174 protein-coding genes, 1 tRNA gene, 1 pseudogene and 2 riboswitches (1 of these 178 running past the window's edge) are annotated in these 193,978 nt (G+C 72.5%); of the genes and pseudogenes, 66 read left to right on the forward strand and 110 right to left on the reverse strand.

Annotation, left to right across the window (positions count from 1 at the left end; all coding sequences use genetic code 11):
- The 8 genes from gatA to ACZ51S_RS24755 all read right to left on the reverse strand — a co-directional run.
- Positions 1 to 180 carry the 5' portion of an Asp-tRNA(Asn)/Glu-tRNA(Gln) amidotransferase subunit GatA gene (gatA, locus tag ACZ51S_RS24720; RefSeq protein WP_468475856.1) on the reverse strand. It extends 1,320 nt beyond the left edge of the window, so 180 of the gene's 1,500 nt are visible here — the first part of the coding sequence; it begins with the start codon at positions 178 to 180; its stop codon lies off the left edge, out of view.
- Between the two features lie 5 nt (positions 181 to 185).
- Positions 186 to 482, reverse strand: a complete 297-nt coding sequence (gatC, locus tag ACZ51S_RS24725) for an Asp-tRNA(Asn)/Glu-tRNA(Gln) amidotransferase subunit GatC (RefSeq protein WP_010984178.1) — start codon at positions 480 to 482, stop codon at positions 186 to 188.
- Between the two features lie 163 nt (positions 483 to 645).
- On the reverse strand, positions 646 to 2,850 hold the full coding sequence (locus tag ACZ51S_RS24730; RefSeq protein WP_468800605.1) for a putative bifunctional diguanylate cyclase/phosphodiesterase: 2,205 nt from the start codon (positions 2,848 to 2,850) through the stop codon (positions 646 to 648).
- A gap of 380 nt (positions 2,851 to 3,230) precedes the next feature.
- Positions 3,231 to 5,441 (reverse strand): NAD-dependent DNA ligase LigA, encoded by a 2,211-nt coding sequence (ligA, locus tag ACZ51S_RS24735; protein ID WP_468962006.1) that lies wholly within the window; start codon positions 5,439 to 5,441, stop codon positions 3,231 to 3,233.
- Between the two features lie 31 nt (positions 5,442 to 5,472).
- Positions 5,473 to 6,456, reverse strand: a complete 984-nt coding sequence (locus ACZ51S_RS24740) for a methionine synthase (RefSeq protein ID WP_468475853.1) — start codon at positions 6,454 to 6,456, stop codon at positions 5,473 to 5,475.
- Positions 6,453 to 7,142, reverse strand: coding sequence for an SDR family oxidoreductase (locus ACZ51S_RS24745; RefSeq protein ID WP_468475852.1), 690 nt, complete (start codon positions 7,140 to 7,142; stop codon positions 6,453 to 6,455). Before ACZ51S_RS24745 ends, ACZ51S_RS24740 begins: the two co-directional genes overlap by 4 nt.
- A gap of 65 nt (positions 7,143 to 7,207) precedes the next feature.
- Entirely contained in the window at positions 7,208 to 7,552 is a 345-nt protein-coding gene (locus ACZ51S_RS24750) for a DUF1330 domain-containing protein (protein ID WP_388939905.1), read from the reverse strand.
- A 54-nt stretch (positions 7,553 to 7,606) separates the two neighbouring features.
- Positions 7,607 to 8,653 carry a GlxA family transcriptional regulator gene (locus tag ACZ51S_RS24755; protein WP_468800613.1) on the reverse strand — a complete coding sequence of 349 codons (1,047 nt, stop codon included), beginning with the start codon at positions 8,651 to 8,653 and terminating at the stop codon, positions 7,607 to 7,609.
- Positions 8,654 to 8,764: 111 nt separating this feature from the next.
- Between ACZ51S_RS24755 and ACZ51S_RS24760 the strand changes: the two genes are divergently transcribed.
- Positions 8,765 to 9,703, forward strand: coding sequence for an NADP-dependent oxidoreductase (locus ACZ51S_RS24760; protein ID WP_468475849.1), 939 nt, complete (start codon positions 8,765 to 8,767; stop codon positions 9,701 to 9,703).
- 10 nt (positions 9,704 to 9,713) lie between these two features.
- On the opposite strand, the gene mnmA is transcribed toward ACZ51S_RS24760, so the two are convergent.
- On the reverse strand, positions 9,714 to 10,841 hold the full coding sequence (gene mnmA, locus ACZ51S_RS24765; RefSeq protein ID WP_468962007.1) for a tRNA 2-thiouridine(34) synthase MnmA: 1,128 nt from the start codon (positions 10,839 to 10,841) through the stop codon (positions 9,714 to 9,716).
- Between the two features lie 68 nt (positions 10,842 to 10,909).
- Between mnmA and ACZ51S_RS24770 the strand changes: the two genes are divergently transcribed.
- Entirely contained in the window at positions 10,910 to 11,560 is a 651-nt protein-coding gene (locus tag ACZ51S_RS24770; protein ID WP_468475848.1) for an N-acetylmuramoyl-L-alanine amidase, read from the forward strand.
- The gene (locus ACZ51S_RS24775; protein WP_468475847.1) at positions 11,557 to 12,039 is read left to right on the forward strand and encodes a hypothetical protein; all 483 of its coding nucleotides are present in this window, start codon (positions 11,557 to 11,559) and stop codon (positions 12,037 to 12,039) included. The genes ACZ51S_RS24770 and ACZ51S_RS24775 overlap by 4 nt, the downstream gene beginning before the upstream one ends.
- A 22-nt stretch (positions 12,040 to 12,061) precedes the next feature.
- On the opposite strand, the gene ACZ51S_RS24780 is transcribed toward ACZ51S_RS24775, so the two are convergent.
- Entirely contained in the window at positions 12,062 to 12,631 is a 570-nt protein-coding gene (locus tag ACZ51S_RS24780) for a maleylpyruvate isomerase N-terminal domain-containing protein (protein ID WP_468475846.1), read from the reverse strand.
- A gap of 183 nt (positions 12,632 to 12,814) precedes the next feature.
- On the opposite strand from ACZ51S_RS24780, the gene ACZ51S_RS24785 reads away from it, so the two are divergent.
- Together ACZ51S_RS24785 and ACZ51S_RS24790 are read left to right on the forward strand one after the other, a co-directional pair.
- Entirely contained in the window at positions 12,815 to 13,450 is a 636-nt protein-coding gene (locus ACZ51S_RS24785; RefSeq protein ID WP_468475845.1) for a ClpP family protease, read from the forward strand.
- Between the two features lies 1 nt (position 13,451).
- Positions 13,452 to 14,054 carry a ClpP family protease gene (locus ACZ51S_RS24790; protein ID WP_388939894.1) on the forward strand — a complete coding sequence of 201 codons (603 nt, stop codon included), beginning with the start codon at positions 13,452 to 13,454 and terminating at the stop codon, positions 14,052 to 14,054.
- A gap of 64 nt (positions 14,055 to 14,118) precedes the next feature.
- On the opposite strand, the gene ACZ51S_RS24795 is transcribed toward ACZ51S_RS24790, so the two are convergent.
- From ACZ51S_RS24795 to ACZ51S_RS24850, 12 genes are all read right to left on the reverse strand, one after another.
- Positions 14,119 to 14,550 (reverse strand): helix-turn-helix domain-containing protein, encoded by a 432-nt coding sequence (locus ACZ51S_RS24795; RefSeq protein WP_468800627.1) that lies wholly within the window; start codon positions 14,548 to 14,550, stop codon positions 14,119 to 14,121.
- Between the two features lie 69 nt (positions 14,551 to 14,619).
- Positions 14,620 to 15,783: a cysteine desulfurase family protein gene (locus ACZ51S_RS24800; protein ID WP_468475843.1), complete on the reverse strand. Its 1,164-nt coding sequence runs from the start codon at positions 15,781 to 15,783 to the stop codon at positions 14,620 to 14,622.
- Positions 15,784 to 15,901: 118 nt separating this feature from the next.
- Entirely contained in the window at positions 15,902 to 16,753 is an 852-nt protein-coding gene (locus ACZ51S_RS24805; protein ID WP_468475842.1) for a thioesterase family protein, read from the reverse strand.
- A 57-nt stretch (positions 16,754 to 16,810) separates the two neighbouring features.
- Positions 16,811 to 17,467 (reverse strand): trimeric intracellular cation channel family protein, encoded by a 657-nt coding sequence (locus ACZ51S_RS24810; RefSeq protein ID WP_468475841.1) that lies wholly within the window; start codon positions 17,465 to 17,467, stop codon positions 16,811 to 16,813.
- A gap of 241 nt (positions 17,468 to 17,708) precedes the next feature.
- On the reverse strand, positions 17,709 to 18,773 hold the full coding sequence (locus tag ACZ51S_RS24815) for an ABC transporter ATP-binding protein (RefSeq protein ID WP_388939887.1): 1,065 nt from the start codon (positions 18,771 to 18,773) through the stop codon (positions 17,709 to 17,711).
- A gap of 5 nt (positions 18,774 to 18,778) precedes the next feature.
- A complete protein-coding gene (locus tag ACZ51S_RS24820; RefSeq protein ID WP_388940012.1) occupies positions 18,779 to 19,840 on the reverse strand; it encodes an ABC transporter ATP-binding protein in 1,062 nt (353 codons plus the stop codon).
- Between the two features lie 29 nt (positions 19,841 to 19,869).
- A complete protein-coding gene (locus ACZ51S_RS24825; protein WP_388939885.1) occupies positions 19,870 to 20,871 on the reverse strand; it encodes an ABC transporter permease in 1,002 nt (333 codons plus the stop codon).
- Positions 20,872 to 21,076: 205 nt separating this feature from the next.
- Positions 21,077 to 22,792 (reverse strand): ABC transporter substrate-binding protein, encoded by a 1,716-nt coding sequence (locus ACZ51S_RS24830; RefSeq protein WP_388940010.1) that lies wholly within the window; start codon positions 22,790 to 22,792, stop codon positions 21,077 to 21,079.
- 94 nt (positions 22,793 to 22,886) lie between these two features.
- Positions 22,887 to 23,879 (reverse strand): ABC transporter permease, encoded by a 993-nt coding sequence (locus ACZ51S_RS24835; RefSeq protein ID WP_388939884.1) that lies wholly within the window; start codon positions 23,877 to 23,879, stop codon positions 22,887 to 22,889.
- Between the two features lie 620 nt (positions 23,880 to 24,499).
- Positions 24,500 to 25,240, reverse strand: coding sequence for an enhanced serine sensitivity protein SseB C-terminal domain-containing protein (locus ACZ51S_RS24840; RefSeq protein WP_388939883.1), 741 nt, complete (start codon positions 25,238 to 25,240; stop codon positions 24,500 to 24,502).
- A 62-nt stretch (positions 25,241 to 25,302) separates the two neighbouring features.
- Positions 25,303 to 26,037 (reverse strand): enhanced serine sensitivity protein SseB, encoded by a 735-nt coding sequence (locus tag ACZ51S_RS24845; RefSeq protein ID WP_468475840.1) that lies wholly within the window; start codon positions 26,035 to 26,037, stop codon positions 25,303 to 25,305.
- 98 nt (positions 26,038 to 26,135) lie between these two features.
- Complete coding sequence (locus ACZ51S_RS24850) at positions 26,136 to 26,771, reverse strand: AAA family ATPase (protein WP_468475839.1); 636 nt, start codon at positions 26,769 to 26,771, stop codon at positions 26,136 to 26,138.
- Positions 26,772 to 27,029: 258 nt separating this feature from the next.
- Positions 27,030 to 27,133, forward strand: a riboswitch (glycine riboswitch).
- Between the two features lie 178 nt (positions 27,134 to 27,311).
- On the opposite strand from ACZ51S_RS24850, the gene gcvT reads away from it, so the two are divergent.
- From gcvT to ACZ51S_RS24905, 11 genes are all read left to right on the forward strand, one after another.
- Positions 27,312 to 28,427: a glycine cleavage system aminomethyltransferase GcvT gene (gcvT, locus tag ACZ51S_RS24855; RefSeq protein WP_468475838.1), complete on the forward strand. Its 1,116-nt coding sequence runs from the start codon at positions 27,312 to 27,314 to the stop codon at positions 28,425 to 28,427.
- Between the two features lie 78 nt (positions 28,428 to 28,505).
- Positions 28,506 to 28,886 carry a glycine cleavage system protein GcvH gene (gene gcvH / locus ACZ51S_RS24860; RefSeq protein ID WP_388939876.1) on the forward strand — a complete coding sequence of 127 codons (381 nt, stop codon included), beginning with the start codon at positions 28,506 to 28,508 and terminating at the stop codon, positions 28,884 to 28,886.
- A gap of 15 nt (positions 28,887 to 28,901) precedes the next feature.
- Positions 28,902 to 30,158 (forward strand): serine hydroxymethyltransferase, encoded by a 1,257-nt coding sequence (gene glyA / locus ACZ51S_RS24865; protein WP_468475837.1) that lies wholly within the window; start codon positions 28,902 to 28,904, stop codon positions 30,156 to 30,158.
- A gap of 333 nt (positions 30,159 to 30,491) precedes the next feature.
- Positions 30,492 to 31,874: an L-serine ammonia-lyase gene (locus ACZ51S_RS24870; RefSeq protein ID WP_388939873.1), complete on the forward strand. Its 1,383-nt coding sequence runs from the start codon at positions 30,492 to 30,494 to the stop codon at positions 31,872 to 31,874.
- A 199-nt stretch (positions 31,875 to 32,073) separates the two neighbouring features.
- Positions 32,074 to 32,484, forward strand: a complete 411-nt coding sequence (locus ACZ51S_RS24875; RefSeq protein WP_468800640.1) for an SsgA family sporulation/cell division regulator — start codon at positions 32,074 to 32,076, stop codon at positions 32,482 to 32,484.
- Positions 32,485 to 32,569: 85 nt separating this feature from the next.
- Positions 32,570 to 33,082, forward strand: coding sequence for an AMIN-like domain-containing (lipo)protein (locus tag ACZ51S_RS24880; RefSeq protein ID WP_468475835.1), 513 nt, complete (start codon positions 32,570 to 32,572; stop codon positions 33,080 to 33,082).
- A 115-nt stretch (positions 33,083 to 33,197) separates the two neighbouring features.
- Positions 33,198 to 33,421: riboswitch (cobalamin riboswitch) on the forward strand.
- A 29-nt stretch (positions 33,422 to 33,450) separates the two neighbouring features.
- The gene (locus ACZ51S_RS24885; protein WP_468475834.1) at positions 33,451 to 34,149 is read left to right on the forward strand and encodes an energy-coupling factor ABC transporter permease; all 699 of its coding nucleotides are present in this window, start codon (positions 33,451 to 33,453) and stop codon (positions 34,147 to 34,149) included.
- Positions 34,149 to 34,502, forward strand: a complete 354-nt coding sequence (locus ACZ51S_RS24890; protein ID WP_468962011.1) for an energy-coupling factor ABC transporter substrate-binding protein — start codon at positions 34,149 to 34,151, stop codon at positions 34,500 to 34,502. Before ACZ51S_RS24885 ends, ACZ51S_RS24890 begins: the two co-directional genes overlap by 1 nt.
- A gap of 3 nt (positions 34,503 to 34,505) precedes the next feature.
- Positions 34,506 to 35,255, forward strand: a complete 750-nt coding sequence (cbiQ, locus tag ACZ51S_RS24895) for a cobalt ECF transporter T component CbiQ (RefSeq protein ID WP_468475833.1) — start codon at positions 34,506 to 34,508, stop codon at positions 35,253 to 35,255.
- Positions 35,246 to 36,103, forward strand: coding sequence for an ATP-binding cassette domain-containing protein (locus tag ACZ51S_RS24900; protein WP_468475832.1), 858 nt, complete (start codon positions 35,246 to 35,248; stop codon positions 36,101 to 36,103). Before cbiQ ends, ACZ51S_RS24900 begins: the two co-directional genes overlap by 10 nt.
- A 9-nt stretch (positions 36,104 to 36,112) precedes the next feature.
- Positions 36,113 to 36,679, forward strand: coding sequence for a PadR family transcriptional regulator (locus ACZ51S_RS24905; protein ID WP_468962012.1), 567 nt, complete (start codon positions 36,113 to 36,115; stop codon positions 36,677 to 36,679).
- A 43-nt stretch (positions 36,680 to 36,722) separates the two neighbouring features.
- Here ACZ51S_RS24905 and ACZ51S_RS24910 read toward each other — a convergent pair whose 3' ends face one another.
- The 8 genes from ACZ51S_RS24910 to ACZ51S_RS24945 all read right to left on the reverse strand — a co-directional run bounded on the left by ACZ51S_RS24910 (position 36,723) and on the right by ACZ51S_RS24945 (position 46,436).
- Positions 36,723 to 36,935 carry an EF-hand domain-containing protein gene (locus ACZ51S_RS24910; RefSeq protein WP_388939860.1) on the reverse strand — a complete coding sequence of 71 codons (213 nt, stop codon included), beginning with the start codon at positions 36,933 to 36,935 and terminating at the stop codon, positions 36,723 to 36,725.
- 305 nt (positions 36,936 to 37,240) lie between these two features.
- Positions 37,241 to 38,431: a YncE family protein gene (locus ACZ51S_RS24915; RefSeq protein WP_468800653.1), complete on the reverse strand. Its 1,191-nt coding sequence runs from the start codon at positions 38,429 to 38,431 to the stop codon at positions 37,241 to 37,243.
- The gene (locus ACZ51S_RS24920; protein ID WP_468962014.1) at positions 38,428 to 39,222 is read right to left on the reverse strand and encodes a polysaccharide deacetylase family protein; all 795 of its coding nucleotides are present in this window, start codon (positions 39,220 to 39,222) and stop codon (positions 38,428 to 38,430) included. The genes ACZ51S_RS24915 and ACZ51S_RS24920 overlap by 4 nt, the downstream gene beginning before the upstream one ends.
- 380 nt (positions 39,223 to 39,602) lie before the next feature.
- Positions 39,603 to 40,211, reverse strand: a complete 609-nt coding sequence (locus tag ACZ51S_RS24925; RefSeq protein WP_468887688.1) for an ATP-binding protein — start codon at positions 40,209 to 40,211, stop codon at positions 39,603 to 39,605.
- Positions 40,212 to 40,438: 227 nt separating this feature from the next.
- Positions 40,439 to 41,206, reverse strand: coding sequence for an enoyl-CoA hydratase/isomerase family protein (locus ACZ51S_RS24930; protein ID WP_468475827.1), 768 nt, complete (start codon positions 41,204 to 41,206; stop codon positions 40,439 to 40,441).
- A gap of 117 nt (positions 41,207 to 41,323) precedes the next feature.
- On the reverse strand, positions 41,324 to 42,568 hold the full coding sequence (locus ACZ51S_RS24935; protein ID WP_468475826.1) for a L,D-transpeptidase: 1,245 nt from the start codon (positions 42,566 to 42,568) through the stop codon (positions 41,324 to 41,326).
- 188 nt (positions 42,569 to 42,756) lie between these two features.
- Positions 42,757 to 44,991 carry a choice-of-anchor A family protein gene (locus ACZ51S_RS24940; protein ID WP_468962016.1) on the reverse strand — a complete coding sequence of 745 codons (2,235 nt, stop codon included), beginning with the start codon at positions 44,989 to 44,991 and terminating at the stop codon, positions 42,757 to 42,759.
- Positions 44,992 to 45,200: 209 nt separating this feature from the next.
- Positions 45,201 to 46,436 carry a L,D-transpeptidase gene (locus tag ACZ51S_RS24945; protein ID WP_468801114.1) on the reverse strand — a complete coding sequence of 412 codons (1,236 nt, stop codon included), beginning with the start codon at positions 46,434 to 46,436 and terminating at the stop codon, positions 45,201 to 45,203.
- Positions 46,437 to 46,678: 242 nt separating this feature from the next.
- Between ACZ51S_RS24945 and glgX the strand changes: the two genes are divergently transcribed.
- Together glgX and ACZ51S_RS24955 are read left to right on the forward strand one after the other, a co-directional pair.
- Entirely contained in the window at positions 46,679 to 48,883 is a 2,205-nt protein-coding gene (gene glgX, locus ACZ51S_RS24950; protein ID WP_468801116.1) for a glycogen debranching protein GlgX, read from the forward strand.
- A gap of 171 nt (positions 48,884 to 49,054) precedes the next feature.
- Complete coding sequence (locus tag ACZ51S_RS24955) at positions 49,055 to 49,777, forward strand: CDP-alcohol phosphatidyltransferase family protein (protein ID WP_468475824.1); 723 nt, start codon at positions 49,055 to 49,057, stop codon at positions 49,775 to 49,777.
- Here the strand turns inward: ACZ51S_RS24955 and ACZ51S_RS24960 are convergent.
- On the reverse strand, positions 49,758 to 50,249 hold the full coding sequence (locus ACZ51S_RS24960) for an FAD synthase family protein (protein ID WP_468887677.1): 492 nt from the start codon (positions 50,247 to 50,249) through the stop codon (positions 49,758 to 49,760). The genes ACZ51S_RS24955 and ACZ51S_RS24960 overlap by 20 nt on opposite strands.
- Positions 50,250 to 50,421: 172 nt before the next feature.
- Here ACZ51S_RS24960 and ACZ51S_RS24965 point away from each other — a divergent pair, with 172 nt between their 5' ends.
- Genes ACZ51S_RS24965 through ACZ51S_RS24975 form a run of 3 tightly spaced genes read left to right on the forward strand, consistent with a single transcriptional unit; the run spans position 50,422 to position 54,556 of the window.
- A complete protein-coding gene (locus ACZ51S_RS24965) occupies positions 50,422 to 51,627 on the forward strand; it encodes a glycosyltransferase (protein ID WP_468475892.1) in 1,206 nt (401 codons plus the stop codon).
- Positions 51,624 to 53,348, forward strand: a complete 1,725-nt coding sequence (locus tag ACZ51S_RS24970; RefSeq protein WP_468475823.1) for a lipopolysaccharide biosynthesis protein — start codon at positions 51,624 to 51,626, stop codon at positions 53,346 to 53,348. Before ACZ51S_RS24965 ends, ACZ51S_RS24970 begins: the two co-directional genes overlap by 4 nt.
- The gene (locus ACZ51S_RS24975; protein WP_468475822.1) at positions 53,345 to 54,556 is read left to right on the forward strand and encodes an MATE family efflux transporter; all 1,212 of its coding nucleotides are present in this window, start codon (positions 53,345 to 53,347) and stop codon (positions 54,554 to 54,556) included. The genes ACZ51S_RS24970 and ACZ51S_RS24975 overlap by 4 nt, the downstream gene beginning before the upstream one ends.
- A 55-nt stretch (positions 54,557 to 54,611) precedes the next feature.
- On the opposite strand, the gene ACZ51S_RS24980 is transcribed toward ACZ51S_RS24975, so the two are convergent.
- Positions 54,612 to 56,108: a peptidoglycan DD-metalloendopeptidase family protein gene (locus ACZ51S_RS24980; protein ID WP_468962019.1), complete on the reverse strand. Its 1,497-nt coding sequence runs from the start codon at positions 56,106 to 56,108 to the stop codon at positions 54,612 to 54,614.
- Between the two features lie 223 nt (positions 56,109 to 56,331).
- Complete coding sequence (locus tag ACZ51S_RS24985; protein WP_468475820.1) at positions 56,332 to 57,831, reverse strand: hypothetical protein; 1,500 nt, start codon at positions 57,829 to 57,831, stop codon at positions 56,332 to 56,334.
- A 108-nt stretch (positions 57,832 to 57,939) separates the two neighbouring features.
- Between ACZ51S_RS24985 and ACZ51S_RS24990 the strand changes: the two genes are divergently transcribed.
- Positions 57,940 to 58,479: a WcaF family extracellular polysaccharide biosynthesis acetyltransferase gene (locus ACZ51S_RS24990; protein WP_468475819.1), complete on the forward strand. Its 540-nt coding sequence runs from the start codon at positions 57,940 to 57,942 to the stop codon at positions 58,477 to 58,479.
- Positions 58,476 to 59,591, forward strand: coding sequence for a glycosyltransferase (locus ACZ51S_RS24995; protein WP_468475818.1), 1,116 nt, complete (start codon positions 58,476 to 58,478; stop codon positions 59,589 to 59,591). The genes ACZ51S_RS24990 and ACZ51S_RS24995 overlap by 4 nt, the downstream gene beginning before the upstream one ends.
- 61 nt (positions 59,592 to 59,652) lie before the next feature.
- On the opposite strand, the gene ACZ51S_RS25000 is transcribed toward ACZ51S_RS24995, so the two are convergent.
- The 4 genes from ACZ51S_RS25000 to gmd all read right to left on the reverse strand — a co-directional run bounded on the left by ACZ51S_RS25000 (position 59,653) and on the right by gmd (position 64,784).
- Positions 59,653 to 59,874 (reverse strand): hypothetical protein, encoded by a 222-nt coding sequence (locus ACZ51S_RS25000; RefSeq protein WP_388939833.1) that lies wholly within the window; start codon positions 59,872 to 59,874, stop codon positions 59,653 to 59,655.
- A gap of 95 nt (positions 59,875 to 59,969) precedes the next feature.
- Positions 59,970 to 60,659 (reverse strand): hypothetical protein, encoded by a 690-nt coding sequence (locus ACZ51S_RS25005; RefSeq protein ID WP_468475817.1) that lies wholly within the window; start codon positions 60,657 to 60,659, stop codon positions 59,970 to 59,972.
- Positions 60,660 to 60,740: 81 nt separating this feature from the next.
- Complete coding sequence (locus ACZ51S_RS25010) at positions 60,741 to 63,515, reverse strand: CBM96 family carbohydrate-binding protein (protein ID WP_468475816.1); 2,775 nt, start codon at positions 63,513 to 63,515, stop codon at positions 60,741 to 60,743.
- A gap of 255 nt (positions 63,516 to 63,770) precedes the next feature.
- Complete coding sequence (gmd, locus tag ACZ51S_RS25015; RefSeq protein WP_468475815.1) at positions 63,771 to 64,784, reverse strand: GDP-mannose 4,6-dehydratase; 1,014 nt, start codon at positions 64,782 to 64,784, stop codon at positions 63,771 to 63,773.
- A gap of 344 nt (positions 64,785 to 65,128) precedes the next feature.
- On the opposite strand from gmd, the gene ACZ51S_RS25020 reads away from it, so the two are divergent.
- Positions 65,129 to 66,073, forward strand: coding sequence for a GDP-L-fucose synthase family protein (locus ACZ51S_RS25020; protein ID WP_468475814.1), 945 nt, complete (start codon positions 65,129 to 65,131; stop codon positions 66,071 to 66,073).
- A gap of 33 nt (positions 66,074 to 66,106) precedes the next feature.
- Here ACZ51S_RS25020 and ACZ51S_RS25025 read toward each other — a convergent pair whose 3' ends face one another.
- Positions 66,107 to 67,564 (reverse strand): exopolysaccharide biosynthesis polyprenyl glycosylphosphotransferase, encoded by a 1,458-nt coding sequence (locus ACZ51S_RS25025; protein WP_468800683.1) that lies wholly within the window; start codon positions 67,562 to 67,564, stop codon positions 66,107 to 66,109.
- A gap of 414 nt (positions 67,565 to 67,978) precedes the next feature.
- Between ACZ51S_RS25025 and ACZ51S_RS25030 the strand changes: the two genes are divergently transcribed.
- Entirely contained in the window at positions 67,979 to 70,249 is a 2,271-nt protein-coding gene (locus ACZ51S_RS25030; protein WP_468475812.1) for a M4 family metallopeptidase, read from the forward strand.
- Between the two features lie 98 nt (positions 70,250 to 70,347).
- Here the strand turns inward: ACZ51S_RS25030 and ACZ51S_RS25035 are convergent, their stop codons facing one another.
- From ACZ51S_RS25035 to ACZ51S_RS25050, 4 genes are all read right to left on the reverse strand, one after another.
- Positions 70,348 to 70,788, reverse strand: a complete 441-nt coding sequence (locus ACZ51S_RS25035; RefSeq protein ID WP_468800688.1) for a hypothetical protein — start codon at positions 70,786 to 70,788, stop codon at positions 70,348 to 70,350.
- A 204-nt stretch (positions 70,789 to 70,992) separates the two neighbouring features.
- Positions 70,993 to 73,632, reverse strand: a complete 2,640-nt coding sequence (gene glgP, locus ACZ51S_RS25040; protein ID WP_468475810.1) for an alpha-glucan family phosphorylase — start codon at positions 73,630 to 73,632, stop codon at positions 70,993 to 70,995.
- A gap of 77 nt (positions 73,633 to 73,709) precedes the next feature.
- Entirely contained in the window at positions 73,710 to 74,099 is a 390-nt protein-coding gene (locus tag ACZ51S_RS25045) for a GNAT family N-acetyltransferase (protein WP_468962071.1), read from the reverse strand.
- 18 nt (positions 74,100 to 74,117) lie between these two features.
- The gene (locus ACZ51S_RS25050; protein WP_468962021.1) at positions 74,118 to 74,357 is read right to left on the reverse strand and encodes a GNAT family N-acetyltransferase; all 240 of its coding nucleotides are present in this window, start codon (positions 74,355 to 74,357) and stop codon (positions 74,118 to 74,120) included.
- Between the two features lie 332 nt (positions 74,358 to 74,689).
- On the opposite strand from ACZ51S_RS25050, the gene ACZ51S_RS25055 reads away from it, so the two are divergent.
- The 4 genes from ACZ51S_RS25055 (at position 74,690) to glgB (ending at position 82,338) form a co-directional block, all read left to right on the forward strand.
- Complete coding sequence (locus ACZ51S_RS25055) at positions 74,690 to 76,684, forward strand: alpha-1,4-glucan--maltose-1-phosphate maltosyltransferase (RefSeq protein WP_468475808.1); 1,995 nt, start codon at positions 74,690 to 74,692, stop codon at positions 76,682 to 76,684.
- Positions 76,681 to 78,387 (forward strand): maltose alpha-D-glucosyltransferase, encoded by a 1,707-nt coding sequence (treS, locus tag ACZ51S_RS25060; RefSeq protein ID WP_388939819.1) that lies wholly within the window; start codon positions 76,681 to 76,683, stop codon positions 78,385 to 78,387. Before ACZ51S_RS25055 ends, treS begins: the two co-directional genes overlap by 4 nt.
- A 154-nt stretch (positions 78,388 to 78,541) precedes the next feature.
- Positions 78,542 to 80,041 (forward strand): maltokinase N-terminal cap-like domain-containing protein, encoded by a 1,500-nt coding sequence (locus ACZ51S_RS25065; RefSeq protein ID WP_468962023.1) that lies wholly within the window; start codon positions 78,542 to 78,544, stop codon positions 80,039 to 80,041.
- On the forward strand, positions 80,038 to 82,338 hold the full coding sequence (gene glgB, locus ACZ51S_RS25070; protein WP_468475806.1) for a 1,4-alpha-glucan branching enzyme: 2,301 nt from the start codon (positions 80,038 to 80,040) through the stop codon (positions 82,336 to 82,338). Before ACZ51S_RS25065 ends, glgB begins: the two co-directional genes overlap by 4 nt.
- On the opposite strand, the gene ACZ51S_RS25075 is transcribed toward glgB, so the two are convergent.
- On the reverse strand, positions 82,328 to 82,672 hold the full coding sequence (locus ACZ51S_RS25075) for a thioredoxin family protein (RefSeq protein ID WP_468475805.1): 345 nt from the start codon (positions 82,670 to 82,672) through the stop codon (positions 82,328 to 82,330). The genes glgB and ACZ51S_RS25075 overlap by 11 nt on opposite strands.
- Positions 82,673 to 82,740: 68 nt before the next feature.
- The gene (locus ACZ51S_RS25080) at positions 82,741 to 83,130 is read right to left on the reverse strand and encodes a MerR family transcriptional regulator (protein WP_468962024.1); all 390 of its coding nucleotides are present in this window, start codon (positions 83,128 to 83,130) and stop codon (positions 82,741 to 82,743) included.
- Positions 83,131 to 83,478: 348 nt separating this feature from the next.
- Here ACZ51S_RS25080 and ACZ51S_RS25085 point away from each other — a divergent pair, with 348 nt between their 5' ends.
- Positions 83,479 to 84,159 carry a helix-turn-helix domain-containing protein gene (locus ACZ51S_RS25085; protein WP_388939814.1) on the forward strand — a complete coding sequence of 227 codons (681 nt, stop codon included), beginning with the start codon at positions 83,479 to 83,481 and terminating at the stop codon, positions 84,157 to 84,159.
- Between the two features lie 9 nt (positions 84,160 to 84,168).
- Here ACZ51S_RS25085 and ACZ51S_RS25090 read toward each other — a convergent pair whose 3' ends face one another.
- Positions 84,169 to 85,194, reverse strand: coding sequence for an ATP-dependent 6-phosphofructokinase (locus ACZ51S_RS25090; RefSeq protein WP_388939813.1), 1,026 nt, complete (start codon positions 85,192 to 85,194; stop codon positions 84,169 to 84,171).
- Positions 85,195 to 85,475: 281 nt separating this feature from the next.
- Between ACZ51S_RS25090 and pta the strand changes: the two genes are divergently transcribed.
- The 3 genes from pta (at position 85,476) to pyk (ending at position 90,315) form a co-directional block, all read left to right on the forward strand.
- Entirely contained in the window at positions 85,476 to 87,563 is a 2,088-nt protein-coding gene (gene pta, locus ACZ51S_RS25095) for a phosphate acetyltransferase (RefSeq protein WP_468475804.1), read from the forward strand.
- A gap of 41 nt (positions 87,564 to 87,604) precedes the next feature.
- Entirely contained in the window at positions 87,605 to 88,819 is a 1,215-nt protein-coding gene (locus ACZ51S_RS25100) for an acetate kinase (RefSeq protein WP_468475803.1), read from the forward strand.
- A 62-nt stretch (positions 88,820 to 88,881) separates the two neighbouring features.
- Positions 88,882 to 90,315 (forward strand): pyruvate kinase, encoded by a 1,434-nt coding sequence (gene pyk, locus ACZ51S_RS25105; RefSeq protein WP_388939809.1) that lies wholly within the window; start codon positions 88,882 to 88,884, stop codon positions 90,313 to 90,315.
- A 106-nt stretch (positions 90,316 to 90,421) separates the two neighbouring features.
- Here pyk and ACZ51S_RS25110 read toward each other — a convergent pair whose 3' ends face one another.
- The 4 genes from ACZ51S_RS25110 to ACZ51S_RS25125 form a co-directional block, all read right to left on the reverse strand.
- A complete protein-coding gene (locus ACZ51S_RS25110; RefSeq protein WP_468962026.1) occupies positions 90,422 to 91,720 on the reverse strand; it encodes a hypothetical protein in 1,299 nt (432 codons plus the stop codon).
- Positions 91,710 to 92,255, reverse strand: coding sequence for a DUF6114 domain-containing protein (locus ACZ51S_RS25115; protein ID WP_468475801.1), 546 nt, complete (start codon positions 92,253 to 92,255; stop codon positions 91,710 to 91,712). The genes ACZ51S_RS25110 and ACZ51S_RS25115 overlap by 11 nt, the downstream gene beginning before the upstream one ends.
- Positions 92,256 to 92,366: 111 nt before the next feature.
- Entirely contained in the window at positions 92,367 to 93,008 is a 642-nt protein-coding gene (locus ACZ51S_RS25120) for a DUF6230 family protein (RefSeq protein ID WP_468475800.1), read from the reverse strand.
- A gap of 585 nt (positions 93,009 to 93,593) precedes the next feature.
- Positions 93,594 to 94,586: a tetratricopeptide repeat protein gene (locus ACZ51S_RS25125; protein ID WP_468475799.1), complete on the reverse strand. Its 993-nt coding sequence runs from the start codon at positions 94,584 to 94,586 to the stop codon at positions 93,594 to 93,596.
- A gap of 250 nt (positions 94,587 to 94,836) precedes the next feature.
- On the opposite strand from ACZ51S_RS25125, the gene ACZ51S_RS25130 reads away from it, so the two are divergent.
- A complete protein-coding gene (locus ACZ51S_RS25130; RefSeq protein WP_468475798.1) occupies positions 94,837 to 95,475 on the forward strand; it encodes a TetR/AcrR family transcriptional regulator in 639 nt (212 codons plus the stop codon).
- Positions 95,476 to 95,564: 89 nt separating this feature from the next.
- Here ACZ51S_RS25130 and ACZ51S_RS25135 read toward each other — a convergent pair whose 3' ends face one another.
- The 4 genes from ACZ51S_RS25135 to ACZ51S_RS25150 all read right to left on the reverse strand — a co-directional run bounded on the left by ACZ51S_RS25135 (position 95,565) and on the right by ACZ51S_RS25150 (position 99,711).
- Entirely contained in the window at positions 95,565 to 97,265 is a 1,701-nt protein-coding gene (locus ACZ51S_RS25135; RefSeq protein ID WP_388939799.1) for an acyl-CoA mutase large subunit family protein, read from the reverse strand.
- Positions 97,266 to 97,420: 155 nt separating this feature from the next.
- Complete coding sequence (locus ACZ51S_RS25140) at positions 97,421 to 97,750, reverse strand: DUF3817 domain-containing protein (protein ID WP_467887680.1); 330 nt, start codon at positions 97,748 to 97,750, stop codon at positions 97,421 to 97,423.
- A 59-nt stretch (positions 97,751 to 97,809) separates the two neighbouring features.
- The gene (locus ACZ51S_RS25145) at positions 97,810 to 98,319 is read right to left on the reverse strand and encodes a MarR family winged helix-turn-helix transcriptional regulator (protein ID WP_467887678.1); all 510 of its coding nucleotides are present in this window, start codon (positions 98,317 to 98,319) and stop codon (positions 97,810 to 97,812) included.
- A 21-nt stretch (positions 98,320 to 98,340) separates the two neighbouring features.
- Positions 98,341 to 99,711 (reverse strand): MFS transporter, encoded by a 1,371-nt coding sequence (locus ACZ51S_RS25150; protein WP_468962028.1) that lies wholly within the window; start codon positions 99,709 to 99,711, stop codon positions 98,341 to 98,343.
- 83 nt (positions 99,712 to 99,794) lie between these two features.
- Between ACZ51S_RS25150 and ACZ51S_RS25155 the strand changes: the two genes are divergently transcribed.
- On the forward strand, positions 99,795 to 100,799 hold the full coding sequence (locus ACZ51S_RS25155; RefSeq protein ID WP_468962030.1) for an ArsR/SmtB family transcription factor: 1,005 nt from the start codon (positions 99,795 to 99,797) through the stop codon (positions 100,797 to 100,799).
- An 81-nt stretch (positions 100,800 to 100,880) separates the two neighbouring features.
- Here the strand turns inward: ACZ51S_RS25155 and ACZ51S_RS25160 are convergent, their stop codons facing one another.
- Positions 100,881 to 101,177, reverse strand: a complete 297-nt coding sequence (locus ACZ51S_RS25160; RefSeq protein WP_468800722.1) for an MTH1187 family thiamine-binding protein — start codon at positions 101,175 to 101,177, stop codon at positions 100,881 to 100,883.
- A complete protein-coding gene (locus ACZ51S_RS25165) occupies positions 101,174 to 101,518 on the reverse strand; it encodes a DUF3817 domain-containing protein (RefSeq protein ID WP_388939785.1) in 345 nt (114 codons plus the stop codon). Before ACZ51S_RS25165 ends, ACZ51S_RS25160 begins: the two co-directional genes overlap by 4 nt.
- 160 nt (positions 101,519 to 101,678) lie before the next feature.
- On the opposite strand from ACZ51S_RS25165, the gene ACZ51S_RS25170 reads away from it, so the two are divergent.
- The 5 genes from ACZ51S_RS25170 to ACZ51S_RS25190 all read left to right on the forward strand — a co-directional run bounded on the left by ACZ51S_RS25170 (position 101,679) and on the right by ACZ51S_RS25190 (position 105,028).
- Entirely contained in the window at positions 101,679 to 102,317 is a 639-nt protein-coding gene (locus tag ACZ51S_RS25170; protein WP_468475789.1) for an AIM24 family protein, read from the forward strand.
- Positions 102,317 to 102,967, forward strand: a complete 651-nt coding sequence (locus ACZ51S_RS25175) for an AIM24 family protein (protein WP_388939781.1) — start codon at positions 102,317 to 102,319, stop codon at positions 102,965 to 102,967. The genes ACZ51S_RS25170 and ACZ51S_RS25175 overlap by 1 nt, the downstream gene beginning before the upstream one ends.
- Complete coding sequence (locus ACZ51S_RS25180; protein WP_388939780.1) at positions 102,964 to 103,773, forward strand: AIM24 family protein; 810 nt, start codon at positions 102,964 to 102,966, stop codon at positions 103,771 to 103,773. Before ACZ51S_RS25175 ends, ACZ51S_RS25180 begins: the two co-directional genes overlap by 4 nt.
- 85 nt (positions 103,774 to 103,858) lie before the next feature.
- Complete coding sequence (locus ACZ51S_RS25185; protein WP_388940005.1) at positions 103,859 to 104,335, forward strand: MarR family winged helix-turn-helix transcriptional regulator; 477 nt, start codon at positions 103,859 to 103,861, stop codon at positions 104,333 to 104,335.
- Positions 104,336 to 104,455: 120 nt separating this feature from the next.
- Positions 104,456 to 105,028 carry a PepSY domain-containing protein gene (locus ACZ51S_RS25190; protein ID WP_468475788.1) on the forward strand — a complete coding sequence of 191 codons (573 nt, stop codon included), beginning with the start codon at positions 104,456 to 104,458 and terminating at the stop codon, positions 105,026 to 105,028.
- A gap of 72 nt (positions 105,029 to 105,100) precedes the next feature.
- On the opposite strand, the gene meaB is transcribed toward ACZ51S_RS25190, so the two are convergent.
- The gene (meaB, locus tag ACZ51S_RS25195) at positions 105,101 to 106,063 is read right to left on the reverse strand and encodes a methylmalonyl Co-A mutase-associated GTPase MeaB (protein WP_388939777.1); all 963 of its coding nucleotides are present in this window, start codon (positions 106,061 to 106,063) and stop codon (positions 105,101 to 105,103) included.
- A gap of 8 nt (positions 106,064 to 106,071) precedes the next feature.
- Entirely contained in the window at positions 106,072 to 107,274 is a 1,203-nt protein-coding gene (locus ACZ51S_RS25200) for an acetyl-CoA C-acetyltransferase (RefSeq protein WP_467887660.1), read from the reverse strand.
- Positions 107,275 to 107,410: 136 nt separating this feature from the next.
- On the opposite strand from ACZ51S_RS25200, the gene mce reads away from it, so the two are divergent.
- From mce to ACZ51S_RS25235, 7 genes are all read left to right on the forward strand, one after another.
- A complete protein-coding gene (gene mce / locus ACZ51S_RS25205; RefSeq protein WP_388939773.1) occupies positions 107,411 to 107,839 on the forward strand; it encodes a methylmalonyl-CoA epimerase in 429 nt (142 codons plus the stop codon).
- Between the two features lie 181 nt (positions 107,840 to 108,020).
- Entirely contained in the window at positions 108,021 to 112,610 is a 4,590-nt protein-coding gene (scy, locus tag ACZ51S_RS25210) for a polarized growth protein Scy (RefSeq protein ID WP_468475786.1), read from the forward strand.
- 194 nt (positions 112,611 to 112,804) lie between these two features.
- Positions 112,805 to 113,743 carry a coiled-coil domain-containing protein gene (locus ACZ51S_RS25215; protein ID WP_042811317.1) on the forward strand — a complete coding sequence of 313 codons (939 nt, stop codon included), beginning with the start codon at positions 112,805 to 112,807 and terminating at the stop codon, positions 113,741 to 113,743.
- Between the two features lie 112 nt (positions 113,744 to 113,855).
- Positions 113,856 to 114,857, forward strand: coding sequence for an ABC transporter ATP-binding protein (locus ACZ51S_RS25220; protein WP_468475785.1), 1,002 nt, complete (start codon positions 113,856 to 113,858; stop codon positions 114,855 to 114,857).
- Positions 114,854 to 115,636, forward strand: a complete 783-nt coding sequence (locus ACZ51S_RS25225) for an ABC transporter permease subunit (protein WP_388939765.1) — start codon at positions 114,854 to 114,856, stop codon at positions 115,634 to 115,636. Before ACZ51S_RS25220 ends, ACZ51S_RS25225 begins: the two co-directional genes overlap by 4 nt.
- A 201-nt stretch (positions 115,637 to 115,837) precedes the next feature.
- Complete coding sequence (locus tag ACZ51S_RS25230; RefSeq protein WP_468962033.1) at positions 115,838 to 117,043, forward strand: ABC transporter ATP-binding protein; 1,206 nt, start codon at positions 115,838 to 115,840, stop codon at positions 117,041 to 117,043.
- The gene (locus tag ACZ51S_RS25235) at positions 117,040 to 117,894 is read left to right on the forward strand and encodes an ABC transporter permease (protein ID WP_468475783.1); all 855 of its coding nucleotides are present in this window, start codon (positions 117,040 to 117,042) and stop codon (positions 117,892 to 117,894) included. Before ACZ51S_RS25230 ends, ACZ51S_RS25235 begins: the two co-directional genes overlap by 4 nt.
- Positions 117,895 to 117,903: 9 nt before the next feature.
- Here the strand turns inward: ACZ51S_RS25235 and ACZ51S_RS25240 are convergent, their stop codons facing one another.
- Entirely contained in the window at positions 117,904 to 118,230 is a 327-nt protein-coding gene (locus ACZ51S_RS25240) for an ATP/GTP-binding protein (protein WP_388939762.1), read from the reverse strand.
- A gap of 243 nt (positions 118,231 to 118,473) precedes the next feature.
- Here ACZ51S_RS25240 and ACZ51S_RS25245 point away from each other — a divergent pair, with 243 nt between their 5' ends.
- On the forward strand, positions 118,474 to 119,505 hold the full coding sequence (locus ACZ51S_RS25245) for an LLM class flavin-dependent oxidoreductase (protein ID WP_468800741.1): 1,032 nt from the start codon (positions 118,474 to 118,476) through the stop codon (positions 119,503 to 119,505).
- Positions 119,506 to 119,580: 75 nt separating this feature from the next.
- Here the strand turns inward: ACZ51S_RS25245 and ACZ51S_RS25250 are convergent, their stop codons facing one another.
- A complete protein-coding gene (locus ACZ51S_RS25250) occupies positions 119,581 to 119,973 on the reverse strand; it encodes an SCO5389 family protein (RefSeq protein ID WP_007266607.1) in 393 nt (130 codons plus the stop codon).
- A gap of 220 nt (positions 119,974 to 120,193) precedes the next feature.
- Between ACZ51S_RS25250 and nucS the strand changes: the two genes are divergently transcribed.
- Complete coding sequence (gene nucS / locus ACZ51S_RS25255) at positions 120,194 to 120,865, forward strand: endonuclease NucS (protein WP_388939759.1); 672 nt, start codon at positions 120,194 to 120,196, stop codon at positions 120,863 to 120,865.
- A gap of 126 nt (positions 120,866 to 120,991) precedes the next feature.
- Here nucS and ACZ51S_RS25260 read toward each other — a convergent pair whose 3' ends face one another.
- From ACZ51S_RS25260 to ACZ51S_RS25275, 4 genes are all read right to left on the reverse strand, one after another.
- On the reverse strand, positions 120,992 to 123,412 hold the full coding sequence (locus ACZ51S_RS25260) for an ATP-binding protein (RefSeq protein WP_468962036.1): 2,421 nt from the start codon (positions 123,410 to 123,412) through the stop codon (positions 120,992 to 120,994).
- 185 nt (positions 123,413 to 123,597) lie between these two features.
- A complete protein-coding gene (locus tag ACZ51S_RS25265) occupies positions 123,598 to 124,239 on the reverse strand; it encodes a LysE family translocator (protein WP_468962038.1) in 642 nt (213 codons plus the stop codon).
- A 69-nt stretch (positions 124,240 to 124,308) separates the two neighbouring features.
- Complete coding sequence (locus ACZ51S_RS25270) at positions 124,309 to 124,632, reverse strand: STAS domain-containing protein (RefSeq protein WP_267032613.1); 324 nt, start codon at positions 124,630 to 124,632, stop codon at positions 124,309 to 124,311.
- Between the two features lie 157 nt (positions 124,633 to 124,789).
- A complete protein-coding gene (locus ACZ51S_RS25275; protein WP_388939752.1) occupies positions 124,790 to 125,638 on the reverse strand; it encodes a 3-hydroxyacyl-CoA dehydrogenase family protein in 849 nt (282 codons plus the stop codon).
- Between the two features lie 317 nt (positions 125,639 to 125,955).
- Between ACZ51S_RS25275 and ACZ51S_RS25280 the strand changes: the two genes are divergently transcribed.
- Positions 125,956 to 126,528, forward strand: coding sequence for a cob(I)yrinic acid a,c-diamide adenosyltransferase (locus ACZ51S_RS25280; RefSeq protein WP_388939750.1), 573 nt, complete (start codon positions 125,956 to 125,958; stop codon positions 126,526 to 126,528).
- Positions 126,529 to 126,766: 238 nt separating this feature from the next.
- Here the strand turns inward: ACZ51S_RS25280 and ACZ51S_RS25285 are convergent, their stop codons facing one another.
- Positions 126,767 to 127,351 (reverse strand): hypothetical protein, encoded by a 585-nt coding sequence (locus ACZ51S_RS25285; protein ID WP_468962040.1) that lies wholly within the window; start codon positions 127,349 to 127,351, stop codon positions 126,767 to 126,769.
- A gap of 148 nt (positions 127,352 to 127,499) precedes the next feature.
- Between ACZ51S_RS25285 and ACZ51S_RS25290 the strand changes: the two genes are divergently transcribed.
- The 3 genes from ACZ51S_RS25290 (at position 127,500) to ACZ51S_RS25300 (ending at position 131,375) form a co-directional block, all read left to right on the forward strand.
- On the forward strand, positions 127,500 to 128,696 hold the full coding sequence (locus ACZ51S_RS25290; protein WP_468962042.1) for a sensor histidine kinase: 1,197 nt from the start codon (positions 127,500 to 127,502) through the stop codon (positions 128,694 to 128,696).
- Positions 128,693 to 129,358, forward strand: a complete 666-nt coding sequence (locus ACZ51S_RS25295) for a response regulator (protein ID WP_468888372.1) — start codon at positions 128,693 to 128,695, stop codon at positions 129,356 to 129,358. The genes ACZ51S_RS25290 and ACZ51S_RS25295 overlap by 4 nt, the downstream gene beginning before the upstream one ends.
- A 124-nt stretch (positions 129,359 to 129,482) precedes the next feature.
- Positions 129,483 to 131,375: a glycosyl hydrolase family 18 protein gene (locus tag ACZ51S_RS25300; RefSeq protein ID WP_468800758.1), complete on the forward strand. Its 1,893-nt coding sequence runs from the start codon at positions 129,483 to 129,485 to the stop codon at positions 131,373 to 131,375.
- Positions 131,376 to 131,491: 116 nt separating this feature from the next.
- On the opposite strand, the gene ACZ51S_RS25305 is transcribed toward ACZ51S_RS25300, so the two are convergent.
- The 25 genes from ACZ51S_RS25305 to ACZ51S_RS25425 all read right to left on the reverse strand — a co-directional run bounded on the left by ACZ51S_RS25305 (position 131,492) and on the right by ACZ51S_RS25425 (position 157,332).
- Positions 131,492 to 131,938, reverse strand: coding sequence for a DUF2550 domain-containing protein (locus ACZ51S_RS25305; RefSeq protein ID WP_467290514.1), 447 nt, complete (start codon positions 131,936 to 131,938; stop codon positions 131,492 to 131,494).
- 127 nt (positions 131,939 to 132,065) lie between these two features.
- Positions 132,066 to 132,440, reverse strand: coding sequence for a F0F1 ATP synthase subunit epsilon (locus ACZ51S_RS25310; RefSeq protein WP_388939738.1), 375 nt, complete (start codon positions 132,438 to 132,440; stop codon positions 132,066 to 132,068).
- Between the two features lie 138 nt (positions 132,441 to 132,578).
- Positions 132,579 to 134,021, reverse strand: a complete 1,443-nt coding sequence (atpD, locus tag ACZ51S_RS25315) for a F0F1 ATP synthase subunit beta (protein WP_468962044.1) — start codon at positions 134,019 to 134,021, stop codon at positions 132,579 to 132,581.
- On the reverse strand, positions 134,021 to 134,938 hold the full coding sequence (locus ACZ51S_RS25320; RefSeq protein WP_388939736.1) for a F0F1 ATP synthase subunit gamma: 918 nt from the start codon (positions 134,936 to 134,938) through the stop codon (positions 134,021 to 134,023). The genes atpD and ACZ51S_RS25320 overlap by 1 nt, the downstream gene beginning before the upstream one ends.
- Before the next feature lie 20 nt (positions 134,939 to 134,958).
- Positions 134,959 to 136,554 carry a F0F1 ATP synthase subunit alpha gene (gene atpA, locus ACZ51S_RS25325; RefSeq protein WP_388939734.1) on the reverse strand — a complete coding sequence of 532 codons (1,596 nt, stop codon included), beginning with the start codon at positions 136,552 to 136,554 and terminating at the stop codon, positions 134,959 to 134,961.
- Positions 136,555 to 136,688: 134 nt separating this feature from the next.
- On the reverse strand, positions 136,689 to 137,504 hold the full coding sequence (locus tag ACZ51S_RS25330; RefSeq protein WP_468800765.1) for a F0F1 ATP synthase subunit delta: 816 nt from the start codon (positions 137,502 to 137,504) through the stop codon (positions 136,689 to 136,691).
- Positions 137,501 to 138,031, reverse strand: a complete 531-nt coding sequence (locus ACZ51S_RS25335; protein WP_362471677.1) for a F0F1 ATP synthase subunit B — start codon at positions 138,029 to 138,031, stop codon at positions 137,501 to 137,503. Before ACZ51S_RS25335 ends, ACZ51S_RS25330 begins: the two co-directional genes overlap by 4 nt.
- A gap of 52 nt (positions 138,032 to 138,083) precedes the next feature.
- Positions 138,084 to 138,317, reverse strand: a complete 234-nt coding sequence (gene atpE, locus ACZ51S_RS25340; protein ID WP_007266589.1) for an ATP synthase F0 subunit C — start codon at positions 138,315 to 138,317, stop codon at positions 138,084 to 138,086.
- A gap of 82 nt (positions 138,318 to 138,399) precedes the next feature.
- Positions 138,400 to 139,236, reverse strand: coding sequence for a F0F1 ATP synthase subunit A (gene atpB / locus ACZ51S_RS25345; protein WP_388940003.1), 837 nt, complete (start codon positions 139,234 to 139,236; stop codon positions 138,400 to 138,402).
- Positions 139,237 to 139,446: 210 nt separating this feature from the next.
- Positions 139,447 to 139,884 (reverse strand): hypothetical protein, encoded by a 438-nt coding sequence (locus tag ACZ51S_RS25350; protein ID WP_388939730.1) that lies wholly within the window; start codon positions 139,882 to 139,884, stop codon positions 139,447 to 139,449.
- A 286-nt stretch (positions 139,885 to 140,170) separates the two neighbouring features.
- Positions 140,171 to 141,493: an MraY family glycosyltransferase gene (locus tag ACZ51S_RS25355; RefSeq protein ID WP_388939728.1), complete on the reverse strand. Its 1,323-nt coding sequence runs from the start codon at positions 141,491 to 141,493 to the stop codon at positions 140,171 to 140,173.
- A gap of 116 nt (positions 141,494 to 141,609) precedes the next feature.
- Positions 141,610 to 142,842 (reverse strand): serine hydroxymethyltransferase, encoded by a 1,233-nt coding sequence (locus tag ACZ51S_RS25360; RefSeq protein WP_468479008.1) that lies wholly within the window; start codon positions 142,840 to 142,842, stop codon positions 141,610 to 141,612.
- Between the two features lie 86 nt (positions 142,843 to 142,928).
- Positions 142,929 to 143,564: an arsenate reductase/protein-tyrosine-phosphatase family protein gene (locus ACZ51S_RS25365; protein WP_388939725.1), complete on the reverse strand. Its 636-nt coding sequence runs from the start codon at positions 143,562 to 143,564 to the stop codon at positions 142,929 to 142,931.
- On the reverse strand, positions 143,561 to 144,208 hold the full coding sequence (locus ACZ51S_RS25370; protein WP_388939723.1) for an L-threonylcarbamoyladenylate synthase: 648 nt from the start codon (positions 144,206 to 144,208) through the stop codon (positions 143,561 to 143,563). Before ACZ51S_RS25370 ends, ACZ51S_RS25365 begins: the two co-directional genes overlap by 4 nt.
- A 52-nt stretch (positions 144,209 to 144,260) precedes the next feature.
- A complete protein-coding gene (prmC, locus tag ACZ51S_RS25375) occupies positions 144,261 to 145,106 on the reverse strand; it encodes a peptide chain release factor N(5)-glutamine methyltransferase (protein WP_007266582.1) in 846 nt (281 codons plus the stop codon).
- Positions 145,107 to 145,149: 43 nt separating this feature from the next.
- On the reverse strand, positions 145,150 to 146,229 hold the full coding sequence (gene prfA / locus ACZ51S_RS25380) for a peptide chain release factor 1 (protein ID WP_388939721.1): 1,080 nt from the start codon (positions 146,227 to 146,229) through the stop codon (positions 145,150 to 145,152).
- Between the two features lie 119 nt (positions 146,230 to 146,348).
- A complete protein-coding gene (gene rpmE, locus ACZ51S_RS25385) occupies positions 146,349 to 146,567 on the reverse strand; it encodes a 50S ribosomal protein L31 (RefSeq protein WP_007266580.1) in 219 nt (72 codons plus the stop codon).
- Between the two features lie 183 nt (positions 146,568 to 146,750).
- Positions 146,751 to 147,854, reverse strand: coding sequence for an LCP family protein (locus ACZ51S_RS25390; protein ID WP_468800775.1), 1,104 nt, complete (start codon positions 147,852 to 147,854; stop codon positions 146,751 to 146,753).
- A 265-nt stretch (positions 147,855 to 148,119) separates the two neighbouring features.
- Positions 148,120 to 150,186 (reverse strand): transcription termination factor Rho, encoded by a 2,067-nt coding sequence (gene rho, locus ACZ51S_RS25395; protein ID WP_468479006.1) that lies wholly within the window; start codon positions 150,184 to 150,186, stop codon positions 148,120 to 148,122.
- A gap of 414 nt (positions 150,187 to 150,600) precedes the next feature.
- Positions 150,601 to 151,539, reverse strand: coding sequence for a homoserine kinase (gene thrB, locus ACZ51S_RS25400; protein WP_468479005.1), 939 nt, complete (start codon positions 151,537 to 151,539; stop codon positions 150,601 to 150,603).
- Positions 151,540 to 151,900: 361 nt separating this feature from the next.
- On the reverse strand, positions 151,901 to 152,971 hold the full coding sequence (gene thrC, locus ACZ51S_RS25405) for a threonine synthase (protein ID WP_468479004.1): 1,071 nt from the start codon (positions 152,969 to 152,971) through the stop codon (positions 151,901 to 151,903).
- A gap of 6 nt (positions 152,972 to 152,977) precedes the next feature.
- Positions 152,978 to 154,267, reverse strand: coding sequence for a homoserine dehydrogenase (locus ACZ51S_RS25410; RefSeq protein WP_468479014.1), 1,290 nt, complete (start codon positions 154,265 to 154,267; stop codon positions 152,978 to 152,980).
- Between the two features lie 169 nt (positions 154,268 to 154,436).
- Complete coding sequence (gene lysA, locus ACZ51S_RS25415) at positions 154,437 to 155,828, reverse strand: diaminopimelate decarboxylase (RefSeq protein ID WP_468800782.1); 1,392 nt, start codon at positions 155,826 to 155,828, stop codon at positions 154,437 to 154,439.
- A 19-nt stretch (positions 155,829 to 155,847) separates the two neighbouring features.
- The gene (gene nrtL / locus ACZ51S_RS25420) at positions 155,848 to 156,795 is read right to left on the reverse strand and encodes an ArgS-related anticodon-binding protein NrtL (protein ID WP_468800785.1); all 948 of its coding nucleotides are present in this window, start codon (positions 156,793 to 156,795) and stop codon (positions 155,848 to 155,850) included.
- Between the two features lie 69 nt (positions 156,796 to 156,864).
- Positions 156,865 to 157,332 carry a response regulator gene (locus tag ACZ51S_RS25425; protein WP_388940000.1) on the reverse strand — a complete coding sequence of 156 codons (468 nt, stop codon included), beginning with the start codon at positions 157,330 to 157,332 and terminating at the stop codon, positions 156,865 to 156,867.
- Between the two features lie 106 nt (positions 157,333 to 157,438).
- Here ACZ51S_RS25425 and ACZ51S_RS25430 point away from each other — a divergent pair.
- From ACZ51S_RS25430 to ACZ51S_RS25445, 4 genes are all read left to right on the forward strand, one after another.
- Positions 157,439 to 157,510 (forward strand) — tRNA-Arg (locus ACZ51S_RS25430).
- 145 nt (positions 157,511 to 157,655) lie between these two features.
- Positions 157,656 to 157,811 (forward strand): hypothetical protein, encoded by a 156-nt coding sequence (locus ACZ51S_RS25435; protein WP_468479001.1) that lies wholly within the window; start codon positions 157,656 to 157,658, stop codon positions 157,809 to 157,811.
- 35 nt (positions 157,812 to 157,846) lie between these two features.
- The gene (locus ACZ51S_RS25440; protein ID WP_468962048.1) at positions 157,847 to 158,017 is read left to right on the forward strand and encodes an e9imm peptide; all 171 of its coding nucleotides are present in this window, start codon (positions 157,847 to 157,849) and stop codon (positions 158,015 to 158,017) included.
- A 40-nt stretch (positions 158,018 to 158,057) separates the two neighbouring features.
- Positions 158,058 to 158,510: a DUF4279 domain-containing protein gene (locus ACZ51S_RS25445; RefSeq protein ID WP_468800793.1), complete on the forward strand. Its 453-nt coding sequence runs from the start codon at positions 158,058 to 158,060 to the stop codon at positions 158,508 to 158,510.
- A 9-nt stretch (positions 158,511 to 158,519) separates the two neighbouring features.
- Here the strand turns inward: ACZ51S_RS25445 and ACZ51S_RS25450 are convergent, their stop codons facing one another.
- Positions 158,520 to 161,045: a helicase-associated domain-containing protein gene (locus ACZ51S_RS25450; protein ID WP_468888359.1), complete on the reverse strand. Its 2,526-nt coding sequence runs from the start codon at positions 161,043 to 161,045 to the stop codon at positions 158,520 to 158,522.
- A gap of 52 nt (positions 161,046 to 161,097) precedes the next feature.
- Positions 161,098 to 162,441 carry an MFS transporter gene (locus tag ACZ51S_RS25455; protein WP_468478997.1) on the reverse strand — a complete coding sequence of 448 codons (1,344 nt, stop codon included), beginning with the start codon at positions 162,439 to 162,441 and terminating at the stop codon, positions 161,098 to 161,100.
- A gap of 224 nt (positions 162,442 to 162,665) precedes the next feature.
- On the opposite strand from ACZ51S_RS25455, the gene ACZ51S_RS25460 reads away from it, so the two are divergent.
- Together ACZ51S_RS25460 and ACZ51S_RS25465 are read left to right on the forward strand one after the other, a co-directional pair.
- Positions 162,666 to 163,646, forward strand: coding sequence for an XdhC family protein (locus ACZ51S_RS25460; protein WP_468962050.1), 981 nt, complete (start codon positions 162,666 to 162,668; stop codon positions 163,644 to 163,646).
- A 316-nt stretch (positions 163,647 to 163,962) separates the two neighbouring features.
- A complete protein-coding gene (locus ACZ51S_RS25465) occupies positions 163,963 to 164,358 on the forward strand; it encodes a DUF6479 family protein (RefSeq protein ID WP_468478995.1) in 396 nt (131 codons plus the stop codon).
- A gap of 123 nt (positions 164,359 to 164,481) precedes the next feature.
- Here the strand turns inward: ACZ51S_RS25465 and ACZ51S_RS25470 are convergent, their stop codons facing one another.
- Both ACZ51S_RS25470 and ligD read right to left on the reverse strand, forming a co-directional pair.
- Positions 164,482 to 165,381 carry an ATP-dependent DNA ligase gene (locus ACZ51S_RS25470; protein ID WP_388939700.1) on the reverse strand — a complete coding sequence of 300 codons (900 nt, stop codon included), beginning with the start codon at positions 165,379 to 165,381 and terminating at the stop codon, positions 164,482 to 164,484.
- Positions 165,378 to 166,262, reverse strand: coding sequence for a non-homologous end-joining DNA ligase (ligD, locus tag ACZ51S_RS25475; RefSeq protein ID WP_468478994.1), 885 nt, complete (start codon positions 166,260 to 166,262; stop codon positions 165,378 to 165,380). The genes ACZ51S_RS25470 and ligD overlap by 4 nt, the downstream gene beginning before the upstream one ends.
- 31 nt (positions 166,263 to 166,293) lie before the next feature.
- On the opposite strand from ligD, the gene ku reads away from it, so the two are divergent.
- A complete protein-coding gene (gene ku, locus ACZ51S_RS25480) occupies positions 166,294 to 167,472 on the forward strand; it encodes a non-homologous end joining protein Ku (RefSeq protein WP_468962053.1) in 1,179 nt (392 codons plus the stop codon).
- Positions 167,473 to 167,528: 56 nt separating this feature from the next.
- Here ku and ACZ51S_RS25485 read toward each other — a convergent pair whose 3' ends face one another.
- A complete protein-coding gene (locus ACZ51S_RS25485) occupies positions 167,529 to 168,323 on the reverse strand; it encodes an NERD domain-containing protein (protein WP_468800810.1) in 795 nt (264 codons plus the stop codon).
- 182 nt (positions 168,324 to 168,505) lie between these two features.
- Here ACZ51S_RS25485 and ACZ51S_RS25490 point away from each other — a divergent pair, with 182 nt between their 5' ends.
- On the forward strand, positions 168,506 to 169,132 hold the full coding sequence (locus ACZ51S_RS25490) for a hypothetical protein (RefSeq protein WP_468888351.1): 627 nt from the start codon (positions 168,506 to 168,508) through the stop codon (positions 169,130 to 169,132).
- 1,172 nt (positions 169,133 to 170,304) lie between these two features.
- Here the strand turns inward: ACZ51S_RS25490 and ACZ51S_RS25495 are convergent.
- Genes ACZ51S_RS25495 through ACZ51S_RS25505 form a run of 3 tightly spaced genes read right to left on the reverse strand, consistent with a single transcriptional unit; the run spans position 170,305 to position 172,262 of the window.
- Positions 170,305 to 170,580, reverse strand: coding sequence for a hypothetical protein (locus ACZ51S_RS25495; protein WP_468888348.1), 276 nt, complete (start codon positions 170,578 to 170,580; stop codon positions 170,305 to 170,307).
- Positions 170,581 to 170,590: 10 nt separating this feature from the next.
- Positions 170,591 to 171,310, reverse strand: a complete 720-nt coding sequence (locus tag ACZ51S_RS25500; protein WP_468478989.1) for a TetR/AcrR family transcriptional regulator — start codon at positions 171,308 to 171,310, stop codon at positions 170,591 to 170,593.
- Positions 171,311 to 171,332: 22 nt separating this feature from the next.
- On the reverse strand, positions 171,333 to 172,262 hold the full coding sequence (locus ACZ51S_RS25505) for an AurF N-oxygenase family protein (protein ID WP_468478988.1): 930 nt from the start codon (positions 172,260 to 172,262) through the stop codon (positions 171,333 to 171,335).
- A gap of 199 nt (positions 172,263 to 172,461) precedes the next feature.
- Between ACZ51S_RS25505 and ACZ51S_RS25510 the strand changes: the two genes are divergently transcribed.
- Positions 172,462 to 173,571: a ferritin-like domain-containing protein gene (locus ACZ51S_RS25510; protein WP_468478987.1), complete on the forward strand. Its 1,110-nt coding sequence runs from the start codon at positions 172,462 to 172,464 to the stop codon at positions 173,569 to 173,571.
- Positions 173,572 to 173,686: 115 nt separating this feature from the next.
- On the opposite strand, the gene ACZ51S_RS25515 is transcribed toward ACZ51S_RS25510, so the two are convergent.
- A complete protein-coding gene (locus ACZ51S_RS25515; protein WP_468962056.1) occupies positions 173,687 to 175,147 on the reverse strand; it encodes a penicillin-binding transpeptidase domain-containing protein in 1,461 nt (486 codons plus the stop codon).
- On the reverse strand, positions 175,144 to 176,583 hold the full coding sequence (locus tag ACZ51S_RS25520) for an FtsW/RodA/SpoVE family cell cycle protein (RefSeq protein ID WP_468478985.1): 1,440 nt from the start codon (positions 176,581 to 176,583) through the stop codon (positions 175,144 to 175,146). Before ACZ51S_RS25520 ends, ACZ51S_RS25515 begins: the two co-directional genes overlap by 4 nt.
- Before the next feature lie 106 nt (positions 176,584 to 176,689).
- Here ACZ51S_RS25520 and ACZ51S_RS25525 point away from each other — a divergent pair, with 106 nt between their 5' ends.
- Positions 176,690 to 177,079, forward strand: coding sequence for a DUF6325 family protein (locus tag ACZ51S_RS25525; RefSeq protein WP_468478984.1), 390 nt, complete (start codon positions 176,690 to 176,692; stop codon positions 177,077 to 177,079).
- A complete protein-coding gene (locus ACZ51S_RS25530; RefSeq protein ID WP_468478983.1) occupies positions 177,079 to 177,537 on the forward strand; it encodes a hypothetical protein in 459 nt (152 codons plus the stop codon). Before ACZ51S_RS25525 ends, ACZ51S_RS25530 begins: the two co-directional genes overlap by 1 nt.
- Positions 177,538 to 178,093: 556 nt before the next feature.
- On the opposite strand, the pseudogene ACZ51S_RS25535 reads toward ACZ51S_RS25530, so the two are convergent.
- Both ACZ51S_RS25535 and ACZ51S_RS25540 read right to left on the reverse strand, forming a co-directional pair.
- Positions 178,094 to 178,347 (reverse strand): annotated as a pseudogene (locus ACZ51S_RS25535) (hypothetical protein).
- Between the two features lie 232 nt (positions 178,348 to 178,579).
- On the reverse strand, positions 178,580 to 179,830 hold the full coding sequence (locus tag ACZ51S_RS25540) for a helix-turn-helix domain-containing protein (protein WP_468962058.1): 1,251 nt from the start codon (positions 179,828 to 179,830) through the stop codon (positions 178,580 to 178,582).
- Positions 179,831 to 180,480: 650 nt separating this feature from the next.
- On the opposite strand from ACZ51S_RS25540, the gene ACZ51S_RS25545 reads away from it, so the two are divergent.
- A complete protein-coding gene (locus ACZ51S_RS25545; RefSeq protein WP_468962060.1) occupies positions 180,481 to 181,716 on the forward strand; it encodes a C40 family peptidase in 1,236 nt (411 codons plus the stop codon).
- On the opposite strand, the gene ACZ51S_RS25550 is transcribed toward ACZ51S_RS25545, so the two are convergent.
- From ACZ51S_RS25550 to ACZ51S_RS25570, 5 genes are all read right to left on the reverse strand, one after another.
- Positions 181,650 to 182,927, reverse strand: a complete 1,278-nt coding sequence (locus ACZ51S_RS25550; RefSeq protein ID WP_468962062.1) for a styrene monooxygenase/indole monooxygenase family protein — start codon at positions 182,925 to 182,927, stop codon at positions 181,650 to 181,652. The genes ACZ51S_RS25545 and ACZ51S_RS25550 overlap by 67 nt on opposite strands.
- Before the next feature lie 77 nt (positions 182,928 to 183,004).
- Positions 183,005 to 183,658, reverse strand: coding sequence for a GTP-binding protein (locus ACZ51S_RS25555; protein ID WP_468479945.1), 654 nt, complete (start codon positions 183,656 to 183,658; stop codon positions 183,005 to 183,007).
- Positions 183,639 to 184,022 carry a DUF742 domain-containing protein gene (locus ACZ51S_RS25560; RefSeq protein WP_468479946.1) on the reverse strand — a complete coding sequence of 128 codons (384 nt, stop codon included), beginning with the start codon at positions 184,020 to 184,022 and terminating at the stop codon, positions 183,639 to 183,641. The genes ACZ51S_RS25555 and ACZ51S_RS25560 overlap by 20 nt, the downstream gene beginning before the upstream one ends.
- Positions 184,019 to 184,495 carry a roadblock/LC7 domain-containing protein gene (locus tag ACZ51S_RS25565; RefSeq protein ID WP_468479947.1) on the reverse strand — a complete coding sequence of 159 codons (477 nt, stop codon included), beginning with the start codon at positions 184,493 to 184,495 and terminating at the stop codon, positions 184,019 to 184,021. The genes ACZ51S_RS25560 and ACZ51S_RS25565 overlap by 4 nt, the downstream gene beginning before the upstream one ends.
- Positions 184,492 to 187,647, reverse strand: a complete 3,156-nt coding sequence (locus ACZ51S_RS25570) for a sensor histidine kinase (protein ID WP_468479948.1) — start codon at positions 187,645 to 187,647, stop codon at positions 184,492 to 184,494. Before ACZ51S_RS25570 ends, ACZ51S_RS25565 begins: the two co-directional genes overlap by 4 nt.
- A gap of 379 nt (positions 187,648 to 188,026) precedes the next feature.
- Here ACZ51S_RS25570 and ACZ51S_RS25575 point away from each other — a divergent pair, with 379 nt between their 5' ends.
- A complete protein-coding gene (locus tag ACZ51S_RS25575) occupies positions 188,027 to 188,800 on the forward strand; it encodes a protein phosphatase 2C domain-containing protein (RefSeq protein WP_468479949.1) in 774 nt (257 codons plus the stop codon).
- Positions 188,801 to 188,814: 14 nt separating this feature from the next.
- On the opposite strand, the gene ACZ51S_RS25580 is transcribed toward ACZ51S_RS25575, so the two are convergent.
- The 4 genes from ACZ51S_RS25580 to ACZ51S_RS25595 form a co-directional block, all read right to left on the reverse strand.
- Positions 188,815 to 189,255: a MarR family winged helix-turn-helix transcriptional regulator gene (locus ACZ51S_RS25580; RefSeq protein WP_388939661.1), complete on the reverse strand. Its 441-nt coding sequence runs from the start codon at positions 189,253 to 189,255 to the stop codon at positions 188,815 to 188,817.
- 133 nt (positions 189,256 to 189,388) lie between these two features.
- Entirely contained in the window at positions 189,389 to 191,785 is a 2,397-nt protein-coding gene (lon, locus tag ACZ51S_RS25585; RefSeq protein WP_468962064.1) for an endopeptidase La, read from the reverse strand.
- Between the two features lie 113 nt (positions 191,786 to 191,898).
- On the reverse strand, positions 191,899 to 192,648 hold the full coding sequence (locus tag ACZ51S_RS25590; RefSeq protein WP_468479951.1) for a DUF4097 family beta strand repeat-containing protein: 750 nt from the start codon (positions 192,646 to 192,648) through the stop codon (positions 191,899 to 191,901).
- 81 nt (positions 192,649 to 192,729) lie between these two features.
- On the reverse strand, positions 192,730 to 193,566 hold the full coding sequence (locus ACZ51S_RS25595; protein ID WP_468800840.1) for a sulfurtransferase: 837 nt from the start codon (positions 193,564 to 193,566) through the stop codon (positions 192,730 to 192,732).
- Positions 193,567 to 193,978: the final 412 nt, after the last annotated feature.

The raw sequence follows: 193,978 nt of genomic DNA on the forward strand, positions 1-193,978 counted from the left end.
GGCGCGGGCCTGCTCCAGGGCGCCCTCGCGGTCGACGTGCAGGAAGGCGTGGACCTTCTCGTCCGTCGCCTCGATGCGCGCGAGGTGGGCCTCGGTGACCTCGACGGCCGTGAGCTCGCCGGAGGCGATCTTCTCGGCGGTCTCGGCGGCCGTGAGCTTGATGATGTGGGTGTCAGCCATGGTGATTAGTCCTCCCCCAGGATCTGCGGCACCTTGAAACGCTGCTGCTCCTGGGCGGGAGCACCGGAAAGCGCCTGCTCGGGGGTGAGCGAGGGACGGACCTCGTCCGCGCGCATGACGTTCGTCAGCGGCAGCGGGTGGGAGGTCGGCGGGACGTCTTGGTCGGCGACCTCGGATACGCGGGCGACCGCGCCGATGATGTCGTCGAGCTGTCCGGCGAAGTGGTCGAGCTCTTCGGCCTTGAGTTCCAGACGTGCCAGCCGAGCGAGGTGGGCGACCTCCTCGCGCGTGATGCCAGGCATGCAGCGATCCTCTGGGGGTGGTGAGTGTGTAGGTTTCGGTGCCAATCCTATGGGGCCGGGCCCCCGACCCGTTAAACGGTTTGCCGCGGCCCCCGCCGGGCCGGACGGCACCACCCCGCGGGCCGCCCCGCGCCGGGACCGGGCGGGACTCCGGTGACGCGGCCTACGGGGCCGGGGTCTCCGAGGTGGCCGCGGCCGCGGCGGCCAGCTCCGCCGTGATGTCGGCCGGCCGGCGCCAGCCGCGCTCGCCGCGGGCCAGGAGCCAGGCGGTGGCCTCCTGCGGGGGCATGGCGGCGGCGACCAGCCAGCCCTGCACCGCGTCACAGCCGAGGTCCCGCAGGCGCTCCCAGGTCTCGTCGTCCTCCACGCCCTCGGCGACGACCAGCAGGCCCAGGGAGTGCGCGAGGTCGACCGTGCAGCGGACGATCTCCGCGTCCTGGGCGTCCACGGCGAGCCGGGCCACGAACGAGCGGTCGATCTTCAGCTCGCTCACCGGCAGCCGGCGCAGGTGCACCAGCGAGGAGTAGCCGGTGCCGAAGTCGTCGAGGGACATCTTGACTCCGTGGCCGGTGAGCCCGGCCATGGTGTCGGCCGCCCGCTGCGGGTCCTCCAGCAGGACGTGTTCCGTTATCTCCAGCTGGAGCCCGCTCGCCGGGACCCCGTGCCGGGCCAGCCGGGCGGCGACGGCTCCCGCGAAGCCTGGGGTGTGGACGTCGCGCGGCGAGACGTTGACGGCGACCGGGACCTTCAGGCCCTGCGCCCGCCACCGCGCGACCTGCGCGAGGGCCGTCTCCAGGACGTACTCGGTGAGGTGCGGCATCAGCCCGGAGGTCTCGGCGATGGCGATGAACTCGTCCGGGGAGACCCGCCCCCGCTCGGGGTGCACCCAGCGGACCAGCGCCTCCAGCCCCGCCACCTGTCCGTCGAAGCGGACCTTCGGCTGGTAGTGCAGTTCCACCTCGCCGGCGTCGAGGGCCCGGCGCAGGTCTCCGAGGAGGCCGAGCCGGTCGGGGGTGTTGCTGTCGCGCTTGGACTCGTAGACCTCGACGCCTGTGCGGTCGCGCTTGGCCTGGTACATGGCCACGTCGGCCCGCCGCAGCAGTCCTTCCGCGTCGAGCGCGTGGTCGGGGAAGACGGCGAGCCCGGCGCTGGCCTCCAGGACCAGGGTGAGGCCGTCGAGGTCCAGCGGGGAGCTGAGTTCGGCGACGAGGCCGCGGGCGACCCGCTGGGCGCTGGTGGTGGAGTCGGTGGCGGGCAGCAGTACGGCGAACTCGTCGCCGCCGAGCCGGGCCGCCTCCGCTTCGGCCGGGAGCGCCTGGCGCAGCCGCTCGGCGATCTGGAGCAGCAGCCGGTCCCCCGCGAGGTGGCCCAGGGTGTCGTTGACGGCGCGGAAGCGGTCCAGGTCGATCAGTACGAGGGCGGACCGGGTGCCCGAACGTTCGGCCTCGTCCAGTGCGGACCAGGCCCGCTCCAGGAGCCACTGCCGGTTCGGCAGGCCGGTCAGCGGGTCGCGCAGCTGCTCCTCGGCGCGGGCCCGGGCGATCCACAGGGTGGAGTCGAGGGCGATGAGCGGTACGGCGAAGAGGGGCAGCAGCACCGGCTGGGTGCTGGCGACCACGCAGATCAGCGGGGTGATGCCCAGCAGGGCGGCGGCGACCAGGGCCTGGCGCAGGACGGCCGTGCGGGCCACGGTGGGCAGCCCGCCGCCGCGCGGGGTGAGCGCGAACCACAGCAGGATCCGGGTCACCAGCAGGTAGGAGAGGGCGACGAGGGCGACCTCGGGGGCGGCCGCGAGGTCCCAGTCCAGGGGCGTCCAGGGCCGCTCGACGCTCGGCGCGTCACCGAAGGCGGCCAGTACGAGGGCCCCCGCGCCGATGCCGAGGATGTCGACGGAGCCGTGCAGCAGGCCCTGCCGCCAGCGCTGCCGGCGGGCGGCCCCGACGAGGGAGACCACCGCCAGGGAGACGAGTCCGGCGGGGATCCAGCCGTACAGGATGAGCACCCCGAGGGTGAGCGCCGCACCGGATCCGGTGCCGCCCCACCAGCGGTCGCGGCCCAGGGCCACGAGGTGGCCGACGATGATGCCGGTGAGCAGGGCGAGCCCCCAGCCCACCGCTCCGCCGGGGAACAGCGCCTGACGGGCGGTCAGCGCTGAGGCGATGCCGGCGGCGAGCACCACGGCGGCGAGGGCCACGAGGGCGAGGGCCAGCGTGGTGCGCCGCCCCTCCTGTCCCGGTCCGCCCGATCCGGTGCCGGGGGCGCGGGTCTCCGGTGTCCTGGCACCCAGGACACCGAGCCGGCCCGCCCGTACGGGCGGGGTGTCCCCGCCGAATTCAGGTGACGGGTCGGCGCTTTCGGTGGGTTTCATGCCCGTCCCTCTCACAGCCGGCGATGCCGATGTCACGTGATGGCCCCGGTGTCGTGCCATCACGGCTGAAAGCGCATCAGGCAGCCGCGCACGACGGGCGCACCCCACAACAGTAGGACGCGAGAGGCCTCCAGGGGCAGCGGTCGGCGGTGGTTGCCCGAATACGGCCCAGCCATCCTCATCAGTACGGTATCCGCCGAACGGGTGAGTTTGGAGGGGGCCCCCGTCACGCGTCCGATGATCCGACGGCTCACCGCGGCCCGGCCGGCCTCCCGCCGGCCGTTCACCACCGGGGGCCGCGCCGGGCGTGCGCCCGCCCGTACGGCCGCACACCACGCATCCGTTGGCCTCCGCCGCCCCCGGGACGACTCCCCCGCGGGCTACCGCTCGGCTTCGCCTTCGCCGCCGCCCTCCAGCGGGAGCGCCGCCTCGCGCGCGGCGTCGGGCCCCTGTGCGAGCAGCACTTCGAAGCCGGCGTCGTCGAGGATCGGGAGCTTCAGCTGTACGGCCTTGTCGTACTTCGAGCCGGGGTTGTCGCCGACGACGACGAAGGAGGTCTTCTTCGACACCGAGCCGGTGACCTTGGCCCCCCGGCTCTGCAGGGCCTCCTTGGCGCCGTCGCGGGTGTGGTTCAGCAGGGTGCCGGTGACGACCACGGTCAGGCCCTCCAGCGGACGCGGCCCCTCCTCCTCGGCGGATCCTTCCTCCTCCATGCGGACGCCCGCCGCCCGCCACTTGCGCAGGATCTCCTGGTGCCAGTCGACGGCGAACCACTCCTTGAGGGAGGCGGCGATGATCCCGCCGACGCCCTCGGTGGCGGTCAGTTCCTCGAGGGAGGCCTGCTCGATGCGCTCGATCGAGCGGAACTCGCGGGCGAGCGCCTCGGCGGCGACGGGGCCGACGTGCCGGATCGAGAGGCCGTTGATGATGCGGGCCAGCGGACGCTGCTTGGCGGCGGCGATGTTCTCCAGCATGGCCAGGGCGTTCTTCTTCGGTTCGCCCTTCTGGTTGGCGAAGACCCTGACGATCTTCTCCTCGCCGGTCTTCGGGTCCCGCTTGGGCAGGCCGCTGTCCTGGTCCAGGACGTACGCCTTGATGGGCAGCAGCTGCTCGATGGTGAGGTCGAAGAGGTCGCCCTCGTCCCGCAGCGGCGGCTCGGCGGGCTCCAGGGGGCCGGTGAGCGCGGCCGCCGCGACCATGCCGAAGTTCTCGATGTCCAGGCTCTGGCGGCCGGCCAGGTAGAAGAGCCGCTCGCGCAGCTGCGCGGGGCAGGTCTGCGCGTTGGGGCACCGGACGTCGATGTCGCCCTCCTTCATCGGGCGCAGCTCCGTCCCGCAGACGGGGCACTCGGCCGGCATGACGAACTCGCGCTCGGTGCCGTCCCGCAGGTCCACCACCGGGCCGAGGATCTCGGGGATGACGTCGCCCGCCTTGCGCAGGACGACGGTGTCCCCGATGAGCACGCCCTTGGCCTTGACGACCTCCTGGTTGTGCAGGGTCGCGAACTCCACCTCGGAGCCGGCCACGGTCACCGGCTCCACCTGGGCGTACGGGGTGACGCGGCCGGTGCGCCCGACGCCGACCTTGATGTCGATGAGCTTGGTGTTGACCTCTTCGGGGGCGTACTTCCAGGCGATGGCCCAGCGCGGGGCGCGGGCCGTGGAGCCCAGCCGGCCCTGGAGGGCGATCTCGTCGAGCTTGACCACGACGCCGTCGATCTCGTGCTCCACCGAGTGCCGGTTCTCGCCGAAGTGGTCGATGAACGCGCGGACCTCGGCCAGGGAGGAGACGACCTTGTTGTGGCGGGCGGTGGGCAGGCCCCATTCGCGCAGCAGCTCGTACGCCTGCGACTGGCGCTCGATCTCGAAGCCCTGACGGGCTCCGATGCCGTGCACCACCATGTGCAGCGGGCGGGTCGCGGTGACCTTCGGGTCCTTCTGGCGCAGCGAACCGGCCGCCGCGTTGCGCGGGTTGGCGAAGGGCTTGCCGTCGGCCTCGACGAGCCGGGCGTTGAGCTCCTCGAACTTCTCCATCGGGAAGTAGACCTCGCCGCGGATCTCGACCAGGGCCGGGATCCGGTCGCCGCGCAGGCGGTCCGGGATCTCGGCGATGGTGCGGACGTTGGGCGTGATGTCCTCACCGGTGCGGCCGTCGCCGCGGGTGGCGGCGCGGGTGAGACGGCCGTTCTCGTAGGTGAGGTTGACGGCGAGGCCGTCCACCTTGAGCTCGCACAGGTAGTGGTAGTCCGGGGTGTTCACGTCCCGGGCGACCCGGTCGGCCCAGGCGGACAGCTCCTCGTCGTCGAAGGCGTTGTCGAGGGAGAGCATCCGCTCGCGGTGCACGACGGAGGCGAAGTCGGTCTCGTACGCCCCGGCCACCTTCTGGGTGGGCGAGTCGGGCGTGCGCAGCTCGGGGTACTGCTCCTCCAGGGCCTCCAGCGAGCGCAGCAGCTGGTCGAACTCGGCGTCGCTGACGACCGGCGCGTCGTTCACGTAGTACCGGAAGCGGTGCTCCTCGATCTGCTCGGCGAGCAGCTGGTGCTGCTCGCGCGCCGCCGTCGGTACTGCCGTGTCCTGCTGTTCGGCTGCCATGCCGTGTCCTCCCGTGGCCCGTCCTCGACCGTCACTCAGGGTTGTCGGCGAGCGACCTCGCCGCCCTGACGCAATGGGCCTGTACCGCGCGGGCGTACGCGGGCGAGGCGCCCGCCAGACCGCACGACGGGGTGACCACGACCGACTCGGCGAGAGTCCCCGGGGCCAGTCCCAGCCTGCGCCAGAGCTTCCTGACACCCATGACGCTACCGCCCGGGTCCGACAACGGGGCATCGGTGCCCGGCACCACTCCGGCGAAGAGTTTCAGGCCGCCTTCGACGGCCTCGCCGATGGCGTCGTCCTCGCGCTCGGTGAGCAGTGAGAAATCGAACGACACTCCCGTGGCGCCGGCCCGGCGCAGCAGTGCGAAGGGGACGTCGGGCGCGCAGGAGTGCACGACGACCTCACCGTCGTGCACGGCGAAGAGGTCGCGCAGGGTGCTCTCGACCACCTGCCGGTCGACGGCCCGGTAGGTGCGGTACCCGCTGGCGGAGCGCACCCGGCCGAGCAGGACGGCGGTGAGCGACGGCTCGTCGTACTGGAGCACGATCTCTGCGCCCGGGACGCGCCTGCGCACGTCGGCCAAGTGGTCGCGCAGACCCTCGGCGAGGGAGCCGGCGAGGTCGCGGCAGGCTCCGGCGTCCTGGAGCACGGCTTCGCCGCCGTGCAGTTCGAGCGCGGTGGCCAGCGTCCACGGGCCGACGGCCTGGACCTTCAGCGGGCCGGTGTAGCCCTGGGTGAACTCCTCGAGGGCGTCGAGGTCCTCGCCCAGCCAGGAGCGGGCGCGCCGGGTGTCGCGGCCGGGGCGGTCGCTGATCCGCCAGCCGCTGGGCTCGACGTGGGCGTACATGTCGACGAGCAGCCCCAGGGAGCGGCCGATCATGTCCGCGCCGGGCCCGCGGGCGGGCAGTTCGGGGAGGTACGGGAAGTCCTCGAAGGAGCCGGTGACGGTCTTGGCGGCCTCGCGGGCGTCGCCGCCCGGGAGGGAGCCGACGCCGGTGGCGCCCGCGGTCATCGGCCGGGCCTGACGGAGAGGTCGTTGACCTCGGCGTCGCGCGGCAGGTCGACGGCCATCAGGATGGTCGTCGCCACGGACTCGGGGTCGATCCAGCGCTCGGGGTCGTACTCCTTGCCCTCCTGGGAGTGGACCTTGGCCTGCATGGGGCTGGCGGTGCGGCCGGGGTAGACGGAGGTGACGCGTACGCCGTTGCCCTTCTCCTCCTCGCGCAGCGCGTCGGCGAGGGCCTTGAGGCCGTGCTTGGAGGCGGCGTAGGCCCCCCATTCGGCGTGGGCGTGGAGGCCGGCGCCGGAGTTCACGAAGACGACGGTGGCCTTGGAGGCCCGCAGGGTGGGCAGCAGCAGTCTGGTGACCTCGGCGGGGGCGATCAGGTTGACGTTGAGCTGCTGGTGCCAGGTCTTGGGGCGCAGGTCGCCGACGGGTCCGAGGTCGACGATCCCGGCGATGTGGAGCAGGGAGTCGATCCGTTCGGGCACCGGCTGCTTGGAGAACGCCCACGACAGCCGGTCGGGGTCCGCGAGGTCTCCCACGAGGGTCCGCGCGCCCGGGTAGCGCTCGACGAGCTGCCGGGCGCGGGCGGCGTCGCGGGCGAGCAGGACGAGGTCGTCGCCGCGGGCGTGCAGGCGGGCGGCGACGGCGGCGCCGATGCCGGATCCGGCGCCGGTGATCAGGTGAGTAGCCATACGGCCCATGCTCGCATCCGCCCGGGCCCCGCCGCCGCCGCGGTCCGCCGCTCCCGCCGGGCGGGTCAGAGTCCGGCGGCCTCGCGGAGGTCGCGGGCCCGTCCGGTGGCGTCGTAGTCGGCGGGGACCCCTTCGACCAGGACGGCGGTGCCGGGGATGTGGTCGGTGCGCAGGGCGAGGATGGCCTGGTAGGCGTCGGAGGCGTACCAGGCGCGGGCCCGCTCGATGTCGGGGAAGCCGATGACGACGACCGTGCCGGGGAAGGGGCCTTCGAGGACCTCGACCTCCTTGCCGTGGACGAGGAAGCGGCCGCCGAAGGGGTCCATGGTCGCCTGGATCTCCTCGATGTAGCGCAGGACGTCCTCGTTGACGGTGGGGCGGCGCAGGTGGGCGATGGCGTACGCGGTCATGTCGGTCTCCCCTGTCCGTTCGGCCGGGCGGTCCCGGCCGTTGCCCCGATGCTGTCAGCGGGCGTCGGCGGTGGCGATTACCTCCGGGGTCATGGCGTGCGGGCCGAAGGTGCGCCGGTAGGCCATCGGGGAGACGCCGAAGGCGGTGCGCATGTGCTGGCGCAGGGAGTTGGCGGAGCCGAAGCCGGAGCGGTGAGCGACCAGGTCGACGGGGAGGTCGCTGGACTCCAGCAGTTGGCGGGCGACCTCCAGGCGCTGTCCGGTGAGCCATTGGACGGGGGTCATGCCGACCTCGTCGCGGAACCGGCGGGTGAAGGTGCGCAGGCTCATCCGGGCGTGGGCGGCGAGTTCGGCGAGGCTGATCGGCTCGTCGAGGCGCTCCAGGGCCCAGGCGCGGGTGGCGGTGGTGGTGGCGACCGTGGGGGCGGGGACGGGGCGGTCGATGTACTGGGCCTGTCCGCCGTCGCGCCAGGGCGGTACGACGCACATGCGGGCGGCCCGGTTGGCGACGGCGGTCCCGTGGTCACGGCGGACCAGGTGCAGGCACAGGTCGACGCCGGCGGCGACGCCGGCGGAGGTCAGGACGTCGCCGTCGTCGACGAAGAGGACCTCCTCGTCGACCTGGACGCGGGGGTAGGCCCGGCGGAACTCGGGTGCCAGGTTCCAGTGGGTGGTGGCGGGGCGGCCGTCGAGGAGCCCGGCGGCGGCGAGCACGTAGGAGCCGGTGCAGATGGAGACGAGCCGGGTTCCGGGGCGGATCCCGGCGATGGCGGCGGTGACCTCGGGGGGCAGGGGCCCGCCGCGGGCCAGCTCGGGCATGGCGTGGGTGGGCGGGAGGATCACGGTGTCGGCGGCGGCCAGGGCCTCGGGCCCGGCGGCGGGCTGGACGGTGAACCCGGCGTCGCTGAGGACGGGCCCGCCGTCGGCGGTGCAGACGGTGACCTCGTACAGGGGCTGCCCGGCGGCGTCCACGGCGCTGCCGAAGACGCGGGAGGGGATGCCCAGCTCGAAGGGGGGTACGCCCGGCAGGGCGAGCACCGCGACCCGGTGGGGGCCTCCGCCGGCCGCGGCCCGCGCTGTCGTCTTCCGCGCGCTGTCCATGGCCGGATCTTGTCACACCCTGGCCATCCGGCCAATACCGCGGGGTGCCGGGATGTCCGAGTGTGGGACGTGTCGCCGGGGAGAGCCCGGTACCGGACGGAATCCCGTGGAATGAGGAAGACAGAGATGCGCGCGATCGTCGTGAACGGATGGGGCGGCCCCGAGACCCTGGTCGAGCGGGAGGTCGACCGCCCGGAGCCCGGCCTGGGCGAGATCCTGGTCCGGGTCCACGCGGCCGGTGTGAACCCGGTCGACTGGAAGACCCGGGCCAGTGGCGCCCTGATCGCCTGGGGCGAGGTGCCGATCGTCGGCTGGGACGTCTCCGGCACCGTCGAGGCGGTGGGCCCGGGCGTGACGCTGTACCGGCCGGGCGACGAGGTGTACGGCATGCCGAGCTTCCCCCGCCAGGCGGGCGGCTACGCCGAGTACGTCGCCGCCCCGGCCCGGCACTTCGCCCGCAAGCCCGCCTCCCTGGGCCACGTGCAGGCGGCCGCGCTGCCGCTGGCGGCGCTGACCGCCTGGCAGGCGCTGGTCGACACCGCCGGGGTCACGGCCGGGCAGCGCGTGCTGGTGCACGCGGCGGCGGGCGGGGTCGGCCACCTGGCGGTCCAGATCGCCAAGGCGCGCGGGGCGTACGTGATCGGCACGGCCAGCGGCGCCAAGCACGGCCTGCTGCGCGAGCTGGGCGCCGACGAGCTGGTCGACTACCGGACCGGCGACTTCGCCGAGGCGGTCTCCGAGGTGGACGTGGTCCTGGACGCCCTGGGCGGCGAGGTCGCCGAGCGCTCGCTGAAGGTGCTCAAGCCCGGCGGCCACCTGGTCTCGCTCCCGGGTCCGGACTCGGTACCGGCCGCGGCGGACGGGGTGCGCGCGTCGTGGGTCCTGGTGGAGCCCGACCTGAAGGGGCTCGAGGAGATCGCGGCCCTGGCGGACCGGGGCCTGCTCAAGCCGCTGGTCGAGACGGTGCTGCCGCTGGCGGAGGCCGCGAAGGCCCACGAGATCGGCGAGCGCGGCCGGACCACCGGCAAGATCGTCCTGACGGTGGTCTGATCCGCCGCTGTCAGACGGCGGCCGTGCGCGTCGTCGTCGCGATGGTGGCGGAGCCGACCACGCGGGTGTCGTCGTAGAGGACGATCGCCTGGCCGGGGGCCACGCCGCGGACGGGCTCGGTGAAGGAGACGCGCAGCTCGCCGTCCACGACCTCGGCGAAGACCTCGGTCTCGCCCCCGTGGGCGCGCAGCTGCGCGGTGTAGGTGCCGGGGGCGGCGGGGGTGGAGCCGCACCAGCGGGGGCGGATCGCGGTGAGGGCGGTGACGTCGAGGGCCTCGACGGGGCCGACGGTGACGGTGTTGTTCACCGGGGAGATGTCGAGGACGTAGCGGGGCTTGCCGTCGGGGGCCGGGTGGCCGATGCGCAGGCCCTTGCGCTGGCCGATGGTGAACCCGAAGGCCCCCTCGTGGGTGCCGACCTTGGCGCCGGTCTCGTCGACGATGTCGCCCTCGGCCCTGCCGAGGCGCTGGGCGAGGAAGCCCTGGGTGTCGCCGTCGGCGATGAAGCAGATGTCGTGGCTGTCGGGCTTCTTCGCGACGGCCAGGCCGCGCCGCTCGGCCTCGGCGCGGATCTCGTCCTTGGTGGTGATCGTGTCGCCGAGCGGGAAGAGGGCGTGGGCCAGCTGCTTCTCGTCGAGGACGCCGAGGACGTACGACTGGTCCTTGGCCATGTCGGAGGCGCGGTGCAGCTCGCGGGAGCCGTCGGCGTTCTCGACGATGGTGGCGTAGTGGCCGGTGCAGACCGCGTCGAAGCCGAGGGCGAGGGCCTTGTCGAGCAGCGCCGCGAACTTGATCTTCTCGTTGCAGCGCAGGCACGGGTTCGGGGTGCGGCCGGCCTCGTACTCGGCGATGAAGTCCTCGACGACGTCCTCGCGGAAGCGGTCGGCGAGGTCCCAGCAGTAGAAGGGGATGCCGATGACGTCGGCCGCGCGGCGGGCGTCGCGGGAGTCCTCGATGGTGCAGCAGCCGCGGGCGCCGGTCCGGAAGGACTGGGGGTTCGCGGAGAGCGCCAGGTGGACCCCGGTGACGTCGTGCCCGGCTTCGACCGCGCGGGCGGCGGCGACGGCGGAGTCCACACCGCCGGACATGGCGGCCAGGACGCGGAGGGGGCGGGCGGTGCGCGGCAGGTTCTCAGTCATAGCACCGTCCAGGGTACGGGGAACCGGACGGGGTCACAGCGCGTTATCGGCTGTGGGGGGTGGATCACATGAGCGAACAGGCGGAGAAGCGCCCGCGCCGGACCCGGCGGGCGGTGCTCCTGGGCGGGCTGGGAGTCCTCGCGGCGGCGGGGGTGGTGGCCCGGGACGAGATCGCGCGGGCCCGGTGGCTGCTGCCGGGGGTGTCCAAGCCGCGCAAGGAGGGCGAGCTCGACCACGCGGGGGCGAGCTGGACGGCGGCCTCGCCGGCGAACTGGCGGCTGGCGGACCGGCCCGACGACTACCGGGTGGACCGGATCGTCGTCCATGTCACACAGGGCGGCTTCGAGTCCTCGGTGGACGCCTTCAGGAACCCGTGGCACAAGGCGTCGGCGCACTACATCGTGCGCCAGGACGGCCATGTGGAGCAGATGGTGCGCGAGCTGGACGTGGCCTTCCACGCGGCCAACCGCCGGATGAACGAGCGCAGCGTCGGGATAGAGCACGTGGGCTTCGTCGACCGGCCCAAGGACTTCACCGACGCCATGTACGCGGCCTCGGCCCGGCTGGCCGCCGACATCTGCCGGAGGTACGGCATACCGGCGGACCGCAAGCACATCCTGGGTCACAACGAGGTCCCGGGCGCCGACCACACCGATCCCGGCCCGCACTGGGACTGGAACCGCTACATCGCGCTCGTGCGCGCGCAGCTGCCGGCGTGAGGCGCTCTGGGGAGAGGCGGTGGGCGTTCTCGCTGCCGCCGGGCGCGACGGGCTTCGTCCGGCCGCAGGACGGCCCGCTTCCGGAGACCGGCCTGTCCGCCTTCCGTACGGCCCTGTACGCCGCGGCGCGGGCCGCCGGGGGCACGGTGGGCGAGGTCGAGGCCCGGGCGTACCCGCGTACCTTCCACACCGGGTGCGTGACCGGCGGGGCGGCACCGGCCGTCGTCCTGTGCCACGCGCACCACCCCTGGATCGCCTTCGCGGGACAGCGCCGGGACTGGTACCGGGACGGCTTCCTCCCCCCGCCGCCCTGGTCCGGGGTCTTCACCGACGCGGGCTTCACCGTCCTGAGCACCGGGACACTGACCGCGCGCCTCGGCGACGTGGACACCTCGGCGCTCGCCCGGGCCGAGTGGCGCCAGGTCCGCGCGTACGAGATCGACACCCTGGGCGGGCTGCTCTTCAACTCCTGGGACTGACGCGGCTCCCAAGGGCAGCCGGTCAGGGGGACAGGGCGGCCTGCCAGGTCCACGAGGTACGGCGTGGCCGTCCGGCCAGCTCGCCCCGGCCCGTGCACCAGAGGAGCACCTGTGCCGGATCGCCCGGCGGGGCATCGGGGAAGAGCCGGCGGACCACCGAGGAACACATCGGCGCCGGAGGCAGCCACCGGACCCGTAGCCCCCGCGCGATGTCGTGGGTGTGCAGCAGGACCTCGGCCACACCCATCGCCGCGAACCCGGTCCGGTCGGTCGGCCCCCAGTGCCAGGCCCGCACGTCCGGGCCGGCCAGGGCGAGTGCACCGCTGAGCAGCGCCCCGCCGGCGGCGACCACCTGGAGTACCTCGCGCGGTGACGCGTCCGCCCGGACGGTCAGGTCGAAGGGCAGGTAGGCCTCGGCGGGGCGGGCGGCCACCTGCCCGGCGTAGGCCAGCAGGTCGTGCGCGACGTGGGCCGCCGTCGTCCAGCAGCTCCACTCCAGCGGGCCCGCCGGCCCCGCCCAGTCCTCCGTGTCGTGCGGGCCGAGGACGCGCAGCATCTCGGCGACGGCCTGGTCGACGTCTCTGTGGTCCATGGGGCGCATCCACAGAGGCTAAGGCCCCGCCGACGGGCGAACTCCATCTCTCCGCGCCGGCGGTGACCGTCCGTCACCTCTGCTCCTGGCGAATCTGCGGCGGGCAGAGGAACCGCGTGCGGGGGGCTTTCGGGGTCAAGAGTGGAGCCGACGGTTTCCGCGTCCGGACAAGGAGAACAGACGATGCCACTCATCACGCTCCCGCCCCGCGCCGAGGAGGGCGGCACACCGCCCAGCCCCTTCGACGACCACCTCGCGGCGCAGCTGCTCGCCCAGCGGATCGTGCTCCTCGGCACCCAGGTCGACGACGTGTCGGCCAACCGGGTGTGCGCGCAGCTGCTGCTCCTGTCGGCGGAGGACCCGCGCACCGACATCAGCCTGTACGTCAACAGCCCCGGCGGGTCGGTGACCGCGGGCCTCGCCATCTACGACACCATGCGGCTGATCCCGAACGACGTCTCGACGCTGGCGATGGGCTTCGCCGCGAGCATGGGGCAGTTCCTGCTGACCGTGGGGGCGCCCGGCAAGCGGTTCGCGCTGCCGAACGCGCGGATCATGATGCACCAGCCCTCGGCGGGCATCGGCGGCACCGCCGCTGACATCGAGATCCAGGCGGAGAACCTCCGGTACACCAAAGAGGCCGTCGAGCGGATCACCGCCGAGCACACCGGCCAGAGCGAGGAGACGATCGCGCGGGACGGCGACCGGGACCGCTGGTTCACGGCCGAACAGGCCAGGGAGTACGGGATCGTGGACCGGGTGGTGGAGTCGCTCGCCGACATCCGCCCGGCCGCGTCGCGCCGACGGGCGGGGCTGTGACATGGGGTCGTACACGGTTCCCTATGTCATCGAGCGCACGGCGCAGGGCGAGCGGTCCTACGACGTCTTCAGCCGGCTGCTGAACGAGCGGATCGTCTTCATCGGCACCGAGATGGACGACGGGGTCGCCAATGTGGTCATCGCGCAACTCCTGCACCTGGAGTCGGCCGATCCGGAGCGGGAGATCTCGATCTACCTCAACTCGCCCGGCGGATCGTTCACTTCGCTGATGGCGATCTACGACACGATGACGTTCGTGCAGGCTCCGATCTCCACGTTCTGCGTCGGTCAGGCGGCGTCCACGGCGGCGGTGCTGCTGGCCGGCGGCGATCCCGGGCGACGGTTCGTGCTCCGGCACGCGCGGGTGCTGCTCGGCCAGCCGGCCAGCAACGGCCGGCAGGGGACGGTCTCCGACCTCAGCCTCGCGGCCAAGGAGATGGTCCGCATCCGCTCACAGGTGGAGGAGGTCCTGTCCCGGCACACGCACCACGACGTGGCGGCGCTGCGCGCGGACATGGACCGGGAGAAGGTGCTGACCGCCGAGGAGGCCGTGGCCTACGGGCTCGCCGACGAGGTGCTGAGCCGGCGGTTCGCGTTCGCCTGACCCCGCGCCCCGCGCGTGCCGTCCGCGACGGGCGCGCCCGCCTGACCGGCCGGCCGTCGTCCGGTCAGGCGGCGAGGCAGAGGGAGTCGTACCGCGCCGTCGGCGAGGGACGGCGCCCGCCGGCCCGGCTCCGGTCGTGCCGGGTCAGTTCGTCCGTGGCGAGGGAGAGCAGGTCGGCCAGGCCCAGCCCGAGGGCGCGGGCGGCGGCCGCGAGCACCTCGGAGGAGGCCTCCTTGCGTCCGCGCTCCAGCTCCGACAGGTACGGCATCGAGATCCGGGCCGCCTCCGCCACGTCCTTCAGCGTCCGCTCCTGGGCGAGCCGCTCGCGCCGCAGCACGTCACCGACGAGGTGGCGCCACAGCGGTTCGCCCGGCGCGGGTGCCGGGGAGGCCGGCGCCGGCCGCTGCGGGGCGCGGACCGCCCCGCCGGAACCGGGCGGTGAGGTGTGCGGGCGCAGGGGGATGACGCGGGACCCGTCGGGCGCATGAGTGCTCACCCCTTCAGCCTAGGGACCCCGGGCGCCGGGGGAAGGGAGCGGCGTTCTGCCCTGGGTGAAGCCCGCGGCCTAGCTGAGGCCGGCCGTGCGGGCGCGTTCCACGGCGGGGCCGATGGCGGCGGCCACCGCGGCGACGTCCTCCTTCGTGGAGGTGTGGCCGAGGGAGAACCGCAGGGTGCCGCGGGCCAGCCGCGGGTCGGTGCCCGCCGCCAGCAGGACGTGGCTGGGCTGGGCGACGCCCGCGGTGCAGGCGGAGCCGGTGGAGCACTCGATGCCCTGCGCGTCCAGGAGCAGCAGCAGGGAGTCTCCCTCGCAGCCGGGGAAGCTGAAGTGGGCGTTGGCCGGGAGCCGGTCCTCGGGGTCGCCGCCGAGGACGGCGTCGGGGACGGCGGCCAGCACGGCCGCGATGAGCTCGTCGCGCAGGGCTCCGACCTCGGCGGCGAAGCGCTCGCGCCGCTCGGCGGCGAGTACGGCCGCCACCGCGAAGGCGGCGATGGCCGGTACGTCGAGGGTGCCGGAGCGGACGTGCCGCTCCTGGCCGCCGCCGTGCAGGACGGGGACGGGGCTCTGATCGCGGCCCAGGAGCAGGGCGCCGATCCCGTAGGGGCCGCCCACCTTGTGGCCGCTGACGGTCATGGCGGCGAGGCCGCTGTCGCCGAAGCGGACGTCGAGCTGCCCGAAGGCCTGGACGGCGTCGGAGTGCAGGGGTACGCCGTGCTCCCCGGCGATGGCGGCGAGTTCACGGACCGGCATGACGGTGCCGATCTCGTTGTTGGCCCACATCACCGTGGCGAGGGCGACGCCGTCGGGGTCGCGCTCGACCGCCGCCCGGAAGTCCTCGGGGTGCACGCGGCCGTAGCGGTCGACGGGGAGGTACTCGACCTCGGCCCCTTCGTGCTCGGCGAGCCAGTGCACGGCGTCCAGGACGGCGTGGTGCTCGACGGGGCTGGCGAGGACGCGGGTGCGGGCCGGGTCGGCGTCGCGCCGGGCCCAGTAGAGGCCCTTGACGGCGAGGTTGTCGGCCTCGGTGCCGCCCGCGGTGAAGACCACCTCGCTCGGGCGCGCGCCGAGGGCCTCGGCGAGGGCCTCGCGGGCCTCCTCGACGGTACGGCGGGCCCGGCGGCCGGCGGCGTGCAGGGAGGACGCGTTTCCGGTGGCGGCGAACTGCGCGGTCATCGCCGCAGCGGCTTCCGGGAGCATCGGCGTGGTCGCGGCGTGGTCGAGGTAGGCCATGATTTTTTGATTCTACGAGCCCCCTGCCCCGGCGGCTCCCGCCCGGGGTGCGCGCGGGCGCCGTGACCCCGAAAGGCGCCGGCCCCGGTTCCGGGAACCGGGGCCGGGGCCCCTCGCGTCAGCGCGGGGCGCGCGCCAGCTGGCGGGACTGGGCGACCAGGCGGTCGGCCGAGTCCCAGACCTCGGCGTCCTCCTCCAGGAAGCCGCCGGCCAGGTTGCGGGTGACGATGCCCACCCGCAGCGGGCCCGGGGCCGGGCGGTGGCGGATGTGCGTGGTGAGCTCCACGGTGGGGGCCCACCCGAGCAGGCCGAGGTCGAAAGCGGTCGGCGGCAGTGCGTCCACCGCGAGCAGCAGCGACAGCGGGTCGGCGTCGCGGCCGTCGGCCAGTTCGAACCAGGCCCGCATCTCGCCCTTGCCGGACGGCGCTCCGACCGCCCAGCCCGCCGTCGCCGGGTCCAGTCGCAGGCGGAGCCGGTCCACGATGGCGCTGCTCCCGGGGATGGGGGCCGGGCCGGCCTCGGGGCCGAGGCAGTCCTCGTACGCGGGCATCACCGGCGGCCGCGCCACCGTGTGCACGGTGTCGGGGAGGGCGGCGAGGTCGCCGTACGAGGCGAGGACGCGGATGCGCTCGATCTCGGCGCCGTTCTCGTCGTACTGGAACAGCGAGGCCTGGCCGGTGGAGAGGGTGCGGCCGACGCGGACCACCTGGGTGCGGATCACGGCGGGGCCGGGCACGGAGGAGGTGAGGTAGTGGGCGGAGACGGTGAAGGGGTCCGGGTGCGGCAGGGCCGCCGCGAGGGCCCGGCCGACCAGGGCCAGCAGATAGCCGCCGTTGACGGCGGTGATGATCGTCCAGCCGGCGGACAGCTCCGCGTCGTACACCCCGGGCTCGCCCGCGCGGGCGGTGATGGTGGTGTCGCGGTCGAATTCGCTGTCGCCGATGGAGGCCTGGGCCGCTGCGTAAGACATGCCGACGACGGTACACCGGCAAGCTACTAAGCGGTAGCTTTTGTTTGGGGGACGGAACTATGGCTCTTCGGCCACCGAGGAGCGCCGGTTCCAGGCCAGCGGGGCCCGCCAGTGGTACCGCATCGCGAGCAGGCGCAGCACGAAGGTGGTGACGGTCGCGAGCGCGGTCGTGAAGGGGTTCAGCACCTCGAAGCTGATGAAGACGGCCACCATGGCGGCGCCCACGACGGCGGGCACGGCGTACATCTCGCGGTCGCGCAGCAGCGACGGCACCTCGTTGGCCAGTACGTCGCGCAGCACACCGCCGCCGACGGCGGTGGCCACGCCGAGCGCGGCGGAGGACGTCAGGCCGAGGCCGTACTCGTAGGCCTTGGTGGTGCCCGACACGCAGAACAGGCCGAGGCCGGCGGCGTCGAAGACGTTGATGGCCCGGTTGATGCGCTGGACCTCGGGGTGGAGGAAGAAGACGAGCGCGGCGGCGATCAGGGGCGTGACGAAGAAGCTGAGCTCGCTGAAGGCGGCGGGCGGGACGGCGCCGATGCAGAGGTCGCGCAGGAGACCGCCGCCGAGGGCGGTCACGAGGGCGAGGACGGCGATGCCGAAGACGTCGAAGTTCTTGCGGACCGCGAGGAGGGCGCCGGCGGTGGCGAAGACGAAGATGCCCGCGAGGTCCAGGACGTGCTGGATGCCGGGCGGGAAGAGATCGTGGAGCACCCCGCCATTGTCGCCCGCCACGAAGCCACCGCCCGCCGGGGCCGCAGCGCGAAGCCGAAGCGCGGGGCGGGGGGCCTGCACGGCCCCGACGCCCCGGGGGCCCCGACGCCGCCCGCGCCCGCCGGACCGGCTCCGGTGCCGCGGCGGCGCGACGCCGGAGTGGCACCCCTGCGCCGAACCACCCGAGCGGCGCGGCGGGCGCGAGGCCACGGAGCCGGCGCCGCGCCGCGCGGGCGGGGTGTCAGGAAGACGCGGCCGGGGCGTTCTCCGGGTGGTGGCAGGCCGCCTGGTGGCCCGGCTTGAGGGCGACCAGCGGCGGGTCCTGCTTCGCGCACAGCTCCGTCGCCTTCCAGCACCGCGTGTGGAAGCGGCACCCGGCCGGCGGGGAGATCGGCGAGGGCACGTCGCCCTTGAGCAGGATGCGGCCGCTCTTCGCGCCGCGCCGCCTCGGGTCCGGTACCGGGACGGCGGAGAGCAGCGCGTTCGTGTACGGGTGCATCGGCGACTCGTACAGCGACTTGCGGTCGGCCAGCTCCACGATCTTGCCGAGGTACATCACCGCGATGCGGTCCGAGACGTGCCGGATGACCGACAGGTCGTGCGCGATGATCACGTACGTCAGGCCGAGCTCCTCCTGGAGGTCGTCCAGCAGGTTCACCACCTGCGCCTGGATCGACACGTCGAGCGCGGAGACCGGCTCGTCGGCGACGACCAGCTTCGGCTTGAGCGCCAGGGCGCGCGCGATGCCGATGCGCTGGCGCTGGCCGCCCGAGAACTCGTGCGGGTAGCGGTTGTAGTGCTCCGGGTTCAGGCCGACGAGGGCGAGCAGCCGCTGGACCTCCGCCTTGATGCCGCCCTCGGGGGTGACGCCCTGGAGCTTGAAGGGGGCCGAGACGATCGCGCCGACCGTGTGCCGGGGGTTCAGCGAGCCGTACGGGTCCTGGAAGATCATCTGCACGTCGCGGCGCAGCGGGCGCATGCCCGCCACGCTCAGGTGCGTGATGTCCTTGCCCTCGAACTCGATGCGGCCGCTGCTCGGTTCCAGCAGGCGGGTGATGAGGCGGCCCATCGTCGACTTGCCGCAGCCGGACTCGCCGACCACGCCGAGGGTCTCACCGCGCCGGACGTCGAAGTCGATGCCGTCCACGGCCTTGACGGCGGTGGTCTCGCGGCGCAGCAGCCCCTTGTTGATGGGGAAGTGCTTGACCAGGCCCGTCACCTTCAGCAGCGGTTCCGCCTCGGTGACGGTCCCGGAGCCCGGGGCGGAGCCCTCGGCGGGGTCCTGGGCGGCGGTGTCCTTCTTCATGTCCGTCACAGCTTCGGCGCAATCTCTTCGGTCCAGATCCGGGTCCGCTCCTCCTGCGACATGTGGCAGGCGGACCAGTGCCGGCTGTCGTCCTGGGTCAGCTCGGGCCGCTGGGTGCGGGTGATGCCCCCCTTGGGCACGTCGGCGTAGGGGCACCGGGGGTTGAACGCGCAGCCGCTCGGGATGTTGATGAGGCTGGGCGGCGAGCCCTTGACCGGGATCAGCCGCTCGGTCTGGTCGCGGTCGATGCGCGGCATGGAGCCGAGCAGTCCCCAGGTGTAGGGGTGGCGGGGTTCGTAGAACACCTTCTCCGCGGTGCCGCGCTCGACGCACCGGCCGCCGTACATCACGAGGATCTCGTCGGCCATCTCGGCGACCACGCCGAGGTCGTGCGTGATCATGATGACCGCGGAGCCGAACTCCTTCTGGAGGTCGCGGATCAGGTCGAGGATCTGCGCCTGGACGGTGACGTCCAGGGCGGTGGTCGGCTCGTCCGCGATGAGCAGTTCGGGGTTGTTGACGAGCGCCATCGCGATCATCGCGCGCTGGCGCATGCCGCCGGAGAACTCGTGGGGGTACGCGTCCACGCGCTGGTGGGGCTCCGGGATGCCGACGCGGTCGAGCATCTCGACGGCGCGGGCGCGGGCCTTCTTCTTGTCCACGTCGTGGTGGGTCCGGTACGCCTCGACGATCTGCTTGCCGACCGAGTAGTACGGGTGCATCGCGGACAGCGGGTCCTGGAAGACCATCGCCATCTTGCGGCCGCGCAGCCGGCGTACGTGGTCGGCGTCGGCGCTGACCAGGTCCTCGCCGTCGAGCACCACCTCGCCCGAGATGTGCGGGCGGCTGCGCGCGTTGCCGGTGCGGTGCAGGCCCATGATGGCCAGCGAGGTCACCGACTTGCCGGAGCCGGATTCGCCGACGATGCCGAGGGTCTTCCCGCGCTCCAGGTCGAAGGTGAGGCCGTCGACGGACTTCACCAGGCCGTCGTCGGTCGGGAAGTGGACCTTGAGGTCGCGCACGGAGAGGAAGGGGGCCGCGTCGCGCGCGCCGCCCTGCTCGGGCACGAAGGCCGGCTGGTCGGAATCGTTCTTGGTCACGTCAGCCTCACGCGCGGGTCGATGACGGCGTACAGCAGGTCCACGATCAGGTTGGCCATCACCACGAACAGCGCGGCGAGCAGGGTGACCCCCATGATCACGGGGAGGTCGCCGGCGCCGATGGCGGCGACGGCCGCCGTCCCGAGGCCCTGGAAGTTGAAGGTGGTCTCGGTGAGCACGGCGCCGCCGAGGAGCCCGCCGAGGTCGAGGCCGAACATCGTGACGACCGGGGTGAGCGTGGAGCGCAGGGCGTGCTTGCGGATGACCACGGACTCCTTGAGTCCCTTGGCCCGGGCGGTGCGGATGTAGTCCTCGCCGAGCACCTCCAGCATGGTCGCGCGGGTGATGCGCGCGTAGGTGGCGGCGAAGAGGAAGGCGAGGGTGACCCAGGGCAGGATCAGGCTGTTGAGCCAGGCCAGCGGATCCTCGGTGAGGGGTTTGTAGTTGGAGACGTCCAGCCAGCCGAGGCTGTAGACGAAGATCGCGGGGGCCACCATGCCGGTGAAGAAGATCGGCAGGGAGACGCCGGCGAGCGCGCCGACCATGACGGTGCGGTCGATGGCGGTGCGGCGCTTGAGGGCGGAGATCACGCCCGTGGCCACACCGGCGATCACCCAGATCACGGCCGCCCCGAGGGCGAGCGAGAGGGTGACCGGGATGCGGTCCATCATGGTCTCCCAGACGGGCGCCTCGGTCTTGAAGGAGTAGCCGAAGCAGGGAGCCGCACAGTGGGTGATCTCGGTGCCGCCGTCGTAGTCGCGGCCGGCGAAGATGCCCTTGACGAAGAGCAGGTACTGCTCGGAGATGGGCTTGTCGAAGCCCATCTTGACGCGGATGCCCGCCAGGGCGGTCTCGTTGGTCTCCCGGCCGGCGTACATGAGCGCGGGATCGCTGCCGGTCAGCTTCGGGACCGCGAAGAAGATGCCGAAGGTGACCAAGGAGACCACCAGCAGCGTGGCGGCGACGTTGAACAGCCGCCGTATGAGGTAGACGAGCACTGCAGTCGGCCGCCCGGGGCTGTTGGCCGCCGCCCCTCGTGGGGGCGGCGGCCAGCGCCTGCGGCCTTCACCTGCCCTTCGGACTAGCGCATGTGCGGTGAAGGCACTTACTTACGTGCTGAGTTGCGGTTGCCTGCCCGGCGGTCGGCCGGGCTGCCCGGCTGCCCGGCTCATCGCCGGGCAGCCTGCTACTTCTGTGCTCCTGCTACTTCTGCGCGATGCCCACGGTGGCGAGGTCGATCTTGCCGAAGGACTCGTTGAAGAAGACGTTCGTCAGGCGCGGGTTGTGGTAGACGAGCGCCTTGTCGAAGTTGATCGGCAGGTAGAGCGCCTTGTCCATGACCTTCTTGTTGATCTCCCCGTAGAACGGGGCGGCGGCCTCCGGAGAGGGGGCGGCAGCGGCCTTGTCGAACAGGCCGTTGATCTCGGGGTCGTTGACCTCGGTGTAGTTGTTGTTGCCGTTCGGCAGGATGAACGATCCGTCGACCAGCGGCTGCAGGAAGCCCGCGCCGGAGTTGTAGTCGGCGCCCCAGCCCATGACGATGATGCCGTAGCCCTTCTTCTTCACGTTCTCGGGCGAACCGATCGTGGAGGAGGAGAGCTTGCCGTCGAACTGGTCGATCGTCGCCTTGATGCCGACCTTGGCGAGGGAGGCCTGGAGGGACTCGGCCGTCTTCACCTCGGGGGCGCGGTTGTTGCGCACCGCGATGGTGGTCTCGAAGCCGTCGGGCTTGCCACAGGCCTTGAGGGCCTCCTTGGCCTTGGCCTCCTGCGGCTTGCCCTTCGTCAGACCGAAGGGGTCGTAGCTCTTGTCCGAGCCGGGGACGCCGGCCGGCAGCATGTTCGCGCCGAGGTCACCGCTGGTCGGGCCGCCGCGGGCGGTCTGGAGGGACTTCGGGTCGGCCGCGTAGATGACGGCCTTGCGGCACTCGATGTTGTCGAACGGCGCGACCGTCTGCGGGAAGGCGAAGTAGCGGATGTAGCCCGTGAAGGGGTTGTCCGCGTTCTTCTTGAGGTTCGCGTCCTTAAGGATCTTGTTCTTCGCGGCCTGCTGGACACCGGTGCCGTCGACGGCCATGTCGATGTCGCCCGAGAGCAGGCGCTGGTCCATGTCGTCCGGGTTGGTGGTGACCGTGAAGGAGACCTTGTCCGGCAGACCCTTGCGGATCGGGTCCGTCTTCGGGTCCCAGTTCTCGTTGCGGACGAAGGTCGCGCCCTTGCCGGCGGTGAAGCTCTCGACCTTGTAAGGACCGGTCGACATCGGCTTGTTGGTGTAGGTCGCGCCCGTGTCCTTGCCCATCGGGACCGGCGAGGAGGACGGCATGGCCAGCAGGTAGCTGAAGTCCGAGTTGGCGCTCGCCAGGTTGAAGACGATCGTCCGGTCGTCCGGCGTCTCGACCGTCTTCAGACCCATCTTGTTGGGGTCCGTGTCCTTGTACGGGCCGGGGTACTTCTGGCCCTGGTCCAGGAGGTCGATCAGGTAGGTCGGGCCGCCGGACAGGACGTCCTGGGCGAAGACGCGCTCGATGCCGTACTTGATGTCCTTCGAGGTGATCGGCGTACCGTCCTCGAACTTCACCCCCTCCTTGAGCTTGAGGGTGTACGTCTTGCCGTCGTTGCTGATGACCGGCAGGGCCTCGGCGAGGTCCGGGACCACCTTGGTGCCGTCCTTGCCCGGCTTGGCGTCGTAGGCGAGCAGGCTGCGGACGTAGAGCCGCTGCATGTTCCACACGAAGCCGTAGTAGGCGCGCGCCGGGTCGAGGTAGTCGACGTCCTGCGGGGACCAGAGCTTGAGCTCGCCGCCCTTGTCCTCCGAGGGGTTGATCACGGCGGTGGCGGCACCGCTGTAACCCTTGCCGCTGTCGCCGTCGGCCTTGTTCTCGGCCTTCTTGTCCCCGTTGCCACCGCACGCGGCGGTCATCGAGAGGGCGGCGATCACGGCGGTGATCGCGAGAGCCTGCTTTCTGCGGATCACGGTTGTCCAACCTCCATAGGTGGTGAATCGAAGAAGCGGTTCAGCTGCCCTTGGGGTCGAGTGCGTCACGCAGCCCGTCCCCGAAGAGGTTGAACGCCAGGACGGTGATGAAGATCGTCATGCCGGGGACCACCATGTACATGGGGTCGTCCTGGTAGATGGGGACGGCGTCGGAGAGCATCTTTCCCCACGAAGCGGTGGGCGGCTTCACGCCGGCGCCCAGGAAGCTGAGGGCCGCCTCGGTCAGGATGTTGGTCGGGATGATCAGCGTGGCGTAGACGAGGATCGGCGCGACCAGGTTCGGCAGCAGCTCCTTGATCAGGATGTAGCCGCGGCCGGCTCCGAGGCTGCGCGCGGCCTCGACGTACTCGCGTTCACGCAGGGAGATCGTCTGGCCCCGGACGATGCGGCCGATGTACGGCCAGCCGAAGAAGCCGATGACGAGGATGAGCACGCCCATGCGGACGCCCGAACCCTCGAACCCCCACAAGGAGTTGGGGACGACGGAGACCAGGGCGATGGTGAACAGCAGCTGCGGGAAGGCCAGCAGCAGGTCCATCAGGCGGCTGATGATCCCGTCCACCCAGCCGCCGAGGAAGCCGGCGAGGGCGCCCAGGAGGCTGCCGAGGACGACCGAGACGAAGGCCGCCAGGAAGGCGACGACCAGCGAGATGCGGGCGCCGTAGACGATCCGGCTGAACACGTCGCGCCCGTTGGTCGGTTCGACGCCCAGCAGGAAGTCGGAGCTGATGCCGCCGAAGGAGCCGAGCGGCGTGCCCAGGTCCGGGTCGATCATGTCCTCGTGGAACTCGTTGGGGTCGTGGCCCAGCAGGTTCACGATCAGCGGCGCGAAGACCGCCACCAGGATCAGGAGGATCACGATCACGCCGCCGGTCAGCGCGACCTTGTCGCGCTTGAGCCGCATCCAGGCGATGCGGCCGGGCGAGCGGCCTTCGATGGCCTTGGCAGGGACGTCGGCTACGGACACGGGTGCGGGTGTTTCCGCGCTCGTGTCGTGCAGTGGTGCCGTCATCGTGGTGGGGACCCCTCTCGGCCGACGGGTGGGTCGGCCCATGCCCGCCGCTGTGGCGGCGTTGGTGCGGAGTGGCGCTCGAGTGCTCGGGGCACGTGAACGCGTACGAGGTGCGAGGTGCTGGCAGTGCTGGCGGTGCGGCCGTGCTGTGGGTGGAGCAGGGTGCGGTGCGGGCGGTGCGGTGCGGCTGAGGTGCGGGAAGTACGGGTGCGCCGTGTCGGGACGAACGGCGGAACCACGTGCCGAACCGCGTCCGCGAGGACTGACCGGCTCTTGGGTGGGGAGTCTTCATCGGGCGCTCGACCAGCCGCCAGACCCGCAGATGAATGGATGCGCAACCGTGATCTGAGGCCGTGGTTCCCGTTATCCGGACTCCGCTGACGGCTCAGCGGAGCAAGACCGTCCGTTCGGTACGCAAACGGACATCAAGGCCAACTCAGTGGAGTACCGCGTCAATTGGACGCCCGTCTGCGGCGATATCCGGACAAGGCGAAGCCGCCGGGAACCATGGTTCCCGGCGGCCCGGTGTCCGTCGGACGGGTCCGTCTCAGGGTCCGGGCGCACCCGGGAAATCCCTGTAGGCAGCTCGGGGAACGCGCCCCCGGAGCCCCTGGAGCGGCTCAGTAGGCGGCCGCCTGCCCCTCGCGGTCGTAGAAGGGCCGGGTCTGCGCACGCAGCCACATCGCCACCGGATCGTGCTCGTCCGCCAGCGCGACCGTGCACACCGGAACTCCCTCGGGCACGGCGCCGACCGACTGGCGCATCATCTCCCGTACGGATTCCAGCGCGGGCGCCGAGGCGTCGTACAGGTCCAGTCCCACCGCGAGGTACGCCGACCCGAGCGAGGGCTGCACCCAGGCGCGGCGCAGCGACCTCACGGCCGGCGTCCGGTGCGCGTGCTGGGTCAGCAGCCCGTAGAACTGCGGGAGTTCCAGAGCCGGCTCGGACAGCCGCAGCGGCCCCGCGGGCATCCGGTCCAGGCCGGTGGCAACCCGGCGCAGGTCGGCCCACGGCACGCCGAGGCCGCCGCCCTGGGCGTGCGGGTTGACCCACAGCCCCCAGCGGTCCGGGTACAGGGCGCGGGCGATGTCCCGGCCGGTGACGACCTCGTAGCCGCGGTTCCAGCCGCTCGCGGCCAGCTCCTGCGGGGAGGTCACGCAGGGGGCGTAGCCCAGCCCCTCGACCTCCATGCCGCCGTACTGGGCGTCCGGCGAGCCCGGCTGCCCCTGCCACAGCAGCATCCACAGCCTGCCCTCGGCGAGGGCGCGCAGGAATGACTCGTAGCTCTCATAGCGCCCGGGAGTCACCTGGCGCAGCATGTGCTCGACCTGCCCGGCCGCGGCCGTGCCTGACGCACTCACCCGGTACCCCTCTTCGTCTTCTTCCGCCCGTCGTCCACACGTCCCGACCAGCTTAAGCGGCGCTACGGCAGGTAGAAGGGGCGTACGCGCTCACGAATCCAGTCCGTGACCGGGTCCTCGGCGGCGTCCAGCAGGATCAGCTGCACCGGCCAGGGCGCCGGTACGCGGGCCAGGGCGCGGCCGAGCGCCTCCAGCGGGGCGTTCCGCGCCTCGGGATCCCATCCCGTCAGCCGGACACCGATGAAGAGCTGGGGGTCGCCGCCCTCGACGCTGGCGAGGCAGCGGTGGGCGGCCGCGACCGCTCCGGTGGCCCTGAACTCGTCGGCGGCGGCGGCGAGGAAGTCCACCGGGTCGTCCTGCCAGTCGGGTTCGAACAGCCGGACGCGGCCGCCGGCGGCCGGGCCGTCGAGCTCGGTACGGCCGGTGCGGCACAGCTCCGCGACGGCGGCCGGGGACAGCGGGACCCCGACGGCGCCCTCGGGGTTCAGGGCGATGCCGAGCTGCGGGGGCAGGCCGCGGGCGAACTCGACCGCGGGGGCGACCGCGAAGTCCATGGCGGGGCCGGCGGCGAAGCGGAACTGGGCCTCCGAGCTGTAGACGGGGACGTACGCCTCGCCGCCGATCAGCATCGTGGGGAGGTCGAGGGAGGTGCTGTCGGGACCGCCGCCCTGGGGCAGCGGCACCCAGACCCGGCTGCGGCCGAGCGCCTCCAGGATCTGCGGGCCGGCGTCCGCCCGGCCGAGCACCGCTCCGAGCACCTGCTCCAACTCGTTCGCCGGCCAGCCGTTGCCCGTCATGTGCGCCCGCTCTCCCTGTTCCGCGCCGATGTCGCCCCGAGGCTACCTCGGCCTCCGGTGGCGGGCCGGGGCGGGCGGCTCGCCGCGGACACGCCGCCTCAGGCGTCGAAGGCGATGCGGTTCAGGGCGGAGGCCGCCCGGCGGTCCAGCAGGGTGACCGTGGCGCAGCCGCGCGGGGGGCGGCCCGATTCGGCCGCGGCCAGGAGGCGGGCGACCGCGCTCCGGTGACGGGCGAAGGCGTACGCCGACACCCGGCGGCCCCGCGCCGCCTGCCCGGCCAGGGCCTCCTCGGGGGTGGTGTCGAGCAGCAGCAGGTGCAGGGACCGGCCCCGCTGCCGGGCGGCGGCGGCCAGCAGGGCCCGCACCCACGACTGGGTGCCGCAGTCGTGGACCACCACAGAGGCGCCGGAGCGCAGCTCGCGCCACAGCCCCCGGTAGTGGGCGGCGCGCACCAGCGGCCGGTACACCGCGTACGGCAGGGCGGACGGCATGCGGCGCTCCCAGCGCTCGCGGGTGTCCTGGGAGTCGATGCCGGTCTCGGCGGCCCGCTTGATCAGGGTGCTCTTGCCGCCGCCCGGAAGCCCGGACACCACGACGATGTCCCCGGCGGCGTAGCCGAGCCGGTGCGGCCCCGCGGACCGTCCCCGCAGGTCACGCACCGGACCGCCGGCCGCCGCGGGGCGGGCCGCTCTCCGCGGCGCCGGGACCGCCCCGACCGTGCCCGTGCTCGTCACCACTCCGAACCTCCGCACAGTGAATCGTCTCCCCCCGAATCGGGCCGCGAGGGCCCCATGCCCACTGAATGTAAAGAGACGGTAATCCGCCGGCCGCGGTTGCGGGCGGACGTTCCACAGCGCGGACGGCCGGGCGGCGCGCGCGGCGGCCTCCGCGGACCGCGCGGACCGCACGTTCTTGCGGGCCCCACTGCCCCCTCCCGCCCGTCCCGTGCAATGATGTGCGCCATCTGGACACCAAACTGCATACCGGCCGCTTGAATCCGCGCGGGAGAGTCCCGGCAGGCCGCGAGGCCGTGCCCGGGCGCCGAAGGAGCAAGTACCTCCCTTGAATCTCTCAGGCCCCGTACCGCGTGGATGAGGCAGATCTGAAAAGCGAGCCCCCGCCGCGTCCGTCCCCGACGGCCCGGCGCGTGCTCCACCCAAGGTGCAAGTCGGCGTTCCCCCTCCGGGAACTCTCGGCGAACCTCTCAGGTTCCGATGACAGATGGGGAGGAACCTCCTCGTCATGTCATGCCCTGGGACCCGGGAGCCACACCCATGAGCACTGCCCCCCGCCTGACCGCGCTCGACGCGCTGCACCGCTCGCTCGGTGCGACCATGACCGACTTCGCGGGCTGGGACATGCCGCTGCGCTACGCCAGTGAGCGCGACGAGCACAACGCCGTGCGCACCAAGGCCGGCCTGTTCGACCTGTCCCACATGGGCGAGATCACCCTGACCGGCCCGGAGGCCGTGAAGGCCCTGGACTACGCGCTCGTCGGGAACATCTCCACCGTCGGCGTCGGCCGCGCCCGCTACACGCACATCTGCCAGGAGGACGGCGGGATCCTGGACGACCTGATCGTCTACCGCCTCGGCGAGACCGAGTACATGGTCGTCGCCAACGCCTCCAACGCCCAGGTCGTGCTGGACGCGCTCACCGAGCGCGCCGCCGGCTTCGACACCGAGGTCCGCGACGACCGTGACGCGTACGCGCTGATCGCCGTCCAGGGCCCGGAGTCCCCCGGCATCCTGAAGTCGCTCACGGACGCCGACCTGGACGGCCTGAAGTACTACGCCGGCCTGCCGGGCACCGTCGCGGGCGTGCCCGCGCTGATCGCCCGCACCGGCTACACGGGCGAGGACGGCTTCGAGCTGTTCGTCTCCCCCGAGCACGCCGTGGAGCTGTGGCAGGCGCTGACCGAGGCGGGCAAGGACGCCGGTCTGGTGCCGGCCGGCCTGTCCTGCCGCGACACGCTGCGCCTGGAGGCGGGCATGCCGCTGTACGGGCACGAGCTGACCACCGCCCTCACCCCCTTCGACGCCGGGCTGGGCCGGGTCGTGAAGTTCGAGAAGGAGGGCGACTTCGTCGGCCGCGCCGCCCTGGAGGCCGCCGCCGAGGTCGCCGCCACCAAGCCGCCGCGGAAGCTGGTCGGTCTGGTCGCCGAGGGCCGCCGCGTCCCGCGCGCCGGCTTCCCCGTGGTCGCCGGCGGCGAGGTCGTCGGCGAGGTGACCTCCGGCGCCCCGTCCCCCACGCTGGGCAAGCCGATCGCGATGGCGTACGTCGACGCGGCGCACGCCGCGCCCGGCACCTCCGGCGTCGGCGTCGACATTCGCGGTACGCATGAGCCCTACGAGGTCGTGGCCCTGCCCTTCTACAAGCGGCAGAAGTAGCCCTCGTACCGGCTCCACCGTCTCAGCCCGCAAGACCACCGTTCGTATCCACCTCCCCGCATCCAGGAGAATCAGGTCATGAGCAACCCCCAGCAGCTGCGTTACACCAAGGAGCACGAGTGGCTGTCGGCCGCCGAGGACGGCGTCGCGACGGTCGGCATCACGGAGTTCGCCGCCAACGCGCTCGGTGACGTCGTCTACGCCCAGCTCCCCGCGGTCGGCGACACCGTCACCGAGGGCGAGACCTGTGGCGAGCTGGAGTCGACCAAGTCGGTCAGCGACCTGTACTCCCCCGTCTCCGGTGAGATCGTCGAGTTCAACCAGGACGTCGTGGACGACCCGGCCCTGGTGAACTCCGCTCCCTTCGAGGGTGGCTGGCTGTTCAAGGTGCGCCTGTCGGAGGAGCCGAAGGACGCGCTCTCCTTCGACGAGTACACCGCCCTCACCGCCGGTAACTGACCCCAGGGGATCCTGATGTCCGTTCTGAACACCCCTCTCCACGAGCTCGACCCCGACGTCGCCGCCGCCGTCGACGCCGAGCTCGTGCGCCAGCAGTCGACCCTGGAAATGATCGCGTCGGAGAACTTCGCTCCGGTCGCCGTCATGGAGGCCCAGGGCTCGGTCCTGACCAACAAGTACGCCGAGGGCTACCCCGGCCGCCGCTACTACGGCGGCTGCGAGCACGTCGACGTGGTCGAGCAGATCGCGATCGACCGCATCAAGGCGCTGTTCGGCGCCGAGGCCGCGAACGTCCAGCCGCACTCGGGTGCGCAGGCCAACGCCGCCGCGATGTTCGCGCTGCTGAAGCCGGGCGACACGATCATGGGCCTGAACCTGGCCCACGGCGGTCACCTGACCCACGGCATGAAGATCAACTTCTCCGGCAAGCTCTACAACGTGGTCCCGTACCACGTCGACGAGACCGGACAGGTGGACATGGCCGAGGTCGAGCGCCTCGCCAAGGAGTCCAAGCCGCAGCTGATCGTCGCCGGCTGGTCCGCCTACCCGCGCCAGCTGGACTTCGCCGCGTTCCGCCGGATCGCGGACGAGGTCGGCGCGTACCTGATGGTCGACATGGCCCACTTCGCGGGTCTGGTCGCCGCGGGCCTGCACCCGAACCCGGTCCCGCACGCCCACGTCGTCACCACCACCACGCACAAGACCCTCGGCGGTCCGCGCGGCGGTGTCATCCTGTCGACGCAGGAGCTGGCCAAGAAGATCAACTCCGCGGTCTTCCCGGGCCAGCAGGGCGGACCGCTGGAGCACGTGATCGCGGCCAAGGCCGTCTCCTTCAAGGTCGCGGCCTCGCCGGAGTTCAAGGAGCGCCAGGAGCGCACCCTGGAGGGCGCGAGGATCCTCGCCGCCCGCCTGGTGCAGGACGACGTCAAGGCCGTGGGCGTGGACGTCCTCACGGGCGGCACCGACGTGCACCTGGTCCTGGTCGACCTGCGCGACTCCGAGCTGGACGGCCAGCAGGCCGAGGACCGCCTCCACGAGGTCGGCATCACGGTCAACCGGAACGCCATCCCGAACGACCCGCGGCCCCCGATGGTGACCTCGGGCCTGCGGATCGGTACGCCGGCCCTGGCGACCCGCGGCTTCGACGCCGAGGCCTTCACCGAGGTCGCCGAGATCATCGCGCAGGCGCTGAAGCCGGACTACGACGCCGCCGACCTCAAGGCGCGCGTCTCGGCCCTGGCCGCGAAGTTCCCGCTGTACCCGTCGCTCTAAGGACGGCCCTGGGGGCCCGGCCGTGTTCTCGCACAGGGCCGGGCCCCTTTTCACGGCCCGAACCGCCACCGGGCCCCGGCCAGGCGGCCCGCCCGGCCGGGCGTCCGTCCCGGGCGGCCGAGGCCGAAATCACTCCGGGCAACGCCCCGGCGCGGGGACCGACCCCCGCATGAACGACGTACGCTGCTATAGCAGGGCAAGGGCGCCCACCGGCGCTCTTTGCCCAAACCTCCGCAAAGTCCGCCCATCCGTCGGCTGCCCCCGCTACCCCCGCAGGCAGCTGGACGGGTCGTTGTTTCCCCGTCACAGCGGGGAGGTTCCGGGAGTCCGCCAGTGGCCATCTCCGTTTTCGATCTCTTCTCGATCGGCATCGGTCCTTCCAGCTCGCACACGGTCGGTCCCATGCGCGCGGCGCGCATGTTCGTGACGCGGCTGAAGAAGGACGGCGCCCTCGCCCAGACCGCCTCCGTCCGGGCGGAGCTCTTCGGCTCCCTCGGCGCGACCGGCCACGGGCACGGCACGCCCAAGGCGGTCCTGCTCGGCCTGGAGGGCCACTCCCCCCGCACCGTGGACGTCGAGAGCGCCGACGACGAGGTGGAGCGCATCCGCAAGAGCGGCAAGCTGCGTCTGCTGGGTGCGGAAATAGGCGGTGCCCACGAGATCGACTTCGACGAGCCGAACCAGCTGATCCTGCACCGCCGCCGCTCCCTGCCCTACCACGCGAACGGCATGACTCTCTTCGCGTACGACGCCTCCGGCGCCCCGCTGCTGGAGAAGACCTACTACTCGGTCGGCGGCGGCTTCGTCGTGGACGAGGACGCGGTCGGCGAGGACCGGATCAAGCTCGACGACACCGTGCTGAGGTACCCCTTCCGCTCGGGCGACGAGATGCTGCGCCTGGCCAACGAGACCGGTCTGTCGATCTCCTCCCTGATGCTGGAGAACGAGAAGGCCTGGCGCACGGAGGAGGAGATCCGCGAGGGCCTGCTGGAGATCTGGCGCGTCATGCAGTCCTGCGTCTCGCGCGGCATGTCCCGCGAGGGCATCCTGCCGGGCGGGCTGCGCGTCAAGCGCCGGGCCGCCTCCACGGCGCGCCAGCTGCGCACCGAGGGCGACCCGATGATGCACCGCAGCGAGTGGACGACGATCTACGCGATGGCCGTCAACGAGGAGAACGCGGCGGGCGGGCGCGTGGTGACCGCTCCCACGAACGGCGCGGCGGGCGTGCTGCCGGCGGTCCTGCACTACTACGTGAACTTCGTGCCCGGCGCGGACGAGGACGGCGTGGTCCGCTTCCTGCTCGCCGCGGGCGCGATCGGCATGCTCTTCAAGGAGAACGCCTCGATCTCCGGCGCCGAGGTCGGCTGCCAGGGCGAGGTCGGCTCCGCCTGCTCGATGGCGGCGGGCGCCCTCGCCGAGGTCCTGGGCGGCACCCCCGAGCAGGTCGAGAACGCCGCCGAGATCGGCATGGAGCACAACCTCGGCCTGACCTGCGACCCGGTCGGCGGCCTCGTCCAGATCCCCTGCATCGAGCGCAACGGCATGGCCGCCGTCAAGGCCGTCACCGCGGCGAAGATGGCGATGCGCGGGGACGGCAGCCACAAGGTCTCCCTCGACAAGGTCATCAAGACCATGAAGGAGACGGGTGCCGACATGAAGGTCAAGTACAAGGAGACGGCGCGCGGCGGGCTCGCGGTCAACGTGATCGAGTGCTGACCCGATAAGGACCTCCCGGCGGGCGTCCGGACCGGGGTCCGGACCGGGGTGCGGACCGGGGTGCGGACCGGGTCGTGGCCGAAAAGGGGCCGTGCGGCCCGGTCCCTCGGGACCTTCGGCCCCGGAGCGCGCCCACGGGCGGCGATAGCGTGCGGGGAGGGGCGCCGGACGACCCCCGCACGACGAGAGGCAGCCGCCGATGGCCATCATCACCGACCACCGACTCCTCCCGCTGCGGCTGGAAGCCGCCCCCCTGAGCGTGCCCCTGACCGGCCGCTTCGTCTACCGCACGGACCGCCCGTACGAGGTGGCCGTCGACCTCCGGGGCGCCGGGGCCCACCTCGCCCGCTGGGTGTTCGCGCGCGAGCTGCTGCTCGACGGGCAGCACGCGCCCACCGGCGAGGGCGACGTACAGGTGTGGCCCCGCTGGAGCGGCTCGGAGCCGCGCGTCCTGCTCGGCTTCGGCAACGGCGAGCGGGGCTGCGTGGTCTCCGCCCGCGCCAGGGACGTGCGCGCGCTGTGCCGGCGGATGACGGAGCTGGTGCCGCGCGGGCAGGAACGGCGCCACTACGACCTGGACGCGCAGCTGAGCGCGCTGCTGGCGTACTGAGGCGCGGCGCGCGGAACCGCGCGCGGCCCGGCGGTGTCCTAGGAGATGACAGGCAGTCCCCGTCTCACGGAACCGGGGAGACATCATGCGTCACCCGCACCGCCGCCGGATCGTGGCCCTGGCCACGGGCGCCCTGCTCACCGCCGGGCTCGCGCTCTCCACGTCACCGGCCTCCGCCGCCACCACGTCCACCCGCACCCAGACCCCGCTCGTCGTCAACGCGCGCTGGGGCGGGCACTGCACGTTCGACCGGATCGTGATCGACCTCCAGGGGTACGTCCCCCCGGTCACCGTCACTCCCGTGTCCCAGCTGGTCTACGACGGGTCCGGCAAGCCCGTGCCGCTGGCCGGGAAGTACTTCCTGGAGATCCGGCTGCACCCCGCCGCCGCCCACGACGACGCGGGGCAGAACGTCTACCAGGGGCCCAAGCTCCAGAAGATCTACCTCAGCAAGCTCAAGGGCATCGCCCTGACCGGCGACTTCGAGGGGTACGTGACCTTCGGCGCCGCCTTCGACACCCAGCCGTTCTACAGCACCTCCGTCCTGCACTCGCCCGAGCGGTTCGTGCTGGACATCGCGCACCCGAACACCTGCTGACCCGAGCGGGTACGGACGGCGGGCCCGGGACGCGTGACGTCCCGGGCCCGCCGTCATATCAGGGGGACGGCCGCCGGTGTCCGGGGGTCCGGGTTGTGACGGTCCGTGCGGACGACTAGGGTCATCGGGCCTTGGTGTTCGGGAAACCGGTGGAAAACCGGTGCGGCCCTCGCCACTGTAATCGGGAAGTCCGGCTCCAATCCTCCCTGACGCCGTCCGGGAGGCGCCCCCAGCGGGCAGGCCACTGGGCCCACGCGGGAGACCGCACGGGCCCGGGAAGGCGGAGCCCGGGCATCATGACCCGTGAGCCAGGAGACCGGCCGAGGCGCGTCGTCCATCCACGAGGTGCTGGAGAGGTCTCCCAACTCATGCATATCGCCGAGGGGTTCCTGCCCCCTTTGCACGCGGCCGCCTGGGGCGCCGCGTCCGCCCCCTTCGTCGTCCACGGGGTCCGGGCCCTGACCCGCGAGGTGAAGGCGAACCCGGAGAGCACGCTGCTGCTCGGGGCGTCCGGTGCGTTCACGTTCGTCCTGTCCGCCCTGAAGATCCCTTCCGTGACCGGAAGTTGCTCGCACCCGACGGGGACGGGGCTCGGAGCCATCCTCTTCCGTCCGCCGGTCATGGCGGTGCTCGGCACGATCACCCTGCTCTTCCAGGCGCTGCTGCTGGCCCACGGCGGGCTCACCACGCTGGGCGCCAACGTGTTCTCGATGGCCGTCGCCGGGCCCTGGGCGGGCTACGGCGCCTACCGGCTGCTGCGCAGGTCCGGCCTGCCGCTGATGGTGGCCGTCTTCTTCGGCGCGTTCTTCGCCGACCTGATCACCTACTGCGTGACCTCCGTCCAGCTGGCGCTGGCCTTCCCCGACCCGGCGAGCGGCTTCCTGGGCTCCCTGGAGAAGTTCGCGGGCATCTTCGCGCTCACCCAGATCCCCCTCGCCGTGAGCGAGGGCCTGCTGACCGTGCTCGTGATGCGGCTGCTGATGCAGTCCAGCGCGGCGGACCTGGTCCGGCTCGGGATCACGAAGCTGACCGGCGGCAAGCGGACCGAGCAGGGGGCGGCACTCTGATGACCAGGAACACGAAGATCAACACCCTGCTGCTGCTCCTGGTGGCGGCACTGGCCGTGATCCCGCTCGCGCTGGGGCTGGGCGAGGGCAAGGAGGAGCCGTTCGCCGGCGCCGACGCCCAGGCGGAGGCGGCCATCACGGAGCTGAAGCCGGACTACGAGCCCTGGTTCTCCCCGCTGTACGAACCCCCCTCGGGCGACATCGAGTCGGCGCTGTTCGCGCTCCAGGCGGCGCTCGGCGCGGGCGTCCTCGCCTACTACTTCGGAGTCCGCAAGGGCCGGCGCCAGGGCGCCGCACAGGCCCTCGCCGAGGCCGTGGCGGCCGAGAAGACCCGCACCACCCCGGAGCCGTAGGCGGTGCTGCCGATCGACGTGGCGGCCCACTCCAGCCGCTGGCGGGGCCGCCACCCCCTGGAGAAGGCCCTGCTGGGGCTCGGGCTCACGGTCACCGCCGTGTGCCTGCCGCCCTGGCCCGGCGGGCCGCTGGTCGCCGCCGCGACCCTGGCCGTGCTGCTCGGGCCCGCCGGGGTGCCCGGGCGGCAGCTGTGGCGGGCCTTCCGGGTCCCGCTCGGGTTCTGCGTGACCGGGGCGCTGCCGCTGATGGTGTCGGTGGGCGGCCCCGACGGCTTCCTCGCCCTGGCCCCGGACGGGCCCCGGCACGCGGCCGAGCTGCTGCTGCGCACCTCCGCGGCCTCGCTCGGGGTGCTGCTGTTCGCCTTCACCACACCGGTCTCGGACGTGCTGCCCCGGCTGGTGCGGGCCGGGGTGCCCGCGCCCGTGGTGGACGTGGCCCTGGTCATGTACCGGATCGGCTTCCTGCTGCTGGACTCGATGGCCCAGGTGCGCCGCGCCCAGGCGGCCCGGCTCGGGCAGACGAGCCGGGCCGCGGTGTGGCGTTCGCTGGCCGGGCTCGCGGCGACCTCGTTCGTCCGGGCCTTCGACCGCGCCGCCCGGCTCCAGCAGGGGCTGGCGGGGCGCGGCTACGACGGTGCGCTGCGGGTGCTCGTACCCGACGCGGCGCTGTCCCGGCGGTTCCTGACGGGGTCCGCCGCCCTGCTGGCCGCCCTGGTCGCGGGGACCCTCGTACTGAAGGAGCTGTGGCTGTGACCCCGTTGGTGGAGCTGGTCGGCGCGGGTTACGCGTACGAGGACGGCCCGGCCGTGCTGTCCGGGGTGGACTTCGCCATCGCCGAGGGCCGGGCGCTGGTGCTGCTGGGCCGCAACGGCAGCGGCAAGACCACGCTGATGCGGCTGCTGAGCGGCGGGCTGCGGCCCGGCACGGGGGCGCTGCGCCTCGACGGCGCGGAGGTGGCGTACGACCGCAAGGGCCTGGTCCGGCTGCGGACCTCGGTGCAGCTGGTGGTGCAGGACCCGGACGACCAGCTCTTCGCCGCCTCCGTCGGGCAGGACGTGTCCTTCGGCCCGATGAACCTGGGACTGCCGGCCGCGGAGGTCCGCGAGCGGGTGGACGCCGCCCTGGCCGCGCTGGACATCACCGCGCTGCGGGACCGCCCGACGCACCTGCTGTCGTACGGGCAGCGCAAGCGCGCGGCGATCGCGGGCGCGGTGGCGATGGCCCCGCGGGTGCTGATCCTGGACGAGCCGACCGCCGGGCTCGACCCGGACGGGCAGGAACGCCTCCTGGACGTCCTCGCGGGGCTGCGCGCGACCGGCACCACGGTGGTCATGGCCACCCACGACGTGGACCTCGCGGTCCGCTGGGCCGACGACGCGGCCGTGCTGACCCCGGCCGGGATCCGTACGGGCCCCGCCGGGGAGCTGCTGTCGGACCCGGAGCTGCTGGCGTCGGCGGGCCTGCGTCAGGCCTGGGCGCCGGCGGTGACGGCCGTGCTGCGCGCGCACGGCCTGCTGGCGGCGGGCGTGCCCGGTCCGCGGGTGCCGGAGGCGCTGGCCGAGTGGCGGCCGGCGGCGCCGCCGGCCCGGCCGCAAACCTAGGATGGCGGCATGTCGCTGCCGCACGCCATCCTGACCGCCCTGCTCGAGAAGCCCTCGTCGGGGCTGGAGCTGACCCGGCGGTTCGACAAGTCGATCGGCTACTTCTGGTCCTCGACGCACCAGCAGATCTACCGGGAGCTGGGGCGGCTGGAGGAGGCCGGGCTGATCCGGGCGCTGCCGAGCGAGGTGCCCGTGCGCGGGCAGAAGAAGGAGTACGAGGTCCTGCCCGACGGCCGCGCGGAGCTGGCGCGGTGGGTGGACGAGAGCCAGGACCCGAAGCCGGTGCGGGACGCGCTGCTGCTGCGGATCCGTGCGGCGGCGGTGGTCGGCCCGCAGCGGCTGGGGCCGGAGCTGCGGCGCCATCTGGAGCTGCACCGGGCGCAGTTGGCCACGTACGAGGCCATCGAGGCGAAGGACTTCCCGCCGGGGCGGGACGCGGCCGCGGACCGGTTGCGCCGGCTCGTGCTGCACGGCGGCATCGCCCTGGAGGGGTTCTGGCTGAGCTGGCTGGAGGAAGCGCTGTCCGAGGTGGAGGAACTGGCTTCGGGGGAGACGCCGCCGGAGGGCGGGGCCTGACGCGCCCCCGCCCCGGCGTGCGGGGCGGAGGCGGACGCGCCGCTTACTTGTTCAGGGAGGCCCAGAACTCGTCGAAGCTCATCAGCTTGTCGCCGTCGCTGTCCTTGGCGGCGATCACGGAGTCCGCGATCGCGGCGGTGACGTAGTGGTCACCCATCGCCCTCATGGCCGCGCTGTACTCGTCGGCCGTGACGAAGCCGTCACCGTTCACGTCGAACTTGTCGAACGTCGCCCGTGCGCTCTCGATGTCAGCCACTGGGTCCACCCCTTCTCGGTGCTTGTTGACCGGCTCAGGGTAACGGCACCGGACACGCGGGCACTCCCGGGGTCCCGTCCCGGGCCGCGGAGGGGAATCCGACAGCCGGCGCGCACTCCTCCGGAAGCGGTTACCGGGTGGGCGGAAGCTTTAATTCCAGCTGATGGATCCGGCCACGGCTTGTCACGCTCCGGGATCACGGCATAACGTACCGGCACGGCCGACGCGTTCCCCCGCCCGTCGGCGGCCCCATGGCACGGTGTCCCGGGAGCTGTGCGAGCTCCCGGGGCGCCGTTGTTCGACGACTAGCGGAAGATGCCCGTGTGGCCCAGGGAGTAGCGGCCGGGCTGCGGGTAGACGGCGAGGCCGTGGGGGCCGCCGCCGACGGGGATCCGGGCGAGCTGCTTGCCGGTGACGGTGTCGATCGCGTAGACCTCGGAGTTGTAGCGGCCCGACAGCCACAGCACCTTGCCGTCGGCGGAGACCCCGCCCATGTCGGGGCTGCCGCCGCCCGGCAGCTGCCACTTCTTGGTGAGCCGCTTCTCCTTGAAGTCGAAGACCGAGACGCTGCCCTCGCCCCGGTTGGAGACGTACATCTCCCGGGAGTCGCGGCTGACATACAGCCCGTGGCAGCCCTTGCCGGTGGGCAGCAGCTTGGGGACGTCGAACGCGTCGCCGCTGAGCACCCACATGCCGTGCGCCATCATGTCCGCGACGTAGAAGGTCTTCCCGTCCGGGGAGATCTTCACGTCCTGCGGCATCGCGCCCTCGAAGGGCAGCTTCTGCTGGCCGATCACCTCCATCTTCTCGGTGTCGACCTTGAGGAGCTCGCCGGAGAACTCGCAGCTGACGATGAAGTAGCGGCCGTCGGCCGAGAAGTCGGCGTGGTTGACCCCGAAGCAGGTGACGGGGACCGTCTTGACCCGGTCCATGGTGTGGGGATCGCGGAAGACCAGTTCGCGGTCCATGGAGGCCATCACGACGGCGTACTTGCCGTTCGGCGTGAAGTAGAGGTTGTACGGGTCGTGCACCTCGACGGGCTTGCCCGCCTCGCCGGTGGCCGGGTTGATCGGGGTGAGCGTGTGGCCCCGGTTGTTGTTGACCCACAGGGTCTTCATGTCCCAGGAGGGCACCACGTGCTGCGGCTGGACCCCGACGGGGATGGTGTCGATGACCTTGTACGTGGCAGGGTCGATGACGGACACCGTGTTGGAGTTGGTGTTGGGCACGTAGACGCGGGACGGGAAGTCCTTGACCACCGGGGAGAGCCGGTTCGGCCGGTCGGCGGCGTACACGTCGTGAGGGTCGAGCAGCGGGGGCATGCCGGCCAGCCCGGGCGGCACGGCCGGGGGGACGGCCTTGACGGGCTTGGCCGGCCCCTTGGAGCCGAGCGCCTCGGCGGGGGACTCGTCTGCCGATCCGCAGCCGGCCAGGGCGGCGAGGACCAGACCGGCCAGCAGCACGGTGGCCTTCCGGGGAAGGCGGGTGGTCTTCATGAGGTCAGCAGCTCCGTGGTGGTCACCGCGCGCAGTTCGCGGCGCGCGAGTTCTTCGAGGAGGGGCGGCATCGCGTCGACCGTGTCCGCGTAGCCGAAGTGCAGGCTCACCACCGATCCGCGCTGGATCGTCCCGGTGACGTTGCGGATCACGGCCGCCGCGCCAGGCGAGGTGAAGTCGAGGGAGTCCACGTCGTACGAGAGGACGTGCGGGTAGCCCGCCCGCTGGGCGAGCCGCCGGACGAGCGGGGTGGCGTACCGGGTCTGGGACGGGCGGAACCAGGTGCCGATCGAGCCGGTGAGGCGCTTGAGCCGCTGGGCGCAGCCGGTGATCTCGGCGTAGGCGTCCGCCTCGGACATGCCGTTGATCGCGAGGTGGCGCTGGGTGTGGTTGCCCAGTTCGTGCCCGCCATCGAGGATCCGCCGGGCCATGGCGGGGTGTTCGTCGAGCCAGCTGCCGATGGCCAGTACGGTGACCCGCGCGCCGGACTTCTCCGCGGTGGCGAGAACGGTCCGGGCGATGGCGGGGTCCCCGTTGCCGTGGAAGGTGAGGGCGACCCGGGGCCGGTCGCGGGGGCCGTGCGCGATCTCCACGGGCTGCCCGGGGAAGCGCCGCGGGGCGGCCGGCGCCGGCCCGGCCGGCCGGGCGGGGCGGGCGGGGCGGGCGGGAGCGGCCCGGGCGGGTCCCGGCGCCGCCGGACCGCCGTCCGTGCCGCAGGCCGCGGTGAGGACGCCGGCGGCGGCCGCCGCCGTAACGCGCAGGGCCGTACGACGGTCTGGATAACAGAGCACCCGCCCATTTAAGGGCCGAATGGCGCCGAAGGTAATGATTGACCCAATTTGCGACTTCCGCCGAATGGCCTCTCAGGGGTGATCGTCCGTTATGTGATCAACGATTTACACAGAGCGGTCGATATTTATTCGCTGATTGCGAGGCGAGTGGCCCATCTCACCTAGGATTTAGGTGGAAACTCTTCGGATATGCACACTTATGTCCGAGTCGGGACTTTTGGCGTTCCGTGACTCGTCTGCCATAGTCGGAACCACGGCTTCCCTTTGACCCGAGCGAAGTCCCCGCCGAGGATCACACACCCCACCGGTCCTCGGCGCACCCATGAAACCCCCGCCGCGCCCCACCTGGGCAAGAGGGGGTTTCTGGCGTTCCGGGGGCCTCAGCGGTCGGCGACCCGCATCTCGAACCAGGTGATCTTGCCGCGCGGCAGCAGGTCCGCGCCCCAGCGGTCGGAGAGCTTGTCGACGAGGAACAACCCCCGGCCGGTGGTGTCCAGTTCGTGGACCGGCATCAGGCAGGGCAGTCCCCGCGAGGGATCGCGCACCTCCACCCGGATCCACCCGCGCCGGCGCAGCATGCGCAAGCCGAACGACCGCGCCCCGGTATGGCGGACGGCGTTGCCGACGAGCTCGGAGACCAGCAGGACGGCGTGCTCGGAGATCTGCGGCGACAGGCCCCAGAAGCGGACGACCACGCTCTGGGTGAGCCGGCGGGCCGTACCGGCGGACTCCGGCATGGACGGCAGCGTCACCTCCGCCTCGGCCGGGTTCCCGTACAACTCCAGCGCCCTGAGGCCCTGTTCGTCCTCGATCGCCGCCGTCAGCCGCACGGCGGAAGCGCTGCTGCGCTGCCGCGGCTGTTCCACACCCTCCAGGCCCGCCATGCACCCATCATGGACGGCCCGCGCGCCCGCCCGGGCCGTTCCGCGGGAATACACCCCCCGGAACCGAGGATCCCGAGGGGGCGTACCGGCATATGCGACGGGCAACCGAGGGCCGCATGGACAGCTCTCACCTGGGGTGACGTTGCGCGGCCCGGCGATCACGGTGAGTGGATCACCGGTTGGCCTTAAGGCTGCCTTAAGGCCTGGCTAATCCACCCGCACGTGTTTCGTGCAGCCGAGCTCATGCGCCCCTCGAGGCGTCGCCCGTCACACGGGGCGAACGGCTGCGCTCAAAAGGGCGCGCTCACACGGCTGCGCTCACACGGCTGCGCTCATACGAACTTGGCCTTGCCCGGGCCCTCTTCGACGAAGCTCCGCATGCCGCGCTCGCGGTCCTCGGTGGCGAACAGGCCCGCGAACCAGTTGCGTTCGATGGTCAGGCCGGTGTCGATGTCCGCCTCCAGGCCCGCGTCCACGCACTCCTTCGCGGCGCGCAGCGCGATCGCCGGGCCCTGGGCGAGCTTGGCGGCCCAGGCGTGCGCCTGCTCGTACACCTCGGCGGCGGGCACGACCCGGTCCACCAGGCCGAGGGCGAGCGCCTCTTCGGCCTTGACCATGCGGCCGGTGAAGATCAGGTCCTTGGCCTTGGAGGGGCCGATCAGCCGGGAGAGCCGCTGGGTGCCGCCCGCGCCCGGGATCAGGCCGAGCAGGATCTCGGGCTGGCCGAGCTTGGCGTTGTCGGCGGCGATGCGGTAGTCGGCGCACAGGGCGAGCTCGCATCCGCCGCCGAGGGCGTAACCGGTGACGGCGGCTACGACGGGCTTGGGGATGCGGGCGACGGCGGTGAAGGCGTCCTGGAGCGCGCGGGACCGGGCGACCATGGCCGCGTGGTCCATGTTCTGCATCTCCTTGATGTCCGCGCCGGCCGCGAACACCTTCTCCCCGCCGTAGAGGATGACGGCGCGCACGTCGGCGCGGTCGGTGGCCTCCGCGGCGAGCACGCGCAGCCGGTCCTGGGTGTCGATGTCCAGGGCGTTCATGGGCGGGCGGTCCAGCAGGATGGTGCCGACGCCTTCGGAGACTTCGAGAGAGATGGTCATACGGGGGAGGTTAGCGGCCGGGGGTCCGGGGGTCTCCCCCGGAAAAGCGCAGTACGCGAAGTGGCCCGGTGCTGTGGGTCACAGCACCGGGCCACCGGGACCAAGCGCGCGGTGGGACTACTTGATCCACTCCGCCCAGTCCATGTTCCAGCCGTTGAGGCCGTTGTCCGGGGCGATCTGCTTGTCCTTGGAGTTCTTCACGATCATCACGTCGCCGATCAGCGACTCGTTGTAGAACCACGCCGCGGGGGTGTTGGGGTCACCGGCGCCGCGCTCGTCCTCCAGGCCGACGCAGCCGTGGCTGACGTTCTCCGAGCCGAACGTGCTGGAGGAGGCCCAGTAGTTGCCGTGGACGAAGGTGCCGGAGGTCGACAGCCGCATCGCGTGCGGGACGTCGGAGATGTCGTACTCGCCGCCGAAGCCGACGGTGGCGCCGTTCATCCGGGTCACCTTGTACTTCTCGCTGATGACCATCTGCCCGTTGTAGGTGGTCGTCGACGGGGCGCCCGCGGTGATCGGGATGGTCTTGAGCACCTGGCCGTCGCGGACGACCTCCATCTTCTTGGAGCTCGCGTCGACCGTGGTGACCTGGGAGCGGCCGATGGTGAAGTTGACCGTGCGGGTCTGCTTGCCGTAGACGCCGGGGCGGCCCTCGACGCCGTCGAGCGCGAGCTTCACGGTGACCTTGGTGCCCGCGGCCCAGTACTTCTCGGGACGGAAGTCGAGGCGGTCGTTGCCGAACCAGTGGCCCTCGATCGGCACGGACGGCTCGGACGTCACGGTGATCGCCTTCTCGACGGCCTCCGTGTTGGTGATGCCGCGGGTGAAGTTGATGGACACCGGCATGCCCACGCCGACGGTCGAGCCGTCCTCGGGCGTGTAGTGGCCGACGAAGGTGTTCTGCGGGGTCAGGGTGGTGAAGGTGGTGTCCTTGGCGGACTCGCGTCCGGCCTCGTCCTTGGCGACCGCGTGCACCTTGTATTCGGTGGCGGCGGCCAGGTGGCGGGCGGGCTCCCAGGCCGAGCCGTCGGCGGCCAGCTTGCCCTCCACCGCGTTGCCCTTGGTGTCGGCCACCGTCACGGTGGTCAGCTTGCCCCCGCTGCTGGTGATCTTCAGGACGCCGCTGGTCGCGACCTCCTTCGACCCGTCGTCCGGCTTGACGCTGACCACGGCCTTGGACGCCTCGGTGCCGGTCTTCGCCGTGCCGCCCCCGGGCTTGCCGTTGTCCCCGCCGGTGCCCGCGCTGTTGCCCCCGCCGCTGCAGGCGCTGGTCAGCAGCAGGGCCGCCCCCAGCAGAACGGCCGGCAGGCCGGTGCGGACGCGGCCGCGTATCGGCTGCAGGTTCACTCGTGTTCTCCCCATGTCCCCCGCGCACGGACAGTCGCGCGCTGTCGTCAGGAAATCACATGGGGAGATTACGAATAGGCACAGTCATGTCACCGTTCCGTCCCAAGTGCCGGGGCGGCCGGGGCGCCGGCCCATGCGGCCGGCCCCCGGGCCCGTCACCCGGGGACCAGCCGGAACCGTCGGTGCGTCAGTGCGTCGGTGCGTCAGTGCTCGGGACGGCCGTGTTCCGGCCCGCCGTGCTCGGGACGTCCGTGCTCGGGACGCCCGTGATCGGGACGCCCGTGATCGGGACGCCCGTGCTCGGGGCGGCCGTGGTCCGGCTTGTCCTCGCAGGGGCAGGGCTGACCGTCGTGCGCGCGCTGGTTGAGGAGGGTGACGGCGATCCGGTGGCCCGGGGTCCGGCCGTCCAGCGTCAGCGGGCCGGTCACCGGGTCGCGCGGCAGGACGTAGCCCTCGGGGACGTCCACCTCGACCACGTAGTACGCGCCGTCGGGGAGCCCGTCGAAGGAGCAGACGCCGTCCCGGCCGGTGGTGCACTCGGCCCCGATCCGCTCGTCGGCGTTGATGCCGCGCTGCTGGAGGCCCGCGGTGTGGTTGGTCTCCCTCCAGAGCTCGAACTCCGCCCCGCGCAGCGGCCGCTTCGTCTTCGCGTCCTTCTTCAGGACCCTGATCGTGCCGGCCCGGTCCTCCTCCTTCCGGTTCGGGACGGTGACGACGGCGACCTCCTCGGCGTCACCCCGCTCCAGCTCGAAGACGGTGACCGGGTCTCCGGGGCGCTCGTAGCCCGCCGGGAGGCCCACCTCCCGCCAGTAGTAGCGCTCCCCCACCGGCAGCTCGACCGTGCACGAGCCCCGTTCGTCGGTGACGCAGACGCCGTCGAGCCGGGTGTCGGGGTTCTCGCGGGTCTGCAGGCCGGCGGTCCCGTTGCTCTCGCGCCACAGCTCGAAGCGGGCGCCGGCGAGCGGCTCGCCGGTGTCCTTGTCGACCTTGCGCAGCACGACCCTGGCGCTGCCGTCCGGCGGCTCGGGGGTCCTGCGGTTCACCGCGACCCGGCGGACGCCCTCCGAGATGTTCTCCGCCGTCAGGACCAGCACGTGCACGGGGTTGGCGGGGAGCTCGTAGCCGGGGGGCGGGGCCGTCTCGCGCCAGTAGTAGGTACCGGGTTCCTCATCGCGCCGGCAGGTTCCGTCCGCGAGGGTGGTGCACTCGTCCACCTTGGTGTCGGGGTCCTGGCCCTCGTACTGGAGGCCGTCGCGGCCGTTGGTCTCCTTCCACAGCTCGAACCGCGCCCCGGGCAGCGGCCGGCCGTCCTCGTCGTGCTTGACGACCGTCACCGCGCCCCTGGCCGGCGGGACCGGCGCGCAGTCGGGCAGGTCCCCGTCGAAGGGGTAGGCGTGGAACTCCGCGCCCAGGCCGGTGGTCTCCGTCGGGCTGGTGTGGGTCACGCTGCCCGCGGTGAAGAAGCGCCCGTTCAGGCCGATGACGGAGACGGTGGCGACCGACGCCTGCGGGCCGATCAGCACGCTGCCGCCGAGCTGCGCCGAGCCGGCCAGGGTGACCGACTGGGCGTCGGGAAAGTTCCACAGCAGCCGCTCGCGCAGCCCGGCGGGCAGCAGGGCGTTGTTGACGCGCACGGCCGGGGACTCGCCGGTGACGTTGACCAGGACGGTGGCGTGGTCCGGGATCCCGGCGAAGCGCAGGGTCTGCTGAGCGCCGGAGGGGCCGGAGAGGTCGAAGTCGACGTTGAAGACCTGGAGGGGCGAGGCCCCGTCGCCGGTGAAGACGGTCTCCTGGGCGCTCCAGACGGCCCGGCCGGTCGGCGTGCGCGGGGTTCCCCCGGGCACGGCGTAGCAGGTGCTGGCCGCGGTGAGCGCGCCGCGCAGGCGGCTATAGGGGACGGCGGCGTTCGGGTCGGGGGCGAGGATGCCGGTGACGGTTCCGCTGAGGCTGCCCGCGTAGCGGACGGTTCCGCCGTCGGCGAGGAGGGACTGGCGCGGGGCCACGGTGACGTCCCCGCCGGTGGTGAGGAAGTCGGAGTCCTTCGGCGGGGGGACCCGGGAGCCGACTCCGGCGATGCCCACGTTGTAGACGAGTCCGCCGGCGGACTTGTTCATGTCGAAGTCGCCGAGGACGACGACCTTGCCCTCCGCCTCGGCGGCGCCCCGGCGGACGAGCATGTCCCCGCCGACGAACACGTTGATGTTGCTGTCGCGGCCGGTGAACGGCAGGTTGTTGGGTTCCGGGTAGGGGGACGGGCAGCCCTCGCCGGGGCCGGTACCGCCCGGGATGCAGGGCCCGAGGCCGCCGGGCAGCGGGGCCCTGAGGGCGCGTGCCGCCGTGGGGGGCTCGGTGCCCGGGCCCGCGGCGAGGGCCGTGGGGGTCCCGGCCGCGAGTACGGCGCCCACGGCCAGCCCGAGGGTCCAGTTCCTTGCTGACATGACACTCCGTCCGCTGTCTGCGCCATCCGCCCGCGCCGATGGCCCTGACAGGCTGCGGGCGCGCGTCGGCGCGGCGACGGAGGACACTCTCCGCGTACGGCATTCCGGTCCGACAATCACTCGATCGCGCCGCTCCTCCGGGGTGCGGGGACGTCCGGCGCGTGTACGCGGAGCCGCGCGCGGGTGTGGCGGGCGGGTGGGCCGGCGCGTCAGCCGATGGCGGAGCCCGCCACCCAGTCGGCCCAGGACATGTTCCAGCCGCCCAGTCCGTTGTTGGGGGCGACGGTCTTGTCCTGCGAGTTCACGACCTCCACCACGTCGCCGACCAGCGTCCGGTCGAAGAACCAGCCCGCCGGGGTGTCCGAGCCGCCTCCCTTGTCGTCGCGCAGGCCCACGCAGCCGTGGCTGGTGTTGGTGGTGCCGAAGGTGTCGGGGCTGGCCCAGTAGTTGCCGTGCAGGAAGGTGCCGGAGGCGGTGAGCCGCATGGCGTGCGGGACGTCCGGGATGTCGTACTCGCCCTTGCCGTCCTCGCCGGTGAAGCCGACGGTGGCGCCGTTCATCCGGGTCACGTCGAACATCTCCATCACCACCATCTTGCCGTTGTAGGTGGGGTTGCCGGGTGCTCCGGCGCTGATGGGGATGGTGGACAGCAACCGCCCCTCCCGGCGGACCTCCATGGTGTGCGCCTCCGCGTCGACGGTGGAGACCTGGGAGCGGCCGACGGTGAAGCGGATGGTCTTGTCCTGGATGCCGTACGAGCCGGGCGCGCCCTCGATGTCGCGCAGCTTCATCCTGACGGTGACCTCGGTGCCGGGCTTCCAGTACTCCTTGGGCCGGAAGTCGAGGCGCTCGCCGCCGAACCAGTGGCCGACGACCTCCACGGGCGGCCGGGAGGTGACGGTGATGGCCCGTTCCACGTCGGCGCGCTGCTTGACCGGCCGGCTGAAGTTGAAGGAGACGATCATGCCGGTGCCGACGGTGGAGCGGTTCTCGGGCTTGAAGTAGCCGATGAACCGCTCCTCGGGGACGTAGGTGGTGAAGGTCGTGTGCCGGGCCTGGCGGCGGTTGTGCCCGTCGAGGGCGACCGCGTCGACGGTGTACTTGGCGGCGAGCGCGAGCCGGCCGGCGTCGGGGTCGGGGCTCCAGCTGAGGCCGTCGGCGGCGATCTCCCCGGGGACCTCTTCCTCCTGGGCGTCCTCGACCTTGGTGACCCTGACCCGTTCGAGGCGGCCCTCGGGGACGTGCACCCGGAGCGGGCCGTCGGCCGGTACGCCCTTGGCGTTGTCCTCGGGGGTGATCCGGATGGCCTCGTCCGGGGAGCGGGGTTTGCCGGGCAGCTGGATCTCCACGGGGGACCCGCCGTCCCCCGTGCAGCCGGTGAGCCCGCCCAGCAGGGCCGCCCACGCCGCCACGGCGGCCAAGCCCGCCCCTGCCCGCCTCGTCAGAAGAGTCACGCCCCGTCCAACGACCGGGGCCCTCCCGGGGAAACGTGAGGGCCGGGCACGTTCCGGGCAGAACAGTCCGGGCAGAACAGTGGGAAGGACCAGACGGGGGCGGGCCCGGCCGGGGCGCCGGGCCGCACTCCCCCGCCGGTACCCAGGAGCCGTGGAGGCGGGCATTGTCGAGCGCAGCCGAGCAAGAGGCGGTGGATACCGCCGCCAGCGATGCCAGCAGGGCCGTCGCGGGCATGGACGCCGTACGGGAGCGGGTCCAGGCCAAGGTGTTACGGGCGGCCGCGCACCCGCCGCCACCGGTGTGGCCCGGTTCCTCGCACCCGCTGGGGGCCCGCTACCACGCGGGTCCGGCCGGGGTGGAGGGCACCAACTTCGCGCTCTGGGCGCAGGGCGCGGAGGCGGTGGAGCTGTGCCTGTTCGACGCGCTGGGGGCGGAGACCCGCTGCGCCCTGACCGAGCTGACGCACGAGATCTGGCACGGCTTCGTCCCGGGCGTGCGGCCGGGGCAGCGGTACGGGTTCCGGGTGCACGGGCGCTGGGACCCCTGGACGGGTGCCCGGTACAACCCGGCGAAGCTGCTCCTGGACCCGTACGCGCGGGCGGTGGACGGCGACTTCTCGCTGCCGCCGGAGGTGTACGGGCACGTGCGGGACTGGCCGCAGCAGTACATCGCGGACACGGTCCGGGACGACAGGGACTCGGCCCCGTACGTCCCGAAGGGGGTGGTAGTCCACGATGACGACGACTGGTCGGACGACGTCCGGCCGAAGACCCCATGGGCCGATTCGGTGATCTACGAGCTGCACGTGCGCGGGTTCACGATGCGCCATCCGGGTGTTCCCGAGGAACTGCGCGGTACGTACGCGGGGCTCGCCCATCCGGCGGCGGTGGAGCACCTGAAGACGCTGGGCGTGACGGCGGTGGAGCTGCTCCCGGTGCACCAGTTCGCGCACGAGGACCACCTGCTGCGGCGGGGGCTGCGCAACTACTGGGGCTACAACTCGGTGGGGTACTTCGCCCCGCACGCCGGGTACTCCGCCAGCGGGACGGCGGGGCAGCAGGTCGGCGAGTTCAAACGGATGGTGAAGGCCCTGCACGCGGCGGGCATCGAGGTCATCCTCGACGTGGTCTACAACCACACGGCGGAGGCCGGGGAACTGGGTCCGACCCTGTCGCTGCGCGGGATCGACAACCGGGGCTACTACCGGCTCCAGTCCGACCAGCGCCGCTACGCCGACTACACGGGCTGCGGGAACACCCTGCACGCCGGGCGCCCGCACGTGCTGCGGCTGATCACCGACTCCCTGCGGTACTGGGTGACCGAGATGGGGGTGGACGGCTTCCGCTTCGACCTGGCGGCGGCGCTGGCCCGCTCGATGCACGACGTGGACATGCTGTCGCCGTTCCTCGCGGTGATCGCCCAGGACCCAGTGCTGCGGCGGGTCAAGCTGATCGCGGAGCCGTGGGACGTGGGCTCGGGCGGCTACCAGGTGGGCGCGTTCCCGCCGCTGTGGACGGAGTGGAACGACCGCTACCGGGACGCCGTACGGGACTTCTGGCGGGGCGCGCTGCCCGACGTACGGGACCTGGGGTACCGGCTGTCGGGGTCGAGCGACCTGTACGCGTGGGGCGGCCGACGGCCGTACGCCTCGGTGAACTTCGTGACCGCGCACGACGGGTTCACCCTGCGCGACCTGGTCTCGTACGAGCGCAAGCACAACGAGGCGAACGGGGAGGCGAACCGTGACGGCACCAACGACAACCGGTCCTGGAACTGCGGGGCCGAGGGCGAGAGCGGGGATCCGCGGGTCGGGGCGCTGCGGCGGCGGCAGCTGCGCAACCTGCTGACGACGCTGCTGCTGTCGACGGGCGTGCCGATGCTGGTGGCGGGCGACGAGTTCGGGCGCACGCAGGGCGGCAACAACAACGCGTACTGCCAGGACAACGAGACGGGGTGGGTGGACTGGTCGCTGCTGTCCGACCCGCAGTGGAGCGGGCTGTTCGCGCTGACCCGGCGGCTGATCGCGCTGCGCCAGGCCCATCCGGTGCTGCGCCGGCGGGCGTTCTTCTCCGGCCGGGCGCAGGGTGCGGACGGGCTGCGGGACCTGGCCTGGTTCACCCCGGCGGGGGCGGAGATGACGGAGCGGGACTGGTACGCGCCGGCCGCGGCGCTGGGCCTGTACCTGTCGGGGCGGGACATCCCGGGGCGGGACGAGCGGGGCCGGCAGGTGACGGACGACAGCTTCCTGGCGCTGCTGCACGCCGGGGACCGGCCGGTGGAGTGGGTGCTGCCGGGCGCGCCGTGGGCGACGGCGTACGAGCTGGTGCTGGACACCTCGCGGGAGGCGCAGGCGGCTCCGCCGGGGACCCGGCACCGGGGCGGGGAGCCGCTGACGGTTCCGGCGCGGTCGGTGCTGCTGCTGCGGGTGGTGAGCTGACCCGGGGGCGGGAGCCGGCCGTGCGGTGGCGCGCGGGCCCTGCGGGCGGGGGCCGGCGCGCCCGCTCCAGGGGCGAGTTGGCCGATCCGGAGCGGAACCTTTCGCTCCCCCTGCGATGATGTGCCCTTCCCGTGAACACACGAACACATGACCACACGAACAGGGGCACGCATGGGGAGAGTCGGGACCGCGCTCCGGGAACTGCGCGGGGCGCAGAAGTCGGCCAAGGGGGTATCGCTCTACTCGCGGTTCGTCAACCGGCCCGCCGGCCGCTACCTGGCCGCCGGGTCCTACGCGCTGGGCCTGACCCCCAACCAGGTGAGCCTCGTCAGCGCGGCGTTCAGCTTCGCGGCCGTGGCGGCGGTCGCCCTGGCCGCGCCCTCGTGGGGGCTGGGCATAGCCGTCTGGGCGGCGCTCGCGGTCGGCTTCGCCTTCGACTCGGCCGACGGCCAGCTGGCCCGGCTGCGCGGCGGCGGGAGCGCGGCGGGCGAGTGGCTCGACCACGTCGTGGACGCCGCCAAGCTGACCGCGCTGCACGCCTGCGTGCTCATCGCCTTCCACCGGTTCCCCGAGGCCTACGGGACGGGCTCGGACGGCTGGCTGCTGGTGCCGCTGGGCTTCCAGTTCGCCGCGGTCGTCACCTTCTTCGGCGGGCTGCTGACCGAGAAGCTCAAGCCGAAGCCCGCCCCGGGCAGCCCGGCCGCCGCGCCGTCGACCCTGCGCGCGGTGGCGCTGCTGCCCGTGGACTACGGGGTGTTCTGCCTGGTGTTCCTGCTGCTGGGCGGCGGGACCCTGTTCCGCTGGGCGTACGCGGGCCTGGGCGCGGTCGCCGCCCTGTTCCTGCTGGCGTTCCTGGCGAAGTGGTTCCGCGAGCTCAGCGCCGTTCGGCGGTGAGCTGCTCCAGCGGCGGGCCCGCCGGCTGGGCGAGGGCGTCCAGGGCCCGGCGCAGCTGGGTGCTGGAGGTGTGCACGGTGTAGGGGAAGTAGACGACGTCGACCCCGTGGGCGGCGAAGTCCCGTTCCAGCTTCGTCCCCTTGGGGGTGCCCCGCCAGTCGTCGCCCTTGAAGATGACGTCGAAGCGGACCTGCCTCCAGGTCTCCACCTTGTCGGGGACCGTCTCCACGAAGGCCGCGTCCACGTACTTGACGCTGCGGACGATCTCCAGCCGCTCGACGAGCGGGATCATCGGACGCCGCCCCTTGGCCAGTTCGGCCATCTCGTCCGATACCACGCCGGCCACCAGGTAGTCGCACCGGCTGCGGGCGTGCCTGAGGATGTTGAGGTGGCCTATGTGGAAGAGGTCGTAGGCACCGGGCGCGTATCCCACCCGGTACGGCCTGCGCGTGGACGGCACAGGATCGGTCAATTCGCGCTCCGTCATCGGTTACCCCCCAGCGGCCGCACCCCCCGGTGCGGCGATTCAGCAGACAATAGCGTGCACGTTCCATAGCCCGTCGGTGAACGAATAGGGTGACGTGCGCATCATCCAGGGGAGAAGGGGACGTTCAGTGTCCACATCCGGTCACCGGCGGCTGCTGCTGGTTTCCACCAACTACGCCCCCGAGCATGCGGGCATAGGGCCGTACGCCACCCAGATCGCGGAGCACTGGGCGAGTACCGGCCACGACACGCACGTCCTGGCGGGCATGCCGCACTATCCGGCCTGGTCGGTCGAGCCGGAGTACAAGGGGGCGCTGCGGCGCACGGAACGGCGCGCGGGGGTCACCGTGCACCGGCGTGCGCACACGGTGCCGCCCCGTCAGACCGCCCTCCGGCGGGCCCTCTTCGAAGGATCGATTCTGCTGCACGGTGCGGTGGCCCCGCCCCGGATGCCGAAGCCGGACGCGGTCATGGCGCAGATGCCGAGCCTCGCCGGCGGGGTGACGGCCGCACGGCTCGCGGCCCGCTGGAAGGTGCCGTTCGTCCCCGTCGTCCAGGACCTGATGGGCGCCGCGGCCGCGCAGAGCGGCATCAGCGGCGGCGACAAGGCGGCCGCGATCGCCGGGCGCGCGGAGGCGTACGCCCTCAAGCGGGCCACCCTGGTCGGCGTCATCCACGAGACCTTCGTGGACCGGGTCGTGGCGATGGGCGTGGACCCGGGGCGGATCCGGCTCGTCCCCAACTGGTCCCACGTGCCGAGGCCCACCAGGCCGCGCGGGGAGACGCGCCACCACCTGGGCTGGGCGCCCGGCCAGACCGTCGTCCTGCACTCCGGGAACATGGGCCTCAAGCAGGGCCTCGAAGTCCTCGTCGGCGCCGCCCGGCTGGATCCGGACGTCCGCTTCGTCCTCATGGGCGACGGCAGCCAGCGCGCGGCCCTCGCGAGCCTCGCCGCCGGCGTGCCGAACCTGGAGATCATCCCCCCGGCCGCGGACGGCGAGTTCCCGGACGTCCTCGCCGCGGCGGACGTCCTCGCGGTCACGCAGCACGCCGGCGTGCTGGACATGAGCGTCCCGTCCAAGCTCACCTCCTACTTCCAGGCCGGCCGGCCCGTCGTCGCCTCCGTCGCGGCGCAGGGCGGAACCGCGCAGGAGGTGGAGCGGTCGGGCGCCGGCGTGCTCGTACCGCCGGAGGACCCGGAGGCCCTGCTGAAGGCCGTCCGGTCCCTGGCCGAGGACCCCGAGGCCGCGGAGGCCCTGGGCGCGGCCGGTCCGGCGCACGTGGCGGCCCACCTGAGCCGTGAGGCGGGCCTGGCCCGCATCGACGCACTCATCGACGAAGCACTTGGGGGACCGCGTCCGTGACCGAGACGAACCGCCCGGCGACGGCCCCGGCAGAGGACGAACCCGACCTCCTGCGCGACCAGTTCAAGCAGCTGCTGCGCTACCGCCGGCTCCTCGGCGCGGGCGTGGCGGCCGGCCTGCTGGGCGGCGTCTACCTCGGCGTGTCCACGTCGGACACCTACGTGTCCGTCGCGGACGTGGTGCTGCGCGCGCCCACCGACGACCCGTTCAACCCGAGCATGGCCCCCGACAAGGCCATCAACATCGGCTCCGAGCGCCAGGTGGCGCTCTCCAGCTCCACGGCCGAACAGGCCGCGAAGACGCTCGGCGTGCCCGACAAGGGCTTCCGGGCCCTGCGCGGCGGCCTCCAGGTGACCAACCCGCCGCAGACGATGGTGCTCCGGTTCACCTACACCGCGGCCTCCCCCAAGGAAGCCGCCAAGCGCGCCAACGGCATGGCCGCCGCCTACCTGCTCAAGCGGCAGGAGGCCCTCGACGTCACCCGCGACAAGATGGTCAAGGGGTACGAGGCCCAGCGCGACCCCATCGCCAAGCAGCTCGACGAGGTGGCCCGGCAGATCAACAACATGCCGGCGGGCAACGCCCGCGACGCGGCCCTCTCCTCGCGGACGGACCTCCAGAACAAGGTCAACACCCTCAACGGCAACATCGCCAAGCTGCAGGCCCTGGACATGACCCCGGGCCGGGTCACCAGCGCCGCGACCCCGCCCGCCGCTCCGGACGGGCCGGGCCTCCCCATGTCGCTCGCGCTGGGCGCGGCCGTGGGCCTGGCGCTCGGACTGCTCGCCGCATGGGTCCGGCTGGTCTTCGACCCGGCGCCGCGCTCGGAGGGCGACGTGGCCCGGTCCCTGCGCGCGCCCGTACTGGGCTACCTGCCCCGGGACCGGACCGGCGGCGGCCCGCTCCTCGCGGCCGGGGAGGCCGATCCGCGGCTCGCCGAGGAGTACCGCTCGGTGGCCTTCCGGCTGGCCTACGACTCGCGTTTCGCGGACCGGCGCCGGCTGCTGGTGGTCGCCCCGCGCGGCAGCAGCGAGACGGCCGCCGCCGTGGCCGTGAACCTGGCCGCCTCCTTCGCCGAGACCGGCAAGGACGTCCTGCTCATCGAGGCCGACCTGCGCACCCCGGTGCTGGCCAGCCAGCTCCCGACGGACGCGGCCGGGCGGCCGCGCTGGAGCCAGCCGCCGGGCGGCGCGGGCACGGGCGCCCCCGAGTGGCCCGACGGACGCCAGCTCGTCGTGGACGCCGGGGAATCGGGCGACTTCGACCTGATCCCGGGCGACCGGGTGCGCAACGTGGCCCGTGCGCTGACCTCCCCGCGCACCACCCGGCTGATCGCCGAGGCCGACTCCCCCAACTCCACCGTCGTGGTGCTCGCGCCGCCCGTCCTCTCGTACGCCGACGCGCTCGCCCTGGTCGACCGGGTCGACGGCGTCCTGGTGGTCTGCGACCCGCGCGCCGTGCACCGCACCGACCTGGCCCGGATCCGCGAGCTGATCAGCGGCGCCGGCGGGACGGTGCTGGGCGCCGTGCTGCACGCGCCGCCGCACTCCGACAAGCGCGGCGCGGGCCGCGCCGCCGGGGCCGGGGCCGCCGGCGGCGCGTCCGGCGGCGGGGCGCGGCCGGAGCCGTCGGCCGGGGAGGGCGCCGGAGCCGGGGAGGCCGTCCCGGGCGACGGCAGCGACACGGTGGCGCTGCGCACCGTCCGCACGGGCCGCAGGTGAGCCGGCGGGGTCTCGCCGCGGTCTCCTCGGTCCTGGACCAGGCCGCCGCCAGCGCCACGAACATCCTGGTCCTGGTCCTGGCGGCCCGGCTGTCGTCCGCTTCGGGCTTCGCCGCCTTCTCGATGGTGTACGTGGCCTTCAGCGTGCTCCTCGGGCTGAACATGGCGTACGTCGGCCAGACCGTGGTGCTGGAGAAGGGCGAGCGGCTGGCGACGGTGTGCCGCTCCTCCGTGCTGTTCACGGCCGCCGCGTCGGCCGCCGCCGGGCTGGTGCCGGCCGCGGTGGGCCTCGCGGTGCCCGGGGACGCCGGGTGGGCGTTCCTCGCGCTGGGACTCGTCCTGCCGGCGGTGCTCGTCCAGGACGGGCTGCGCTACTGCTTCTCCGCCCTGCGGGTGCCCGAGCGGGCGCTGGCCGCGGACGCGCTGCGGCTGGCGTGCGTGGCCGGGGCGCTGGCCCTGCAGCCGTACGGGACTTCGGCTGGCCGGCTGGTGCTGGTGTGGGGACTGTCCGCGCTGCCCGCGCTGGGGCTGGGCCTGTGGCTGCTGCGGCCGTTCGTGCGCGGGGTGCGCGCGGACCTGTGGCCCTATCTGCGGCGCGGGCACCTCGGGCGGCGCTTCGTCGTCGAGTTCGCGGTGGGCAACGGCTCCAGCCAGCTGGCGGTGCTCGGGCTCGGCGTGTTCGCGACACCGCTCGCCGTCGGTGCGCTGCGCGGCGCCAGTACCCTCTTCGGCCCGCTGAACGTCCTGTTCAACTCGGCGAACGCCTTCGGGCCGCCGGTGGTCGGGCGGGCGTCCGGCAAGCGGGGCGTGGTCCGGCTGACCGCGCTGACGGGAGGGATCCTCGCGGTGCTGGGCGCGGGATGGGCGGCGGTGCTGTACGCCCTGCCGGAGCGGCTGGGGCGGGAGCTGCTGGGCGACACCTGGGCCTCCGCCTCGGCCCTGCTGCCCGCCACGGGCGCGCAGTACGCGGTCATGGGCCTCGGCACCTGCGCGCTGCTGACCCTGCGCGTGCTCCGTCCGAAGGCCACCCTCTCGCTCCAGGTGGTGTACTCGCTGCTGTCGGTGGGCCTGCTGCTGGGCGGGTACGCCGTGTGGGGGGTCGCGGGCGCCGCCTGGGGCCTGGCCCTGGGCTCCGCCGCGAAGGCCGCCGCCGGTTGGCTGCGGGTGGGCCGCCTGAAGGTGCCGGCGGAGGTCGCGGCCGCCGCCTGAGCGCACGGGAGCGGGCCCTGGACGGTGGTCGTCCCGGGCCCGCGGTGTGTCCGGGTCAGTTGTAGGTGCCGGTGATCGAGACGCCGGTCCGGGTGCCGGGGACGCCGGTCAGGTCGACCGGGGCGGCGGGTGACCAGGTCCCGTTCAGGGCGCGGATGGTGTGCAGGACGCGTCCGTCGGTGGTGACGAAGGCCGCCTGGAGCTCGCTGTTCACCGCGGCCGCCGCGACGTCGGTGACGGTGACACCGGCCGGGACGACGGCGGAGAGGTCGTTCAGATCCCACTGACCACTGGCGTAACGCGCCCCGTGGTAACGCTTCGCCCCGCCCTCGGTGGTCACCACCAGCTGGAGGTCACCACCCGTACCCGCCACCGCGACGTCCTCGACACCGGTCACACCCGTCTGGGTGGAGGCGTTGCCCCAGCCCGGCCAGGTGCCGTCGGCGTGCCGGACCGTGTGGAAGAGGGAACCGTCCGAGACCACCACGACCTGCGTGTCCGTCCCCACCTGGGCGACGGCCACCTTCGACACCGGCGCACCGCCCGGGTTGCCGACCGTGCCGAACGGCGCCCACGTCCCGTTCGCCCGACGGACCGTGTGATACACCTTCCCGTCCGCCACCACCACGACCTGAAGCTCCGTACCCGACGAAACCGCCGCCACCTGCGTCACGTTGGCCAGCGCACCGGCCTGTCCGTGCACGTCCCCGAAGTCCGCCCAGGAGCGGTCGGCGAAGCGGATGGAGTGGTACAGCTTGCCCTCGCCGGTCACGGCCAGGACATGGGTGTCGCCGTTGATGCCCGCCTCGGCGGTGGTCCGCACCCCGCCCGGGACCGCGCCGGTCACGCTTTCGACGTTGCCGAAGCCGGTCCAGGTCCGGTCCGCGTTCCGCACCGCGTGGTAGAGCCCGCCGCCGGACTCCACAGCGACCTGCGCCCGCCACTGACCCGCCGGCGCCGGCGGGGTGGTCGTGTCGCCGCAGTTGCGGCTGGTCAGCGTCGTACCCATCTGGAAGGGCACGCCGTCGAAGACCGACTGCTTGACCGAGCCGTTGTACTGCTGCTCGTAGTGCAGGTGGGCACCCGAGGAGTTGCCGGTGCTGCCCACGATGCCGATCTTCTGGCCGCGTACGACGCGGGTTCCCGCGCTGACGTCGTAGTCGTTGAGGTGGGCGTAGAGGGTCCTGGAGCCGTTGCCGTGGTCGATGACCACGTACTTGCCGTAACTGCGGTACGAGCCGTCCGGGTTGGTCAGGGTCGTGGCGGTGCTGACGACGCCGTCGGCGCTGGCGAGCACGGGCTGGTTGGCGGTGGTGCTGCCGTGCGTCCAGTCGATCGACTGCAGGGAGGGGCTGTGGCCGCTGTACGTCTTCCCCAGCCAGGCCTGGTTGCAGCTGAAGGGCATCTGGTAGGCGGGCCCCGCGGCGTAGGAGGGGGAGGCGGCGAAGGCGACCAGGCCGGAGGCGGCCAGGGCGAGACCGGTGACGGAGGTCAGCGCACGACGGGTGAAGGTGGTGGCCCCACCCAAGGGGCGGACGGTGTGAGCAGGCATGACAATCCCCCATGTTTCGGACGCGAATGAGCCGCGTGTCCGGCTGCGCGGACGCCCCGCGGTGCGGTGTGTGCGGCTGCGGGGAGCGCTCGGCGGCGCCGCCCCGTTCCCCCGGCCCCTCTCGGGGCGTTGAGAGGATCATGTCCCGCCGGCCGGGGGTGTTCCAGGTCATGGGGGTGGCCCGAAGCTGCCTGGCGCCATGCGGCCAGGGCCCCGTGCCGCGTCAGCGCAGGGTGGTGGCCTTGTCCTGGCGGTACGTGGCCACGAGCGCGAGGCACATCGCGGCGATGGCGACCCGGCCGGAGGCCTGGAGCAGCGGACCGCGCAGCAGGATGAAGGAGTACCCGGCGACCAGCGGGACCACCACGGAGATCAGGCTGCCCGGTGCGGAGCGGCGCGTGGCCCGCTTCGCGTAGCGGCGGTCCACGCGCGCGGAGGCGTATCCGATGCCCAGCAGCCCGGCGCCCATGCCCAGCGGGCCGAAGTCGAGCCACAGCTCGGCCCAGATCGGCGAGGAGAGGTTGGTGTTGACCGTGCCCATCCACTGGCCGACCATGACGCCCGTGTCGCGCGGCTTGCCCGGCCACACCGAGCGGGGCACCGCGAAGAGGACGGATCCGGCGAGCTGGCGCCCGTAGAAGTGGCCGGGGCCGGACTCGGAGAAGGTGATGGTGTTCGCGAACATGCCGATCTGGTCGTAGTCCTTGAGCGCCATCGGCTCCAGGAACGAGGTCGTCTCGACGGGCTTGTAGTTCTTCTCGTCGTAGCGGAAGCGGTCCGCGAAGGGGAAGACGAGCAGGGCGACCACGACGGCCATCGACAGCGCCACCCGGTACATGGCGGCGCTCACCGGGAAGACGGTGAACAGCAGCGCGAACAGGACGGTCAGGAACCAGTAGCGCGGGTTGGAGACCGGGTTGTTGACGATCAGGTTGAGCACCGCCAGCGCCGACCAGGTGACGATGACCGACACCTTGCGCCGGGCGAACTTGGAGGTGATCAGCCAGCGCGTGTACAGGAGCAGCGCGAGCAGCGCGGGCACGGTGCCGAAGCCGCGCAGCAGGGCCTGGCCTGCCTGGCCGTCGCCGTTGGAGACGCCCGCCTCCTCGATCCCGGCGATGATCTCCTGGCGGCTGGAGAAGAAGACGGCGGGGCCGCCGAGTTTGAGGATGAAGGCCACGCTGCCCAGGAAGGCGAGGACGGTCAGCAGCTGGAGCCGCCGCCGGTGCGCCATGAGCGGCCGGGGTTCGCCCGGGACGCCGCCCGCGCGGCCCGCGGGCCGGTGGCGTGCGAGCAGCACGCCGACGTCGAAGGCCGTACAGCCGAGCAGGACCAGCCCGATGGCGAGGGTGAGGTCGGAGCGGGGGCCCACGACGGGGGTGGGGACCCGGCCGAGGACGGCCTGGGCGAGCGGGGCCACGCCCATGGCCATGTAGACGAAGAGCCAGAAGGAGCCCTGGAGCAGTTTCCGACGGCTGGTCAGGACCATGGCGGACAGCCGGGCGCCCGCGTACATGGTGAGCAGGAGCTGGAGCCAGAAGGCGGCGTCGCGCTGGCCGTCACCGGGCTGGACGGCGACGAAGAGCGGGAGGAAGACGGTGAATCCGAGGGCCAGCGGCACGGACAGCGCCCGCGAGAGCAGGGTCCGCGGGGTGGTGACCTTCCCCCACTGGGACTCGTCCTCGAAGAACGGCGGGACCGGCTTCACGGCGGGTTCGCGCATGTCCGTGGCCACTGTTGCCCCCACCCCTGTAAGTGATCAGCGCGCAGTTTAGTCTGAGCGTTCGGCGCCCGGGGAGGCGCGCCCGGGGCGGACGACGAGGGGCGACTGTTGCGCGATCTTCCTGCTTTCACGCTGGCCGGATACGACAAGGGGCGGGGACTGCTGACGCAGGCCCTGTGGTTCGCCGTGATGAACACCCTCTTCATGGCCTGGTTCTGTCCCGCCCGGCTGCGCGTGGCGCTGTTGCGGGCCTTCGGGGCGAAGATCGGCGAGGGTGTGCTGATCCGGCACCGGGTGCGCGTGCTGTGGCCGTGGAAGCTGGAGGTCGGTGACCACACGTGGATCGGCGAGGGCGTCTGGCTGCTCAACCTGGAGCCGGTGACCATCGGTTCGCACGTGTGCCTCTCGCAGGAGTCGATGCTGTGCACCGGCTCGCACGACCACCGGGCCGCCGACTTCCGCTACCGCAACGCCCCGATCACCGTCGAGGACGGCGCGTGGGTGGCCGTACGGGCCACCGTGCTGGCGGGCGTGACCGTGGGCCGCTGCGCGGTGGCGGGCGCGGGCGCGGTCGTGCACCGGGACCTGCCCGCCCTGACCCTGCAGACCCAGGACGGGCGCCGCCGCCCGGTGGAGGAGCCGAAGTGAGAGTCCTGCACGCCGTCACCCTGCACTCCCCCTCGCACGCCTTCGGCGGTCCCGTACGGGTCGCGCTGAACCTGGCCGCGGGGCTCCGGGCGCGCGGGCACGAGGCACGGCTCCTCGCGCTCGGGGAGGGCTTCGACCCCTGGCCGACCGCGGTGGAGGGGGTCCCGGCGAAGCTGTTCCCGGCCCGCCGGCTGCTGCCCCTCGGCTTCAGCGGGATGACCTCGCCGGCCCTGCTGGCCTCGGCGGGCCGCCTGGTGCGCGACGCCGACGCCGTCCACGTCCACCTGGCCCGGGACCTGGTCACCCTGCCCGTGGCGCTGGCCGCGCTGCGGGCCCGCAAACCGCTGGTGCTCCAGACCCACGGAATGGTGGACCCGAGCGGCAAGGTCCTGGCCAAGGTCCTCGACGCGGTGGCGGTGCGCCGCCTGCTGCGCGGCGCGGACGCGGTGCTGTACCTGACCCCGCACGAGCGGGAGGGGCTCGACGCGGTGGCCGGCTCGCCGCTGGCGCGGGCCGTCCGGCTGGTCAACGGCACCCCGGCACAGGAGGAGCGGCCGCCGCCGGCCGGTCCGCCGCGCATCCTGTACTCGGCGCGGCTCCAGTCCCGCAAGCGCCCGGTGGACTTCGTGGACGCGGCCCCGGCGGTGCTCGCCGTGCACCCCGACGCGGAGTTCGTCGTGGCCGGCCCGGACGAGGGCGAGCTGGCGGCGGTCCGGGCCCGGATCGCGGCCCTGGGCCTGGACGACCGGTTCACGGTCCCCGGGGCCCTGTCCACCGCCGAGGTCCTCACGGAGCTGCGCCGCGCCCACGTCTACGTACTGCCCTCGGTGGACGAACCGTTCCCCATGTCGGTCCTGGAGGCCCTCGCGGTGGGCGTGCCCACGGTGGTCACCCACTCCAACGGCCTGGCCCGCGACATCGCGGCGGCGGGCGCGGGCCGTGCCGTCGAGCCCGGCCCGCCGAACGTGGCGCGGGCGGTCCTCGACCTCCTGACCCCCGCCACGAACGCGAGCGCCTCCGCGGCCGCCCGCGAACTGGCCGCGGCCTCCTTCTCGATGGACGCCGTACTGGACACCCTGCTCGGGGTGTACGAGGGGGCCGTCCGCCGCTGAGGACAGAGGCCCGCCCCGGTCGATACGGTGGGAGCCGTGCCCCCGTCCGGCGCGTGGAAAATCAGAGCTCGCCCCGGTGGTGGTGTTCCTCCACCACCGGGAAGGCGGCCGTGGCACGGCGGCGCTTGAGGACGCTCGCGTAGACGCCGAGGCCGACGCAGCCGGCCGCCATCATGATCAGGCCGACGAGGTCGAGGTTGACGCTCTCCAGCTCCCAGTCACTCGCGAAGGTGAGGACCGCCCCCACCACGATCAGGGCGATGCAACCGCCGATGCCCCGCATAGGATTCGCCTCCGTGTGTCGTGTGACGGCGCGGTTACCCGCAAGACGGGCGGCGAAACGCCCACCGGCGCGGGGCAGTTGGGTCGCGGCTGTGGTTACGCCGGGAGCCAGGCGTAGCAGCCCGTCGAGGTGAAGCGGTCCGCGCCGGCGGGGACGGCGGCCGTGATCCTGTCGCCCGGCTTGGGCGGGGCCTCCGGGCCCGAGGCGAGGACGGAGCCGTCCTTGCCCTTGACCTCCCAGGTGCACGTGGTGCTCTGGGTCATGGCCCGGTAGGTGCCGGGGGCGGGGGCGGTGCGGGGGCCGTCGCCGAAGCCCTTCTCCGCGGTCTCCAGGACCGGCTTCTGCTCGGGGCAGAGCAGGGTGATCGCGTCCCTGGCGCCGGTGACCTCGCCGGAGATGACGGCCGCGGCCGCGGCTTCCTTGTCCCGCTTGGCGGTGCGCGCCACCCGCTGGCAGGTCTCCTGGCCGATCTGGAGGACGGCCGCCGGGTCCGTCTTCTCGGGGACGCGTCCGCTCAGGTACTTCTTCTCGTTCTCCTTGAAGCTGCCCGTCTTGGGGGTGAGCTTCGCGTCCGGCAGGACCGGGCCCGTCGGCTTCGCGTCCGGCGGGGCCGCCGCGGTGGGACCGGTGGTTGCGTCCGCCGGGTCGGGGACGGAGGACGGGGCCGGCGGCTTCGGATCGGCGGTCCGGGCGGCGCCGGCCCGGCCGTCGTCCGCGGAACTGCAGCCGGTCAGCGTGAGGGCGGCGGCGAGCAGGACGGCGGCCGCCGCGGAGCGTCGGTACATCAGGTGGCTCCCGTGCGTACTGGGTGGGTAGGCGTACGGGGCCCGGCGCTTGGCGGCCGGGCCCCGTACGCCGTCAGGCGGTTACTTCTGGCCGAAGGTGAGGACCAGCTGCGGGGCGGCGTCCGCGGCGGTGGACTCCGAGGACCAGATCCACAGCGGGTCGGTGCCCGTGCCGGTCAGGCCGAGGCTGTAGCTGCCGCCCAGTACCGCGGAGACAGCGGCGGTGTCCAGTTCGACGTTCTGTACGGCCGAGCCGTCCGGCACGCCCGCGATGCTGCCGAGCGGGGTGGTGCCGAGGGTGGGCTTGGTGTTGAACGTCGTGCCGTCGCCGCTCCAGGTGCCGGTGACGGGGACTACGGAGACGGTGTCGGCGGTGCCGGCGCCGGTCTGCGTGGAGGTCTTGAACTGGAGGGAGGCGGCCTTCAGGACCTGTCCGGCCGGGGCGGCCGGGAGGGTGAAGCGCAGGTACGTCTCGTACGCCGAGGTGCCGCGCACCGCGAGGGAGGACGAGGTGCCGTAGGCGGTGCCCGGGGCGCCCTGGTTGATGTAGGTGTCCTCGGAGACGACGACCTTGGCGACCGTGTCCGTAGGGGCCTTGGCCAGGTCGAAGTGGGACTTGACCTGGGCCTGGGTGAGCGCCGACGGGTAGACGGCGGTCTCGTCGATCTGCCCGGCGAAGAAGTTGCTCGTCGGGCGGCTCGGCCAGCCGCTGAGGTTGTCGCCGCCCACGTGCCAGTAGCCGGCGTACGCGGAAGAGGTGGTGGCGCTGTGGGTGCCCTTGTTCTGGCCGTCCACGTACAGGGTCATGCCGCCGGGGCCCTGGGTGCCGACGACGTGGTGCCACTTGTTGTCGTTGTACGTCTCGAACAGGCCGGTGGAGATGGTGCGGGCCGAGCCGTTGTAGACGCCGAAGACGAGGCGGCCGGTGTTGGTCATGTACAGCTGCTTGTCGAAGGAGCCGCTGGTGTTGACCGTGTTGTTGCCGAAGCCGATCAGCTTGCCGCCGCGCGTGGTGTTCGTCTTGAACCAGGTCTCGATGGTGAAGGCGCTGCCGACGAACTGCCGGTGGTCGCTGTGGACCTGCTGGCTGGTGCCGTTGAAGCCCATGGCGGTGCTGGTGCCGCTGACCGCGCCGGGGCTCTGGCGCAGCGCCGGGGCGTTGACCTGGATGCCGCTGGTGTTGCCGCCGTCGGAGGAGTCGGCGACGTACGGGCTGACCGTGTCGTCGTAGCGCCAGTACAGCTGGGCGCCGTCCGCGCGGACCTTGTCCGGGTAGGCCTGGACGGAGACCGGGACGGTCACGGAGGCGTTCGCCGACAGGGCGCTGGTGTTTCCGGCGGCGTCGGTGGCGGTCACCCGGTAGGTGTAGGACTGGCCGGCCTTGACGGTGGTGTCGGTCCAGGAGGCCTGCGGGCGTTCGAACTCCAGGGAGTCGGCGGTCATGGTGTGGACCGGGGTGGCCGAGCCGTTGCGGTAGATCCGGTACGTGAGCTTGCTGTCGTCCTGGTCGTAGCTGGTGCGCCAGCGGACCTGGGCCTCGCCGGGCTTGACGCTGGCGGCGCTGGCGACGGGGGTGGTCGGCGCGCCGATGTCGCCGGTGCTGGCGAAGCGGGTCAGGGCCTGCTGGGGGCGGCCGTTGATGAGGGTGAACTCGCCGCCCGCCCACAGGTACTTGACGCCGCTCTTCTCGGCGACGGACATGACGCGCGGGCCGATGCCCTCACCGACGCCGTCGTTGGCGGTGGGGTGCCAGCCGAGCTTGCGCGGGCCGCGTACGAAGCCGTCCACGGGCGCGGGGGAGGCGCCGGTGTGGTCGGTGGGCTGGGCGAGGAAGAAGTGGCGCTTGCCGTCGGGGAATTCGAGCTCCGTGGAGCAGTCGTGCGCGTGCGAGGAGCTGTAGAGGACTCCGTCATGCGGCAGCACGTACTGGGTCGCGCCGAGGCAGCGGTCGCGCCACTTCTCGCCGAAGTCGAGGTTCAGGCCGAGGCGGCCGTCGAAGACGCCGCCGCCGGAGCCCTCGTTGCCCGTGTAGTAGCCCGTCGCGTCGGCGGATATGTGCTTGACGACCGAGTTGGACGGAATGTTGGCGTACGTCTTGGTGACCGCGCCCGTGGTGGCGTCGACGACCGCGAGCGCGTGGGTGTTGGCGCCGTTGACGGCGAAGAAGTCGCCGCCGAGCAGGACGTGCTTGCCGTCGTTGCTGACCTTGACGGCCCGGCCGGGCTCGTCCGCGTTGGCGGTGAAGGGCTTGAGGGCACCGGAGGCCGCGTCGACCGCGGCGAACCGCTCGCGGGTCTGGCCGTCGACGGTGCCGAAGTCGCCGGCCACGTAGAGGGTGTCGTCGGTGACGTCGAGCGCGCGCACGGTGGCGGGCACGCCCGGGTGGAACGAGGCCTTGGGAGTGCAGCTCTCGATGTCGATCGCGGCGAGGCTGGAGACGGGGGTGCCGTTGACGGCGCCGAAGTAACCGCCGGCGTACAGGGTCTTCTTGTCCTTGGAGACGGCCAGCGCCCGGACGGTCGCGCTGCCGTCGCTCACGGTGAAGGCCAGCTTGCAGGAGGTGGGGCTGCCCGTTCCGGCGTCCAGGGCGACGAAGTTGACCGCTTCCTGCTCGGCGCCGCCGGCGCCGTCGGGCGGGCGGACGGCCGAGAAGGTGCCGCCGGCGAAGACGGTGCCGTTCGCCTGCTCCATGGCGAAGACGACGCCGTTCGGCTGCCAGGTGGGCAGTTCGTCGGCGGTGAACGCCACCGGCGGCGTGATGGCCGACGCCTCGGGCATCAGCACCAGGCCGAGTCCCGTGCCGGCGCCGGCCAGTGACAGTGCGAGGGCAGCAGTCAGCCCTCTGGATCTACGCATGGGCCCCCCAGGGCTTTCGCCCGGTTTGATGGCTGGAACTATCCGAACAGCCATATGTACTGGCGCAGACTAGGGCTCACGCGAGGTCCCGGTCACCTCACTTGACCCATTGCATACCAACTTGGAATCAACGGGGTTCAGGCGGGAGGGTGCACTGCGGACATACGGCGGGTACGCGCCCGGCCATACCCGTACGAAGCCCTGAGCTCGCGGGAATGACCGGGACACGGCAAATCGTAGGCGAAGCGGGACGCCTCAGCGGTCGATCCGCACGGTGACGCCCGCCAGTTGGTCCTCGACCTGCCGGACATCGGCGTCGACCATGATCCGCGCCAGCTCGGGCACCAGCACCGTCGGCTTCCAGCCAAGGATCTCCCGCGCCTTGGAGGCGTCGCCGATGAGGGCGTCGACCTCGCTGGGGCGCTCGTACTTGGCGTCGTAGCGCACGTGCTCGGTCCAGTCGAGGCCGGCGTGGGCGAAGGAGGACTCCACGAACTCCCGCACGGTGGCGGCGACTCCGGTGGCGACCACGTAGTCGGTGGGCTCGTCCTGCTGGAGCATGCGCCACATCGCGTCCACGTACTCGGGGGCGTAGCCCCAGTCGCGGACGGCGTCGAGGTTGCCGAGGTAGAGGTGGTCCTGGAGACCGGCCTTGATGCGGGCGACGGCGCGGGTGATCTTGCGGGTCACGAAGGTCTCGCCGCGGCGGGGCGACTCGTGGTTGAAGAGGATCCCGTTGACGGCGAACATCTCGTACGCCTCGCGGTAGTTCACCGTGGTCCAGTACGCGAAGACCTTGGCCGCGCCGTACGGGCTGCGCGGGTGGAAGGGGGTGCCCTCGTTCTGCGGGGGCGGGGTGGAGCCGTACATCTCGGAGGACGACGCCTGGTAGATCCGGGTGTCGACACCGCTGGCCCGGATGGCCTCCAGCAGGCGCAGCGCGCCGAGTCCGGTCACGTCGCCCGTGTAGAGGGGGGCGTCGAAGGAGACGCGGACGTGCGACTGGGCGCCGAGGTTGTAGACCTCGTCGGGGCGTATGTCGCGCAGCAGGTTCACCAGGGCGACGCCGTCGGAGAGGTCGGCGTGGTGCAGCACGAAGGAACGGTTCTCCGTCTGCGGGTCCTGGTAGACGTGGTCGATCCGCTCCGTGTTGAAGCTGGAGGACCGCCGCACGAGCCCGTGCACCGTGTAGCCCTTGGAGAGCAGGAGCTCGGCGAGGTACGAGCCGTCCTGCCCGGTGACGCCGGTGATCAGTGCGGTCTTGCCCATCTGGGGTCCCCCTGGGGTCGGTTGCTGCTGTTCTGTCCGGGGCCGCGCCCCGGTGCCTGCGTGCGGCCCGGCCGGCCGCTGGTCGTGTACGGCCGCGCGGGACCGGCGGCCGCACCGCGGCCGCCCCCCGTTCCCGGCGACCGGATGGGTACCGTACACGCCGGGCCGGCCGCGTCCTGGCCCGGCGGTGTCCGGGCCGCGGATCTCCGCGGCCGCGGCCCCTGTTGACGGTGGCTCGGACCCACGTGGTCCCGGGGCCGGAGGGCCCACCGCCGCCGTCCGCCGGCCGGCGGGATACCGGCTGCCCGGCAACCCGCCGCGGGCGGACTGGCATCATCGGCGGTATGACACGTTCGCAGCCCCTCCTGCCCCCGCACGCCCGCGTCTTCGTCGCCGGACACCGCGGCCTCGTGGGGTCCGCGGTCGCGCGCCGCCTCACCGCCGACGGCCACGAGGTGCTCACCCGCGGCCGCGCCGACCTCGACCTGCGCGACGCCGCCGCGACGGAGGCGTACCTGCGGGACGTCCGCCCCGACGCCGTCGTGCTGGCCGCCGCCAAGGTCGGCGGGATCATGGCGAACAGCACGTACCCGGTGCAGTTCCTGGAGGACAACCTCAGGATCCAGCTCAGCGTCATCGCCGGCGCGCACGCCGCCGGCGTGGGCCGTCTGCTGTTCCTCGGCTCCTCCTGCATCTACCCGAAGCTGGCCCCGCAGCCCATCACCGAGGACGCCCTGCTGACGGGTCCCCTCGAGCCCACGAACGAGGCCTACGCCCTCGCGAAGATCGCCGGCATCGTGCAGGTCCAGTCGTACCGCAAGCAGTACGGGGCCTCGTACATCTCCGCGATGCCCACGAACCTCTACGGCCCGGGTGACAACTTCGACCTCCAGTCCTCGCACGTGCTGCCCGCCCTCATCCGCCGCTTCCACGAGGCGGTGGCCGAGGGCCGCGAGGAGGTCGCCCTGTGGGGCAGCGGCACCCCGCGCCGGGAGTTCCTCCACGTGGACGACCTGGCGGCCGCCTGCGCGGTGCTGCTGGAGCGCTACGACGGCGACGAGCCCGTCAACATCGGCTGCGGGGAGGACCTCACCATCAGGGAACTGGCCGAGACGGTCGCCGAGGTGACCGGCTTCCGCGGCAGGCTGGCCTGGGACACGTCGAAGCCCGACGGGACCCCGCGCAAGCTGCTGGACGTCTCGCGCCTGACCTCGCTGGGCTGGAAGCCGGGCATCGCGCTGCGGGACGGCATCGACGCCACCTACCGCTGGTGGCTGGCTCAGGGCTGACGGGCTCGACGGGGGCCTCAACGGGGCCGCTCCTCAGTACGCTCCGCGACCGTCGACGACGGCGCGGAGCGTACGGCCCATCACGTCGACATCGCTGGTGAAGGACCAGTTGTCCACGTACTGCAGGTCGAGCTGAATCGTTTCGTCCCAGGACAGGTCCGACCGCCCGCTGATCTGCCACAGCCCGGTCATCCCGGGCCGTACGGTGAGCCGGCGCAGCTCGACCTCGTCGTACTCGGCCACCTCCTCGGGCAGCGGCGGCCGGGGGCCGACCAGCGACATGCTGCCCGTCAGGACGTTGACCAGCTGCGGCAGTTCGTCCAGCGAGGTGCGGCGCAGCAGTCGGCCCACCGGGGTGACCCGGGGATCGCGGCGCATCTTGAACATCAGGCCGTCGTTGTCGTTGGCCCCCGCCAGGTCGGCCTTGAGGCGCTCGGCGTCCACCACCATCGTGCGGAACTTCCACATGACGAAGGGGACCCCGTCGCGCCCGACGCGCCGCTGGCTGTAGAAGGCCGGCCCCGTCGAGCCGAGACGGATGGCCAGGACGAGCCCGAGGAACAGCGGCGACAGCAGGAGCAGTCCGAGGGCCGCCCCCGCCCGGTCGAACACCGTCTTCAGCAGGGGCTGCACCCCCCGCCGCACGGGCGGCGCGACGCGCAGCAGGGCGAGTCCGCCGGCCGACAGGGTCTCCAGCCGCTTGACGGAGACCTCCACCAGCCCGGGGAAGACGGCCAGTTCGAGGCCCTCGTCGTGCAGGGCCCACGCCACCCGGCGCAGCCGCTCCCCCGCGATCCGCGCCCCGGGCGCCACGAGCACCAGGTCGGCGTGGTGGCTGCGGACGGCTCCCAGCACGGCGGCGGCGTCCCCGTCCGGGGCCTGCGGCATCGAGGCGTCCAGCCGGGCCGCGACGGGCATGCCCCCGGCGAGGGGGCCCTCGCCGACGGGGACGACGCCGACGACGACATAGGGGTGGTCGGTGCGCGCGGCGAGGTGGGCGATGACGTGCTCGGCGGCGGCGGGCTCGCCCACCACCAGGACCCGGCTGACGGCCTGCGCCTCGCGGCGGGCGGCGGAAAGGTGGTGGTACGTCAGTTTGTGGCGGGCGACGGTGACGAGGAGTGCGGGCAGCAGGGCGCCGAGGGCGGCGAGCCGGGGGGTGTCCTCCGCCGTCACCACGCGGGCGACGGCCAGGACACCGATCAGAATCAGCCAGTCGTGCAGCACGGGCAACACCCCGCGGGACTCGCCGAGCACGCGTGCGGAGTACCGTCGGCGCAGGGCCTGCACCCCGGCCCAGGCGAGGGCCGCGCCGAGGGCGCAGTACCCGGGCCTGGCCTGCCCGGCCGCCTCGAAGACGAGGCCCACGGGCACGGCGGCCCCGATGAGGTCGGCGCTCACGGCGGCGGGCAGGTACCACCGCGCCTTGTCACCGAGCCGCCGGGCCGGGGCCGCGGCCGGGCCGTCGGGCGCGGTGGTCTCCCCGGCCATTCTTTGCGCAGGAAAATGGACATGCCTCATGGGCCCCCCTGGCACGTGGTCAATGTCGGTGGTGCCTGTCCACTGCTTCCCCTGGCAGCGAACATCTGTCGCACCGGGAAACAGTACGACAAACGCCCGTACGGGAGGTGCCGTTCGGGTGAACAAGGCCTCGCGCCGCCCACCTGTCAACAGGAGGCGACAGCCGTTCCGTCAGGCGGAGCGATCCCTTCCCATACGAAGGTGAATGGTTCGCATACCGGATACGTATCTTCGGACAACGGACTGTTTCCGGCCAACCTTTTGATGTGGCCCTGACATCGCAGCCCGCAGGTGGCACTCTTCGATCCGTTCATCGCACCAGCCCTGATCTGCCCGGAGGCCCACCCAGCCATCCGGAACCCCCCCTTGCAGAAGGAGTCTGCGTTGAGTCCCACCCCCCAGCGGCGTGCCACCGCGGCCGGCGCACTCGTTGCCGCGGCCGCACTGCTCGCCGTAGGCATACAGGCCGGTTCCGCCACCGCCGACGCCACCGCGTCGCAGGCTGCCCGCGCGGCCGCCCAGCCCAACCCGGGCGCGGCCCCCGCCGTACTCAGCGCTTCGGAGCGTGCGACGCTCATCACCGAGGCCAACTCGACCTCCGCCCAGGCCGCCAAGGCGCTCGGCCTCGGCGGCGGCGAGAAGCTGATCGTCCGCGATGTGGTCAAGGACGCGGACGGCACCACGCACACCACCTACGAGCGGACGTACGAGGGCCTGCCCGTCCTCGGCGGCGACCTCACGGTCCACGCCAAGGGCGGCGTCACCAAGAGCGTCACCAAGGCGACCCAGCACGAGATCAAGGTCGCCGACACCAACGCCACGGTCACCCCGGCCGCCGCCGAGGGCCAGGCCGTCTCGGCCGCGAACGCCGAGGGCTCCAAGCAGACCAAGGCCGACAAGGGCGCCCGCAAGGTGATCTGGGCCGCGGACGGCGTCCCGGTCCTCGCCTTCGAGACCGTCGTCGGCGGTCTCCAGGACGACGACACCCCCAGCCAGCTCCACGTGATCACGAACGCCAAGACCGGCGCGAAGATCGCCCAGTGGCAGGGTGTCCAGACCGGCACCGGCAACACCCAGTACAGCGGCCAGGTCACCCTCGGCAGCTCGCAGTCGGGCAGCAACTGGACGCTGACCGACGCCGGCCGCGGCAGCCACAAGACCTACAACCTGAACCGGGGCACCTCCGGCACCGGCACCCTGTTCTCCGGCCCGGACGACATCTGGGGCAACGGCCTCCCCTCCAACACGGAGACCGCCGGCGCGGACGCCCACTACGGCGCCCAGGTGACGTGGGACTACTTCAAGAACGTCCACGGCCGCAACGGCCTGCGCAACGACGGCGTGGCCCCGTACAGCCGGGTCCACTACGGCAACGCGTACGTCAACGCCTTCTGGGACGACTCCTGCTTCTGCATGACCTACGGCGACGGTGACGCCAACAGCAAGCCGCTCACCTCGATCGACGTGGCCGCGCACGAGATGACCCACGGCCTGACCTCGGTCACCGGCAACATGACCTACAGCGGCGAGCCCGGCGGCCTGAACGAGGCCACCTCCGACATCATGGCGGCGGCGGTCGAGTTTTACGCCAACAACCCGCAGGACGCCGGCGACTACCTCGTCGGCGAGAAGATCGACATCCGCGGCAACGGCACCCCGCTGCGCTACATGGACAAGCCGAGCAAGGACGGCTCCTCCAAGGACGCCTGGTACTCCGGCCTCGGCGGCATCGACGTCCACTACTCCTCGGGTCCGGCCAACCACTGGTACTACCTGGCCTCCGAGGGCTCCGGCGCCAAGGTCATCAACGGCGTGAGCTACGACTCGCCGACCTCCGACGGCCTCCCGGTCACCGCGATCGGCCGCGACGCCGCCTCCAAGATCTGGTTCCGCGCGCTGACGGTCGGCTACTTCAAGTCGACCACCAACTACGCCGACGCCCGCACCCAGACGCTGAGGGCCGCCGCCGACCTGTACGGCCAGGGCTCGGTCACGTACAACAACGTCGCCAACGCCTGGGCCGCCGTCAACGTCGGCCCGCGCATCAACAACGGCGTGACGGTCACCCCGATCGCCAACCAGACCACCCAGATCAACACGGCGGTCAGCCTCCAGGTCCAGGCGACCAGCACCAACCCGGGCGCGCTGACCTACTCGGCGACCGGCCTCCCGGCCGGCCTGTCGATCAACTCCTCGACCGGTCTGATCTCCGGTACGGCCACCACCGCGGCCACGTCCAACGTGACCGTCACGGTGACCGACTCGGCGTCCAAGACGGGCACGGCGTCCTTCACCTGGACCGTCGGCACGGCGCAGCAGAACGTGTTCGAGAACACCACCGACTACGCGATCGCCGACAACGCGACCGTCGATTCCCCGATCACGGTGACCCGGACCGGCAACGCCCCGAGCACCCTCAAGGTGGACGTCAACATCGTCCACACCTACATCGGTGACCTGAAGGTCGACCTGGTCGCCCCCGACGGCACCCTGTACAACCTGCACAACCGCGCCGGCGGCAGTGCGGACAACATCGTCAAGAGCTTCACGGTGAACGCCTCCTCCGAGGTCGCCCAGGGCGTCTGGAAGCTCCGGGTCAACGACAACGCGAGCGTGGACACCGGAAAGATCGACAGCTGGAAGCTCACCTTCTGACCCCGCCGGGGCCGGTCGTGAACCACAGCTGAACCGCACGGACCACGGGGCCGCCCGGGAGAAGACCTCCCCGGGCGGCCCTGTCCCATGCCGCGGTCCTAGTCGTCCTGCCAGTCGTCGTGCCAGTCGTCACGGCCGCCGTGGTGACCGTCGTGGTGGCCGTGGTGGTGGCCGGTCGGCTTGAAGTACACCGACCGGACCGACAGGTCGTGCGCCCGCTCGCCCGGCCGGAGCGCCTCCACCGCCTCGCCCCCGCAGCTGCCGTCCTCGTACAGGAGGGCGAGGGACTCCGTCTCGTTGGCCACCCAGAAGGCGGGCCGGTTGCGCGAGGTGTTCGTCAGCCGGTAGCAGGTGTCGTTGTCGGCGGGCTCGATCGTCCTGCGGCGCACGTCGCCGTCGCCGCCGGTGAACCGGTAGTGCAGCTCGCCGAGGGTGCCGCGGTCACGGTCGTGGTCGTAGGCCAGGGACGGGCCGGCGGTCGGCAGGACGAGCGCGCAGGAGGCGACCAGCGCGGCCGATGCGGTGGAACGAAGACGCATGTGAGGGTCCGTTTCTCGGGTGCGGGACACCGGCTCCGGTGGACGTCCCGGGGCAGTCTCGGAGCGCACCGGCCGCCGGTGGGCTGCCATGCACAGCACGCTCGAAGCTTCACCCTCCCGGCACCCCCGCGCACCGCCACGGCGTCCGTACGGGTGTACGGACGCCGTGGCGGCCGGGGCGGCCGGAGCCCCCGCGTCAGGGCCTCAGCGCATCAGGACCCCGCCCAGCGACGCCTCGCTGCCCACCGGCGCCGCGACCAGGCCCAGCTCGGCCGGGCTCGCCAGCAGCGGGTGCGCCGGCAGGACGCGCACGGTGTAGCCGAAGGGCCCGGTCCGGTCGAGGGCGAGCGGGCCCTCGTAGACCCAGCGCCCCTCCAGGTCGGGGCCGGCCGCGGGCTTGAGCGGGAAGGCCCGGCCGTCCCGGATCACGTCCTGGGCGTCGACCCGCCCCGCGACGGCCTGAACCTCCACGTCGTCCGGCGTGAGCGCGTCCAGCGCCACCCGCACCCGCAGCGTGAGGGTGGCGCCCAGCTCGGCGGTGCCTCCCACGGGCGCGGCGGCGACGGCCTCCACGTGCTCGACCGCGACCTCCGGCCAGGAGGCCCGGATCCGGCCCTTCCACCAGGCGAGGTCCCGCGCCGTGTCGGGGGTCAGGGTCCGGTGGGCGAGCGCGGCGGGGGCGTAGAGGCGCTCCACGTACTCCCGTACCATCCGCCCCGCGAGCACCTTCGGCCCCAGGGAGACCAGGGTGCGCCGGACCATCTCGATCCAGCGCACGGGCAGCCCGGCCCGGCCGTCCCGGTCGTAGAAGCGGGGTGCGACCCGCTCCTCGATCAGCTCGTAGAGGGCGCCCGCCTCCAGGTCGTCGCGGCGGTCCTCGTCCGTGCCGAGCCCGTCGGCCGTGGGGATGGCCCAGCCGAAGTCGGGTTCGAACCACTCGTCCCACCAGCCGTCCAGGACGGACAGGTTGAGGCAGCCGTTGAGCGCGGCCTTCATCCCGCTGGTCCCGCAGGCCTCCAGCGGGCGCAGCGGGTTGTTCAGCCAGACGTCGCAGCCCGGGTAGAGCTTCTGCGCCATGGCCATGCCGTAGTCCGGCAGGAAGACGATGCGGTGGCGCACGCGCGGGTCGTCGGAGAAGCGCACCAGCTCCTGCACGAGCCGCTTGCCGCCGTCGTCGGCCGGGTGCGCCTTGCCCGCGACGACGATCTGCACCGGGCGGTCCGGGTGCAGCAGCAGCCTGCGCAGCCGCTCGGGGTCGCGCAGCATCAGCGTGAGCCGCTTGTACGAGGGCACGCGCCGGGCGAAGCCGATGGTCAGCACGTCCGGGTCGAGGACGCCGTCGACCCAGCCGAGTTCGGCGTCGGCGGCCCCGCGCTGCTTCCAGGAGGCGCGCAGCCGGTCGCGCACCTCCTGCACGAGCTGCTCGCGCAGGGTCCGGCGTACGTCCCACACGTCCTGGTCGGCGATCTGCGCGACGGCGTCCCAGCGGGCGGAGGCGCCCGCCGCGAGGGCGTCCTCGGTCCGTCCGGCCCCGATCTGGCGGGCGCCGAGCCGCATGACCTCGGGGGCGACCCAGGTCGGGGCGTGCACGCCGTTCGTCACGGAGACGATGGGCACGTCGGCGGCGTCGAAGCCCGGCCAGAGCCCGGCGAACATGCCCCGGCTGACCGCCCCGTGGAGGGTGGAGACGCCGTTGGCCCGCTGGGCGAGGCGCAGGCCCATCACGGCCATGTTGAACACCCCGGGGTCGCCGCCGGGGTAGGACTCGGCGCCCAGTTCGAGGATCCGCTCGGCGGGTACGCCGGCCAGCTCGCCGCCCTCGCCGAAGTGCCGGGCGACCAGGGAGCGGTCGAAGCGGTCGATGCCGGCGGGGACGGGGGTGTGGGTGGTGAACACGGTTCCGGCACGCACGGCCTCGACGGCGGCGTCGAAGCCGAGGCCGTGCTCGCCGTCCAGTTCCCTTATGCGTTCGAGTCCGAGGAAACCGGCGTGTCCCTCGTTGGTGTGAAAGACCTCGGGGTCGGCGTGGCCGGTGATCCGGCAGTACGCCCGCACGGCGCGGACGCCGCCGATGCCGAGCAGCATCTCCTGGAGCAGCCGGTGGTCGCTGCCGCCGCCGTAGAGGCGGTCGGTCACCTCGCGGGCGCCGGCGTCGTTGTCCTCGACGTCGGAGTCGAGCAGGAGCAGCGGCACCCGCCCGACGCGGGCCTGCCAGATGTGCGCGTGCAACGACCTTCCGCCGGGGAGGGTGAGCGTCACCCGGGCGGGGGTGCCGTCCTCCTGCCTCAGCAGGGACAGGGGCAGCTCGTGGGGGTCGAGCACCGGGTAGTGCTCCTGCTGCCATCCGTCGCGGGAGAGCGACTGGCGGAAGTAGCCGTGCCGGTAGAGCAGGCCGACGCCGATGACCGGGACGCCCAGGTCGCTGGCGGCCTTGAGGTGGTCCCCGGCGAGGATCCCGAGCCCGCCGGAGTACTGGGGCAGGGCTGCGGTGATGCCGAATTCGGGGGAGAAGTAGGCGATGGCGGCCGGGAACCCGGCACTGTTCTCGTGGGTCTGGTACCACCTCGCGCCGTGGAGGTAGTCGTCGAGGTCGGCGGCGACGACGGCCAGCCGCCGCAGGAAGCGCCGGTCGGCGGCGAGTTCCCCGAGCCGGGCGGCGGGCACGGAGCCGAGCAGCCGGACGGGGTCGCCGCCGGCGGCCTGCCAGCCCTCGGGGTCGACTGATTGGAAGAGTTCGCGGGTTTCCGTATGCCACGACCAGCGCAGGTTGCGCGCGAGGTCGGCGAGCGGCATCAGGGGTTCGGGGAGGACGGGGCGCACGGTGAATCGACGGATAGCCTTCACACGTTCCACCTTCGCAGGGGATGACGGATCGGAGCGACCGCACCACGCTGTGCACCCGCGCGTCGGCCCCCGGAAGGCTAGCGCCGCGGACCGGCCCCGGCCATCCCGCCTCCCGGAGCGCCCGGCCGGGCGTCCGTCGCGAGACGGGCGTGGAGGTGCTCGTCGTGCCAGCCGTCGGCGTGCCGGAGCGCGCCGCGCATGGTGCCCTCCAGGGGGAAGCCCGCCTTGAGGGCGACGGCGCAGGAGGCCGGGTTGGCCACCGAGTGGCAGATCCGCAGCCGGTGCAGGCCCGCGTCGCGGAACGCCCATTCGGCCACGGCGGCCACGCCCTGGGTCATCACCCCCCGGCCCCGGCCGTCCGGCAGCAGCCAGTACAGGAATTCCGCGGCGGCGCCCGCCGGGTCGAAGTCGCCGAGGCCGATCAGGCCGACGGCCGGGGAGTCCGGCCGGGGGGAAACGGCCCACAGCGCCGCCTCCTGCCGCGTCTACCGCCGGTTCCAGCGGGCGATGCGGGCCGCCGCCGACCCGGGGGTCTCCGGCTCGGGCCGGTTCCAGTGCCGGATGCCGGGGTCCTCGTACGCGGCGACGAGCACCGGGGCGTCCGCCTCCCGCCAGGGCCGCAGCAGCATCCCGCGGGGCAGGTCCAGCACCGGCTGCGGGGCGGCGCCCCATGGGACGGGAGGGGCCGGCGGGGTGAGGGGGGCGGGTGGTATTTCGCTGTCCATCGGCCCATCTTCGCCGACTTGACGGAGCCTCGGCGGACGCCGAGCCGTTCGCCCGCCGGCCACGTCCCCCTACGTACGAGTAGTTAACCGGCAGCACGGATTGGGCGGGGCGAGAGTGGGAAGGGCTGAGCGGGTACACGCGATACCACGCACGGCGCACCCGCCCAAAACCTTTCCCCGCCACCCGAGTGAACGCGGACAGGAGCGGCCATGCCCGCAGCCCAGCCGTCTTCCGAGCGGCTAGAAACAGAGCGAACAGAGCGTGCACTACCAGCCGTGAGTCCGGCTGGCCCGTCACCGAGCCCTGCGAACTGCCTTCAGGTGATCCCATCATGATCGGTCGCATTCCCGTGCTGGACGTCCGCCCCGCCGTCGACTGCGGCGCCAGACCCGCCAAGGCGGTCGTGGACGAGGTCTTCGAGATCTCCGCCACCGTGTTCCGCGAGGGCCACGACGCCGTATCCGCCCATGTCGTACTGCGCGACCCGAGCGGGCGGCTGCGCCCGCCGGTGCCGCTGCGGGAACTCGCCCCCGGCACCGACCGGTGGGGGGCGCGGGTCTCCGCCGATGCCGAGGGGAGGTGGACCTACACGGTCGAGGCGTGGAGCGATCCGGTCGCCACCTGGCGGGCCCACGCCGCCATCAAGATCCCGGCGGGCATGGACACCGGCCTGACCCTCCTGGAGGGTGCCGAGCTCTACGAGCGGGCCGCGGCCAGGATCCCGAAGCGGGACGGCCGCGAGGCGGTGCTGGCCGCCGCCGACGCGATGCGCGACGAGGACCGGCCGGCCGCCGAGCGGTACGCGGCCGCGCTGGCGCCCGCGGTGGACGCGGCGCTCGCCCGGCGCCCGTACCGGGAGCTGGTCACGGCCGCCAAGCCGCTCCCCCTGATCGTCGAACGCAAGCGGGCCCTCTTCGGTTCCTGGTACGAGATGTTCCCCCGCTCGGAGGGAGCGGTGGTGAAGCCGGGCGAGGCACCGGTCAGCGGGACCTTCCGCACCGCCGCCGAACGGCTCCCGGCCATCGCCGCCATGGGCTTCGACGTCGTCTACCTGCCGCCGGTCCACCCCATCGGGTCGACCTACCGCAAGGGTCCGAACAACACCTTGTCGGCGGGCAGTTGGGACCCGGGAGTGCCCTGGGCGATCGGTTCGACGGAGGGCGGCCACGACGCCGTCCACCCCGAGCTCGGCACCCTGGAGGACTTCGACGCCTTCGTGGACCGGGCCCGGGGCCTGCGGCTGGAGGTCGCCCTGGACTTCGCCCTCCAGTGCTCCCCGGACCACCCGTGGGTGGAGAAGCACCCGGAGTGGTTCCGCCACCGGGCGGACGGGACGATCGCCTACGCCGAGAACCCGCCGAAGAAGTACCAGGACATCTTCCCGGTCCACTTCGACACGGACATGGCGGGCATCGTCGAGGAGACGGTCCGCGTCCTGCGCCACTGGATGGACCACGGAGTCCGGATCTTCCGGGTCGACAATCCGCACACGAAACCGGTCGTGTTCTGGCAGAAGGTGATCGCCGAGATCAACAAGTCGGACCCCGACGTGATCTTCCTGGCGGAGGCCTTCACCCGGCCCGCCATGATGCGCGCGCTCGCCTCGGTCGGCTTCCAGCAGTCGTACACCTACTTCACGTGGCGCAACACCAAGGCCGAGCTGACCGAGTACATGACCGAGCTGGCCGGCACCCATTCGGCCTCGGTGATGCGGCCGAACTTCTTCGTCAACACGCCGGACATCCTCCACGAGTACCTTCAGAAGGGCGGCCGGCCCGCCTTCGAGGTCCGGGCGGTCCTCGCCGCCACCCTCTCCCCCACCTGGGGCGTCTACGCGGGATACGAGCTCTGCGAGAACGAGCCGGTCCGGGAGGGCAGCGAGGAGTACCTGAACTCCGAGAAGTACGAGCTGCGGCCGCGCGACTGGGCCGCCGCCGAACGCGAGGGCCGCTCGATCGCCCCGCTGATCACCGCCCTGAACCGGCTGCGCCGGCGCAACCCCGCCCTCCAGCAGCTGCGCGACATCCACTTCCACCAGACCGACAACGAACAGGTGATCGCCTATTCGAAGCACTCGGGCGGCAATTCCGTACTGGTGGTCGTCAACCTCGACCCGCACCACACCCAGGAGGCGACGGTCTCGTTGGACATGCCGGTACTCGGCCTCGACTGGCACGGGTCCCTCGCGGTGCGCGACGAGCTCACCGGCGAGACCTACCACTGGGGCAGGGCGAACTACGTGCGCCTGGAACCGGGCCGTACACCCGCGCACGTCCTGGTCGTCCTGCGACCGTCCCCGCCCACCGGAGGGTCACCCACCACATGATCATCAACGATCCCGTCCACGACACCTTCGAGGACACCCCCGCCAAGGACCGCGACCCCGACTGGTTCAAGCGGGCCGTCTTCTACGAGGTCCTGGTCCGCTCCTTCCACGACAGCAACGGCGACGGCGTCGGGGACCTCAAGGGGCTCACAGCCAAGCTGGACTACCTCCAGTGGCTCGGCGTCGACTGCCTGTGGCTGCCGCCGTTCTTCGCCTCCCCGCTGCGCGACGGCGGCTACGACGTCTCCGACTACACCTCCGTGCTGCCCGAGTTCGGCGACCTCGCCGACTTCGTGGAGTTCGTGGACGCCGCGCACACGCGCGGCATGCGGGTGATCATCGACTTCGTCATGAACCACACCAGCGACCAGCACGAGTGGTTCCAGCAGTCGCGCAAGGACCCCGACGGACCGTACGGGGACTACTACATGTGGGCCGACAACGACAAGCAGTACCAGGACGCCCGCATCATCTTCGTCGACACCGAGACCTCGAACTGGACGTACGACCCCCTGCGCAAGCAGTACTACTGGCACCGCTTCTTCTCGCACCAGCCGGACCTCAACTTCGAGAACCCGGCCGTGCAGGAGGAGATCATCTCGGCGCTGCGCTTCTGGCTCGACCTCGGCATCGACGGCTTCCGCCTCGACGCCGTGCCCTACCTCTACGCCGAGGAGGGCACCAACTGCGAGAACCTGCCGCGCACCCACCAGCTCCTCAAGCGGGTCCGCGCGGAGATCGACGCGCACTACCCCGACACCGTGCTGCTCGCCGAGGCCAACCAGTGGCCCGAGGACGTCGTCGACTACTTCGGCGACTTCGCGAAGGGCGGGGACGAATGCCACATGGCCTTCCACTTCCCCGTCATGCCGCGCATCTTCATGGCCGTACGAAGAGAGTCGCGCTACCCCGTCTCCGAAATCCTGGCCAAGACCCCGGCGATCCCGGAGCGCTGCCAGTGGGGCATCTTCCTGCGCAACCACGACGAGCTCACCCTCGAGATGGTCACCGACGAAGAGCGCGACTACATGTACGCCGAGTACGCCAAGGACCCGCGGATGCGGGCCAACATCGGCATCCGGCGCCGGCTCGCCCCGCTCCTGGACAACGACCGCAACCAGATGGAGCTGTTCACCGCCCTCCTGCTGTCGCTGCCCGGCTCGCCGGTGCTCTACTACGGCGACGAGATCGGCATGGGCGACAACATCTGGCTCGGCGACCGCGACGGCGTGCGCACCCCCATGCAGTGGACCCCGGACCGCAACGCCGGTTTCTCCTCCTGCGATCCGGGCAGGCTCAACCTGCCGGTCATCATGGACCCGGTCTACGGCTACCAGGTCACCAATGTCGAGGCGGCCATGGCGTCGCCCTCCTCACTGCTGCACTGGACCCGCAGGCTGATCGAGATCCGCAAGGCGAACCCGGCCTTCGGCCTCGGCTCGTACACCGAACTGCCCTCGTCCAACCCGGCGGTGCTCGCGTTCCTGCGGGAGTTCGGGGACGACCTGGTGCTGTGCGTGCACAACTTCTCCCGCTTCGCGCAGCCCACCGAGCTGGACCTGAGGTCGTTCAACGGGCGGGTCCCGGTGGAGCTCACGGGTGACGTGCGCTTCCCGCCGATCGGCCAGTGGCCGTACCTGCTGACCCTGGCGGGCCACGGCTTCTACTGGTTCCGGCTCCGCAGCGACCAGCGCGCCGACTGACGGACCGGCCACGGGGCGGGCACTCCTTTGGGTCAACGGCCCGCCCCTGTACGGATCATCCTGACCCGACACTCGCACATACCGGAGAAGCAACTGCCGCACATCCGGGACACTCTGCGCATTCTGTGACGGCCCGGGGAAAGGACGCGACGCCATGTCGGAGGCTGCATCCGCCCGGAGCCGGCTGACGGCCGCCCGGGCCACCGGGACCGCCGGAGTCCCCGGGTCCGCCGGGACCAAGGGAACCACCGGACCCGTGGGGGCCGCCGGGCTGGAGCCGATGCTGCGGGACTGGCTCCCCGCACAGCGCTGGTTCGCCGGAAAGGGGCGCCGGATCGGCCGCATCGAGGCCGTCTCGGCGGCCGAACTGCTGCCGCCGGGCTCCGCGCCCGGACTGCTGCACCTGCTGCTCGACGTGGACGGGGACTGCTACCAGCTCCTGCTGGGCATCCGCCCGTCCCCGCTCCCGCCGGCCCTGGCGCCCGCGCTGATCGGGCACGCCCCCGACGGCCCGTACGCCGGCCGGGCCGTCTACGAGGCGCTGGGCGACCCCCGGCTGGCCTCGCTGCTGCTGGAACGGCTGCGCTCCCCCGGGACGCTGGGCCCGCTCCGCTTCGACCGGGACCCGGACACGCCGGTGCGGGCCGGGCTACTGCCCCGGCCGCTGTCCGGCGAGCAGACCAACTCGTCCCTGATCTACGGGGATTCGTACATCCTCAAGGTGTTCCGCCGGGTCGGCCCCGGGGTCAACCCGGACCTGGAGCTGCCCCGGGCGCTGGCCGCCGCCGGCTGTACCCGCGTACCCGCCCCGGTGGCCTGGTACGAGGCCGAGCTGGCCGGTGGAGAACCGTTGACCCTGGGCGTGCTCCAGCCCTACCTGCGCGGATCCGACGACGGCTGGCAGCTGGCCCTGCGCAGACTCGGCTCCGGGGCCGACTTCACCGCCGAGGCGCACGCGCTGGGCCGGGCCACCGCCGAGGTCCACAGCGCGCTCGCGACCGCGCTCCCCACCCTGGCCCTGGGCCCCGAGCAGACCGCCCGGCTCGCCGCCGGGATGACCGCCCGGCTGTCCGCCACCTGCCGCGAGGTGCCCGCGCTGCGGCCGTACGAGGCCGGGCTGCGCGGGGCCTTCGACGCGCTGGCCGCCTCCCGGGGCGCCGGGGTCCCCGCCCAGCGCATCCACGGGGACCTGCACCTGGGCCAGACCCTGCGCACCGCCGACGGCAGCTGGGCGCTGATCGACTTCGAGGGGGAGCCGGCCCGGCCGCTGGCGGACCGCCGCCGCCCCGAGCCGGCGGTCCGCGACATCGCCGGGATGCTGCGTTCCTTCGACTACGCCGCCCGCTCGCACCGGCCCTTCGCCCCGGCCTGGGCGGACGCCTGCCGGACCGCGTTCTGCGAGGGCTACGCCCGCACCACCGGACGCGACCCGCGCGAGGACCCGGTCCTGCTGCGCGCCTACGAGACCGACAAGGCGGTGTACGAGGCCCGGTACGAGTCCCGGCACCGCCCCGACTGGCTGCACGTCCCGATGGCGGCGATCCGCCGGCTGTCGGAACCGCAGCGGCCCGCACACCGCATGCCCCCGCCGGTCCCCGGCACCTCCCCCTCCCCTTCCCCCCATCCGAAGCCCCCGAGGAGGCCGCTCGCGTGAGCGCCGCACGACAGCCGTCACCGACCGTCAGTGAGGAATCCGCAGCCGGACCGGAACCCGCGAAGCGGCCCCGGCCGCCCGTACCGAGGGGGGCGCGGGCCGGCAGCGCCGCGCCGCCCCACGGGGTGCGCCCGGCGCCCGCGCTGGACCCGGAGGAACGGGCCCGGCTGCTGGAAGGCCGCCACCACGACCCGCACGCGGTGCTGGGTGCCCGGACGCAGCGGGGCGGGGTGGCCTTCCGGGTGCTGCGCCCGTACGCGAAGGCCGTCACGGTCGTCGCCAAGGGGCTGCGGGCCGAGCTGTTCGACGACGGGGACGGGCTGTTCTCCGGCCTGCTGCCGCTCACCGGGGTGCCGGAGTACCGGCTGCTGGTGACGTACGACAGCGCCGAGATCGAGGTCCACGACCCGTACCGGTTCCTGCCCGCCGTCGGGGAGCTGGACCTGCACCTGATCGGGGAGGGCAGGCACGAGGAGCTGTGGACGGCGCTGGGCGCCCGGCCGATGGAGCACCAGGGCGTGGCCGGCACCCGTTTCACGGTGTGGGCGCCGAACGCCCAGGGGGTGCGGGTCACCGGGGACTTCTCGTACTGGGATCCGACGGCCCACCCGATGCGCTCGCTCGGCTCCACCGGGGTGTGGGAACTCTTCCTGCCCGGGGTCGGCGAGGGCGCCCTGTACAAGTACGACATCGCCCGCCCGGACGGCAGTCACACCCTGCGCGCCGACCCGATGGCGCAGTACGCGGAGGTCCCGCCGGCCACCGCCTCGGTGGTCACCGCCTCGCGGTTCGTGTGGCAGGACGCCGAGTGGATGGCGACGCGCGGCGCCCGCCCGGTGCACCAGGCGCCGTTCTCGGTGTACGAGCTGCACCTGGCGTCCTGGCGGCCGGGGCTCAGCTACCGGCAGCTGGCCGAGCAGCTCCCCGCGTACGTGAAGGAGCTCGGTTTCACGCACGTGGAGTTCATGCCGGTCGCCGAGCACCCCTTCGGCGGCTCCTGGGGCTACCAGGTCACCGGTTTCTACGCGCCGACCTCGCGGATGGGCACCCCGGACGACTTCCGGTTCCTGGTGGACTCGCTGCACCGGGCCGGGATCGGGGTGATCGTTGACTGGGTGCCCGCGCACTTCCCGCGCGACGAATGGGCCCTGGCCGAATTCGACGGCCGGCCGCTGTACGAGCACCAGGACCCGCGCCGGGCCTCGCACCCGGACTGGGGGACGCTGGAGTTCGACTACGGGCGCAAGGAGGTCCGCAACTTCCTGGTCGCCAACGCCGTCTACTGGTGCCAGGAGTTCCACGTGGACGGGCTGCGCGTGGACGCCGTCGCCTCGATGCTGTACCTGGACTACTCGCGCGAGGAGGGCCAGTGGTCGCCGAACCGGCACGGCGGCCGGGAGGACCTGGACGCGGTGGCGCTGCTCCAGGAGATGAACGCGGTGGTCTACCGGCGCTGCCCCGGGGTGGTGACGATCGCGGAGGAGTCCACGGCCTGGGACGGGGTCACGCGGCCGACGGACTCGGGCGGGCTGGGCTTCGGCCTGAAGTGGAACATGGGCTGGATGCACGACACCCTGCGGTACGTGTCGAAGGAACCGGTGCACCGCAAGTACCACCACGACGACATGACCTTCGGGATGGTGTACGCCTTCAGCGAGAACTACGTGCTGCCGATCTCGCACGACGAGGTGGTGCACGGCAAGCGCTCGCTGGTGTCGAAGGCGCCGGGCGACTGGTGGCAGCAGCGGGCCACGCACCGCGCGTACCTGGGCTTCATGTGGGCCCACCCGGGCAAGCAACTGCTGTTCATGGGACAGGAGTTCGCGCAGGGGTCGGAGTGGTCGGAGGCCCATGGCCCGGACTGGTGGCTGCTGGACTCCTCCTACTCGGCCGCCGGCGACCACCGGGGGGTGCGCGACCTCGTGCGCGACCTGAACCGCGTGTACGCGGCGGCTCCCGCGCTGTGGGAGCGGGATTCGGTGCCGGAGGGGTTCGCCTGGGTGGAGGGCGGCGCCGCCGAGGACAACGTGTTCGCGTTCCTGCGGTACGCGCAGGACGGCTCGCAGCTGCTGTGCGTGTCGAACTTCTCCCCGGTGGTGCGGCACGACTACCGGCTCGGGGTGCCGGAGGAGGTGCCGCTGTGGCGTGAGGTCCTCAACACCGACAGCGAGGAGTACGGCGGGAGCGGCGTCCGCCAGGGCCGGCCGCTGCGCCCGGAGCCGGTACCGGCCCAGGGGCGCGCGGCGAGCCTGCGGATGACGCTCCCGCCGATGGCGACGGTCTGGCTCAGGCCGTGACCAGCGCGTCGTCGAGCTCCTGAAGCAGCCGGCGCTTGGCACGGGCGCCGACGAGCTGCCTGACGGGCTCGCCGTCGCGGAAGAGGAGCATGGTCGGCATGGACAGCACCCCGTAGCGCGTGACGGCGCCGGGGTTGCCGTCCGCGTCGATCTGGACGACCTTGAGGCGGTCCGCCCGCTCGGCGGCCACGGCGGAGAGCACCGGTGCGAGCTGGCGGCAGGGGCCGCACCAGTCCGCGGTGAACTCCACCAGCACGGGCCGGTCCCGCTCGGCCAGCACCTCCGCCTCGAAGTCCGCGTCGGTCACTTCCGCCACACCCTGTGCGTGGATCATTTCCGTTCCCCTCTCAGGTCTCTCGCTGACGTCACGTCTCGTGCACTCGTCTGCGCCGGCGCCGGGCGTCAGCCGGTCATCTCGCAGCGCGGCACGGCTTCCCCGGCGGCCTCCTCGGCCGCGGCCAGCTGGGCGGCGACCTGCTCGCGGACATCGGCCAGCTGGCCGATCAGGCCGTCCAGCTCGGCGAGCTTGCGGCGGTACACCGCGAGCGAGGCCGGGCAGGAGTCCCCGGCCGGGTGGCCGGCGCGCAGGCATTCGACGAACGGCCGGGTCTCCTCCAGTTCGAAGCCGAAGCCCTGGAGGGTGCGGATCTGCCGCAGCAGGCGCAGGTCGTCCTCGTCGTAGTCGCGGTAGCCGTTGTCGGTCCGCCGGGCTTCGAGCAGTCCGCGTGATTCGTAGTACCTGAGCGTCCGGGTACTCGTCCCGGCCCGCTTCGCCAGTTCGCCGATGCGCATGGGGCGACCGTATTCCTTGACGCCGACGTCAAGGGAAGGGGAACGGCGCGCGGACGTCCGGGGAGGCCCTCGCCACCCCCGTATGCGAGGGCCCCCGTCATGGATCACGGACGCTGGCCGCGGCCGGTTCAGGGGGTGTGACCGGGATCACCCCGCGGTCTTCCCGGGTCACCTGCGGGGAAGTGGCCGAATCCGTACGCTGTAAATGGATCTTCCGTGATCCGATTACCGGACAGTCGCCGGGAAAACCGCCCAAAGTCATGAACTGCATAGGACTTTCCTACGAGTTATGGGCTTGTTTGAATAGTCTGTAGTCGTCACACCTCGGCCACTCCTACCGTGTGCCCTGTGCACTCCAGCCCACCTTTCAATGCCCCCGCCGCGCGTCGCCTGCGCGCGGCCCTGGGCATGGCCCCCGGTCACGTCGCCTACGGCCTGCGGGCCCAGTACGGACTGCTCGTCGCACCGGAGACGGTGACCGCCTGGGAGCGGGGCGAGCAGTCGCCCACCTCCACCGAGCTCACGGCCCTCGCCGGCGTGCTCTGGTGCTCCCCCGGGGAGCTGCTCGCCGAACCCGTCACCCTGCGGGAGCACCGCATCGCCCGGGGCCTGGACCCCGAGGACCTGGCCCGCCGGATCGGGGTCGAGGCGAACGCGTACCGGAAGATGGAGGAGACCGGCCGCTGGAAGGGCAACGAGCGGCAGTCCGCCGCCCTGGCCTCGGTCCTCGGGCTGAGCCTGGCGCAGTTCGTGACGGCGACCGGCAAGCACGAGGAGCTCGCCGGGCTGCTGCGCAGCGCGGTGACCACCCGCTGGCAGGCCTACGTCAAACCGCTGGGCAAGCTGCTGCCCGTGCCCCGGGCCCACCTGGAACGGGTCCTGGAGTACCTCTACAACGACTACCAGCAGCGGATGGTGGCCACCCTCGGCTGGGGCGGTGCCGAGGGGACGGCCGGCACCGGTGACGCGGGCCGGGAGTTCCTCGCGGAGATCACGGACCGGTTCTGGGCCCTGGCCGGCGGTGCGTGACGCGGCCGCTCAGAAGACCGACTCGGCCTCGTACATCCGGTGCTCCGGGACCGTCTTGAGCTCGGTGACGGCCTCGGCCAGCGGGGCCATCACGATGTCGGTGCCGCGCAGGGCGGTCATGTTGCCGAATTCGCCCCGGTGCACGGCCTCGACGGCGTGCCAGCCGAAGCGGGTCGCCAGGACGCGGTCGTACGCGGTCGGCACACCGCCGCGCTGGACGTGGCCGAGGATGACCGGGCGGGCCTCCTTGCCCAGGCGGTGCTCCAGCTCGATGGCCAGGCGGTTGCCGATGCCCGCGAAGCGCTCGTGGCCGTACTGGTCGATGGCGCCCTTCTCGTACGGCATGGAGCCCGCGGCGGGGTGCGCGCCCTCGGCGACGCAGACGACGGCGAACTTCTTGCCCCGGGCGAAGCGTTCCTCGACCATCTTCACCAGCGCGTCGACCTCGAAGGGGCGCTCGGGCAGGCAGATGCCGTGGGCGCCGCCGGCCATGCCGGACTCCAGGGCGATCCAGCCCGCGTGACGGCCCATGACCTCGACGACCATCACGCGCTGGTGGGACTCGGCGGTGGTCTTGAGGCGGTCTATGGCCTCGGTGGCCACCATGACGGCGGTGTCGAAGCCGAAGGTCCGGTCGGTGGAGGAGATGTCGTTGTCGATGGTCTTCGGCACGCCGACGACCGGCATCCCGGCGTCGGACAGCATCCGGGCGGCCGTGAGGGTGCCCTCGCCGCCGATCGGGATCAGCGCGTCGAGGCCGTACCGGCTCGCCAGTTCGTTGGCGTTCTCGGCGGCTTCGTGCAGCCGGGCGCGCTCCATGCGCGCCGAGCCGAGGATCGTGCCGCCGCGGGCCAGGATGCCGCTGACGGCATTGATGTCGAGGGGGCGGTAGTGGCCGTCGAGGAGGCCCTTGAAGCCGTCCTCGAAGCCGATGACCTCGTCCCCGTGTCCGACCAGCGCTCGGTGTACGACCGACCGGATGACAGCGTTCAGGCCCGGGCAGTCGCCGCCTGCGGTGAGAACTCCGATACGCATCGTGCTGTGTCTCCTGCTCCTGGTCGTGCCCTGCCGTTGCGCCGGGGGTACGCCCTCCCTATGCCCGGCCCGACCGTACATATGAAGGACGTATTGATGACGCCTGTCCGATTGTTCCACGTTTCGAGAGGGGCGCGCGCCCCGCGCCACTCCCCCCACCAGGCCTTTCACCCCTCCCCACCAGGCCTTTTCCCCAGGAGCGCCCTATCCACTGACGGAGGTATTGTCAAGAGGTCAAGCCAGGTCAATCAGACATCCACTGCATGGGACGGAGAGCACGCGTGACGCGCAGCGTGTACGTGACCGGTATCGAGCGGGGAGACGGCCGGCAGGTCGTCGAACTGGGGATCATGGAGCTCCTGACCCGGCAGACGGGCCGGGTCGGCGTGTACCGCCCCCTGCTGCACGACGGGCCGGACCGGCTCTTCGACCTCCTGCGGGCCCGCTACCGGCTCGACCAGGACGCCGCGACCGCCTACGGCATGGACTACCACGAGGCCTCCGCCCTCCTCGCCGAGAAGGGCACCGACGAGCTGGTCTCCCGGCTGGTCGACCGCTACCACCGGGTGGCCCGCGACTACGAGGTCATGCTGGTCCTCGGCACCGACTACGCCGACACCAACCTGCCCGACGAGCTCGCGCTGAACGCCCGCCTCGCCAACGAGCTGGGAGCGGTCGTCGTCCCCGTCGTCGGCGGCACCAAACACCCCGCCGAGGCCGTGCGCGCCGAGGCCCAGAGCGCCCACCGGGCCTACGAGAGCCTCGGCTGCCACGTCGTGGCGATGGTCGTCAACCGGGTGGCCCCGGACGACCGTGACGTCATAGCCGAGTGGCTCGCCGCCCGCCTCCCCGTGCCCTGCTACGTCCTCCCGGACGACAAGTCCCTCTCCGCCCCGACCGTCGCCCAGATCACCCGGGCGCTCGGCGGCGAGGTGCTGCTCGGTGACGACGCCGGGCTCGCCCGTGACGCCCTGGACTTCGTGTTCGGCGGCGCGATGCTGCCGAACTTCCTGAACGCCCTGACCCCCGGCTGCCTGGTCGTCACCCCCGGGGACCGCGCCGACCTGGTCGTGGGAGCGCTCGCCGCGCACGCCTCGGGCACCCCGCCGATCGCCGGTGTGCTGCTGACCCTGAACGAGCGCCCGTCGCAGGAGGTCCTCACGCTGGCCTCGAAGCTCGCCCCGGGCACCCCGGTGGTCTCGGTGGCCGGCAACAGCTTCCCGACCGCCGCGGAACTCTTCTCGCTGCAGAGCCGCCTGAACTCCGCGACCCCGCGCAAGCTGGAGACCGCGCTCGGCCTCTTCGAGCGGCACGTGGACACCGCCGAACTGCGCGGGCTGCTGTCGGTGGCCCGCTCGGAGCGCGTCACCCCGATGATGTTCGAGCACGAGCTGCTGGAGCGGGCCCGCTCGGAGCGGCGCCGGGTGGTGCTGCCGGAGGGCACCGAGGAGCGCGTACTGCGCGCCGCGGACGTGGTGCTGCGCCGGGGGGTGTGCGACCTGACCCTGCTGGGCGAGGAGCAGGCGATCCTGAAGAAGGCGGGCGACCTGGGCGTCGACATCTCGCGCGCCCAGTTGATCGACCCGGCGGCCTCCCCCCTCCGGGAACGTTTCGCCGAGTACTACGCCAAGGTCCGCGCGCACAAGGGCATGACCGTCGAGCTGGCCCACGACGTGGTCACCGACGTCAACTACTTCGGCACCCTGATGGTCCAGGAGGGCCTGGCCGACGGCATGGTCTCCGGCTCGGTGCACTCCACCGCCGCCACCATCCGCCCGGCCTTCGAGATCATCAAGACCAAGCCCGAGGCCTCGATCGTCTCCTCGGTCTTCTTCATGTGCCTGGCCGACCGGGTCCTCGTCTACGGCGACTGCGCGGTCAACCCGGACCCGGACGCCGAGCAGCTCGCGGACATCGCCGTGCAGTCGGCGGCCACGGCCGCCGCCTTCGGTGTCGAGCCGCGGATCGCGATGCTCTCGTACTCGACGGGCACCTCGGGCTCCGGGGCGGACGTGGAGAAGGTCCGCAAGGCCACCGAGGCGGTCCGCGCGCAGCGCCCCGACCTGGCGGTCGAGGGGCCGATCCAGTACGACGCCGCGGTGGAGCCCTCGGTCGCGGCGACCAAGCTGCCGGGCTCCGAGGTGGCCGGCCGGGCGAGCGTGCTGATCTTCCCCGACCTGAACACGGGCAACAACACGTACAAGGCGGTGCAGCGTTCGGCCGGCGCCGTCGCGGTCGGGCCGGTGCTCCAGGGCCTGCGCAAGCCGGTCAACGACCTCTCGCGCGGCGCGCTGGTCCAGGACATCGTCACCACCGTGGCGATCACCGCGATCCAGGCGCAGTCGCAGTCCCTGCCGCAGGCCCAGTGATCCGTGATCCCCGACCGCACCCGAAGGAAAGACCCCTCATCGTGACCGCAACGCGCGTACTCGTCCTCAACTCCGGCTCGTCGTCGGTGAAGTACCAGCTGCTCGACATGGCGGACCGCTCCCGCCTCGCCGCCGGCCTGGTGGAGCGCATCGGCGAGGAGACCTCCCGCCTCGTGCACGAGCCGCTCACCGGGGCCGGTGCCGCCGGCGGCAAGCGCGAGCGCCTCGGGCCGATCGCGGACCACGGCGCCGCCCTGCGGGCGGTCGCGGCGGAGCTGGCGGCCGACGGGCTGGGCCTGGACTCCCCCGAGCTCGCGGCCGTCGGCCACCGGGTGGTGCACGGCGGTACCCGGTTCACCCGGCCGACGGTCATCGACGACGAGGTGCTGGCGGAGATCCGCAGCCTGATCCCGCTCGCCCCGCTCCACAACCCGGCCAACGTGACGGGCATCGAGGTGGCGCGCGAGCTGCGCGGCGACCTGCCCCAGGTGGCCGTCTTCGACACCGCCTTCCACTCGACGATGCCGGAGCACGTGGCGCGGTACGCGATCGACGCGGCGACCGCCGACACGTACGCCATCCGGCGGTACGGCTTCCACGGCACCTCCCACGCCTACGTCTCGCGGGCCGCGGCCGCGCTGCTGGGCCGGCCGGTGGAGGACGTGAACGTGATCGTGCTCCACCTGGGCAACGGCGCCTCCGCCTCCGCGGTGCGGGGCGGGGTCTGCGTGGAGACCTCCATGGGGCTGACCCCGCTGGAGGGCCTGGTCATGGGGACCCGTTCGGGCGACTTGGACCCGGCGGTCATCTTCCACCTGGCCCGGGTGGCCGGGCTGGGCGTCGACGAGATCGACTCGCTGCTCAACAAGAAGAGCGGTCTGCTGGGTCTGTGCGGCGACAACGACATGCGCGAGGTGACGCGGCGCGCGGGCGAGGGCGACGAGTCGGCCCGGCTCGCGCTGGCGTCGTACGTCCACCGCCTGAAGAAGTACATCGGCGCGTACACGGCCGTCCTGGGGCGGGTGGACGCGGTGGTGTTCACGGCGGGCGTGGGCGAGAACGCGTCCGTCGTGCGGGAGGCGGCGATCGCCGGGCTGGAGGAGCTGGGCCTCGCGCTGGACCCCGAGGCGAACGCCGTGCGGTCCGGGGAGCCGCGGCTGATCTCCCCGGAGCACGCGCGGGTGGCGGTGGCCGTGGTGCCCACCGATGAGGAACTGGAGATCGCCTCCCAGGCGTACGCGCTGGTTACCCAGTAGTCACTTGGACTTTCCGCCAGACGGAATATTCCGCTACGAAACAAACGGATAGGATCCGCTTCATGCGCCGTTCCAAAATCGTCTGCACGCTGGGCCCCGCCGTCGACTCGTATGAGCAGCTGAAAGCGCTCATCGAGGCAGGTATGAACGTGGCCCGATTCAACTTCAGCCACGGATCCCAGGCAGAACACCAGGAGCGGTACGACCGCGTCCGGAAGGTCTCCGAGGACACCGGGCGCGCGGTCGGCGTCCTCGCCGACCTCCAGGGCCCGAAGATCCGCCTGGAGACCTTCGCCGAGGGTCCCGTCGAGCTGGTGCGCGGTGACGAGTTCACCATCACCACCGAGGACGTCCCGGGCGACAAGTCCGTCTGCGGCACCACCTACAAGGGCCTGCCGGGTGACGTCACCAAGGGCGACCAGATCCTGATCAACGACGGCAACGTCGAGCTCCGGGTGACCGAGGTCGAGGGCCCGCGGGTCAAGACCATCGTCATCGAGGGCGGTGTCATCTCGGACCACAAGGGCATCAACCTGCCGGGTGCCGCCGTGAACGTCCCCGCCCTGTCGGAGAAGGACGTCGACGACCTGCGCTTCGCCCTGCGGATGGGCTGCGACATGGTCGCCCTCTCCTTCGTCCGCGACGCCAACGACGTCAAGGACGTCCACCGCGTCATGGACGAGGAGGGCCGCCGGGTCCCCGTCATCGCCAAGGTGGAGAAGCCCCAGGCCGTCGAGAACATGGAGGCCGTGGTCGCGGCCTTCGACGCGGTCATGGTGGCCCGCGGCGACCTGGCCGTCGAGTACCCGCTCGAGAAGGTCCCGATGGTCCAGAAGCGGCTCATCGAGATGTGCCGCCGCAACGCCAAGCCGGTGATCGTCGCGACCCAGATGATGGAGTCGATGATCACCAACTCCCGCCCGACCCGCGCGGAGGCCTCCGACGTCGCCAACGCCATCCTCGACGGCGCCGACGCTGTCATGCTGTCCGCCGAGTCCTCGGTGGGCGCCTACCCGATCGAGACCGTCAAGACGATGTCGAAGATCGTGACGGCGGCCGAGGAGGAGCTCCTCTCCAAGGGCCTCCAGCCGCTGGTCCCGGGCAAGAAGCCGCGTACCCAGGGCGGCTCCGTCGCCCGCGCGGCCTGCGAGATCGCGGACTTCCTCGACGGCAAGGCCCTGGTCGCCTTCACCCAGTCCGGCGACACCGCCCGCCGCCTGTCGCGCTACCGCGCCAGCCAGCCGATCCTGGCCTTCACGACCGACGTGAACACCCGCAACCAGCTCACCCTGAGCTGGGGCGTCGAGTCGGCGATCGTCCCGCACGTCGACACCACCGACGCGATGGTCGACCTGGTGGACGGCGAGGTGCTGAAGCTCCAGCGCTTCAACGCCGGCGACACCATGATCATCACGGCCGGCTCGCCCCCCGGTGTCCCGGGCACGACCAACATGGTCCGCGTCCACCACCTGGGCGACACGGCCGCCGGCGCCTGAGCCCTGACGCCGGCCGCCTGACTCTGCCGCACAGAGACCGAGGGCGGCACCCCGGAATCCGGGGTGCCGCCCTCGGTGCCGTTGCGACCGCGCGGGGCCCGGCGGGTTACTCCGGCGGGCCGATGTAGTTGCTCAGGCCCGGGACCGTGAGGTTGCCGCCGAACTGGCCGGCCTGGACGACCTTGACGTTCGTGAAGAACGCGAAGGGGACGTTCAGGGGCGGCGGGGTGTTCGGGGTGAACTCGACCGGGATGAGCCCGAAGAGGTTGCCCTTGAGGCTCTCCGTGTACATCGTCACCTTGCCGTCGCGGATCTGGGACGTGGAGCCCGGGCGCGACTTGAGGTGGGCGACGTTGGGGCCCTTGCCGACGGTCTGGTAGAGGTCCTTGATGTCCAGTGAGTCGGCCGTGAACTTCAGGACCTTCTTGATCTTGCCGCCCGCCGTCTTCACCTCCACGATGCCTTCGTAGTCGAGGCCGTAGAGGGTCAGCAGCGAGCTGTCCAGGTACCAGGGCTCGTCCGGCAGGAGCGGGATCCCCGGCTCCAGCTTGGCGTTGGCGAAGGCCTCGGCGTCGAAGGTCGGGCAGGGGAAGGGCTGCTTCCCGTCCGGGTCCGTCGTCGCCGACGTCGTCGGGGAGGGGCTCGGCGAGGCCTTGTCCCCGTCCTTCTCCGCGTCCTTGGGCGTCTTGCCCGTCTCGTCCTTCGGCTTGGTGGCCGTGTCCTTGACGTCCTGGGGCAGTTCCTCGACCGTGGCGCCGGCCTTCTTCGCCGCGTCGCGGATGGCGTCGGCGGCGGGGTCCTTGGACGGGGTGGCCGGGGTGGGCGCGGGCGCCGGGGTGGCCGGCTTCGTCGCGTCCTGGAGGGGCTTGCCGAGGCCGTCCACGAGGCCCTTGAGGGCGTCGCCGACACCCAGCGGGTCCAGCGGATTGGCCGGCTTCGTGGCCGTGGCCGTGGCCGACGGGGACGGGGAGGCGCTCGTCGACGGCTGCTTCGGCGTCTTCGGGACCTCGGGCCGGGCCGACGGGGACGCCGAGGGGCTGACCGCCGGTTTCGGGGGCTTGCTCGCGCCCGGCGAGGGGCTCGCGCCGGCCGAAGGCGAGGCCGATGCCGAAGGAGACGGCGAGCCCGACGTGGACGTCGACGGACTGGGCGTCGGCTCGTCGGAGCGGGTCACGCACGGGCCGGGGGCGAAGGGGATGTCCTTCTCGTCGGCGAGTGCCAGCTTCGGGGCCATGCCCATCCCGACGAGCACGGCCGTCGGCATCGCCGCGAGCGCCATCGTCTTGCCGACGGGTATCTGGAGCTTGTTCAGCAGCGATTTCCTGGGCGCCGCGTGGCGCGGCCCCCTTTTCTCACGGGACTCCGCTCCGGGGGTCACGCCCCGCTGCGTCTCATCACCCCGCACTGTTCCTCCCGCCATCGGCGTGGGCAGTCGTCTCGGTCGCGTACGCCGTTTCCGTGTCTCGGGGCCCCGGGAAGCCGTGGAACGGGTCCCCCTTCTGCGCCTCGGGCCGCTCGGGCTCTTCCTCCTCCGCCGGAGCACCCGGCGCCCAGGCCAGCGCGAGGCATCCGCCGATCATGGAGGTGAGGAAACCGATGAAGAAGCCGCCGAGGTTGGACTTCGGGATCGACACCAGGGCCAGCAGGATCGCGGCGACGCCCGCGAAGACGCGGATGCCCTGCTGGAACCAGAGGCCGATGCCCAGCGTGATCAGCAGGACGCCGAGGATCAGCGACACGGATCCCGAGGTCGTCGCCATCGCGAGGCTGACGTTGGCCAGCCGGATGTCCGCGAACGGGAAGTAGATGATCGGCACTCCGCCGAGGAGCGTGAACAGTCCGGCCCAGAAAGGACGGGCACCTCGCCAGGCACGGAAGCGGTGGCGCATGACAGTGAGCCAGTGATCGTCTGCGGCGTGAACCGGGGCCTGGGGGTTCATGGACAACAGCTCCCTGGAAACGGTGGTACGGAGAACTCTGTGGAGCCCGGCCGGGCGCGCGGCGACGGCTGCCGCCGCGCGCCCGGCCGGCCGGTCACGTCCGGGACGGGACTACTTCTCGTCCTGGTAGCACGGCTGGTTGCCGCTGAGCAGGCGCAGCTTGAGGTCGGGCAGCGTGAAGGTGCCGGCCGTGGTCGCCCACGCCTTCTGGCGGACGTTCGTCAGCGTGGCCTTCTTGGCCCGCTGCGAGAACAGCCCGGCGTCCGCCACCGTGCCGGGGACCGGCTTGGTGGTGTGGCTTCCGTCGCCCACCGCGACACCGATGTCGAGCTGCTCGAACTTGGCGTCCGCGTCCAGCTCGGCGACGTCGAGGTAGATGTTCTCCGCGACGGCCGGACGGCCCTTGTTGCCCGTGCGCAGCTGCAGGGTGATGGGGCCGATCGGAGTCGGCGTCACCAGCGACTGGCACATGTTGGTGATCTCGGCACGGCTGAAGCCGGAGATCGTGACCGGGTGCTTGGTCTTCTCCTTGGAGCCGAGCTGGTGCCCCTCGGCCAGGCTGCCGTACTGGATCAGGTTGTCACCGACCAGCTGGTCGGCCGACACCTTGAAGTCCTGGCCCGAGACGCTGAAGGACGCCGCCAGGGCGCCCTGCGCCAGACCCACACCGACCGCGGCGGTGGCCGCGATGCTCGGCACCATGACGAGCGCGAAGCGCTTCCATCTGGTTCCGCCACGCACCTGAGAACTCATCTTGTTCCTCCTTCTCGGACGTACATCTCCGGTCCGGGCCGGGAGGCCCGTCCTGGGATGGGAGAAGTGCTACGTCCTCGGGAAGGAGCGCAGGCGGCCGAGCCGCGGCGCAACCGCGTCCGTACACCGGCGTTCACCCCCGAGCGACAACCACTGGGCCACGCGTTCGCGCAACCTGGAGGACAGGCTCCGCCGGTGTGGCGGAGACCCCCCTGTCCACGGCCGGTGCCACTGTCACCGGCCGGCCCGGTGGGGACCCTCCGCCGCGGTTCCGGGTGAGCGGCTCTGCGGGAAGGACCGAGCGTCGCCGATCGTGGTGCATTCCCGGCCGGGGCACAAGGGGGGTCGTTACTGGCGGGTAACGGCTGGATAACCGGAGTCTTGCCGGGTGCCGTCGTGCGGGCACGCTGGGTGTCACCCCGGGCCACGACAGAAGGGAAGAAGAGCGAACCAACCGGACAGTTCACGGGGTTCGATTTACTGCGAGTAACAGCGGCCGCGATTGCCAAGATTTGGCAAAGCGCGGCCGCTGTTTATCTCCGTGTCAACAAATCGCCGGGGGCGGCGGACGCCAACGGAGTACGGCTAGAAGAGCACCCGCGCCAGCGCCGTACGGGCCGCCGAGACCCGCGGGTCGTCCGCCCCGATCACCTCGAACAGCTCCAGCAGCCGGACCCGTACGGCGTCCCGCTCGTCACCGAAGGTGACCCGTACGGTGTCCACCAGGCGCGAGAAGGCGTCCGCCACGTGCCCGCCCGCCAGGTCCAGGTCGGCCGCGGCCATCTGCGCGGCCGGGTCCTTGGGGTTCGCGGCCGCCTCGGCGCGCACCGCCTGCGGGTCCATGTGCTGCACCCGGGACAGCAGCTCGGCCTGGGCCAGGCCCAGCTTCGCCTCGGTGTTGCCCGGGTCGTCGGCCAGTACGTTCTTGTACGCCTGCACGGCGCCGCCCAGGTCACCCGCGTCCAGCGCCACGACGGCCGCCTCCAGCAGCGCGTCGTACGGACCGGCCGGCACCTCGGCGGGGGCCGCCGGGGCGCCCTCGGCGCCGGGGTCGACCTGGAGGCCGACGAGGCCGAAGCGCTCCTCGGCGACCTGGACGAGCTGGGCGAGGGTCTCGCGGATCTGCTGTTCGGGCGCCACGCCCTGGAACAGCGGCAGCACCTGGCCGGCGACCACGGCGAAGACGGCCGGGATCCCCTGGATGCCGAACTGCTGCATCAGCATCTGGTTGGCGTCGACGTCGATCTTCGCCAGGACGAAGCGGCCGCCGGCCTCGACGGTGAGACGCTCCAGCAGCGGGCCGAGCTGCTTGCACGGCTCGCACCACTCGGCCCAGAAGTCGAGGACGACCGGGACCTCGTGGGAAAGCTGGATCACGTCACGCTCGAAGCCCGCCTCGGCTACGTCGAAGACGAGGGCGGACGCCGGTACGGCACCGCCGGGCGCGCCGGGAGCGCCGCCGCCGGCCTGTCGGGCCGCGTCCTTGCGCGCCTGCTCGGCCTTGGCCTTGGCCTCGCCGGCCGCCTTCACAGCGGCGAGGTCGACGACGCCGCTCATGGACATGTTTCTGGGCTGCATGCGTACATCCTCCCCCCTGTGCGCGCGCCGGCGAAAAGGATCCCGAAAGATCGCCCTGCGTTGTTCGTGCTGCGTTGTTCGTGCCGCGTGGTCGGCGCCGGGTCCCCACCTGGCGCCAGTAGCTTCGCGTGGTCGTCGCTCTTACGCTACGAGCCGTAGCGTAACTCCCCCGGCGCCCGCGTGCTCCGTGATCTGAACCACACCGAAAGGCTCCCCGCCGGTTCCCCTACCGACGGGTATGGTCTCGGCCATGCGCAACCCCAGCCCCGGCGCCGGCGCCCCGCACGGCCGCACCGGCCGCCCCCGCAGTGCGGCGGCGGACGCCGCGATCCTCGCGGCGACCCGGGACGCGCTGGTGGAGCTGGGCTGGTCGAAGCTGACGATGGGGGACGTCTCGGCCCGCGCCGGCGTCGCGAAGACCACCCTCTACCGGCGCTGGGCGGGCAAGAACGAGCTGGTCGTGGACGCGGTCGCGGAGCTCTTCGACGCACTGGAGCTCCCGGACCGGGGCTCGCTCGAAGCCGACATCGAGGACGTGGTGCTCCAGTTCGCGCGGCTGCTGCGGCGCCCGGAGGCCCGTACGGCCCTGATGGCCGTGATAGCGGAGTCCACCCGGGACGAGGCGCTGCGGGACCGGATCCGGTCGGCGATCGTGGACCGGCAGAAACGTCTCGTCGTACTGGGCCGCGAACGCGCCCAGGCCCGGGGCGAGCTTCCCCCCGAGGAGGACGTCTCCCTGGCCGCCCACACCACCGACCTGATCTTCGACGTGATCGCGGGCACGGTGGTGCACCGGGCGCTGGTGAGCTGCGAACCGGTGGACGAGCTGTGGGCGTCCGCCTTCACCGCCCTCCTGATGCACGGCCTCCAGGGCACGGCCCACGCCTGAGCGCGCGGGGCGGCGGATCCCCGGAAAGGGGGAGGGGGCCGGTCGTACCGCCGCCGCGGCGGTGGGTACGACCGGCCCCCCTGGAACCCCTAGAAGCCCGCGGGCTCGGTGTAGACGCCCCACTCGTCGCGCAGGACGTTGCAGATCTCGCCGAGCGTGGCCTCGGCGCGTACCGCGTCCAGCATGGCGGGGATCATGTTCGACCCGTCCCGGGCGGCGTCCAGCATCGCCTTCAGCGCGGCCGTCACCTTGGCGTCGTCGCGGCGCTCCTTGCGGGCGGCGAGTACGCGGACCTGCTCGCGCTCCACCTCGTGGCTGACCCGGAGGATCTCCAGGTCGCCGGTGACGGAGCCGTGGTGGACGTTGACGCCGACGACCCGCTTGTCGCCCTTCTCCAGCGAGCGCTGGTACTGGAAGGCCGACTCGGCGATCTCGCCGGTGAACCAGCCGTCCTCGATGCCGCGCAGGATGCCCGAGGTGATGGGGCCGATGGGGTGCCGGCCGTCGGGGTGGGCGCGCAGGCCGCGCTCCCTGATCTGCTCGAAGATCTTCTCGGCGTCGGCCTCGATGCGGTCGGTGAGCTGCTCGACGTACCAGGAACCGCCCAGCGGGTCGGCCACGTTGGCGACGCCGGTCTCCTCCATCAGCACCTGCTGCGTGCGCAGCGCGATCTCGGCGGCCTGCTCGCTGGGGAGGGCGAGGGTCTCGTCGAGGGCGTTGGTGTGCAGGGAGTTGGTGCCGCCGAGGACGGCGGCGAGGGCCTCGACGGCGGTGCGTACGACGTTGTTGTACGGCTGCTGCGCGGTGAGGGAGACACCGGCCGTCTGGGTGTGGAAGCGCAGCCACATGGCCTTGTCCGACTTGGCCCCGTAGACCTCCTTCATCCAGCGGGCCCAGATGCGGCGGGCGGCGCGGAACTTGGCGATCTCCTCGAAGAAGTCGAGGTGCGCGTCGAAGAAGAAGGAGAGGCCGGAGGCGAAGTGGTCCACGTCGAGGCCGCGGGAGAGGCCGAGTTCCACGTAGCCGAAGCCGTCGGCGAGCGTGTAGGCGAGCTCCTGCGCGGCCGTCGCCCCGGCCTCGCGGATGTGGTAGCCGGAGACGGAGAGCGGCTTGTAGGCGGGGATGCCGTTGGCGCAGTACTCCATGAGGTCGCCGATGAGGCGCAGGTGCGGCTCGGGTTCGAAGAGCCACTCCTTCTGGGCGATGTACTCCTTGAAGATGTCCGTCTGGAGCGTGCCGTTGAGCACGGCCGGGTCGACCCCCTGGCGCTCGGCGGCGACCAGGTACATGCAGAAGGCGGGCACGGCGGGGCCGCTGATGGTCATCGAGGTGGTGACGTCGCCGAGCGGGATGTCCTTGAAGAGGACCTCCATGTCGGCGGCGGAGTCTATGGCGACGCCGCAGTGGCCCACTTCTCCGAGCGAGCGCGGGTCGTCGGAGTCGCGCCCCATCAGGGTCGGCATGTCGAAGGCGACGGAGAGCCCGCCGCCGCCGGCGGCCAGGATCATCTTGTAGCGCTCGTTGGTCTGCTCGGCGTTGCCGAAGCCGGCGAACTGGCGGATGGTCCAGGTCCGGCCGCGGTAGCCCGTGGCGTGCAGACCCCGGGTGAAGGGGTACTCCCCGGGCCAGCCGATGCGCTCGAACCCCTCGTACGAGTCGCCGGGGCGGGGCCCGTAGACGGGGTCGACGTCATCTCCGGAGAGCGTCGTGAAATCGGCCTCGCGCTTGCGGGCCTTGTCGTACCGGGCCTGCCAGCGACGGCGGCCCTCCTCGATGGCGTCAGCGTCCATACCCCCGAATTTACTAGGACGTCCTAGTAAATGTCGATGGGAAACCCCGGGGAGTCTCCCCGGGGGTGTCCGGCTCCATCGGTGCCCCAGGCGGGCTCCGGCCGGTCCGAGGCCCGCGCCGAGGTCCGGCCGAGGCCCGCGGCCCAGGTCCCGGCTCAGGCCTTCGCGGTCGCCAGACCGTCGCTGACCAGCGGCTCGACCTCGGCGCGGATGCCGCGCTCGACGAAGAAGGCGGCCAGCGGGATGGTCCCCGACACCAGCACCCACAGCAGCTTGCCGAAGGGCCACTTCGCCTTGGAGCCCAGGTCGAAGGCGAAGACGAGGTAGATCATGAAGAGCACGCCGTGGACCTGCGAGACCGCGAAGGTCAGGCCGGCCCCGGTGTCGAAGCCGTACTTCGCCACCATGCAGGCACAGAGGATCAGGAGCATGACCGCGGTCACGTAGGCCATGACGCGGTAGCGGGTCAGCACGCTTCGTTTCATGCCGTCGAGCGTAACCGTCCGTTTTGCGCGATCTTGACGCGGGCCCGGCTCCGGGTGCCTCAGTTCTCCTCGAAGTCCGCGGCGGCCACCCGCAGCGGGCGCAGCAGCGCGAAGATCTCCGCGCACTCCTCCGCGTCGTACACGCCGAGGCCGAAGTCGATCGCCATCAGGTCCTTGGTCGCCGCCTCGACGACCTCCCGGCCCTTGGCCGTGATCGACGCGAGCGTGCCGCGGCCGTCCTGCGGATTGGGGCGCTTGTCCACCAGGCCGGACCTCACCAGCCGGTCCACGGTGTTGGTCACCGAGGTCGGGTGGACCATCAGGCGCTCGCCGATCTTCGACATCGGCAGCTCGCCCGCCTGGGAGAAGGTCAGCAGCACGAGCGCCTCGTACCGGGCGAAGGTCAGCCCGTAGGGCTTCACCACCGCGTCCACCTCGGCGAGCAGGATCTGGTGCGCGCGCATGATGGAGGTGATCGCCGCCATGGACGGCACGGGCCCCCAGCGCTGCCGCCAGAGCTCGTCGGCGCGGGCGATGGGGTCGAAGGGAAGGCTGAGCGGCTTGGGCACCCACCAGACCCTACCGGGCGGTCATTTGACCGCGAGTCCCGTCTCATCCCTCGGCCGCCGGAGCCCGGCGAGGAGGGTCACGACGACCGCCGTGCCGAGCAGCCCGGCGCCGGCGACCACCACGTGCGCCGGGAGGAACTCGGCGGCGGCCCCGGCGAGGGCCATGCCGACGCCCTGGAAGGTCATCAGCCCCGTGCTGAGCAGGGTCATCGCCCGTCCGCGCAGCTCGTCGGGTACGGCGTCCGCGTACATCCGGTCGAGCCCGAGGGTGTAGGCGTGCGCCAGCCCTGCCGCCAGCAGCACCACCAGGACCACAGCCGGGCCGGGGCGGAGGGCGAACAGCAGCAGCGGGAGCGGGGCCGCCGCGGCCAGCGGCGCCGTGATCCGCGAACGCGTTCGGGCGGTGAGCGCCGACCCGGCCCAGAGTTCACCCGCGACGGCGCCGACGGGCAGCGCGCACATCAGCACCCCGAGGGTGACGGTCCCGGCCCCCATGTCCTTGGTGTACGGGGCGAGCAGCGCCTCCGGTACGACGGCGAAGGCGGGCGGCAGCCAGCACAGCAGGGTGAGCGTGCGCAGCCGGCGCTCCCCGAGGACGGCGCGCAGCCCGCCGAGCGGGGATTGCCGTACCCCGGCGGAACCGCCGGCGGCGCGGGCGGGCCGGGCCCGGGTGCCCAGGCGCAGCAGCAGCGCGGAGGCCAGGAACCCGGCGGCGGTCAGCGCGAGCGCGGTGCGCGGGGACACGGCGGCCAGCAGCAGGCCGCCGAGGCCGAAGCCCACGAGCTGGGCGCTCTGCGCGACCATGCGCAGCAGAGAGCGGCCGAGTACGAAGGCCTCGCCGGTCCCGACGATGTCCGCCAGGGAGGCGCTGCGGGCGCCCTGGAAGAGGGGCGCGACGAAGGCCATGACGCAGCGGAGTACGAGGATCCCCGCGACGGGCGTCCCCGGCCAGACCATGGCCGCCGCGCAGCCGGCGCAGAGCAGGTCGCAGCCGACGAGCACCCGGCGGGCGGGGTACCGGTCGGCGAGCGGGGCGAGGAGGGTGCCGCCGAGGGCGTGGGGGAGGAAGCCGAGGGCGAAGGTGAGCGCGCTCATGAGGGGCGAGCCGGTGGCGCGGTAGACGAGGACGGTGAGGGAGATCTCGGCGATGACGACGCCGAGGAGCGAGAGCAGGTGCGCGGCGAACACGGCACGGAACTCGCGGACGCGGAACACGGGCCGGTAGCCGGTGGCGGCCCCGGCGGTGACGGCCCCGGCGGCCGGTGCCGTGGCCGCGGGTGCGGTGGCCGCCGGGCGGGGCGGCGGGGCGGTTTCCCCGGCGGCGGGGGCCGGGTCGGCCGGGGGTGCGGCCCGGCCGGCGGCGGGGACCGGGGCTTCGTTGTCGGTCGGCATGCTCCGCAGCCTCCCGGGACTACGCTGGCGGGCCGAGAGATTCGGTCCGGCCCGAATCCGAGGCCGCCGGGGGGCAGCACCGCATGGCGTTCCACTTCCGCTTCGGACCGGCCGACCTGCTCCGGTGCCGGTTCGCGATCTCCCCGCGCTGGGAGACGCAGGAGGCCGTGCGGGTCCTGCTGCGGCCGCAGCGGCAGGCGTACCACCTGCCCTGGCTGAGCGGGATCCGGTCCGCCGCGGCCGGTCTGGACCTGCGGCCGCTGTGGCTGCTGATGCCGCGCGCCGGGCACAACCCGGACCTGCTCAGCCCTCCCCCGGCCGGGCCGTCCGTCACCTTCGAGGAGGAGCTGGACCGGGTGCGGGCGGCGGCCGGCGACCCGGACGCCGCGCGCGAGGACCTGCGCAGGGCCCTGGTGTGCACCCCGGGGGCGGCGGAGAGCGACCTCGGGCGCCGGATGCTGGCGGACCCGGCGCGGGCGGTGCGGGAGCTGGCCGATCTGTACGAGCGGGCCTGGGAGGTGCTGATCGCCCCGCACTGGCCCCGGCTGCGGTCCCTGCTGGAGGCCGATGTCCTGTTCCACTCGCGCCGGCTGGCGGCGGGCGGGCTCCAGGCCCTGTTCGACGGGCTCCACCCGGACCTGCGGTGGTCCGGGGAGGACCAGACCCTGACCCTCGAGCGGCCGTCCCGCCACGACCGGGAGCTGGGCGGGCAGGGGCTGCTGCTCATGCCCAGCGCCTTCGTCTGGCCGGAGGCGGTCGGCGGCTACGACCCCCCGTGGCAGCCGACGCTGGTGTATCCGGCCCGTGGCATCGGCGCGCTGTGGGCGGCGGCGGCCGGTCCGGCTCCGCGCGCCCTGGCGGGGCTGCTGGGGCGGACCCGGGCGGAGGTGCTCTGCGCCCTGCGGGAGCCCGCCTCGACCACGGCCCTCGCACACCGGCTGGGCCTGGCCCCCTCGACGGTGTCGGCGCACCTGAAGGCCCTGCGGGCGGCGGGGCTGCTGCTGCCGTGCCGTCAGGGCCACCAGGTCCTGTACGAGCGCACCCCGCTGGGGATCGCCCTGATCTCGGGCGGCGCCCCCGCGGGCTGACCCCCGGCCGGCCGGAGCGCGCGGAGCGCCCCTCGCCGGCCGGCGGGGGGCGCTCTTCGCGCAGGGTGTCGCGGCGGCGCCTCAGCCCCCGGCGAGGTGCCGTTCCACCGTCTCGACCTTCGAGGTGATGCCGTCGGTGACGCCGGGCCGGATGTCGGCCTTGAGGATGAAGGAGACCCGGGGTGCCCGCGCCTCCACGGCGGCCACGGCGCGGCGCACCACGTCCATGACCTCGTCCCACTCGCCCTCGACGGTGGTGAACATGGCGTCGGTGCGGTTGGGCAGCCCCGATTCGCGCACGACGCGGACCGCTTCGGCCACGTACGGGCCGACCTCTTCACCGACCCCCAGCGGGGTCACCGAGAACGCGACGATCACGCGTCCGCCGCCTGGCGCGCGCGGGCCGCGATGACGCCGTCGGCCTCGTCACGCTTGAGCAGCTTGTCGCCGTACAGGCCGCCGAAGGGCAGCAGGGCGAGCACGAAGAACAGGGCGACCTTCTTGACCGGCCACTTCGCCTTGTGCCAGACGTCCAGCAGGAAGATCGCGTAGATCACGAAGAGGATGCCGTGCAGGATGCCCAGCGGCATCATCAGGTAGTCGATGTCCGATACCCGGCTCAGCAGCGAGCCGAAGATCAGCAGAGCCGGGAACGACAGCGCCTCCGGGACGGAGATGAGTCGCAGCCGGTGCAGGGCGGAAGCGGTCTTGATGTCCACGTGGAACCTTCGGGGCCGGGTACCTGGGGTCGGTCCAGTGTCTCAGCCGCTCCGCGCGATCTTTCCGCGGGGCCCGGGATCGGCCGAAGCCCGGCGATTGTGGCGGATATCGTCCTCGGGGCCCTGTTCGCCCCCGCCCGGTGCCGATACCTTCGTCCCCGTGGCTCAGTTCAGACTCCAAGGCAGCAAGGTGCTCGCCGTCGACCTGACCGGTGACGCCGTGAAAGCGAAGAACGGCGCCATGGTCGCGTACGACGGTCAGATGGCCTTCAAGAAGATGACCGGCGGCGGCGAAGGCCTCCGCGGAATGGTGACCCGCCGGCTGACCGGCGAACAGATGACCGTGATGGAGGTGCAGGGACACGGCACCTGCTACTTCGCCGACCGCGCGAGCGAGATCAACCTCGTCAGCCTGCGCGGCGAGAAGCTCTACGTCGAGTCCAGCAACCTGCTGTGCACCGACGCGGGGCTGCGCACCGGCACGACCTTCACCGGTCTGCGCGGCGCCACCACCGGCAACGGCCTCTTCACGACGACCGTAGAGGGCTCCGGCCAGGCGGCGATCATGTCCGACGGACCGGCGGTGGTGCTGCGCGTCAGCGCCCAGTACCCGCTCTCGGTCGACCCGGGGGCGTACATCGCGCACACCGGCAACCTCCAGCAGTCCTTCCAGTCCGGGGTGAACTTCCGCACCCTGATCGGCGAGGGCTCCGGCGAGGCGTTCCAGATCCGCTTCGAGGGCGAGGGCCTGGTGTACGTCCAGCCCAGCGAGCGCAACACCGTCGGGGGTGACGTCTGATGCCGTTCCGCGAGATCAACTCGAAGATGGTCGAGGCGCAGGTGGTTCCCGGCCAGAAGATGTACAGCCAGCGCGGCGCGATGCTCGCTTACCGGGGCGAGGTCTCCTTCACCCCGAGCATCACCGGCGGCCAGGGCGGCGTCATGGGCATGATCGGGCGCCGGGTGGCGAACGAGCAGACCCCGCTGATGACGGTCGAGGGCAGCGGCACCGTGATGTTCGGCCACGGCGGCCACCACATCCAGGTGATCAACCTCTCCGGCGAGACCCTCTACGTCGAGGCCGACCGGCTGCTCGCCTTCGACGGCACGCTCCAGCAGGGCACCATGTTCATGGGCTCGCAGGGCGGCGTCATGGGGATGGTGCGCGGCCAGGTGACCGGCCAGGGCCTGTTCACCACCACCCTGAAGGGCCACGGCGCGGTCGCCGTGATGGCCCACGGCGGAGTCATCGAGCTCCCCATCACCCCGAACCGGCCGGTCCACGTCGACCCCCAGGCGTACGTGGCCCACCATGGGGACGTCAGGAACAAGCTCTCCACCGCGCTCGGCTGGCGGGACATGGTGGGGCGCGGCTCGGGCGAGGCGTTCCAGCTGGAGCTGTCCGGCCAGGGAGCCGTGTTCGTACAGGCCTCGGAGGAGAAGCTGTGAACTTTGGCCCCGTGAACCCGGGCCCCGGCGGCCCGACGGTGTTCGATCCGCACAGCCTGCCGTCCGACGACAACGTGAACGCGTACACCTTCTGCGTGGAGCTCAAGGGGAGCCAGTGGTTCCTGCAGAAGGGCAAGATGATCGCCTACTACGGGCGCATCGAGTTCAACGGCATCGGCAGCGGCCGCTTCGACCGGCTGCTGCGCACCAGCTTCCATTCGCCGCTGCACGCCAGTGACTGGGTGGTGGCCGAGGGCCAGGGCAAGATGCTGCTGGCCGACCGCGCCTTCGACGTGAACTCGTACGACCTGGACAACGGCAACCTGACCATCCGGTCGGGGAACCTGCTGGCGTACGAGCCCTCGCTGGCCCTCAAGCAGTCGATCGTCCCGGGCTTCCTGACGCTGATCGGAACCGGGAAGTTCGTGGCGGCGTCCAACGGTCCGGTGGTGTTCATGGAGCCACCGCTGCGCGTGGACCCGCAGGCGCTGGTGGGCTGGGCCGACTGTCCCTCGCCCTGCCACCACTACGACCACGGCTACATGTCGGGCGTGATGGGCGGACTCCGCTCGCTGACGGGCATCGGCGGCACCTCGGGCGAGGAGCACCAGTTCGAGTTCGTCGGGGCGGGCACGGTGCTGCTGCAGTCGACGGAGCTGCTGATGGCGGAGCAGTCGGTCGGCGCGGTGGGTGCCGGGGCGGCCACGGGCAACGCCCAGGGCGTTCCTGGGGCCGGCCAGAGCCCGCTGGGGGTGCCGCGGATGCCGGGCCAGCTGGGTGATCTCCAGCGGCGGTTCGGGCTGTGATGCCCCTGGGGCCGCGCCACCCGAGCCGATCTTCCTATTTTTGTACGTAATTCAACTTCTTAGGTAGAGTTCTTTCATGGAGACGATGGAGACCGAGACGGCCACCCGCTGGCTCACCGACGCCGAACAGTGCGCCTGGCGCACCCACCTGGACGTCAGCAAACTGCTGATGCACCAGCTGGAAAAGGATCTCCAGCCCTTCGGACTCACCATCAACGACTACGAGATCCTCGTGAACCTCTCGGAGTCGGAAGGCCTGCGGATGCGCATGAGCGACCTGGCCACCGCCACGCTCCAGTCCAAGAGCCGGCTCTCCCACCAGATCACCCGCATGGAGACCGCGGGCCTGGTCCGCCGGGTGAACTGCGAGTCCGACCGCCGCGGCCTGTACGCGGTCCTCACGGACGAGGGCATGGAGACCATGCGCAAGGTCGCCCCGCACCACGTGGCGTCCGTACGGGAGCACTTCATCGACCTGCTGCCGCCGGAGGCCCTGCAGGCGCTGCGCGATTCGCTGCGCCCCGTCGCGGAGCACCTGCGCGGCAACCGCGGCAAGATCTGAGCGCCGTCCGCCCGGCGTGCCGCGCCGGGCGGACGACCGCACAATGGACGGGAACGCTCACTGCCGGCCCGCCCGCCCGCAGGGCAACCGCAGGCGCCACGGCCGGCCTGAGGAGGTCCCATGAAGCGCACCCTGTACGTTTCCGCGGCCGCGTCCGTCGTCCTGATGGTGGCGGGCCCGGCGAGCGCCGCGGCGGCCGCCGTAGCCGCCGAGGCGTCGCAAGCCGTCCCGGCGTCCGCCCCGGCCCGGGTGGACGCGACCGCCGAGAAGGCCGCCGAGGCGGCGCTGAAGGCGCACCCGGGCGTCGTCGAGTCGATCGACCGCGACGACGACGTCTGGCAGATCGACGTGATCGGCAAGGACGGCAGCCACACCGACGTCGAGGTGAACGTCGCCAGCGGCGCCGTCACCGACGAGGAAACCACCGCCGCGAAGGACCGCGACGAGAAGGACCGCGCCGGGGACGGCGCCCTGCTCGCCGCGAAGGTCACCGCCCAGCAGGCCATGAAGACGGCCCTCGCGGCACATCCGGGCCAGGCCTGGTCCGTGAACTGGGACGACGACGATGACGACGCTCGCGCCCCCTACTGGGACGTCGAGGTCAAGACGTCCGGGGACAAGACCCAGAACGTCCACGTCGACAGCATGACCGGAAAGGTCGTCTCCGCCAAGCAGAACGGCGACGACCACTGACCAGGCGGAACGGACGCACCGGACGGGGGCGCCGCGGCCCGCGGCGCCCCCGCCCCCGCCGTCGCGGGCCGGTCAGCCCTCGGTCAGGCTCTCCAGCAGCGCGTCCGCGGCCGCGTAGGGGTCCAGCTCGCCGGCCGCCACCCGGGCCGCCAGCGCGTCCAGGTGCGCGTCGCCGCGCAGGTCGGCCAGGCGCCCGCGCAGTGCGGTGATCGCGATGGTCTCCACCTCCCGCGCCGCCCGCGCCGCCCGGCGCTCGGCCAGCACCCCGCGCTCGTCCATCCACGCCCGGTGCTTCTCCAGCGCCTCGACCAGCTCGTCGATGCCCTGCCCGCGCGCCGCGACCGTCTTGACGATCGGCGGCCGCCAGTCGCCGGGACCCCGGGTCTCCCCGAGGCCCAGCATGTGGTTCAGCTCCCGGGCGGTGGCGTCTGCGCCGTCCCGGTCGGCCTTGTTCACCACGTACACGTCGCCGATCTCCAGGATCCCCGCCTTCGCGGCCTGGATCCCGTCGCCCATGCCCGGAGCCAGCAGCACCACCGAGGTGTCGGCCTGCGAGGCGATCTCCACCTCGGACTGACCGACGCCGACCGTCTCGACCAGGATCACGTCGCAGCCGGCCGCGTCCAGCACCCGGATCGCCTGCGGCGCCGCCCAGGCGAGACCGCCCAGGTGGCCCCGCGTGGCCATGGAGCGGATGTAGACCCCCGGGTCGGAGGCGTGGTCCGACATCCGGACCCGGTCGCCGAGCAGCGCCCCGCCCGAGAAGGGCGAGGACGGGTCGACCGCGAGCACGCCGACCCGCTTGCCGGCGCCGCGGTAGGCCGAGACCAGGGCCGAGGTCGAGGTCGACTTGCCGACACCCGGGGAACCGGTCAGCCCGACCACGTACGCGCCGCCCGTCAGCGGTGCCAGGGCGGCCATCACCTCGCGCAGTTGCGGGGACGCCCCCTCGACCAGTGAGATCAGCCGGGCCACGGCCCGCGGCCGGCCCTCGCGGGCCTGTGCCACCAGCGTGGGGACGTCCACCGTCGCCATACGGGCACCTACGCCTTCGGAACGCGGATCACGAGGGCGTCGCCCTGGCCGCCGCCGCCGCAGAGGGCGGCCGCGCCGGTCCCGCCGCCGCGGCGCTTGAGCTCCAGCGCCAGGTGGAGCACCACACGGGCACCGGACATGCCGATCGGGTGGCCCAGGGCGATGGCGCCGCCGTTGACGTTCACCTTTTCCGGGGTCACGCCGAGGTCCTTCATTGACTGCACGGCGACCGCCGCGAAGGCCTCGTTGATCTCGATGAGGTCCAGGTCGGAGACCTCCAGGCCGTCCTTCTTCAGGGCGTGCAGGATCGCGTTCGAGGGCTGCGACTGGAGGGAGTTGTCGGGGCCGGCCACGTTGCCGTGGGCGCCGATCTCGGCGAGCCACTCCAGGCCCAGCTCCTCGGCCTTGGCCTTGCTCATCACCACGACGGCGGCGGCGCCGTCGGAGATCTGCGAGGAGGTGCCGGCGGTGATGGTGCCGTCCTTGGCGAACGCCGGGCGCAGCTTGCCCAGGGACTCCACCGTGGTCTCGGGGCGGATGCCCTCGTCAGCGGCGAAGACGACCGGCTCGCCCTTGCGCTGCGGGATCTCGACCGGGGTGATCTCGGCCTCGAAGACGCCGTTCTTCTGCGCGGCGGCGGCCCGCTGGTGGGACGCGGCGGCGAACTCGTCCTGCGGGGCGCGCTCGATGCCCAGGCGGGTGTTGTGCTTCTCGGTGGACTCGCCCATCGCGATGTTCTCGAAGGCGTCGGTGAGGCCGTCGTAGGCCATCGCGTCGAGCATCTCGATCGCACCGTACTTGTAGCCCTCGCGGGACTTCGGCAGCAGGTGCGGGGCGTTGGTCATCGACTCCTGGCCGCCCGCGACCACGATGTCGAACTCCCCGGCGCGGATGAGCTGGTCGGCCAGCGCGATGGCGTCGAGGCCCGACAGGCACACCTTGTTGATGGTGAGCGCGGGCACGTTCATGGGGATGCCGGCCTTGACGGCGGCCTGGCGGGCGGGGATCTGGCCCGCGCCGGCCTGGAGCACCTGGCCCATGATCACGTACTGGACCTGGTCGCCGGAGATCCCGGCCCGCTCGATGGCGGACTTGATGGCGAAGCCGCCGAGGTCGGCGCCGGAGAAGGACTTCAGCGAGCCGAGCAGCCGCCCCATGGGCGTGCGGGCCCCGGCGACGATCACTGAGGTGGTGTTGTTCGTTCCGGACATGAGGCACAGCCCCTTGAGATGAGGAGTGAACGAGGGTTTACCCGAATGTACTGAGCGGTACCCGCCCAGTCACCGGGCAGTCGGTGTGATCGCTGGCACGTTGCGTGACACCCCGCCGGGGCGGTGCACTGGTCCCATGCTGACAAGAATCGACCACATCGGGATCGCCTGCTTCGACCTGGACAAGACCGTCGAGTTCTACCGTGCCACGTACGGGTTCGAGGTGTTCCACACCGAGGTCAACGAGGAGCAGGGCGTCCGCGAGGCCATGCTCAAGATCAACGAGACCTCCGACGGCGGGGCCTCCTACCTCCAGCTCCTGGAGCCCACCCGCGAGGACTCCACGGTGGCGAAGTGGCTGGCCAAGAACGGCGAGGGCGTGCACCACATCGCCTTCGGCACCGAGGACGTCGACGGCGACGCGCAGGCCATCCGCGGCAAGGGCGTCCGGGTCCTCTACGACGAGCCCCGCACCGGTTCCATGGGCTCCCGGATCACCTTCCTGCACCCCAAGGACTGCCACGGAGTCCTCACCGAACTGGTCACCTCCAACCCTGAGCACTGATGTCCCCATTCCCCGGCCGGTAGAGTGGCCATGGCTCGGCCGGGGTTCGGTGCGGAACGGGGTCGGGGCCTGCTAGCCCTGCCCCGACATCTGACACCATTTCCCCGGGGGCGTCGTTCAGCGGGCGAGCGATGCTCAATTGGGAGTGAGCTTGCGACCAGGGGACGGATGGGACCGCGCTGTGCGGGGCTACGAAAGCCAGGAGAGCCATCAGGCCGAAGCCGACCATCTCTCGCGCTTCGAAGCCGAGATGGAGCGGCTGAAGAAGGAGCGCGGGAAGGCCGTCCAGCACGCCGAGGACCTCGGCTACCAGGTCGAGGTGCTGCGCGCCAAGCTGCATGAGGTGCGCCGCGCGCTCGCTTCCCGCCCCGCCTACGACGGCGCGGACATGGGTTACCAGGCGGAGCAGCTGCTGCGCAATGCCCAGGTGCAGGCCGACCAGATGCGGTCCGACGCCGAGCGCGAACTGCGCGACGCCCGGGCGCAGACCCAGCGGATCCTCCAGGAGCACGCCGAGCACCAGGCACGCCTCCAGGCCGAGCTGCACGCCGAGGCCGTCAACCGGCGCCAGCGCCTGGACCAGGAGCTCAACGAGCGCCGCCAGACGGTCGAGGCGCACGTCAACGAGAACGTCGCCTGGGCCGAGCAGCTGCGCGCCCGCACGGAGGCCCAGGCCCGCCGGCTCCTGGAGGAGTCCCGCGCCGAGGCCGAGCAGGCGCTGAACGCCGCCCGCGCCGAGGCCGCCCGTACCGCCGAGGAGGCCCGCCGCCGGCTCGCCGCCGACGCGGAGGCCGCGCGCGCCGAGGCCGAGTCGGCGCTGCTGCGCGCCCGCAAGGAGGCCGAGCGGCTGCTGGCCGCCGCCTCCGCACAGGCGCAGGAGGCCACCGAGCACGCCGAACGGCTGCGCACCACCACCACCGCCGAGGCCGAGCAGACCCGGCAGCAGACCATGGACCTCGGCCGGGTGGCCGAGGCGCGGGTGCAGGAGGCCGACGGGGCGCTGCGCGCGGCCCGGGCCGAGGCGGAGAAGCTCCTCGCGGAGGCCAAGGAGAGCGCCGCCCGGCAGCTCGCCTCTGCGGAGTCCGTCAACGACCAGCGCACCCGTACCGCGAAGGAGCAGGTCGCCCGGCTGGTCGGCGAGGCCACGAAGCAGGCCGAGGCGCTCAAGGCCGAGGCCGAGCAGGCGCTGGCCGATGCCCGCGCCGAGGCGGAGCGGCTGCGCACCGAGGCCGCCGAGCAGGCCCGCACGGCCGCCGCCGAGGACACCGCGGCGCAGCTGGCGAAGGCGGCCCGCACCGCCGAGGACGTACTGAACAAGGCCTCGGAGGACGCCCGGGCGACGACCCGCGCCGCGTCCGAGGAGGCCGAGCGGATCCGCCGCGAGGCCGAGGCGGAGGCCGAGCGGCTGCGCGCCCAGGCCGCGGCCACGGCCGACGAGCTCAAGGGCGCCGCGAAGGACGACACCGAGGAGTACCGGGCCCGCACCGTCGAACTCCAGGAGGAGGCGCGGCGGCTGCGCGGCGAGGCCGAGCAGCTGCGCGCGGAGGCCGTCGCCGAGGGCGAGCGGATCCGCGGCGAGGCCCGCCGCGAGGCGGTGCAGCAGATCGAGGAGGCGGCCCGGACCGCCGAGGAGCTGCTGGGCAAGGCCAAGTCGGACGCCGACGAACTGCGCGGCGGGGCCACCGCCGAGAGCGAGCGGGTCCGCGCCGAGGCCGTGGAGCGGGCCACCACCCTGCGCCGGCAGGCGGAGGAGACCCTGGAGCGCACCCGTGCCGAGGCCGAACGGCTGCGCGCGGAGGCCGAGGAGCGGGCCGAGGCCCTGGCCGCCGAGACGGACGCCGCCCTGCGGGCGCGCCGCGAGGAGACCGAGCAGGCCCTGGCGGCGAAGCGCGCCGAGGCCGAGGCCGAGCTGGCCCGGCTGCAGGCGGACGCCGAGGCCCGTCTGACGTCGGCGGAGCAGACGCTGCGCGAGTCCCGCCTGGCGGCGGAGAACATCCGCAAGGAGACCACGGAGGAGAACGACCGGCTGCGCGCCGAGGCGGCGGAGCGGATCCGCACCCTCCAGGCCCAGTCGGAGGCGGAGTCCGAGCAGCTGCGGGCCGAGGCCGCGCAGGACGCCGGCCGGGTCCGCGCGGAGGCCGAGCTGGTCTCCGTACGGCTGCGCGCCGAGGCGGAGGCGGAGTCCGAGCGGGTCCGCACCGAGGCGCAGGAGACCGCGGACCGGCTGCGCGCCGAGGCGAAGGCGGCGGCCGAGCGGGTCGCCGCGGAGGCCGCCGAGGCCCTCGCCGCCGCCCAGGAGGAGGCCGCGCGGCGTCGCCGGGAGGCCGAGGAGACCCTGTCGGCGGCCCGGACGGACGCCGGCAACGAGCGGGCGCAGGCCCGCGAGCAGAACGAGGAGCTGCTGGCGCAGGCCCGCAAGCGCTCGGAGGAGGCGCAGGCCGAGGCGGCCCGCCTGACCGAGGAGGCGGAGCGCCGCGCGGCGGAGCTGGTCGCGGCGGCCGAGGCCACCGCCCAGCAGGTACGGGACTCCGTGGCCGGGATGCACGAGCAGGCCGAGGAGGAGATCGCCGGCCTGCGCAGCGCGGCCGAGCACGCGGCGGAGCGTACGCGCACCGAGGCGGAGCAGGAGGCGGACCGGGTCCGCGCCGACGCCCACGCGGAGCGCGAGCGCGCGGCCGAGGACGCCGCGCGGGTGCGCAGCGAGGCCCGCGTCGAGACGGACGCGGCGAAGGAGCTGGCGGCACGGACCGTCGGCGACGCGATCGCGGAGGCCGAGCAGCTGCGGGCCGACACGGCCGAGTACGCGCAGCGGGTGCGCACCGAGGCGACGGACGCGCTGGCGGCGTCCGAGCGGGACGCGGCGCGGACCCGCGCGGACGCCCGCGACGACGCGAACCGGATCCGCGGCGAGGCGGCGGAGTCCCTGGAGGCTTCGCGCGCCGAGGGCTCCCGGATCGTGGCCGAGGCCGAGGCGGAGGCGGAGCGCCTCACCGAGGAGACCCTCGCGGCGAACGCGGCGACCGTCGCCGACGCCCGGGCGGAGGCGGAGCGGCTCACCGCCGAGGCCGCCGAGGCGGCGGACGCCACCCGCGCCGAGGCGGCGGGCACCCTGGACGAGGCGCGCGCCGAGGCGAACCGGCTGCGCACCGAGGCCGCCGAGCAGGCGGACCGGCTCATCACCGAGGCGGCGTCCGAGGCGGACAAGCTCACCGAGCGGACCCGCGAGGACAACGAGCGCACGGTCGGCGAGGCGGCCGCGGAGGCGGAGCGCCTGACGGCCGAGGCGGCACGGGTCCTGGAGGAGGCCCGGGCGCGGGCGGAGGCCCTGAAGGCGCAGGCGGCCGACACCCTGGCGGCGGCGGAGCGGGACTCGGCGCGGATCCTGGTGGACTCCCGCGCGGAGGGCGACCGGCTCATCGAGGAGACCCGCGCGGCCAACGAGCGCACGGTCGGCGAGGCCGCGGCCGAGGCGGACCGGCTCGTCGCGGAGGCCGCGCGGACCCTGGACGAGGCCCGCACCGAGGGCGGCCGGATCATCGGCGAGGCCACCGCGGAGGCGGAGCGCGTCACGGCCGCGGCGGCCGAGACCCTGGCGGCCGCCGAACGGGACGCCGAGCAGACCCTGGACGAGGCGCGCGCCGAGGGCAACCGGCTGCGCACCGAGGCCGCCGAGCAGGCGGACCGGCTCATCACCGAGGCGGCGTCCGAGGCGGACAAGCTCACCGAGCGGACCCGCAAGGACAACGAGCGCACGGTCGGCGAGGCGGCCGCCGAGGCGGAGCGGCTGCGCGCGGAGGCGGCCGAGGCGCTGGCCTCGGCGCAGGAGCACGCGACGCGCACCCGGTCCGAGGCGGAGCGGGTCAAGGCGGAGGCGGCCACCGAGGCCGAGCGCACCCGCACGGACGCCCGTACGGAGTCCGAGCGGCTGCTGGACGAGGCCCGCGAGGAGGCCAACAAGCGGCGCAGCGAGGCGGCGGAGCAGGTGGACCGGCTCATCACGGAGGCGGCGGCCGAGGCCGACCGGCTCACCGCGGACGCGGGCCGTCAGGCGCTGGCCGCCACGACGGCGGCCGAGGAGCAGGCCGACGCGATGGTCGACGCCGCCCGCAAGGAGGCCGAGCGCATCACGTCGGAGGCGACCGTCGAGGGCAACTCCGTGGTGGAGAAGGCCCGGACGGACGCCGACGAACTGCTGGTCGGGGCGCGTACGGACGCGGCCGCCATAAGGGAGCGGGCGGAGGAGCTGCGTGCCCGCGTCGAGTCCGAGGTGGAGGAGCTGCACGAGCGCGCCCGCCGGGAGTCGGCCGAGCAGATGAAGTCGGCCGGCGAGCGCGTGGACAAGCTGGTCCGGGCGGCGACCGAGCAGAGCGCCGCCGCCGAGGCCAAGGCCAAGGAACTGGTGTCGGACGCGAGCAGCGAGGCGAGCAAGGTCCGCATCGCGGCCGTGCGCAAGGCCGAGGCGCTGCTCAAGGAAGCGGAGACGAAGAAGGCGGAGGTGGCGCGGCAGGCGGAGAGCGCCCTCGCGGAGGCGAAGGCGGAGGCGGAGCGGCTGGTCGACGAGGGCCGTCGTGAGCTGGAGGTGCTGGTGCGCAGGCGCGAGGACATTCAGGCGGAGATCTCCCGTGTCCAGGACGTTCTTGAGGCGTTGGAATCTTTCGAGGCACCTTCGGGTGGCGGAAAGCCCGTTGTGGGTGGTCAGGGCGCGGGGGGCGTGAGGGCCGGCGCAACAGCGGGTTCCACTCGTTCGAGTGGTAAGGCGTCAGAGGGGTAGTCAGAAGACAGGATGTGTGCTTCTGAGGGAGGTTCAGGCGGACGAGTGACAAGCATTCCGCCGCCTTGCCACTCAAAAGGGGTGTCATTGTCCAGGGCAAACCCGGATTGACTCGATGACACGCCGCCCTGGCGCCTAGGATTCCCCTTAACACCTCACGTAGCACCTCATCGGTCTCATTCGACAGGAACCCCATGAGCGACACTTCCTCCCCCTTCGGCTTCGAGCTCGTGCGGCGTGGTTACGACCGCGGTCAGGTGGACGACCGCATTACCAAGCTGGTCTCCGACCGCGACAGCGCCCTAGGACGTATCAACTCTCTGGAAAAGCGGATCGAGGAGCTGCACCTCGAGACGCAGAACGCCCAGGCCCAGGTGAGCGACGCGGAGCCGTCGTACGCCGGCCTCGGCGCCCGGGTCGAGAAGATCCTGCGGCTGGCCGAGGAGGAGGCGAAGGACCTGCGCGAGGAGGCCCGTCGCGCGGCCGAGCAGCACCGTGAGCTGGCCGAGTCGGCGGCCCAGCAGGTGCGCAACGACGCCGAGTCGTTCGCGGCGGACCGCAAGTCGAAGGCGGAGGACGAGGGCGTCCGCATCGTCGAGAAGGCGAAGGGGGACGCCGCCACCCTGCGCGCCGAGGCCCAGAAGGACGCCGCCTCCAAGCGCGAGGAGGCCGACGCCCTCTTCGAGGAGACCCGCGCCAAGGCCGCCCAGGCCGCCGCGGACTTCGAGACCAACCTGGCCAAGCGTCGCGAGCAGTCGGAGCGCGACCTGGCCTCGCGTCAGCAGAAGGCCGAGAAGCGCCTCGCCGAGATCGAGCACCGCGCCGAGCAGCTGCGCCTGGAGGCCGAGAAGCTGCGTACGGACGCCGAGCGCCGGGCCCGCCAGACGGTGGAGACCGCGCAGCGCCAGGCCGAGGACATCGTGGCCGACGCCAACGCCAAGGCCGACCGCATCCGCAGCGAGTCCGAGCGCGAGCTGGCGGCGCTCACCAACCGCCGCGACTCCATCAACGCGCAGCTGACCAACGTCCGCGAGATGCTGGCGACGCTGACGGGCGCCGCCGTGGCGGCCGCCGGCTCCCCGATCGACGACGAGCCGGTGACCCGCGGCGTCCCGGCGCAGCAGAGCCGCTAGTACGCCCGCGCGTACGCCGCCGTCCGCCCGCAGGGAGCGGACCGGCACATCAGGGGCCGTACGTCACCTTTTCGAGGTGGCGTACGGCCCCTGGCCGTTCTAGCGTGGCCGCATGATCGAGCTAGAGGGCCTTACGAAACGATTCGGCGCGAAGACCGCCGTGGACAACCTCAGCTTCCAGGTCAGACCGGGGGTGGTGACCGGCTTCCTCGGCCCCAACGGGGCGGGGAAGTCCACGACCATGCGCATGATGCTCGACCTCGACCGCCCGACCGGCGGTTCGGTCCGGATCGACGGGAAGCACTACCGGGACCTGAAGGAGCCGCTGAAGCACATCGGAGCGCTGCTCGACGCGAAGGCCATGCACGGCGGCCGCAGCGCGTACAACAACCTCCTGTGCCTGGCCCAGTCGAACCGGATCCCGGAGCGACGGGTGGCCGAGGTGCTGGACCTGGTCGGTCTGACGGCCGTGGCCAGGAAGAAGTCGAAAGGATTTTCGCTGGGCATGGGCCAGCGGCTGGGAATCGCCGCGGCCCTGCTCGGTGATCCGGAGATCCTGATGTTCGACGAACCCGTCAACGGTCTTGATCCCGAGGGAATTCTCTGGATCCGCAATCTGATGAAGGGGCTGGCCTCGGAAGGAAGGACGATCTTCGTCTCCTCCCACTTGATGAGCGAAATGGCCCTGACGGCAGATCATTTGATCGTCATCGGCCAGGGAAGGCTCCTCGCCGACTTGTCGATGTCCGATTTCATCCAGCAGAACTCGCGCAGTTACGTCCGGCTGCGCTCTCCGCAGCAGGAACGGCTCAAGGACGTCCTGCACGAGGCCGGGATCAGCGCGGTCAGCGTCCCCGCCACCGGCACCCTGGAGATCGACGGCGTCCCGTCCGAGCGGCTCGGCGAACTGGCCGCCCAGCACCAGATCGTGCTGCACGAACTCAGCCCGCAACGGGCTTCACTCGAGGAAGCGTTCATGCGCATGACGGCGGATTCCGTCGAATACCACGCCCACGCGCCCGGCGCGCCCAGTGTGCCCGGTGCGCCCGTCCCCGGACCGGCGGGCCCCGCGTGGGGCGCCGGCTTCGAGGCCACCCGCAAGGGCGGTGAGTGACCGTGGCCTACTCCGCCGTCCTCCGGTCCGAGTGGACCAAGATCCGCACCGTCGCCTCCACGAGCTGGACCCTGGCCACCACGCTGCTGGTCACCGTCGCCGTCGGCGCCGGACTGTGCGCCGTGGTCAACGCGACCTTCGACGACATGCCCAAGTCCTCGCAGGTCACCTTCGACGCCACGCAGATGAGCTTCTCCGGCATGCTCCTGGGCCAGCTGGCGGTGCTGGTCTTCGGCGCGATGGTGGTCGGCAGCGAGTACGGGACCGGGATGATCCGCACCTCCCTCGCGGCCGTGCCCCGGCGCGGCACCCTGCTGCTGGGCAAGGTCACCGTGGCCACCGGGCTGGCCCTGGCCGTCGGCCTGGCCACCGGGTTCCTGTCCTTCTTCCTCGGGCAGGCCCTCCTCGGCGACCACAGCACCGCCCTGGGCGAGGAGAACGTCCTGCGCGCCGTGATCGGCGTCGGCCTGTACCTGGCGCTGCTCGCCGCGTTCGCGATCGGCGTGTCCATGATCCTGCGGAACTCGGCCGCCTCGATCTCGGTCCTGATCATGTTCGTCCTGATCCTGCCCATCGTCCTCAGCCTGGTCGACGCCACCCGCAAGGTCGCCGACTACCTGCCCAACCAGGCCGGTTCCGCGATCATGGAGACCGTGCCGTCCGCGGTGAGCGGCTCGGACGCCCCCTACGGTCCCTGGGGCGGGCTCGGGATCATGGCGCTGTGGGCGCTGGCCGCCGTGATCGGCGGCTACTTCACCCTCGCGAAGCGTGACGCCTGACGGACCAGGCATGAGGGCCCGGTGACGGGAGGTGTCCGTCCCACGACGGACACCTCCCGTACTACGGGAGACCCCGGGCCGGATCTCAGGGACAGCTCAGGGACAGCTCAGGGATCCGGCCCGGCGGGAACCGCAGGAGCCCCGATATCCTCTTAAGGCGTACGCGGGCGAAAGCCGTCCCGGCTGGCAAGGGGCACAGGGATGATCGAGGCCGTCGGCCTGACCAAGCGCTTCGGCGCCAAGACCGCCGTCGACCAGTTGTCCTTCCAGGTCAAGCCGGGACACGTCACCGGCTTCCTGGGACCCAACGGCTCCGGCAAGTCCACCACCATGCGCATGATCCTCGGGCTGGACCGGCCCACCTCGGGCCGCGTCACGATCAACGGCCTTCCCTTCCGGGAACTGCCGAACGCCCAGCGGCACGTCGGCGCCCTGCTCGACGCCAAAGCCGTGCACGGAGGCCGCAAGGCCCGTACGCACCTGCTGGCCATCGCCCAGCTCTCCGGCATCCCGGAGAAGCGGGTGGACGAGGTCCTGGGCGTCGTCGGGCTCAAGGACGCGGCCGGCCAGCGCACCAAGGGCTTCTCCCTCGGCATGGGCCAGCGCCTCGGCATCGCGGCCGCCCTGCTCGGCGACCCCCAGGTGCTGCTCTTCGACGAGCCGGTCAACGGCCTCGACCCCGAGGGCATCCGCTGGGTCCGCAACCTCATGCGGCAGCTGGCCGCCGAGGGCCGGACGGTCTTCGTCTCCTCGCACCTGATGAGCGAGATGGCGCTGACCGCCGACCACCTCATCGTGATCGGCCGGGGCCGGCTGCTGTCCGACATGAGCACCCAGGACTTCATCACGCACAACTCGGCCGGATTCGCCCGGGTCCGCGCCGCCGACGGCCCCGGGGCGGGCGGCACCGACGGCCACACGGCCCTGGGCGCCGCGCTGACGCAGGCCGGCGGCCGGGTCCTCCAGGAGCCCGACGGGGCACTGCGGGTGACCGGGCTGGACCTTCCCCGCATCAGCGACCTCGCGCACGCGGCCGGCGTGCGGCTGTGGGAGCTGTCCCCGCACCGGGCCTCGCTGGAGGAGGCCTACATGCGGATGACGCAGTCCTCCGTCGAGTACACCTCCACCGAGGACCCCCGCGCCGAGCTGTGGGAGCCCGAGCCGCTGACCGTCCCGGAGTGGGAGGAGGCGGAGGCCCCGGTCCCGGCCGAGACCGCGGCGGGCTTCTTCGCTCCCCCGCCGCCCGGATCCGGGCGCCCCTTCCTGATGCCGGACAGCGCGGCCGGTCTCGCCCGCGCCACTCCCCCGCCCCCCGCCGACGGCTCCCCCGCCGAGGCCCCGTCCCCCGGCCCCGCCTCCCCCGGCCTCGCGGGCGCGGGCAAGAACACCCCCGAGGACCCCCGATGACCACCACCCCCGCCGGCCCGCCCGCGGCGAGCGCGGAGCAGCCGGGGACGTACAGCTCGCCCCTGCCCACGCCGCGGCCGCACCTGGGGCACGCCGTGTCCTCGGAGTGGACCAAGCTCACCTCGGTGCGCTCCACCCTGTGGACGCTCGGGTCCCTCGTGGCGCTGGTCGTCGGCGTCGGCATGGTCGCCGTGTTCCAGACCACGGCCGCCGACTACCAGTACCTCCCCTTCACCGGTCCCGCCCTCTTCGGGCTGATGGCCGGCCAGGTGTCCGTGATCGTGCTGGGGGTGCTGACGATCTCCTCCGAGTACGGCACGGGCCTGATCCGCACCACCCTTACCGCCGCCCCAGACCGGCTGCGGGTGCTCACCGCGAAGTACCTGGTCTTCGGCACGGTCGCGTTCGTCGTCACGCTGTGCTCGGTGCTGTTCGTCGGCCTGTGGGCCGCGATCCTTCACAACGGCCCCGGCGCCGGCTCCCACGGGCTGGCCGACTGGACGGGCGCGGTGGCCGGCTCCTTCTACGTGACCGTGCTGGGCGTCCTCGCGCTCGCGGTCGGGGCGCTCGTACGGCACTCCGCGGGCGGGATCGCGGTCATGCTCGGCGTGGTCACCATGCCCCCGGTGCTCGGGGCGATACTGACCGCCTGGCCGGTCACCACCGGCCTCGGTGCGCTGGTGCTCCGCTACAACGCCCCGGTGGGCCTGGTGCAGCTCTTCGGGCTGCAGGGCGTCGACATGGAGGGCCGGTCCGCCCCCAGCGACCTGGTCCAGCTGGCGCTGCTGCTCGTGGTGACGGCGAGCGCGGTCGCCGGCTCGTACGCGGTGGTCGGCCGCCGCGACGTCTGACGGCGGAGCTCAGTACCTGGGCGCGTTGCGGGACCGCTGCACCCTGGAGGTGCGGCGGTCCTTCGCGTTCCAGCAGGCCTTGTGCCAGTGCCGCCGGTCGTCGACGCCGCCGTACTCGGGCCAGGCCACCACGTGCGGGGTGCCCGAGGGGATCTCCTGGTCGCAGCCCGGGCAGCGATAGCGCTTGCCGGCCGCGCTCGCCCCCGAGACCTGCCGGACCTTCCACTCCTCACCGAGGTACTCCTCGGTGCGCTCCAGCCCGAACCGGTCGAGGCCGGCGCCCGGGCGTTCGTCCGGACTCTCGCCGCCCCGGGGGCGGTTGTGGCGCGGTGACACGTATACCTCACGAAGGAGCGGGGGACAGTGACTTTCTCCCAGACTACGCGCAGCGAGCCGGGGTACCCGCAGGGTGGCTGGCGGGCACCGGCCTTCCGCGGGGAGCTGGCCCGACAATCTCAATAACTTTCCTGTCAGGCCGTGCCTTTGGCACGTGTCAGACGTTGTTGCCAGCAGACGTTGATGCCATCAACGAGTCGGTCCACCTGGGGAGGCCGCGTCAGCCGCGAGGAGGCTAAGGCGATGCGCGTAGGAGCGTTTGTACTGGCGGCCCAGTTCCCGGGTCAGGGGCAGGGGGAGGCGCTGCACCGGGCGGTGCGGACCGCGGAGGTGGCCGAGGAGGCCGGGCTGGACTCGGTCTGGCTCGCCGAGCACCACTTCGTGCCGTACGGGGTGTGCCCGTCGGCGGTGACCCTGGCGGCCCTGCTGCTGGGGCGGACCCGGCGGCTGCGGGTGGGCACGGCGGTTAGCGTGCTGCCGAACACGCACCCGGTGGCCCTCGGGGAGCAGGCGGCCCTGCTGCACGTGACCTCGGGCGGCCGGTTCAGCCTGGGGGTGGGGCGCGGCGGCCCGTGGGTGGACCTGGAGGTGTTCGGGGCCGGTCCGCAGGCGTACGAGACCGGTTTCCCGGAGGACCTGGACCTGCTGCGGCGGTGGCTGGCGGAGCCGCGGGTGGGGGCCGCCGGCGCGCGGCACTCGTTCCGCGAGGTGGCCGTCGTACCGCGCCCGGCCGACGCGCTGGACGGCGACGGGACGGGGCCGGAAGTGATCGTCGCCTGCACGTCCCCGGCGTCGGTACGGCTGGCCGCGGAGCGGGGTCTGCCGATGCTGCTGGGCATGCACTGCGGGGACGAGGAGAAGGCCGAGCAGGTCGCGCTGTGGCGGCGGACCGCGCTGGCGCACGGGCACGCGCCGGAGGCCGTACGGGCCGCCGCGCACGTGTCGGCGGGGGTCTGCCAGCTGGCCGACACCACGGCCGACGCCCAGGAGACCCTGCTGAAGGCGATGCCGGGCTGGTTCCGCCAGGGCCTGGACGCCCATGTGACGGTGGACGGCCGGCAGCGTGCGATGCGCGACCCGCACGCGTACACGGAACTGCTGTGCTCGCTGCACCCGGTCGGCAGCCCCGTCCTGGCCGCGGACCGGCTGGCGCGGACTTCGGAGCGGACGGGCATCACCCGCTTCGCCCTGCTGACGGAGGGGTCGGGCGACCTCGCCGCCACGGAGGACAACGTCCGGCGCCTCGCCGCGGAGGTCCTCCCCCTGCTGGTGTGACCCCGTACGGGGCCTGGGCTGCCGCTCCTGTGTCAGTCGCACCTCCCGCGACACGGAGCGGCAGCGCGGTACCTGTCAGCAGTCCCGAAGCTCCGGGGACTGGTTGAGCAGCTGGCCGCGGATCGAGGTGAACTTGGCCAGCCGGTCGTCCACCGAGGAATCCAGCGGGAACACCGCCACACGGTGACAGTTCTGGAATGCCAGGCGCACCCCGAAGTGCCGCTGCAGCGCTCCGCGTATCGCGTCACTCGCGAGCGCGCGCAGCAGCTGCCCGCGCGCCTGCTCGTCCGGCGGCGGCGTCTGGTTGTCGGCGAACTCTCCGCCCTCAACCTCCAGCTGGGCCACCAACGAGCTGATCATCTCCCATGCGTAAGGCAGGGAGGTCCGGACGCAGTCGACGAAGGCGGCTTCGTCGACCTCGCCTCGCTCGGCCTGTTCGAGTAGGGCCGGTGAGACGTCGAGCGACATGGGTTCTCCTCTCGTGACCCAGGCAGTTTGGGCTGCCGGAGTCCTACGGGCAGGGAGGGAGGCCGCGACGCAGCGTGCACGCTCGGCAACCTCCCGCTCACCACGGTAGGCGCCCACCGGGTACCGCACCAGGAGAATGCGCATACAACGCGCCATCGGCGAACGGGGCTTTCAGGGGCGAATCGCGTGGAGGCCCGTCGGTCGAGTAGCGTTGCCGACCATGCGTCTCGTCATTGCCCGCTGCTCCGTCGACTACGCGGGCCGGCTCACCGCCCATCTGCCCTCGGCACCCCGTCTGATCCTCGTGAAGGCCGACGGCAGTGTCTCGATCCACGCGGACGACCGGGCGTACAAACCGCTCAACTGGATGTCGCCTCCGTGCACCCTCAAGGAGGGGACCGGTGACGACGCGAACGTCTGGACCGTCGTCAACAAGGCGGGCGAGAAGCTCATCATCACCATGGAGGAAGTCCTCCACGACTCCTCCCACGAACTGGGCACCGACCCCGGCCTCATCAAGGACGGCGTCGAGGCGCACCTCCAGGAGCTGCTCGCCGACCGGATCGACACGCTGGGCGAGGGCTACACCCTGATCCGGCGCGAGTACATGACGGCGATCGGCCCGGTCGACATCCTGTGCCGGGACGCCTCCGGCGCGACGGTGGCGGTGGAGATCAAGCGGCGCGGGGAGATCGACGGCGTCGAGCAGCTGACCCGGTACCTGGAGCTGCTGAACCGCGATCCGCACCTGGCGCCGGTGCGGGGCGTCTTCGCGGCGCAGGAGATCAAGCCCCAGGCGCGGGTTCTCGCCCATGACCGGGGGATGGACTGCGTGGTCCTCGACTACAACGCCCTGCGCGGCATCGAGGACGACAAGCTCCGCCTGTTCTAGCCTTCCGGCGGGCGGGCCCCGGCGCTGTGCGCCGTCCGCGGCCCGTCGTTCCCACGGCCCTCCGAGCCCCGCTCGGAGGGCCGTTGGCGTACGGGCGCCCGTGCGGGCCCCCCGCGCCCCGCGGGGTCAGATCGTCGTCGGGGACTGCGCCGCCGTCGGGGACTGGGCTTCCGACGAGGTCGTCGGGGTGGTCGGCGCCGAGCTGGTCGGGGCCGGGCTCGTCGGGGGCGGCGGTGACGTCACCGGGGGCTCCGGGTCCGGGTCCGGGTCGGGCTTGGGGGTCTCCGGCGTCGGCTTCGGGGCCGGCGGGGTCGGCCGGGGCTGCTGCGGGCCCGGCGTGTGGCCCGCCGGCGGGGGCGTCGGCCGGTGGCCCCCGCCCGGGTTCGGGTCGGCGGCGGACGGCGGCGCGGCCGGTTCCGGCGGCGAATCGTTCCCGCTGTTCCCCGGCACCTGCGGCGGGACCACCGGGGGCGTGTCCGGGGTCGAGGACACGGCCGGCGCGGCCGGCTGCTCCGGGTCGTCGCCCCCGGCCGTCAGGGACAGCCCGACGACCGTGCCGAGCGCCACCACCGTGAGCGCCCCGGCGGCGGCCAGCAGCACCGTCTTGCGCCGTCCGCCCGCGGCGGGCCGCGGGCGGCGGTAAAGGGGAGCCGGTGCCGGTGCCGGCGCGAACGTGTCGCCGTAGACCTGGGAGAGGGACGCGGGCGAGCCGGCCGGCTTCCCGATCACCGGGGTCACCCGGGTGACGGCCTCGGACGGGGCCGGCTGGGGCGTCGGCAGCGGAGCCTGCTGCGACGGCGGCTGGGCAGCCGGCCCGGCGGGCGGGAGGGCCGGCGGCGCCTCCAGGCGCAGCGGGGGCGATGCCTTCGCTGCGGTGGCCGCCCGGTCCCGGTCCGTGACCAGCGCCAGCGCCCGCCGGCCGGAGACCGTCCCGCGCTTGTCCGCGAGCGCCCCGCGCAGCCCGATCGAGGCCTCCAGCTCCGCCCGTGCCCGCTCCAGACGCCCCTCGCACAGCGCGAGCACGCCCAGCTCGTGGTGGAAGTACGCCTGCTCGGCGACCTCGCCCGCCTTCCGGGCGGCTTCCGCTCCCGAGCGCAGCACCCGCTGCCACGCCTCCCAGTACGGCGCCGCCGCCAGGGCCGGCGCCGCCGTGCGGGCCAGGAGTACGGCTGCCACCACATCGGCCCCGGCCAGCGCTGCCAGTACGGCGTCGGCCTCCGCCGCGACCCGCTCCGGGGTCACCGAGGCGTGCCCGGTCCACCAGGCGTAGTGCCGGGCGGCGGTACGCGCCTCCTCGGCGGCGGTCTCCCCGTACCCGGCCTCCTCCAGCTGCCGCGCGACCCCCTCCGCGAGCCGGTAGCGCGGCCCGACGGGGGTGATCAGCCCGCAGCCGAGGAGTTCGGCGACGGCGGCGTCGGCGTGCGTGTCCCCGACCAGCGCGGGGAGGTGGGCGTGGTGCGGGAGTTCCCCGGCCAGCGCGCAGGCGGTCCGCAGGGCGGCCCGGGCCGACTCGCTCACCCGGGAGGCCAGCAGTCCGGCGGGGGCGGCGGCCTGCGCCAGGGTGGGCAGCGGCACGTGGGAGGGATCGCGGGGGCGCTCCTCGAAGACGCCGGGCTCCTCGTCCTCGTCGGCGGCGGCGGTGTCGTTGAGTTCGTCGCGCTGCCGCAGCAGCGCGGCGGCCTGCACGAAGCGCAGCGGCAGGCCCTCGGAGGCGAACCGCAGGTCCTCCGCCCAGGCCGTCTCCTCGTCGGTGAGCGCCCTGCCGGTCGCGGCCTCCAGCAGCCGCAGGCAGTCGGCCCGGCCGAGGCCGCCGAGGAAGACCTCCTCCAGGTGCGCGTCGTCGGAGGGGGCCCTGGTGTCGGGGGTGGCGGCGAGCAGGTAGGCGCATTCGGGGGTGGCGCGGAACAGCTCGTCGAGGGCGGGGCCGCCCAGTTCGAGGTCGTCGAGGAGCACGATCGCGCCGATCCCGGCGACGCCCGCGAGGAGCCGCGTACGGTCGGGGCGCTCGTCCCGGGTGTCGTAGACGGTGGTGTACAGGGTGTGGAGCAGCTCGGCGGGCTGCTGGCGGCCGTGGCCGCTGAGCCGGACGACCCCGTCGGGCGCGAGGTCCGCGCAGTCGGCGGCGACGGCGTCGAGGAGGGTGGACCGGCCGGATCCGGCGGGTCCCGTCAGCCGTACGGAGCGGCCGCGTCCGAGGAGGCGTACGAGCCGCTCCCGCTCGTCCGCGCGGCCCAGGAGCGGCAGGGCGGGGAGGGGCGGTCCGGGCAGCGCGGGCGGGCGCGCGGCGGCGTCCCGGGCGGCGCGGGCGGCGGCGGCGCGCCTGGCGGGGCGGCGGGCCGCCGCCTCGCGGGCGTCGGGGCGCAGGGGTTCGATCTCGCTGCCGTCGACGGGGTTGACGGTGAGGGTGAACTCGCCGGTGGTCAGGGTCACGACACGGGCGGGTGCCGGAGGCTGCGCCACCGCTGCCGGGGGCCGCGTCTCCAGTGCCCCGGCCGGCCGGCCGACGGGCTGTTCGTCCTGGCCGGGCTGCCCCTGTGTACGGTCCATGACCAAGTCCCCCGATCGCGCCGCGCGCCGCCGCCGTCTTCACCGTCTTCGTTGTGCCGGCGCCCGCTCACGTCGTCGTCGTTACCGGTCCGGTTTCCGCCCGAACCCTAGACCGTGGCCGGCCCCGCCGTCACCGCAGGGGTGCCTTCACCACCGGACCGTTACGATTCCCGCCGATCTTCGACCTAGTCCTTTCGGCCGGTCACGGCCACGGTGACGCCGAGGCCGATCATGGCGAGCCCGCCGGCCCCGCCGACCGCGGAGAGCCTGCGCGGTGATCCGGCGAACCAGTCGCGGGCGGTGGCGGCGGCGATCCCCCAGACGCTGTCGGAGACGATCGCGATGAGGCTGAAGACCAGGCCGAGCAGGAGCATCTGGAGCACGGCGTGTCCCTGCTCCCGGTCGACGAACTGGGGCAGCACGGCGGCGAAGAACACGACGGTCTTGGGGTTGGCCACGCCGACCGCGAAGCCCTCCCCCAGGGTCCGCAGGCCGCCGGCGGCCGTGGGGGCCGCCTCCGCGACGGCGGCGTGCAGCGATCCGCGGCCCCGGAAGGCCTTGACGCCCAGGTGGACGAGGTAGGCGGCGCCGGCCAGCTTCAGGGCGGTGAAGACGAGGACGGACCGCTCGACGACGGCTCCGACGCCGAGCGCCACTGCCACGACGAGCACGTACGCTCCGAGCGTGTTCCCGGCCACCGTGATCAGCGCGGCCCGGCGGCCCTGCGCCAGCGCCCGTCCGACGACGAAGAGCACGCTGGGGCCGGGGATGAGGATCAGCAGGAGGGACATGGCCGCGAAGGCCGCGAGCCGGTCGGTGGACACCATGGCCCCATGTAAGCGGAGGGCGTCCCGGGGACGCAGCCCCTTTTCCCGCGCCGGCGCCCCCGCCCCGGATCACACCCGGGGCAGGGTCTCCGCTTCCAGGCCGCCCTCGATCGCGAGGATGCGGTGCAGCCGGGTGGCGACGAGCAGCCGCTGCATCCGGTCGGGCACCCCGCGCAGGACCAGGCGCCGCCCGGTCCGCCCGGCCCGCCGGTGCGCTCCCATGATCACGCCGAGTCCGGTCGCGTCCCAGGAGTCGAGTCCGGTCAGGTCGAGCACGAGGTCGCCGTGGCCGTCGTCGAGGGCGGTGTGGAGGACCGTACGGGCGTCAGCCGCGCTGCGCACGTCGAGGCGACCCCCGACAGCGAGTTCGGCGTGGTCGCCCCTGATGTGCATGTGTGCTCCCCGGCTTTACTGCGTACGTGTGGTCCGACGGGTCCGTGATCGGCAACTCTCACTGCAACTGACTGCCGTGCGGGCGGTGAAGTTGCCGACCGTGAGCGAACCGATACCTAATTCACCCCGTAGGGTGCGGGGATTCGAACGTCCGTGCTCAGTGCTTGTAGAAGCCCTGGCCGCTCTTGCGGCCGATGTCGCCCGCGTCGACCATGCGGCGCATCAGCTCCGGCGGCGCGAACTTCTCGTCCTGGCACTCGGTGTAGATGTTGCTGGTGGCGTGGAGCAGGATGTCGACGCCGGTGAGGTCTGCGGTGGCCAGCGGGCCCATGGCGTGGCCGAAGCCCAGCTTGCAGGCGATGTCGATGTCCTCGGCGGTGGCGACGCCCGATTCGTAGAGCTTCGCGGCCTCGACGACCAGCGCGGAGATCAGACGGGTGGTCACGAAGCCCGCGACGTCGCGGTTGACGACGATGCAGGTCTTGCCGACCGACTCGGCGAACGCGCGGGTGGCGGCGAGGGTTTCGTCGCTCGTCTTGTAGCCGCGGACCAGCTCGCAGAGCTGCATCATCGGGACGGGCGAGAAGAAGTGCGCGCCGACGACCCGCTCCGGGCGCTCCGTCACGGCCGCGATCTTGGTGATCGGGATGGCGGAGGTGTTGGAGGCCAGGATGGTGTCCTCGCGCACGATCTTGTCGAGGGTGCGGAAGATCTCGTGCTTGACCTCGAGCTTCTCGAAGACGGCCTCGACGACGATGTCCACGTCGGCGACCGCGTCGAGTTCGGTGGTCGTGGTGATCCGGGCCAGGGCCGCCTCGGCGTCCTCGGCGGTCATCCGGCCCTTGGAGACGAACTTGTCGTACGAGGCCTTGATGCCGTCCGTGCCCCGGGTCAGCGCGGCGTCGGTGACGTCCCGCAGGACGACGTCCCAACCCGCCTGAGCGGAGACCTGAGCGATCCCGGAACCCATCAGTCCCGCGCCGATGACGGCGAGCTTCCCAGCCACTGCACACCCCTTGCTGTTCTCAGTACGACCCGGCCTCGTAGCCTCTCCGGCGGAGACTAGCGCCCGTGAGGGGCCGAGTGACCGCGAAGTAACACGCGTCACGTCTCAGATGACGGACATCACACTGGTACGGCCCACCAGGCGTGCGCCGCCTCACAGTTCAGCCTCCGGCCCCGCCCTCGCGGCGCCCTCGCGGCGCGCCGGGCGGCTCCCCGGCCGTCCCGGCGCGGCCCTCGCGGCGCGCCCGGACGGTTCCCGGAAGGCGGGCGGCGGGCGGCGCCCGGTGTTCCACCGGCGGGCCCGTCTACGCTGGCGGCATGGTGAACCTGACGCGCATCTACACCCGTACCGGCGACCAGGGCACGACCGCCCTGGGGGACATGAGCCGGACGCGGAAGACGGACCTGCGGATCTCCGCGTACGCCGACGCCAACGAGGCCAACGCCGCCATCGGGACGGCCATCGCGCTGGGGGCGCTGCCGGAGGAGGTCGTGAAGGTCCTGGTCCGCGTGCAGAACGACCTGTTCGACGTCGGCGCGGACCTGTGCACCCCGGTCGTGGAGGACCCGGAGTACCCGCCGCTGCGCGTGGAGCAGTTCTACGTGGACCGGCTGGAGGCGGACTGTGACGTCTTCAACGAGCGGCTGGAGAAGCTGCGGAGCTTCATCCTCCCCGGCGGCACCCCGGGCGCGGCCCTGCTGCACCAGGCCTGCACGGTGGTCCGGCGGGCCGAGCGCTCCACGTGGGCGGCGCTGGAGGCGCACGGCGAGGTGATGAACCCGCTGACGGCCACCTACCTGAACCGCCTCTCCGACCTCCTCTTCATCCTGGCCAGGACGGCCAACAAGGAGGTCGGGGACGTGCTCTGGGTTCCCGGCGGCGAGCGCTGACCCGGACCCCGCCCGGTCCCGGGATCCGCCGGTCGGCCGGCCAGGCCCTGTCGTCAAAGTAGCGCCGGTCAGGTCCGCGGCGTCCGGTGCCGTGCATCGCAAGGCGGAGGGGCGCCCGAGTACTGGACGTGCTCGGGCGCCCCGGCAACGCGGCGAGGTGCGGTGCCCGGGGGCACCTCCCAGCGGTAGCCGGGGGACCGCCGCGGGCCAGGCGGGACTTTGACGACGGGGCCTGCACCTAGCGCTTGGTTCCGGTCGGTTCGGCGGCCCCGTCCCGGTCCGCGTCCGTGCCCGCCGGGGCCTTGCGGGGCCAGATCGAGTAGCTCGCGGCGATCAGGGCCTGGATGCCGAGCACCCGCAGTGCGCCGGCCTGCCAGGCCTGGAGCCCGCCGGTGGCGGCGTCGTCGCCGACGTACCAGATCCCGGCCTGGAGCAGCCCGATGGCGACGAGGGCGGCGGCCAGGGTCCGCGTCCACAGCTTCCACTCGTGGACCGCGCGCTCCTTGCCGTACTTGGTTCCGGGCGGCTTGGGGCCCCCGGCGAAGCGGTGGGCGGCGTGCCCGTCGAGCCACTTGACGGTGTAGTGCCCGTACCCGACGGTGTAGCCGATGTAGAAGGCCGCGAGACCGTGCCTCCAGCTCGGCTCGCCGCCGTTCTTCAGGTCGATGAAGGACACCACCAGCAGCACCAGCTCCAGCAGCGGCTCCAGCAGCAGCACCGCGGCTCCCAACCTCGGCATTCCGGCCAGGTAGCGCAGCGCCAGTCCGCCCGCCAGCAGCACCCAGAAGCCGACCTCACAGGCGATGATCAGCCCGACCAGCATGACGGCTCTCCCTTCCTTCCTCGGATTCCCTTCCAGGTTTCCGGCCGCCGGGCCCCGCCGCGTCGTCGCCAGTGAGGAAAGCCCACTGCATCCTTCGATGTAGCGGACTCTCCGCCCCGGTACCGAGGCCGCGTCGCGGCGGACCGTGTTGGATGGGAACGTGCTCCCGAAGATCCCCCGCCCGCACCGCGACGACGTCCTGCTCGCGGTGGTCAGCGTGTGCGCCGGCCTGCTGCTCTGGGCGCTCGGCGTGTACAGCACGCCCAGCCGGCACTTCCTGCCCGACTGGGCGGTGCTGGTCCCCCTGGGGGTGCTCGGCGCCCTGGAGCTGCTGCGCCGCTCCGCGCCCGCCGTCACCCTGCCCGTCGGCACGGTCGCCCTGGTCGCGGACCAGTTCACGGTCGGCAGCATCGCCAGCGTCATCATCTTCACCGACCTGATGTACGCGGCGGTGGTCTACGGAAAACCGGCCACGGCCCGGCGGCTCCCGGTCAGCACCGGTCTGATCACCGTGGCCGTCACCATCGGCTCCCTGGTGTGGCTGCGCAGCCCGCAGGCCCTGCTCATCGGCGTGGTCACCGGCATCGTGAGCTTCGCCCCGGCCCTGACGGGCGCCACCCTGCGCAACCACCGGGAGGCCGCCGAGGCCGCCCGGCTGCGCGCCGAGCAGACGGCGCTGCTGGCCGAGATGGACCGGACGCAGGCGGTGGCCGCCGAGCGCGCCCGGATGGCGCGGGAACTGCACGACATGGTGGCCAACCACCTCTCGGCGATCGCCATCCACTCCACCGCCGCGCTGTCCATCGACTCCCCCGCCACCAGCCGCGAGGCCCTCGGGGTGATCCGGGAGAACAGCGTGCAGGGGCTGGCCGAGATGCGCCGGCTGATCGGGCTGCTGCGGGACGCCGGGGCGGGGCAGGAGGCCGTCGCGGTGCCCTCCCTGGCCGGCCTGGACGCCCTGCTGGGGCAGGCCCGTACGAACGGGTCGGCGAGCGGGCTGGACTTCGTCCTGGCGGACGAGCGGGCCGCGGGGCCGCCGCTGCCGGCCCCGGTGGAGCTGGCGGCGTACCGGATCGTGCAGGAGTCGCTGACCAACGCCCTCAAGCACGCGGCCCCCGGCACGGTCCGGGTCCGGGTGGCGCGGGGCGCCGGGCTGCTGACGGTGGCGGTGGACTCTCCGTACGGGGAGCGGCCGGGCCCGCGCGCCCCGGGGTCGGGGGCGGGGCTGATCGGCATGCGGGAGCGTACGGAGCTGCTGGGCGGGACCTTCGCGGCGGGCGCTTCGGGCAGGGTGTGGCAGGTGCGGGCGGCGCTGCCCGCCGGGGAGAGGGCGGTGCAGTCATGACCATCAGGGTCGTCGTGGCCGAGGACCAGCAGGCGGTACGGGCCGGCCTGGTGCTGATCCTGCGCAGTGCGGGCGGCATCGAGGTGGTGGGAGAGGCGGCGGACGGTGAGGAGGCGGTGCGGCTGGCGGAGGAGCTGCGGCCGGACCTGGTCCTCATGGACGTGCAGATGCCGAGGCTGGACGGGGTGTCGGCCACCCGCCGGGTGGTGGAGCGGGGGCTGGCGGACGTGCTGGTGCTGACCACCTTCGACCTCGACGAGTACGTCTTCGGGGCGCTGCGGGCGGGGGCGGCGGGCTTCCTGCTGAAGGACGCGGACGCCGCGGAGCTGATCGCGGCGGTGCGGACGGTGGCGCGCGGCGAAGGACTGATCGCCCCGGCGGTGACCCGGCGGCTGATCGCCGAGTTCGCGGCTCCGAAGGCGGTGCGCGCGCCGGTGCGGCCGGAGGCGGCCGCGGCGGTGGAGACGCTGACGCGGCGCGAGCGGGAGGTGCTGGGGGCGCTGGGCGGCGGGCTGTCGAACGCGGAGATCGCCGTACGGCTGGACATGGCGGAGGCCACGGTGAAGACCCACGTCAGCCGGCTGCTGGGGAAGCTGGAGCTGCGCAGCCGGGTCCAAGCGGCGGTATTGGCGCAGGAGTTGGGGATCGAGCCGGCCCCTTGAGGTGAGGTCTGGACCTCTTGACGCTTGGTCCAGACCTTTCTAGTCTCACCGCATCACTGTGGTGAGCGTGCCATGACAAAGATCGCAGCGAGGCGTGCTCACGGGCGGCGCAGGTCCCACCCCCATGTACCGGTCGGCCCCACGACCGGTACGGACCTCCGGAGGAGCACCCTTGAGCACAGCACCCCCACGACGCAACCGTCTGTTCAGGAGGCTGGCCGCCACCGTGGCCGCCCTCGCCCTGCCCGTCGCCGGCCTGGTCGGCCTGGCGGGCCCGGCGCAGGCCGCCGCCTCCGCGACCGCGACCTACACGAAGGTCTCCGACTGGGGCTCCGGCTTCGAGGGCAAGTGGACGGTGAAGAACACCGGCACCACCACCCTCAGCAGCTGGACCGTGGAGTGGGACTACCCGGCCGGCACCCGGGTGACCTCCGCATGGGACGCCACCGTCACCGGCTCCGGCGACCACTGGACGGCCAAGAACGTCGGCTGGAACGGCACCCTCGCCCCCGGCGCCACCGTCAGCTTCGGCTTCAACGGCACCGGGCCCGGCGCCCCCGCCGGCTGCAAGATCAACGGCGGCTCCTGCGACGGCGGGTCCAACCCCACCGACGCCCCGCCCTCGGCCCCCGGCACCCCCACCGCGACCGGCGTCACCGAGACCGCCCTGACCCTGTCCTGGCCGGCTGCCACCGACGACAAGGGCGTCAAGAACTACGACGTCTACCGCGACGGCACCAGGCTCACCACCGTCACCGGCACCACCTTCGGCGACAGCGGCCTGACCAAGGGCACCACGTACACCTACTCGGTCACCGCCCGGGACACCGCCGGCCAGACCGGCCCCTCCTCGGGCACCCTCTCGGTGACCACTCCCGGCGGCACCCAGCCCCCGGACCCGGGCACCAAGGTCAAGCTCGGCTACTTCACCAACTGGGGCGTCTACCAGCGCAACTACCACGTGAAGAACCTGATCACCTCCGGCAGCGCGGCGAAGATCACCCACATCAACTACGCCTTCGGCAACGTCCAGAACGGCAAGTGCACCATCGGCGACGCCTACGCCGACTACGACAAGGCCTACACCGCCGACCAGAGCGTCGACGGCGTCGCCGACACCTGGGACCAGCCCCTGCGCGGCAACTTCAACCAGCTGCGCGAGCTCAAGGCCAAGTACCCGCACATCAAGATCCTCTACTCCTTCGGCGGCTGGACCTGGTCCGGCGGCTTCGGCCAGGCCGCGCAGAACCCGGCCGCCTTCGCCGACTCCTGCCACGCCCTGGTCGAGGACCCGCGCTGGGCGGACGTCTTCGACGGCATCGACATCGACTGGGAGTACCCGAACGCCTGCGGACTGTCCTGCGACACCAGCGGCGCCGCGTCCTTCAAGAACCTGATGTCGGCCCTGCGCGCCAAGTTCGGCGGCTCCAGCCTGGTCACCGCCGCGATCTCCGCCGACGGCTCCAACGGCGGCAAGCTCGACCTCGCCGACTACGCGGGCGCCGCCCAGTACGTCGACTTCTACAACGTCATGACGTACGACTTCTTCGGCGCGTGGGAGGCCAAGGGACCCACCGCCCCGCACTCCCCGCTGACCTCCTACGCCGGCATCCCCATCGCCGGATTCAACTCCGAGGCCGCCATCACCAAGCTCAAGGGCAAGGGGATCCCCGGCTCCAAGCTCAACCTCGGCATCGGCTTCTACGGCCGCGGCTGGACCGGAGTCACCCAGGACGCCCCCGGCGGCACCGCGACCGGACCCGCCCCGGGCACCTACGAGCAGGGCATCGAGGACTACAAGGTCCTCAAGAGCAGCTGCCCCACGACCGGCACCGTCGCCGGCACGGCCTACGCCAAGTGCGGCGGCAACTGGTGGAGCTACGACACCCCCGCGACCATCGCCGGAAAGATGACCTGGCTGAAGAACCAGGGCCTCAAGGGCGCCTTCTTCTGGGAATTCAGCGGCGACACCGCGAACGGCGAACTGGCCGACGCCATCCACACCGGGCTGCGGTGACCCCCACGCACCGCCCCGGTCCGCGATCCCTCGTATGAGGGTACGAAGCCGGGGAGGCGGGACCGTCCCCCGCCTCCCCGGCTTCCTCACGTCCTGCGGGCGGTGCCCCGCACGCCTCAGGCGACGTTCACCCGCTGCCCGGGCGGCGCCGCCTCCAGCCACGCCAGGAAACCGGTCAGCGCGTCCTCGCTCATCGCCAGCTCAAGGCGGGTCCCCCGGTGGGAACAGCCGAGCACGACGGCGTCGGACAGCAGGGCCAGCTCCTCCTCGCCCTCGGGCGCGCGGCGCGCGAGGACCTCGATGGAGGAACGCTCCAGCAGCCGGCGCGGGCGCGGGGAGTACGAAAAGACGCGGAACCACTCGATCCGGTCACCGCTGTAGCGGGCGACCCCGTAGACCCACCCCTTGCCGGAGACGTCCGGCTCGTCGGTCACGCCCCAGCGCAGGCTGCAGTCGAAGGTCCCGCCGGACCGCTGGATGAGTCTGCGGCGCAACCCGAACACGAACAGCCCGATCACCACCAGGGCTACGACCAGGCCGCTCACAAGCAGAGCGAGGAGCATCTTCACCGACCTCCTCGCTCATCGAAAACCGCACACACAAAAGTACGTACATCGCCTCAGCCGCGACCCGGTCCGGAAAATTCCGGACCTGACCGCGGCTGAGGTATCAAACTGTTCGGTACGGGGCTCAGTGCCCCGCGACCGCGCGCAGCCGGACATCGGCGCGACGTTCGGCGGCCGCGTCGGCCTCCGACTTCGCGCGCTCCAGTGCCCGCTCCGCCCGCTGGACGTCGATCTCGTCCGCGAGCTCGGCGATCTCGGCCAGCAGGGACAGCTTGTTGTCCGCGAACGAGATGAATCCGCCGTGCACCGCGGCGACGACAGTGGCGCCCTCGCTGGTACGGATGGTCACCGGGCCCGATTCCAGCACACCGAGAAGCGGCTGGTGACCGGGCATGACGCCGATGTCGCCGGACGTGGTGCGGGCGACGACCAGGGTGGCCTCGCCGGACCATACATTGCGGTCCGCCGCGACCAGCTCGACGTGCAGCTCAGCAGCCAAGGTGGCTCCTCGGGTCACCACCCGGCGGGTCAGCCGGGTGTTGGGTCAAATTCTAATGGGCGTGGGGAGAGGGACGGGACACCCGCCCCTCTCCCTGGGGACTGCGAACCGGGAGCGCTCCTCGCGGAGCGCGCCGGATCAGGAGACGCCCAGCTCCTTGGCGTTGGCCTTCAGGTCCTCGATGCCACCGCACATGAAGAACGCCTGCTCGGGGAAGTGGTCGTACTCACCGTCGCAGATCGCGTTGAACGCGGTGATCGACTCGTCGAGCGGAACGTCCGAACCGTCCACGCCGGTGAACTGCTTGGCGACGTGGGTGTTCTGCGACAGGAAACGCTCGACGCGACGGGCACGGTGGACGACGAGCTTGTCCTCCTCGCCCAGCTCGTCGATACCGAGGATCGCGATGATGTCCTGGAGGTCCTTGTACTTCTGCAGGATCCCCTTGACGCGCATGGCGGCCGCGTAGTGGTCCGCCGCGATGTAGCGGGGGTCCAGGATGCGGGACGTGGAGTCCAGCGGGTCGACGGCCGGGTAGATGCCCTTCTCGGAGATCGGACGGGAGAGAACCGTCGTCGCGTCGAGGTGGGCGAAGGTGGTCGCCGGCGCCGGGTCGGTCAGGTCGTCCGCGGGGACGTAGATCGCCTGCATCGAGGTGATCGAGTGACCGCGGGTCGAGGTGATGCGCTCCTGGAGGAGACCCATCTCGTCGGCCAGGTTCGGCTGGTAACCCACCGCGGAGGGCATACGGCCGAGCAGGGTCGACACCTCGGAACCGGCCTGGGTGTACCGGAAGATGTTGTCGATGAAGAAGAGCACGTCCTGCTTCTGCACATCGCGGAAGTACTCCGCCATGGTCAGACCGGCCAGGGCGACGCGCAGACGGGTGCCCGGGGGCTCGTCCATCTGGCCGAAGACGAGCGCCGTCTTGTCGATGACGCCGGAGTCGCCCATCTCCTCGATGAGGTCGTTGCCCTCACGGGTACGCTCACCGACACCCGCGAAGACCGACACGCCGTCGTGGTTGTTGGCGACGCGGTAGATCATTTCCTGGATCAGAACGGTCTTGCCGACACCGGCACCACCGAACAGACCGATCTTTCCACCCTTGACGTACGGGGTGAGGAGGTCGATGACCTTGACGCCGGTCTCGAACATCTCGGTCTTCGACTCGAGCTCGTCGAAGCTCGGCGCCTTGCGGTGGATCGGCCAGCGCTCGGTGACCTCGGTGTTCGCCTCCGGGTAGTTGAGCACCTCACCCAGGGTGTTGAAGACCTTGCCCTTGGTGAAGTCACCGACGGGGACGGTGATGCCCTCGCCCGTGTCGGTCACCGGGGCCTGGCGGACCAGGCCGTCGGTCGGCTGCATCGAGATGGTGCGGACGAGGCCGTCACCCAGGTGCTGCGCGACCTCGAGGGTCAGGGTCTTGAGCTTGCCGTCCTCGGCCGGGTCGGCGACCTGGACCTTGAGGGCGTTGTAGATCTCGGGCATCGCGTCGACGGGGAACTCCACGTCGACGACCGGGCCGATGACCCGGGCGACGCGGCCCGTGGCGGCGGCCGTCTCAACAGTGGTCGTCATTACTTGTCACTCCCCGCGGTCGCGTCGGCCATGGCGCTCGCGCCACCGACGATCTCGCTGATTTCCTGGGTGATTTCGGCCTGGCGGGCCGCGTTGGCAAGCCGGGAGAGGCTCTTGATGAGGTCTCCGGCGTTGTCGGTCGCCGACTTCATCGCGCGGCGGCGGGCGGCGTGCTCGGAAGCGGCCGACTGCAGCAGTGCGTTGTAGATGCGGCTCTCGACGTAGCGCGGCAGAAGGGCGTCGAGGACGTCCTCCGCCGACGGCTCGAAGTCGAACAGCGGAAGGATCTCGCCCTTCGTACCGCTCTCCTCCGCAGCCTGGTCGAGGCTGAGCGGCAGCATCCGGCCGTCCACCGCGTTCTGCGTCATCATCGACACGAATTCCGTGTAGACGATGTGCAGCTCGTCGACGCCGCCCTCGGCCGTTTCCGTCTGGATGGCCTCGATCAGCGGCGCCGCGACGCGCTTGGCGTCGGCGTAGGCCGGGCTGTCGGTGAAGCCGGTCCACGAGTCCGTGACCTTGCGCTCACGGAAGCCGTAGTAGGCGACACCCTTGCGGCCGACGATGTAGCTGTCGACCTCCTTGCCCTCCGCCCGCAGCCGCTCGGTGAGCCGGTCTGCCTGCTTGATGGCGTTCGAGGAGTAGCCGCCGGCCAGACCGCGGTCGCTCGTGATGAGCAGGACCGCGGCGCGGGTCGGCGTCTCGACCTCGGTGGTCAGGGCGTGCTTGGTGTTCGAACCGGTCGCCACCGCGGTCACCGCGCGGGTGAGCTCGGTCGCGTACGGCATCGATGCCGCCACCTTGCGCTGCGCCTTGACGATGCGCGAGGCGGCGATCATCTCCATCGCCTTGGTGATCTTCTTGGTCGCCGTGACGGCACGGATGCGACGCTTGTAGACCCGGAGCTGCGCTCCCATGAGTCAGGTCCCTTCCGTCGTCACTTGGAGACGTTGACGGCCGGCGCGTCCTCGCCCAGGAGCTTGCCGTCCGAGGTCTCGAACTGGCGCTTGAAGGCGGCGATGGCGTCGGCGATCGACGTCAGGGTGTCGTCCGACATCTTGCCGCCCTCGGCGATGGAGGTGAGGAGGTCCTTGCGCTCGCGGCGCAGGTGCTCCAGCAGCTCCGACTCGAAGCGACGGATGTCGTTGACCGGGACGTCGTCCATCTTGCCGGTGGTGCCGGCCCAGACGGAGACGACCTGCTCCTCGACGGGCATCGGCTGGTACTGGCCCTGCTTCAGCAGCTCGACCATGCGCTTGCCGCGCTCCAGCGAGGCCTTCGACGCGGCGTCCAGGTCGGAACCGAAGGCGGCGAACGCCTCCAGCTCGCGGTACTGGGCCAGGTCGACGCGCAGACGGCCGGAAACCTGCTTCATGGCCTTGTGCTGCGCGGAACCACCGACGCGGGAGACCGAGATACCGACGTTCAGCGCCGGGCGCTGGCCCGCGTTGAACAGGTCGGACTCCAGGAAGCACTGGCCGTCGGTGATGGAGATGACGTTGGTCGGGATGAACGCCGAGACGTCGTTGGCCTTGGTCTCGACGATCGGCAGACCGGTCATCGAGCCGGCACCCATGTCGTCGGAGAGCTTCGCGCAGCGCTCCAGCAGACGGGAGTGCAGGTAGAAGACGTCGCCCGGGTAGGCCTCGCGGCCCGGCGGGCGGCGCAGCAGCAGCGACACGGCGCGGTAGGCGTCGGCCTGCTTCGACAGGTCGTCGAAGATGATCAGGACGTGCTTGCCGGCGTACATCCAGTGCTGACCGATGGCGGAACCGGTGTACGGCGCCAGGTACTTGAAGCCGGCCGGGTCGGACGCCGGGGCGGCGACGATCGTCGTGTACTCGAGCGCGCCGGCCTCTTCCAGGGCGCCGCGAACGGACGCGATGGTCGAGCCCTTCTGGCCGATGGCGACGTAGATGCAGCGGACCTGCTTGTTCACGTCGCCGGAGCGCCAGTTGTCACGCTGGTTGATGATCGTATCGACGGCCAGGGCGGTCTTGCCGGTCTGACGGTCGCCGATGATCAGCTGACGCTGGCCACGGCCGATCGGCACCATCGCGTCGACGGCCTTGTAGCCGGTCTGCATGGGCTCGTGCACCGACTTACGGACCATGACGCCCGGGGCCTGCAGCTCGAGGGCGCGGCGGCCTTCGGTCGCGATCTCGCCGAGACCGTCGATCGGGTTGCCGAGCGGGTCGACAACGCGGCCGAGGTAGCCCTCGCCGACGCCTACGGAGAGAACCTCACCGGTGCGCTGCACCGGCTGGCCCTCCTCGATGCCGCTGAATTCGCCGAGGACGATCGCACCGATCTCGCGCTCCTCGAGGTTGAGGGCGAGACCGAGGGTGCCGTCCTCGAACTTCAGCAGCTCGTTCGCCATGGCGGAGGGCAGGCCCTCCACCTTCGCGATGCCGTCGCCGGCAACGCTGACCGTTCCGACCTCCTCGCGCGAGGCCGCGTCCGGCTGGTACGACTGGACAAAGGTCTCCAGTGCGTCCCGGATCTCCTCCGGCCGGATCGTGAGCTCCGCCATCTGGGTTCCCTGCTCTCCTTGTTGGGCCTGAAGCTTCTTAGGGGTCTGGGGGTGACCCCCAGGAATCTTCTGCAAGTTCTGCACGGCCCAACCGGGCCGCTAGGAATGCTTTGTATCTGTGTGGTGGCGGCTGGTCAGCCGGCCATGCGGCGCGACGCCTCGGCGAGGCGGTCCGCGATGGTGCCGTCGATGACCTCGTCGCCGACCCGCACCGAGATCCCGCCGAGGACCGCGGGGTCCACGTCGAGGTTCAGGTGCATCTGGCGGCCGTACAGCTTGGCCAGCACCGCGCCGAGACGCTGCTTCTGCACGTCGCTGAGCGGAACCGCGCTGGTCACGGTGGCGACCATGCGGTCACGGCGCTCGGCGGCGAGCTTGGAAAGGGACTCGAGTCCCGCTTCCAGGCTACGTCCACGCGGGTGCGTGACGAGACGGATGACCAGACGCTCGGTGACGGCGTTCACCTTGCCGCCGAGCAGGCTGCGCAGCAGCTCGCTCTTGGCGGTGCCGGTGGCGGCGCGGTCGGTCAGCGCGGAGCGCAGCTCGGTGCTCGAGGAGACGATCCGGCCGAAGCGGAAGATCTCGTCCTCGACGTTGTCGAGCCCGTTGCCCTGCTGGGCCGCCGTGAGGTCGGCGGTGGCCGCCAGCTCCTCCAGCGCGTCCACCAGGTCGCGGGACTGCGACCAGCGGGAGCGCGCCATGCCGGACACCAGGTCGAGGGTCTCCCCGCCCACCTGGCCGGACAGCAGCCGGCCGACGAGCTCGGCCTTGGCCTCGCCGGACTGCGCCGGGTCCGTGATGACCCGACGCAGCGAGACCTCACGGTCGAGCAGCGCGGTGACGGCTGCCAGCTCACCGGCGAGCTTCGCCGCGTCGACGGACGTGTTGTCCGTCAGCGCGTCGAGACGCTCGCGCGCGGAGGCCAGCGCCTCGCGGCTCGCTCCGTTCATCGGGCCGCCTCGGCCTTCTCCTCAAGCTCGCTGAGGAAGCGGTCGATGGTGCGGCTCTGGCGGGCGGCGTCCTCGAGGGACTCGCCGACGAGCTTGCCGGCCAGGTCGGTGGCGAGCTTGCCCACGTCCTGACGCAGCGCCTGAGCGGCGGCCTTGCGGTCTGCCGCGATCTGGGCGTGACCGGCAGCGATGATCTCCTCACGCTGCCGCTGGCCCTCTGCGCGCAGTTCTTCCTTGAGCGCAGTGCCCTGCTCCAGCGCGTCCTGGCGCAGGCGCGCGGCCTCGTGCCGGGCTTCGGCGAGCTGGGCCTTGTACTGCTCCAGCACGCTCTGGGCCTCGGTCTGAGCGGCTTCGGCCTTCTCGATACCGCCCTCGATCTGCTCGCGGCGCTCGTCCAGAACCTTGTTGATGTTCGGGAGGAGCTTCTTCGCGAGGAAGCCGAAGACGATGACGAAGGCGATCAGACCGATGACGAGCTCGGGGATCGGCGGGATGAGAGGGTTTTCCATCTCAGCCGCGAGAACCATGAGGTTCACATCAGTGCCTTTCGTCTAGTGGGCTGTTCGTCGAGACCGAGGATCAGGAGCTCGGGTAGACGAACGGCATGACCAGACCGATCAGGGCGAGCGCCTCACAGAAGGCGAAGCCGAGGATCTGGTTGGCGCGGATCAGGCCGGCAGCCTCGGGCTGGCGGGCGAGGGCCTGGGTGCCGTTACCGAAGATGATGCCGACGCCGACGCCGGGGCCGATGGCCGCGAGACCGTAACCAACGGAGCTGAGGGAGCCGGTGACGGCGGCAAGGGTCTGGGACATGCCAGTTCTTCCTTCTCTTTCACGGACCGGTGGGGGTTGGCCACCGGACGAATACGGGGGGCTGAGCGGGGGCGGGCCTGGCTCAGTGGTGCTCGGCGAGCGCGCCCTGGATGAAGCTGCACGCCAGGAGGACGAAGACGTACGCCTGGACGGCCTGGATGAAGAGCTCGAAGGCGGTCATCACGATCACCATCACGAACGACACACCGGCGTAGGCGATGCCGATGCCGTTCAGCAGGTACCAGCTGGCGATCGTGAAGAGCAGCAGCAGGGTGTGACCGGCGAACATGTTCGCGAAGAGTCGGACCGCGTGGGTGAACGGGCGCACCAGGACGTTCGAGAAGAACTCGATGACCATGATGAGCGGCAGGACGCCGCCCAGGCTCTTGTCGTAGCCGGTGAGGTTCTTCAGGCCGCCGACGAAGCCGTGGCGCTTGAAGGTGACCGACATCCAGATCACGTAGACGATCAGCGCGAGGACGGCCGGGTACGCGATGATCGAGGTCACGGGGAACTGTGCCACCGGGACGATCGACCAGACGTTCAGGATCCAGACGAAGAAGAACAGGGAGACCATGAAGGGGACGTACTTCTCGCCCTCCTTCTTGCCCAGCGTCTCGTAGACGATGCCGCGGCGCACGAAGTCGTAGCCGGCCTCGCCGACCATCTGGAGCTTGCCGGGGATGATCTTCGCCTTGCCGAAGGCGGCCCAGAAGAAGGCCACGATGATGACGGAGCCCAGGAGGGCCAGCAGCATCGGCTTGTTGAAGTAGGCATTGCTGCCGGCTTCGCCCCACAGCGGCTCGAAGAGGAACGAGTGCAGGCCCGGGCCGGGGAATCCACATCCGTCGAAGATGTGACAGTCGGTCTCGAAGGCGAGGACCTGCGTCGGGTCAGCACTCACCGCGGGCTCCTTCAGCGTGGCGCATAGGTACGGCAACCTCGTTGTGTCGGCGCGGCGCGCAGCCGCGGTTCGGCACTGGACTGGTGTAACGGATGTGGGGGCGGCAGTCAGGCATCGAGCCTCGCGATGGAACAGGCGTCAGCTCAGATGCCCGCGCCCGCAGTGCCGCAGTTGGAACCGGACGATAGCAGCATCTCGAACGCACACTTATCCCGGCCCTACCCCTCACGACTTCGACCCCGGGTTCTCGGGCTTTTCACCCTTCGTCGAGTCCGGCTCGACGTACAGGATCTTCGCCTTCATATGAGCACGCGTCTGTGCGCCGATCCACACCAGGGTGGCGGCGACGAGCGTGATGGCGAACGCACGGGGGTGGAACAGCGTCGTGTTCTTGAACACGGCGAGAAAGACGAAGAGCAGCAGGATCTGTGCGGCGTAGAGCATGAGGCCCATGGCCTGGAACAGGTGCGGCAGGGATTTCGCCGTGCGCTGCAGGACGACGAATCCGAGTCCCATGAAGACGATCACGACCGCGGTCGCGACGACGGACCCGACGGCACCCTTGCCCCCGACGACCAGACCGCTGATCACGGCCGCGATGGCGCCGGCGAGAGCGGTGGGTACAGCGGTTTGCAGGAGGGATCGGACGTCATCTGACCGCATGGCGGTTTGCTCCGCGTGGTGGTGGGGGCACGGACTCGTACGGGAACTCGTACGGGGACGAGCGTAAGCCCGGTCCGAGCGAGAGCCTCGGGCCAATGGACCGTCGCACTACGGTCCTTCGGCTCTGTCACCGGGTTTAGTGAACGGTATCACAAACTATTTGATGAGAGCTTTACCTGCCCGGTGTGCTGACTGTCACACATGAGAGCTAATGCGCCCGTGTGTGCAGGACAAGGCGCCTCATTGTCTGCTAAAGGGCACCCATGTCGGACATGCGACCGCGCCGTCAGCGAGCCGATCCGGCCTTACGCCGGTCGGGGAGGCGCGAACGGGGGCCTACCGCGGTCGCGCCGTTGACGCCCGAGACCCCCGCCACGACGGGCCGTGCGGGCACCGGCTCCTGGCCCTCGTCGTCCCGTACGGCCGCCTCCGCGGCCCGCTCGCCGTGCCGGTAGCGCGGCGGTACCAGGCCCTCGGCCCAGCGCGGCGCGCGCGGGGTGAAGCGCGGCATCAGGAGCAGTACGAGGCCCAGCGCGCTCAGCGCGGCGAGGGAGAGGACGATCCACATCGAGGCCGAATGCACCGAATAGGCCACCGTGCCGAATGCGATCAGGCCCGACCAGAAATACATGATGAGTACGGCGCGGCTGTGGGAATGCCCCAGTTCCAGCAGCCGGTGGTGCAGGTGGCCGCGGTCCGCGGCGAAGGGGGACTGGCCGTTCCAGGTGCGCCGGACGATGGCCAGGACCAGGTCGGCCATCGGAATGGCGATGATCGTCAGCGGCAGCAGCAGCGGAATGAAGACCGGCAGCATCGCGTGCGTCGCGTTGCGCTCACCGCCGACGAAGAGGGCCATCGTGTCGGGGTCCACCTGCCCCGTGATCGAGATGGCCGAGGCGGCCAGCACCAGGCCGATCAGCATCGAGCCGGAATCCCCCATGAAGATCCGGGCCGGATGCATGTTGTGCGGCAGGAAGCCCAGGCACATGCCCATCAGGATCGCCGCGAACAGGGTCGCGGGAGCGGCGGATTCGATGCCGTAGCCGAACCAGATCCGATAGGCGTAGAGGAAGAACGCGCACGTGGCGATGCAGACCATGCCCGCCGCCAGACCGTCGAGGCCGTCGACGAAGTTCACCGCGTTGATCGTGATCACCACCAGCGCCACGGTGAGCAGGGTGCCCTGCCACTGGGTGAGCGCCACGGTGCCGATGCCCGGAACCGGAATCCACAGGATGGTCAGGCCCTGCATGACCATCACGCCCGCGGCGATCATCTGGGCGCCCAGCTTGATCAGCGCGTCGAGCTCGAACTTGTCGTCCAGGACGCCGATCAGCCAGATCAGCGCCGCACCCGAGAGCAGGGCCCTCGGCTCGTTGGACCGCTCGAAGACCCCGTTGAGGTTCTGCAGGTGGTCGGCGATCAGCAGCCCCGCGCACATGCCGCCGAACATGGCGATCCCGCCGAGCCGCGGGGTCGGCTCCCGGTGCACGTCGCGCGCGCGGATCTCCGGCATCGCGCCGGCCGCGATCGCGAACTTCCGCACGGGCCCGGTCAGCAGGTAGGTCACCGCGACCGTGACGCAAAGCGTCAGCAGATATTCACGCACTGGCTGCCCCAGATGTATCGCCGGCCATCTCAGCCCCACACATTAGCCGCGATGTCACCAGGGACGAGGACGCACCTGGGCCCCGTTCCGGTTGCACTACGCCATACTCGTCCCGGTTACGCCCCGTACGGGGGAAATCCACTGGTCAGGTCGGCCACCTTCGCCCGCGTTCCCGCCGCTTCCCCGCGCAGCGCGGCCGCGAACAGCTCCGCGATCACGGCCATCTCCGGCTCCCCCATCCCCTGCGTGGTGACCGCCGCGGTACCCAGGCGAATGCCGCGCTGGTCCCCGTACGGCAGCGCGCAGGTGTCCAGGACGATCCCCGCCGCGGCCAGGCGGCCGCGCGCCGTCGGCCCGTCGACGCCGAGCCCGGCCGGATCGGCGCTGACGAGGTGGGTGTCCGTGCCGCCGGTCGTCACGGCGAACCCGCGCCGCTCCAGGGCGGCGGCCAGGGCCCGGGCGTTGGCGACGACCCGGTGGGCGTACCGGCCGAAGGCCGGGGTCGCCGCCTCGCCGAAGGCCACCGCCTTGGCGGCGATGGTGTGCATCTGGGCGCCGCCCTGCGTGAAGGGGAACACCGCCCGGTCGACGCGCTCCGCGAACTCCGCGCCGCACAGGACCATCCCGCCGCGCGGACCGCGCAGCACCTTGTGGGTGGTCGCGCAGACCAGGTCCGCGTACGGGACCGGGCTGGGCGCCGCGCCGCCGGCGACGAGCCCGATGGGATGGGCGACGTCGGCGATCAGGTGGGCCCCGACCTCGTCGGCGATCTCGCGGAACGCCGAGTACTCGAGGTGGCGGGGGTAGCAGATCGACCCGCACACGATGGCCTTGGGGCGGTGCGTACGGGCCAGCCGCTGCACCTGCCCGTAGTCGACGAGCCCGGTCTCCGCGTCGACCCCGTACCCGACGAAGTCGAACCAGCGGCCGGAGAAATTGGCGGGCGACCCGTGCGTGAGGTGCCCGCCGTGCGCCAGCCCCATAGCCAGTACGGTGTCCCCGGGCCGCAGCAGCGCCGCGTAGGCGGCCAGCACGGCCGCGGAGCCGGAGTGGGGCTGGACGTTGGCGTGCTCGGCCCCGAAGAGCGCCCTGGCCCGCTCCACGGCGGTCCGCTCGGCGAGGTCCGCGTACTCACAGCCCCCGTGGTAGCGGGCGCCGGGATACCCCTCGGCGTACTTGTTGGCGAGCGCGGAGCCCAGCGCCGCGAGCACGGCGGGCGAGGTGAAGTTCTCGGCGGCGCTCATCTGCAAGGTGGCCGCCTGCCGCTGCCGCTCCCCTTCGAGGATGTCGGCCATCTGCGGATCCTGCTGCCGCAGGAGGTCCGCCGCCTGCTGGGTGGTGACAGTCATGGACGACTCCCGCGCGTGGGTGTACCCGGTACCAGCCACTGTAGGCCGGACCCGCCCGGCGCGCCCGCCGCCCGGCGCGGCGGGGCTCAGCGGGGGGAGGTGACGCCCGTCAGGGCCGTGACGACCGGGTCCAGCGCCTGGTTGATCTCGTCGCCGATCGAGCGGAAGAAGGTGATCGGCGAGCCGTACGGGTCGTACACCTCGTCGGCGTCGGCGGACGGCGCCAGCAGCCAGCCGCGCAGCGCCGCGGCGGCCCGCACCAGCGCCCGCGCCCGCTCCGCCATGCCGTCGTCCAGCGGCGGCAGCGTGGCCGGGTCTATCGCCCGTACGAGCCGGGTGAACTCCTTCAGCGTGAAGGTGCGCAGCCCCGCCGAGTGGCCCATGGAGATGACCTGCGCCCGGTGGTCCCGGGTGGCGGTGAGCACCAGGTCGGCGCGTATGACGTGCTCGTCCAGCAGCTCCCGCCCGGTGAACCCGGACGCGTCGGCGCCGAAGTCGGCGAGGACGGCGGCCGCGTTGGCCTCCATCGGGGCGCCCTCGTGGCCCCAGGTGCCGGCGCTCTCCACGATGAGGTCCCCGGCCGGCAGGCCGAGGGCACCGAGCCGGTGGGCCAGCGCGTGCCGCGTCAGCCGCTCGGTGATGGGCGAGCGGCACACATTGCCGGTGCTGACGTGGAGTATGCGGAAGGACCGACTCGCTATGCCACGCCCCTCAGGGCTCACGGAGCCACCTCGAGGTCGGGTACGACCTCCCGCAGCTGTTCCGCGGTCAGCGCGCCCTCGCGCAGCAGTACGGGAACCTTCCCGGTGACGTCGACGATCGACGACGGCTCGGTGCTCGGCGTCGGACCGCCGTCCAGGTACACGGAGACGGAGTCGCCGAGCATCTCGCGGGCCGCGTCGCAGTCCGCCGGCGCGGGGTGCCCGGAGAGGTTCGCCGAGGACACCGCCATCGGGCCGACCTCGGTCAGCAGCTCGATCGCGACGGGGTGCAGGGGCATCCGCACGGCCACGGTCCCGCGGGTCTCCCCCAGGTCCCACGCCAGCGACGGCTGGTGCCTGGCGACCAGGGTGAGCCCGCCCGGCCAGAAGGCGTCGACGAGCTCCCACGCCTGCTCGGAGAAGTCCGTGACGAGGCCGTGCAGGGTGTTCGGGGAGCCGATGAGGACGGGCGTGGGCATGTTGCGGCCGCGTCCCTTGGCGGCGAGCAGGTCGCCGACGGCCTCCGGGCTGAAGGCGTCCGCGCCGATCCCGTACAGGGTGTCGGTGGGCAGCACGACGAGCTCTCCGCGGCGCACTGCGGAGGCCGCTTCACGCAGACCCGTCTTGCGGTCCGTCGCGTCGTTGCAGTCGTATCGCCGGGCCATCAGCGGATCTCCTCGTGCGGCGGGGTGGTGGCGGGGGAAGCGGTCGCGCGGGTCACGGCATGGCCTTGCGGGCGGTCGCGAAGCGCGGACGGTTGTTCAGGTCGGGGTGGTCGGCGGCGTCGGCCCAGCCCCGTTCGTCGGCGAAGATCCACGGCACCTGGCCGCCCTGGGTGTCGGCGTGCTCGATCACGACGATGCCGCCGGGCCGCAGCAGCCGGTGGGCGGTGCGCTCGATGCCGCGGATGGTGTCGAGGCCGTCCTCGCCGGAGAAGAGCGCCATCTCGGGGTCGTGGTCGCGGGCCTCGGGCGCCACGTACTCCCACTCGGTGAGCGGGATGTACGGCGGGTTGGAGATGACCAGGTCGACCTGCCCGTCCAGCTCGGGCAGCGCGGTGAGCGCGTCGCCCTGGTGGACGGTGACCCGGGAGCCCTCGGCGTTCTTGCGGGTCCAGCGCAGGGCGTCCTCGGACAGCTCCACGGCGTGCACGCGCGAGCGCGGCACCTCCTGGGCCATGGCGAGCGCGATGGCCCCGGAGCCGGTGCACAGGTCCACGATCAGCGGCTCGACCACGTCCATGGCGCGGACGGCGTGTATGGCCCAGTCCACGACCGACTCCGTCTCGGGCCGGGGCACGAACACCCCGGGGCCGACCTGGAGCTCCAGGTACCGGAAGAAGGCCCGGCCGGTGATGTGCTGGAGCGGCTCGCGGGCCTCGCGGCGGGCGACGGCCTCCCAGTAGCGGGCGTCGAAGTCCGCGTCCTTGACGTGGTGCAGTTCCCCCCGCTTGACGCCGTGCACGAAGGCCGCGAGCTCCTCCGCGTCGAAACGCGGTGAGGGCACGCCGGCGGCGGCCAGCCGCTGGGTGGCCTGGGCCACCTCGGCAAGCAGCAAGTTCACGCTGGTCCTCCGGGCTGCTGTCGTACGGGGGGTGGGGCGAAGGTCAGTGCGCGGCCGCGAGCTTCGCCGCGGAGTCGGTGTCGACGCAGGCCTGGATGACCGAGTCGAGGTCACCGTCGAGCACCTGGTCCAAGTTGTACGCCTTGAAGCCGGTGCGGTGGTCCGAGATCCGGTTTTCCGGGAAGTTGTACGTACGGATCTTCTCGGAGCGGTCCACGCTGCGCACCTGGCTGCGGCGCTGGTCGGAGGCCTCCTGCTCGGCGGCTTCCTGGGCGGCGGCCAGCAGGCGCGAACGCAGGATGCGCATGGCCTGCTCCTTGTTCTGGAGCTGGCTCTTCTCGTTCTGGCAGGAGGCGACCACACCGGTCGGGATGTGCGTGATGCGCACGGCCGAGTCGGTGGTGTTGACGGACTGGCCGCCGGGGCCCGAGGAGCGGTACACGTCGATGCGGAGGTCGTTCATGTTGATCTCGACCTCGACCTCCTCGGCCTCCGGGGTGACGAGCACGCCCGCGGCGGAGGTGTGGATGCGGCCCTGGGACTCGGTGGCCGGCACGCGCTGGACGCGGTGCACGCCGCCCTCGTACTTCATCCGGGCCCACACGCCCTGGCCGGGCTCGGTGGCCCCGTTGCCGCCCTTGGTGCGGACGGAGACCTGGACGTCCTTGTAGCCGCCGAGCTCGGACTCGGTGGAGTCGATGATCTCGGTCTTCCAGCCCACGCGCTCGGCGTAGCGCAGGTACATGCGCAGCAGGTCACCGGCGAACAGGGCGGACTCGTCGCCGCCGGCGCCCGCCTTGATCTCCAGGAGCACGTCCTTGTCGTCGCTGGGGTCGCGCGGGACGAGCAGCAGGCGGAGCTTCTCGGTGAGCTCTTCGCGCTGGGCGCTCATCTCCTTGACCTCGGCGATGAAGTCGGGGTCGTCGGCCGCCAGCTCCTTGGCCGTCTCGATGTCCTCGCCCGCCTGCTTCCACGCACGGAAGGTGGCGACGATCGGGGTCAGCTCCGCGTACCGCTTGTTCAGCTTGCGCGCGTTCGCCTGATCGGAGTGGACCGAAGGGTCGGCGAGCCTCTTCTCGAGGTCGGCGTGCTCGCCGACCAGTTCCTCGACCGCTTCGAACATCGGATGCTCCTGTGGTGAAAAGTCAAAAATGGGCTGGGCTGGCTGAACGACGACAAAGGCGCCGGTCCGGCCGCCCCCGCGTGGTCAGGGGGCGGCCGATGACCGGCGCCTGGGTCGCGCTACTTCTTGGCCGCACCCTTGCCGAAGCGGGCCTCGAAGCGGGCCACGCGGCCACCGGTGTCGAGGATCTTCTGCTTGCCCGTGTAGAACGGGTGGCACTCGGAGCAGACCTCGGCACGGATGGTGCCCTCGGTCAGGGTGCTGCGGGTGGTGAACGACGCGCCACAGGTGCAGCTGACCTGGGTCTCGACGTACTCGGGGTGAACATCGCGCTTCAAGGTGTCTCCTAGATTCGGGAGGGCGCCGGGTCGCAGGAGCCGAATTGCGCACTGCGTGAACCGGGGCCGACAGACCAGTCTGCCAGGACCGGGCCGCCTGTCAAAATTCCGGGAACGCTCCCCTCAACGGGGAGGGGACGCCGCCTATTCCCCGGGGGTCCTGCCGGATCCCGGCAGCCCCTCCTACTGGACGATCGAGCCCGCGGTGCTCTTGTCCCCGGCCGACTTCTCGGTGGCCTGGGGCGGGATCGGCTGATCGGCGAGCAGGGAGTCCCAGACCATCTTTGACTCCTTGGTGAGGGGGACCACCCGGTCGCGGTCGGCGGGGTCCGGCCCCACCGGCAGGGTGATCATGTGCATGTTCTCGGCGCCGATCCCCTGGAGGCCCTGGGCGAAGCCCATGAGGGACTTCACGTCACCGAGGGCCTTGTCGGTGGTGATCGCCTTGGTGGCGGAGTCGGCGAGGCCGAACAGCTTCTTGGGGTTGTCGAACACCCCGAGCCCCTTGACCTGCTTGATCAGCGCCTTCATGAAGGCCTGCTGGAGCTGTATTCGGCCCAGGTCGCTGCCGTCGCCGACGCTCTTGCGGGTGCGTACGAGGCCCAGGGACTGCTCCCCGTTGAGCTTGTGCGGGCCGGGCGGCAGGTCGAGGTGGCTGGCGTCGTCCTTGATCGGCTTCGTGGTCGTGAGCTCGACCCCGCCGAGGTTGTCGATGATCTTCTTGAAGCCGGTGAAGTCGACCTCGATGTAGTGGTCCATGCGGATCCCCGACAGCTGCTCCACGGTCTTGACCGCGCAGGCCGGCCCGCCGACCGTGAAGGCCTCGTTGAACTGCGCCTTCTTCCGGCCGGGGTCGGTCTTGCCCTTGCCGGTGGCGCAGGCGGGGCGCGGGACCATCGCGTCGCGCGGGATCGAGACGACGCTGGCCTTGTGGTGGCCCTCGTAGAGGTGGACGATCATCGCGGTGTCCGAACGGGCGGAGCCGCCGTCGTCCTGGCCGTACTCGCCGTTGGCGCCGCTGCGGGAGTCGGAGCCGAGGACGAGGATGTCCATGGAGCCGTTGTCGACGTCGGCCGGGCGGTCCTTGCCGAGGGCCTGGTCGATGTCGACGCTGTGCAAGTTGCCGTTGAGCTTGAAGTAGAACCAGCCCAGCCCGCCCCCGCCCAGCAGGACCACTCCGGCGGCGGTCCAGGCGGTGACGGTGAGGCCCTTGCGGCGCCGCGGCTGCCCCCTGCGCCGGCCTCCGCGTGCGGCTCGGCGGCCGCGGCCTCTGCTGTCCTCGCTCATGCTCTCCTCAGTCCTGGCTCCGTTGCCCGTCGTCACTCACTCAGACGGGTGAGCGCGGTCCAGGGTTCCACGGCTCCCGGTGCCGTTCGCACGCCGGGGGCGCACCACCCGGGGTGCCCCGGGGGCCGTGTGGCGCCGGTCTGCCTGGGGTTTCGGTACGGCCGCGGGAGTGCGCCGGCGGGCGGGGGTGTGGTGAAGATCGCAAAAACGGAACCGCCCCCGCCACAGAAGTGGCGGGGGCGGTTCCGTACTACGGGCGACCCGGTCAGTCGTCGTTCTTGCCGGCCGGGGTCGTCTTGGCGATCTGCATCAGGAACTCGGCGTTCGACTTCGTCTGCTTCATCTTGTCGAGCAGCAGCTCGATCGCCTGCTGCGAGTCGAGCGCGTGGAGCACCCGGCGCAGCTTCCAGACGATGGCGAGCTCCTCGCTGTTGAGGAGGATCTCCTCCTTGCGGGTGCCCGACGGGTCGACGTCGACGGCCGGGAAGATGCGCTTGTCGGCGAGCTTGCGGTCGAGCTTGAGCTCCATGTTGCCGGTGCCCTTGAACTCCTCGAAGATCACCTCGTCCATGCGCGAGCCGGTGTCGACGAGCGCGGTGGCCAGGATGGTCAGCGAGCCGCCGTCCTCGATGTTGCGCGCGGCACCGAAGAAGCGCTTCGGCGGGTACAGCGCGGTCGAGTCGACACCACCGGACAGGATGCGGCCGGAGGCGGGCGCCGCGAGGTTGTACGCGCGGCCCAGACGGGTGATGGAGTCCAGCAGGACGACCACGTCGTGACCCAGCTCGACGAGGCGCTTGGCGCGCTCGATGGCCAGCTCGGCGACGGTGGTGTGGTCCTCGGCCGGGCGGTCGAAGGTCGAGGAGATGACCTCGCCCTTGACCGACCGCTGCATGTCGGTGACCTCTTCCGGCCGCTCGTCGACCAGGACGACCATCAGGTGGCACTCGGGGTTGTTGGTGGTGATCGCGTTGGCGATCGCCTGCATGATCATGGTCTTGCCGGTCTTCGGCGGGGCCACGATCAGACCGCGCTGGCCCTTGCCGATCGGCGACACGAGGTCGATGATGCGGGTGGTCAGCACGCCCGGGTCGGTCTCCAGGCGGAGCCGGTCCTGCGGGTAGAGCGGGGTCAGCTTCTGGAACTCCGGCCGGCCGCGGCCGGATTCGGGCGCCATGCCGTTGACGGAGTCCAGGCGCACGAGCGCGTTGAACTTCTCGCGGCGCTCGCCGTCCTTGGGCTGGCGGACCGCACCGGTGGTGTGGTCGCCCTTGCGCAGGCCGGCCTTGCGGACCTGGGCGAGGGAGACGTACACGTCGTTCGGACCGGGCAGGTAGCCGGAGGTCCGGATGAACGCGTAGTTGTCGAGGATGTCGAGGATGCCCGCGACGGGGATCAGCACGTCGTCATCGGCGACCTGCGGCTCGTTCGGCGCGAACTCGTCACGGCCGCGACGGCCCCGGCGGTCGCGGTAGCGGCCGCGGCGGCCGCGGCGGCCGTCCTCACCGTCGAAGTCGTCCTGCGGGCCGTTGTCCTGACGGTCCTGCCGGCCCTGGCCTCGGCCGCCCTGCTGCTGGCGGTCCGCGCGGTCCGTACGGTCCTGGCGGCCGCCGCCCTGCTGCTGGCCCTGGCCGCCCTGCGGCTGACCCTGCTCGTCGGCCTTGGCGCCGCGCTCACGGCGGCCCTGCTGACGGTCACCGCGCTCGCCACGGTCACCGCGCTCACCGCGGTCACGGCGGTCGCGGCGGGTGCGGCCCTCGCCGGCCTCCTGCGCCTGGCCCTGGGGCTGGGCGGACACCGCGACGGCGGCCTCGGCCTTGGCCTCGGGCTGCGCCGCCGGGGCGGTCTCGGTCTTCTGCTCGACCTGCACGGCGGCGGGGGCCGAGGACTCGGGGCTGCCGGAGGGGGCGGTGGCCCGGCGGCGGCGGCGCTCGCCGATGGGCGCGTCCTCGCTGGCCGGCTGGCCCGGGATCTCGATCTGCGGCTGGACGGCGGCCTTCTCCGCGGGAGCCGCGGCGGCGGCCTCGCCCGTGCGGGCCTTGCTGGTGGCGCGGCGCTTCGGCTTGGCCTCGGCGGCGTCGGCGGCGGGGGCCGCGGCGGCCTTGGCGGCGCTGCCGCCCTGCGCCTCCTTGATGACCTCGATCAGCTGGCTCTTGCGCATCCGCGCGGTGCCCCTGATACCGAGGCCCGACGCGACCTGCTGCAGCTCGGCCAGGACCATGCCCTCGAGGCCGGTACCGGAGCGGCGGCGCTTGGGGGCGGCGCCCGCGGCGGGAGCACTGGTGTCGACGTTGGTGTCGGCAGCGCCCATCAGATCGGTGGTGTCGCTCACGAAGGGTCCTTCCCTGGAGCGGACGTCGGCCTGTCTGGCTCGGCGACCGGTTGTGCTGTCCGACAACAGTCCTAGGTGTGGACCGTGCCGGGGCGGTGGTCCGCCGGTAGAGATACGGCGGAGAGAAACGTGCGTGGTGGTTCCGGCGAGAAGCCCCCGAGCTGGAAGCGTGGGAATGTCACGCCGATTCCGGAGCGTGCCCGAAGCTGCTGGCAGTGATCAAAGCAGTCGGGGAGGCTCCCGGAAGAAATGTGGTCCCGGATGGGGACACTGAGCACCGAGCCATGGCGGCTTCGGATGCGCACTTGAGGTTAACACTACCGGATCCAACAGACATTCCCCCTCTCAATCACCGGCAATCGCCCTGCCGGGGGCGGACGGCCTGCCCGGCCGCCCGCCCCCGGGGCCGTGTCGCTACGACACCGGCTGACCGCCCTGGGCGCCCAGCGGAAGGACGCTCGCACCCGCGGCGTCGAGGGCGAGCCGGTTGGCCGCCCATCCCTCGCCCGCGAGCCGCGCGACCTTGTCGGCCGCGCCGTTGTCGACCAGCGCGAGGACCGTGGGGCCCGCACCGGAGATGACCGCGGGGAAGCCGTCCGCCCGCAGCCGGTTGACGAGTGCCACGCTCTCCGGCATCGCCGGGGCCCGGTACTCCTGGTGCAGCCGGTCCTCGGTGGCGGGCAGCAGGAACTCGGGACGCCTGGTCATGGCCTCCACGAGCAGGCCCGCACGGCCCGCGTTCACCGCCGCGTCCACGTGCGGGACGGAGCGCGGCAGCAGCCCGCGCGCGGTCTCGGTCAGGACCGGCTTCGACGGGACGAAGACCACCGGAACGATGGAATCCGAGGGGTCCATCCGGATCGCCTTGGCGCTGCCGCCGTCCATCCAGGCGAGGGTGAAGCCGCCGAGCAGGCAGGCGGCGACGTTGTCGGGGTGGCCCTCGATCTCGGTGGCGAGTTCCAGCAGCGCCGCGTCGTCGAGCTTGGCCTCGCCGCCTATGGTCACGGCGCGGGCGGCGACGATGCCGGCGCAGATCGCGGCGGAGGAGGAGCCGAGGCCCCGGCCGTGCGGGATGCGGTTGGCGCAGACGACCTCCAGGCCGCGCGGCTGCCCGCCCAGCAGGTCGAAGGCGGTGCGCATGGAGCGTACGAGGAGGTGGCTCTCGTCCCGCGGGAGGGTGTCGGCACCCTCACCTGCGATGTCGATGTCCAGGCCGGAGTCGGCCACCCGGACGACGACGTCGTCGTAGAGCCCCAGGGCCAGGCCGAGGGCGTCGAAGCCGGGGCCGAGGTTGGCGCTGCTGGCGGGGACGCGCACCCGTACGGCGGCGGCGCGGAACGCTGGACCTGCCATCGGTCGATGACACTCCTTGTGACTGTGCGGGATCCGGCTGCTGTGCGGGATCTTCGCTGCGAATGTACTGGAGAACGTACGACACCCGAAGGCCCGTGGGGCAGCACCGTGGTCATGTGCGCGGTGGCGGATGTAAGTACAGCGTATCGAAGGAAGGTTCTCCCGCGACATAGGGCGCACAGGAGGCGCACGATGCGTGTCGCTGTCTTCCGGCGGATACCGCTGCGACCGGCTGCTTCCGGCTCGCTTCCGGCGGCGTACGGCCGGGCCGCCGGACTCCGGAGACTTCCGGAATCCGGCAACCGGGGCGTGGGGCCCGGGGGGCCGGGGCGGGAAGCCCTCGGCCCCCGGGGGCCCGGGGTCAGACCAGGCCGAGACGGACGGCGGCGGCCTCGGCGTCCACCGGGACGGTCACCGGCTGCGGGGCGCCGGCGATGGCCCAGTCGGGGTCCTTGAGGCCGTTGCCGGTCACGGTGCACACGATCGTCTGGCCGGGGTCGACCAGGCCGGCCTCGGCGGCCTTCAGCAGACCGGCGACCGACGCGGCCGAGGCGGGCTCGACGAAGACGCCCTCCTGCGCGGCCAACAGGCGGTAGGCCGCCAGGATCTGGCGGTCCGTCACCTCGTCGATGAAACCGCCCGACTCCTCGCGCGCGGCGAGCGCGTAGTCCCAGGAGGCCGGGTTGCCGATGCGGATCGCGGTGGCGATGGTGTGCGGCTCCTTGACGATCTCCCCGCGCACGATCGGCGCGGAGCCGGAGGCCTGGAAACCCCAGAGGCGGGGCGTGCGGGAGGCCAGGCCGTCGGCCTTGTACTCCTTGAAGCCCTTCCAGTACGCCGTGATGTTGCCGGCGTTGCCGACGGGCAGCACGTGGATGTCGGGGGCGTCGCCGAGCGCGTCGACGATCTCGAACGCGGCCGTCTTCTGGCCCTCGATCCGCACCGGGTTGACGGAATTGACCAGCGCCACCGGGTAGTTGTCGGACAGCGCGCGGGCCAGGTTCAGGCAGTCGTCGAAGTTGCCGTCAACCTGCAGGATCTTCGCGCCGTGCACGAGGGCCTGGCCCATCTTGCCGAGCGCGATCTTGCCGCGGGGCACGAGGACGGCGGACACCATCCCGGCACGAACCGCGTAGGCGGCGGCGGAGGCCGAGGTGTTGCCCGTGGAGGCGCAGATGACGGCCTTGGCGCCGTCCTCCTTGGCCTTGGTGATGGCCATGGTCATGCCACGGTCCTTGAAGGACCCGGTGGGGTTCGCGCCCTCGACCTTGAGGTGGACCTCACAGCCGGTGCGCTCGGAGAGCACCTGGGCGGGGACGAGGGGAGTACCACCCTCGCGGAGCGTGACCACGGGAGTGGTGTCCGTGACCGGCAGGCGGTCCCGGTACTCCTCGATGATGCCGCGCCACTGGTGGGTGCGATTGCTGCTCATGGGTCCTTACTCCCCTTCAACACGCATGATGCTGGCGACACCGCGCACGGTGTCCAGCTTCCGCAGCGCCTCGACGGTCCCGGAGAGGGCGGCGTCGGGTGCGCGGTGGGTGACGACGACGAGGGAGGCCTCGCCGTCCTTGCCCTGCTGCCTGACCGTGTCGATCGACACGCCGTGCTCCGCGAAGGTGGTCGCCACCTGGGCGAGCACGCCCGGCTTGTCCGCCACATCGAGGCTGATGTGGTAGCGGGTGACGACGTCCCCCATGGGGCTGACCGGCAGCTGGGTGTACGCCGACTCGCCGGGCCCCGTTGCCTCGGCGAGCTTGTTGCGGCAGACGGCGACGAGGTCGCCGAGGACCGCGGAGGCGGTCGGAGAGCCGCCCGCGCCGGGCCCGTAGAACATGAGCCGCCCGGCGGCCTCGGCCTCGACGAAGACCGCGTTGTACGCCTCGCGGACGGAGGCGAGCGGGTGGGTGAGCGGGATCATCGCCGGGTGGACGCGGGCGGTGACGGACTCGCCGTCGGCGGCGCGCTCCAGGATGGCGAGGAGCTTGATGGTGCAGCCCATGCGCTTGGCGGAGGCGAAGTCCGCGGCGCTGACCTCGGTCATGCCCTCGCGGTAGACGTCGTCGAGGCGGACGCGGGTGTGGAAGGCGATGCCGGCCAGGATCGCGGCCTTGGCGGCGGCGTCGTAGCCCTCGACGTCGGCGGTGGGGTCGGCCTCGGCGTACCCGAGGGCGGTGGCCTCGTCGAGGGCCTCCTGGTAGCCGGCGCCGGTCGAGTCCATCTTGTCGAGGATGAAGTTCGTCGTGCCGTTCACGATGCCCATCACCCGGTTGATCTTGTCGCCGGCGAGGGACTCGCGCATCGGGCGGACCAGCGGGATGGCGCCGGCGACGGCGGCCTCGTAATAGAGGTCCAGCCCGGCCTGCTCGGCGGCCGCGTGCAGGGCCGCACCGTCCTGGGCGAGCAGCGCCTTGTTCGCGGAGACGACGGAGATGCCGTGCTCGAAGGCGGTGGTGATCAGGGTGCGGGCCGGCTCGATGCCGCCGATGACCTCGATGGCCACGTCGATGTCGCCCCGTTTCAGGAGGGCGGTCGCATCGGTGGTGATCAGCGACGGGTCGATGCCCTCGCGCACCTTGGAGGGACGGCGCACGGCCACACCGGCGAGTTCGACGGGCGCGCCGATCCTGGCTGTCAGGTCATCGGCGTGCGTCGTCATGATGCGCGCCACCTCTGAGCCGACCACGCCACAGCCCAGCAGCGCCACCTTCAGCGGACGCGTACGCATCATTGACCTACGCCTTTCATCTTTCTTCGCTCCCGGCGCGCGGTTTGCACGTCAGGTATGACCCAGTCTCACTCAATGGACAGAAGTTTCCATCTTCGGTCCATTGAGTGAGACGTGCACTGAGACGTCTATTTTGGGGGCCCGGGGGCCTCCCCCGAAAACATGCGGTTCATCCGAGGTCGAGGGACAGGAGATCTTCTTCCGTCTCGCGGCGGACGATCACCCGGGCCGCGCCGTCGCGCACTGCGACGACGGGCGGGCGGAGCGCGTGGTTGTAGTTGCTGGCCATGGAGCGGCAGTACGCCCCGGTGGCGGGCACGGCGAGGAGGTCGCCGGGCGCCAGGTCGGCCGGCAGGAAGGCGTCCTTCACGACGATGTCACCGCTCTCGCAGTGCTTGCCGACGACGCGGACGAGCATCGGCTCGGCGTCGGAGACCCGGGAGACCAGGGTGACCGCGTACTCGGCGTCGTAGAGGGCCGTACGGATGTTGTCGGACATGCCGCCGTCGACGGACACGTACGTCCGCAGCCCCTCGAGCGGCTTGATGGTGCCGACCTCGTACAGGGTGAAGGCCGTCGGGCCGACGATGGCGCGGCCGGGCTCGACGGAGATCCGGGGCGCCTTCAGCCCGGCGCCCTCGCACTCCCGCGCCACGATCTCGGTGAGCGCCTTGGCGATCTCGTGGGGCTCGCGCGGATCGTCGGCCGACGTGTACGCGATGCCGAGCCCGCCGCCGAGGTCGATCTCGGGCAGCTCGACGCCGTGCTCGTCGCGGACGGCGGCCAGCAGCCGGACCACCCGCTTGGCGGACACCTCGAAGCCGGCCATGTCGAAGATCTGCGAGCCGATGTGGGAGTGGACTCCGAGCAGCTCCAGGCTGTCGTGCCCGAGCGCCCGCCGCACGGCCTCCGCCGCGGACCCGTCGGCGACGGCGATGCCGAACTTCTGGTCCTCGTGGGCCGTCGCGATGAACTCGTGCGTGTGCGCCTCGACGCCGACGGTGACGCGGATCTGCACGGGCTGGCGTACGCCCAGCTCGCGGGCGATGTGGGCGACGCGGGCGATCTCCTGGAAGGAGTCGAGCACGATCCGCCCGACGCCGGCGCCGATGGCCCGGCGGATCTCGCTCTCCGACTTGTTGTTCCCGTGGAAGGCGATCCGCTCGGGGGGCATCCCCGCGGCGAGGGCCGTGGCCAGCTCGCCGCCGGAGCAGACGTCGAGGTTGAGCCCCTCTTCCTTGAGCCACTTCACGACGGCCTTCGAAAGGAAGGCCTTGCCGGCGTAGAACACGTCGGCGTCCTTGCCGAAGGCGTGCGCCCAGGCGCGGCAGCGGGCGCGGAAGTCCTCTTCGTCGAGGAAGTAGGCGGGGGTCCCGAACTCCTCGGCGAGCCGCGTCACTTGGATGCCGCCGACGCACACGACCCCGTCGTCGTCGCGGGTGACCGTACGGGACCACACCTTCTCGTCGAGCGCGTTCAGGTCGGCGGGCGGCGGGGCGTAGTGGCCCTCGGGCAGGACGTCGGCGTGGCGGGGCCCGGCGGGGTGCGCGGAACGGCTCATCGGAATCTCTCTTCGCGGATCACAGGAAGTCGGGGGCGTCTATGCCGAGGAGGGCGAGGCCGCCTGCCAGCACCGTCCCGGCGGCTTCGGCGAGTGCCAGCCGGGCGCGGTGGGCGGCCGAGGGTTTCTCGTCCCCCTTGGGCAGGACCCGGTGCTGGAAGTCGAGGAGCGCATCGGCGACGGCGACGAGGTGCCGGGTGAGCCGCTCGGGCGCCTGGTGGTGCGCGGCGGCCTCCAGGACGAGCGGGTACTCGGCGAGCAGGCGCAGCAGGGCGGGGGTGCTGGGCGTGCCGGGGGCGTCGGGCTCACCTGGCTCCGCGTCGAACCCGAGCCGGCCGGCGTTGATCCGCAGGGAACGGGCGCGGGAGTGGGCGTACCGGACCCGGAAGAACTCGCTGGACTCGTCCTGGACGAGCAGGCCGGGCGTGAAGGAGGGGGTCTCGCGGGCCGGTACGCAGAGCATGGCCCAGGCCGCGGCGTCCGCCCCGTACGCGGCGACGACGTCCCCGTCGCGCCTGGCGACGGGCGCGACGCGCAGCTCCTCGGGGCCGGGCGCGCCCTGACTGGCCCGGATCCGCCGGACGGCCTCCCCCAGGACCCGCGCACGCACCTCCCCGTCGGGCGCGTACCCGTACCGGCGTCCCCTGGCCCGGATCTCGCGCACGAGCTCGGCGGCGGGGACCGGCGCGAGGGTGAAGTTCAGGAACCCGGGCCCGGTGATCTCCACACCCCGGATGCCGGGCTCGTCGGCCAGCAGCCGGGCCGCGAGCACCCGGGCGACCTCACGGGGCTCCCGCCGGGCGCTCTTCGCGACCTGGAGGGCGACGGGGGTGGCGTACTCCCCCACTCCCCCGGGCCGGGTCCGTTCGACCACGACCCGCCCGGGGACGCTCCCGGCCAGTACCCCGTCCTCAACGGCGCGACGTACGGCTTGTACGACGGCACGCGAGAGGTCGGCGGGGATCACGGAACCCAGCCTAGGGGAGAAGCCCCCGGGCCATGCATCGGGTTTCGCCATGTGAACAGGGCGGAGCCGTCAGGCCCCCCGACCGGCCCTCCCGGCCCGCCCGGCCGGGGCGCCCTTGCGCTCGACGAGGCGGCGTACGACGCGGACCAGCTCGGCCGGCTCGAACGGCTTGGCGACGAACGCGTCCACCCCGGCGGCGATCGCCGCCTCGGCCTCGAGCTGCGTACAGGCACTGACGATGGCGACGGGCAGGTGCCGGGTCCGCGGATCGGCCCGCAGCTGCGCGGCGGCCCCGAACCCGTCCAGCCGGGGCATGACCACATCAAGGGTGATCGCGTCGGGACACACGCGGTGCACGACGTCCAGGCACTCGGCACCATCGCTCGCGGTCACGACCTCGAAGCCCTCCAGCTCGAGATTGACCTTGATCAGCTGCCGGATGACCTTGTTGTCGTCGACAACAAGCACCCGGCCCGAGGCGCCTGGCACAACTCGAGAGTAGGTCGCCCTAAGCCCCCGCGTCCGGGTTTTTGCCACTTCCACCCCCTCCGGGCGGCCGACCTCCCCCTCCCGCCCAAATCGGTTCCTGATCACCCCGCGGAAGCTGGTAGTGTTCAACCCGTCGCCGCAACGCGGACGACACGCCCCCGTAGCTCAGGGGATAGAGCAACGGCCTCCGGAGCCGTGTGCGCAGGTTCGAATCCTGCCGGGGGCACTTCGCAGGAAGTGCCCAAAGACCCCGCCATCAGCGGCAGCGCTGAGACGGGGTCTTCGCGTATGTGCGGCCAAGTACCGTACCGGGCAGCCGCATGGTCCCGGGTGTTCGGAGCGGCATGCCGGCCACTCCTATGCTCCTGCCCATGAGTACGGGTTCCCTTCAGGCCAAGCCCACGCCACTGCACTCCGTGTCCGCAGCCGGCGCGGTGCGGCGCGAGGCCGGCCGACTGCTCGCGATCCGCCTCCCGGACGCCCTGGACGGCGCGGGCGCTCACGTCCGCAGTCACGGCACGTCGTGACGCGCGGTGAAGCGGTAGGGCTCGTTCGACGGCTCATGGACGGATCCATCGCCGACGAGACCGAAGTCGACACGGTCCTGGCCACCCTCCAAGCCGAACTGCGATGCCCCCACATCAGCGACTACATCTACTGGGACTTCGACCCCGAACTGAGCGCCGAGAAAGTCGTAGACCGAGCCAAGGCGTACGAGCCCTTCGCGCTTTGAGTCAGCCGGCGCGGCAAGGGTGAACCCGTAATCTGCGGGGATGCCCCTCCACCAGTACGTGTACTTCGCTCTGTCCAGCCGCCGCATTACTGCGCAGGAGATAACTGAGGCGCTGGGTATCGATCCCGATGAGACGAAGGTGGTCAACCCGCGCCGGCTCCCTGTTGACCCGGCGAATCCGTTCTGTGAGGTCTGGAAGGTCGTGTGCAGAGAACCGGGCCTGCGCGTAGACGAACAGATCGCGCACGTCCTGGGCCGCCTCAAGCCACGGACCGACCGCATGGCCGAGCTCATGAGGCGGTTCAACGATGCAGAAGACGAAGAAGAGCCGGGCCTCGAGGCCCGGCTGGAGATCGTGCGCTATTTCAACGACGACGAGCAGCGGAACGAGGCCGGGCAGCCGGAGGAGAGGGACGAGCACAACCTCTTCGGCTGGGCACTGGACCTTGACGTCGATGAGTACGACATGCCCCCTCCCTCACCCTCGAACTGAAGTCTTCGCTTATGTGCGGTCGGTCCCGGGAGCGTTGGGGTGTCGTCGGGCTTCATGGGGCGGGGATGCTTCTTGTGGGGGCGGCGTGAGGGCAAGGGCCAGGGTGCGGGCGCTGGTCGGGGTGTTGGGGCGTGCGGGGCCGTATGGGGGGTGGGCTTCGTCCAGGGTGGGCATCGGGGTTGGGGCGCGTTCGGCGGGGGCGCGGTCGAGCAGGGTGGTGCCGGTTTCGGTCTCCTGGGTGGGGGCGTAGCCGGCGGCTCGGAGGGCCGTCAGCGTCTCCTCCGGCGGGGCCGTGGAGATCAGCACCGTGGGAGCGATGCGGCGGAGGCCGAGCTTGGCCAGGCCGCGGGCCTGGGACACCTCCTCGATCAGGCCGGTGTCGTCCGAGCGGATGCAGCACGCGGAGCGGACGACCTTGAGCAGGCCGTGGGTGCGGGCGGTGTCCTTGATCGTGTAGCACAGAGGCTGGGGCAGCGGGGTGCCGCCTTCGCTCGCGGCGCTGAGGCGGTCGAGGAGTTCGTCGGCGCTCCGGCCGGCGTCCAGGGCCCGGCGTACGGAGGCCGCGGTGATGCGCCAGACCACGGCGTGCCCCTCGGACTCGATGTCGCCGACGGCGGAGAGCAGGTCGGCGAGGGCGGGAGCCGGCGCGCCGGTCACCGTGGCCGTCAGGTCGCTCTGGAAGCGGGCCGTGGTGCTCGGTTCGGGCAGGGCTGCGTACAGGGCCTCGCGCAGGGCGGTCACCGCCTGCGCGAGGGCCGGGCGCAGGGACAGGTCTTCGCCCAGGCCGTCGGAGCCGCGCCCGGCGGGGTCGGCGCCCGCGCCGGGGACGGCCGGGTAGTGGTGGGCCGCGCCCGCGTCCAGCAGCCCGCACAGGGCACGCCCGACGGGGGTGAGCGCGCCGTGGGCGACCACCCCGAGCAGGGCGGCTTCCTCGAGGGTGGCGGCCAGGCGGTCGAGGAGCTCGTGCGGGACGGGTGCGCCGGCGTCGTCGGTTCCCAGGTGCCGGCGCAGGAGCGGCTGGAACCAGGCGGCCGTGGCGAGGAGTTCGGCGTAGGCGAGGGCGTTCCGCGGCAGCAGCAGTCCGTGTCCGGCGGGGAGCGTGGCGAGGGCGCGCAGTACGCCGGTCCGCAGGGCCACCGCTTCCTCGTCCTGCGGGCTGATGAGCGCGACCGCGGGTTGGTCGGGGTCCGGCCAGTGGCTGAGGATCTCGGGGACCACCGCCCAGGCCGCCAGCAGCGGCAGCAGTTTGCCCGCGGCCGGGGCGCAGGCCCAGGCGTCGTAGCGGTCGGTGGGCAGGAGCCGTGCCGACGGCTTGGGGGTACGGGGGGCGGGGGCCGGCTCCTGCTGCCGGGGGGCCGCGAGGCCGGCGTTCACGGCGAGGTCGAGCCACAGCCGGGTGTGCGCCTCGTCCGCTCCGGCCGCGCGGGCCAGCCGCCGGGTGTCGCGTACGGCGATCCCGCCCGCCTTGCGGACCGTCACCGGCTGGGCCGCCAGGGCCCGCAGGACCAGTTCGGCCCGCCAGACGGCGGCCCCGGCGGCCGCGGCGCCCTCGCCCTCCCAGCCCGGGGCCAGGGGGGTGGTGGCGGTGAACGGCTCGGGGTCCAGCCGGGGTTGGGGTGCCGCGTTCTCCTCGCGCAGCGCGCGGGCCACCTCGTACGGGAGCTCCGCCAGATCGGGTCCCGCCGGGATCAGCATCCCCCGCGCCGCCAGCCAGTCGGTGCCCTCGTCGCCGCTGCCGCCGTCCCGGAACACGTACGCGGAGTCCGTGCCCGCGTACCGGTCGCCGTTGCGGCTGACGAAGCAGTGGGTGCGCAGCAGCGGCGGGCCGGGCACCAGGTGCTCCAGCAGTTCCCGGGCGCGGTCCGGGGCCTCCGCGGCCAGTGACCTCACCCGGGCGGGGTCGGCGTAGAGGGCGGTGATCAGTTCCTGGGCCTGGTCGCGGGTCCGGGCGGCGCCCTCGCCGAAGAGGCGGGTGGCGATCCGCTTGACCTCGGGGGCGTTGTAGGCGCTGGTCAGCAGCTGGGCCACGGTGCGGCCGTATCCGTCGAACCCGGCGGCCCGGACGTGCAGCAGCGGCGGGAGCGCCAGCCGCCCGCGGGGGGCGGGCAGGAGCAGGGCGCGTTCGCGCAGTCCGGCGAGCGTACGGGCGGCTCGGCGCCGCGGCTCCCCCGGCTCGAACCAGCCCAGTACGTCCTCCTCGGCCACCAGCCGCCGGGAGGGCTCCACGGGCGCCGCCGGCTGTTGCTGCTGCCAGGGGTAACGCGGGCGGCCGTCGGGCTCGGCGCCCTCGGCGGGTCCGTGCCGCTCCAGGGCGTGGGCCGCGATGGAAGCCAGCAGGTGCAGTTCCCCGAGGGTGCCGGCCATCAGGGCGCGGCCCACCGACTCGTCGGTGAGCAGGTGGTCGGCGAGCTCCCGGAGGGAGGTGACCGGCCGGCGTCCCGCGGCGAGCGGCAGGCCGCGCTCTTCCAGCAGGGCGGTGAGCCGGTCCGAACCGAGGGTGCCGAGCCATTGCGTGAGGGCGGTGCGCGCTTTCACCCGGCCAGCCTAGCGGCGCCGTTCACCACGAAGGGGTGAACGGCGGGCCCGTTCAGGACTCCTCGCGCCGGAGGTCCTGCGCGGCGGTGCCGGAGCGCGCGGTCCGTGCGGGGCCGCCGTCCGGGGCGGCGGAGTCGTCCGGGGCGGCGGGCTTCCGGCCGGGGGCGGGCTTCCGGCGGGCGGCGGGCTTCCGGCCGGGGGCGGACGTCACGGCCAGGGCCGTGGCCGTGGCCGCCAGCGAGACCAGGCCTCCCGTGGAGAGGGCCCAGCGGGGGCCCCAGTGGTCGGCCAGCCAGCCCGTCAGGAGGGCGCCCAGCGGGGTGGTGCCCTGGAAGATCAGCATGTAGAGGGCCATGACGCGGCCCCGGTAGGCGGGGTCCGAGCCGAGCTGGATGCGGTGGTTGGCGGCCTGTGCGAAGTACATCATCGCGAAGCCGGTCAGGGCCAGCAGCAGGCACGCCGTCGGGAGGGTCGGGGCCAGGCCGGTGAGGGCTTCGGCGGCGCCGAAGGCCAGGGCCGAGCCCGTGACGACGGCGGCCGTCGGCCGGGCGCGGCGGGACGAGGCGGCGAAGGCGGCCAGCAGGGAGCCCGCCGCCAGGGAGCTGCTCAGCAGCCCGAAGGCGGCCGAGCCGGTGCGGAACCCGGTCTTGGCCAGCAGGGGCAGCGTCAGCTGGAAGTTGAAGCCGGCCAGGCCCAGTACGCCGATCAGGGCCAGCGGGAGGACCAGGTCCGGGCGCCGGGCCACGTAGCGGAGCCCGTCCGCCACCCGGGGGTCGGCGGGGCGGGCCGGCGGGCCGTGGAGTTCGGAGGGGCGCATCAGCGCGAGGCCCGCGACCGCCCCCAGGTAGCTGCACGCGTTGATCAGGATCACCGGCCCGACGTCGAGGCGGGCGATGAGCAGGCCGGCCGCGGCGGGGCCGGCGACCCGGGCGGCGTTGAAGTACGCACCGCTCAGCGCCGACGCGTTGGGCAGCAGCTCGTTGCCCACCATCTCCCCGACGAAGGCGATGCGGGCGGGCGCCTCCACCGAGTTGACCGTGCCGAGGGCGAGCGCGAAGAGCCAGATGTGCCAGAGCCCGATCTCGCCCAGGAGCACCCACAGGCCCAGTACGAGGGCGAAGGCCCCGGACGCCAGGTTGGCGAGGACCAGGATGCGGCGTTTGCTGTGGCGGTCGGCGAGCCGGCCCCCGTACAGCGACAGCAGCAGGACGGGCGTGAACTGCAGGGCCGTCACCACCCCCAGGGCCGTGCCCGAGTTCCCCGAGAGCTCCAGCACCAGCCAGTCCTGCGCGATCACCATCATCCAGGTGCAGGTCACCGAGAGGAGCTGGCCGAGGAAGAAGAGCCGGAAGTTGCGTACGGAGAGGGAGTCGAAGGCGTGTCTGAGGGTGTGCACGGTGGTCGTTTCCCTTCACGTTCCCTCGATTCTCCGTGGTGCCGGTGGTGCAGCCACTCGTGGGGGTCTTCCGGTGGTCCGTACGAGGGCGACGGGCCGGGGTCTGTGGGTTCGGGGGGTGGGTGGCGGACCGGGGCGTGCGTAGGGTGGTTTCCGAGGCCGCTTCGTGCCCGTTGACCAGGCGCTTTGCGGCGAGGGAGCGCACAGATGATGGGGCGACGAGGATGCGTGAGCTTGCGGAGACGGCACGGCGGTGGACGGCCGAGGGGCGGGTGGCCTTCCTGGCCCGGCCGGTGACCGAGCAGGGGTTCGGGCCCCGGGATCCCGCCGGGGCCGTGCTCGTGGACGCCCGGGGGGAGTGCGTCGGGGCCCTGTACCGCGGGGTGTTCGACGCCGAACTCGTCGCGGAGGCCGGGGCCCTGGGCGCCGGGCGGACCGCGCGGGTGTGTGAGGTGTCGGTCGGGGCCGGCGAGGCGGTGGACGCGAAGCTGACCTGCGGCGGGCAGGCCGAGGTGCTGCTCCAGCCCCTCTCGACGGTCCCCGCCGAATGGTGGGAGCTGCTCGGCAGCGGCGCCGGGGTGGCGCTGGTGACCCGGCTCACCGAGGGCGCGGACGGCGCCGTCAGCGAGGTCGTACGGGTAGGCGACGAGCCCGCCGACGACGCCGGGCGGCGGGCCGGGGAGCTGCTGGGGACCCGGCGCCCCGGGCGGGACGCCCTGTACGGGGGCTCCGGGCTGGTGCTGGTGGAGGCGTACCCGTCGGCCCCGTACCTGGTGATCGGCGGGACCGGTGAGCTGGCCGAGGTGATCGGCGCGCAGTCGGCGCTGCTCGGCTGGGAGGCGGTCGTGGTGGAGACGGCGGCGGAGGCGGAGAAGGCGCTGGCGGCGCACCGGGACGCCGCCTGCCTGGTACTGCTCAGCCACGAGCCGGACTTCGACGTGCCCGCGCTGCGCACCGCCCTGGCCCTGGGGATCCCGTACGTCGGCGCGCTCGGCTCGCGGCGGACCACCGCGCGGCGCCGGGAGGGGCTGGTGGCCGCAGGGGTGGACGAGGCCGCGCTGGCCCGGGTGCACGGGCCGATCGGGCTGGACCTGGGCGCCAGGACCCCGGCGGAGACGGCGCTGGCCATCTGCGCCGAGATCCTGGGGGTGCTCGGGGGCCGGGACGCCCGGGGGCTGCGGGATTCGGAGGGGCCGCTGCGCTGAGCGGCCGCCCGGCGATCGGGGTTTCGGCCCGCGCGGTACGGCGTACCGGCCGGGGCGGGGAGCCGGCCCCGGCGGGGAGGCGGCCGCGTCATCCGTCCGGAGCACGGGGCGCGGGCGGAATCGCTCCGGGCCGGTACGGGTGGGCCGGCGGCGGGAGCGGGCCCCGGGCCGGGTGTCCTCGCCCCTGTTCCCGGGGGTGCCGGGCGGGTCCGGGGGGAGCTCCGGCCGCGGCTGCGAACGGCAGGAGGCGCGCGGGCCGGGGATTCTTTGCACCGCTCCCGCGTGCAAAACCAGCAAAAACGGGAAAATGGGATCTATGGACACGATCCTCAGCGTGGACGAGATCCTGACCGACATCGCGTGGTTCTTCGTCATCGGAATCATCATCACCGGCATGCTGCTCGGCGGCTTCAAGCTGGGCCAGCGGGTCCGCGCGAAGGAACCGCCGCCGCCCACCCCCGAGAGCCAGCCGCACCTGCCCGACGGCGGGGCCGTCCACGAGGTCCGCGAGGAGCGGGACCCGGTGGAGATCCCCAAGGGCGGTCTGCGACCGCACGAGATGCAGGGCTACGGGAACTTCGGCTCCACCACCTCCAGCCATGCCGAGGAGGTCCGGGCCGAGCGGGAGTCCGGCTACGAGAAGCCGGAGGGGCCGGGGCCGCACCCGCAGCCCGGCGCTCCCCCCGACGCCGGCCGCGGGGCGCACTCGTAAGCGGCCCCGGACACGGCCGCGAAGGCGCCCGGACGCCCGGCAGGCCACAGCCCGGACCGCCCCGCCGCCCGGCACCGGCCCCTGAGCCGCGCCTCCCGCGCGGGTCGGGGGCCGTCCACGTCCCTACAGGTCCGTCCGCAGCCGCAGCACCTCCGGCGGCGGGTGCCGTGCGGAGGTGTGCCGGACCTCGGCGGCCAGCGGCGGGTCCAGCGGGCTGAACGGCACCTCCCCGAGCCCGATCGCGGTGACCGTGGCCCCGCCCGGGGCGCTGCGCCCTCGCTCGGCGAGCACGGCCGCGAGCTCCGTACGCAGCACCGCCGGCAGCGGGCTCGACACCAGCGGCGCCTCGTCCTCCTCCCCCGGCAGGACCAGCACCAGCGCCGTCGGGCGGCGCGCGGTGCCGGTGTAGCCGATCACCGCCGCGTCCCGCACGTCCGTGTGCCGGAGCTTGCGCCAGGCGCGCCGCCCGGCCGGGTAGGGCTGGTCCAGCCGCTTCACCACCAGGCCCTCGATGCCGCTGGCGGGCAGGGTCTCGTACCAGGTCTGGGCCAGCTCCGGGTCGGTCGTCATCGGCACCGGCTGGATCGGCGGCCCGAGCGGCAGCAGCAGGTCGACGAGCAGCGCCCGGCGCCGCTCGTAGGAGCGGCCCCGGACGTCGACCCCGGCCAGCTCCAGCACGTCGAAGGCCGCGTACGAGGCCGGCAGGCTCTGCGCCAGCACGGCGGCGCGGGCCGCCGTGGCAGCCGCGCGCCGCTGGACCAGGGCGAAGTCCGTGCGGCCGGCGTGCCAGACGACCACCTCCCCGTCCAGCACCGTGCCGGCGGGCAACTGCCGGGCGGCCGCCGCCAGATCGGGGAACGCGCTGGTGACGGTCCGCCCGGAGCGGGCCTGGAGCACCACGTCCTCCTCGGTGCGCAGCACGACCATGCGGTGGCCGTCGAACTTCGGCTCGTACGCCAGGCCCGCCCCGCGCGGCAGGGTGCGTACGGCGGCGGCGAGCGCGACCCGCACGTGCGGGGTCACGGCAGGCTCCCGGCCTGCCCGGGGTCGTTCAGCGGGGCGAGGAGGTCGCCGTCGCGGGCCAGCCTGGGCAGGATGTCGTCGGCGAGGAACACCAGGTCGGAGGGGTCTCGGCAGGCTTCGACCTCGGCCCAGGAGACGGGTGCGGAGACGGTCGGCAGGGGCCGCGCGCGCAGCGTGTAGGGCGCGGCGGTGGTCTTGGCGGCGGCGTTCTGGCTGTGGTCGACGAACACCTTGCCGGGGCGCAGCGCCTTGGCCATCCGGTGCACGACGAGCCCGCGCAGCTCCGCCTCGGCCTCCTGGGCGAGGGCCTTCGCGTACGCGGACGCGCGCGCGGAGGAGACCGGTTCGAGCGCCACGGCCAGGTGCAGGCCCTTGGAGCCGGAGGTCTTGGCGTACGCGGTCAGTCCGTCGGCGGCGAGGCGCTCGCGCAGCCAGAGGGCGGCGGTGCAGCACTCGACGACGGTGGCGGGCGGGCCGGGGTCGAGGTCGAGGACGAGCCGGTCGGCGACGGCGGGGGCGCCGGCCCGCCACTGCGGGGTGTGGAACTCCACGACCAGGTTGGCGGCCCACATGAGGGACGCCAGGCCGGATACGACCACTTGTTCGGCCCGTTCGTCCTCGGAGCGGGGCACGGGGGTGGTCTTCACCCAGTCGGGTGTGCCGGGCGGCGGGTTCTTGGTGAAGAAGAGCTGGCCGTCCGGGCCGTCCGGATAGCGCAGGAAGGAGAGGGGGCGGTCCTGGATGTGCGCGAGGAGGGAGTCCGCGACGGTGGCGTAGTAGTGCAGCACCTCGCCCTTGGTGAAGCCGGTCCTCGGGTAGAGGACCTTGTCCAGGTTGCTGAGCGCGATGCGACGCCCCTCCACCATCGTGATCGGCGTCATACGATGAGATTGCCACGAATCAGGAGGAACCGTGCGATCCATTTGGAATGGGGCGATCTCCTTCGGCCTGGTCAGCATCCCGATCAAGCTCGTGAACGCCACCGAGAGCCACTCGATCTCCTTCCGCCAGATCCATGTGTCCGACGGCGGCCGGGTCCGCTACCGCAAGGTGTGCGAGCTGGACGGGGAGGAGGTGCCCTCCTCCGAGATCGGCAAGGGGTACGAGGAGGCGGACGGGTCGATCATCCCGATCACGGAGGAGGACCTGGCGCGGCTGCCGATCCCGACGGCGAAGACGATCGAGATCGTGTCGTTCGTACCCACCGAGGAGATCGACCCCCTCCAGATGGACGCCGCGTACTACCTCGCGGCGAACGGCGCCACGGCGGCCAAGCCGTACACGCTGCTACGGGAGGCGCTCAAGCGCAGCCGCCGGGTCGCGATCGCCAAGTACGCGCTGCGGGGGCGGGAGCGGCTGGGCATGCTGCGGGTCGTCGACGACGTGATCGCGATGCACGGGCTGCTGTGGCCGGACGAGATCAGGGCGCCGGAGGGGGTGGCCCCCGAGGCCTCGGTGACCGTGCGGGAAGCGGAGCTGGACCTGGCCGACGCGCTGATGGCCACCCTCGGCGAGGTGGACATGTCCTCCCTGCACGACGACTACCGCGAGGCCGTGGAGGCGATGATCGCGGCGAAGGCGGACGGGGCGTTCGAGCCGTCGGAGGCCGTGGTGGAGTCGGCCGGGGCGCAGGTGATCGACCTGATGGCGGCGCTGGAGAACAGCGTCCGGGCCGCCAAGGCCTCGCGGGGCGGCGGTCAGCGGGGCGCGGAGGCGGAAGGAGCCGAGCGCGAGGAGGCGGAGGAGGGCACGGAGGCGCAGGTGACCCCCATCCGGCGCGGAGCGGCGCCCGCCGCGCCGAAGGCGGTGGGCGGGAAGAAGTCGACGGCGTCGGGCGCCCGCAAGACGGCGGCGTCCGGGAAGAAGACGACCGCGAAGTCCACTTCGACGGCAGCTTCGGGCAAGTCGCGGGCGGCCAAGTCCACTTCGACCGCCACGAAGTCCACCTCCGCCGCCGCGAAGTCCGCCTCGGGGGCGCGGAAGTCCACCGCGAAGTCCGCCACCAAGTCCACGTCCGCCGCCTCCGCGAAGAAGACGGCGGCTGCGGGCGCGGCCAAGAAGGCGGCGCCGCGCAAGCGGAGTTCGGCCTGAGGGAGGCCGGGGCGGCGGGTTGGCGGGGTGGGGGTGGCGGGGTGGCGGGGTGGCGCTCAGGCCCACGCCGGGCGGGCGCGGGCCCGCGCGAAGAGGGCTTCGACCTGCAGGGGCTTGAGGGTCGCGGGCGCGGCCCGCAGCGGGGCCGCCAGAGTCGGGGGCTCGAGGACGAGGACGTCCCGCTGCGTCGGGGCCACCACCACCCGGGAGGCGTCGGCCAGTGCCAGGGCCGGGGTCACCGGAGCCGCCAGCACCCGGGCGGCGCATGCGGCCGCCCGGCGGATCCAGCGGGGGTCGGGCCGGGGCTCGGCGCGGCCCACCGTCAGCAGCAGGTCCCCGACCTGGGCGCGCTGGCGGCGGCCCGGGACGGTGCGCAGGGCCAGGACGCCCGGCGGGCCGATGAGCAGGTGATCCAGCAGCCCCAGACCGGGCAACGGGACGTCGTGCAGCGCCCGCCAGCCCGCCGCCTCCAGCAGGTCGAGCTCCGCGCCCGTGCGCTGCCGGGCCTGGAGTTCCTGCCGCATGCGGAGCCGGGCGCGGCCGCCCGGTGAGCCGTACGCCAGCTCGCCCAGCAGGGTCTCGCCGGGCCGGTTCGGGGCCAGGTCCCGGTCGGGCGGCAGGCTCAGGGAGCGCAGCTCCGCGGCGGTCGGCACGGGGGGCGGGCCGATGGTCCAGCCGCGGGTCAAGTAGGGGCGCAGGGCGGCCAGTACCGCTTCGCACTGATCCTCCGTCAGAACGCTGATCCGGTTGGCCTGCCGGTCGTACCAGGCCACCGCCTGACCGTCCGGCCGGTTGACGTAGAGCCGGCCGCGGCCGGGCCTGCCGCTCGGAAGGACCTTGAGTCCGCGCATCGGCCTCACCCCTGCCGTCCATGGGAGCAGGCGGCGCCGCTCCGGGCAATCCCTCGGTTGTGTAACAGCTCCGTCGGGTCCCTGCTGCCTTCCTGTTACAAGGCCATCGCCCTACCGCAACGGCCGGGGCCTACTTTTGTGCCGTCCGGAAGCACCAGACGCTGACCAACCGAGGGAACCCCGTGGACACCGTCCGTCGCCGCGCCATCGTTCGCGCCACCGCCGTGACCGCCTGCGCCGGTGCGCTGCTGGCCCTGCCGGCCGCCGCCGCGCTCGCCGACGCGGCGCCGGCCGCCTCGGGCACGCAGCGGACCCTGGTCAGCAGCGTCTCCCTCGCGGACGGCCGGTCGACGGCGAAGGTGTACCGCGTCGCGAAGGACGCGTACCAGGCCGAGATCCTGCGCGCCGGGGCCACGGTCGTCACGCTGACCAGCCGCGACGGGGCCACCGGGGTCGGCGCCGCCGGGGAACTGCATGCCGCGCTGGGGCCGGACGGGCGGCTTTCCTCCTGGGTCGGCGAGACCGTCCGGGGAGACGGCTCCCACACGGTCGGCGGCTACGGGCACAAGACCGGGACCCGGACCCCGCCCGGCGGTGGCGGTGGCGGCCAGGTCGTGCCCGCCTCGGTCGACGCCGCGGGGCGGGACCGCTCCGGCACCCCCGGTACGGCCGAGGCCCTGCGCCTCCACACCCTGGCCGACGGCCCCGGGGACGGCGTACTGCTGCTCGCCGCGGGCGGCGGCATCGCGGCGGTCGGCGCCGCCGGGCTGGGCTACGCGATGCTGAGGCGCGGCCGTACGGACGGCTGATCCCGGCCCGGGGGGCGAGGCGGGGCGGGGGCTGCGGGTGGGGTGGGTGTCGGCGGGGCCGTCTCGGAGACGGTCTGGGGGTTTCCCGTCAGTCCCATCGTCCTTCCGGTTCGTGCCGGCCCGTCAAGGGCGCTCCTTCGTCGCGTCACTGCGTGATGGCCTTCGGCCACCCTTGACCGACCGACCCGCCCCGGAAAGCCGAAAGACTGCCGGGAAGCCCCCAAAAGAACGGTCACGGGGCAGGAGTCGGAGGGACGGGTCTCTCAGCGATGAGGCGAGGGGCCGGGCGTCGGTCCGCCGGGCATCCGGGCCCCAAAGACCCTCGGCGGTCCACCCCCGCGCGTCAGATCGCTACGCGCTCCTCCCGGCTTGGCGTCTGGCAACCGTCCGGGGCTGATACCCGCACGAAATGACGATCAGGGCAGCATTCGGGACGGGTGGGCGCGTCGGATCGCTACGCGCTTCCGCCCGGGAGGCGTCTGCGGCCCGCCTGTGGTGATGTGATCCGCCAGCGAGGTGGATTATCCCTTTTACCCGCCTTTGGTGGGCGTGGGCGAGGCGTGAAGGGTCCCTGTCGGAGTCTGCCGTTGAAAAAGGCATCCCCAGACTCCGACAGACGGTCGAGAGGCCGGCGAAAGGCCCGAGAGATGCACCGGGCTGCCCGTTTCGACCCCTCGAAGCACCCCTCGACTGCTGTCCGACGCTTCTCAGCCCCAGACGGCCTTCAGCCGCCGAGAAATGAGGAGCGCGTAGCCATCTCACGCGCCCACCGGCCCCGAATGCCGCCCTGATCGACATGTAGTGCGGGTATCGGCCCCCAGACGGTCGTCGGACGCCAAGCCGGGAGGAGCGCGTAGCGATCTGATGCGCGGGGGTGGACCGCCGAGGGTCTTTGGGGCCCGGATGCCCGGCGGACCGGCGCCCGGCCCCTCGTCTCGTCACTGAGACACCCGTCCCTCCCATTCCTGCCCCGTGACCGTTCTTTTGGGGGCTTCCCGGCAGTCTTTCGGCTTTCCGGGGCGGGACGGGCTGTCAAGGGTGGAGCGAAGCGACATCGCGAAGCGACGCGACGAAGGAGCGCCCTTGACAGGCCGGCACGAACCGGAAGGACGATGGGACTGACGGGAAACCCCCAAACCAGCCCTGACACCGCCCCCCGCAGCCCCCACCCCCTACTTCCCGCCCCGCCCCCGCCCGCTCCACGGCCAGCGCAGCTTCGGCTTCTGGCCCGTCGGGGAGAAGATGTACTTCCACCCCTTCTGGAGTCCCAGCCGCTTCGTGTACCCCGACGGGACCCGCTCGTAGAGCAGTACCGTCGGCGGCCCGCCGTCCGGGGCCGGGACCGGGATCTCGTACCACTTGGGGGGGTGGCCCGTCGGGCCGACGAGGATCGGGAGGACCCGGCCGTCCATCGGCCCGCCCTCGAAGGGGGTCGGTTCGCTTCTCACCCCACCAGTGTCACAGCAGGTGGGCCGCCTCGGAGACCAGCGGGATGACGCGTCGGGCGAGGACGCCCACCGGACCCTCCGGCGGTTCCAGCGCGAGCGCGGCCCGGGCGGCGGACGCCGTCTCGGGGTCGGTGGCCGCCGTGGCCGTGAGCAGGGCGATGAACTGGTCCACCAGCCAGTCGCGGAGGGTGGTGACCTCGGGCTGTTTCCCCTCGTCGATCCAGATCAGGGAGGCCGCCTCGACCGCCGTGATCCAGGTGCGCACCATCATCCGCAGCCGCGGTCCGGGACCCGGGGCGGGGACGTCCAGGTGGAGGAGGATCTGGTCGGCGGCCGCGCGGCGGATGCCGTCCACCGTGGCCGTGGTGCGGGAGGTCTCCACGACGCTGCCGCCCTGCAGGAGGGCGGCGAAGCCTGCGTCGTGCTCGTCGACGAAGGCGAGGTAGCGGTCCAGGACCCGGGAGAGGCGCTGGGTCAGCGGGCCGGCCTGCGGTTCGGCGAAGCACAGTTCGAGGACGTCGGCCGCCGAGCGCAGGGCGGCTTCGTACAACTGCTGTTTCCCGCCCGGGAAGTAGCGGTAGACCAGCGGGCGCGAGACGCCCGCGGCCTCCGCGACGTCATCGAGGGAGATCTCCTCGGGGGCACGGTGCGCGAACAACGACAGCGCGGCGTCGAGGAGCTGGGCTCGCCGCTCCTCGACACTCAGTCTGCGGTAGGCCCGTACGGTCATGCCCGCAGAGTAGACGACCCTGCTACGCGAGGAGGCCCGAGCTGCGCCAGAGCCTGCGGCCGACGCCGCGCAGCACGCCGATGTCGTCGAGGAAGTCGGTGAGCCGCTTCGCGCCGGTCTGCATCACCTCGCGGCGGTGGCCGCTGGCCTTGACCTGGGCGACGGCTTCGCGCCGGTCGAGGCCGACGTTCTCGTAGACGGCCGGGTTGACGAAGGCCACGGAGAAGACGCGGGCGGCCTCGCCGCAGCTGATCCGGGTGAGTTCCTGCTCCCAGCGCGGGGCGGTCAGCATCTGGCGGCGCAGTTCCTCGCGGGCGTACCGGACGTGCCGGGCCTCCTCGATGACGTGGATCCGGGTCACTCCGCGGACCAGGGGCTGGATGCGCTCGTCCGGGAAGGTAAGGCGCTGCATCCAGTCGAGGATCTCCTCGCCGAGGAGGGTGCAGGCGAAGGAACCGGGGGTGGTGGAGACCGTCTTGAGGATGCGGGCGAGGTTGTGGTTTAGCCGGGTGACCGGATAGTCCGGGGCTCCGGCCTTCTGGATCATGCGGGCGAACATCATCGAGTGGCGGCACTCGTCGGCGATCTCGGTGAGTGCGTACCGGACGTGGTTGCTGGTCAGTGGCTTGTCGTAGATGTGCCGGACCAGGAGCTGCATGAGGATGATCTCGAACCAGATGCCGAGGGAGGCGAGGGACGCCGCTTCGTGGCGGGAGAGGTCGATGCGCTGCTCCTCGCCCATCTTCTTCCACATCGGGGTGTCGTAGAGGGAGAGCAGCTCGGGCGGCCAGTAGTACTTGCCGTCGACCGGCGGGGCGTCCCAGTCGAGTTCCCGGTCGGGGTCGAAGGAGTGCTTGGCGGAGGACTCGAGGAGTCGTTCGGCGATCTGCTCGCGGTCCTTGAGGAGGCCGAGGGCGTCCCTCAGCGCGGCTCGTTCCGTCACGGTCGTCATGGCTCCGGGTCCCTCGCGGTCGGGTTACCTGCGGTCACCTCTTATGAGACTGCCTGTCAGCAAGGTCGTCAATCCCCCGCGCACGACTTGTTGACCCCGCGTCTACCAACGTGTGACGCTGCCAACTGTCCACTCCCGCACGGCAGTACGCGAGGCGCGCGAGCGCGAGTACGCGAGTACGCGAGACGAGGAGGCATCCGTGTCGACGCACGAGTTCTACACCCAGGCCCCGCAGGAGAGCGTCTGGCCGGTCCCCGCCTCCGGTGCGGCCCGCTTCAGCTGGGAGTACGACGGGGGCCGCGACCGCCTCCTCGCCCTGTACCAGAAGGGCAAGGACAAGCAGTGGGACGGCGCCAAGCGCATCGCCTGGGACATCGAGGTGGACCCGTACGACCCCCTCGGCACCCCCGACGAGATGCTGACGCTGCACGGCACCCGCCACTGGGCCGGGATGACCGAGCGGGACAAGGGCGAGCTGCGGCGGCACTACAGCGCCTGGAACTTCAGCCAGTTCCTGCACGGCGAGCAGGGCGCGATGGTGTGCGCGGCGCGCATCGTGGAGTCAGTGCCGGACCTGGACGCGAAGTTCTACTCCGCGACCCAGACCATGGACGAGGCCCGGCACGCGGAGATCTTCGGGCGCTTCCTGCACGAGAAGGTCGGGATGCTCTACCCGATCAACGACAGCCTCCAGGGGCTGCTCGGCGACACCCTGCGCGACTCCCGCTGGGACATGCCCTACCTGGGCATGCAGGTGCTCATCGAGGGGCTGGCGCTCGCCGCCTTCGGGATGATCCGCGACACCACCGACAAGCCGCTGCCCAAGCAGATCCTCGCGTACGTGATGCAGGACGAGGCCCGCCACGTGGCCTTCGGGCGGATGGCCCTGCGCGACTACTACAAGCAGCTGACGGACGCCGAACTGCGCGAGCGCGAGGAGTTCGTGATCGAGGGCTGCTACCTGATGCGCGACCGGCTGCGCGGGGTGGAGGTGCTGGAGAACTTCGGCGTCCCCAGGCGGGAGGCGGTGGAGTACACCGAGCAGTCCGAGTTCCTGCACCTGTTCCGGAAGCTGCTGTTCAGCCGGATCGTGCCCTGCGTCAAGGACATCGGGCTCTGGGGGGAGCGGCTGCAGAAGGCGTACCTGGAGATGGGCGTCTTCGAGATGGGCGACTCCAACCTCGACCTGCTGATGACCCAGGACGAGGAGATCGCCGAGACCCTGGACCGCGAGCGCTTCGCGGCGGAGGAGCGGGAGCGGGTGGCGGAGGTGGAGGCCGCCATCCAGGAGGGCGCCGCCCAGGCCTGAGGGGCCCAGACCTGAGGCGCTCGGGCCCGAGGACGCCCCGGGCCTGAGGACGCCCCGGGCCTGAGGACGCCCCGCCCCGAAGGCCCCCAGCCCCCGGGGCGCCGCCCCTCGCGCGTCAGCGTCCCGCCAGCGCCGCCTCCATCACCGCCCGGGCGATCGGGGCCGCCGCGCCGTTGCCGCTGATGTCCCCGCGCACCGCCGAGGCGTCCTCGACCACCACCGCGACCGCCACCGCCGGCTGCGGTTCGCCCTCCGCGCGGGCCCAGGCGATGAACCAGGCATACGGGGTGCCGGCGTTGCCGACGCCGTGCTGGGCGGTGCCGGTCTTGCCGCCGACCCGGGCGCCGGGGATCGCCGCGTTGCGCCCGGTGCCGTCCTCCACCACCTTCACCATCAGCTCCTGCATGCGCAGCGCCGTGGACGGGCTCATGGCCCGGCCCAGGGTGCGCTGGTCGGCGCGGCGCAGCAGGGAGCCGTCGTCCCGGGTCGTGCGGTCCACCAGGTACGGGCTCCGCAGCTCGCCGCCGTTGGCGACGGCCGCCGCGACCATCGCCATCTGGAGCGGGGTGGCCCTGGTGTTGAACTGCCCGATCGAGGAGAGCGCCAGCTGGTCCCGGCTCATGTCGGTGTCGAAGTTGGACCGGGACACCCAGGAGGGCACCCGCAGCCCTTCGTCGTTGAAGCCGAAGCGGGCGGCCGCCTCCGCCATCGCGCGCAGCCCCACCCGCACCCCGATGTCGGCCATCACCGTGTTGCAGGACCACTGCACGGCCTCCGCCATCGAGGCCTCCGCGCAGCCGGTGGCCGCGTTCGGCAGCACGGTGCTGGTGCCGGGCAGCCGGTACGGGTCGGGGGTGCGGGTGGGGGCGTCCACATCGGTGACCACGCCCGCGTCGAGGGCGGCGGCCGCCGTCACGATCTTGAAGGTGGATCCCGGCGGATAGGTCTCGCGCAGCGCCCGGTTGAGCATCGGCCTGGCGGGGTCCGCGTTCAGCCGCGCCCAGGCCGCCTTGACCCGCGTACCGGTGCCGGAGAGCAGGCCCGGGTCGTACGAGGGGCTGCTGACCAGGGCCAGGATCCTGCCGGTGGCCGGCTCGATGGCGGCCACCGCGCCGCGCTTGCCGCCGAGACCCCGGTACGCGGCCTCCTGGACGGCGGCGCGCAGGGTGGTCTCGGCGTTGCCGCCTCCGGGGCGGCCGCGCGAGAGCTCGTACCAGAGCGGGAAGGCGGACAGTCCCGGGTCGGTGCCCGAGAGGACGGCGTCCTCGGAACGTTCGACGAAGCTCGTCCCGTACGTCTGGGAGGAGAAACCGGTGACGGGCGCGTAGAGCGGGCCGTCGGTGTAGGTGCGCTCGTAGCGCAGCAGCTGGCCGCTGTCGCGCGAGCCGGTGACGGGCCTGCCGTCGACCAGGATGTCCCCGCGCGGTTCGGCGTAGCGGGCGATGGCGGGCCGCTTGTTGGCCGGGTTCGCCCCGTAGGCGGCGGACTCCCACACCTGGACGCGGGCGACGTTGGCCAGCAGGGCGGCGAGCAGCAGGGCGCAGAAGTACGCGCACCAGCGGATGTAGCGGATCACGCGTGGGCCTCCCCCGGTTCCGGGCCGGGTCCTGCTCCCGGTCCTGCTCCCGGTCCGGGTCTGGGTCTGCGGGCGCTGTCGCTGAGCCGGACCAGCAGGGCGACGATGATCCAGTTGGTGACCACGGAGGAGCCGCCCTGTGCCAGGAAGGGCATGGCCATGCCGGTCAGCGGGATGAGGCCGGTGACGCCGCCCGCGATGACGAACACCTGGAGGGCGACGATCGAGGCGAGTCCGGTGGCGAGCAGCCGCCCGAAGGGGTCGCGCAGGGCGAGCCCGGCCCGGAACCCCCGGGACACGAGGAGCCCGTAGAGGAGCAGGATGGCGGTGAGGCCGACGAGGCCGAGTTCCTCTCCGGCGGTGGCGAGGACGAAGTCCGACTTGGCGGCGAAGCCGATGAGGAAGGACTGGCCGTGCCCGAGCCCGGCGCCGAGCAGGCCGCCGGCGGCGAAGGCGAAGAGGGACTGGGCGAGCTGGCCGGGGCCGTCGCCGCGCTCGATGGAGGCGAAAGGATTCAGCCAGTCGTCCACGCGGCTGTGCACGTGCGGCTCGAAGGTCCCGACGGCGTACGCGCCGAGGGCGGCGAGCAGCAGCCCGATGGCGATCCAGCCGATCCGCCCGGTGGCGGTGAACAGCATGATCACGAAGAGACCGAAGAAGAGCAGGGAGGTCCCCAGGTCCCGCTCCAGGACGAGCACCCCGACGCTGAGCAGCCAGATCGCGAGGATCGGCCCGAGCACCCGGCCGGGCAGGAGGCGCAGCTTCCAGAAGAGCCGGCGGCCGGTGAGGGCCAGGGCGGTGCGGTTCGCGGCGAGATAGGCGGCGAAGAAGAGGGCCAGCAGGATCTTGGCGAACTCCCCGGGCTGGAAGGACAGCCCCGCGAAGCGGATCCAGATGTGGGCGCCGTTGACGGCCGGGAAGAAGACGGGGACGAGCATCAGCACGAGAGCGGCGGTCACGGACAGGTAGGCGTACCGCTGGAGCACCCTGTGGTCGCGCAGCAGGGCGAGCACGAGGACGAAGAGCACCACCCCGAGCGCCGACCACCGCAGCTGGTCCTCCGCGCCGGGGTCCCCGGGGGTGGCGAGGTCGAGGCGCTGGATGAGGACCAGGCCGAGCCCGTTGAGCAGGACCGCGATCGGGAGGAGCAGCGGATCGGCGTACGGGGCCCTGAGCCGGACGGCGAGGTGGGCGAGTAGCGCCGCTCCCCCGAGCCCGGCGGCGTAGGGGGCGGCGGGGTAGGGGGCGTCGGGGTAGGAGGCCCCCGCCCGGCCGGCCGCGCCGTCGGCCGCGAGGCCGACGTAGAGGTGGCCGAGTACGGAGATCAGGACCGCGCCCGCGAGGAGCGTCAGCTCGATGCCGCGGCGCTTGGCGGCACGGCCGTCGGGGGGCGGGGACGGAGCGGGCTCCGTCACCTTCGCCGTCAGAGCGGTCATACGGGGAAACGTAGCAAGGTCGCGGCTGGTATGTCCGCTTATGTCATAGGGTGCCGAAGAGTCGTCAGAAACGGTCAGCAGCGACAGGAGTGAGGAGCCCCGGCGCATGGGACCTGTGGAATTCATCGTCCTCGCCTTCCCCGAGGAACAACTGCGGGTCCCGGCGGTCGAGGCCGTGATGGGCCTGCGGAAGACCGGGGTGGTCCGCCTGATCGACGGGCTCGTCACGACGAAGACGGCGTCGGGGGAGGTCTTGGCGGCGGAGTTCGACGAGTTCGTGGAGCTGCGGGGCATCCTGGCCGGCCGTGACGTGGCCCGGCTGATCGGCCCGGAGGACGTGCAGGAGGCGGCGGAGCTCCTGGACCGGGGCAGCTGCGCGCTGCTGCTGGTGGTCGAGCACGTCTGGGCCCAGGACGCGGCGATCGCCGTACGGGCCGCGGGCGGGCGGATCGTGGGCTCGGTCCGCGTCCCGGCGGAGCGGGTGGGGGTGGCGTGATGTTCATCCGGCCGGTGGGCGTGACGGTGAAGGCGGCGGTCCGCCCGGCGGGCCGCCCGCTCCTGCGCGGACTGCTGCGGCGGGCGGCGGGCGCGGCGGAGTGGGCCCAGGCGGAGGACACCGGTGAGGCGGTGGTGGAGGGGTTCGGGGACGAGTACGGGGATGAGTTCGGGGAGGAGGGCGAGTTCGGGGAGGGGGACGGGTTCGGGGAGGGCGGGTACGGGGAGGAGGCGCCGGGTCCGGGACCGGTCGCCGAGGCGGAGGAGCAGCCGGGCCCGGCGGAAGCGCCCGAGGCGGGCGGGGTGGGAGCGGGGGGCGGTCCACCGCCGGCCGGCGGCCTGGTGGCGGAGCTGACGCAGCTGGCAGACCTGACCCGCGAGGGCCTCCTGACGCGGGACGAGTTCACCAGGGCGAAGGCCCTCCTGCTGGGAAGCGGGAGCACGGGGACGGAGCCTTAGCGGGGCGGCGCCGGGGAGGGTTCGGGGGGTTCCCGTCAGTCCCATCGTCCTTCCGGTTCGTGCCGGTCCCTCAAGGGCGCTCACTTCGTTCGCGTCGCTTCGCGATGGCCTTCGGCCACCCTTGACCGACCGTCCCGCCCCGGAAAGACAAGGACTGCCGGGAACCCCCCAAAAGAACGGTCACGGGGCAGGAAGGGGAGGGGCGGGTCCCTCAGTGACGAGACGAGGGGCCGGGCCCTGGCCATGTCCCGCGTTCGGGCCCGCCAGACATGGAAATCCGGGCCGGAGCCCACCACCCGCACGACATGCCGACCAGATCAGCGATGGAAGCGCCCAAGCGCGCCAGATCGCTACGCGCTCCTCCCGGCTTAGCGTCTGGCGACCGCCCTGGGCCGATACCCGCACCACATGACGATCAGGACACCATCCGGGAGCGGTGGGCGCGACAAATCGCTACGCGCTCCTCTCGGCATAGCCTCCGCCGGCCAGTCTGGGCCTGATACCTGCACGGAATGACGATCAGGGCCCCATCCGGGACCGTGGGCGCGTCAGATCGCTACGCGCTCCTCGGGTCTCGGCGACCGGCGGCCGTCTTGGACTGTCATAAGCGGGCTGGACGTTGGTCACGGCGGTGGTGAATTCGCGTCCCGAGGCGCCACGGATGTAGGCGAGCTCCATCCAGCGCTCGATACCGGTGTTCGAGACGTTCTCGTTGATCACTGCCATCAGGATGCCCTCGGTACCCGAAGCGATGTCGCGCACGCGCTGGCGGAGGAGCCGGTGGGGGACGTATTCGTAGCACTCACTCATCGCGCGCCCCCGCGAAGGTGCCGAGGAAGCGCTCCCAGCCGGCCAACGCCCGGTCGAGGAGATCCGTACTGGGTTCCGCCATGACCTCCACCCTCACCACAAGGGTGTCCGAGGCTTCGTCGCGGGCACAGCTGCACAGGTTCACGGGCCACTCCTACCGTCGTCAGGGTGTTGAACTACGACGTTAAGGAGGGGTGCCGGAGAGAAGGGGCCCGGTTCCGGCCCCTCCCTCCTACGCGGCCAGCAGACCGATGTCCACCGCCAGGCGACTGGCTCGCTGCCGTCGTTCGGGCAGCCGCGAGGCTGTCTCCTCCAGCACGATGGCCCGTGCGTAGCCGTTGTACCGGGTCGTGTCCGGAGCCACTGCGTGGGCCTGTTCCAGCGTCGCGAGGGCCACGTCCGGCTGTCCGTCCAGTTGGTAGGCGCGTGCCTGCTCGATGCGATGGCGGGCCCGGCGTGGCAATGACGGGATTACCGCCGTCTCCGCACCGGCGGCCTGCCGTACGGCCTCACCGCCGGTGCGGAGTTCCACCGCCACGGTGACGCCGTGCGCGCCCATCACCGGGCGGCCGAAGCTCGTCACCCGGTGGAAGTAGCCCTGGGGAAGCCCCTTGGCCACGCGGTCCGCTCGCTCCCACCACCCCCAGGCGGCCCCGGTCTCGCGGCGCTTCGCTGCGGTCAGGCCGGCCTCCGCCCTCAGCGCGCCGACCATCGCCCGGACCTCCACGGCCGCATCCGCCAGACCGGGCTCCAGCAGTCGCAGTGCCTGCTGGACCACGTCGTCCGCCTCGTCGTACTGGCCGGAATCGCGGTGCGCCTGCACGGACAGCCAGGCAGCGACACCGACGGCGTGCGGGTCCTCGGATTCCTGCGCGGCACTCATACCGCGATCGGCGACCCGCCAGAGCAACGAGGGGTCCGGCTGGTACGCGACGAAGAACTGGGCGAGGAAATACGTCTCCGCCTTGAGGCGCAGCGCACCCCGGCGCTCGGCAGCGGTCTCCGCCTGCCGCACCGCGAGCTGCGTGTCCCGGATCAGCCCTGGCAGCAGGGCACCGATGACCGCCCGGTGGTTCGACGCCTTGTGCCGTGCGGCCCAGGCAGCGTCCAGAGCCGCCCGCAGGAACGCCTGGGAGGGGGCCCGTCGGTCCCCACTGGCCGGGAAGTCGGTGAGCGCCGCACGGACAGCAGGCAACTGGTCATGCCCGGGCCCGAGGAACAGATCGGTGTTCTGCGCCGTACCGATGTCGCCCACCAGGTCATTGAGCCGGCGGACACGCAGGGCTTGGCCGATGGCTAGGATTTCCGGCAGTCTCGGCATTCTCATGGCACCCGTCTCGACTTTCTTGACCCACGACGGATGATGGCCGAGGAGCCCGGCCAGCTGTTCACGGGTCATACCCCGGCGAGTGCGGTAGATCTGAACACGTTGCCCGAATGCGACGGGGTTGTCGTACGGGTCGGGGGGTGCATCGGAAGACACGGCCTTGCCCCTTCTCTGTGCAGCTCGACACCGAACAGCCTATGGGCCAGGCGCATTTGTGGTGCTCAAAACCATCAGCCCCGAACGGCCGTGGGACGCCATGCCAGGAGGAGCGCGTAGCGATCTGATGCGCCCACCGCTCCCGGATGGGGCTGTGGTCGTCATTTCGTGCGGGTACCAGCCCACGACGGCCGTCGGACGCTGAACCGGGAGGAGCGCGTAGCGGTCTGATGCGCGGGGGTGGACGGCCGGGGGTCTTCGGGGCCCGGATTTGGGAGCGGGCCGGCGCCCGGCCGCCCGCCTCGTCACTGAGGGACCCGCCCCTCCCGTTCGTGCCCCGTGACCGTTCCTTTGGGGGCTTCCCGGCAGTCTTTCGGCTTTCCGGGGCGGGACGGTCGGTCAAGGGTGGCCGAAGGCCATCGCGAAGCGACGCGAACGAAGTGAGCGCCCTTGAGGGACCGGCACGACACGGAAGGACGATGGGACTGACGGGAGACCCCCATACCGGCCCTGACGCCGCCCCGCCGAAACCCCGTCCCCCGCAGCCCCCACCCCGCCACCCCCAACCGGGTGACCGCCCTCGACCCGCCAGCCGTGCTCGGCGGAGGGGGCGGGTTCGCGTGGCAGCATCGGGCGGCGGAGGTGATTACATGACAAAACGACTACTGCGGATCGTCTGTCTCGCCGCCGTCTTCGTCACCGCTGGCCCCCCGCCCGCCGTCCACGCCGAGCCCGCCCCGCGCCCCGAACCTGCCGTCGCCGAAGGCGCCCTCCCCGAAGCCCGCACCGCACCCGCCGCCGCGCCCGCTCGCGGGGTCGGGGAGCTGCTCGTCCGGTTGCAGGGCCTCTACCAGAAGGCCGAGGAGGCCAGCGAGGCCTACAACGCCGCCGAAGCGGCGCTCAAGGCCCGCCGGGCGGAGGAGGAACGCCTCGCCACCGAACTCGGCAGGGCCCGCTCCGCCCTCGACTCCGAGCGGGCCACCGCCGGGCGCCTCGCCCGGGAGCAGTACCAGGGGGCCCACGGCGGCGCCCTCTCCCCGTACTTGCGGTTGCTGCTCTCCGGGGATCCCCAGCAGGCCGTCGACCAGCGACGGCTCGCCGCCCGCGAGGGTGCCCGGCGGGCGGCGGTCGTGGCGCGGCTGGAACGGGACCGCAAGCAGGCGGGAACGCTCGCCGGGGCGGCCCGCAAGGCCCTCGACGACCAGCGGGCCCTCGCCGCGCAGCAGAAGCGGGCCCAGCAGGAGGTCACCGGCCGGCTCAAGGAGGTGGAGCGGCTGCTGGCGGCGCTCACCCCCGAGGAGCTGGCCCGGCTCGGGGCGCGCGAGGCGGCCGTGACGGCCGGGGCGCAGCGCACGCTGGTGGACTCGGGCCGGCTGCCCGCCCGTACGGGGACGCCGACCGCCGCCGGCGGGGCCGCCCTGCGGTACGCGGCGGCGCAGATCGGCAAGCCGTACGTGTGGGGCGCCGAGGGTCCGGCCTCCTTCGACTGCTCCGGGCTGACCTCGCGGGCCTGGGAGCACGCCGGGCGGTCCATCCCCCGGACCAGCCAGGAGCAGTGGGCGCGGCTGACCCGGGTGCCGCTGGACCGGCTGCGCCCGGGCGATCTGGTGGTCTACTTCCCGAAGGCCACCCATGTGGCCCTGTACATCGGGGACGGCAAGGTGATCCAGGCACCGCGCCCGGGGGCCACCGTGAAGGTGTCTCCGATCGCCGCGAACCCGCTGCTCGGGGCGGTCCGCCCGGACCCCGAGGGGACGCCGCTGAAGGAGTTCACCCCGCCGCCGCTCCCGGAGGCGGCGACGGCGGGGGACGACACGGGCTACTCGTCGGAGGAAGGGCCGGCGGCGGAAGAACCGGCGGCGGAGGCGGAGACCTCCGCCAGGTAGTCGGCCGTGTCCTCGGGGTCGTAGAAGTACGCGTCGAAGTCGGCCGGGTTGTCGAAGCCGTTGGCGAACCGGTCCGCCACCGGCTGGAGCTGCCCGGCCGCGCCGATCAGGTTCAGCACGTGCTCCGGGGGGACGCCCAGCATGGCGTTGGTCCACTGGGTCACCGGCTTGCCGGTGGTGAACCAGTACTTGTCGAAGGTCGCCTTCATCCACGCCTCGTCGAACGGCTTGTCGCCGTGCATGAGGATCGAGGAGAGGTATGAGGCCGCGCACTTGGCGGCCGAGTTCGAGCCCTGGCCGGTGATCGGGTCGTTCGCCACGACCACGTCCGCGACGCCCAGGACCAGGCCGCCGCCGGGGAGGCGGCCGATGGGGTTGCGAACGACGGGCGCGTACCGGCCGGCGAGCGTGCCGCCCGCGTCCGTCAGCTCGACCTTCGTCGCCCGCGCGTACTCCCACGGCGTGTACTTCTCCATGAGCTCCAGCGTGAGCGACAGGTGCTCGGCGGGATCGTTGACCCCCTTGAAGACGTCCAGGGGTCCGCCCGGCAGGCCCTCCCAGAACAGGATGTCGGCGCGCCCCGAGGTGGTCAGGGTCGGCATGACGAACAGTTCGCCGACGCCCGGGACCAGGTTGCAGCGCACGGCCTCCGTCTCGGGGTGCTCGCGGCGCGGCCCGAGGCCGTGGACGTACGCGACGGCCAGCGCGCGCTGCGGGGCGTCGTAGGGGGAGCGCGCGGCGTCCCGGCCGAACATCGACACGAGCTCGCCCTTGCCGGCGGCGATGAGGACGAGGTCGTACGTACGGGAGAAGAAGTCCAGGTCGGCGACGGACGCGCCGTGGATGACCAGCTGTCCGCCGCGCTGGGTGAAGGTGTCGAGCCAGCCGGCCATCTTCACCCGCTGGTCCACGGACTGCGCGTGTCCCTTGAGGCGGCCGAGCCAGTCGATGGCGCGGGAGCCGTCGGGGGCGGCGACGGAGACGCCCAGGCCCTGGATCTTCGGGGCCTGCCTCTCCCAGAAGTTCAGCTGGAGGTCCCGCTCGTGCTGGAGCGCCGTGTCGAACATGCACTGCGTGGACATGACCCGCCCGGTGCGGATCTCGTCGGCGGTGCGGTTGGACATGAGGGTGATCTCGTACCCCTTCGCCTGGAGGCCGAGGGCGAGCTGGAGACCGGACTGGCCGGCCCCGACGACGAGTATCTTGCGCATCTCACGTTCTCGATTCGGGGGAAGGGTTTCTTCGGCACGTGCCGGGCCCGCGCGCGGCGTCCGCGCACCGCGCCCGCCTATGCGGGAGTGGCGTCCAGCGCGTGGCCCACCAGGGTCAGCAGGGACTCCACGACCGTGTCCCGGCGCCGCGCGTCCATGATCACGACGGGTACGTGCGGCGGGATGGTGAGCGCCTCACGCACGTCCTCCACGTCGTAGGAGCGCGAGCCCTCGAAATGGTTGACGGCGACCGCGTACGGCAGGCCGCAGGTCTCGAAGTAGTCCAGCGCGGGGAAGCAGTCGCGCAGCCGGCGGGTGTCGGCCAGCACCAGGCCGCCGATGGCGCCGCGCACGAGGTCGTCCCACATGAACCAGAACCGCTCCTGGCCGGGGGTTCCGTACACGTAGAGCACGAGGTCGTCGTCAAGGGTGATGCGCCCGAAGTCCATCGCGACGGTGGTGGTGTTCTTGTCCGGGGTCCCGGTCAGGTCGTCGGTGGGGACACTGGCCTGGGTCATCACCGCTTCGGTGCGCAGCGGGGTGATCTCGGAGACGGAGGACACGAAGGTGGTCTTGCCGACGCCGAAGCCGCCGGCGACCAGCACCTTGACGGCGACGGGCGCGCGCGAGCGGTCGTACTGCCAGGGCTGGACGGGCTCGTCGTCCAGGAGGCCGGGCGTCCCGGGGGCGTCGGCGACGGCGGAGGCGAAGTCAGAGACGGCGGAGGCCACTGAGCACCCTTTCCAGCAGCGCGCGGTCGGGCCGGCCGGTGCCGTGGCCCGTGCCGTAGACGCGGATCCGGCCCTGGTCGGCGAGGTCGCCGACGAGGACCCGGACCACGCCGAGCGGCAGCTTCAGCAGTGCGGATATCTCGGCGATGGTGCGCATCCGGCGGCACACCTCGACTATGGCGCGCATCTCGGGCATGCGGTCGGGCGTCTTGGCCGGGCCGCCGTCGAGCGTGGCGACGAAGGTCTCCACCAGCAGCACCTGCGTGAAGCGGGTGCGGCCGCCCGTGAGGGAGTACGGGCGGACGCGGGCGGGGCGGCGGTCGGCGCCGCGTATCGGCAGCCGGTCGGAGGCCGTACTCCTCACGGGTTTTTCTCCATCGACTGGCGCAGCTCACTGCGGACTTCGGGGGTCAGGACGTGGCCGGCGCGGCCGACGAAGAGGGCCATGTGGTAGGCGACGACGCTCATGTCGCAGTCGGGAGTGGCGTGCACGCCGAGCAGGGAGCCGTCGCTGATGGACATGACGAAGACGGAGCCGTTCTCCATGGCGACCATCGTCTGCTTGACCGTGCCGAACTCCATGAGGGCGGCGGCGCCGGTGGTGAGGCTGCCGAGCCCGGACACGATGGTGGCGAGGTCGGCGGAGGCGCCGCGGGGGCCCTTGGGCCGGCCGCCGGGGGCGGGTTCCGCCGTCGGCTCGGAGGAGAGCAGCAGCAGCCCGTCCGAGGACACGACGGCCACGGAGTTGACGCCGGGCACCTCCTCGACCAGGTCGGTCAGCAGCCACTGCAGGTTGCGGGCCTGGGTGCTCAGTCCGTACGTACTGGGCGCGGTCATGTGCGTGCCTCCTGTGCGCTGTCCCCCTGGTCGGTGTGCCCCTGCCCCCGGTCCTGCGGGTCCTGGCGGTCCTGGGCGAGTTCCGCCGCGACGACCCGGCGCCCGTCCTGGGCGCCCTGGTAGAACCCGCCGAGCCGGCGGCGCAGTTCCTCGGCGTCGACCCGGCGCGGCGCGGGGCGGGCCGCGGCGGGCCGTGCGGTGCCGGGGGCCGCCACGGAGCGGGGGGTCCGCTTGGGGAGGCCCTTGGCGGTGACGGTTTCGGTGGCGGGCTCGGCCATGGGCTCGGGGTGGCTGCCCTGGCGGGGGACGAAGCCGTCCTCCGCGTCGGCGGCCCGCCGGTGGCTGGACCGTTCGGCGTCGGACGCCGACTCGGTGTGTCCTTCGTCCTGTACGGGTGCACCGGGCGCGGTGTCCGCTCCCCCGACGGCGTCCCCGTGCCCGGGGTCGGCCACCGCGAAGGCCTCGGCATCTGCTTCGGCCACGACCCGCGCGAGCAGTTCCTGCTCGGGACCCGCTCCGCCCGGCGCCTCGGCCGCGGGGGCCTCCTCGTCGAAGGCCTCGGCCAGGGTGACCACCTTGGCGGGCTCGGCGCCGGCGGCCTGTCCGGCGTCGGGGGCGGCGGCGGTGAAGACCTGGTCGGCCGGGGGGAGCCCGGCGTCCGGGTACGGCTGCGCCGCCGCGGGCCGGGCTTCGGCGAAGGCCCCGGCCCCGAAGGCCTCGGCCACCAGCGAACCGGCGTCGAAGGTGTCGGACTCGTAGGACTCGTGAGAGTCGTCAGACTCGTGCGTCTCGTGGGAGTCGTGGGTCTCGTGGGTCTCGGAGGCTCCGGCCTCGGAGGCCTCGGTCCCGGACGGCTCCTGCCCTGCCGGGTCCTGGCCGGCTCCGGCCGCTTCGCCCGCTTCCGCCTCGAAGGCCTCGGCGAGCGTGACCACCTTGGCGGGCTCCGCGTCCACGGACACCGGCCCGGCCTGGGCCGCGGGCTCGCCGTCCGGGCCGGCCTCGCCGGCCGTGCCCTGCTCGGCCGCGGCCGTGCGCAGCCGCGGCGGCAGGGTGTTCTCGTTGGCCTCGGCGATGACGCCGGGCAGCTGGAACGCGGGGGCGCCCGGCGTGCCCAGGGTGTGCACCGGGGAGGCCGGCGGGGTGTCCGGCAGCAGGGCCGCCGGGACCACGACCAGGGCCTCCAGCCCGCCGTGCCGGCCGGTGCGCAGCTCGGCGGTGACGCCGTGGCGCGCCGCGAGCCGTCCGGCGACGTACAGGCCGAGTCCGAGGCCGTGTTCGGCCTCGGGTTCCTCGTCGTAGGCGTCGGGGGTGGCCAGGCGGGTGTTCAGGGAGGCGAGGCGGTCCTCGGTGACGCCGATGCCCTCGTCCACGACGGACAGGACCACGTCGCCGGCGTCGTTCAGCCGGCCGGACACCTTCACCTTGGCGTCGGGCGGGGAGAAGGTCGTGGCGTTTTCGAGGAGTTCCGCGAGGACGTGCGAGATGTCGTCGGCGGCGTGCCCGGCGATCTGGGTGTAGGAGGGCATGGCGGCGAGGTCGACGCGCTCGTAGCGCTCGATCTCGCTGACGGCGGCCCGCATGACGTCGACCAGGGGCACGGGCAGGCTCTGGCTGTGGCCGTGTTCCTGTCCGGCGAGGACCAGCAGGTTCTCGTTGTGGCGGCGCATGACCGTCGCCAGGTGGTCCAGCTTGAAGAGGGTGGCGAGCCGGTCCGGGTCGCCTTCCTTGGACTCCAGTTCCTCGATGACGGCGAGCTGGCGCTCGACGAGGCCGAGGGTGCGCAGGGAGAGCGAGACGGAGGTGGTCGACATGATGCGGCGGTGCTCTTCCAGCCCCGCGCGCAGCTGCTTGAGTTCCTGTTCCAGGGCGTCGCGGCCGCCGGCGAGGGCCTCGTTGCGGCCGATGAGGCGGCGGCGGTCGGCGTCGAGCCCGGCGACCCTGGTGTGCAGGGCGACCGTCTGTTCGCGGACCGCGTTGAGGTGGCGCACGACCTCGGCGAACTCGTCGTTGCGGCCGGTGAAGCGGACCGGCTCCTGCGAGCCCTCGGGGGTCGCGAGCCGTTCGGCGCCGCGGCGCAGCACGGAGAGCGGGCGGGTGAGGGAGCGGGCGACGGCGGTGGAGAAGCCGACGACGAAGAGGAAGAGGACGCCGAGTCCGGCGACCATCAGCTCCAGCCGGGTCACGTCGTCGTCGCGCAGGGTGGTGAAGGCCGTGGCCCGGTCGCCGGCGAGGGTGGACTCCACCGAGCGCATCCGGTCGATGCGGGCGGTGAGGGCGGCGGAGACGGCGCCCGTGTCGGTGGCCCTGCGGTCGGCCGGGGTCAGGGTGGGCCGGTCGGTGAGCCGCTTGAGGTGGTCCTCGGCGGCCTTGACCTCGGGGCCGGTGACGGTGGCGGCGAGGGTCTGGCGTACGCCGGGCCGGGCGGCGCGCGCGAAGTCGTCGAGGGCGGCCTGTTCGCGGACCCGGGAGCGCTGGGCGGCGCCGGTGAGCTCGTCGGCGACGGCGGAGTTCGGGGCCTGCTCGGCGCGGGGGACGGACAGGGCGGCGAGCAGCAGTCCGCGGGTGGCGGAGGCCTGGTCGACGGCCTGGCCGAGGGGGGCCATGGGCCGGGTGACGGCCAGGGCGGCCTCGGCGCGGGGCGGGGTGAGTTCGGCGAGGCGGTCGCCGGGCGCGAGGAGTTCGGTGAGGAGTCCGGCGTAGGCCTGGTGCGCGGCGAGGGCGGTGCCCTTGCCGTCGACGGCTTCGGCGCGGACGGCCTTGACCTTGCCGAGGGCGCGGGCGAGTTCCGCGTCGGCCTCCGGCTTGAGTTCGGCGATCTGCCGGTCGGTGCGCGCGGTGCGTTCGTCGACGGCGCCCTTGGCGTTGCCGGGCCGGCCCTTGGCCGCGTACTCGACGACGGCGTCGCGCTCGTCGCCGAGGAGGTGGGCGAGGGTGAGGGCGTGCCGGGTCTGTTCCGCCAGGGTGACCAGGCGCTGGGAGTCGTTCAGTTCCCTCGTGGCGGAAACGACGGCGGGGGTGCCTGCCGCGAGGACGGTGAGTCCGGCGACTGCTACCCCGACCACCAGCCTGCTGCGGACGCGTACGCGCCGTCCTGCCTTGGCGGGTCCGTCGGCGCTGGCGGTGCCGTTCTTCCGAGACCGCTTCTTCTGCACCGGTGCTCGCAATCCTGTACGTGTGCTCGTGCTCGTCTACTCGTGTGGCCGAGGTTACGGCCGGTCAACAAGTAAACGCCCCCTGCCCCCTCGTACCGCCTCAGACCTTCGCAGTGTGTTGGGAGGAGAGCCGCACATCGCCCACCCGGCCACTCGAAGGAGTGAACATCACGGAGGAGGGGCCGACCAACTCGGGCACCGGGTGTCAGGGGCCCGCCGTGGACGGGTGGTTGAAAGAACGCGGCGGGCTTTGGCAGTATGCGCGCCCACATGTCGCGGGGAGCGGGCGGGCGGGGGCGTCGGACGGTCCGGCACCCCACTCCCGGCATTGGTACGGACCTGCCCCCTTCCGCCGGCCAACGCCGGGCAGAATGCCCGCATGCGCATCGACCTGGCCTCCGAACCCGGCAATCCGGAACACCCCAATCAGGACTGGGTGTCGGCGTCGGCGCCCGCTTCGGGAGGGGGCGTCGTGATCGTCCTGGACGGGGTCACCCCGCCCCGCGGGGACGACGGATGCGTGCACGGAGTGCCCTGGTTCTCCACCCGGCTCGGCGGCCGATTGACCGAACTGTCCGGATCGCGGCGGGACATGCCCCTGGAGGCGGTCCTGGCCCGGGCCATCGACGACACCGCCGACGCACACCGCGACACCTGTGACCTTTCTCACGTCCGGACCCCGCAGGCGACGGTGGTGATGGTCCGCTGGGACGAGGCGCACGTGGAGCACCTCGTGCTCTCGGACTCCGTGCTCCTCCTCCGCGGACCCGGCGGTGCGGTCACGCCGGTGCTCGACGACCGGCTGGACCGGGTGCCGGGCGAGGTGCGCGGCTCGGTGGCGGCGACCGACGCGCTGCGCAACGCCGAGGGGGGCTTCTTCACGGCGGCCGCGGACCCGGCGGTGGCGGCCCGGGCCGTCACCGGGCGCACCCCGCGCGCGGAGGTGCGGGCGGTGGCGGCGCTGACGGACGGGGCGAGCCGCTGGACGGACACGTTCGGGGAGGGCGACTGGGCGGCCTGCCTGGACGTGCTGCGCAAGGAGGGCGCGCAGGGGCTGATCGGGCGGGTCCGGGCCGTGGAGTCGGATCCGCTGCGCCCGCCGGCCCGGTACAAGCGGCACGACGACGCCTCGGCGGTGTACGCGGAGCTGTGAGCCGCCCGGCCGGGCTACTCCTCGCCGGAGTTCAGCTGGTTGAGCAGTCTCGCCAGCTCCGCGACCTCGCCCCGGTCCCAGTCCGCCAGCTTGCGCATGTACCGCTCGCGCCGGGCCCCCCGTACCCGCAGGAACCGCTCCCGGCCCTCCGCGGTGAGGCCGACGAGGAAGGCGCGGCCGTCCGCGGGGTCCGGCTCGCGGGCCACCAGCCCCAGCACCTCCAGGGCGCGCAGCTGGCGGCTCATGGTGGCCTTGCCGACGCCGAAGTAGGCGGCCAGCTCGGTGGCCCGCTGGCGGCCGGCCGCCTCCAGCCGGACCAGCAGACCGTACGCGGCCGGTTCCAGCTCGGGGTGCAGGGCGCGGGCCATCTCGCCGGAGGAGGCCCGGGCACGCCTCAGGAAGACGGACAGCTCCCGCTCCAGGGCGAGGAACTCCTGGTCTTCGCTGCCGTGCACGTGCCGCTCCCATCGATGGCGGGGCGCACCGTGGCACCCCTGTTCGGGACCAGTATTTCGCAGCGTGCGCGCCGGCGGCCCGGGGCCCCGCCGTGGGGGTCCCCCGGGCTGCCGGAGAAGGGGCCGGGGCCGGTCAGGCGGCCTTGCCGAAGGACACCACGGCCGGGGCGAGGGCCAGCTCCAGCACCTGGCGTACGTCCGTCACCGGGTGCACCTCCAGCCCCTCCAGCACCTCGCTCGGGACGTCGTCCAGATCGGCCTCGTTCCGCTTGGGGATGATCACGGTGGTCAGCCCGGCCCGGTGCGCGGCGAGCAGCTTCTGCTTGACCCCGCCGATCGGGAGCACCCGTCCGGTCAGCGACACCTCGCCGGTCATGGCCACGTCCGTGCGCACCTGGCGGCCGGACAGCAGCGAGGCCAGCGCGGTGGTCATGGTGATGCCCGCGCTCGGGCCGTCCTTGGGGACGGCGCCCGCCGGGAAGTGGATGTGCACGCCCCGGTCCTTCAGGTCGGCGACCGGCAGCTCCAGCTCCGCGCCGTGCGAGCGCAGGAAGCTGAGGGCGATCTGCGCCGACTCCTTCATGACGTCGCCCAGCTGGCCCGTGAGGGTCAGCCCGGCGGCGCCGGTCTCCGGGTCGGCGAGCGAGGCCTCGACGAACAGGACGTCGCCCCCGGCCCCGGTCACGGCGAGGCCGGTGGCCACGCCGGGCACCGCGGTACGCCGCTCCGCGGGGTCCTGGGCGGACTCCGGGACGTGGTGCGGCCGGCCGATCAGGCCGCGCAGCTCGCCCGCCCCGATGGCGAAGGGGAACTCGCGCTCGCCGAGCTCGTGCTGGGCGGCGACCTTGCGCAGGAGGCGGGCGATGGACCGCTCCAGGGTGCGCACGCCGGCCTCGCGGGTGTACTCGCCCGCCAGCTTGCGCAGCGCGTCTTCCTGGAGGTCCACTTCCTCGGCGGTGAGGCCGGCGCGCTCCAGCTGGCGGGGCAGCAGGTGGTCGCGGGCGATGACGATCTTCTCGTCCTCGGTGTACCCGTCGAGGCGGACCAGTTCCATGCGGTCGGCGAGGGCCTCGGGAATGGATTCCAGGACGTTGGCGGTCGCGAGGAAGACCACGTCGCTGAGGTCCAGCTCGACCTCCAGGTAGTGGTCCCGGAAGGTGTGGTTCTGCGCGGGGTCCAGGACCTCCAGCAGGGCGGCCGCCGGGTCGCCCCGGAAGTCGGAGCCGACCTTGTCGATCTCGTCGAGGAGCACGACCGGGTTCATGGACCCGGCCTCCTTGATGGCCCGCACGACACGGCCGGGCAGGGCGCCGACGTAGGTCCGCCGGTGGCCGCGGATCTCGGCCTCGTCCCGCACGCCGCCGAGGGCCACGCGCACGAACTTGCGGCCCATGGCGTGGGCCACGCTCTCGCCGAGCGAGGTCTTCCCGACGCCGGGCGGGCCCACGAGCGCGAGCACGGCGCCCCCGCGGCGGCCCCCGATGACACCCATCCCCCGCTCGCCGCGCCGCTTGCGCACGGCGAGGTATTCGGTGATGCGGTCCTTCACGTCGTCCAGCCCCGCGTGCTCGGCGTCGAGGACCGCCCGGGCGCCCTGGATGTCGTACTCGTCCTCGGTGCGCTCGTTCCACGGCAGTTCCAGCACCGTGTCCAGCCAGGTGCGGATCCAGGAGCCCTCCGGGCTCTGGTCGCTGGCCCGCTCCAGCTTGTCGACCTCCTTGAGCGCGGCCTCCCGCACCTTCTCGGGCAGGTCGGCGGCCTCGACGCGGGCCCGGTAGTCGTCGGACTCCTCGCCCTCCTTGTCGCCGCCCAGCTCGCGCAGTTCCTTGCGAACCGCCTCCAGCTGGCGGCGCAGCAGGAACTCCCGCTGCTGCTTGTCGACGCCGTCCTGGACGTCCTTGGCGATGGACTCGGCGACGTCCTGCTCGGCGAGGTGGTCGGTGAGCGCCTTGACGGCGAGCCGGAGCCGGGCGACCGGGTCGATGGTCTCCAGCAGCTCCACCTTCTGCGCCACGGTCAGGAACGGCGAGTACCCGCTGTTGTCGGCGAGGGCGGAAACCCCCTCGATCTGCTGCACCCGGTCCACGACCTGCCAGGCGCCGCGCTTCTTGAGCCAGCTGGTGGCGAGGGCCTTGTACTCCTTGACGAGCTCGGCGACGGCCCCGGGCAGCGGGTCGGGCACCTTCTCCTCGACGGTCTCCCCCTCGACCCAGAGCGCCGCTCCCGGCCCGGTGGTCCCGGCGCCGATCCGGACGCGGCCGCGCCCGCGGATCAGCGCCCCGGGATCCCCGTCGGAGAGCCGCCCGACCTGTTCGACGGTCCCCAGCACTCCGATCCCCGCGTACGTGCCGTCGACCCGCGGCACGAGCAGCACCCGGGGCTTCCCGGTCCCGGCCGCCGCCTGCGCCGCCTCGACGGCTGCGCGCACCTCGGCGTCGGACAGGTCCAGGGGAACGACCATCCCGGGCAGTACGACCTCGTCGTCGAGCGGCAGTACGGGCAGGGTGAGCGTTACGGACGTCGAAGCCATGATCTTCCCTCCGGCAGTGAAGTTGAGCTATGCCGACTCAATGCTTCTGCGTCGCCCATTGTTCCCCAACACCCGTTCGCCGGGGGCGAACAACACCGGAGCGCGACGCGCCGTCAGCTCGCTGCGGAAAGCCGGATGTCGCCGGAGCCGGTGCGCACCGTGATGCGGGAGGGGGCGTCGGGGGCGTCGGCGAGGGACACGTCCCGTTCGCCCGAGCCGGTGGTGGCCGACACCCGGTACGGGGCCTGCGGCGTCCGCAGGGTCACGTCGCCCGAGCCGGTGGTGAAGGACACCGAGGCCGGCGCCTCCTCGAAGCCGACGGTGGCGTCCCCGGAGCCCGACCGGAACTCGAACTCGGAGCCGGACAGGCCTTCGGCCCTGAGGTCCCCGGAGGAGGTACGGATCCTCAGCGGGCCCGTGATCCGCTCGGCCCGGACGTCGCCGGAGGAGGATTCCAGCTCGGCGGAGGCCACGCCCGTCACCCTGATGTCACCGCTGCTGCTGCCGGCCGTGAGCTTCACCGAGGCCGGCACCTCCAGCCGGTAGTCGACCCAGCAGGTGTCCCCGTCGCCCGGGCAGCCGTCGGTGAAGCGCAGCACCCCGGCCGAGACCCGCTGACCGGGCACGGGCGCGGTGTCGCCCCGGTAGTGCACGACCCGGCGGACGGCCACCCCGGGGCCGCTGCCCGGCACGACCTCGACGGAACCCCGCCGAAGGCCCGTCAGTTCCACCGCGGTGACCGCCTCGGCGACGGTGGTGTCCGCGTCGGCGGTCTTCAGCCTGGCCTCCTCCACGAACGAGCAGCCCGACAGGAGGAGGGCCGCGGCGGTGGCGGCGAGGACGGTACGGGTCAAAGTGCGCATGCGGCCGAGTCTGCCGAGCCGGGGGCCCGCCCGCGCTGGTGCAGGTATCCGGAGCCGCGGTGGGGTTAACCCCACCCCCGGTCAGGGCCCGGTCACCACCGGCCGCAGCTCCGAGGGCAGGCCCCACTCGCTCCACGAGCCGTCGTACACCGCCAGCCCTTCGTACCCGGCGAGGGTGGCGCCCAGCGCGAGCACGCAGGCCGTGACGCCCGAACCGCAGCTGAAGTACAGCCGCTCCCGCTCCCCCGCCAACGCCCCGAAGACCTCACGCAGTTCCCCGGCGGGGCGCATCAGCCCGCCGGGCCCCTGCAGCTCGCCGAACGGCAGGTTCAGCGCGCCCGGCATGTGCCCGCCGCGCAGCCCCGGCCGGGGCTCCGGCGCGGTGCCGGCGAAGCGCTCCCGGGTACGGGCGTCGAGCACGGCGACGGCCGGGTCGGCGAGGGCGGCCGAGACGGCTGCGGCGTCCACCAGCAGCCCGGCGCGGGGCCGGGCGGTGAAGGAGCCGCGCGGGCCGTCGTACGCCGCCGCCGCGGCCTCGACGGGCAGCCCGGCCGCGGCCCACGCGGGCAGGCCCCCGTCCAGCACGGCCACCCGGTCGAAGCCCATCGCGCGCAGCATCCACCAGGCCCGGGCGCTGGAGTAGATCCCGGCACCGTCGTAGACCACCACCGTGTCGGAGTCGTCCACCCCGAGCCCCCGCAGCGCCTCGGCGAACGCCGCCGGGGAGGGCATCGTGTGCGGGGCCGCCGCGGAGTGGTCGGAGAGGGCGCCGTCGAGGTCGAAGGGCCGCGCGGCGGGGATCCTCGCGGGGGCGGCGCGGTGGGCCCCGACGGAGGCGTCGAGCACCACGACCTCTGCGAGGCGCGCGGCGAGCCAGTCCGTCCCGACGAGGGGGCCGGGTATCTCGGTCACGGTCATGCGGGGCCTCCTGGGTCGGTACGGGCCGGCCCCCCTTTCTAACGCAGCGTCGCCGTGGCCGCCGCCACCGCTGCGCGGGGCCGTTCCCCTGCCCGCCCTTCCCCCGTTCCCCGGAGCTCCGCCCCGGCCCCGCGCCTCAAACGCCGGCGGGGCTGGATGTGCCTGCGCAGCCCGCCCGTCTGCGGACCGTCTCCTGGGGGCCAGCCCCCAGACCCCCACGCCTCAAACGCCGGCGAGGCTGGGTTTGCCGACAAAGCTGGAGTTGCCGGCAGCACGCCTGCGAGGCCAAAGCGGCGGGACGGCCAAACGGCTACGCGAGGGGGCGGGGACGGGGTGGGGTGTCGTCCGGGGCTAAAACGAGATGAATTCGGCGCCCGGTACCGCTCCGCAGGACATACCCGGAACAGGCGCC

This window comes from Streptomyces sp. NPDC034043 (genome assembly GCF_055575675.1).

Bases quoted from the DNA above. Each gene is read 5' to 3' on its own strand.
- ACZ51S_RS24935 (WP_468475826.1), bottom strand. From the start codon at position 42,568: ATGGGGAGAACACGAGTGAACCTGCAGCCGATACGCGGCCGCGTCCGC.
- ACZ51S_RS24755 (WP_468800613.1), bottom strand. From the start codon at position 8,653: ATGGACAGCGCGCGGAAGACGACAGCGCGGGCCGCGGCCGGCGGAGGC.
- ACZ51S_RS25000 (WP_388939833.1), bottom strand. From the start codon at position 59,874: ATGCGGGGCATCGGCGGTTGCATCGCCCTGATCGTGGTGGGGGCGGTC.
- ACZ51S_RS25270 (WP_267032613.1), bottom strand. From the start codon at position 124,632: ATGCACATCAGGGGCGACCACGCCGAACTCGCTGTCGGGGGTCGCCTC.
- ACZ51S_RS25565 (WP_468479947.1), bottom strand. From the start codon at position 184,495: ATGACCGCGCCCAGTACGTACGGACTGAGCACCCAGGCCCGCAACCTG.
- ACZ51S_RS25360 (WP_468479008.1), bottom strand. From the start codon at position 142,842: ATGACTGTCACCACCCAGCAGGCGGCGGACCTCCTGCGGCAGCAGGAT.
- treS (WP_388939819.1), top strand. From the start codon at position 76,681: ATGATCATCAACGATCCCGTCCACGACACCTTCGAGGACACCCCCGCC.
- ACZ51S_RS25410 (WP_468479014.1), bottom strand. From the start codon at position 154,267: ATGCGTACGCGTCCGCTGAAGGTGGCGCTGCTGGGCTGTGGCGTGGTC.
- ACZ51S_RS25115 (WP_468475801.1), bottom strand. From the start codon at position 92,255: ATGAACCCCCAGGCCCCGGTTCACGCCGCAGACGATCACTGGCTCACT.
- ACZ51S_RS25305 (WP_467290514.1), bottom strand. From the start codon at position 131,938: ATGCTCCTCGCTCTGCTTGTGAGCGGCCTGGTCGTAGCCCTGGTGGTG.
- atpE (WP_007266589.1), bottom strand. From the start codon at position 138,317: ATGTCCCAGACCCTTGCCGCCGTCACCGGCTCCCTCAGCTCCGTTGGT.
- nucS (WP_388939759.1), top strand. From the start codon at position 120,194: ATGCGTCTCGTCATTGCCCGCTGCTCCGTCGACTACGCGGGCCGGCTC.
- ACZ51S_RS25185 (WP_388940005.1), top strand. From the start codon at position 103,859: ATGGAGACCGAGACGGCCACCCGCTGGCTCACCGACGCCGAACAGTGC.
- ACZ51S_RS25005 (WP_468475817.1), bottom strand. From the start codon at position 60,659: ATGTACCGACGCTCCGCGGCGGCCGCCGTCCTGCTCGCCGCCGCCCTC.
- ACZ51S_RS25020 (WP_468475814.1), top strand. From the start codon at position 65,129: ATGACACGTTCGCAGCCCCTCCTGCCCCCGCACGCCCGCGTCTTCGTC.
- ACZ51S_RS25280 (WP_388939750.1), top strand. From the start codon at position 125,956: ATGGTGAACCTGACGCGCATCTACACCCGTACCGGCGACCAGGGCACG.
- mce (WP_388939773.1), top strand. From the start codon at position 107,411: ATGCTGACAAGAATCGACCACATCGGGATCGCCTGCTTCGACCTGGAC.
- ACZ51S_RS25190 (WP_468475788.1), top strand. From the start codon at position 104,456: ATGAAGCGCACCCTGTACGTTTCCGCGGCCGCGTCCGTCGTCCTGATG.
- ACZ51S_RS24915 (WP_468800653.1), bottom strand. From the start codon at position 38,431: ATGAAGACCACCCGCCTTCCCCGGAAGGCCACCGTGCTGCTGGCCGGT.
- ACZ51S_RS25150 (WP_468962028.1), bottom strand. From the start codon at position 99,711: ATGCCGACCGACAACGAAGCCCCGGTCCCCGCCGCCGGCCGGGCCGCA.
- ligA (WP_468962006.1), bottom strand. From the start codon at position 5,441: ATGGCAGCCGAACAGCAGGACACGGCAGTACCGACGGCGGCGCGCGAG.
- ACZ51S_RS25175 (WP_388939781.1), top strand. From the start codon at position 102,317: ATGCCGTTCCGCGAGATCAACTCGAAGATGGTCGAGGCGCAGGTGGTT.
- gatC (WP_010984178.1), bottom strand. From the start codon at position 482: ATGCCTGGCATCACGCGCGAGGAGGTCGCCCACCTCGCTCGGCTGGCA.
- ACZ51S_RS24730 (WP_468800605.1), bottom strand. From the start codon at position 2,850: ATGAAACCCACCGAAAGCGCCGACCCGTCACCTGAATTCGGCGGGGAC.
- ACZ51S_RS25200 (WP_467887660.1), bottom strand. From the start codon at position 107,274: ATGTCCGGAACGAACAACACCACCTCAGTGATCGTCGCCGGGGCCCGC.
- ACZ51S_RS24740 (WP_468475853.1), bottom strand. From the start codon at position 6,456: ATGACCGCGGGCGCCACCGGCGTCGGCTCCCTCCCGGGCGGCGACGCC.
- ACZ51S_RS25440 (WP_468962048.1), top strand. From the start codon at position 157,847: ATGGACGGATCCATCGCCGACGAGACCGAAGTCGACACGGTCCTGGCC.
- ACZ51S_RS24745 (WP_468475852.1), bottom strand. From the start codon at position 7,142: ATGGCTACTCACCTGATCACCGGCGCCGGATCCGGCATCGGCGCCGCC.
- ACZ51S_RS25220 (WP_468475785.1), top strand. From the start codon at position 113,856: ATGATCGAGCTAGAGGGCCTTACGAAACGATTCGGCGCGAAGACCGCC.
- ACZ51S_RS25050 (WP_468962021.1), bottom strand. From the start codon at position 74,357: ATGGACAGCGAAATACCACCCGCCCCCCTCACCCCGCCGGCCCCTCCC.
- ACZ51S_RS24750 (WP_388939905.1), bottom strand. From the start codon at position 7,552: ATGACCGCGTACGCCATCGCCCACCTGCGCCGCCCCACCGTCAACGAG.
- ACZ51S_RS24955 (WP_468475824.1), top strand. From the start codon at position 49,055: ATGGGGAGAGTCGGGACCGCGCTCCGGGAACTGCGCGGGGCGCAGAAG.
- gmd (WP_468475815.1), bottom strand. From the start codon at position 64,784: ATGGGCAAGACCGCACTGATCACCGGCGTCACCGGGCAGGACGGCTCG.
- ACZ51S_RS24940 (WP_468962016.1), bottom strand. From the start codon at position 44,991: ATGTCAGCAAGGAACTGGACCCTCGGGCTGGCCGTGGGCGCCGTACTC.
- thrB (WP_468479005.1), bottom strand. From the start codon at position 151,539: ATGGCAGGTCCAGCGTTCCGCGCCGCCGCCGTACGGGTGCGCGTCCCC.
- ACZ51S_RS25530 (WP_468478983.1), top strand. From the start codon at position 177,079: ATGTTCATCCGGCCGGTGGGCGTGACGGTGAAGGCGGCGGTCCGCCCG.
- ACZ51S_RS25120 (WP_468475800.1), bottom strand. From the start codon at position 93,008: ATGAGTTCTCAGGTGCGTGGCGGAACCAGATGGAAGCGCTTCGCGCTC.
- ACZ51S_RS25595 (WP_468800840.1), bottom strand. From the start codon at position 193,566: ATGACCGTGACCGAGATACCCGGCCCCCTCGTCGGGACGGACTGGCTC.
- ACZ51S_RS25285 (WP_468962040.1), bottom strand. From the start codon at position 127,351: ATGCTGGTCGGGCTGATCATCGCCTGTGAGGTCGGCTTCTGGGTGCTG.
- ACZ51S_RS25320 (WP_388939736.1), bottom strand. From the start codon at position 134,938: ATGGGAGCGCAGCTCCGGGTCTACAAGCGTCGCATCCGTGCCGTCACG.
- ACZ51S_RS25330 (WP_468800765.1), bottom strand. From the start codon at position 137,504: ATGAACGGAGCGAGCCGCGAGGCGCTGGCCTCCGCGCGCGAGCGTCTC.
- ACZ51S_RS24885 (WP_468475834.1), top strand. From the start codon at position 33,451: ATGCATATCGCCGAGGGGTTCCTGCCCCCTTTGCACGCGGCCGCCTGG.
- pyk (WP_388939809.1), top strand. From the start codon at position 88,882: ATGCGCCGTTCCAAAATCGTCTGCACGCTGGGCCCCGCCGTCGACTCG.
- thrC (WP_468479004.1), bottom strand. From the start codon at position 152,971: ATGAGCAGCAATCGCACCCACCAGTGGCGCGGCATCATCGAGGAGTAC.
- lysA (WP_468800782.1), bottom strand. From the start codon at position 155,828: ATGAGCCGTTCCGCGCACCCCGCCGGGCCCCGCCACGCCGACGTCCTG.
- ACZ51S_RS25125 (WP_468475799.1), bottom strand. From the start codon at position 94,586: ATGCAGCCCAGAAACATGTCCATGAGCGGCGTCGTCGACCTCGCCGCT.
- mnmA (WP_468962007.1), bottom strand. From the start codon at position 10,841: ATGACTGAGAACCTGCCGCGCACCGCCCGCCCCCTCCGCGTCCTGGCC.
- ACZ51S_RS25545 (WP_468962060.1), top strand. From the start codon at position 180,481: ATGACAAAACGACTACTGCGGATCGTCTGTCTCGCCGCCGTCTTCGTC.
- ACZ51S_RS24845 (WP_468475840.1), bottom strand. From the start codon at position 26,037: ATGACGGGCAACGGCTGGCCGGCGAACGAGTTGGAGCAGGTGCTCGGA.
- ACZ51S_RS24985 (WP_468475820.1), bottom strand. From the start codon at position 57,831: ATGCGCGAACCCGCCGTGAAGCCGGTCCCGCCGTTCTTCGAGGACGAG.
- ACZ51S_RS25370 (WP_388939723.1), bottom strand. From the start codon at position 144,208: ATGGCCCGGCGATACGACTGCAACGACGCGACGGACCGCAAGACGGGT.
- ACZ51S_RS25035 (WP_468800688.1), bottom strand. From the start codon at position 70,788: ATGCGTCTTCGTTCCACCGCATCGGCCGCGCTGGTCGCCTCCTGCGCG.
- glgX (WP_468801116.1), top strand. From the start codon at position 46,679: ATGGACGCCGTACGGGAGCGGGTCCAGGCCAAGGTGTTACGGGCGGCC.
- ACZ51S_RS25300 (WP_468800758.1), top strand. From the start codon at position 129,483: ATGTACCGGTCGGCCCCACGACCGGTACGGACCTCCGGAGGAGCACCC.
- ACZ51S_RS24835 (WP_388939884.1), bottom strand. From the start codon at position 23,879: ATGACGGCACCACTGCACGACACGAGCGCGGAAACACCCGCACCCGTG.
- ACZ51S_RS25465 (WP_468478995.1), top strand. From the start codon at position 163,963: ATGGACACGATCCTCAGCGTGGACGAGATCCTGACCGACATCGCGTGG.
- ACZ51S_RS24890 (WP_468962011.1), top strand. From the start codon at position 34,149: ATGACCAGGAACACGAAGATCAACACCCTGCTGCTGCTCCTGGTGGCG.
- gcvH (WP_388939876.1), top strand. From the start codon at position 28,506: ATGAGCAACCCCCAGCAGCTGCGTTACACCAAGGAGCACGAGTGGCTG.
- ACZ51S_RS25065 (WP_468962023.1), top strand. From the start codon at position 78,542: ATGTCGGAGGCTGCATCCGCCCGGAGCCGGCTGACGGCCGCCCGGGCC.
- ACZ51S_RS24780 (WP_468475846.1), bottom strand. From the start codon at position 12,631: ATGGACCACAGAGACGTCGACCAGGCCGTCGCCGAGATGCTGCGCGTC.
- ACZ51S_RS24905 (WP_468962012.1), top strand. From the start codon at position 36,113: ATGTCGCTGCCGCACGCCATCCTGACCGCCCTGCTCGAGAAGCCCTCG.
- ACZ51S_RS25010 (WP_468475816.1), bottom strand. From the start codon at position 63,515: ATGCGTAGATCCAGAGGGCTGACTGCTGCCCTCGCACTGTCACTGGCC.
- ACZ51S_RS25140 (WP_467887680.1), bottom strand. From the start codon at position 97,750: ATGAAACGAAGCGTGCTGACCCGCTACCGCGTCATGGCCTACGTGACC.
- ACZ51S_RS25295 (WP_468888372.1), top strand. From the start codon at position 128,693: ATGACCATCAGGGTCGTCGTGGCCGAGGACCAGCAGGCGGTACGGGCC.
- meaB (WP_388939777.1), bottom strand. From the start codon at position 106,063: ATGGCGACGGTGGACGTCCCCACGCTGGTGGCACAGGCCCGCGAGGGC.
- ACZ51S_RS24875 (WP_468800640.1), top strand. From the start codon at position 32,074: ATGGCCATCATCACCGACCACCGACTCCTCCCGCTGCGGCTGGAAGCC.
- atpD (WP_468962044.1), bottom strand. From the start codon at position 134,021: ATGACGACCACTGTTGAGACGGCCGCCGCCACGGGCCGCGTCGCCCGG.
- ACZ51S_RS25590 (WP_468479951.1), bottom strand. From the start codon at position 192,648: ATGCGCACTTTGACCCGTACCGTCCTCGCCGCCACCGCCGCGGCCCTC.
- ACZ51S_RS25250 (WP_007266607.1), bottom strand. From the start codon at position 119,973: ATGTCGCTCGACGTCTCACCGGCCCTACTCGAACAGGCCGAGCGAGGC.
- ACZ51S_RS24805 (WP_468475842.1), bottom strand. From the start codon at position 16,753: ATGTCTTACGCAGCGGCCCAGGCCTCCATCGGCGACAGCGAATTCGAC.
- ACZ51S_RS25090 (WP_388939813.1), bottom strand. From the start codon at position 85,194: ATGCGTATCGGAGTTCTCACCGCAGGCGGCGACTGCCCGGGCCTGAAC.
- ACZ51S_RS25055 (WP_468475808.1), top strand. From the start codon at position 74,690: ATGATCGGTCGCATTCCCGTGCTGGACGTCCGCCCCGCCGTCGACTGC.
- ACZ51S_RS25550 (WP_468962062.1), bottom strand. From the start codon at position 182,927: ATGCGCAAGATACTCGTCGTCGGGGCCGGCCAGTCCGGTCTCCAGCTC.
- ACZ51S_RS24800 (WP_468475843.1), bottom strand. From the start codon at position 15,783: ATGGCCTACCTCGACCACGCCGCGACCACGCCGATGCTCCCGGAAGCC.
- ACZ51S_RS24980 (WP_468962019.1), bottom strand. From the start codon at position 56,108: ATGCCTGCTCACACCGTCCGCCCCTTGGGTGGGGCCACCACCTTCACC.
- lon (WP_468962064.1), bottom strand. From the start codon at position 191,785: ATGGCTTCGACGTCCGTAACGCTCACCCTGCCCGTACTGCCGCTCGAC.
- ACZ51S_RS24815 (WP_388939887.1), bottom strand. From the start codon at position 18,773: ATGAAGAAGGACACCGCCGCCCAGGACCCCGCCGAGGGCTCCGCCCCG.
- ACZ51S_RS24785 (WP_468475845.1), top strand. From the start codon at position 12,815: ATGCCACTCATCACGCTCCCGCCCCGCGCCGAGGAGGGCGGCACACCG.
- ACZ51S_RS25155 (WP_468962030.1), top strand. From the start codon at position 99,795: ATGGCGTTCCACTTCCGCTTCGGACCGGCCGACCTGCTCCGGTGCCGG.
- ACZ51S_RS25445 (WP_468800793.1), top strand. From the start codon at position 158,058: ATGCCCCTCCACCAGTACGTGTACTTCGCTCTGTCCAGCCGCCGCATT.
- ACZ51S_RS25520 (WP_468478985.1), bottom strand. From the start codon at position 176,583: ATGACCGCTCTGACGGCGAAGGTGACGGAGCCCGCTCCGTCCCCGCCC.
- ligD (WP_468478994.1), bottom strand. From the start codon at position 166,262: ATGACGCCGATCACGATGGTGGAGGGGCGTCGCATCGCGCTCAGCAAC.
- gcvT (WP_468475838.1), top strand. From the start codon at position 27,312: ATGAGCACTGCCCCCCGCCTGACCGCGCTCGACGCGCTGCACCGCTCG.
- ACZ51S_RS25265 (WP_468962038.1), bottom strand. From the start codon at position 124,239: ATGGTGTCCACCGACCGGCTCGCGGCCTTCGCGGCCATGTCCCTCCTG.
- ACZ51S_RS25435 (WP_468479001.1), top strand. From the start codon at position 157,656: ATGAGTACGGGTTCCCTTCAGGCCAAGCCCACGCCACTGCACTCCGTG.
- ACZ51S_RS24770 (WP_468475848.1), top strand. From the start codon at position 10,910: ATGAGCGAACAGGCGGAGAAGCGCCCGCGCCGGACCCGGCGGGCGGTG.
- atpA (WP_388939734.1), bottom strand. From the start codon at position 136,554: ATGGCGGAGCTCACGATCCGGCCGGAGGAGATCCGGGACGCACTGGAG.
- ACZ51S_RS24760 (WP_468475849.1), top strand. From the start codon at position 8,765: ATGAGGAAGACAGAGATGCGCGCGATCGTCGTGAACGGATGGGGCGGC.
- ACZ51S_RS25235 (WP_468475783.1), top strand. From the start codon at position 117,040: ATGACCACCACCCCCGCCGGCCCGCCCGCGGCGAGCGCGGAGCAGCCG.
- ACZ51S_RS25485 (WP_468800810.1), bottom strand. From the start codon at position 168,323: ATGCGCGGACTCAAGGTCCTTCCGAGCGGCAGGCCCGGCCGCGGCCGG.
- ACZ51S_RS25525 (WP_468478984.1), top strand. From the start codon at position 176,690: ATGGGACCTGTGGAATTCATCGTCCTCGCCTTCCCCGAGGAACAACTG.
- ACZ51S_RS25025 (WP_468800683.1), bottom strand. From the start codon at position 67,564: ATGGCCGGGGAGACCACCGCGCCCGACGGCCCGGCCGCGGCCCCGGCC.
- ACZ51S_RS25500 (WP_468478989.1), bottom strand. From the start codon at position 171,310: ATGACCGTACGGGCCTACCGCAGACTGAGTGTCGAGGAGCGGCGAGCC.
- prfA (WP_388939721.1), bottom strand. From the start codon at position 146,229: ATGTTCGAAGCGGTCGAGGAACTGGTCGGCGAGCACGCCGACCTCGAG.
- ACZ51S_RS24880 (WP_468475835.1), top strand. From the start codon at position 32,570: ATGCGTCACCCGCACCGCCGCCGGATCGTGGCCCTGGCCACGGGCGCC.
- ACZ51S_RS25335 (WP_362471677.1), bottom strand. From the start codon at position 138,031: ATGGTTCTCGCGGCTGAGATGGAAAACCCTCTCATCCCGCCGATCCCC.
- ACZ51S_RS25460 (WP_468962050.1), top strand. From the start codon at position 162,666: ATGCGTGAGCTTGCGGAGACGGCACGGCGGTGGACGGCCGAGGGGCGG.
- ACZ51S_RS24930 (WP_468475827.1), bottom strand. From the start codon at position 41,206: ATGACCATCTCTCTCGAAGTCTCCGAAGGCGTCGGCACCATCCTGCTG.
- ACZ51S_RS25350 (WP_388939730.1), bottom strand. From the start codon at position 139,884: ATGCGGTCAGATGACGTCCGATCCCTCCTGCAAACCGCTGTACCCACC.
- glyA (WP_468475837.1), top strand. From the start codon at position 28,902: ATGTCCGTTCTGAACACCCCTCTCCACGAGCTCGACCCCGACGTCGCC.
- ACZ51S_RS25505 (WP_468478988.1), bottom strand. From the start codon at position 172,262: ATGACGACCGTGACGGAACGAGCCGCGCTGAGGGACGCCCTCGGCCTC.
- ACZ51S_RS25075 (WP_468475805.1), bottom strand. From the start codon at position 82,672: ATGATCCACGCACAGGGTGTGGCGGAAGTGACCGACGCGGACTTCGAG.
- ACZ51S_RS25575 (WP_468479949.1), top strand. From the start codon at position 188,027: ATGCGCATCGACCTGGCCTCCGAACCCGGCAATCCGGAACACCCCAAT.
- ACZ51S_RS25245 (WP_468800741.1), top strand. From the start codon at position 118,474: ATGCGCGTAGGAGCGTTTGTACTGGCGGCCCAGTTCCCGGGTCAGGGG.
- ACZ51S_RS24790 (WP_388939894.1), top strand. From the start codon at position 13,452: ATGGGGTCGTACACGGTTCCCTATGTCATCGAGCGCACGGCGCAGGGC.
- ACZ51S_RS25215 (WP_042811317.1), top strand. From the start codon at position 112,805: ATGAGCGACACTTCCTCCCCCTTCGGCTTCGAGCTCGTGCGGCGTGGT.
- ACZ51S_RS25135 (WP_388939799.1), bottom strand. From the start codon at position 97,265: ATGGACGCTGACGCCATCGAGGAGGGCCGCCGTCGCTGGCAGGCCCGG.
- ACZ51S_RS25230 (WP_468962033.1), top strand. From the start codon at position 115,838: ATGATCGAGGCCGTCGGCCTGACCAAGCGCTTCGGCGCCAAGACCGCC.
- ACZ51S_RS25260 (WP_468962036.1), bottom strand. From the start codon at position 123,412: ATGGACCGTACACAGGGGCAGCCCGGCCAGGACGAACAGCCCGTCGGC.
- ACZ51S_RS25390 (WP_468800775.1), bottom strand. From the start codon at position 147,854: ATGAGCGAGGACAGCAGAGGCCGCGGCCGCCGAGCCGCACGCGGAGGC.
- ACZ51S_RS24830 (WP_388940010.1), bottom strand. From the start codon at position 22,792: ATGACCGCCGCGTGCGGTGGCAACGGGGACAAGAAGGCCGAGAACAAG.
- ACZ51S_RS25080 (WP_468962024.1), bottom strand. From the start codon at position 83,130: ATGCGCATCGGCGAACTGGCGAAGCGGGCCGGGACGAGTACCCGGACG.
- ACZ51S_RS25130 (WP_468475798.1), top strand. From the start codon at position 94,837: ATGCGCAACCCCAGCCCCGGCGCCGGCGCCCCGCACGGCCGCACCGGC.